General features: G+C 39.9%; 176 protein-coding genes and 1 tRNA gene (2 of these 177 cut by a window edge). 99 read left to right on the top strand and 78 right to left on the bottom strand.

From position 1 onward, the window contains the following. The 14 genes from miaB to rodA form a co-directional block, all read left to right on the top strand. Positions 1-797, top strand: partial view of a tRNA (N6-isopentenyl adenosine(37)-C2)-methylthiotransferase MiaB gene (miaB, locus tag CJ263_RS10880; protein WP_094997296.1) — the 3' portion only. The gene continues 649 nt to the left of window position 1, outside the view; the window shows 797 of its 1,446 coding nt (coding positions 650-1,446); its start codon lies beyond the left edge, outside the window; its stop codon occupies positions 795-797. A 19-nt stretch (positions 798-816) separates the two neighbouring features. Then, the gene (locus tag CJ263_RS10875) at positions 817-2,088 is read left to right on the top strand and encodes a sigma-54 interaction domain-containing protein (protein WP_094997295.1); all 1,272 of its coding nucleotides are present in this window, start codon (positions 817-819) and stop codon (positions 2,086-2,088) included. A 55-nt stretch (positions 2,089-2,143) separates the two neighbouring features. After that, entirely contained in the window at positions 2,144-2,635 is a 492-nt protein-coding gene (locus CJ263_RS10870) for an LptE family protein (RefSeq protein ID WP_094997294.1), read from the top strand. Between the two features lie 3 nt (positions 2,636-2,638). Beyond that, positions 2,639-3,523 (top strand): hypothetical protein, encoded by an 885-nt coding sequence (locus CJ263_RS10865; protein WP_094997293.1) that lies wholly within the window; start codon positions 2,639-2,641, stop codon positions 3,521-3,523. A 5-nt stretch (positions 3,524-3,528) separates the two neighbouring features. Then, positions 3,529-3,888, top strand: a complete 360-nt coding sequence (gene secG, locus CJ263_RS10860) for a preprotein translocase subunit SecG (protein ID WP_094997292.1) — start codon at positions 3,529-3,531, stop codon at positions 3,886-3,888. A gap of 142 nt (positions 3,889-4,030) precedes the next feature. Next, positions 4,031-4,309, top strand: a complete 279-nt coding sequence (locus CJ263_RS10855; protein WP_094997291.1) for a co-chaperone GroES — start codon at positions 4,031-4,033, stop codon at positions 4,307-4,309. A gap of 115 nt (positions 4,310-4,424) precedes the next feature. Next, positions 4,425-6,056 (top strand): chaperonin GroEL, encoded by a 1,632-nt coding sequence (groL, locus tag CJ263_RS10850; RefSeq protein ID WP_094997290.1) that lies wholly within the window; start codon positions 4,425-4,427, stop codon positions 6,054-6,056. Positions 6,057-6,550: 494 nt separating this feature from the next. Further along, complete coding sequence (locus CJ263_RS10845) at positions 6,551-7,000, top strand: GAF domain-containing protein (RefSeq protein ID WP_094997289.1); 450 nt, start codon at positions 6,551-6,553, stop codon at positions 6,998-7,000. 92 nt (positions 7,001-7,092) lie between these two features. Next, on the top strand, positions 7,093-8,625 hold the full coding sequence (gene purH / locus CJ263_RS10840) for a bifunctional phosphoribosylaminoimidazolecarboxamide formyltransferase/IMP cyclohydrolase (protein ID WP_094997288.1): 1,533 nt from the start codon (positions 7,093-7,095) through the stop codon (positions 8,623-8,625). Between the two features lie 56 nt (positions 8,626-8,681). Next, positions 8,682-9,710, top strand: a complete 1,029-nt coding sequence (locus tag CJ263_RS10835; protein WP_094997287.1) for a rod shape-determining protein — start codon at positions 8,682-8,684, stop codon at positions 9,708-9,710. A gap of 39 nt (positions 9,711-9,749) precedes the next feature. Then, positions 9,750-10,568 carry a rod shape-determining protein MreC gene (gene mreC, locus CJ263_RS10830; protein ID WP_094997286.1) on the top strand — a complete coding sequence of 273 codons (819 nt, stop codon included), beginning with the start codon at positions 9,750-9,752 and terminating at the stop codon, positions 10,566-10,568. Then, on the top strand, positions 10,561-11,070 hold the full coding sequence (mreD, locus tag CJ263_RS10825) for a rod shape-determining protein MreD (RefSeq protein WP_094997285.1): 510 nt from the start codon (positions 10,561-10,563) through the stop codon (positions 11,068-11,070). The genes mreC and mreD overlap by 8 nt, the downstream gene beginning before the upstream one ends. Continuing rightward, on the top strand, positions 11,067-12,935 hold the full coding sequence (gene mrdA, locus CJ263_RS10820; protein ID WP_094997284.1) for a penicillin-binding protein 2: 1,869 nt from the start codon (positions 11,067-11,069) through the stop codon (positions 12,933-12,935). The genes mreD and mrdA overlap by 4 nt, the downstream gene beginning before the upstream one ends. Next, complete coding sequence (rodA, locus tag CJ263_RS10815; protein ID WP_094997283.1) at positions 12,925-14,205, top strand: rod shape-determining protein RodA; 1,281 nt, start codon at positions 12,925-12,927, stop codon at positions 14,203-14,205. Before mrdA ends, rodA begins: the two co-directional genes overlap by 11 nt. Here rodA and CJ263_RS10810 read toward each other — a convergent pair. Continuing rightward, positions 14,202-15,014: a DNA/RNA non-specific endonuclease gene (locus CJ263_RS10810; RefSeq protein WP_094997282.1), complete on the bottom strand. Its 813-nt coding sequence runs from the start codon at positions 15,012-15,014 to the stop codon at positions 14,202-14,204. The two genes, rodA and CJ263_RS10810, sit on opposite strands and share 4 nt — an antisense overlap. A gap of 90 nt (positions 15,015-15,104) precedes the next feature. Here CJ263_RS10810 and msrB point away from each other — a divergent pair, with 90 nt between their 5' ends. Both msrB and msrA read left to right on the top strand, forming a co-directional pair. Next, on the top strand, positions 15,105-15,566 hold the full coding sequence (gene msrB, locus CJ263_RS10805) for a peptide-methionine (R)-S-oxide reductase MsrB (protein ID WP_094997281.1): 462 nt from the start codon (positions 15,105-15,107) through the stop codon (positions 15,564-15,566). Next, entirely contained in the window at positions 15,559-16,098 is a 540-nt protein-coding gene (msrA, locus tag CJ263_RS10800; RefSeq protein WP_094997280.1) for a peptide-methionine (S)-S-oxide reductase MsrA, read from the top strand. The genes msrB and msrA overlap by 8 nt, the downstream gene beginning before the upstream one ends. Positions 16,099-16,147: 49 nt before the next feature. Here the strand turns inward: msrA and CJ263_RS10795 are convergent, their stop codons facing one another. After that, complete coding sequence (locus CJ263_RS10795) at positions 16,148-18,292, bottom strand: carboxy terminal-processing peptidase (RefSeq protein WP_094997279.1); 2,145 nt, start codon at positions 18,290-18,292, stop codon at positions 16,148-16,150. 189 nt (positions 18,293-18,481) lie between these two features. On the opposite strand from CJ263_RS10795, the gene surE reads away from it, so the two are divergent. The 5 genes from surE (at position 18,482) to CJ263_RS10770 (ending at position 23,318) form a co-directional block, all read left to right on the top strand. After that, positions 18,482-19,258 carry a 5'/3'-nucleotidase SurE gene (gene surE / locus CJ263_RS10790; protein WP_094997278.1) on the top strand — a complete coding sequence of 259 codons (777 nt, stop codon included), beginning with the start codon at positions 18,482-18,484 and terminating at the stop codon, positions 19,256-19,258. Then, positions 19,255-19,539, top strand: a complete 285-nt coding sequence (locus CJ263_RS10785) for a hypothetical protein (protein WP_094997277.1) — start codon at positions 19,255-19,257, stop codon at positions 19,537-19,539. The genes surE and CJ263_RS10785 overlap by 4 nt, the downstream gene beginning before the upstream one ends. Before the next feature lies 1 nt (position 19,540). Continuing rightward, a complete protein-coding gene (lpxB, locus tag CJ263_RS10780) occupies positions 19,541-20,659 on the top strand; it encodes a lipid-A-disaccharide synthase (protein ID WP_094997276.1) in 1,119 nt (372 codons plus the stop codon). A gap of 69 nt (positions 20,660-20,728) precedes the next feature. Further along, positions 20,729-21,304 carry a C40 family peptidase gene (locus CJ263_RS10775; protein ID WP_094997275.1) on the top strand — a complete coding sequence of 192 codons (576 nt, stop codon included), beginning with the start codon at positions 20,729-20,731 and terminating at the stop codon, positions 21,302-21,304. A gap of 1 nt (position 21,305) precedes the next feature. After that, entirely contained in the window at positions 21,306-23,318 is a 2,013-nt protein-coding gene (locus CJ263_RS10770) for a ComEC/Rec2 family competence protein (RefSeq protein ID WP_094997274.1), read from the top strand. 6 nt (positions 23,319-23,324) lie between these two features. Here the strand turns inward: CJ263_RS10770 and CJ263_RS10765 are convergent, their stop codons facing one another. Beyond that, on the bottom strand, positions 23,325-24,713 hold the full coding sequence (locus CJ263_RS10765; protein ID WP_094997273.1) for a peptide MFS transporter: 1,389 nt from the start codon (positions 24,711-24,713) through the stop codon (positions 23,325-23,327). 27 nt (positions 24,714-24,740) lie between these two features. Next, on the bottom strand, positions 24,741-26,906 hold the full coding sequence (locus CJ263_RS10760) for a S9 family peptidase (RefSeq protein ID WP_094997272.1): 2,166 nt from the start codon (positions 26,904-26,906) through the stop codon (positions 24,741-24,743). Between the two features lie 207 nt (positions 26,907-27,113). Here CJ263_RS10760 and CJ263_RS10755 point away from each other — a divergent pair, with 207 nt between their 5' ends. Both CJ263_RS10755 and CJ263_RS10750 read left to right on the top strand, forming a co-directional pair. Continuing rightward, positions 27,114-28,430, top strand: coding sequence for a hydroxymethylglutaryl-CoA reductase, degradative (locus CJ263_RS10755; protein ID WP_094997271.1), 1,317 nt, complete (start codon positions 27,114-27,116; stop codon positions 28,428-28,430). Then, complete coding sequence (locus tag CJ263_RS10750; protein ID WP_094997270.1) at positions 28,431-29,336, top strand: GYDIA family GHMP kinase; 906 nt, start codon at positions 28,431-28,433, stop codon at positions 29,334-29,336. It begins immediately after the preceding gene. Between the two features lie 49 nt (positions 29,337-29,385). On the opposite strand, the gene CJ263_RS10745 is transcribed toward CJ263_RS10750, so the two are convergent. The 15 genes from CJ263_RS10745 to CJ263_RS10675 all read right to left on the bottom strand — a co-directional run bounded on the left by CJ263_RS10745 (position 29,386) and on the right by CJ263_RS10675 (position 48,098). Beyond that, positions 29,386-31,506: a peptidylprolyl isomerase gene (locus tag CJ263_RS10745; protein WP_094997269.1), complete on the bottom strand. Its 2,121-nt coding sequence runs from the start codon at positions 31,504-31,506 to the stop codon at positions 29,386-29,388. A gap of 177 nt (positions 31,507-31,683) precedes the next feature. Continuing rightward, on the bottom strand, positions 31,684-32,970 hold the full coding sequence (locus tag CJ263_RS10740) for a hemolysin family protein (protein ID WP_094997268.1): 1,287 nt from the start codon (positions 32,968-32,970) through the stop codon (positions 31,684-31,686). A 2-nt stretch (positions 32,971-32,972) separates the two neighbouring features. After that, complete coding sequence (locus CJ263_RS10735; RefSeq protein ID WP_094997267.1) at positions 32,973-33,176, bottom strand: hypothetical protein; 204 nt, start codon at positions 33,174-33,176, stop codon at positions 32,973-32,975. Then, positions 33,169-33,774 (bottom strand): LPS export ABC transporter periplasmic protein LptC, encoded by a 606-nt coding sequence (gene lptC / locus CJ263_RS10730; protein WP_094997266.1) that lies wholly within the window; start codon positions 33,772-33,774, stop codon positions 33,169-33,171. Before lptC ends, CJ263_RS10735 begins: the two co-directional genes overlap by 8 nt. Before the next feature lies 1 nt (position 33,775). Next, positions 33,776-35,146 (bottom strand): hypothetical protein, encoded by a 1,371-nt coding sequence (locus CJ263_RS10725; RefSeq protein ID WP_188669448.1) that lies wholly within the window; start codon positions 35,144-35,146, stop codon positions 33,776-33,778. A 39-nt stretch (positions 35,147-35,185) separates the two neighbouring features. Beyond that, positions 35,186-36,472, bottom strand: coding sequence for a hypothetical protein (locus CJ263_RS10720; RefSeq protein ID WP_094997265.1), 1,287 nt, complete (start codon positions 36,470-36,472; stop codon positions 35,186-35,188). Further along, on the bottom strand, positions 36,473-37,201 hold the full coding sequence (locus CJ263_RS10715; protein ID WP_094997264.1) for a type III pantothenate kinase: 729 nt from the start codon (positions 37,199-37,201) through the stop codon (positions 36,473-36,475). Between the two features lie 53 nt (positions 37,202-37,254). Beyond that, positions 37,255-39,000, bottom strand: coding sequence for a hypothetical protein (locus tag CJ263_RS10710; protein WP_188669447.1), 1,746 nt, complete (start codon positions 38,998-39,000; stop codon positions 37,255-37,257). Next, complete coding sequence (locus CJ263_RS10705; protein ID WP_094997262.1) at positions 38,978-41,176, bottom strand: tryptophan-rich sensory protein; 2,199 nt, start codon at positions 41,174-41,176, stop codon at positions 38,978-38,980. The genes CJ263_RS10710 and CJ263_RS10705 overlap by 23 nt, the downstream gene beginning before the upstream one ends. Continuing rightward, positions 41,173-42,459, bottom strand: coding sequence for a BatA domain-containing protein (locus tag CJ263_RS10700; protein WP_094997261.1), 1,287 nt, complete (start codon positions 42,457-42,459; stop codon positions 41,173-41,175). Before CJ263_RS10700 ends, CJ263_RS10705 begins: the two co-directional genes overlap by 4 nt. Beyond that, positions 42,460-43,356: a DUF58 domain-containing protein gene (locus CJ263_RS10695; RefSeq protein WP_094997260.1), complete on the bottom strand. Its 897-nt coding sequence runs from the start codon at positions 43,354-43,356 to the stop codon at positions 42,460-42,462. Positions 43,357-43,362: 6 nt separating this feature from the next. Continuing rightward, the gene (locus CJ263_RS10690; protein ID WP_094997259.1) at positions 43,363-44,367 is read right to left on the bottom strand and encodes an AAA family ATPase; all 1,005 of its coding nucleotides are present in this window, start codon (positions 44,365-44,367) and stop codon (positions 43,363-43,365) included. Between the two features lie 6 nt (positions 44,368-44,373). Further along, on the bottom strand, positions 44,374-44,994 hold the full coding sequence (locus CJ263_RS10685; protein ID WP_094997258.1) for a DUF4159 domain-containing protein: 621 nt from the start codon (positions 44,992-44,994) through the stop codon (positions 44,374-44,376). Positions 44,995-45,113: 119 nt separating this feature from the next. Then, complete coding sequence (locus tag CJ263_RS10680; protein WP_094997257.1) at positions 45,114-46,430, bottom strand: TldD/PmbA family protein; 1,317 nt, start codon at positions 46,428-46,430, stop codon at positions 45,114-45,116. Between the two features lie 27 nt (positions 46,431-46,457). After that, the gene (locus CJ263_RS10675; protein ID WP_094997256.1) at positions 46,458-48,098 is read right to left on the bottom strand and encodes a TldD/PmbA family protein; all 1,641 of its coding nucleotides are present in this window, start codon (positions 48,096-48,098) and stop codon (positions 46,458-46,460) included. Positions 48,099-48,458: 360 nt separating this feature from the next. Between CJ263_RS10675 and CJ263_RS10670 the strand changes: the two genes are divergently transcribed. The 3 genes from CJ263_RS10670 to CJ263_RS10660 all read left to right on the top strand — a co-directional run bounded on the left by CJ263_RS10670 (position 48,459) and on the right by CJ263_RS10660 (position 50,012). Further along, positions 48,459-48,531: transfer RNA gene (locus CJ263_RS10670), tRNA-Phe, on the top strand. Positions 48,532-48,798: 267 nt separating this feature from the next. After that, positions 48,799-49,689, top strand: coding sequence for a hypothetical protein (locus CJ263_RS10665; RefSeq protein WP_158657129.1), 891 nt, complete (start codon positions 48,799-48,801; stop codon positions 49,687-49,689). Between the two features lie 35 nt (positions 49,690-49,724). After that, a complete protein-coding gene (locus tag CJ263_RS10660) occupies positions 49,725-50,012 on the top strand; it encodes an STAS-like domain-containing protein (RefSeq protein ID WP_094997254.1) in 288 nt (95 codons plus the stop codon). Positions 50,013-50,185: 173 nt separating this feature from the next. Here the strand turns inward: CJ263_RS10660 and CJ263_RS10655 are convergent, their stop codons facing one another. Then, on the bottom strand, positions 50,186-51,748 hold the full coding sequence (locus tag CJ263_RS10655; RefSeq protein WP_229702412.1) for a glycoside hydrolase family 32 protein: 1,563 nt from the start codon (positions 51,746-51,748) through the stop codon (positions 50,186-50,188). Between the two features lie 26 nt (positions 51,749-51,774). On the opposite strand from CJ263_RS10655, the gene CJ263_RS10650 reads away from it, so the two are divergent. Genes CJ263_RS10650 through CJ263_RS10635 form a run of 4 tightly spaced genes read left to right on the top strand, consistent with a single transcriptional unit; the run spans position 51,775 to position 54,587 of the window. After that, positions 51,775-52,320 (top strand): rhodanese-like domain-containing protein, encoded by a 546-nt coding sequence (locus tag CJ263_RS10650; RefSeq protein ID WP_308423227.1) that lies wholly within the window; start codon positions 51,775-51,777, stop codon positions 52,318-52,320. Positions 52,321-52,365: 45 nt separating this feature from the next. Further along, the gene (locus tag CJ263_RS10645) at positions 52,366-53,031 is read left to right on the top strand and encodes a TIGR04282 family arsenosugar biosynthesis glycosyltransferase (RefSeq protein ID WP_229702419.1); all 666 of its coding nucleotides are present in this window, start codon (positions 52,366-52,368) and stop codon (positions 53,029-53,031) included. A 1-nt stretch (position 53,032) separates the two neighbouring features. Continuing rightward, on the top strand, positions 53,033-53,848 hold the full coding sequence (locus tag CJ263_RS10640; protein ID WP_094997250.1) for a purine-nucleoside phosphorylase: 816 nt from the start codon (positions 53,033-53,035) through the stop codon (positions 53,846-53,848). A 34-nt stretch (positions 53,849-53,882) separates the two neighbouring features. Further along, positions 53,883-54,587 carry a TIGR04283 family arsenosugar biosynthesis glycosyltransferase gene (locus CJ263_RS10635; protein ID WP_094997249.1) on the top strand — a complete coding sequence of 235 codons (705 nt, stop codon included), beginning with the start codon at positions 53,883-53,885 and terminating at the stop codon, positions 54,585-54,587. Here CJ263_RS10635 and CJ263_RS10630 read toward each other — a convergent pair whose 3' ends face one another. From CJ263_RS10630 to CJ263_RS10620, 3 genes are all read right to left on the bottom strand, one after another. Beyond that, positions 54,588-55,625 (bottom strand): N-acetylmuramoyl-L-alanine amidase family protein, encoded by a 1,038-nt coding sequence (locus CJ263_RS10630; protein ID WP_188669446.1) that lies wholly within the window; start codon positions 55,623-55,625, stop codon positions 54,588-54,590. Positions 55,626-55,674: 49 nt separating this feature from the next. After that, positions 55,675-56,634 carry a hypothetical protein gene (locus tag CJ263_RS10625; protein ID WP_094997247.1) on the bottom strand — a complete coding sequence of 320 codons (960 nt, stop codon included), beginning with the start codon at positions 56,632-56,634 and terminating at the stop codon, positions 55,675-55,677. Positions 56,635-56,747: 113 nt separating this feature from the next. Next, positions 56,748-57,755 (bottom strand): glycoside hydrolase family 113, encoded by a 1,008-nt coding sequence (locus CJ263_RS10620; protein ID WP_094997246.1) that lies wholly within the window; start codon positions 57,753-57,755, stop codon positions 56,748-56,750. 249 nt (positions 57,756-58,004) lie between these two features. Between CJ263_RS10620 and CJ263_RS10615 the strand changes: the two genes are divergently transcribed. The 28 genes from CJ263_RS10615 to argH all read left to right on the top strand — a co-directional run bounded on the left by CJ263_RS10615 (position 58,005) and on the right by argH (position 88,476). Further along, positions 58,005-59,351: an NAD(P)/FAD-dependent oxidoreductase gene (locus CJ263_RS10615; RefSeq protein ID WP_094997245.1), complete on the top strand. Its 1,347-nt coding sequence runs from the start codon at positions 58,005-58,007 to the stop codon at positions 59,349-59,351. A 29-nt stretch (positions 59,352-59,380) separates the two neighbouring features. After that, a complete protein-coding gene (locus CJ263_RS10610) occupies positions 59,381-60,964 on the top strand; it encodes a 4Fe-4S binding protein (protein ID WP_094997244.1) in 1,584 nt (527 codons plus the stop codon). A gap of 247 nt (positions 60,965-61,211) precedes the next feature. After that, on the top strand, positions 61,212-61,517 hold the full coding sequence (locus tag CJ263_RS10605) for a GIY-YIG nuclease family protein (protein WP_094997243.1): 306 nt from the start codon (positions 61,212-61,214) through the stop codon (positions 61,515-61,517). A gap of 247 nt (positions 61,518-61,764) precedes the next feature. Beyond that, complete coding sequence (locus CJ263_RS10600; protein WP_094997242.1) at positions 61,765-62,454, top strand: glycosyltransferase family 2 protein; 690 nt, start codon at positions 61,765-61,767, stop codon at positions 62,452-62,454. Between the two features lies 1 nt (position 62,455). Beyond that, positions 62,456-63,940: a cellulose synthase family protein gene (locus CJ263_RS10595; protein ID WP_094997241.1), complete on the top strand. Its 1,485-nt coding sequence runs from the start codon at positions 62,456-62,458 to the stop codon at positions 63,938-63,940. 145 nt (positions 63,941-64,085) lie between these two features. Next, on the top strand, positions 64,086-64,697 hold the full coding sequence (locus CJ263_RS10590) for a hypothetical protein (protein ID WP_094997240.1): 612 nt from the start codon (positions 64,086-64,088) through the stop codon (positions 64,695-64,697). Positions 64,698-64,852: 155 nt separating this feature from the next. Then, positions 64,853-65,923: a hypothetical protein gene (locus CJ263_RS10585; protein WP_094997239.1), complete on the top strand. Its 1,071-nt coding sequence runs from the start codon at positions 64,853-64,855 to the stop codon at positions 65,921-65,923. Between the two features lie 129 nt (positions 65,924-66,052). Continuing rightward, on the top strand, positions 66,053-66,523 hold the full coding sequence (locus CJ263_RS10580; protein ID WP_158657128.1) for a hypothetical protein: 471 nt from the start codon (positions 66,053-66,055) through the stop codon (positions 66,521-66,523). 186 nt (positions 66,524-66,709) lie between these two features. Then, positions 66,710-67,075, top strand: coding sequence for an iron chaperone (locus CJ263_RS10575; protein ID WP_094997237.1), 366 nt, complete (start codon positions 66,710-66,712; stop codon positions 67,073-67,075). 172 nt (positions 67,076-67,247) lie between these two features. Continuing rightward, positions 67,248-68,816, top strand: coding sequence for a carboxylesterase/lipase family protein (locus tag CJ263_RS10570; RefSeq protein ID WP_094997236.1), 1,569 nt, complete (start codon positions 67,248-67,250; stop codon positions 68,814-68,816). A 473-nt stretch (positions 68,817-69,289) separates the two neighbouring features. Beyond that, positions 69,290-70,783, top strand: a complete 1,494-nt coding sequence (locus CJ263_RS10565) for an alpha-L-fucosidase (protein ID WP_094997235.1) — start codon at positions 69,290-69,292, stop codon at positions 70,781-70,783. A 160-nt stretch (positions 70,784-70,943) separates the two neighbouring features. Next, positions 70,944-72,614 (top strand): SulP family inorganic anion transporter, encoded by a 1,671-nt coding sequence (locus tag CJ263_RS10560; protein ID WP_094997234.1) that lies wholly within the window; start codon positions 70,944-70,946, stop codon positions 72,612-72,614. Positions 72,615-72,787: 173 nt separating this feature from the next. Next, the gene (locus tag CJ263_RS10555; RefSeq protein WP_188669445.1) at positions 72,788-73,456 is read left to right on the top strand and encodes a peroxiredoxin; all 669 of its coding nucleotides are present in this window, start codon (positions 72,788-72,790) and stop codon (positions 73,454-73,456) included. A 57-nt stretch (positions 73,457-73,513) separates the two neighbouring features. Then, positions 73,514-74,842, top strand: a complete 1,329-nt coding sequence (locus tag CJ263_RS10550; RefSeq protein WP_094997233.1) for an MBL fold metallo-hydrolase — start codon at positions 73,514-73,516, stop codon at positions 74,840-74,842. 91 nt (positions 74,843-74,933) lie between these two features. Next, positions 74,934-76,277: a glycosyltransferase 87 family protein gene (locus tag CJ263_RS10545; protein WP_094997232.1), complete on the top strand. Its 1,344-nt coding sequence runs from the start codon at positions 74,934-74,936 to the stop codon at positions 76,275-76,277. Positions 76,278-76,511: 234 nt separating this feature from the next. Then, positions 76,512-77,132 (top strand): GNAT family N-acetyltransferase, encoded by a 621-nt coding sequence (locus CJ263_RS10540; protein ID WP_094997231.1) that lies wholly within the window; start codon positions 76,512-76,514, stop codon positions 77,130-77,132. Between the two features lie 42 nt (positions 77,133-77,174). Further along, positions 77,175-78,362 (top strand): argininosuccinate synthase, encoded by a 1,188-nt coding sequence (argG, locus tag CJ263_RS10535; RefSeq protein ID WP_094997230.1) that lies wholly within the window; start codon positions 77,175-77,177, stop codon positions 78,360-78,362. Next, positions 78,355-79,329, top strand: a complete 975-nt coding sequence (gene argC, locus CJ263_RS10530) for an N-acetyl-gamma-glutamyl-phosphate reductase (protein WP_094997229.1) — start codon at positions 78,355-78,357, stop codon at positions 79,327-79,329. The genes argG and argC overlap by 8 nt, the downstream gene beginning before the upstream one ends. A gap of 23 nt (positions 79,330-79,352) precedes the next feature. After that, positions 79,353-80,147, top strand: coding sequence for a pyrroline-5-carboxylate reductase (proC, locus tag CJ263_RS10525; protein ID WP_094997228.1), 795 nt, complete (start codon positions 79,353-79,355; stop codon positions 80,145-80,147). 4 nt (positions 80,148-80,151) lie between these two features. Next, the gene (locus tag CJ263_RS10520; RefSeq protein ID WP_094997227.1) at positions 80,152-81,279 is read left to right on the top strand and encodes an aspartate aminotransferase family protein; all 1,128 of its coding nucleotides are present in this window, start codon (positions 80,152-80,154) and stop codon (positions 81,277-81,279) included. A gap of 44 nt (positions 81,280-81,323) precedes the next feature. After that, positions 81,324-82,472, top strand: coding sequence for a glutamate-5-semialdehyde dehydrogenase (locus tag CJ263_RS10515; protein ID WP_229702418.1), 1,149 nt, complete (start codon positions 81,324-81,326; stop codon positions 82,470-82,472). A gap of 14 nt (positions 82,473-82,486) precedes the next feature. Beyond that, positions 82,487-83,251 carry a glutamate 5-kinase gene (gene proB / locus CJ263_RS10510; protein ID WP_094997225.1) on the top strand — a complete coding sequence of 255 codons (765 nt, stop codon included), beginning with the start codon at positions 82,487-82,489 and terminating at the stop codon, positions 83,249-83,251. Further along, the gene (locus CJ263_RS10505; RefSeq protein WP_094997224.1) at positions 83,248-84,186 is read left to right on the top strand and encodes a Rossmann-fold NAD(P)-binding domain-containing protein; all 939 of its coding nucleotides are present in this window, start codon (positions 83,248-83,250) and stop codon (positions 84,184-84,186) included. Before proB ends, CJ263_RS10505 begins: the two co-directional genes overlap by 4 nt. A gap of 6 nt (positions 84,187-84,192) precedes the next feature. Beyond that, positions 84,193-84,942 (top strand): SDR family NAD(P)-dependent oxidoreductase, encoded by a 750-nt coding sequence (locus tag CJ263_RS10500; RefSeq protein ID WP_094997223.1) that lies wholly within the window; start codon positions 84,193-84,195, stop codon positions 84,940-84,942. 1 nt (position 84,943) lies between these two features. Further along, positions 84,944-85,723: an acetylglutamate kinase gene (gene argB, locus CJ263_RS10495; RefSeq protein ID WP_094997222.1), complete on the top strand. Its 780-nt coding sequence runs from the start codon at positions 84,944-84,946 to the stop codon at positions 85,721-85,723. Between the two features lies 1 nt (position 85,724). Further along, entirely contained in the window at positions 85,725-86,789 is a 1,065-nt protein-coding gene (locus tag CJ263_RS10490) for a M20 family metallo-hydrolase (protein ID WP_094997221.1), read from the top strand. A 60-nt stretch (positions 86,790-86,849) separates the two neighbouring features. Next, on the top strand, positions 86,850-87,167 hold the full coding sequence (locus CJ263_RS10485) for a four helix bundle protein (RefSeq protein WP_229702411.1): 318 nt from the start codon (positions 86,850-86,852) through the stop codon (positions 87,165-87,167). A gap of 28 nt (positions 87,168-87,195) precedes the next feature. Continuing rightward, positions 87,196-88,476, top strand: coding sequence for an argininosuccinate lyase (argH, locus tag CJ263_RS10480; RefSeq protein WP_094997220.1), 1,281 nt, complete (start codon positions 87,196-87,198; stop codon positions 88,474-88,476). Here the strand turns inward: argH and CJ263_RS10475 are convergent. Next, the gene (locus CJ263_RS10475; RefSeq protein ID WP_229702410.1) at positions 88,473-89,327 is read right to left on the bottom strand and encodes a YihY/virulence factor BrkB family protein; all 855 of its coding nucleotides are present in this window, start codon (positions 89,325-89,327) and stop codon (positions 88,473-88,475) included. The genes argH and CJ263_RS10475 overlap by 4 nt on opposite strands. Before the next feature lie 235 nt (positions 89,328-89,562). Between CJ263_RS10475 and CJ263_RS10470 the strand changes: the two genes are divergently transcribed. Beyond that, on the top strand, positions 89,563-91,155 hold the full coding sequence (locus CJ263_RS10470; RefSeq protein WP_094997218.1) for a M1 family metallopeptidase: 1,593 nt from the start codon (positions 89,563-89,565) through the stop codon (positions 91,153-91,155). 64 nt (positions 91,156-91,219) lie between these two features. Beyond that, entirely contained in the window at positions 91,220-92,491 is a 1,272-nt protein-coding gene (locus CJ263_RS10465; protein ID WP_229702409.1) for a hypothetical protein, read from the top strand. Between the two features lie 220 nt (positions 92,492-92,711). Here CJ263_RS10465 and CJ263_RS10460 read toward each other — a convergent pair whose 3' ends face one another. The 5 genes from CJ263_RS10460 to CJ263_RS10440 form a co-directional block, all read right to left on the bottom strand. Next, on the bottom strand, positions 92,712-93,773 hold the full coding sequence (locus tag CJ263_RS10460; protein WP_094997217.1) for a zinc-binding metallopeptidase family protein: 1,062 nt from the start codon (positions 93,771-93,773) through the stop codon (positions 92,712-92,714). Positions 93,774-93,799: 26 nt separating this feature from the next. Next, positions 93,800-94,642, bottom strand: a complete 843-nt coding sequence (locus CJ263_RS10455) for a pseudouridine synthase (protein ID WP_094997216.1) — start codon at positions 94,640-94,642, stop codon at positions 93,800-93,802. 130 nt (positions 94,643-94,772) lie between these two features. Further along, the gene (locus tag CJ263_RS10450; protein ID WP_094997215.1) at positions 94,773-95,678 is read right to left on the bottom strand and encodes a geranylgeranylglycerol-phosphate geranylgeranyltransferase; all 906 of its coding nucleotides are present in this window, start codon (positions 95,676-95,678) and stop codon (positions 94,773-94,775) included. A gap of 13 nt (positions 95,679-95,691) precedes the next feature. Further along, positions 95,692-96,627, bottom strand: a complete 936-nt coding sequence (locus tag CJ263_RS10445; protein ID WP_094997214.1) for a mevalonate kinase family protein — start codon at positions 96,625-96,627, stop codon at positions 95,692-95,694. Between the two features lie 142 nt (positions 96,628-96,769). Then, complete coding sequence (locus CJ263_RS10440) at positions 96,770-97,858, bottom strand: diphosphomevalonate/mevalonate 3,5-bisphosphate decarboxylase family protein (protein ID WP_094997213.1); 1,089 nt, start codon at positions 97,856-97,858, stop codon at positions 96,770-96,772. A 66-nt stretch (positions 97,859-97,924) separates the two neighbouring features. On the opposite strand from CJ263_RS10440, the gene CJ263_RS10435 reads away from it, so the two are divergent. Beyond that, positions 97,925-98,413 (top strand): TspO/MBR family protein, encoded by a 489-nt coding sequence (locus CJ263_RS10435; protein WP_094997212.1) that lies wholly within the window; start codon positions 97,925-97,927, stop codon positions 98,411-98,413. Here CJ263_RS10435 and CJ263_RS10430 read toward each other — a convergent pair. The 7 genes from CJ263_RS10430 to CJ263_RS10400 all read right to left on the bottom strand — a co-directional run bounded on the left by CJ263_RS10430 (position 98,406) and on the right by CJ263_RS10400 (position 106,901). After that, positions 98,406-98,945, bottom strand: a complete 540-nt coding sequence (locus CJ263_RS10430) for a DUF1697 domain-containing protein (protein ID WP_094997211.1) — start codon at positions 98,943-98,945, stop codon at positions 98,406-98,408. The genes CJ263_RS10435 and CJ263_RS10430 overlap by 8 nt on opposite strands. A gap of 6 nt (positions 98,946-98,951) precedes the next feature. Beyond that, positions 98,952-100,223, bottom strand: a complete 1,272-nt coding sequence (locus tag CJ263_RS10425) for a BaiN/RdsA family NAD(P)/FAD-dependent oxidoreductase (RefSeq protein WP_094997210.1) — start codon at positions 100,221-100,223, stop codon at positions 98,952-98,954. Then, positions 100,223-100,966 (bottom strand): glycerophosphodiester phosphodiesterase, encoded by a 744-nt coding sequence (locus CJ263_RS10420; protein WP_094997209.1) that lies wholly within the window; start codon positions 100,964-100,966, stop codon positions 100,223-100,225. The genes CJ263_RS10425 and CJ263_RS10420 overlap by 1 nt, the downstream gene beginning before the upstream one ends. 77 nt (positions 100,967-101,043) lie before the next feature. Further along, positions 101,044-102,816: an alpha-amylase family glycosyl hydrolase gene (locus tag CJ263_RS10415; RefSeq protein ID WP_094997208.1), complete on the bottom strand. Its 1,773-nt coding sequence runs from the start codon at positions 102,814-102,816 to the stop codon at positions 101,044-101,046. Positions 102,817-102,865: 49 nt separating this feature from the next. Continuing rightward, positions 102,866-105,169 carry a glycoside hydrolase family 65 protein gene (locus tag CJ263_RS10410; RefSeq protein ID WP_094997207.1) on the bottom strand — a complete coding sequence of 768 codons (2,304 nt, stop codon included), beginning with the start codon at positions 105,167-105,169 and terminating at the stop codon, positions 102,866-102,868. A gap of 50 nt (positions 105,170-105,219) precedes the next feature. After that, positions 105,220-105,870, bottom strand: a complete 651-nt coding sequence (gene pgmB, locus CJ263_RS10405; RefSeq protein WP_094997206.1) for a beta-phosphoglucomutase — start codon at positions 105,868-105,870, stop codon at positions 105,220-105,222. A gap of 14 nt (positions 105,871-105,884) precedes the next feature. Continuing rightward, on the bottom strand, positions 105,885-106,901 hold the full coding sequence (locus CJ263_RS10400) for a LacI family DNA-binding transcriptional regulator (protein ID WP_094997205.1): 1,017 nt from the start codon (positions 106,899-106,901) through the stop codon (positions 105,885-105,887). Positions 106,902-107,256: 355 nt separating this feature from the next. Between CJ263_RS10400 and CJ263_RS10395 the strand changes: the two genes are divergently transcribed. The 8 genes from CJ263_RS10395 (at position 107,257) to CJ263_RS10360 (ending at position 125,522) form a co-directional block, all read left to right on the top strand. Further along, the gene (locus CJ263_RS10395; RefSeq protein ID WP_094997204.1) at positions 107,257-110,391 is read left to right on the top strand and encodes a SusC/RagA family TonB-linked outer membrane protein; all 3,135 of its coding nucleotides are present in this window, start codon (positions 107,257-107,259) and stop codon (positions 110,389-110,391) included. Between the two features lie 20 nt (positions 110,392-110,411). Then, entirely contained in the window at positions 110,412-112,043 is a 1,632-nt protein-coding gene (locus CJ263_RS10390; protein WP_094997203.1) for a RagB/SusD family nutrient uptake outer membrane protein, read from the top strand. Between the two features lie 163 nt (positions 112,044-112,206). After that, the gene (locus CJ263_RS10385; RefSeq protein ID WP_094997202.1) at positions 112,207-115,509 is read left to right on the top strand and encodes a VCBS repeat-containing protein; all 3,303 of its coding nucleotides are present in this window, start codon (positions 112,207-112,209) and stop codon (positions 115,507-115,509) included. Further along, the gene (locus CJ263_RS10380; RefSeq protein WP_094997201.1) at positions 115,502-118,855 is read left to right on the top strand and encodes a VCBS repeat-containing protein; all 3,354 of its coding nucleotides are present in this window, start codon (positions 115,502-115,504) and stop codon (positions 118,853-118,855) included. Before CJ263_RS10385 ends, CJ263_RS10380 begins: the two co-directional genes overlap by 8 nt. Beyond that, complete coding sequence (locus tag CJ263_RS10375; protein ID WP_094999211.1) at positions 118,845-122,102, top strand: VCBS repeat-containing protein; 3,258 nt, start codon at positions 118,845-118,847, stop codon at positions 122,100-122,102. Before CJ263_RS10380 ends, CJ263_RS10375 begins: the two co-directional genes overlap by 11 nt. A 58-nt stretch (positions 122,103-122,160) precedes the next feature. Continuing rightward, positions 122,161-123,078: a GyrI-like domain-containing protein gene (locus tag CJ263_RS10370; RefSeq protein WP_094997200.1), complete on the top strand. Its 918-nt coding sequence runs from the start codon at positions 122,161-122,163 to the stop codon at positions 123,076-123,078. Positions 123,079-123,240: 162 nt separating this feature from the next. Further along, on the top strand, positions 123,241-124,605 hold the full coding sequence (locus tag CJ263_RS10365) for a vanadium-dependent haloperoxidase (RefSeq protein WP_094997199.1): 1,365 nt from the start codon (positions 123,241-123,243) through the stop codon (positions 124,603-124,605). A gap of 50 nt (positions 124,606-124,655) precedes the next feature. Further along, the gene (locus CJ263_RS10360) at positions 124,656-125,522 is read left to right on the top strand and encodes a hypothetical protein (RefSeq protein WP_094997198.1); all 867 of its coding nucleotides are present in this window, start codon (positions 124,656-124,658) and stop codon (positions 125,520-125,522) included. Here the strand turns inward: CJ263_RS10360 and CJ263_RS10355 are convergent. Next, positions 125,519-129,229, bottom strand: coding sequence for a metallophosphoesterase (locus CJ263_RS10355; RefSeq protein WP_094997197.1), 3,711 nt, complete (start codon positions 129,227-129,229; stop codon positions 125,519-125,521). The two genes, CJ263_RS10360 and CJ263_RS10355, sit on opposite strands and share 4 nt — an antisense overlap. Before the next feature lie 55 nt (positions 129,230-129,284). Between CJ263_RS10355 and CJ263_RS10350 the strand changes: the two genes are divergently transcribed. After that, positions 129,285-130,505, top strand: a complete 1,221-nt coding sequence (locus tag CJ263_RS10350; RefSeq protein ID WP_094997196.1) for a Pycsar system effector family protein — start codon at positions 129,285-129,287, stop codon at positions 130,503-130,505. Here CJ263_RS10350 and CJ263_RS10345 read toward each other — a convergent pair. After that, complete coding sequence (locus CJ263_RS10345) at positions 130,494-132,863, bottom strand: GAF domain-containing protein (RefSeq protein WP_094997195.1); 2,370 nt, start codon at positions 132,861-132,863, stop codon at positions 130,494-130,496. The two genes, CJ263_RS10350 and CJ263_RS10345, sit on opposite strands and share 12 nt — an antisense overlap. Positions 132,864-132,976: 113 nt before the next feature. Between CJ263_RS10345 and CJ263_RS10340 the strand changes: the two genes are divergently transcribed. From CJ263_RS10340 to CJ263_RS10330, 3 genes are all read left to right on the top strand, one after another. Beyond that, on the top strand, positions 132,977-133,876 hold the full coding sequence (locus CJ263_RS10340) for a metallophosphoesterase family protein (protein ID WP_094997194.1): 900 nt from the start codon (positions 132,977-132,979) through the stop codon (positions 133,874-133,876). A 2-nt stretch (positions 133,877-133,878) separates the two neighbouring features. After that, positions 133,879-135,051 (top strand): helix-turn-helix domain-containing protein, encoded by a 1,173-nt coding sequence (locus tag CJ263_RS10335; protein WP_158657127.1) that lies wholly within the window; start codon positions 133,879-133,881, stop codon positions 135,049-135,051. 73 nt (positions 135,052-135,124) lie between these two features. After that, entirely contained in the window at positions 135,125-136,255 is a 1,131-nt protein-coding gene (locus tag CJ263_RS10330; RefSeq protein ID WP_188669444.1) for an acyltransferase family protein, read from the top strand. A gap of 1 nt (position 136,256) precedes the next feature. Here CJ263_RS10330 and CJ263_RS10325 read toward each other — a convergent pair whose 3' ends face one another. Further along, a complete protein-coding gene (locus CJ263_RS10325; RefSeq protein ID WP_094997192.1) occupies positions 136,257-137,513 on the bottom strand; it encodes an aminotransferase class V-fold PLP-dependent enzyme in 1,257 nt (418 codons plus the stop codon). 240 nt (positions 137,514-137,753) lie between these two features. On the opposite strand from CJ263_RS10325, the gene CJ263_RS10320 reads away from it, so the two are divergent. The 7 genes from CJ263_RS10320 to CJ263_RS10290 all read left to right on the top strand — a co-directional run bounded on the left by CJ263_RS10320 (position 137,754) and on the right by CJ263_RS10290 (position 144,502). Next, positions 137,754-139,070, top strand: coding sequence for a gluconate:H+ symporter (locus CJ263_RS10320; protein ID WP_094997191.1), 1,317 nt, complete (start codon positions 137,754-137,756; stop codon positions 139,068-139,070). 17 nt (positions 139,071-139,087) lie between these two features. Beyond that, on the top strand, positions 139,088-139,549 hold the full coding sequence (locus tag CJ263_RS10315) for a RidA family protein (RefSeq protein ID WP_094997190.1): 462 nt from the start codon (positions 139,088-139,090) through the stop codon (positions 139,547-139,549). Between the two features lie 5 nt (positions 139,550-139,554). Further along, the gene (locus tag CJ263_RS10310) at positions 139,555-140,667 is read left to right on the top strand and encodes a D-TA family PLP-dependent enzyme (protein ID WP_094997189.1); all 1,113 of its coding nucleotides are present in this window, start codon (positions 139,555-139,557) and stop codon (positions 140,665-140,667) included. A 1-nt stretch (position 140,668) separates the two neighbouring features. Next, positions 140,669-141,736, top strand: a complete 1,068-nt coding sequence (locus CJ263_RS10305; RefSeq protein ID WP_094997188.1) for a dipeptidase — start codon at positions 140,669-140,671, stop codon at positions 141,734-141,736. Positions 141,737-141,826: 90 nt separating this feature from the next. Then, positions 141,827-142,477, top strand: a complete 651-nt coding sequence (locus CJ263_RS10300) for a hypothetical protein (protein ID WP_308423226.1) — start codon at positions 141,827-141,829, stop codon at positions 142,475-142,477. 100 nt (positions 142,478-142,577) lie between these two features. Next, the gene (locus CJ263_RS10295; RefSeq protein WP_094997186.1) at positions 142,578-143,462 is read left to right on the top strand and encodes a carbon-nitrogen hydrolase; all 885 of its coding nucleotides are present in this window, start codon (positions 142,578-142,580) and stop codon (positions 143,460-143,462) included. Between the two features lie 5 nt (positions 143,463-143,467). Continuing rightward, entirely contained in the window at positions 143,468-144,502 is a 1,035-nt protein-coding gene (locus CJ263_RS10290; protein WP_094997185.1) for an agmatine deiminase family protein, read from the top strand. A gap of 22 nt (positions 144,503-144,524) precedes the next feature. On the opposite strand, the gene CJ263_RS10285 is transcribed toward CJ263_RS10290, so the two are convergent. Next, the gene (locus tag CJ263_RS10285) at positions 144,525-146,711 is read right to left on the bottom strand and encodes an acylase (protein WP_094997184.1); all 2,187 of its coding nucleotides are present in this window, start codon (positions 146,709-146,711) and stop codon (positions 144,525-144,527) included. 211 nt (positions 146,712-146,922) lie between these two features. Between CJ263_RS10285 and CJ263_RS10280 the strand changes: the two genes are divergently transcribed. From CJ263_RS10280 to CJ263_RS10265, 4 genes are all read left to right on the top strand, one after another. Further along, a complete protein-coding gene (locus tag CJ263_RS10280) occupies positions 146,923-148,005 on the top strand; it encodes an efflux RND transporter periplasmic adaptor subunit (protein ID WP_229702408.1) in 1,083 nt (360 codons plus the stop codon). Next, the gene (locus CJ263_RS10275; RefSeq protein WP_094997183.1) at positions 148,002-149,264 is read left to right on the top strand and encodes an ABC transporter permease; all 1,263 of its coding nucleotides are present in this window, start codon (positions 148,002-148,004) and stop codon (positions 149,262-149,264) included. Before CJ263_RS10280 ends, CJ263_RS10275 begins: the two co-directional genes overlap by 4 nt. A 17-nt stretch (positions 149,265-149,281) precedes the next feature. After that, positions 149,282-149,956: an ABC transporter ATP-binding protein gene (locus tag CJ263_RS10270; protein WP_094997182.1), complete on the top strand. Its 675-nt coding sequence runs from the start codon at positions 149,282-149,284 to the stop codon at positions 149,954-149,956. A gap of 116 nt (positions 149,957-150,072) precedes the next feature. Next, positions 150,073-151,812: an ABC transporter ATP-binding protein gene (locus CJ263_RS10265; protein WP_094997181.1), complete on the top strand. Its 1,740-nt coding sequence runs from the start codon at positions 150,073-150,075 to the stop codon at positions 151,810-151,812. Positions 151,813-151,921: 109 nt separating this feature from the next. Here CJ263_RS10265 and CJ263_RS10260 read toward each other — a convergent pair whose 3' ends face one another. The 4 genes from CJ263_RS10260 to CJ263_RS10245 form a co-directional block, all read right to left on the bottom strand. Continuing rightward, positions 151,922-152,254: a 2Fe-2S iron-sulfur cluster-binding family protein gene (locus tag CJ263_RS10260; protein ID WP_094997180.1), complete on the bottom strand. Its 333-nt coding sequence runs from the start codon at positions 152,252-152,254 to the stop codon at positions 151,922-151,924. Position 152,255: 1 nt separating this feature from the next. After that, the gene (locus tag CJ263_RS10255) at positions 152,256-153,314 is read right to left on the bottom strand and encodes an NAD(P)/FAD-dependent oxidoreductase (protein ID WP_094997179.1); all 1,059 of its coding nucleotides are present in this window, start codon (positions 153,312-153,314) and stop codon (positions 152,256-152,258) included. Positions 153,315-153,378: 64 nt separating this feature from the next. Next, a complete protein-coding gene (locus CJ263_RS10250; protein WP_094999208.1) occupies positions 153,379-153,621 on the bottom strand; it encodes a NifU family protein in 243 nt (80 codons plus the stop codon). Between the two features lie 11 nt (positions 153,622-153,632). Further along, positions 153,633-154,775 (bottom strand): Mrp/NBP35 family ATP-binding protein, encoded by a 1,143-nt coding sequence (locus CJ263_RS10245; RefSeq protein WP_094997178.1) that lies wholly within the window; start codon positions 154,773-154,775, stop codon positions 153,633-153,635. 202 nt (positions 154,776-154,977) lie between these two features. On the opposite strand from CJ263_RS10245, the gene CJ263_RS10240 reads away from it, so the two are divergent. The 3 genes from CJ263_RS10240 (at position 154,978) to CJ263_RS10230 (ending at position 157,855) form a co-directional block, all read left to right on the top strand. After that, positions 154,978-156,648, top strand: a complete 1,671-nt coding sequence (locus tag CJ263_RS10240) for an amidase (protein WP_094997177.1) — start codon at positions 154,978-154,980, stop codon at positions 156,646-156,648. A gap of 149 nt (positions 156,649-156,797) precedes the next feature. Further along, positions 156,798-157,463: a DUF433 domain-containing protein gene (locus tag CJ263_RS10235; protein WP_094997176.1), complete on the top strand. Its 666-nt coding sequence runs from the start codon at positions 156,798-156,800 to the stop codon at positions 157,461-157,463. Further along, entirely contained in the window at positions 157,463-157,855 is a 393-nt protein-coding gene (locus tag CJ263_RS10230) for a PIN-like domain-containing protein (protein WP_094997175.1), read from the top strand. The genes CJ263_RS10235 and CJ263_RS10230 overlap by 1 nt, the downstream gene beginning before the upstream one ends. Positions 157,856-157,864: 9 nt before the next feature. Here CJ263_RS10230 and CJ263_RS10225 read toward each other — a convergent pair whose 3' ends face one another. From CJ263_RS10225 to CJ263_RS10130, 20 genes are all read right to left on the bottom strand, one after another. Continuing rightward, a complete protein-coding gene (locus CJ263_RS10225) occupies positions 157,865-158,530 on the bottom strand; it encodes an ABC transporter ATP-binding protein (RefSeq protein ID WP_094997174.1) in 666 nt (221 codons plus the stop codon). Positions 158,531-158,574: 44 nt separating this feature from the next. Next, complete coding sequence (locus CJ263_RS10220) at positions 158,575-160,983, bottom strand: ABC transporter permease (protein ID WP_094997173.1); 2,409 nt, start codon at positions 160,981-160,983, stop codon at positions 158,575-158,577. A 41-nt stretch (positions 160,984-161,024) separates the two neighbouring features. Beyond that, positions 161,025-163,475 carry an FtsX-like permease family protein gene (locus CJ263_RS10215; protein ID WP_094997172.1) on the bottom strand — a complete coding sequence of 817 codons (2,451 nt, stop codon included), beginning with the start codon at positions 163,473-163,475 and terminating at the stop codon, positions 161,025-161,027. 32 nt (positions 163,476-163,507) lie between these two features. Further along, the gene (locus tag CJ263_RS10210) at positions 163,508-165,880 is read right to left on the bottom strand and encodes an ABC transporter permease (RefSeq protein WP_094997171.1); all 2,373 of its coding nucleotides are present in this window, start codon (positions 165,878-165,880) and stop codon (positions 163,508-163,510) included. A gap of 32 nt (positions 165,881-165,912) precedes the next feature. After that, a complete protein-coding gene (locus CJ263_RS10205) occupies positions 165,913-168,327 on the bottom strand; it encodes an ABC transporter permease (protein WP_094997170.1) in 2,415 nt (804 codons plus the stop codon). 240 nt (positions 168,328-168,567) lie between these two features. After that, the gene (locus CJ263_RS10200) at positions 168,568-170,943 is read right to left on the bottom strand and encodes an ABC transporter permease (RefSeq protein WP_094997169.1); all 2,376 of its coding nucleotides are present in this window, start codon (positions 170,941-170,943) and stop codon (positions 168,568-168,570) included. Between the two features lie 64 nt (positions 170,944-171,007). Further along, a complete protein-coding gene (locus CJ263_RS10195) occupies positions 171,008-173,407 on the bottom strand; it encodes an ABC transporter permease (protein WP_094997168.1) in 2,400 nt (799 codons plus the stop codon). 82 nt (positions 173,408-173,489) lie between these two features. Continuing rightward, the gene (locus tag CJ263_RS10190; protein WP_094997167.1) at positions 173,490-175,850 is read right to left on the bottom strand and encodes an ABC transporter permease; all 2,361 of its coding nucleotides are present in this window, start codon (positions 175,848-175,850) and stop codon (positions 173,490-173,492) included. A 23-nt stretch (positions 175,851-175,873) separates the two neighbouring features. Next, positions 175,874-178,294: an ABC transporter permease gene (locus tag CJ263_RS10185; protein ID WP_094997166.1), complete on the bottom strand. Its 2,421-nt coding sequence runs from the start codon at positions 178,292-178,294 to the stop codon at positions 175,874-175,876. Positions 178,295-178,366: 72 nt separating this feature from the next. Further along, positions 178,367-180,748 carry an ABC transporter permease gene (locus CJ263_RS10180; protein WP_094997165.1) on the bottom strand — a complete coding sequence of 794 codons (2,382 nt, stop codon included), beginning with the start codon at positions 180,746-180,748 and terminating at the stop codon, positions 178,367-178,369. 17 nt (positions 180,749-180,765) lie between these two features. After that, positions 180,766-183,201, bottom strand: a complete 2,436-nt coding sequence (locus CJ263_RS10175) for an ABC transporter permease (RefSeq protein WP_094997164.1) — start codon at positions 183,199-183,201, stop codon at positions 180,766-180,768. Between the two features lie 253 nt (positions 183,202-183,454). After that, entirely contained in the window at positions 183,455-185,887 is a 2,433-nt protein-coding gene (locus CJ263_RS10170; RefSeq protein WP_094997163.1) for an ABC transporter permease, read from the bottom strand. A 50-nt stretch (positions 185,888-185,937) separates the two neighbouring features. After that, a complete protein-coding gene (locus CJ263_RS10165) occupies positions 185,938-188,325 on the bottom strand; it encodes an ABC transporter permease (RefSeq protein WP_094997162.1) in 2,388 nt (795 codons plus the stop codon). Positions 188,326-188,574: 249 nt separating this feature from the next. Then, positions 188,575-190,953 carry an ABC transporter permease gene (locus tag CJ263_RS10160; protein WP_094997161.1) on the bottom strand — a complete coding sequence of 793 codons (2,379 nt, stop codon included), beginning with the start codon at positions 190,951-190,953 and terminating at the stop codon, positions 188,575-188,577. Between the two features lie 203 nt (positions 190,954-191,156). Continuing rightward, positions 191,157-193,538 (bottom strand): ABC transporter permease, encoded by a 2,382-nt coding sequence (locus tag CJ263_RS10155; RefSeq protein ID WP_094997160.1) that lies wholly within the window; start codon positions 193,536-193,538, stop codon positions 191,157-191,159. 23 nt (positions 193,539-193,561) lie between these two features. Next, a complete protein-coding gene (locus CJ263_RS10150; protein WP_094997159.1) occupies positions 193,562-195,943 on the bottom strand; it encodes an ABC transporter permease in 2,382 nt (793 codons plus the stop codon). A gap of 3 nt (positions 195,944-195,946) precedes the next feature. Then, positions 195,947-196,714 (bottom strand): head GIN domain-containing protein, encoded by a 768-nt coding sequence (locus CJ263_RS10145; protein WP_094999207.1) that lies wholly within the window; start codon positions 196,712-196,714, stop codon positions 195,947-195,949. A 72-nt stretch (positions 196,715-196,786) separates the two neighbouring features. Continuing rightward, positions 196,787-197,482, bottom strand: a complete 696-nt coding sequence (locus CJ263_RS10140; protein WP_094997158.1) for an ABC transporter ATP-binding protein — start codon at positions 197,480-197,482, stop codon at positions 196,787-196,789. Positions 197,483-197,547: 65 nt separating this feature from the next. Then, positions 197,548-198,798: an efflux RND transporter periplasmic adaptor subunit gene (locus CJ263_RS10135; RefSeq protein ID WP_094997157.1), complete on the bottom strand. Its 1,251-nt coding sequence runs from the start codon at positions 198,796-198,798 to the stop codon at positions 197,548-197,550. Positions 198,799-198,817: 19 nt separating this feature from the next. Continuing rightward, positions 198,818-200,164 (bottom strand): TolC family protein, encoded by a 1,347-nt coding sequence (locus tag CJ263_RS10130; RefSeq protein ID WP_094999206.1) that lies wholly within the window; start codon positions 200,162-200,164, stop codon positions 198,818-198,820. 210 nt (positions 200,165-200,374) lie between these two features. On the opposite strand from CJ263_RS10130, the gene CJ263_RS10125 reads away from it, so the two are divergent. Both CJ263_RS10125 and CJ263_RS10120 read left to right on the top strand, forming a co-directional pair. Then, a complete protein-coding gene (locus CJ263_RS10125) occupies positions 200,375-201,739 on the top strand; it encodes a sigma-54-dependent transcriptional regulator (RefSeq protein WP_094997156.1) in 1,365 nt (454 codons plus the stop codon). A 2-nt stretch (positions 201,740-201,741) separates the two neighbouring features. Further along, positions 201,742-203,088, top strand: a complete 1,347-nt coding sequence (locus tag CJ263_RS10120) for a sensor histidine kinase (protein ID WP_094997155.1) — start codon at positions 201,742-201,744, stop codon at positions 203,086-203,088. A gap of 5 nt (positions 203,089-203,093) precedes the next feature. On the opposite strand, the gene CJ263_RS10115 is transcribed toward CJ263_RS10120, so the two are convergent. From CJ263_RS10115 to CJ263_RS10095, 5 genes are read right to left on the bottom strand one after another with little or no spacing between them, the layout of a single operon-like run. Continuing rightward, positions 203,094-203,426: an MGMT family protein gene (locus CJ263_RS10115; protein WP_094997154.1), complete on the bottom strand. Its 333-nt coding sequence runs from the start codon at positions 203,424-203,426 to the stop codon at positions 203,094-203,096. A gap of 1 nt (position 203,427) precedes the next feature. Beyond that, a complete protein-coding gene (locus tag CJ263_RS10110; protein WP_094997153.1) occupies positions 203,428-204,057 on the bottom strand; it encodes a LysE family transporter in 630 nt (209 codons plus the stop codon). Between the two features lie 4 nt (positions 204,058-204,061). Next, positions 204,062-204,730, bottom strand: coding sequence for a tRNA (guanosine(46)-N7)-methyltransferase TrmB (trmB, locus tag CJ263_RS10105; protein ID WP_094997152.1), 669 nt, complete (start codon positions 204,728-204,730; stop codon positions 204,062-204,064). A gap of 46 nt (positions 204,731-204,776) precedes the next feature. Next, complete coding sequence (locus CJ263_RS10100) at positions 204,777-205,844, bottom strand: sensor histidine kinase (protein WP_094997151.1); 1,068 nt, start codon at positions 205,842-205,844, stop codon at positions 204,777-204,779. Continuing rightward, positions 205,844-206,530, bottom strand: coding sequence for a response regulator transcription factor (locus CJ263_RS10095; RefSeq protein ID WP_094999205.1), 687 nt, complete (start codon positions 206,528-206,530; stop codon positions 205,844-205,846). The genes CJ263_RS10100 and CJ263_RS10095 overlap by 1 nt, the downstream gene beginning before the upstream one ends. Before the next feature lie 260 nt (positions 206,531-206,790). Between CJ263_RS10095 and CJ263_RS10090 the strand changes: the two genes are divergently transcribed. The 5 genes from CJ263_RS10090 (at position 206,791) to CJ263_RS10070 (ending at position 214,783) form a co-directional block, all read left to right on the top strand. Continuing rightward, the gene (locus tag CJ263_RS10090) at positions 206,791-209,718 is read left to right on the top strand and encodes a TonB-dependent receptor (protein ID WP_094997150.1); all 2,928 of its coding nucleotides are present in this window, start codon (positions 206,791-206,793) and stop codon (positions 209,716-209,718) included. Between the two features lie 37 nt (positions 209,719-209,755). After that, a complete protein-coding gene (locus CJ263_RS21100) occupies positions 209,756-212,779 on the top strand; it encodes a beta strand repeat-containing protein (protein ID WP_199768166.1) in 3,024 nt (1,007 codons plus the stop codon). A 149-nt stretch (positions 212,780-212,928) separates the two neighbouring features. Then, positions 212,929-213,237 (top strand): T9SS type A sorting domain-containing protein, encoded by a 309-nt coding sequence (locus CJ263_RS10080; protein ID WP_094997149.1) that lies wholly within the window; start codon positions 212,929-212,931, stop codon positions 213,235-213,237. A 166-nt stretch (positions 213,238-213,403) separates the two neighbouring features. Then, positions 213,404-213,727 (top strand): T9SS type A sorting domain-containing protein, encoded by a 324-nt coding sequence (locus CJ263_RS10075; RefSeq protein WP_094997148.1) that lies wholly within the window; start codon positions 213,404-213,406, stop codon positions 213,725-213,727. Positions 213,728-213,805: 78 nt separating this feature from the next. Beyond that, positions 213,806-214,783 (top strand): LuxE/PaaK family acyltransferase, encoded by a 978-nt coding sequence (locus CJ263_RS10070; protein WP_094997147.1) that lies wholly within the window; start codon positions 213,806-213,808, stop codon positions 214,781-214,783. A gap of 2 nt (positions 214,784-214,785) precedes the next feature. Here CJ263_RS10070 and CJ263_RS10065 read toward each other — a convergent pair whose 3' ends face one another. Next, positions 214,786-215,232 carry a hypothetical protein gene (locus tag CJ263_RS10065; RefSeq protein ID WP_094997146.1) on the bottom strand — a complete coding sequence of 149 codons (447 nt, stop codon included), beginning with the start codon at positions 215,230-215,232 and terminating at the stop codon, positions 214,786-214,788. 207 nt (positions 215,233-215,439) lie between these two features. Between CJ263_RS10065 and CJ263_RS10060 the strand changes: the two genes are divergently transcribed. Then, entirely contained in the window at positions 215,440-217,956 is a 2,517-nt protein-coding gene (locus CJ263_RS10060) for a DUF3857 domain-containing protein (protein WP_094997145.1), read from the top strand. Positions 217,957-217,966: 10 nt separating this feature from the next. Here the strand turns inward: CJ263_RS10060 and CJ263_RS10055 are convergent, their stop codons facing one another. Then, a complete protein-coding gene (locus CJ263_RS10055; RefSeq protein ID WP_094997144.1) occupies positions 217,967-218,356 on the bottom strand; it encodes a hypothetical protein in 390 nt (129 codons plus the stop codon). Between the two features lie 45 nt (positions 218,357-218,401). Then, positions 218,402-219,700 (bottom strand): tyrosine--tRNA ligase, encoded by a 1,299-nt coding sequence (tyrS, locus tag CJ263_RS10050; protein ID WP_094997143.1) that lies wholly within the window; start codon positions 219,698-219,700, stop codon positions 218,402-218,404. Between the two features lie 105 nt (positions 219,701-219,805). Between tyrS and CJ263_RS10045 the strand changes: the two genes are divergently transcribed. Next, complete coding sequence (locus CJ263_RS10045; RefSeq protein WP_094997142.1) at positions 219,806-220,822, top strand: NAD-dependent epimerase/dehydratase family protein; 1,017 nt, start codon at positions 219,806-219,808, stop codon at positions 220,820-220,822. Here CJ263_RS10045 and CJ263_RS10040 read toward each other — a convergent pair. From CJ263_RS10040 to CJ263_RS10030, 3 genes are read right to left on the bottom strand one after another with little or no spacing between them, the layout of a single operon-like run. Continuing rightward, positions 220,797-221,234, bottom strand: coding sequence for a DUF4296 domain-containing protein (locus CJ263_RS10040; RefSeq protein ID WP_094997141.1), 438 nt, complete (start codon positions 221,232-221,234; stop codon positions 220,797-220,799). The genes CJ263_RS10045 and CJ263_RS10040 overlap by 26 nt on opposite strands. After that, entirely contained in the window at positions 221,231-222,565 is a 1,335-nt protein-coding gene (locus CJ263_RS10035) for a dihydroorotase (RefSeq protein WP_094997140.1), read from the bottom strand. The genes CJ263_RS10040 and CJ263_RS10035 overlap by 4 nt, the downstream gene beginning before the upstream one ends. 2 nt (positions 222,566-222,567) lie before the next feature. Beyond that, positions 222,568-223,296, bottom strand: a complete 729-nt coding sequence (locus tag CJ263_RS10030; protein ID WP_094997139.1) for a polyprenol monophosphomannose synthase — start codon at positions 223,294-223,296, stop codon at positions 222,568-222,570. Between the two features lie 129 nt (positions 223,297-223,425). Here CJ263_RS10030 and CJ263_RS10025 point away from each other — a divergent pair, with 129 nt between their 5' ends. From CJ263_RS10025 to CJ263_RS10015, 3 genes are read left to right on the top strand one after another with little or no spacing between them, the layout of a single operon-like run. After that, the gene (locus tag CJ263_RS10025; protein WP_094997138.1) at positions 223,426-225,096 is read left to right on the top strand and encodes an ArnT family glycosyltransferase; all 1,671 of its coding nucleotides are present in this window, start codon (positions 223,426-223,428) and stop codon (positions 225,094-225,096) included. Then, complete coding sequence (locus CJ263_RS10020) at positions 225,096-225,749, top strand: DUF4271 domain-containing protein (protein ID WP_094997137.1); 654 nt, start codon at positions 225,096-225,098, stop codon at positions 225,747-225,749. Before CJ263_RS10025 ends, CJ263_RS10020 begins: the two co-directional genes overlap by 1 nt. An 8-nt stretch (positions 225,750-225,757) precedes the next feature. Then, positions 225,758-226,501 carry a uroporphyrinogen-III synthase gene (locus CJ263_RS10015; RefSeq protein ID WP_094997136.1) on the top strand — a complete coding sequence of 248 codons (744 nt, stop codon included), beginning with the start codon at positions 225,758-225,760 and terminating at the stop codon, positions 226,499-226,501. 76 nt (positions 226,502-226,577) lie between these two features. Here CJ263_RS10015 and pckA read toward each other — a convergent pair whose 3' ends face one another. The 3 genes from pckA to CJ263_RS10000 form a co-directional block, all read right to left on the bottom strand. Further along, complete coding sequence (gene pckA / locus CJ263_RS10010; RefSeq protein ID WP_094997135.1) at positions 226,578-228,194, bottom strand: phosphoenolpyruvate carboxykinase (ATP); 1,617 nt, start codon at positions 228,192-228,194, stop codon at positions 226,578-226,580. 261 nt (positions 228,195-228,455) lie between these two features. After that, on the bottom strand, positions 228,456-229,586 hold the full coding sequence (locus CJ263_RS10005; protein ID WP_094997134.1) for a glycerate kinase: 1,131 nt from the start codon (positions 229,584-229,586) through the stop codon (positions 228,456-228,458). Next, on the bottom strand, positions 229,583-230,686 hold the 3' portion of the coding sequence (locus CJ263_RS10000; protein WP_094997133.1) for an SLC13 family permease. It continues 366 nt past the right edge of the window; 1,104 of the gene's 1,470 nt are visible here — the last part of the coding sequence; its start codon lies beyond the right edge, outside the window; it ends in the stop codon at positions 229,583-229,585. Before CJ263_RS10000 ends, CJ263_RS10005 begins: the two co-directional genes overlap by 4 nt.

Genomic DNA, 230,686 nt, shown 5'->3' with positions numbered 1-230,686 from the left:
TTACCCTTTTGGGCCAAAATGTGGACAGCTATCTTTGGTATGGTGGTGGATTAAAAAAAGATTTTGGCAAGGCCTCTGAAATGGAAAAGGCCATGGCCGTCAGCTTCGCTCAATTATTGGAGAAAGTGGCATTGGCCCAACCTAAGATGAGAATTAGGTTTTCCACATCAAATCCTCAGGATATGACCTTGGATGTAATCCACACCATGGCGAAGTATGAAAATATATGCAACTACATTCATTTACCCGTGCAAAGTGGAAGCAATAGAATATTAAAGGCGATGAATCGCCTGCATACCCGCGAAGAGTACTTTGAACTTATTGACAACATAAGGAACATTATACCGGATTGCGCCATTTCCCAAGACATGATTACGGGATTCCCCACAGAAGAGGAAGAGGACCATAAGGATACATTGTCATTGATGGAATATGTAAAATATGACTACGGGTTCATGTTCGCTTACTCCGAAAGACCCGGAACACTTGCTGAACGTAAATTGGAAGATGATGTTCCAAACGAAATAAAAAAGCGTCGGCTTTCAGAAATTATAGCACTTCAACGCCAACATTCCTATGAACGCATAAAAGCCAATCTTGGTAAGACTCAGGAGGTATTGATAGAGGGAAGCTCCAAAAAGTCAGATGCACATTGGATGGGACGCACCTCCCAGAATACCGTAGCGGTTTTCCCTAAAGAAAATTATAAGGTGGGCGACTTTGTGATGGTAGAAATGCAGGATTGTACATCGGCTACATTATTAGGAAAAGCCATTGGGTATTCCTCTAACAACTAAGCAAGATACTGTACTATAAATGGAAAGTATACAGAGTATAAAACAACGTTTTGAAATTATAGGCCAAGACCCTAAACTTAATAGGGCGATTGAAAAGGCCATACAGGTAGCACCTACCGATATATCCGTTTTGGTAACCGGGGAAAGTGGTGTTGGTAAGGAGTCCATACCCAAAATCATTCATTCTCTTTCCCATAGAAAGCATGCCAAATACATTGCGGTAAACTGTGGTGCTATTCCGGAAGGGACTATAGACAGTGAACTATTTGGACACGAAAAGGGTGCCTTTACAGGGGCTACCCAAACCCGTAGCGGTTATTTTGAGGTAGCGGACGGAGGTACCATTTTCTTGGATGAAGTTGGGGAACTTCCATTAACCACCCAAGTTAGACTACTTAGGGTCCTGGAAAATGGCGAATTTCTTAAGGTTGGTTCCTCGCAGGTTCAGAAGACCAATGTGAGAATCGTGGCAGCGACAAATGTAAATATGTTCGAGGCCATAAAGAAGGAAAAATTCAGGGAAGACCTCTATTACAGGTTAAGTACGGTTGAAATCAATATACCGCCTTTGCGGGAAAGACAGGAAGATATCCATTTGTTGTTCAGAAAGTTTGCTTCGGATTTTGGGCAGAAATATAAGATGCCCACGATACGTCTGGAAGATAGTGCCGTAGACCTTCTTTTAAAATACCGATGGCCAGGTAATATTAGGCAACTGCGAAACATAGCAGAGCAGGTTTCCGTATTGGAAGAAAATCGTTCCATTAGCGCGTCCACGCTAAATGCTTATCTACCTCATAATGTAGGCTCTAACCTTCCCGCAGTGGTAAACAATAAGAAATCGGAAGGTGATTTCAGTAATGAACGGGAAATCCTGTATAAAGTACTTTTCGATATGAAAGGGGACCTCAACGATCTTAAAAAGTTGACCATGGAACTCCTTAAAAACAATGATAGCCAAAAAGTTCAGGAAGAAAATGAAAACCTTATTCGAAAAATTTATGGAGACAAACAGGAAGAGGAAATAGAAGATCAGGATATTTCGCCCCTAGAGGTCCTTCATTTACCTGAACCTAAGGTAGAACGGCCTTACACACCTGCACCTCAGGAAGACAAATATCACTTTGCCGAGGAAATCGAGGAAGAGGAAACCTTATCTTTACAGGAAAAGGAAGTTGAACTGATCAAAAAATCCTTGGAAAGAAATAGGGGCAAAAGAAAGGCCGCAGCTTCGGAGTTGGGTATCTCGGAAAGAACGTTATATAGAAAAATCAAACAATACGACCTATAGGTCTAAAAATTTTAAAGAGTTGAAGGTAGGAAAGTCCATTTGTAAGATCTTTTTGATGGTTCTGATAGTAGCCTTGAATGGTTGTGGAATCTATAATTTTACAGGTGCCGGACCCATTGATGCCGATACATTTCAGGTAAATTACTTTCAAAATTATGCCACCCAAAGCCCAGGTTCCACCTTTGAGCCGGGTATGGACCGGGATTTTACCCAAGCCCTTCAAAACAGGATATTGAACCAGACTAGTTTGGATTTGGTAAATAACGGAAATGCAGATCTCCTATACGAAGGTGAAATAACGGAATATAGGATTTCGCCCATGTCCGCAACTGCACAACAAACTGCGGCCCAAAACCGACTTTCCATCAGGGTAAAGGCCCGGTTTTACAACAGAAACAATCCCGATGCGGATTTTGACCAAAGCTTTTCCTTTTTTTACGATTACCCGGCAAACGTGCAGTTGTCGGCAGTAAAGGACGAAGCCCATGAGGTCATCTTTGAACGAATCACACAGGACATCTTTAATGCATCCCTAGCGGATTGGTAACCCATGACAATAACGGATTTTACATACTTCCTTGAAAACCCCAACAAAGTCGTTGACCCGTTACAAACGAAGCAACTGGAGGATATAATAGAAGAATACCCTTATTTCCAAGCTGCAAGGGCATTACACTTGAAAGGGCTAAAAAACCTCAATAGCTATAAATACAACAAAGCATTAAAAACCACGGCTGCCTACACGACGGACAGGGACGTTTTATTCGACTTTATTACCTCTAAGGATTTTTTGCGGTATGACCTGACCGGATCCACCGGCAATGTCGATTATTTGGATACCGCGGAACCGGTTGACAAAACGGAAAAGGAAAAACATTTGATAGAAGAGTCTGAGGACAAGCCTCTGCCCCAGGATATCCAGGATGCGGAAAATATTCTGGACCCTGAAATTTTTTCTAGCAAAGAAACATCAAAAGAGGCCAAGTCCTTGGAAATAGGTGAACCCCTAGACTTTGATAAAAAAGAAAAATACTCCTTTGCGGAATGGCTGCAGTTAACCTCCAAGAAAAAAATAGATAGGGAAAGTACAACACCCAAAACAGAAAAGAGCAAACCCAAAACCAAAAGGGATAACCCATCCGATAATGCCTCACTTAAAAAACAAAAGTTCGATATCATCGATAAGTTTATTGCAGAGAATCCCAAAATAGTTCCAAAAGAAAACATTAAGCCATCCTTCAATCCAAAGGACTCTGTAAGGATTGATAAAAACGAGTTGATGACAGAAACTTTGGCACGGGTTTATCTGGAGCAGAAAAAGTATAAAAAAGCCATTCAGGCATACAAAATTTTAAGTTTGAAATATCCGGAAAAAAGTAGTTTCTTTGCAGACCGAATAAAATCGGTACAAAAAATTCAACAAGAAAACAAGTAGGTAAAATGAGTACATTTTCAATATTCCTGATACTGATCATAATTGTTTGCTTTTTATTGGTATTGGTAATTATGGTACAGAACCCTAAAGGAGGAGGGTTATCATCTTCTTTCGGTGGAGGAGGAAATCAAGTTGTAGGAGGTGTTAAGAAGACGGGCGACTTTTTGGATAAGAGTACTTGGACCTTGGCCGGACTTTTGGTCGTTTTGATCTTGACATCCAATATAGCCTTAAAAGGAAACTTTGGCGATGCAGATTCCAGATTATTACAGGGAGATGATATAGAGACTACCGTTCCGGAAACATTGCCAGAAGAAGTTACCCCACCTGCCACAAATGAAACTACACCCAATGATAGTTTATAGATAGGTGATTAAAAACTTATATAAAATGCCAGCTTAATGACAAGCTGGCATTTTTGTTTTACAATGTGTCAGTTTTTAAGCAATGGCATAATTTCTGCCTATTAAGGATGAAACTTAAAAATCAATTTAAAATTTAAATATTATGGCTAAAGTTAATATCAAACCATTGGCGGACAGAGTTCTTATTGAGCCAATGGCGGCTGAAACAAAAACTGCGTCAGGAATTTATATTCCAGATACGGCAAAGGAGAAACCTCAAAGGGGAAAAGTTGTTGCCGTAGGGCCGGGTACCAAAGACGAAAAAGTTACTGTGAAGGTTGGTGATACTGTTCTTTACGGAAAATATGCCGGTACAGAATTAAAGTTAGATGGTTCTGATTACCTTATGATGCGTGAAAGCGACATTTTAGCTATTATCTAAATAGCAAACGGCTACTGGACACAGGAAAGTAGTCTATCCTAAAAATTAAAAAAACAGAAAAACAATTAACGGCCACAGGCAATAAACCAAAGGCCAAAAGTTAAAATAACATAACATGGCAAAAGACATAAAATTTGACATTGATGCAAGAGACGGACTCAAAAGAGGAGTCGACGCATTGGCAAATGCAGTAAAAGTAACCTTGGGACCAAAAGGTAGAAACGTAATCATTAGTAAATCCTTTGGCGCTCCACAAGTGACCAAGGACGGTGTTACCGTAGCAAAAGAAATAGAGTTGGAAAATGCACTTGAGAACATGGGCGCCCAAATGGTTAAGGAAGTTGCTTCCAAAACCAATGATTTGGCCGGTGACGGTACTACTACTGCAACTGTGCTTGCCCAAGCTATCGTCAAGGAAGGACTTAAAAACGTAGCCGCAGGTGCAAATCCAATGGACCTAAAAAGAGGTATCGACAAGGCTGTTGAGGCCATCGTGGAGAATTTGGCAAAACAAGCTAAAAAAGTGGGTGATTCCTCTGAAAAAATTAAGCAAGTTGCTTCTATATCCGCAAATAATGACGAAACTATAGGGGACTTAATTGCCCAAGCTTTCGGAAAAGTGGGTAAAGAGGGAGTAATTACGGTAGAAGAAGCTAAAGGTACTGATACCTATGTTGACGTTGTGGAAGGTATGCAATTCGATAGAGGCTACCTTTCTCCATATTTCGTAACCGATTCAGAAAAAATGGTTACAGAATTAGAAAACCCTTACATCTTATTGTTTGATAAGAAAATTTCTTCAATGAAGGATTTACTTCCTGTTTTGGAACCTGTAGCACAATCCGGAAAACCTTTATTGATAATCGCCGAGGATGTTGATGGTGAGGCTTTGGCCACTTTGGTAGTAAATAAACTAAGAGGTTCCTTGAAAATCGCCGCGGTTAAAGCACCAGGTTTTGGGGATCGCAGAAAAGCGATGCTAGAAGATATCGCAATCCTAACCAAGGGTACTGTAATCTCAGAAGAAAGAGGATTTTCTTTGGACAACACCACAATCGATATGCTAGGTACTTGTGAGAAAGTACAAATAGACAAGGATAACACCACAATTGTAAATGGTGGGGGTGTTGCTAAGGATATCAAAACAAGGGTAAACCAAATCAAATCTCAAATTGAGACCACTACGTCTGATTACGACAAGGAAAAGCTACAAGAGCGTTTGGCCAAGTTGGCAGGTGGTGTAGCGGTACTTTATGTAGGTGCTGCATCTGAAGTTGAGATGAAAGAAAAGAAAGACCGTGTGGACGATGCATTACACGCTACAAGAGCCGCTGTTGAGGAAGGTATTGTAGCTGGTGGTGGAGTTGCCCTTGTCAGAGCTAAATCCGTTCTTTCCAAGGTAGCTACCGAAAATGAGGATGAAGCCACTGGACTACAGATTGTTGCAAGAGCGATAGAATCTCCATTGAGAACTATTGTTGAAAACGCAGGTGGAGAAGGTTCCGTAGTAGTTGCTAAAATTCTTGAGGGAAAAGGCGATTATGGTTATGATGCCAAGTCTGATAAATTTGTTGAGATGATGAAAGCAGGTATTATCGATCCCAAAAAAGTTACGAGAGTAGCTTTGGAAAATGCCGCATCGGTTTCCGGAATGATCTTGACCACAGAATGTGCATTGACAGAAATTAAGGAAGACGCACCTGCAGGCCCTCCAATGGGCGGCGGTGGAATGCCAGGCATGATGTAGTGGCGAGCCGCCACTGCCAAGTAGCCATTGGCAAATGAGTATTTAAAAAACTGTCCAATAAATATTGGGCAGTTTTTTTATTTCAGGTCATAAAAAAACCACCTTCTTTCTTTACAAAAGGTGGTTTATTTTTCCAAAAGTAAGGACTTATCCCATAAGCCCGAACATGACTACTTCTTTCTAGGAGCAGCTTTTGGAGCAGCCTTTTTTCCAGCTTTAGCTGGTGAAGGCTTTGCAGCTGGTTTTCCAGCCGATTTTGCTTGTGCCATTGGTATCTAATTAATAGAAATTTGCGCTAATGTATTTCAGATTGTGATTCGTGATATTTTTGTTAAGAAAATATTAACTAAAATATATAAGCAACAAAGATTAATCTTTTTATCTATTTGTTAATCATATAGTTACACCATAAAGGGTATAAATTAAAATTTATTGGAAAACCATTGTTTTTCTAAAGGTTTAACCCCAATTTTATCGCTTAAAAATTTGCTATAATGTTCACTTCCTTAAAACCTCTAATCGTTACCATTTTAGAATCGGATAACTCAACGGAAATAAAACTTCAGGAAATTTGCGAACTCTTAAAGGAGAGTATAGACCATTATGACTGGGTAGGATTTTATTTCAGGAACGGAGACAAGGAAGAACTAAAATTAGGACCCTACGCAGGTGCGCCAACAGACCATACCATCATTCCATTTGGAAAGGGGATTTGCGGACAGGTTGCGGTTAGCAACCAAAACTTTGTTGTGCCCGATGTTAAGGGTCAGGATAACTACATTGCCTGTAGTATCACCGTTAAGTCAGAAATTGTGGTACCGCTATTCGTCAACGGGGAAAATATTGGACAAATAGATATAGATTCCAACACGTTGGACCCATTTACTGAAGAGGATGAGCGATTCTTGGAGTTCATCAATAGCGAGGTCTCTAAAATTCTTTAAAACTTTAGTGTTTTTGTTGATAAACTCAACTCTTTTTTAGCATCAAAAAAGGTACTTTTGTTGCCTTAATCGTTAACCTTAAGCACCCACAAATGAGCAGCTCAAAAAAAGCATCCTCGGCCCTTATTTCAGTATTCCATAAAGATGGCCTAGAGCCCATCGTTAAGAAATTTCAAGAACTAGGCATAACCATTTATTCCACTGGAGGTACAGAGAAGTTCATTAAAGATCTGGGTATTGATGTAATCCCGGTAGAGGACGTTACTAGCTACCCTTCCATTTTAGGGGGAAGAGTTAAAACATTGCATCCCAAAGTCTTTGGAGGTATTCTAAACAGGCAGGACAACGAAAACGATGTTGCCCAACTGGAAGAGTTTGACATCCCTCAATTGGACATCGTAATCGTAGATCTCTACCCTTTCGAAAAAACGGTTGCAAGTGGGGCTTCGGAACAAGATATTATTGAAAAAATTGATATTGGTGGTATATCATTGATCAGGGCAGCAGCCAAAAACTACAAGGATGTGATTTGCGTTTCCTCCATGGAGGACTATGCTGAATTTTTGGAGGTAATGTCCAAAAACGAAGGGGAAACTACATTGGAAGAACGAAGGAGGTTTGCGACAAAATCATTCAATGTATCATCCCATTACGATTCCGCTATTTTCAACTATTTTAACAAAAATCATGACATTGCGGCCCTAAAGGTTAGCGAAACACAGGGAAAAGTATTGCGTTATGGAGAAAACCCGCATCAAAAGGGATTTTTCTTTGGGGATTTTGACGCCATGTTCTCCAAATTGCACGGTAAGGAACTCTCTTACAATAATTTGTTAGATGTAGATGCCGCTGTAAACTTGATGCTAGAATTTAAGAACGAAGCACCTACGTTTGCCATTCTAAAACACAATAATGCTTGTGGATTGGCGCAAAGGGACACATTGCATCAGGCTTATGTAGATGCATTGGCCGGCGACCCAGTATCGGCCTTTGGAGGAGTACTGATCAGCAACAAGGAAATAGACAAGGATACGGCGGAGGAAATTCATAAACTTTTTTGTGAAGTAGTCATTGCACCAAGTTATGCGGCAGATGCCTTGGAAATTTTAAAAGGGAAAAAGAACAGGATTATTTTAGTACTGAACGAAGTAGATATGCCTGAAATGCAAGTAAGAACATGCCTGAACGGAATATTACTCCAAGAAAAAGACCATAAGACCGATGCTCTGGCAGATGTAAGTCATGCTACCAAAACCCAACCAACCGATCAAGAGTTGGAGGATCTTTTGTTTGCATCCAAAATTTGCAAGCATACAAAATCCAACACTATAGTGCTGACCAAGAACAAACAGCTATGTGCCAGCGGAACCGGTCAGACCTCCAGAGTGGATGCCTTGAACCAGGCCATACATAAGGCAAACTCGTTTAATTTCGATTTAAAGGGAGCGGTTATGGCCAGTGATGCATTCTTCCCGTTTCCAGATTGTGTAGAGATTGCAGGCAAGGCAGGAATTACAAGCGTGATACAGCCCGGGGGATCAATTAAAGATCAGTTGAGCATAGATTATTGCAATGAAAATGATATTTCTATGGTGATGACTGGCACACGTCATTTTAAGCATTAAATTTACTACTTTTGTCGATGTATTGCACCCCCTAATCCATAACCAAATACTATCATATGGGATTTTTTGACTTCTTGACCGAGGAAATAGCTATAGACTTAGGTACGGCTAACACCCTAATCATTCACATGGACAAAGTCGTGGTAGACAGTCCGTCCATTGTAGCCAGGGATAGAGTAAGTGGAAAAATAATTGCAGTTGGTAAAGAAGCCAACATGATGCAAGGAAAAACCCATGAAAACATAAAAACGATTAGGCCTCTAAAAGACGGTGTAATAGCAGATTTTGATGCATCTGAAAAGATGATCAATATGTTCATCAAAAACATTCCTGCTTTAAAGAAAAAATGGTTTCCGCCTGCTTTGAGAATGGTTATTTGCATACCATCGGGTATTACAGAAGTGGAAATGCGAGCTGTAAAAGAATCTGCAGAAAGGGTTAACGGAAAAGAGGTTTACTTGATACATGAACCTATGGCTGCCGCAATAGGTATCGGTTTGGACATCATGCAGCCTAAGGGAAACATGATTGTTGATATAGGTGGTGGTACTACGGAAATTGCAGTAATTGCTTTAGGTGGTATTGTTTGTGATAAATCGGTAAAGATAGCCGGTGATGTATTTACAAACGACATTATTTATTATATGCGTACCCAACATAATTTATATGTTGGCGAGAGTACTGCCGAAGCCATTAAAATTGAAATTGGTTCGGCTACCGAAGATTTACAGTCGCCCCCTGAAGAAAAATCTGTTCAAGGTCGCGACCTTTTAACAGGTAAGCCAAAACAGGTACAAATATCCTATCGCGAGATTGCCAAGGCCCTGGACAAGTCCATTCTTAGGGTCGAAGATGCAGTAATGGAAACCTTATCACAAACTCCTCCTGAATTGGCCGCCGATATTTATAACACCGGAATCTACTTGGCCGGTGGGGGTTCCATGTTACGAGGCTTGGATAGAAGGCTTTCCCAAAAGACGGATTTACCTGTCTACATAGCTGAAGACCCTTTAAGAGCGGTTGTTCGGGGAACCGGAATAGCATTGAAAAATTTGGAAAGATATAAGAGTATTCTGATCAAGTAATACGCAACATCGATTCCAAAAAATGAAAATTTAGAGTGAATGCAACAGATTATAAATTTTCTGATTAGATATAAAATCTTTTTGCTTTACCTTTTACTCTTGCTCATTTCCTTAATTTTCACTTTTCAATCCCATTCATACCATCAATCTAGATTCTTAAACTCCGCCAATTATTTTTCGGGTTCCATATATTCCTTTTTTGACAATACAACATCGTATTTTGGATTGCGTGAGGAAAACGAAAAACTATTACAGGAGAACCAAAGATTGAGGTATCAGCTTTACAATAAAAATTCAGATAGTATTCAACCCCTATCTTCATTGGAAAACGACTACTTGGTAGTTAGGGGTCGCGTTATCAAGAATAGCTACTCAGATCAACGTAATTACATCACCATAGACAAAGGTGAAAAGGATAGTGTGGAACAAGATATGGGTGTAATTACCTCAAAAGGAATACTTGGTATTGTAGAGAATACCTCCAATGGCTATTCCACAGTGCAAAGCATCTTGAACGAAAAATCGAACATCAACGCCAAAATCAAGAACTCCAATCATTTTGGTTCTTTAATCTGGGATTCCAAGGATTACAACACCGTACAACTTGTGGACATACCCAGATTGGTACAGCTCACTATTGGCGATACCATAGTAACCGGTGCCATGAGCAGTATATTCCCGGAGAACATCCCCATTGGGGTCATAAAAAAGTTCGACTTGGACAAATCCAAGAGTTTTTATCAAATAGATGTCTCCCTTTTCAATGATATGACCAACATCAGCAATGTCTATATCATAAAAAACCTGAATAGGGAAGAAATCATAGAACTACAGGAGCAAACGGAAACGAATGATTAATAGCACCTTTTTTATAAATGTAGTAAGGTTCGTCCTTTTGATTTTGGTACAAGTTCTTGTATTCAATAGGTTGAATTTTTTCGGTTTTATAAATCCAATGGTCTATATTTTGTTTCTTTACTGGTACCCAATAAAGAAGAACAGAACAACCTTTATTTTAATCTGCTTTTTTCTTGGCCTTTTGGTCGATGTTTTCTCGGATACCTTAGCTATAAATGCTGCGGCCACAGTCACAATAGCCTATTTAAGACCTTCTATTATGAGGTTTGTTTTTGGAGTAAATTATGAGTTTCAAAGCTTTAAGTTAAATAGCTCAACGAAGGCACAACAATTCACATTTTTAGCGTTATTAGTTGTAATACATCACGTGATATATTTTACGTTAGAGATTTTTAGTATTGCTAATTTGCTACTGATCCTTAAAAAAAGTATTACCATAGGAGCGGCCTCCATAATAGTTTGTTTATTGTTTAGTTCGTTATTCAGTACTAGGAAAGAATGAGAAGAGTTTTACTATCATCAATAATCATTATTATAGGCATCACTTTTTTAAGTAGGCTGTCCTATTTACAGATATTCAGTTTTTCTCCAGACCAACTATTGGAAGATCCAAGTATAAAAAGAATATATACTTACCCTGAAAGAGGTTATATCTATGATCGTAATGGAAACCTTCTGGTGGGAAACGACCCTGCCTATGATGTAATGGTCATACCAAGGGAAGTTAAACCATTGGATACTCTGGAATTTTGTGAAATGCTGGGTATCGACAAGGAAAAATTTATTGAAAAGTTAACGAAAGCCAGGGTATATTCTCCTAGATTACCCTCTGTCTTGATTCCTCAACTTTCTAAGGAAGACTATGCCAAGTTGCAGGAAAAAATGAGAAAGTACAAAGGGTTCTACATTCAAAAACGATCTTTGAGATATTACGATACTTCTAGTGCTGCCAATGTTTTGGGGTATATAAGCGAAGTAAATGAGGGAGATCTGGCTAAAAATAAATATTATATACAAGGAGAGCTAAGGGGGAGAACAGGTGTTGAAAGATATTATGAGGATCTATTAAGAGGCAGAAAAGGTGTACAGTATATTCAAAAGGACCGATTCAATCGAGATATAGGCCCCTATAAAAATGGTTCTTTGGATACATTACCTGAACAAGGGAAGCAGATTACCATAACCTTGGACAAAACACTTCAGGAGTATGGCGAGCGATTAATGGTAGGAAAAAGAGGGGGAATCGTGGCCTTGGAACCCGAAACTGGAGAAATTTTGAGCATGATCTCAGGGCCAACATATGACCCATCCCTTCTAGTTGGCAGACAACGTTCCATAAACTATACAGAACTTTACAACGATACTATCGCAAACCCTACTTGGGACCGTTCCATCCACGCACAACAGCCACCCGGCTCACCATTTAAAACAGTAAATGCTCTTATTGCCCTGCAGGAAGGGGTCATTAACGAGAATACAACTATACAATGTTATCACGGATTTTACGTGGGAAGAAAAAAGCGGGGTTGCCATTGTGGAGGAGGATTGCGCAATCTAAATAGTGGCATCTACAAGTCCTGTAATGCCTATTTTGCTGGGGTTTTTAGAAAGATTTATGAAAAGTTCGATACTACGGACGAAGCTATGGATGTGTGGGAAAAACATATGAAGAGTTTTGGTCTGGGCGATTACCTTGGTTATGATCTGCCCTTTGGCCAAAAAGGAAGGATCCCAAGCAAGGAATACTACGACAAGTGGTACGGGGATAACAGATGGAGCTCTTCCTATATTATATCCAATGCCATAGGACAAGGGGAGGTTTTGGCCACTCCGGTTCAGTTGGCCAATATGACGGCAGCCATTGCAAATAGAGGATTTTATTTTACACCCCATATTCTAAAAAAGGTAGAAGGAAAAGACATTACAGACCCAAGGTTTACTGAAGCCAAACACACCACAATTGATAAACAATATTTTGAACCTGTTATTCAGGGTATGGCCGATGTATATAGGAAAGGTACAGCCAGTCCTTTAAAAATTCCGGGAATCGAAATAGCCGGAAAGACGGGTACCGCTGAAAACTTTACTAAAATTGATGGGGTACGCACCCAGTTAACGGATCATTCGGTATTTGTTGCCTTTGCTCCTGTCGATGACCCAAAAATTGCCATTGCCGTATATATAGAAAACGGTTATTTCGGTTCCCGCTATGCGGGCCATATAGCGTCTCTAATGATTGAAAAATACCTTAAGGGTGAAATCACACGAAAGGATTTGGAGAAGAAAATGCTAGAAAAAACATTGGAACATGAGTACGCAAAGCCCTATAGCGGCGAGGAATTTAAAATAAACGAGCGTGTTTGGTAAAGTTCTAAGGAGAATAGATTGGCTTACGATACTTATTTACATAGCACTGGTCTCCATAGGTTGGATCAATATATATTCCAGTACTTTTAGTGAGGAACAAACCTCTCTTCTTGATTTAGGTACACGATCTGGGAAGCAGCTGTTTTTCATTAGTGTGAGCCTGGTAACCATTGTATTAGTTCTTGCCCTGGAAGCCAATTTTTATGAGCGTTTTGCAAGTGTTTTTTATCTGTTTTCCATGCTGTCCCTTTTGGGGCTATTCATATTTGGAAAAACCATAGCTGGCGCAACCTCTTGGTATGACCTTGGTTTTTTTAACCTGCAACCTTCAGAATTGGCAAAGGTGGCCACGGCATTGGCCCTCGCAAAATACTTGAGCGATATACAAACCGACCTTAGGCGCAGAAAAGACCAATTATATGCCATTTTAATTATTCTTATTCCTGCACTGCTTATTATACCTCAACCCGATCCAGGAAGTGCCCTCGTATTCTTTTCCCTGATATTTGTAATTTTTAGGGAAGGTTTACCACTTTACTATTTGAGCATAGGTTTTGCCTTGATTTTGATTTTTATTGTCACCTTGATGTTCGGAACAATTTGGTTAATCATTGGTCTATTCTTACTACTTGTTTTGTTCTTTTTTGTGAAGCGAAAATCCTTCAAAGTTCCCATCTTTCCATTAGTAATAGGTTCCATTGCCATTATTCTTTTTTCCCTATCCGTAAATTTTGTTTTCAACAATATTTTTGAACAACGACATAGGGACAGGTTTAGCCTATGGTTACGCTTGGAAAAGGATCCTGAAAAATTGGAGCAAATACGAAAAACAATTGGTTATAATACGTATCAGTCGGAAAAAGCCATAGAGTCCGGAGGTTTTTTCGGAAAAGGCTTTTTGGAAGGTACCAGAACCAAAGGTGATTTTGTTCCCGAACAGGATACGGACTATATTTTCACAACGATTGGCGAAGAATGGGGATTCATTGGGACCGCCACTGTAATTATTCTATTTTCCATTCTTTTTTTGAGGCTGATTTATCTCGCGGAACGTCAAAAAAACGACTTTTCCAGAATGTATGGGTATGGGGTAATATCAATATTGCTAATCCATTACTTTATCAATATAGGTATGGTCATTGGCATTTTACCCACTATTGGTATTCCTTTACCATTTTTTAGTTACGGGGGTTCAGGACTTTTATTCTTTACCCTTTTGCTATTTATATTTTTAAAACTGGATACAAATCGGCTTAAGGAAAATTTTTAAAATTTCCATTCCTTCGTATCAACGGATCTTTCTAATTTCTTTTGGAGTCCAGAGTCAATACCCTTGAAAAAATCAATCCCTGTCAAGGCTTCAATACTGTCAATAGGTACACAGAGTTTTTCCAACGGTATTTGTTGCTCCACTCCCCGCATTAAAAAGCCAATTACTTTTAGTTTTCCTTTGTCCTGTCTTGCTACAATCTTATAAAAAGTTTTGGGCACGTCCACATCCTCATCACCTATTTCCTCAAGGCCCGGCTCCAATACCCCTCCTGTAATCACATTTACACTACCATAGCGCTTGGCCCATTGTCTAACGTGCCTTTCCAAACGATTCCAAACACCTGCATTAAAATATTTGTCCTGCGGACTGATGTTGCTCGTATAAAATGTTTCATTATAGGCTTGTTCCGAAAATCTACGGTCACCTGCCGGGCACAAATGTCCCCGGTCGTATCCGGAACCTTTGTAGTTTCTCCAATCTGCCGACTTCGATTTTACCCACGGATCCTCTACAAAAAATGGTCTTTCCCTATCCTCATAAGTTAAATGTTTCCAATCCAAAGTATAGGCCACCCATTCCGCTTGTTCATATGGTTCGTTATACGATAGTGAAAAATAGGAATGATGAACAATGTCTCCAGTGGTGGAGCTGGGCAAGAACTCGAAAGGAAATGAACTTTCACGATTCTCCTCGCTATTTTCAGAGTATGGGCTTGGGGTGTAAAAATTCTCAAATACCCAAAAACCTACAATACACATTCCTATCAAAATAGAGTAAATAGTGCTATTTTTAGGGTATCTCGCCATCTTCCAAATTTACTGACAATTTAGTAAGTTTTGGACCGATGTTACGACTATTGCCCTACACTGTAAACCGATTAAAGAAAAAGAAAATTTATGGTACTAACTTGGAAAGATGTAATTCATTTTTCAGTAAATGGAAACCCCGTTCCCAATGAAAGAGTAGAGAAATCTGAGGAGGAATGGAAGGAAATCCTAACTCCGGAACAATATAGGATTACCCGAAAAAAAGGAACGGAGGCACCTCATTCCGGTGCTTTGTGTAGCGTACATGATGCAGGAAAATATGAATGTATCTGCTGTGGAACACCTCTTTTTGATTCCAGTATTAAATTTGAATCTGGTACGGGTTGGCCAAGCTTTACCCAACCCATAGAGGATAATGCGATTAAATATATCAAGGACACTTCTTTTGGTATGGTTCGGGTAGAGGTCCTTTGCAATACTTGTGATGCGCACTTAGGTCATGTTTTCCCAGATGGACCACCGCCAAGTGGTTTACGATATTGCATCAATTCAGAATCCATGAAAATGACAAAGGACCAAGTAGATGAATGATATGAAATTAGAAACCATAACCATTGGTGGCGGTTGCTTTTGGTGTACGGAAGCGGTATTCCAAGAGGTAAAGGGAGTGCACTCAGTAGTCTCAGGATATACTGGAGGAACGGCACCCGGCAAACCCACTTATAGGGAAATATGCTCTGGCTTAACCGGACATGCAGAGGTTGTTCAAGTCACTTTTGATTCACAGGTCATCTCCCTATATGATATATTGGAAATTTTTATGACCACACATGACCCAACCACTTTGAACAGACAAGGTGCGGACGTAGGAACCCAATATCGATCTGTAATTTACTATGCCAACGAAAATCAAAAGAGCATAGCCGAAAATGTACTTAATGATATTACTCGCCTTTATGAAAATCCCATTGTCACGGAACTATCCCCTTTAGGCGTATTCTATGAGGCCGAGGATTATCATCAAGATTATTATAAAAACAATAGTTCGCAGGGCTATTGCCAAGTAGTCATCAATCCAAAATTGGCAAAATTGCGGAAGCTTCACGCTGAAAAAACCAAATAAAAAAAAAGCCCCTTTGATCAAAGGGGCTTTTTAAACGTTTATATTACCATTAGTTCTTTACACTACTAGCCAATTTTATGTTTTTAAGATTGTTCATTTTCAAATCTTGTAGCACATTTACAGCTTCCTCAACATATACATCCTTAGCAAGGTTTTTGTGCCATCTATCTCTTTTTTCCCTTAAAACGGAATCTTGAGTAAATAATTCCTGTTCATATTTCAATGATTCAAAGGTCAATTTAGAGTCATAGTTTGAAAGGTTCTTAAAATAATCCGACTGTTCTTTGTCTTTCTCTTTTTCCTCTTTGTAAGTCATGTAATTCAAAGGAATCTCAGTTTCTTCCTGTTCTGATTTTAACCATTTGGCATTTTCCTCGATTAATTTTATTTGAGGATTGTTTGCCATTCTCTTTTTACTCTTGGCAACCGTTTCCTCGTAATCCAAGTAGCCATCCCAGGTTTTATATTCAGCCGGAGTAATTTTGTCCCACTTTAAAGGGTTTGCCTGATCCCGCTCCCCTAAGTCTATATAGCTGTATTTATCCGGTACGACTACGTCACTTTTAACACCTTCCAATTGTGTGGAACCTCCATTGATTCTATAGAACTTTTGAGTGGTCAATTTTATGGCCCCCAAGTCTCCGTGATCGTTACTTCTAACAATATTGGATAACGGAATAACATTTTGTACGGTTCCCTTACCAAAAGTCTGCTTGCTGCCAATTATGATAGCTCTTTTATAATCCTGCATAGCTGCCGCCAATATTTCTGAAGCGGAAGCGGAAAGTTCGTTGACCAAGATTACCAAGGGACCGTCCCACTGAATTCTCTCATCTTTATCATCATAGATTTCTTTCTCCTTATTTCCGGATCTAACTTGAACAATAGGTCCATCCTTAATAAATAGACCTGCCATTTCAACAACGGTCTTTAAAGATCCTCCACCATTATCCCTGAGGTCAAGAATTAGACCTTCTACACCTTCTTCTTTTAATCGCTCTACTTCCTTGGCAACATCCGTTGCGGCATTTCTTTCATTGTAATCCTCGAAATCCACATAGAATTTAGGAAGATTGATGATACCGAATTTTTCATCACCTCGAATGATATTGGCAGATTTTGCATAGGATTCCTCAAGTTCTACAACATCCCGAGTCAAGGAAATTTCTTCGAGGGAACCATCTACCTTTCTTACGGTTAAGTCTACAACAGTTCCCTGCGGACCTTTGATTAACTTAATGGCGTCATCCAAACGCATCCCAACAATATTAATTGGTTCCTCTCCATTCTGACCTACTTTGATGATCTCATCACCAACTTCCAATCTTTGGTCCCTCCATACAGGACCGCCAGAAATAATTTCTACAATTTTAGCTCCTTCCGGTTTTTTCTGAAGCCTGGCACCTATACCTTCAAATTTTCCGGACATATTCATGTCAAATTTCTCCTTGTCATCTGGAGCAAAATAATACGTATGGGGGTCAAATTCATCGACTATGGTATTGATGTATTGTACAAACCAATCCTTACGCTCTAGGTCGTCAACAAAATCAAAAAACTCGTCCAATGTGGCCTCTGTAGATTCTCTTGATTCTATTTCTGCTTCTTCCGGGGTATGGGCACTATGGTCATGATCATCGGACATACCTTCATCTACCGATTTTTCAGCATGGGTAATCTTTGAGTCATATGTTCCCAAGGTGGCATACTTCAATTGTTTCCTCCATCTTTCCATTAACTCCTTTCTACTGGAAGCAAAGGACTCTTCTTCGTACTTAATGTTTATACTTTCATTTTCAGAATAATCGAAGGGCTGTTGTAGTACTTCCTTGTAAATAGCCTTGGCATCATCCATTCGTTTAATTAAACGCTCATAGACCAAATTAAAAAAGGAAATATCCGTATTTTTTATTTGGTCATCTATCTGAAATTTATACTGTTCAAAATCAGCAATATCCGAAGCTAAAAAATATCTTTTCGTTGGATCAAGAACATCTATGAAGTCCTCAAAGACACTAACGGAAAAATCATCATCGATATCCTTTGGTTCATAATGTCCCTTTTCCAGAACATACGTAATTAGATCCAATAATAATTTATCCTTGTCATCATTTTCAAACGACTTATTGGTAAAACTGCAGGAAGCTACTGCCACCAGCATTACCGTTAAAACATAGGCTAAATTTCTTTTCATAAATATATTTTTAAATCTACTTTTCAAAACCTTTGAATTTGAGGATTACACGGACAACTTTTGTGTCGAAATCCTCTAAGATAAAGAAAAAACCATGCCAATTTGGAGACAGGGAATTAATTTTTTGTTAAACGACCAGATCACCAAATCCTATTTAAAAACGTATTTTTACCCTAGAAAGTATATGCTATGGAAAAACCTTTGATATTGGTCACCAACGATGACGGAATTACGGCTCCAGGGCTTAGGGCGTTGGTCTCCTATATGAGGGAAATAGGTGATGTGATAGTAGTTGCACCGGATAGTCCACAATCTGGCATGGGGCATGCAATTACCTTGGATAGCACCTTGTACTCCAAAAAGATGCAAGTGGACCTTAGCCATACGGGCACAGAGGAGTACAGTTGTAGCGGTACCCCGGCAGATTGTGTAAAACTAGGACTTCAAGAGTTATTGGACCGTAAGCCCGATATCTGTGTAAGCGGCATCAACCATGGATCCAATTCTTCTATCAACGTCATTTATTCCGGTACCATGAGTGCCGCCATTGAAGCGGGAATAGAGGGAGTGCCTGCAATAGGCTTTTCATTATGCGACTATAACTGGGAGGCTGATTTTTCCCCTGCGGAAAAGTATATTAAAAATATTGTGAAGGAAGCTTTAATCAATGGTATTCCGAACGGAGTGGTCCTAAATGTAAATATCCCCAAACTGCCCAAAAAAGATTTGAAAGGCATCAAGGTCTGCAGGCAAGCAAAAGCCAATTGGAAAGAAAAGTTTGACAAAAGAACGAATCCCATGGGCAAGGACTACTATTGGTTGACCGGAGAGTTCGAGCTTTTGGACAAGGGAGAGGACACAGATGAATGGGCCTTGGCAAACGGATTTATTTCGGTTGTACCTACCCAGTTTGATCTTACGGCCCACCACGCAATACAGGATATTAATAATTGGAACCTGAAATGAATGTAAAAAAGGAACTATTGATCGGATTTTTGGTAGGGGTCATAGCCAATACCGTTGGTACTTTAGCTTATATTGTTTTATTCTCGGACTTGAGCATTGTTGAAACCTATAATGCTGCCGTGGCGCAAGGGCATATAGGAAGTTTATTGGCGTTGGGCGCTATTCTCAATCTTTTGGCTTTCTTTGGTTTTCTAAGAATCAAAAGGGACAATCGTGCCAAGGGCGTTCTTATTGCGACCATTTTAACGGCCTTTGTAATTCTATTTTACAAAGTTTTTTAGGATGAAGTATTACATTATTGCGGGTGAAGCTTCAGGGGACCTTCACGGTTCCAATTTGATCAAGTCTCTAATGGCAGAAGATTCCAATGCCCAAATCCGCTGTTGGGGTGGGGATTTAATGGAACAGGCAGGAGGCACTCTAGTAAAACATTATAAGGAAATGGCCTTTATGGGTTTTTTGGAAGTCCTGATGAACCTTAATGCCATTTTCAAAAATATCGCGTTTTGTAAAAAGGACATCCACAGTTTTAATCCGGATATAATCGTTTTTATAGATTATTCCGGCTTCAACCTAAGAATTGCAAAATGGGCCAAGGAAAACGGTTACAGAACAAATTATTATATCTCACCGCAAATTTGGGCTTCCAGGGAAGGAAGAATTGAAAAGATAAAAAGGGATATTGATGCGATGCAAGTAATTCTGCCCTTTGAAAAGGATTTTTACGAAAGTAAGCATAACTACCCGGTCAATTTTGTGGGGCACCCCTTAATCGACGCCATATCCAACAGACCTGAACTTAACGAGACGCAATTTAGGACTGCTTTTGAAATCGATTTACAAAAACCAATTATTGCCTTGTTGCCGGGAAGCCGAAAACAGGAAGTACAAAAAATGCTCTCGGTTATGCTTTCCACGACCAAGGAATTTCCCGAATATGAATATGTAATTGCCGGGGCTCCTAGCTTGGAAACTGAATTTTACGGTCCGTTTTTGGAGGGCAGCAACGTAAAAATGGTAAAAAATAGGACCTACGACCTATTATCCATTGCAACCGCAGCTTTGGTTACCAGCGGTACAGCCACACTGGAAACGGCTCTTTTTGGAGTTCCACAAGTGGTCTGCTATAAGGCCAACTGGATATCCTATCAAATTGCAAAAAGAATAATTTCTTTGGAGTATATCTCTTTGGTAAATCTCATCATGAAAAAAGAGGTTGTTACAGAACTTATCCAAAACAACTTGAATCCCAGTAGATTGAAAAAAGAATTGAAAGCCATCCTATCTGGAAAAAAAAGGGAAGAGATTCTCAAGGATTACAAAATACTCCAAAGGACATTGGGAGGATCGGGCGCCAGTAAAAAAGCGGCATCCTTAATTGTGGCAAATGCCAAATCTTAGTCCAAATCAGGCATTTACAAAATAATTACATAATTTTGATGTTCAAGTAAGAGATACTACTTGAAATCCATGCGCTATTATTCATTTATTCTACTACTTCTTTTATTTGCCAGTTGTGGAAGTTCCAAAAAAAAGGCCAGCCCAAATGATAGAACTATCTCGGTTGCGGCTGCTGATGAAGCACGACGGAATAACACGAATAACCTGACGGAAGATTCAAAAAATCTGAACGTTTCAGAACGAATCTCTGAAAGGCACGCCACAAAAGCGGATGATATCATCAATACCGCCCTTACATTTTCGGGTGTCCGTTACAAGTATGGGGGAACAACCCGAAAAGGAATGGATTGTTCCGGACTACTTTATGTTTCATTTAGTGAACACGATGTGAAACTTCCAAGGACTTCTATACGCATGGCGGAAGAGGGCAAAAAGATAAGGGTAAAGGATATTGAAAAAGGAGATCTCTTATTTTTCAAAACCAGTAGAACCTCAAGAAGAATCAATCATGTGGGTATGGTAGTAACGGTTGAGGATGATGAAATCAAATTCATTCATGCATCCACCTCTAGAGGTGTAACCGTTTCCTCTTTACGCGAAGGTTTCTGGAACCAGGCCTTCGTAAAGGCCACCAGAATACTATAGCATGAAATTGCTAGCTTATGCCCCTATTAAGCTTTCGCTATTACTAATTCTAGGCATTTTATTAGGTTATCTTTTTCCGGTACCCCTAGGGTATTCCTTCTGCTTCTTACTTATAAGCATGTTCGTTCTTGGGTATATCTTTGTTCAGAAAAAGAATTTGGGTTTAGGGTTTGAATTAGCTGCCGCCATAACGGTCATTTTTCTAGGGATATTCTCATTCACAGAATCACAACCCATTAACCACGATAGCCATTTTAGTAAAATTACAGAAACCTCTCCCCCTTTACTGCAGGTAAAAATATATGATGTTCTTAAACCCAATACATTTTCACAATCGTATTTGGCCACTGTTTTAAGGGTTGACGGTAAAAAAACCACGGGAAATATTCTCGTAAATCAACCTATAGATAGCACTTCCAACTCTTTTCAAGTTGACGATGAACTGTTCATACGATCAAAAATATTGGATATAAAATCACCTTTAAACCCACATCAATTTGACTTTAGGAAATATATGGGTCATTTTGGGGTGTACCATTCCGTTAGGCTAACCGATGAAAATTCGTTCAGCTCCCCAGACCCCTCCAGGACTTTAATTGGTCATGCACAACAACTACGCTCCAATATCATTAAAAAGTTGTCCCAAGAGCAATTTGGAAGGGAACAGTTATCCATCATTCAGGCTTTACTTTTGGGAGAACGGGATACCATTTCCCAAGAAACTTATACCAACTATGTAGATGCAGGAGCGGTACATATCTTGGCCGTTTCTGGACTCCATATAGGAATTTTGCTGCTTTTGATACAGTTTCTGCTAAGACCTTTAAACCTTCTTCCCCATGGCCGAATCTTGGTATTGACAATAAGTGTGGTCCTTCTTTGGGGTTTTGCATTTTTGGCAGGCCTCTCACCTTCAATAATCCGGGCTTGCACTATGTTTAGTTTTGTAGCCTACGCGATGTACCTGAACAGGCCTTCAAATAGCTTTAATATCCTGGCATTGTCCATGTTCTTTATATTATTGGCCATCAACCCAAATCTATTGTTTCAGGTAGGCTTTCAAATGAGCTATGCAGCCGTTTTTGCCATTGTTTGGATATATCCCCTTTTACAGCAATGGTGGTTTCCTAAAAACAAAATAGTTCGGTATTTATGGCAATTGTTATCTGTAAGTGTTGCGGCTCAATTGGGTGTTTTACCCATTAGTCTCTTTTATTTCCATCAATTTCCGGGATTATTCTTTATCTCCAATTTGCTCATTGTCCCTTTTTTAGGACTGATATTGGGAATGGGCATATTGATCATTCTTTTATCACTTTTAGAGATAGCACCCCGCCCATTGATTTGGTTTTATAATGAGGTTATTGGGCTCATGAATAAAATGGTAGGCTGGATTGCGGAACAGGAGGCTTTTGTCCTAAAATCCATTTCCTTTGATAACGTACAATTATTTCTTGGATACTTGATTATTGGCACCCTTATTTATAGCCTAACCAATGTTGCTTATAAACGTGTTATGTACTTTTTGGGTTTCGTTCTAATATTTCAACTATATGTGATATTTCAAAATTATACATCGGGAGATAAGGAGGAAGCCATTATTCTACATCAAGTAAAAAACTCGGTGTTGTTCCATAGAAATGGACATACTTTAAACGTAATGACATCAGATTCCGCAACTGCCATACGTCTTTTTGAAAATTATAGGGTGCAAGAAAGAATCGATCAAGTTAATTACGCTCCTCTTAAAAATAGTTATACGATTGAGGGAAGGTCCTTACTGATAATTGATAGCACAGGAGTTTATACCCAAGCGGAGCCCAATTCAATGTATGTAATAACACAATCCCCAAAAATAAACCTGGAAAGGTTTATTCAACAATCCCTACCCAAGGAAATCATTGCTGACGGAAGTAATTACCCAAGCTATGTCGAACGGTGGAAGCAGACTTGTCTAAAACATAAAATCCCATTTCACTATACAGGTGAAATGGGATTTTATGTTTTTAAATAAGTTTATTTAATGGTCGGCCAGTTCAAAATCCTCAGCCTCTTCGTCAGAGATTTTAGATTCACCATCCTCCGCTCCGTGAGCCAATCTTTTTAGAGGTTTCAACATAACAATAACAAGAACGCCTATTAAGCTCCAGATTACGGCTATGCCTGTAAATATTTCAAATTCTCCGAGCTCCTGCGATGCCTGACCTATTAAACCGGCAACTTTATTACCCAATCCTGTGGCCGCCCAATACAATCCCATAATGATGGATGCATATTTTAGAGGAGCTAACTTAGTAATATAGGATAAAGATACAGGTGAGGCGCAGAGTTCTCCAATGGTATGTAAAAGATAAGCTAAAATTAACCAGTACATGGCAGAGGACCCATTGGCTTCATATTCTAACGAAGCGGCACTCATAAAGCCAAATCCCAAAGCCATAATTATTAACCCTACGGCAATTTTAAACATAGAGGAGGATTCCCTTCCCTTTTTTCTCCACTTCAACCAAAATGCTCCTACAGCTGTAGCAAGAGTAATTATAAAAAATGAATTTACGGATTGAAAAACAGAAGCCGGGATTTCAAAAAGACCAAAAAAGTTCCTATCAGTTTTTTGGGAGGCATAGAGATTCATAAGTCCACCTGCCTGTTCAAAAGCCGCCCAAAAAAGGATAATCAACAAAAATGAAATCAACAATACCTTTATACGGTCCTTCTCTATTTTTGTCAATGGTCTATCCAAAATTTCACGGTCCTTTTCATTTTTCCTACTTATGAGATTTCCAACATTCTTCAAATACTTTTGTCCCCATATGTAGACTGCCTGGCCCAAAAACATCCCAATGGCAGCTAAACCAAACCCATAATGCCAATTAATGTTCTCTCCAACATATCCACATAAAATTGGAGCCAAAAAGCCTCCAATGTTGATTCCCATATAAAAGATGTAAAATCCAAGATCTCTACGTTCATCTTTAGCCTTATAAAGACCCCCCACCATAGAAGATATATTAGGCTTTAAACAGCCTACTCCCAAAATTATGAATAGACAACCTATGTAAAATGTTGTTTCAGAATTTAATGCAAGCACCGCGTGCCCTATACACAACAGAACTCCCCCTAACATTACTGTTTTTTTTTGCCCTAATAACCTGTCGGCAATCCATCCACCAGGAATGGAAGAGACATAAACCAACATTGTATACCATCCATATAATGCCAAAGCCTGATCATTTGACCAACCAAAACCAGCATTGCTGGAAGTGGTCTCAGCCACTAAAAACAATGTGAACAAAGCCCTCATTCCATAATATGAAAAACGTTCCCACATTTCGGTGAAAAAAAGGATATAAAGTCCAACCGGATGCCCGAATAATTCTTTCTTGTGTGCAGGTTTAGCGTATGCCATAGTTTCTTGGTTTGGTTTATGGTTTAGTTATAAGTTTTCCTTTACGAAATTGGTCATTTTGTTGAATAGATGAATTCTGGTATTTCCGCCGTAAATACCGTGGTTCTTGTCCGGATAAATACCCCATTCAAACTGTTTGTTGGCCTGAACAAGCGCCTCCACCATTCTCATCGTGTTTTGTACATGTACGTTATCATCCCCTGAGCCATGGATCAACAAAAATTCCCCTTTTAACAATTCAGGGTAATTAAAGGGTGAGTTATCGTCATAACCGCTTGGATTCTCTTCCGGTGTGCGCATAAAACGCTCTGTGTAGATTGTATCATAAAATCTCCATGAGGTAACAGGTGCCACCGCAATGGCCATTTCAAAGGTGTCATTTCCTTTAAGCAAGCAATTTGTGGCCATATGACCTCCAAAACTCCATCCCCAAATTCCTGTTCTGTTTTCATCAATGTAGGGCCTCTCGCTTAACTTTTTGGCCGCTGCAATCTGGTCCTCCGTTTCATACTTTACCAAATTTAGATAGGTTACCTTTTTAAAGTCGCTTCCCTTGAATCCTGTTCCCCTACCGTCCACGCAGGCCACAATGTAACCGTCCGCCACTAAAACTTGGTGCCAATAGTCCCTGGCATTCATCCAAGTATTGCTAACACTTTGGGAACCTGGACCACTGTACTGGTACATGAGCAAAGGATACTTTTTGGAAGCGTCAAAATCCTTGGGCTTTATCATATACATATTTAAATCATTCCCGTTGATATTGATGGTAGAAAATTCCTTTGGACTGATTTCATACCCCTTCAACTTTTCCAACAAAGCGGTGTTATCTTTTATTTTCTTGATTTCCTTTCCTGATAGGGCTTTGTGAAGCGTATACACCGGTGGCGTGACAGCATTAGAAAATGTATTGATGAAGTAGCTAAAATCTGCACTGAAAGAAGCACTATTGGTCCCATTGGCCACGGCCAAATCCTTTTTGTTTTTGCCGTTACTCTCCACACTATATATTCCCCGATTTATTGAGCCGTTTTCCGTGGATTGATAATAAATCTTATCCTCGTTTTGATCATAACCATAGTATGCGGTTACTTCCCAATCTCCTTTAGTAATTTGGTTCATCAATTCCCCATCGGAATTATAAAGATAAATATGGTTCCAACCATCATTTTCACTGGTCCAGATGAAACTATCATCAGCCAAAAAAGTAAGGTTGTCCGTAATATCCACGTAGGCATCATCGGTTTCTTCCAAAAGTAATTTTACCGCGTTGGTATTTGCGTTTACCTCTTGAAGTCTTAAATCGTTTTGATGCCTATTTATGGTTTGCACACTCAGATAATTTGGGTTGTTCATCCATTTTATCCTAGGGATATAATATGCATCTCCCAAATCTACCTTGGAAATAGCCCAACTTTTCACATCCAATAGATGAAGACTTACTATCGCATTGTCCTCTCCGGCCTTTGGGTATTTAAACACGTTTTGGGAAGGATATTTTTCTGTACCGTACATGTCCATAGAAAATTCTGGTACATTGGTTTCATCAAACCTCAAAAACGCAATTTTTGTCCCATCACTGTTCCATTCAAAAGCCCTAACAAAAGCAAATTCTTCCTCGTATACCCAATCGGTTACTCCATTAATGATTTTATTTTTCTCCCCATCCCGTGTAACTTGAACAGTCTCACCATTTCCCAAGTCCATAATGTATAGGTTGTTGTTTTTTACAAAGGCAACTTGTTTACCATTTGGGGATAAAGTCGGTTCCTGGATTTTATCATCGCTAATCTTGGTTAACTTCTTGGAAGCAATATCAAACACATAAAAAACACCAAGGGTAGACCTCCTAAAAATGGATTCTACTTCGGTGGCCAACAATACCTTGGACTCATCCTTACTAAACTCATAGGAGGAAAAATAGGGAACACCTTCTAAGTCCGCCGAAGAAACTATGGTCTCCAACTTTTCCAGTGTTTTATAATCATACTTGTCTATGGTGGATATTCCAGTATTTCGGTCAAAGTTTAAAACGGTGTATTGTTTCCCATTGTTCATGGAACGAAGCACATCAAGACCCTGAGTACTGAATGTTCCCGAATAAATTTCCTCTACGGTAACCTTTTTTTGTTGGGCGAGAATCGCGGACTGAAAACTAATCAAGCAGAGCGCTAGAATGTATAATTTTCGCATGAAATGATGAAATTTGTTAAATTCATCAAGTTTACCACTAATTCTCTAAAAAACCTCGGATTACCCATAAAAAGACCCATTTTTTAACGATGCTTTCACGTTGGTTTAGATTATGTCCAATATCATTATCTTTACCCTCAAAACAGCCATTTCAAGGTCGTTTTTAGTCCATAAAAGATACCGACTATACCCAAGAAACTCTAGAAAATGAAGAAGCCTATTGCTGGTTTTTCCAAGCTTTCCAAATCAGAAAAAATCGAATGGATCGCTACCAACTACACACAAAACCCCGCACAATCCAAAAAAATTCTTGAAACGTATTGGAATGCCGATTCCCAGTTGCAGCAGCTTCATGATGAGTTTATAGAAAATACAATCAGTAATTTTTATATGCCGATGGGAATCGCCCCGAATTTCCTGATTAATGACAAACTATATGCCATTCCCATGGCCATTGAAGAGAGTTCAGTGGTTGCCGCGGCCAGTAAAGCAGCCAAGTTTTGGGGCAGTAGGGGCGGATTTAAAACCAAAGTCATAGGTACCGAAAAAGTTGGGCAGGTCCACTTTATTTTCAAAGGGAATTATTCCAAAATGGAATCCTTTTTTATAAAAATAAGGTCAAGATTGATATCCGATGCAAAGCATCTAACGGATAGTATGGAAAAGCGTGGTGGTGGAATCTCACAAATAGAGTTACGGGATAAAACCAATGATTTGGAAGGTTACTACCAGTTACATTGTACGTTTGAAACCCAAGATGCCATGGGAGCCAACTTCATCAATAGTTGTTTGGAGCAATTTGCGGCAACCCTTAAAACCGAAGCCTTGACCTACTCCGGTTTTTCCGAGCAGGAGAAACAGATTGAAGTTGTTATGAGCATTCTTTCCAACTATGTGCCCAATTGCCTAGTAAAAGCAGAAGTCAGTTGCCCTATTGACCAACTGAACATCTCAAAAGAAATATCACCGAAGGATTTTGCGGAAAAAATGGTTAGGGCGGTAGAAATTGCCAAAGTGGAGCCATACCGGGCTGTAACCCACAACAAAGGCATCATGAACGGAATCGATGCGGTTGTTTTGGCCACGGGTAATGATTTTAGGGCCATTGAGGCAGGGGCACATGCCTATGCCGCAAAAAGTGGAACTTACGGCAGTCTTACCCATGCCAAAATTGAAGGTGGTATATTCCATTTCTGGATTGAGATTCCACTTGCACTTGGAACCGTGGGCGGACTAACAAAGCTCCATCCATTGGTAAAGCTGAACCTGGAAATATTACAAAATCCCTCTGCAAAAGAATTAATGCAAATTATGGCCGTGGCCGGTCTGGCGCAAAATTTTGCGGCCGTTAGTTCTTTGGTAACTACAGGTATTCAAAAGGGGCACATGAAAATGCACCTAATGAATATCCTGAACCAACACGCCGCTACAGAACAGGAGAAAGAGGCTCTTGTAGAACACTTTAAGACCCATATGGTTACCCATAGGGGTGTTTTGAACGCCCTAGAAAACCTTCGGAAATAGATGATGGAATTCTACAGTAACGGAAAATTGCTGCTCACCGGGGAATATGCCATTCTTGATGGGGCAAGAGGTCTTGCCCTACCCACCAAATTCGGTCAGTTTTTGACGATTAAAAAATCAAAAACAGGGCAAATCAATTGGCAAAGTTTAACCGACAAAAACACACCATGGTTTACTGCCGATATTGACCTAAAGGATTTCAAAATCCTTAATACCTCCGATATCATTTCCGCGCAGCGATTAGTTGAAATTTTCAAGGAAACAAAAGTGCTAAACCCCTCCTTTTTGAAAGATTATCAAGGAGTTTATATTGATACCAAACTGAGCTTCCCAAAAGACTGGGGTCTAGGGTCCTCCTCTACCCTTATCAATAATATAGCGCAGTGGGCCCAAGTTGACCCTTATGAACTATTGAAAGCCACTTTTGGAGGTAGCGGTTATGATATTGCCTGTGCCCAAAATGACACTCCTATCGTGTTTCATAAAATTGAAGACAAACCCGAAGTAAGTAAAGTGGATTTCAATCCCATTTTTAAAGACCAACTTTTCTTTATTTATTTAAACAAGAAACAAAATAGTCGAGAGGCCATAGCAATATATCGCCAGTTAGCTATAGATAAGGGAAAGCTCATTACCAAAGTAAACGACCTTACCGCTCAATTGATCGAGTCCAAGAACCTTGATACATTTGAGGCCATAGTAAATCAGCATGAAATTTTACTTTCAGAGGTATTAAACACTCCAACCATCAAGAAACAATTATTCCCAGACTACCCTCACAGTGTCAAAAGTCTAGGAGCGTGGGGCGGTGACTTTATATTGGCTACGGGAAGGCAAGAAGATATGGATTACTTCAGCAGAAAGGGATATGCTACTGTTATTCCCTATTCCAAAATAATTCTATAAAAAAGGCTCTCCATTGGGAGAGCCTCGTGTTATTTTTTAAGAAAAAGGACTAGTAAAAATTAGCTCTTTTATCCTCAATTTCTGAAGATTCCTTAAGTGCATTGTACACTTCTGAATTTACCCTGTTACCAGCGTTGGTTCTCAAGGTATTTGCATAGGTAGCATAATTATCCAATTTTGGAGCTTCCGTTCTTTTGGTTACTTCAATTTTGAAAACACCGGTATTTCCTTCCAATAGGCCTGAAGTCTCACCTTCTTTCATTCCATATGCTGTGCCCACCACAATAGGTTCGCTACCTGCACCGGGAATTGTTGGGGATTTTACCGTTAATGCACTTGCGGTAGAAACCGTCGTATTATTATCCGAAGCAATCGCATCCATAGCTTTTCCTTGGTTTGCAGCAATAATCTGTGCAGCTTTTCTTTCCTTTCTAATGATCGGTAATACCGTTGCGGATGCATCCTCTGCACTCATAAGACCTTCTTTATAGATTCCGGTTAATTGTACAACCGCATACCCATCGTTTATATTAAAACGCTTAATATCCCCGACCTCTGTATCTTCGTTGAAGGCCCATTGAACTATTCCTCTTTGTGCTCCTAGGCCCGGAAGGTTTTCGTCCAATTGTTTTATTTTATTGACCGGTCTCACTAGATATTCGCTCTTTTTTGCTATTTCAGAAAAAGAACCTTCATCTGCTATGGTCTCCATTTCAAATTTTGTTGCATCAGTAAACAACATATTCGTAGTTTCCTCAGATGGTTCAACTTCCCTGGACAGCGTAGCAATTTGCACCAAATCTTCCTTGTCATCCACCTTGATGACATGAAAACCAAAATCAGTTTCAACCAATCCTATAGTACCTACCGGATTTCCAAAAGCAAAATCATTAAACTTGGGAACCATGGTACCTTCTTGGAAATATCCTAAATCCCCTCCATTTGGAGCAGATGGTCCGTCAGAGTTGTCCCTGGCCAATTCTGCAAATACTACTCCGGATTTTTTAGCTTCTGCCAATAATCTATTCGCTTCTTTTTCTGCCTCCTCCTTCGTTCTTGTAACCTCAGGATTCGCTCTGGTAGCTCCCTCATAGGCAATCAAAATATGACTTGCCTTAACGGAACCGTTAGGTCTTCTGCCCATCATTTTTGAAATCTTGTACGCACCTGCATCTTTGTAAGGACCATAAATCTCGCCTACGTTCAATGTCATTAAGGTATCCGCTACGCTTGGAGGAAGATTTTTCTTTGCCTTGTATATAGTATCGAACTTAACATCGGAATGCCTATCCAAGAAAGCCTCCATATCATCGGTATTTCTAAATCCGGATATGGTATCGTTCCTATCGGTCTGCGCATTATATTCCACCGTGTCGTCCAACAATTTTGTAATTTCTTCCTTCACGGCGGCATCATCAGCGTCGGAAGGTTTTTCATTGAAATAGACAAATTGTATATCCCTTGCAGGGTCTTGTTTATAGTCTTCCTTATGGTCGTTTACATAATCGGAAATCTCACTTTTTGTAACAGTTATCGTACTGTCCGGAATGGACGAATAGGGTACCCTAACGTACCTGATATCCATTTTTTCGTTGGCCAGCTTATAATCGAATTCCCCTTCCTTTAAAGTAGCGCCTACCCCTGCCTTGATAAGGTCAAAATAGGTTTGCTCCTTAGCCATTTGGATTATCTCATTTTCGGTCTGAAGCCAAAATTCGTACTGGGCAGGATTGTTATTTTTCCAGTCCAAAACCGTAGATCTAAATCTATTGGGATCAAAAACTCCGTTCTCATTCTGAAATTCGGGGTTTTGGGCGTATCCCGTAGTTCTAAGAAAATCTACGATTTGATCTTGTTCTATACCGATACCCAAATCCTCAAACTGTTCTTCCAAGATACTTCTTCGAACCTCTTGGTCCCAAACCTGGTTCATCGTCTGCATGGAAGAAACCGTAGGTCCCATTCGCTGTGTGGCGGTTTCCACCCTTTGTCTAAATTCATCAATGGAAATTTCATTGCCGTTAATTTCCCCAACGGAAGAACCCATTTTTCCACCTGCACCAAAATTGCTGCTTGTAAATACACCCGAAATCACAAAGGCGAAAAGGGCCAGACCAATAATCAGTATCAAAACTGTGGTTCGCTTTCTAATATTTTCTAAAACTGCCATCCTATCGAATCAAAAAATTAAAATCAGTTGGCGAAATTACCATTTTTAATTGAAATAATAAAAACTAAAAAACACCTGTAAAATCCCATAGAGCGGTCACCTGTAGGTTGTGTTTGAAATACGGTTTAAAAGATTTGGCACTACGTAGTTGATACGATCAGATTTTACCCGAACGTACTATTCTTCTTCTAAAAGTTCTAAGGAAACCAAGTCTATCTTGGTATTGGAAACCTCCAAAATAGTAAACCTAAAATGGTCTATCACTATTTCTGAATCCTTCTCCGGAATTTCACCCACACGATGGACCAAAAGACCTCCAAGAGTCTCGAATTCATCACCAATGGGAAGGTCCAATTTGTAATTTTCGTTAATATAATCCACTTCTAGCCGTGCGGAAAAGAGAAAATGACGTTCGTCAATCTGTTCCTCCCGCAAGTCCGTGGTATCATGTTCATCCTCGATTTCCCCAAAAAGTTCCTCTACAATATCCTCTACGGTCATAAGTCCAGAAGTTCCACCATATTCGTCCAGCACCACGGCAATACTTTTCCTTTTTTTTATGAGGACATTTAGAATATCCTGAATAAGCATGGTTTCTGGAACAAACTCCACGGGCAGAAGTATGCTCTTAATGGTTTTTGGTTTTTTAAAAAGTTCATAGGAGTGCACATACCCTATCACATTATCAATGGTATCCTTAAAAACCAATATTTTGGAATAGCCAGTCTCCGAAAACAATTTGGCCAAGTTTTTAGGTGTTTCATGCAGTTCCACAGCCATTATTTCGGTTCGAGGAACCATGACCTCTCTGGCCTTCACCTCTGCAAACTCCAGGGCATTCTGAAAAATCTGGATTTCGGAATCCACTTCATCCTCTTCCTCAACCGTTTCCATTTGCTCTGTAATATAATCCCCCAATTCCAACTTGGTAAAGGCTAGCTGCACTTCATCTCCCGAGGTGCGAAAGATATATTTTAAAATGAAGTCCGAAACATAGATAACAAAATCAGAAATAAGGCTGAATACCAAATAAAATAGATAGGCAGGAATGGCCAATAATTTTAAAAGACTATTGGCATAAATCTGAAACAACACCTTGGGTAAAAACTCAGCGGTAATAAGGATGACCAGCGTTGAAATAATGGTCTGTGACAATAGACTGAAATCCGTCAACAACACCCTTAAAATCTCATTTTTAGGATTCATGCCCAAAAACCAATTCATGAGTATCTCTCCCATAAAAAGACCATATACCACAAGGGCTATGTTGTTACCAATGAGCATGGTCGCAATAAACTTGGAGGGTCTTTTGGTCAGTCTTGTAAGTACCTTGGCTAAAAAACCGGCCTGCTTTTTCTCTATTTCAATATGGATTTTGTTGGCGGAAACAAATGCAATTTCCATTCCGGAAAAAAAAGCGGAAAAAACTAGGGAAAGAACAATAATAACAAGACTACTATCCACCGCTATTTTTGATTATCCTTTTGGCGTTGTTCAAACTTTTTGCGATAATTTCTTCGGAATAAAAACATACCAATGGATACTACCGCAAAAAAAATAAAAAAATAGGCCATACTTCTATCCGTATTCCAATCCGTGAAAATTCTATAGATTGAAAATGCCGCTACAATTACGTACAAATATTCCGTATATCTTAATATTCTAATCATCTCTATCTTCTTTGATCAACATTAAACCATAGGTTTTATGGGCGTTCAAAAAGCTAAGGTCTTTCTTTATGTCCATTCCTTCACCATCCATTACGGTTCCGTCCTCAGGGTTTGTAAACTTAAACTTTTCTTGGGTAAAAGCCCACTCATTTTCTTGATCATAATACAGCTGTGGAGCCTCTAACTTTTTACCGTCATGACCTTTAATGATGACATTTCCCTGCATATCGATAATGGAGGTAGCCTTATAATATATACCATGGTCCGCCTCTATAGTTGTTTTTTCATTCTTTTCATTAAAAATTTCAACTAGCACGCCTTCGGGAAAGGTCTGGTGGGGAAATTCCAAATTTTCAAAATCATTTCTCAAGGGCCCGGATATAACCGCCAAAATCTTGGAGGAACCGGTATCCTCTGAGCCCAAGTTTTCCGGTATTTCCGTATAGGTAAGCACAAAATTTTTGGCGACACCCTGAGGAAAAATCTCCTTTTTGGCTTCTTCCCCTACCCGTTTGTAATTATCCTTACATGAAAAAAAAAGCATTGCCATGGAAACCATGGCAATGCCTTTATATATATCTACAAAATGTTTTGTCATTTTATAATGCAGGTACAGTTACGCTACCACCTACCCAACATGAGAAAGATACCGTTTTTCCAGCCATTCCTGAACTAAAGATCATTTCCTTAGTTGGTGCCTTTGCATTGTAACTTGTAGCAGCCTGACTCGCCCTGCCGCTTAGTGCGGGGTCAACCCTACCTGCCTGTCTGGCCATATCCGCAGCCTTCCAGTAAATGGCTCTTTTCTCAAAAGGAGAATTACCACATTCATTGGCACTACCGGCATACAAACTGGCAATCAACAAATAGGCTCTACCGTTTGCAGGGTTCGCATCGATAGCCTTTTGTGCATAACTTCTAGCCGTTGACCTGCTTGTTTTTGTGTAGCTTGTCGCAATCTTATAGGCTATATTGGATTTCTTTTTGGAATCTGTTTCCAATTCCAATGCCTTGTTATAATCTGCCACAGCACCTTGTGTATCGCCGCTAGATTTTTTAAGGGAGCCCAAGTATACATAAGTATCCGCAGAAGGAGCAAGTTGCGCTTGAACCTCGACCAATTTCTTGAATAAAGGATCCTCTGTACATTCTTTACTATACATTCTTCCTACTGCACTTTTTACCCATTTTACATCACCTTTCTTTTCCTCAAAGCTTTTCTCGTAAAGTGGAATTAAGTTAGTACAATCCGCCAACGCACCTAATTTTGAATCTATGCTTCCCTCAATCTTACCATAAGCTTCAGAATAGGAAGTATATGACTTTAATCTTCGTTTTTCCTTGGAGGTCAAGGTACCCGCATCCTCCTTGGGCAACAACTTGGCAATCTGATCGGTAAGCTTATCGTTTTCTTCCTCGATTTTTTCAGTTACATCATCATATACATCAAAAACTTCTTGCAACTCCTTTTTTCCAGCTCCATGTAAGTCTACCAAGCTTGAAAAATAAAGATATAAGGCCTTAGGATTGTTAAAATTATCCCTATCCTTTGTAAACGCCTCCGATAACATGCTATACATTTCGGAATCATCGGCCATTTTATTATCATATTTAACCATGGCCTTATCTACCATAGTCTCACCTGGACTCGTTTTGGAAGAAAAATGCTTTAGCTTGTTGTCATATAAGCCCATCAATTCCGTAACAAAAGCCTCTTTTTCTGCACCTGAGGATTTATCTATTTTATCCTTTAAGATACGTTCCCCATACACATAGATGGCATTGTTCAACTGTGGACATGTTTCGTATGTCTTTTTCCAAGGCTCATATGCCGCATCATAATTTTTGACTTTTGCATGCTCCGAAAATATGGACAGATTCGTCATACATTCAGGGTTTTGCGCCTGTGCATTACTTACCCCCATCATTCCTAGGAACATAATTGCCGCGAAGTAAAGTTTCGTTTTCATCATTCTAATTTTAAAAGTGGTTAATGTACTAAAATTTTATTAATTTATCTTTCGTTTCTGGAACCATCGATCATTTAATGAGAGGCCTAGATTGACCTTAAAGTAACTCTCTTCTATTAAATTTGCCCTGGTGGTTCCCCTTCTACCCAGTTCAAAACCAACATTAAGATTGGAGAAACTTCTTCCCAATGGTAACCCTAGACCAAAAGTTATGCCAAAATTATTTATGTCCACATCATTGACTACCATTCCGGTCTTGTCCAAACGTAAACCCGCTCGATAGGTTACCCGTTTTAAATAACTATTGAAGGAATTTGCATCTGGTGTAAAGAATCCTCCTAATGCCAATGAACTCGCATCCTTATAAATTACATTATCCGTTCCTAAAAAAGGGTTTTCAAAGGAGCTTAATCCTTGAAAACTATATTCCGCACCCAAAAACCATTTAAAATCCTTACCATATCCCAAACCTAAAGTTGTCCTTGTTGGAATCTTAAATTCCGTATTACGAAGATTCGCGGCATCCAAGTCAACGTCTATATTTTCTATATTGCCCCCTGTCGCCACGGAAAATGAGCCTAAATTTCTTTGATTTTTCGAAACAAGGTTTCCTTGGGTATTGACCCTTACCGAAGTATGCAGGGTATAATCCTCTTTAATGGCAGGGGTATATAAAAGGGCATAGTTAAAATCGAAGCCGTTGATTTGGGAACTCCTTCTATCAAAGGTTCCAAATTGTACATCTTCAATCTGTTGCAATCTTTCGTTGGATAAAGTCCCATAATTATAATTAATGGTCATTCCCAAACTCAAATCCTTAATAATTTGATATCCTATGGAATAATATACCTTGGATAAATCCCCTTCACCACTAAAAATATTGGTTAAGGCCTGACCGCCGCTAGATCTTTCATCCACAAAATTATAGCCAACGGATGAGTATGGCATTATCCCGAATCCCATTCCCAGTCCCTTTCCTAGACTAAAACCTAAAGAAAGGTAGTCTAAAGTAGTGACGGAACTACGCTGCTCTTCTTCAAAGCTTTTCAACCTGAATTGCTTGTTTGAAAGGCCGGCCGTGTACGCCACAAGACCCACTTTGTCCATTACATCAAGTCCCAATTCGCCATAAGCCGCTGGGTTTTGAAGATTTAAATGAATACTGTCCGCGTATACACCAATATGACCCATCATCTGGTTTTCCACCGTAGCAGAAGTCCTCAAGTCACCAATACCGAAAAACGAATAGGGAGAAACCGTACCATTTTGAGCATACATACCTCCGGCGGCCATGCACACTATTGCAATTACAATTTTCTTGATCATCTAGTGCTTGTTGTATTCCAGCAAATAATTAAGTCCCTTTAGCAGGAATTTGGAATCCGCAAAGATGGTATTTTTTAGTCTTTTAGACAAAAAAAGGGCATCACCCCCTGTTAAAATAACTGTTAAATCTTTAAATCGGGTTGTATATTCATCAATAATTCCGTCCATTTCACGGCAAACCCCATTGACAACCCCGCTATGCATACTGGACTCAGTCGTATTGCCGATCAAATCCAATGGAATCTCTTTTTTAAGTAAAGGAAGGGCAGAAGTCTGTTCGTGCATTGCCCTATATCGCATTTCTACCCCGGGTGAAATGGCACCGCCCAGATACTCATCAAAGTCGTTGACCATATCATAGGTGATACATGTACCAGCATCAATAACCAAGGTGTTTTTGTGAGGTGCATGATAAAATGCGGCGGTTGCCAAAGCTATTCTGTCAATGCCCAATGTTTGGGGCGTAGCATAGCTATTTTTGAAAGGAACTTTGGATTTATGGGACAACACATGTACTTTACAAAATAAAGTAATTACGGTTAGGTACTTTTTGTCAGTGGCACCGACCGAGGAATAGATGGCCATTGCAATACTTGGATACACCTTAAAGAGCTCTTTGACCTTAGTAGTAAAACCTTCTATTTTAAACCGGTCATAAAAAACAATCACATTTTTGTCAAATACCGCGAACTTTACATATGTATTACCTATATCAACGACTAAATTCATAGTGTAAAGTTATAAAATGGATTGGCTTCCACCTTACAAAACATCTCATTGAACTATCTTAATTTAGGTTCCAGCCACAAATACCCCATGACCAGGATAAAAATGGTCAAAAACCAAATAGGACTTATCCTTTGCGGAAGAAATTTTTCCTGAATCTTGGAGGGATTTTTACTAAAAAAGCGTTTATTCCTTTTTAAGGTATTGTAATCTGTAAGCGATTTCCAAAGTCCTTCTTCCATCACATAGTAATTTAAGGAACTACTACTATCCGATTCCGATTGCAATTGATGCCATCCTGCCCTTTTGGGGTACACCGTACCCATCCATTCATCGGATACAACAGAATTTTTTATTAACGGTACCTGATATTGTTTTTCAACCCTGATTTTGGGGTCGAGTTCAGAAGAAAAAAAGGAAAAATGAAAAGGTTCATTGACACTCGCCCAATATGAATCTGAATGAAATTGAGCGGATTTCTCAGATCGTTTGCGAATTCCATTGATTAGACTGGACCATAGTTCCCTATAATCCGAATCTTTGCCGTCCAAAAGGAGTTGGTACGTATTCTTTAAAAACGTGCTCCCAATGTGCCCCTGACCTATTTGAAGGGAATATCCGTAATTACCTATGATCATTCCCATTAATCCCATGCTATCAAATTGGACGTGATACTTTTCCAGAACGGGGTTAGACCCCATATCCAATTTTACTTGGGTTTGCTCATCGGGGAGTGTATTCAATTGCCCTAAACTATTTTTAGATTGAAAATTATTCCCAGTTTGCTGTACAAAAACTCCAAGTCCACGGGCAGAAACCTGTTCCATTAGTATATTACGCTCAGACTTGGAAAGATTTTTCAAGGACTGGTCATCAAAAACCATCAAGTCGAACATCCCTATATTCTCCCTATTCAAGGAATAAATCGCTACTTGATCCGTATTGAAATATTCAAACTTGTACTGCTGTTTGGTAAGTTTTGTCTTTACGGTTACCTCATGGCCTTCCTCCGATAAAAAGTTTTTTAAATATTTGGTCTCAAAGGAAGGAAACTCGTTTACAATCAAGATTTTCAAAGGCTTGTTTGCTGTCACAATAACAGGCAAGGCTTCGGTATTTATGATGTTCTCGGCACTATCCTGCTCCGTTATATGATATAGGAACTTGCCGTCGACTTTAAGATTTGTTTTCAGCTTGAAATGATGGTCCCCCTTATTCAAAAAAGAAATAGAATCCAGTGTATTTTCTCCGGGACCTTTCAAAGTTAATTTCATCCGGGCATTTTGGTTTCTGTAAATACCCTGCACCATCAAATCACTACCTGCACTTTCGTTCTGGTTGTATTTTAATTTAATGATTCCTTCGGATATCTGAGAAGGAAGGAAGGTAACATTGTCCGATTTCAATTGCCATAAATCGGACTCACGTACCCCATGTCCCATAATGAACAAATGTTCAATGGAATCCAATTTTGAGGAAAGGTCCATGCCAGGTCTATACTCTATTTCAGAAATCCTTCGGTTGTTTTTTTTTAAACTATCCAAGATTTCTTTTTGGTAGCCTTCTGTCAATAATACCGCCTCGCCCCTCACTTTTTGCAAGTACGTAGGCCTCAAAACCAGGAAGGATAGGCAAAGAATAGCTACAAACCCTAAAAAGGAATTGATGTAAAACCGCCTATCTGGTTTGCCCTTCCATTCTTTCCATATAAATACGGCCAATAGCAATAGACCCACCAAAATCACGACTATCCACCATTCCTTATTTTCTAAACTTAAACTATTCCACATCCAACGCCTCAATAAATAAATGGTTCAATTGATTTGTATACCGCTGTTCGGCTCGCGGTGAAGTCTGTTTTTGGGGCAGAGCTCCATACAAGCCTTTCAGGACCTTTTGCAACTGCTGTCTACTCACTCTTTCTGATTGTGACAATAATTTAACCGATTGCAATGTTTCCAAATATTTCCCCGGTTCTTCAATGGCCAATCGAGCCAATTCGTTTCCGGCTCTGTCAAACAATTGTCTGTCTTGCCTTGAAATAGTTCCTGTGGATTCCAAAAGCATTTCTAAGCGGGTAACTGCCTTTTGCATATTGGCAAACAGTTCTTCCTTTTCAAGCGCTTCGTTCTTGGAATAGTTTCCTATTTCCTTGAGTTCACCGGTCAAACGCTTGTCCTCTTTTATAGGAGGCGGATCAAATCCTATCCTATGCACATATATCCTGGCACTGTTTTTTATTTCCTGAATCAATTTTAAGGCCTTATACTGGTAGGGCAGGGATTTTTCCGGCTGAAAAAGACGCAAGTAGAGTTCCGCATCCCACATTTCGGCCATGGCCTGCTTCAATTTACTTCTTAGGGATTGGGCAAAAAGTGTTGAAGCTTCGGGATCTTCATGATTATGAACGTAGGCTTCCAATGGGTCCTCTTCGCCTTCTTCGTCGCTATGGTCTTCATGCTCCTCCGCTACAAGATTATGCTCGTTTGCACCATCATGATCATGGGTATATTCCGCAAGGGGGTTTTCGTCATGGGACTCCTGCTGTACTTCGCTTGCCACAGGTCCTTCGGTCTCATCACCCATAAATTCTCCATATTTAATGCGTAGTGCCTTTTGATCAAAACCGAGTTCATTGCTTCTGGAATTGAATTCCCTCTTTTCAATTGAAGGTTGATCTGCTATCAACTTTTCCGTGTCGATAATCAATTGTCTTTGACTTCTAAAATAATCGGGCATCAGATCGGCGCCCAAGGTACCCTCTACCGCAAACTGATTTATTACGGTATCCTTGATGACTGCGAAAAAAGTTTCGGTTCGGGCCATATTGGCCTTGGGTCGTTTATTGTCGATTGCCTCAACATAAAAGTAGAGTTCGTCCCCCGGCTCCATTCTAAGATCTTTTAAATTCAGGCTTTTTGAAAGATCCTGTTGCTTTGTTCCCGAAGTAAATTTGGAATCAAATCCCAAACGCTCCTCCCTAAATTTTACAGACTCTCCACTTCCCTTGCTCACCGTTGCTACAATGGCTACATCGCTTATCCCAAAATCGTCCGAAATTCCCGCCGAAAATTTTAATTGCTGTGGACCTTTAAAATCGAAGGAACTAAACTGTGGCAAGCCTTGGATTTCAATTTTTGGGGATTCATCCGGGTAAGTTTCCAAGGCAAATAAATCGGACAGATAACCGTGACCCAAAGTATCCACAAACTTTATGGAATAAAAATTGGAACGATCGGCAATCATCCTTTTGGAATATCTACCCGTATCCATATTCATGGCAAGAGAGTCTTCCCCCATTTGCAACAAGGCATATTGTAAGGGTTGGTCAAATTCCAAGTTCCAGGTAATTTGCGCACCTTCCAGCACCTTTAGATTCATGTTAGAGGTATATTTTACCGATTCTTGGGTATAATCAGGATAACGAATACGAATGTCCTGTGTTACCATGTTAGGAGGGACAATTTTTTCCGAAACCGAATCCAGTACCTGAAAATGAACAACATCGTCTTTAGGAATTCCCGATTTTTGGTCTTTTGAAAGTAAAATGCCCGTACCCATTAACCACCACGCACTTATAAAACATATGACGGCAAGGCCCAAAAAGGGCCATAGATAATTTTTAAAATGTATTTCCCTCTTATGTTTTTGAAGTATTCTGCTAACTTTTGATTGCTGAATTTGGGCCAATACACTTAATTGATTTTCACTTTCCAGTAGTAGTGCCGTACTATGTTCCATGGGCGGTATAGTTCTATCGACGTGAGAACATATATTTTCAAGTGAAAACCTCCATAGTCCAACATACCATGCACCCACCAAAAGCACCCCTAAAAAGAAGGCAATAGCTACCCACATTTTGAAAAACAATAAGTAGGCAATTGCAGCAAAGGACAGACTCATAAGGAGTATTTCCAAGGCTCTGATCAACCGCCACCTGATCAATATATTTGTTAAAATAGCTCTGGCCTCCTTCATTGCTTCCTTAGTTTTGAAAGGATTCTTTCTGTTACGAGCACCAAGGCCAAAACCAACCATAACCAAGGTGAAATATCCATGTATCTGATATCTTTCCGGTCCACCTTTTCTGTTGAAAAATTAGTGGCCAGTTCAGCTTCGGGTATCACTCTATGGTCGTATTCCTTCACTTTTTGATTTAGACTATCACTGGATAGCAGCAACTTTGCCAATGTATTGGTCAAGCTTTCAGCTACCGTATTTTGAATGGTCAATCGCTCAGTTAGATGAAAATTGTTTTTTGTGGTTGTTTCCTCTATTAGTTCATTGGCCAATGAATCTTGAGCCACAGCAATGGTGGCACTGCCAATGTTGGGTACTGGGGCCTCCTTCAACCAAATCAATAAATCCCTAGGTTTCCCTTGTTCAAATTCGGCATTATCCTCCACTTTTTCCACCTGTATCTCCTGCATCCCATATTGTCCAATGGCCTTTAAGGAAGCCGACAAGTATTGCATTTCCCGTTCATATTTCTTATCAAAAGCAATGGTCACATTCAGCGTATCTTCCTTTAAAAAAGGTATTTTAAAATTTTCGTCAGCCTCTTCCAGCTCAAGGCTGTCCTGTTTCGTGGTAACAATGCGTCGGTCGTTTTGGGAAAGGGTAGTAGTTTGTAAATCGGTTAGTTGGGAATTACCTTTTACCTTAAATAATCGGACGGAATCCCCAAATTTTTTGGCTGCAATGTATGTGTCTACTTTTTGTTCATTGTCTATAACCACCCAATCAACATTTTGGGGTATTTTGGGCCTAGGACCTTTTACTCCCTCAACCATACCCTTGGCGAATACCACGATACTATCCGAGGAAACTTCTCCCAGTTGTTGTGCTAACTGCCAATAGTTGGGAGTTCCTGGTTCATCAATTTCCGCTTCATATTCCGGAAAACCCTTAGAAAACCATCTTGGGTTTTCCATGGTCAATCCATCCATAAACGACAGGAAGGATTCCTCTTGGGCCAAGATCGGATCAATTAAATACGTAATCCGTGTTTTTTCAGTATCCTTTTTCCATCGAGGTTCTGCCAAGTATATAACGAGCAGGCCCAAAATCAACATTCTTAAAAAAAGCAGCAGCAGTTCGTTCAATCTGATTTTCCTAGACTGCTTGGTATCAAACTCCTTAAGATATTTGACGCTACCTACTTTTACAGTCCTTACATCCCCTTTGTTGAGCAAATGGATTACCAAAGGAACGGCCAGAGATAATAGGGCCCAGAGATATGTAGGTTGTAGCAGCGTCATTTAATTCAATGCAATCCTTTTCTTTAAAAATAGTTGAAGGGCCTCTGCTATCGGGTTTTTAAGACTGAGCAGCTCATAGCTAATATTTCTTGTGAGAAAATCATTTTTCATTTCCAATAAACTGGCCTCCAAAGATTTTAAATATGAGTTCCTGGCGTTTTCTGCATTAACCTTCACCTTTTTTCCTGTCTCCAGGTCTTCAAAAACCAATGCCCCGGTGTACTTAAATTCCAATTCGTTTTCCCCTAGTATATGCAACACTACCACCTCGTTTCTGGAGGTCTTTACATTTTGAATCCAATGGGTCAATTCCTCATGAATTTCATGCATATCCGTAATTACAAAAAGAAGTTCCTTTTGGGTCCTTTGGTGGATTTTTTCCAAATCATCTAGCGTGGAAGGCCATTCCCCGCCTACCTTCATCTCAATTAATTCATACAAGATTCGGTTGAAATGCCTTTTGTGGGATTCTGGATATACACTCCTTAACCCGGAAGAGTTCAAAGCATAGAGACCTACTTTGTCTCCTTGGTTATGGGACAAATGGGCGAGGGAAGCAACGAGCACCCGAACAAAATCGATTTTCTTCATTCCATTCTCCTCGTGCAACATGGAGGCACTTGTATCCACAATAAACTTTACATTGACCTGGGTATCTATGTCCGATTCCTTAATGTAATAACGACCCGAACGGGCAAGCATTTTCCAATCCAATAAACGCATATCGTCACCGGGCTGATAGCCTCTATATTGACTGAATTCCTGACCGGGACCAACCCGACGACTTTGATGTGAACCCGACAAAAATTCATCAACAATGACCCTGGCAATCAATGCCAAACCGGACACACTATTGATAATTTCCGGTTGAAACAGTTGTCTATAGTCCGTTTTCAAGAGCGTTTATTTGACGTTAAGCTTTATTCCTTCCAATAATTCCTCCGTTACCCTATCCGAATCCACTCCTTCCGCTTCCGCCCTAAAATTTACGATCATGCGATGTCGTAATACGGGATAGGCTACTTTTTTTAAATCTTCCAAGGTTACCGCAAAACGACCTTCCTGCAGCGCTCTTGCCTTAGCGGTCAAAATCATAGCCTGACCTGCCCTTGGGCCTGCACCCCAACTCACCCATTGCTTAACAAAATCATTCTGTGTGGATTCCGGGCGGGTAGCCCTAACGATATTGCTCACATAAGCAATAAGGTCATCGCTAATATGTACATCCCTCACCAATTGCTGTAACTTGATAATTTCAGGGCCGCTGATGATTTTTTCCACTTTGGGCCGATGGGAACCTGTAGTGTTCTTTAAAATGGTTTCTTCCTCTTTTGCAGATGGATATCCAATTTTGATATAAAATAGAAAACGGTCCTGCTGTGCCTCCGGAAGTGGAAATGTCCCTGATTGCTCGATGGGATTTTGGGTGGCCAAAATAAAAAATGGCCGATCCATTTCGTATGTCTTACCTGAATAGGTCACCTCAAATTCCTGCATGGCCTCCAATAGTGCGGCCTGGGTCTTTGGTGGGGTTCTATTAATCTCATCTGCTAGAACGATGTTGGCAAATATGGGTCCTTTATTAAACTTAAAAAACTTGCTCCCTGTGGTGTGATCCTCCTCCAGTATTTCCGTACCCACAATGTCCGAAGGCATTAAATCCGGTGTAAACTGAATTCGATTGAACTCCAAGTCTATTGCTTGGGAAATAGTTTTGATCAAAAGGGTTTTGGCCAATCCGGGAACCCCTTCCAGCAGGGCATGCCCCCCGGCCAAAAACGTAATGAGCATATGCTCAATAGTTTCCTCCTGGCCAACGATTACCTTACCGATTTCCTTTTTCAATAACGGAAGTTTATCCGTCAATTCCTTTATTTCCTGCTCCGCAGCCATTAAATTTTTATCCATATCCTTTTAAGAAGTTAATGCGTACATCACGATATTTACCGCAAATCGTGTATTGTCATTTTTGTACCACCGCTTGTTTCTAAAATCATAATCCCATTCGCAACCATAGTCCTTGTTACTGTAGAGCACCCCAATCCTACCGTTAACCTCAATGGCCTTTAAATATTCATGGACCAGGTCGTCGCCCCAACCATTTAGTTCCTGGGAAGTTGTTGGTGGGCCATCCTCAAAATCAAAAAAAACCGAATAGATTTCATGATCGTTGGGAAGTTTCACCAAAGCTTCCGCCCCAAAAATCTCTTCCATTTGCCGCTCAAAGGACTTGGCAAAAAGGCCGTCTATATCATGATTACAGTCATCCACAAAAACGAACCCGCCATTGTCCACATACTTTTTAAAGTTCTCGCGCTCCTTTTTGGAGAACTGCACCAATTTATGGCCGGATAAATAACAGAAAGGACATTTAAAAATGTCATCGCTGGCCAAGGGGACTATATTTTCTACCGTATCTATCCGCAAAGTGGTGTATTCCACCAAGGAATTGAGCAAGTTGGAGGGCATGCGTTGATCAACATCCCAATCGCCTGATTCGTATTGAAGTCGGGTAAAGAAAAATTCGTTGCTCAACGTGGATTCAAACTTTATTGATTACTATTTCGTGATTTATGAATTCCGATGTTACTACAAAAGAAAAAACTGGTTACAATCGATGGGATAATGCAACCAGTTTTTAAAAGATCTATATGTTAAACGGCATCGGACAAGCTCGTAAAGGTAAAGTCCCTGATTTTCATGTAGGGAATCAAATTACCATTGATACGCACCTGTTCGCCCAAAGCTTCAAGATTATTAAGCATGATGACCGGACTTTCATTAAAACGGAAGTTCTTCACAGGATGCTTGATTTTTCCATTTTCAATATAAAACGTTCCGTCCCTTGTAAGACCGGTATAGAGTAAGGTTTGTGGATCCACGGTACGGATGTACCACAGACGTGTCACCAAAATTCCTTTTTTGGTGCCCTTGATCAAATCTTCCAGAGACGCATCGCCACCGCCCATGATGATGTTATTGGGAAAGGGTACGGGTTCAACGCCTTGCTCCTTGGCCCAAAAACGATCGTATGCCAAATTTTTGACCACCCCATTTTCAATCCATGTGGTTTTGTTCAAAGCTTGTCCGCCTCCGTTCCATGTGCTTGTAGGTACCTCGGGATGCAAGGGGTCTGACCATAGGGTTACCCTTTCGTCCACAATTTTTTCACCCATTTTTGTTCCACCCCCTTCTTTGGACATAAAGCTCCTACCTTCGTCCGCCGTACGTGCATTTAAGGATCGTGCCATGTTGCTGATCAAGTTCTCAGCAGCGGCAGGTTCCAATATCACCGTGTATTTTCCAGGCTCTATGGCCTTGGCCTCTTTGGACATCACGGCCTTGTCAATGGCCACCTTGGATGCTTCGGCCGCATCGAATTTATCAATATCGTTGTAATCCCTGGATACCCATCCTGAACCGGTTCCATCGTTGGTACGCATGGTCACCGTAAAATCCACGTTGGATGATTTGTTATAGGCGAAAAGTCCCTTGGAATTCATCATGGCACTAAAACCATAGGAGTCATCCAGGAAACCTGCAGCGGTTACGTCCTGGGCTGCGGCCGGAACTATACTAGCATTGGCCACGGACGCCCTGTATTCCGGGGTTATTTTTGCAGTAGCTTCCACAAAATTAACAGCCTTGTCATAGGTCTGCTGTTCCAACGGTTCCATGAATTCAGGGTTTTCCGGGGAAAGTTTTGCCAACTCCTCTGCCCTTTCCACTACCTTTTTCAAGGAAGCATCATCAAATTCATCGATGGTAGCGGTCCCCGATTTTTTCCCAAAACTGGATTGGACTACCAAGGATTGATTAGATCGATGCCCCGATGTAGACACCGTATTCCGGGCATAACGAATGTTGCCGCTTTCGGTTCCGCTCAAATTGATCTCACATGCGTCAGCTGTGGAAAAGCTCAACGCCTTTTCCATTATTTTTTTAGCTTCTTCTTCTGTATATATTGCCATTTTCGAATATTTTATCTTGCGTATCCTTTAAATGGTACGACCCGTATTAATTACATTGATATCATTAAACCTAGAAGTAGCACTACCGTGGGATACTGCACTCACCTGTGAGGGTTGCCCTTTTCCATCAAAGAAAGATCCGAACATTCTATAATCCCCTTCGTCGCAAAGCTTGGCACAGGAATTCCAGAATTCCTGGGTATTGGATTGGTAGGCCACATCGTTCAACATACCCACAATCTCCCCATTCTTGATTTCGTAGAAGATAGTACCACCAAACTGGAAGTTGTATCGCTGTTGGTCTATGGAATAGGAACCTCGTCCGGCGATATAAATCCCTTTTTCTACATCCTTGATCATATCCTTAATGGAGTATTTTTCCTTACCCGGTTCCAAGGATACATTGGGCATACGCTGAAACTGAACATCGTTCCAACTTTGTGCATAACAACATCCATGGGATTCATTTTGGTCGATGATGTTCACTTGATCACGAATCGCCTGATAATTCACTAAGATACCGTTGCGGACCAAATCCCATTTCTTGGTCTTAACACCTTCGTCATCATATCCAACGGCACCTAAACTACCTACTTGGGTCTTATCGGCCACAAGGTTAACCAGGTCACTTCCGTATTTGAAGTCACCGGACTTCCATTTATCCAAGGTTGCGAAACTAGTACCCGCATAGTTGGCCTCATATCCAAGCACACGATCCAGTTCCAAGGGATGCCCTACGGATTCATGAATAGTAAGCCCCAAATGGTTCGGTTCCAAGACCAGGTCGTATTTTCCAGGGTCTACGGATTTGGCCGTAAGCATTTCCTTGGCCTGTTTGGCCGCCTGTACGGCATCCTCCACAATATCGTAACTCTTACTATATAAGGTGATACCTGCTGGGCCTTCCATTTTCTCGGAAGCAAGTCCGTCCATGTATTCATAGCCCATACCCATTGGGGCACTCATGGCCTGTCTTGTCTTAAACTTTCCTGCCGAACGGTCTACGGCGGTAACGCTGAAAGTAGGCCATATTCTATGTACATCCTGATCTATATAAGAACCATCCGTTGAAGCAAAATATTTTTGCTCATTGACCATGAACAAAGCCGAGTTTACAAAGTTGGCCCCGTTGTCCATGGCGGCCGCATTGGCACTCAACAACAGATCCACTTTCTCCGAAACCGGTACATCCTTGAAATCCTTGGTCAAAGGTGTTTTCCAGGAAACTTCCCCGTACGCCTCAACAGGTGCCAATTTAACCGGCTCCTTTTGAATCTTGGAATTCGCCTTGGCAATAGCGACCGCCTGTTGGGTGGCTTTTTTGATTCCGTCCTCGGTAACGCTGTTGGTCGAGGCAAAACCCCAAGTACCATTAGCAATTACCCGAATACCGATACCAAAAGATTCCGTATTTACCACATTTTGAACTTTATCCTCCCGTGTAAATACATATTGGTTAAGGTATCTACCAATACGGGCATCGGCATAGCTTGCCCCCAAGGATTTTGCGGTATTCAGGGCGACATCGGCCATTTTCTTTTTAATGGCGACATCCATTCCCGGTTCCAAAAGGGCTTCGGTTTCAATTACGTTGCCCATCATACTGGCGGGCACCAATAAGGAGGCCGCCCCCATTCCGGACAATTGTACAAAGTTTCTTCTTTTCATGAGTTAGTTTAATTTGATTTCTTGATCGGAAGGGCACCATCAGCATGTACTCTAAAAAAGGTGATGAACCCTACTTTCACGAATAGCTCCTAAAATAGGGAATTATGCTTATACGTGCAGTTCGTATTTAGATTTTATTAAGAAGATTTTATGATATTCCAATTTTATGTCGATGATAAATTAGAATATGAAAAAAAGTTGGTTTTTTCCATTTCCATGCTTTTGAAATCTAAAAAAGCCTCAAAACCAGAAAATTGAACAGGGCCTAAACACAAAAGACGGCTTTTTTTGTTTTTTAGTTGGTATATGTCAAATTTGAAATTATATTTGCAGCCGCTATCCCGATAGCTATCGGGAATTGGTACCTTAGCTCAGTTGGTAGAGCAACGGACTGAAAATCCGTGTGTCCCTGGTTCGATTCCTGGAGGTACCACAATATACACAAACCCATCCACTTTAGTGAGATGGGTTTTTTTATGACAAAAACCGAAAGCGTTTACGCTTAATAGGTTTTGGGGATAAAAAAACAACAGCCGATTAGGCTGTTGGGTTTGTGTATTGACTTTTGGGAACAAAGGAAAAACGAGCAAAGCGAAGTTATCTCCTGGAGGTACCACATAAAAACCCCTTTAAAAAGGGGTTTTCTTGTTTTAGGGGGATAACGTTTGGAAACGTATTAATTTAATTTTGAATTATTGATTTGCCATTATATGAGTTAAAGATACCGAGTGATAAACACCATCTTGAATGGATGCGGTTTGGTAATTATGTTACCTCAATTGAATTAGAACCAAATACACTTTTAAAAGTAGATTTTAGAGATGCGAAATTTCTAGACCCTGCAGAGATTGTTGTATTGGCCTGCTCTATTGAATACTTATATACTAGGTTTAATTGCAAGGTAGAATTCTGTGGAGGTTTTCCATCTTTAAATAATCATTTAGACAAGATTAAATTCAAACATTATTGGAATCCTAGTTTTAAACGAGATAATTACACAGCAAGCAAAAATAATAGTACTTTATGTCCATGGCATATTTCAAAAAATATGATAGACCAATATGGTCAACAAGCTCAGAAATATTTCAAAAACACTTTTTTTCACAATAAAGATTTACAACCACTATCACAAAGTCTAGTTGAAGTATTTAATAATATTTTTGACCATTCCGAATCCTCGATTCAAGGTTATGTAATTACCCAATTCTATCCAAGCACGGAAGAATTAACATTTGCAGTTTGTGATTTCGGTAAAGCCATTCCAACCACTATAAATAATTATCTTCATGGCAAAGACAATTTTGAATTGAAACATAACGTAGCTATTGAAAAAGCATTGGAAAGAGGTATGACAATTAGGTCAATTCCTCATAACGCTGGATTTGGTCTAACTAATGTTTTAGAATTTGCAGAAGATTCTAATGGAAAACTAACTATATTCAGTAATGGAGGATATTTTATTAAGGAATCTAAAAAAGAAAAAAAATCCGGACTTTTATCTTATCCTTTTAATGGAACTCTTATCATTGTAAAAATAGATACTACAACTTTAGATGATTTTGATTCTGATGATGAGATATACGAATTTTAGTAAAAATCAGTTAGTATTACATATATTTACCGAATATGACACGTAAAACAAACATTTTAAGTATTACTTCAAATACATCCACTAATTTGGATGGAGATTTATTTTTCGATTTTTTGAAAGATAATGCTGTAAATGACACCGTAATTGTAAGTATACCTGGTCATGTAAATTTATCTTCTTCTTTCCTAAATTCATCTTTTGGTAAGTATATCGATGTATTTGGAATGAGCAAATTCAAGCAAAATATTAAGGTTTCTTGCAACCAAAGTATTTTTAAACAAATTAAAAAATACGTAGATTTTTATAGTGACTTAGTTAGCTAATAGATAATTCTTGTTTTAAGGATATAAGAATTATGTTTTTAGTTCATTTAGAACTGTCCTATTTAATTATCTCCTAAAAATAATTCCTTATAAATTATAACCCAGATTCCCTCGGTTTTTCAGAAAAATTGATTATGCAGTAAACTATATCAGGTTACTAATTTATAATAGAATTAATCCCAAACCCGCATCATCTTACTTTCAGAGATACTATCGATTTTTATTTCGGTATCGGATAAATTTTCCATGGTCAATACGGTATAATCGGCATTGGGAAATATCTGGTTCGTCATTACATACTGCCCTTTGTTCAAAAACAGTTCCAAGGAGGATTGGTCCAATAGCATACGGACTTCAAAATCGCCATCCGGTAGATTGGGAATTGGCATTCGCTGCTTACCGTTCACAAACTCCTCTTTAAAATCCACCTTTCCAGATTTGGAACGGTCCAACCACAGCATTTTATTCATATTATCCAACTGAATCTCCAAACTGTCCCCTTCCATATTACTAAAAATCCATTGGGTATTTGGGCTATTTAACCTAAAGACGATTTCCGACTGGTTCCCGTACTTCAAGGGGATTTTTCTTCGTTGCAAGGCCTTTAATTCCAAAGCGGGTTCTTCATAAGAATGTTCAATGATCCTGTTCAATTGCGAAACGGGGTAACTATACAGCTCCAATTCGCCATTGTTGGATTTAAGCGACAGGTTTCTTGGTACCGTCATGGCACTTCGCCACACTTCGGTAGGTGTATCACGGGCATAGGCCCAATTGCTCATCCATCCAATAAAAATACGTTCGTTATTTGGGGCATTGTTATAGGTAACCCCGGCATAATCGTCCCTGCCCATATCCACCCACTTTGAGACTTCCTGGTCCGTGGTGAAGGTAGTACCGTCAAAGTCGCCCACAAAATATTGGGTTCCGCTGCCGCCATTGGGCGCACCGGGATTTATACTGATCAACAACACCCATTTTTCTTCATCGGTACCGTCTGCGGGCAATTTGAACATATCCGGACATTCCCAGACCCCGCCATGGGCTCCTTTGTCCTTCCCAAATTCACTGACTTTTTCCCACTCCTTTAAATCGGCAGAGTGCCAAATCTGCAAATGATCACCTGCGACCAACAGTAGGGTCCAGTTCTTTTTGAGTTCGTTCCAAAACACCTTCGGATCCCTAAAATCCCGCATCCCTTCGTTCATTATGACGGGATTCCCCTCATACTTCGTCCAGCTATCGCCATTGTCCAAACTGTAGGCGATACCTTGGGTCTGATAATTATCCCTGCCCGACTTTTCCCCTTCCATATCGTGATAAGTAAAAATGGCAACCAAGGGAGGGTTGCCTTCCATTCCAAAACCAGAGGTGTTGTTCTTGTCCACCACTGCGGAACCCGAGAAAATATACCCATGTTCATCGGGAAACAAGGCAATAGGTTTATGCTTCCAATGGATCAAATCGGCACTGGTGGCATGGCCCCAATGCATGGGCCCCCAAACCGTGCTATCCGGATAATATTGATAGAACAAATGGTAGGTGCTGTCCTTATAGACCAACCCGTTGGGATCGTTCATCCATTTTTTTTCAGGGGTAAAATGAAACTGTGGCCTATAGGGCTCCGTATAATAAGAAACATCCTCCACTTCCATAACGGCTTGTGGCTTTTCCAAATCCTTACAGGAATTAAGAACAATCAGAAAAATGAAACTTTTGACAATAAATTTTAGCATTTCAATAACGATTAAAGCGATACGACATGACATCCTTCATTTCTAAAAATACTACCTTTGTATTGATGTCACAACATGTTTTAAAGATAATATATCTGTCCATTTTCGTTCTATTTCAACAGTATTCCGTGTTTGCCCAACGTACCCTAGACCATACGCTCAAAATCATGAACAAGGAGTCCGTTCCCTATATTCAAATCGAGGATATAAAAATAGATCAGGATCAAATTTTGCTGGACGCCAGGGAGCTGGAGGAGTTTGAGGTAAGCCATCTAAAGGATGCCATTTGGGTGGGCGATAAGGCGTTTGATCCGGAAAAAATTAAGGCAACCATCACCGATCTGGACGCACCCATTGTGGTCTATTGCTCCATTGGGGTACGGTCTGAAGACGTAGGCGAAAAACTTATGGACATGGGCTACACCAATGTCAAGAATTTGTACGGGGGCATTTTTGAGTGGAAAAACAAAGACGGCACTTTATACAACCCCCAAGGAATGGAAACGGACAGCGTACATGCCTATAGCCGATTGTGGGGACGGTTGCTCAAAAAAGGGGTCAAGGTCTATTAAACGAGACTTTCGTTAGCTAAAAATAAAATCAGTAACACTTTGGGAATCTTACAATCCAACAACGAAGAAAGGGACGAGAAAACCATCGATTTCACACTGGCCAGTTCCAAAAACCTACTTCTCATATTTACAAGAAATCCCGAACTTGGAAAGGGAAAAAGGCGATTGGCGGCCAAGGTAGGAGATCAAGTTGCCTTGGATATTTATAATTTTTTACTGGACCATACGGTCAAGATAACTTCCAAGTTGTATGCGGAAAAAATAGTGTATTATTCCGATGAAATATGGGAACAGGACATTTGGGACAATACCGTATATGACAAAAAATTACAACAGGGCGAAGACCTGGGCATTCGAATGCTCAATGCCTTCCAGGACGGATTTAGCCGTGGATATGAGAAAATCATTATCATAGGCAGTGATATGTACGACCTTGACCAAGCGGACCTGGAAGATGCCTTTAGGGCGCTTTCCCAAAACGATTTTGTAGTTGGACCTGCTGAGGATGGGGGATACTATTTACTGGGAATGAAAAAATTAAAACCAGAACTTTTTACGAACAAGGACTGGGGTACCAGCACGGTTTTGACCGATACGCTTACCGACCTAAAAGATGAAAAAAAAGTACTTTTAGAAACACGAAACGATGTAGATTATTATGAGGACATAAAGGATATTGACGCCTTTGGCCCATTTTTAAAAAATATATAGCATGCTAAAAAAACAATTGGAGGAATCCTTAGCACATTTAAAGTCCAAAGGATTTGACACACCAGAAATAGGAATCGTTTTGGGTACAGGCCTGGGAAGATTGGTGGACGAAATCAAAAACCCTATTGAGGCGCACTACAACCATATTCCCTTTTTCCCGTTGGCCACGGTAGAGTTTCATACCGGAAAACTGGTATACGGAACCATTGAGGATAAAAAAGTAGTGGTGATGCAAGGACGGTTTCACCTATATGAAGGTTATGATTTCATGGACATTACCTATCCTATACGTGTTATGCACATGTTGGGAATTTCCAAATTGTTTATATCCAATGCCGCAGGAGCCATTAACCTGGATTATAAAAAAGGTGATATGATGTTGATCGAAGATCATATCAACCTGCAGGGAGGTTCCCCATTGGCCTTTAAAAATGTGTCCGCCTTTGGGCAACGTTTTGTGGATATGTCCGAACCCTATGATAAGGAAATGTGTAAAAAGCTCATGACGATCGCCAAGGACCATGGTATTTCCTTAAAGTCGGGCGTATATGCTTCCGTGGTGGGACCCCAATTAGAGACCAAGGCAGAGTATCGAATGTTAAAAATTATAGGGGCAGATGCGGTTGGAATGAGTACCGTACCGGAAGTCATTGTGGCAAACCACTTGGAACTACCCATTGTGGCCGTTTCCGTATTGACGGATGAATGTGACCCCGACCATCTGGAACCTGTAAACATTTCAGAAATTATCGCCATTGCCGAGGAAACGGAGCCTAAAATGGTAAAGCTGTTCAGGGAACTGATTAAGCAGTTGTAATGATGCTTCTAACCCGTAATTAGCTATTCTACCCATGCCCAAGGAACTTCCGGATATTAGCATTATCATCCCCGTCCTGAACGAGGAGGACTATATCCTAAAAGTCCTAGAAAGCATTGCCCTAAATGCCACCTCCAATCAAATCAAGGAAATTCTGGTCGTTGATGGCGGCAGTAGGGACCAAACCGTAAAAGTAGCTAGGGGCAAGGGTGTCCAGGTAATTACAGGGCCCAAGGGAAGGGCCAAACAAATGAATTTAGGTGCCAAAATCGCTACTGGTCAATTATTATATTTCCTGCACGTGGACAGTCTTCCCCCGTATGCCTTTGATGCTAAAATCATCGATTCCCATATTAAGGGGTTTAAAGCGGGAAGCTTTCAGCTTCGGTTTGATACTTCCAGTCTCTTCCTCAGATTCTTTGCTTGGTGTACCAAAATAAACCAACCCATTTGCCGCGGCGGGGACCAATCGCTTTTTGTGGCCAAAACGTTGTTTGAAGAACTTGGCGGATTTAATGAGAACTATGTGATCTATGAGGACAACGAATTCATAGGCCGATTGTATAAAAAAACCTCATTCAAGGTCATCAACGATTATGTACAAACCTCAGCAAGGAGATATTTAAAAATAGGTATGGTAAGGCTGCAGTATCACTTTGCCATCATCCACCTCAAACATTATTTGGGAAAGGGCCCGGAAAACCTCTACAGTTATTACCAAAAGAATATCGCCCTTTAACTATCGTTCCTCAAAATCGAGGATAACCCCTTCGGAAATCCATTTGGCCAAGGCTTGCCGATTATCCGGATCTAAAATACGTCGCTGGTCCTTTTCATTTCGGATGTTACCAATTTCGATAAAGGTCATGGCCGGATGTGTCTTTTTTACCAAGAACAAAGAGGTTCTATCCTCAAAAGTACCGGAATAGTTCCTGTTGGGCTGATATAGTTTGTATTTGGATTCAAAAGTCTTGTGGATGCTTTCTGCCAATCGTTTCCCATTGGTACTTTTTTCATGATGATAAAAGAACACATCGATATTCTGGCCCTTGCTCCTACTATCTACATGGGTTACGATCAAACGCTGGTACGCTCCTTTGTTCTTTTTATAGAGATCGTTGACAATATCTACACGCTGTTGCAGCCTATCCAATTGGTTCAGGGGAATTTCCTTGTCCGGATAAGCGACCTCATCCCTATCTATTTCCAATATCCGTTCTTCCCGGATCCCATCATTCTCATCCCTGATGATAATATAGACCGTTGCACCATGGGACAATAGTTCCTTCGCCAAACGCAAGGTGATATCATAGGCATATTCATCCTCGGCTATGGATTTGCCCGCGTAAACCGCCATGGCACCGGGATCAGGACCGCCGTGCCCGGATACCAGATAATAGATGGCACCTTTTAACCGCTCACTTTTGGACAGCACCGTTTTATGGTCTTCCCCAAAAATGTCAAAGGTTTTAGAGTCTACCTCCTTTACCTTTGAGGCCTGTTTTTGTATGGTATCTACCACTGGAACCGTATCCAGCTGCACCTTAGGGATAACATAGGTCTTACCTTCCAAAAGGTGGATACTATCCCTCAGATTATCCAAGTTAATGTCTATAAACTCGTGATAGTACTCATACGGATTTACCCCATGTTTTCTCAGTAGGGAATAAATACCGTCCCCCTTTTCTGCGGTTACAGTGGTCAAAGTATCCTGCGAAAACATCACGGAAGTGGAGACCAAAGAAAGAAAAATGAATGGAAAAGCTTTCCGCACCATACATTTTTGAAAAACAAAGTTCATGCCGAATAAAGTCATAGGTCCCACATTAGTTTTCCAGGTTCAGCTGTGAATAATCCTCGAGGATACCGTCGTTCAATAAACCGACCAATGACTTTTTTTCGGATTTTAAATTAAATCCAGGAACAGTGGCATGGGAAGCGTCTGTAAAATTTAAAATAATGACGGGTGGAATCAAGTTATTGGCCAAATACATACTCTCCTTGTCCTTAAATGGATTGGTCTCGCTTTTAACTTTACTTGGTACGACAGCATTTTTTCTAAGTACTTGGCTTAAAACCGATGCAAATTGAAGTCCTTCCTTGCTCTGCCCATTATGACTGATACTCAAAACCATATTTTGATGCTTCCCGATGGTGTCCTCCAACAGGATTACACGCTGATAGCTACCATTATGCCTAAGGTATTTTTTATTGATAATGCTGGAATATTCACCATACATTTCCATTTTTACGCCCCTGGGAAGCGAATCCAACGCGGTTTTTTCCATTTTTGAATTCTCCAAAATATATACCCTTGCCCCTTTCAGCACTAAATCCTTGGCCAACCGATTCGCCACATCATCAAATCGTTTCTTGGAGTCCACCACACCGGAATGCACAAAATAGTACACCGTGTTTCGCAAAGTGCTATCCTTTAAGTTCATTTGGGATAGTTGCTCTTCATTAAAGATGGGTCCCTCCTCTCCTTCACTTGCATCAATTCGGATTCCGGTGACTTTAAAGGAATCGGGGGCATTGGGAAGCCTATATTCCTTACCTACGATCAATTCACTACCGTTCTTTATATGCTCGCTATTCAGTCTTAAGAATTCTTCATAATACTTAATGGGATGTATTCCGGATTTCCTTAACACCGAAAAGATACCGTCACCCGTTTTCGCCACAACGCTAGGATAGGCATCCTGACCCGATGACGAAGAAAAAGTAAACAATAAAAACAAAATAAATAATGCTCTTTGAGCAGGGAAAAAGGTATGGCTGCGCATGCTAATCGTGTTCTACTACAAATATTATCAAAAAATATAGCCACGACAAAACAGTTGGACCATCTTATTTTATAAATCCCTGTAATAATCCAGAAGCCTAAAATTAATTGCGATTAATCCTTGTGTTGCTTGTAGTAGTTGGCAATGATACCTTGTGACGGTTTGTTCTGGGGTGTAAACCGGTTGTCCTTGTCCCCGCCGGAGCGGTCATGTTGAATGAACCATTTCCAAACGAAACCACCGGCAAACCAATCCTCGTTCCAAAATTCCTCAAAAATAGCCTTTTTGGCATTGGACTGCCCTTCCATGTTTACACCTTCCTCGGTACGGTCTACCAACCAAGGTTTCTTGGCCGTAAAATCCATACTTCTGTATCCAAATTCCGTGAAAAGTACCGGCTTTTTGGTATTCAACGATAGTTCCGCTATTTTCTGTTTCCAAGGCTGCCAACCCAATTTCAATTCTTCTACCGAAGGTGTTTTCGATTCGGACAAAGGAAAATAGGCATCGATACCAATAAAATCAAGTTTATCCCAAAACGGTGTTCTGGCATATTCGTCCCAATTGGCCGCATAGGTAATTTTTCCCGAATATATTTTTCTAACCTTCCCAATTAATTCCCGCCAGTACTCCGGTCTGTTCGTAACAAAAGTTTCCAACTCGGTCCCGATACAAAAAACAGCCGCCTTGGTTTCCTCGGCCAATTCTGCATAATTAAGGATGAACTTATTATATGAATCTTCCAAAGTCTTCCAATCCTCCAGGGATTGCATTTTTATGGTTCCGGTAAACTGTCCGCCCCCGATCCATATCTGCGGTTTTACCATCACCCTTAATCCATTTTTCTGCAAGAGCTCTATATATTGCTTGGCGCCCTTTCTAGTCTCCCCGAACCATTGTCTGTCGGTATCAAAAAAGATAGTTGGCGAACTCAAGTCCCTAATAAATCCAAAAGGCATGACAGAAGCGCTATTGGCATAAATTTTCATCAATTCATCCACATGGGGTTGTGCCACCTCTTCCCTGGAAGCGACAAAACTTACACCATTGAATTTTTTCTGGGACCTCCCAGAACAACAAAACTGGAAAAAGCATAACAAGATTAACCCTAAATTCCTCATACCTAAGCATTGTAGGTTCTAAAATAATGCTTTTAATGATTCTTTGTTTGGGCAAAACCTAAATCCTATGTTAAACTTTATGGGACCCCCTATTGTGAAAAATAGACTTCTAATGGACTTTATTCAAGTTACAATTATAGTGGTATATACTTTCCTTCAAAATCATATCCTATTTATATTCTTTATAAATTCATGGCAACTGTTAAGTAATTACTTTTATAAACGACTCAGCATAACAAATACCCACCCATGGAACATATAGTCATTATTGGAAACGGAATTTCGGGAGTGACCCTGGCCCGTCATATTCGAAAACTTTCCAATAAAAAAATTACCCTGGTTTCTTCCGAAGCAAAATATTTCTTCTCCCGTACCGCACTCATGTATGTATATATGGGCCATATGAAATTTGAACACATACAGCCCTATGAAAATAGGTTTTGGGAAAAAAACCGCATAAACCTCATAAACGGACATGTGGATAAGGTACTGACCAAGGAAAAAACCGTTTCACTTTCCAACGGTAATACTATCGCCTATGATAAATTGGTCATTGCCACAGGCTCCAAACCGAACAAATTTGGTTGGCCAGGTCAGGATTTGGAGGGTGTTCAAGGGCTTTATTCCAAGCAGGATTTGGAAAATTTGGAGGAAAATGCCCCAAATAAAAATCAGTGTAAAAGAGCAGTTATCGTTGGCGGCGGACTCATAGGAATAGAAATGGCCGAAATGTTGCGGAGCAGGGAAATTCCCGTAACCTTTTTGGTGCGGGAAACCAGTTTTTGGAACGGAGTATTGCCCAATGGGGAATCTGAAATGATCAATGAACATATTAGGGAACATCATATTGATTTACGATTGGATACCAATCTAAAAGAGATCCTATCGGATGAAAATGGCCGGGCCAAAGCCGTAGTGACGGATAAGGGAGAAACTATTGCCTGCGATGTTGTAGGATTGACCGCTGGCGTAACCCCCAACACCGATTTCCTGAAGGATTCCGGCATTGAATTGGGAAAAGGAGTTAAAGTGAATCGATTATTGGAAACCAATATAAAGGACATCTACGCTATTGGGGACTGTGCAGAACAGCATGAAGCCATAGGACTACGAAGGCCCGTGGAGGCCGTTTGGTATACCGGACGCATGATGGGCGAAACCCTGGCGCAGACCCTTTGTGGAAACCCCATGGAATATAATCCCGGACATTGGTTCAACTCCGCCAAGTTTTTGGATATAGAATACCAAACCTATGGTTGGGTCTTTAGCGAAAGAAATAAAAAGGATTACGAAAAGCATTTTCACTGGAGACATCCGGAAAAGAAAATTTGCATCACCATGGCCTTTCATAAAGAAACGGGGGAGTTTCTTGGTATTAACAACTTTGGTATTCGTTTGCGCCATGAACTATTTGATAGGTGGTTGAACGAAAAAAGAAGTATTCAATATGTATTGGAGCACCTTAAGGATGCCAATTTTGACCCGGAGCTATATGCTACCTACGAAGATGCCATTATCTCTCGATTCAATACAGATTTCGGCCAGAACATCCAACCTAAAAACAAGAGTTGGAAAAGAATACTAAACCTTCACTAGACACAGACCGACATTCAAAAACAACGACCATGAGTACTCTAGATAAAAGCATGTCCCTATCCGGGGAACCACCAAAGGCCTTGAACACCAACCAGAAAATATCCGTGTTGATCGGTATGACCGGTCTTGGCATTCTTGTCCTGCAACTCTTCAACCTGCAATTGGGCAACAGTGCCCTTTGGTTGAGCATCTCCCTATTGTTGATTTTCTTGGGCGTGTTCCTATTTTCCCAAGCAGCCTATGCCCATAAACACGAGGGTATAAAAAACGACGGGGTGTGGTTCAAATCCATTTCAAGTAGAGGACTTTTGGGCTGGCTGACCGGGATAGCACTGACAGGGTTCTATATAGTGCTCTATTTCTATCCACAATATTTGGGTCTGGTGCAGGATGGGGACAACACCGGAGTAATCGCCCTCTTTGACCCGCTGAGCAAGGCCTTGAGCGGCAATCCTGCGAGCCAGTGGTTTGTGTATGGCACTTTGTACACTGTGGGTATTTTAGCCTTCGGTATAAAATTCATGTGGAAATACCGCCATAGCGGCTATCAACGCCTACGGACACTCAGCGTCATGTTCTTTCAGACGGCATTTGCCTTTATTATTCCAGAAATTATGGCTCGGTTAAACGGGGACCTGCCCTATTACGACCTTAAGAATATGTGGCCCTTGAACTACTACAATTTTGAACGGTATAGGGTGAACGGTTTTATCGATGCCGGCGATATTGGCCTAGCCATGTTACTTTTTGGTATTCTCTCCATTTTTGTCATTTCTCCTATTCTTACATATAAATATGGAAAAAGATGGTACTGTTCCTGGGTATGCGGATGTGGTGCCCTGGCGGAAACCGTTGGGGACCCTTTTAGACAATTGAGCGATAAATCAAAGTTTGCTTGGAAAGTGGAACGTTGGGTGGTTCATAGTGTGGTGGTTTTCGTGACCCTCATGACTACGGCCGTTATCTATTCCTATTTGGGGAACGATACGAGTAAATATTGGTTGACCAAAACATCCTTTCTGATTGGGGTTGCAGTGATACTGACCGCTGTTTTTGCCTGGGCCATGATTTACAAAAGGGACCAGCTGCAAAAGGATGCACGGTATGGGGCCATTAGCTACTTCGTAATCATTATGGTGCTTTTGGGCATGCACTTTTTTAGTGGAGAAGGGAACATTTTCCTATTCAAGTCGAGTACCTTAAGAACAACCTACAGCTTTTTAATTGGGAGCATCTTCTCTGGTGTTATTGGAACGGGCTTCTATCCCATTTTTGGGAGTAGGGTCTGGTGTCGCTTCGGATGTCCCATGGCGGCCATCTTGGGCTTTCAGCAACGCTTATTTTCTAGATTTAGGATTACCACGAATGGGGGACAGTGCATTTCCTGTGGCAATTGTTCCACCTACTGCGAAATGGGTATAGACGTACGTGCCTATGCACAAAAGGGAGAGAACATCGTACGTTCCAGTTGCGTAGGGTGTGGAATTTGCTCCGCCGTATGCCCACGTGGTGTATTAAAACTGGAAAACGGACCGCAAGAGGGTCGCATAAACCCTACGGAAGTTCTTTTGGGCAATGATGTGGATTTGATGGAATTGGTGAATAGAAAGTAGGTCTCAATAAGTATGTATATGGGTCCTCGACAGGCCTGTCCTGAGCGGAGTCGAAGGGCTAGGACTGACAATCGAAATACGAAATGTCACACTGAGCTTGTCGAAGCGCAGGTCAATAAAAAAGTTGGCTACAATTTTATGTTTTAGGTCCTCGACAGGCCTGTCCTGAGCGGAGTCGAAGGGCGAGGACTGACAATCGTATGATAAATGTCACGCTGAGCCTGTCGAAGCGCATTAATTCAATTGAATGAAATTCTACTACGTATACATTTTAAAATGTTCGGACAGCACATTGTACACTGGCGTGACCAATGACTTGGACAAAAGAGTAATTCAGCATCAAAATGGCTTCAGAAAAGATAGTTATACCTATTTAAGAAGACCTGTAAAATTGGTTTGGCAGATTCAATGTGAAAATCCATCCGAAGCGATAAAAATCGAAAAACAGATAAAGGGTTGGTCGCACAGAAAAAAACAGGCTTTGATAAATGAAAACTGGAGCGACCTTATTAAGTTTTCTAAAAATTACACGCAGTTTGGAAAAGGAGAATAATTCCTTTCCAATTGTCACGCTGAGCCCATTCAACCGCGAAAAAGGTGTCCAAAAGATATATGCAATCGGTTCTCGACGAGGTCGGACTGACAAATGAAAACCGAAATGTCACGCTGAGCCGGTCGCAGCTTATACAACCAAAACTTCAACCTCATTAATAAGAAGTATTCCAAAAGATTGTAAGTTATTGGTACTTTTGCGACTGATTTCACTTTGATATGGTAAACCGCCTACTTCTTATAAGATAATGACAGATATCAAAGTTATCATTCCGGCTTTTAACGAAGCAGATTCCATCACCCATGTCATTAATGACCTTCCCAAATCGGTTTCCGAAATAATAGTTGTTAACAACGATTCTTCTGATGCAACCGTTGAAAACGCCCGTGCTGCAGGCGCTACGGTCCTAACAGAGACCAAAAAAGGCTATGGATATGCCTGCCTATGCGGTATGGATTACATTGCCAAACAATCCAAACAACCGGATATTATCGTATTTATTGACGGAGACTATTCCGATTATCCGGAAGAACTGGATAAGATAGTAGCTCCCATTATTGAAAACGATCTTGATTTTGTTGTAGGGGCCAGAAAAAAAAGTTTGCGGGAAGAGGGTTCCATGACCCCGCAACAGGTTTTTGGCAACCAATTGGCCACATTTCTAATGCGATTATTTTTTGGGTCGAAATTTACGGATTTAGGACCTTTTAGGGCGATAAAATACGAAAGTCTCAAAGAATTAAAAATGGAGGACAAAACGTACGGATGGACTGTGGAAATGCAATTGAAAATTTTGCGAAAAAAAATGGCATATACCGAAGTACCAGTACGTTACAAACAAAGAATTGGCGTTTCAAAAGTGTCCGGTACGGTAAAAGGTACTATCTTTGCCGGAGTAAAAATATTGGGTTGGATCTTTAAATACAGTTTAAAATAATATGGCACTTACCATCTCTTACATTATCATCGCGATCTATAGTATTGCACTGCTGTTGATCTTCTTTTACAGTTTGGCTCAATTGAATCTTTTGGTCAATTACCTTTCCCAAAAAAGAAAGAACCAGACCGCTCCAAAATTCAATTTATTGGATCCCAGGGAAATTCCATTTGTGACCATTCAGCTACCAGTGTATAACGAGGAATATGTCATGGAACGCCTTTTGGAGAATATCGCCAAAATAGAATATCCAAAGAGCAAATTGGAAATCCAGGTGTTGGATGATTCTACCGATGACTCGGTTGCCGTTACCGCACAGCGAATTTCCGAACTACAGGAAACCGGGTTGGACATACAACATATTCGTAGGACCGATAGAACAGGCTTCAAGGCCGGTGCCCTTAAGGAAGGACTAAAGATTGCCAAGGGCGAGTTCATTGCCATCTTTGATGCCGACTTTATGCCATCCTCCGATTGGTTAAAGAAAACCGTTATCTATTTTAAAGACCCTGAAATTGGCGTTGTACAGACCCGTTGGGGACACTTGAACCGCGACTATTCCACCTTAACCAAAATACAGGCTTTTGCATTGGATGCCCACTTTACCTTGGAACAAGTAGGTAGAAATGCCAAAGGACACTTTATCAATTTTAACGGTACAGCAGGTATTTGGAGAAAAGAGACCATCTTGGATGCCGGTAACTGGGAGGGCGACACCTTGACCGAGGATTTGGACCTTAGCTACCGTGCCCAATTAAAGAACTGGAAATTTAAATATTTGGAGGATGTGGAGACTCCTGCCGAGCTTCCCGTAGTAATCAGTGCAGCGCGTTCCCAACAGTTCCGTTGGAACAAGGGCGGTGCCGAAAACTTTAGAAAAACCGTTTGGAGTGTAATCACTGCCAAGAACATACCTTTTAAGACCAAGTTCCATGGGGTGATGCACCTATTGAACAGTAGTATGTTCCTCTGTGTATTTTTGGTAGCTCTTTTAAGCATACCTGCGCTGTATATCAAAAACACTTTTGGCCACTTGGATTGGGTTTTCTCATTGTTGAACCTCTTTGTGGTAAGTACCATTATTCTTTTTATCTGTTATTGGTTTACCTATAAGAGCGTACAGGGAAGTAGTTTTGATGGATTCATAGACTATATCAAATTGTTTTTTACCTTTTTCTCGGTGGCCTTGGGCTTTTCCCTGCACAATTCACTAGCTGTATTGGAAGGCCATATGGGCAAGCGCAGTGAATTTGTACGTACGCCAAAATTCAACATCAATAATTTGACCGAGAGTTGGAAGGGCAATAAATATTTGGCCAAGAAATTGTCCCCTAATATGATTTTGGAATTCGCCTTAATGTTGTATTTCCTTTTTGGCATGTACAGTGCGGTTCCCTTAAACGATTTTGGACTCTTCCCGTTCCACTTTATGTTGTTCCTAGGCTTTAGCTTTGTATTCTTTAAAAGCTTAACGGCCAGGGCATAAAAGACAAAAATTTCAAAATATAAAGGACGGCGATTGCCGTCCTTTTTTATGCCCGTATGTTATTATTGGCTATATTCCGTATATAAAAGAAATATGTGTAATTGTACACATATACAATTGTTAGCTGCAACCTGAAAAAGACAACATGAATAGACCTGTCAAAATTCTACTGATAATACTCGGAATTCTAGTCTTGATTTTCGGTGGATTTTATCTCTTCATACATATTGCATTTGACGGGATATTTACAGGACCGTCTTACACTAAACAGGACTTAATTGATAATTATGAACAGAGAAAAAGTGAAGTCATTGAAGTCAAAACCTTTTTAGATTCAAAAATTTCTTCTGACACATATATTGACGTGGAGTTTGATAATAGAGACCTAGGAATATTTCATGTAAAGAAAAATGGAACTTATGACAGCAATTGGGATTTAGATATTGACTCAAAGAAAACTGATTCACTTCTAAATGTAATCGGTTTGACGAAAAACGACCTAATAACTTTAGAAACGAAACTTGGCAAGGCAAACTGTATTTCAGTAGCAAGTGGTAATCCGACAAGAATTGGGTGGCAAAGAAGTGGTATGGGAAAGTTCTTCTACGACATTTTTGACCAGAACTTGAATGACAGTTTAATAAGTCAATATAATGGTGGTTGCACCTACATTTATTACAAGGACAATGTCGTTTTAGAATATGGTGGTGGTGCAATTGGACCCCAATGTTTTCCAGGATATGAAAGAAAAAAATAAAAGGCAGCAGCTAACAAAACCTATACACAATGCGGGGTTTTGTGCTAAATTGAAAGTAAAAGAGTATTAACATACATATCGGCAAGCTGACAGTGAAGAGCTTTCTATTTCCGCACTGCGCATAGCCAGACCGTTGGCAATAATTAATTGAAACTTTGAACGACATACTATTTATTTACCCTAATGATGACGTCTATCTCCCGGAGGGGTTTCATTTTTCACATAACGTCTGTACTAGATTATATGATGACCTTGTTTGGATATTAAAAGATGCTACAATCCAGAGAAAATTTAAAGTTAGAATAGATTTTGACTTAAGTAATGAACGACCTGATTCAGAAAATGTAGACATAATTGAATGGCTACTTGAAAAGGGTTATAAAAAAGAAGTAGACGAAATAATTAGTAAAAATTTAATGTCTGGTCTTATTTCGGACAGTTGTCATTTCATATATCAAGCTCTAAATAGTGCAAAAAAAATTAAACTCACCGTTGCAATAAGTTTATTGAGAAAGCCATTTTTAGAGAACCTTTTAATCATTGAGCAATTATTAGTGGATGAAAGTGATTTCTTAAGAAGATTTGAATCAGAAGCAAATAAATTCGATCCTGGAAAAGTTAAAACCGAAAGGAAAAAAGAACTAATTGAAAACTGCATAGATTCAATTAGGCCAAATTCTTTTCTATCATCCGACTTTATTAATGAATTGCGCTGGGATAAGAACAATCCAAATAGCCTTTATGCATATTCGAATATAGCCACTCATTTAGTAACCACTAGAAATCCATCATACAAAACCGAAAAAAATAATCTCAATCTAATTTTTTCTGGAGAACATGAATGGCTTTCTCAGCTGGATTATTTCTACTACTTTTTACCCTTCATTCTATACTATTCAACCGAAGTAGTTGACACCTATCTTTTAAAAAATAAAATGATAACGAAAAAGAAAGGCATTGAAAGAAAGTTTCTTAGAATAATTGGCCAAATGTTATTGCACGAACAACATGACGAAAGGTCCGAGAAAGGAAAAACGGGTCTTACAAGCCTCTCAAGAAAACTTAAGGTAAAATGTAAAAAATGCAATAAAACAAATCAATTGTATAAGTCTGATTTGTTCAATTTGGTTAACGATGACTATGTTCTATGCAAATTCTGTCTATATGACCTACTAAGAGAAACAGAGTCTTTAAATCAAATGATGAAAAAATTTGTTGAATTTTAATTATTGTCAACACCGGCTATAATTCATTGCTACATAATCTTTAAATTTAAGACTAACAAGCATTAACAAGGCCTTATTTCGTTGCGGTTCGTTGTGCTTAACGTTGAAGAATCAAATCACATTCAAAATTTGAATAGAAAAGAAATATATTGGTTAATTGGAACCATAGGACTTTTTATATTTCTAATATTCGCCATTCTTGGATTGGATGGATTTAAAACGGACTCTACTCTGGAAATAAATATCCACGACACTTATTTTATAATTGCAAATTTTCATTTTGTTGCTTTAATTTTTGTTTTCACATTCTTTGTAGTCTATCTATTGCGAACAATTAGACGGAAATTTAAAAACATCACGGCTAATCTAATTCTAATGATGGTTACTGTAGCTTTCATTCTAGTTCTTGGAAAAACTATTGGAATATTGGACTTTTTCAGTGTGCCGTCTGATAATAAAACATTTGTGCAGGAAAAGAATCCAGTAGGACAAGTAATGCGCATTTTTTCAATAATTTTTCTTGGTTTACAAATCGCACTTCTCATTTTGTTGGCATATTGCGGATTTGAAACTGGACGAAATCACAACCCAGGAAAATAAAACACTAAGCACAACAAATTGTATAATTAATTGCGGTCCGATTCCCAAAATGGAATCCATAACAATCAAAAATTAAAGAAATTTTTTCCAATTTTGGTATTCTGCAAAGTTCGTTGAACATGTACTTGCGAGGATTTTACACCAATTTCTATACGACATTAAAACAACCTTTTAAACGTTCTAATCATGAAACCGAAAACTGTGGAGGAATATATTGAAGATGCACCTGAAGCCGCACAGGAAAAATTAAAGGAACTGCGTTCTCTTTTACGCGATGTCTCCCCCAGTGCAACCGAAACATTAAAATGGGGGAAACCGGTATTTGAATCTAAAACGATACTCTATGCCTATTCCGCACACAAATCCCATGTAAGTTTCATTCCCACCGGACCTGCGTTAAAGCCCTTTGAAAAAGAACTATCCGGTTATACCGTAAAAAAAGACTCTATTCAATTTACCTATGCCAAACCATTACCTAAAGAGCTCATACGTAAGATTGCCAAATACAGAGTGCAGGACGTTGAGGAAAATGATGCAAAGTGGAAGTATTAACACCACCTTCAAAATAAACAATCTGATGCAAAAAGAAGTTTTGAAGGTCTATCCCATTACCTTTCAAAAGAAGAAACAATAACTAAAAAATACAGGCAATAGAACAATATTTGTGGTAGAATAAATTTTTAGTGTAAATTTAACACTAATAAAATTTAAACACTGAACCCATATGAAACCAAAAATAAGGGCTTTTATCGTACTACTTTTTGTTGCAGGGATAAGTTTTACCGCTTGTAAAACCGACCCGGAACCAAATAAAGAGGTAGACCTAGAAATTGAAACCACTAATGGTAAAATAACAGGCACCTTAAATGATAGCGTTTATGCCTACAAAGGAATTCCCTATGCCAAGGCCGAACGATTTATGCCTCCCAAGGATCCCGAAGCTTGGGATGATGTTCGCGAATGTACCGATTTTGGGCCTGTAGCCAGACAAGTGGTGCCCTGGTATCCTGATGAGATGCAGAGCGAGACCGACCTGTTTAGCTTGAATGTCTGGACCCGCGGAATAAACGACGGTAAAAAACGTCCGGTTTTGGTTTGGTTACACGGAGGTGGCTTCTTTGTGGGTGCCAGTAACGACCCTATGACCTATGGAGAAGCGTTGGCCAAAAAAGGAGATATTGTCATGGTTTCGGTCAATCATAGATTAAACATTCTAGGATTTCTTGATCTTTCCAAGTATGGAGAGGAATATGCAGAATCAGCAAACGTAGGGATGCTGGACATCGTGAAAGCTTTGGAATGGACTAAAAACAATATTGCAAACTTCGGGGGTGACCCTGCAAATGTGACTATAGTAGGTGAATCTGGGGGCGGTGGAAAAGTAGGTACCTTAATGTGTATGCCTGCGGCGAAAGGATTGTTCAACAAGGCCATTATACAAAGTGGTACGTTGATAAACGCTATGACCAAAGAGAAGTCACAGAAATTGGCCGCAACCGTATTAGAGAAATTGAACGTTGACCCGGAAGACATTAAAAAACTGGATACCATTGCCTATCCCGATCTTGTAAAAGCAGGAAATGAAGCTGTAGCCGAAATTTCTGGCCCCAGAACTCCGGGTTCATCAGGAATGTTTGGTTTTGCGCCCTCTGCTGACGGCGAGATATTGCTCCAGCAGCCTTTTAGTCCAGGTTTTGCCGATATTTCAAAAGATATTCCCGTAATGATCGGTTCAACATTGAATGAGCTTATGCCTGTCGCTTACGGAAATAAGACCTTGACCTTAGAACAGGCCAAAGACAGTCTAGCCAAGGAATACGGAGCTAAAACCGATGAATATGTGGCGCTATACGAAAAAGCGTATCCGGATTATACCCCTCAGGACCTTTTGTCTATTGATAAAATGTTTAGACCTTATACCATTCGTACCGCGGATGCAAGAGCTGAAGAATCGGATGCTCCAGTCTACGCCTACTTACTCGCCTGGAAAAGCCCCGTTGAGGAAGCTTCCAAAGGTTCGTTTCATGGTTTGGATATCCCTTTGGCGTTCAATACCGTTGATCTTAGGGCAGACTGGACGGGCAATGGAGAAGATGCTTGGGAGCTCGCTGACAAGATGAGTTCTGCATGGATCAATTTTGTAAAAAAGGCAGATCCCAATGTGGAAGGCGTACTTCCCAAATGGGAGCCATACACCGAAGAAAATGGAGCTACAATGTATTTTGACACGGAATGCCGTATTGTTCACAACCATGATCGGGAATTGATGAATTTTATCCGACCTTTGGATTAGTGAGACTAGTCATTTTCCCATTTTAGGAGAACTTTTAAGAATAAACAATACAGTGAAGGGGCCATCAAAAATGGTCCCATTTCGTTTCGTATTCACTGGTAAAGTTGATGTTCCATCTTAAAAGTGGTTCATTCTCAGTATACGTGACCTCTACTTTAAATCGGTAAGAATAAATTCTTCTTTTAAAGAACAAAAACTAGGTATAGTTATCAGCATAGAAGTAATCGCCTTTAACTTCCGAAATTCACCAACGACCGAGTGATAAGGTCTTTAAGTAAAAATCCGGCAATGAAAAGAAGAGCCGCACAAAAACCTATTTCGTAGGTTTTTATCTTGATTTTACCTCTATCATAGCGTGAAAGAATACTCACCGTACAATTAGACCTTCATTCCGTTAAAAACTCAAATTCAGATTTGTTATATTTCAGCTTATTTAACCGATAATCCAATTTTTGGTCTTAACGCAATTACCCATGAATACAACCCTGAAAAAATTAGTCCTCTACTCATTTCTTTTATGTTCCATGCATTCCTTCTCCCAAGCCATTTTGGAAGATGAACGCTATGTGCCCGAAACGGACCCTTTGGTCCTGGAAAAACTGGATCAATGGCAGGATATTAAGTTCGGATTGCTCATGCATTGGGGGGCTTACAGCCAATGGGGCATTGTAGAATCATGGTCCATTTGTCCGGAGGATTATGGTTGGTGCGAACGGACCAAGGGAAGTCACCCAGAAAATTATTTCTTGTATAAAAAAGAATATGAAGACCTGAAAAAGACCTTTAATCCCGTAAAATTTGATCCGGACAAATGGGCGGATGCTGCAAAAGCAGCTGGGATGCGATATGTCGTTTTCACCACAAAACACCATGATGGTTTTTCCATGTTCGATTCCAAATACACCGATTATAAAGTCACCGACCCAGAATGTGCCTTTAGTGATAACCCTAAGGCCAACATTACTAAGGAAATTTTCGATTCCTTTAGGGCCAAGGATATGTGGGTTGGGGCCTATTTCTCCAAACCGGACTGGCACCATGAAAATTACTGGGACCCCTATTTTCCGCCACAGGATAGAAACGTAAATTATGACCCAGCGCTGTATCCCGAAAAGTGGGAAAAATATGTACAGTTTACCCATAATCAATTATTGGAGCTTTTAACGGATTATGGCGATGTCGATATCATTTGGCTCGATGGGGGTTGGGTAAAAAAGCGCGACCAACAGAACCTGGAGGAAAACTATGCAGAGAAATTTGCCGAAAACACCTCTGGGAACGGATTTATAAAACATAGAATGGTTTCCCAAGATATCCGCATGGACGAACTGGTTACCAAAGCCCGGGAAAAGCAACCTGGACTTATTGTCGTGGATCGCGCCGTTTACGGTAAAAACCAGAACTACCTTACTCCGGAGAATAGAGTACCGGAAAAGGAACTACCCTACCCTTGGGAATCCTGTATCATTTCCGGGGACGGATGGTCCTATACGCCCGATTCAAAATATATCTCCGGTAAAGAGGGGGTACAGATGTTGGTAGATATCGTTGCCAAAGGCGGAAATCTTCTATTGAATATAGCCCCATCTCCGGAAGGGGAATGGGACCCGGGAGCCTATCAGCTGCTACAGGAATATGGAAAATGGATGGATGTCAACAGTGAGGCTATTTATAACAGTCATACGCTAGCACCCTACAAAGAGAATAACATTTGTATTACCCAACAAGATAATGGAAACACGTATTTCCTGTATTTAGTTGAAGAAGATGAAACCCAAATGCCATCAACGATTACCATAAACTCACACCAACCGGCGAAAGGGAGTACCGTATCGCTTTTAGGGTATAATACACCTTTGAAATGGACCGCTAAAGAGGATGGCTTTGTGGTAAATATTCCTAACTCCGTCAGAAAGAATCCACCAAGCGACTATGTCTGGACGGTTAAAGTATCCAAATTGGAATAATCACCCAAAGAGAATTTTTTGAAACAGGTGATATTTCATATCCTAGCCCTAAATCGATTTTTATCAAAAAAACCGACAGATTCGGTATCTTACTAGTGTAAATATTTTGGAGACTACCTTTTCATAGGATACCGTTTGATAAAACATAAAAAGAAACACTATGCGCAATAAATTCTTCAATTTTAAACACATAAAAGGAGATTTTACCGGTGGCTTGGTTGCTGGAGTTGTAGCTCTCCCATTGGCCCTCGCTTTCGGTGTACAATCTGGTTTGGGCGCAACGGCAGGTTTATATGGAGCAATCGCAGTTGGCATTTTTGCGGCCATGTTCGGAGGAACGGAAACCCAAGCCAGTGGTCCAACCGGTCCAATGACTGTGGTATCGGCGGCCTTAGTTGCTACCGCTATGCAAATGAATTCCGGTTCGGAGGGCGCTATGAACATAATAGTATTAACCTTTCTATTGGGCGGAGCATTTCAGGTGGTATTTGGTTTTTTGAATATTGCAGGCTATGTTAAATATTTTCCCTATCCCGTTATCTCAGGTTTTATGAGCGGTGTGGGCCTTATAATCATCATCTTGCAAATTTTTCCTTTTTTGGGCATGGACTCCGCAAAGTCTACGGTTGCTGTGTTGAAGGACGTACCAAGGATAGCTTCGGAAATCAATCTACAAGCCCTACTACTGGGGGCCGTAACCATTGCGGTCTATTTCATTTTTCCCAAAATCACCAAGGCCGTTCCCAGTGCTCTGGTAGCCTTGATCGTAGCAACTTTGATTGCTTATTTTACCAAAATGGACGTTCCCTTGATTGGTGAGATTCCGTCCGGATTGCCCGCTTTACAACTCGGTGGAATTCTAAGCGTAGATCCTAGTGTCTATCCCAAAATCATCGAATATGCTTTGGTATTGGCCGTATTGGGAAGTATCGATTCCCTATTGACATCCGTCATTGCGGACAATATGACCAAGACCAAGCACAATAGCAATAGGGAACTTATCGGGCAAGGCATAGGGAATATGTTGGCAGCAGCTATTGGAGGTATTCCCGGTGCAGGTGCCACAAAGGGAACGGTGGTCAATATCAATGCCGGAGGCAGAACGCGTTTATCGGGCATATTCCATGGTCTTTTCCTTTTGGCCGTTTTATTGGGTCTTGGACAACTGGCCGCTCATATTCCGCTGTGTGTTTTGGCCGGATTGTTGATTCCCATTGGCTTTAAAATAATCGATTTCAAGGGGCTTAAACATCTACGAAAAGTACCTAAGGCAGATGCCGTTGTACTTTTATTGGTGTTATTGGTAACCACATTTGGAAGTTTGATCCATGCTGTGGGGATTGGGATTGCCCTGGCATGTTTGCTATTCATGAAAAAATCCGGCGACATCGGAGAAAAAGGATTGGAAGTGGGAAATATTTCTGAAATCGATGGAGAGAAACCTTGGCAGGACGAGATTCAATTCTACGATAAGTATAAGGACAAGGTTATCGTAAAACATTTATATGGCCCCTTGTTCTTTGGTTTTACTTCCTATTTTAAAGACCAAATCAAAACACTTTCAAAAGATGTAAAAGCTGTTATTATCCGTATGGATAGGGTGCCTTACATGGACCAAACGGGCCTGTATGCCTTGGAGGATGTAATCTTTGACCTTGAAAAAGAGAATATAGAGGTGATTCTGGTAGGCTTGAAAGAGCAGCCTAAAGATATGCTGGAAGCCGTGGATATTATTCCGAATTTAATACCTCCTGAAGACATTTTCGACCATATTGGCGACAGCTATGCCTATCTCAGAAACAAATTGAAGGCAGGGGAACTGCCCAGCTGATTTCAGATTAAAAATGTTTTAGACATATATTTCCCTCTATAATCCCTTAACACTTCGGGAATAGGGTTAAACAATAGTTAATTTGGGTTTTATGTAACTAGGGTTACACCCTAGCTCTTTTTCATAGTTTATTTTTATTGAAAATTAATAATTCAATAAATAAAATCAATATTATGGAAAATGTAGCTGAGCTAAAAGAAAAGCCAACGATGATGCCAAGAATTGGGGACATTGCCCCGGATTTTGTGGCCAACACGACCAAAGGAAAAATAAAATTCTCGGATTTTGCCAAAGATAAATGGGTGGTCATGTTTTCACACCCTGCGGATTTTACTCCGGTCTGTACCACAGAAATGAGCGGATTCGCTACTAGAAAAAGTGAATTTGATGCTTTAAACACCGAGTTATTAGGGTTGAGTATAGATAGTATTCATGCCCATTTGGGTTGGGTACAGAATGTTAGGGAAAACACCGGTGTGTATTTTGATTTTCCCATTATTGCGGACTTAGATATGAAGGTTTCCAAACTATATGGCATGCTTCAGCCCAACGAAAGTGAGACCGCTGCCGTCAGGGCCGTTTTTTTCATAGACCCGAAAAAGAAAATCAGGCTCATCATGTATTACCCTTTGAATGTAGGTAGAAACATGGATGAGATCTTAAGGGCATTGGAAGCATTACAAACTTCGGACAAACACGGTGTCGCCATGCCCTTAGACTGGAAAAAAGGGGATAAGGCAATTGTTCCACCACCAAAATCCTTGGATGAACTTAATGCAAGATTGGCAGACGATTCGGTGGAAAAGGTAACTTGGTATCTTGCCAAAAAAAGTTTAAATTAAAAATGTATTTTCTAAAGGCGTCTTTTCCAAAGGCGCCTTTTTTAAAAAACTAATTTTATGATTATAAAACAATTTGAGTACTCCCCTTTGGCCCATTATTCCTATGCCATAATTAGCGATGGTGAAATGGCCATTATAGACCCAGAAAGGGACCCCATGCAATATTACGAACTCGCCTATGAACATGAGGCAAAGATTGTAGCGGTTATTGAAACCCACCCACATGCAGACTTTATAAGTTCCCACCTTCAAATTCATGAAGAAACAGGGGCTACCATATACAATAGTGAAAAATTGGGTGCGGATTATCCGCACGTAGCCTTTGATGAAGGAGATACCATTTCGATAGGAAAGGTGACCTTGTCGGCTATTAATACTCCCGGGCATTCCCCGGACAGTATTACCATAGTGGCCAGAAGCGGGAAGCAAACCGCCTTATTTACCGGGGATACTTTGTTTATTGGAGACGTAGGAAGACCGGACCTCAGGGAAAAGGCCGGAAACATGAAGGCAAAACGCCAGGAATTGGCAGAAATGATGTATCATACCATTCAGAACAAGTTTAATGAGCTGCCGGATGACGCCTTGGTTTACCCTGCCCACGGAGCAGGCTCCCTATGTGGTAAAAATTTGAGTTCTGACAAGAGCAGTACCCTTGGTAATGAGAGAATGGGCAATTGGGCATTTAAAAAACAGACCAAAGAGGATTTTGTAAACTATTTATTGGATAGCCAGCCCTTTATTCCTTCCTATTTTGGGTTTAACGTGGACATCAACAAAGCAGGGGCAAAAAATGTGAGAAAAGCGAATGCCGATTTCATTTTTAGGTTAAATACAATAGAAAAAGGCTTGATTATCGATATTAGAAATGCCGCGGATTTTAAAAAGGGACACGTACCAGGGAGTATCAACATACAGGCCAACTCGCAAAAAGACAAATTTGAAACCTTGCTCGGATCTATAGTTGAGCCCAAAGAGTCTTTTCATATTGTAATTGACAACCCTTATGAAATGGATTCCATCTTGGACAGGGTTTCCAAAATAGGCTACGAAGGGCAATTGAAATCAGTACTTACTTTAGAGCCGCATCAGTTGGAAGAAGGCAGTATTTTGGATTTGCCAGATTTTAAAAAAAATCCATCAAACTATACCATTGTTGATATACGGAATCAAAGTGAGATCAATGACGGGAAGTTTTTTGAGCAAGCCTTGGCTCATCCTTTAAACGATCTAAGAAATACATACCAAGAAATACCACAAGACAAACCTATTGTAGTGCATTGTGCAGGGGGCTATAGAAGTGCTGCCGGAAGCAGTTTGCTCAGTAAACTTATGAAAAATGTAACCGTATTGGACCTAGGTGAGAATATAACGGAGTTTAAATAAGGTATCGATTCTTTTGTATTTGAGGGATACAAATTTTAGGAGTTGAAATAATCCGTTAAATTCGTGCGATTGTACAACCCAACACAACAACGTGCCAAAAAGGTTAACTACGTATCTTCAACTCCACAAACTGCCTCTACTTTTTGCGCTGTTCTCCTTGATATTTTACTATACCTTGGCGTATCAGTTGGAGCGCACGGACTACCTTAAACTCTTTACATTATTTGCGGCACTTTTCTTTTTTTGTTGGAAACTCATCCAATTTGAAAAGTGGAATTACAGATTCCTCCTGATAACAGGAATTCTCGCCAGATTGATATTTATTGCTTTGGAACCTCATCTATCCCAGGATTTCTATCGGTTTATTTGGGATGGAGAATTGGTGGTCAATTTCATAAACCCTTATTTGGAAACCCCAAACGCCTTAATGGAAAATCTGGGACTGCCCATTGCAAATGCTCAGGAATTGCATCAGGGAATGGGAACTTTAAGTGCGAAACATTATAGTAGTTATCCACCCCTCCACCAACTTGTTTTTGCTTTGGCCGCCCTCTTGGGGGGTAAAAGCATTATGGGTTCCATTATGGTCATGAGGGTCTCCGTCATATTGGCCGATTTAGGTATTTTTTATTTCGGCAGAAAACTTTTGAAAAAGCTAAACCGTTCCCCACACCTCATCTGCTGGTACTTTTTAAATCCTTTGGTAATCGTGGAACTAACGGGGAACCTCCATTTTGAAGGTATTATGTTGTTCTTTTTGGTTTGGTCGCTCTATTTACTTTCCCAAGATAAATGGCAACTGGCCGGAGTGGTAATGGCCTGTTCCATTTCGGTGAAATTAGTGCCACTTCTTTTTATGCCTTTGTTCCTAAATCATTTAGGTCTAAAAAAGAGTCTATTCTTCTATTTTATCATTGGAGCAACTTCTTTAGCATTGTTCGTTCCCTTTTATCACCCGGATTTTATTTCGAATTACTCCCAAACGATGGGACTTTGGTTTTCAAATTTTGAATTTAATGCCGGAATATATAACGTCGCCAAGAAAATTGCCATATCCATGGATGAGAAACCTTGGGAGTTTATCAAGGATTATGGAAAGGTTGTTCCATACATAACCTTGGTAACGGCCATACTTTTAACTTTCCTGAGAAACAATAAGGACCTCTTGAAGTTAATGACTTCCATGATGTGGATCATCACCCTATATTATATGATATCCACAACGGTTCATCCATGGTATATCATTTCCATCCTTTTGTTGGGCACCTTTAATTCCTTCAAATTTCCTGTAATTTGGACAGGGATGGTGGTATTGAGTTATTTTGCCTACTCCCAAATGGACAATAAGGAAAACTTATTTTTATTGGCTTTGGAATATTCGGTGGTTCTCGGTTTTATGGGTTATGAGATTTTTTTACATCCTAACAAAAAGTAAAGTTTTTGTAAAAAATATATCCACTTTTACATAGATAGGATTTAATTTGTATTTTTACTTCATAATGAACGAGAACCATTACATTTCGATTTCTACGAGTATAACTACTCCCATCAGTCCGTTCGTATCTCGCCGTCGTCGCCCGTAAGGGTTGTATATATTTCATGGAATTAGGTGAGTCCATTTCCGCACGAGCAAAATCTTATTTTTTATTTCTTTTAAACTATAATAGCAATGAAGCTAGTTGTTGCTAACGAATCACACTTTAAATACGCACAGATAATCTGTGATACCATAGCAGAATCCGCTAAGGTCCGGGGAACGGGTATTGCCAAACGCACTCCTGAATACATCCAAAAAAAACTGTCGAACGGTAATGCAATCATTGCCTTGGACGGCGAAAAATTTGCAGGCTTTTGTTACATCGAGGTTTGGGGACATGAAAAGTTCGTGGCCAACTCAGGATTAATCGTTCATCCCGATTATAGAGGCCAAGGACTTGCGAAGACCATTAAGGCCAGAATTTTCGAATTGAGCAGGGAAAAATTTCCCGGTGCCAAAATATTCGGGATTACTACGGGACTGGCGGTTATGAAAATCAATTACGAACTGGGGTATCAACCTGTCACCTTTTCCGAACTAACGGATGATCCCGATTTTTGGAAGGGATGCCAAACCTGCAAAAACTTTGATATTTTGACCCGTACCGAACGTAAAATGTGCCTCTGCACCGGAATGCTCTATGACCCGGAACAAAAGGAAAAGAATAAAAAGAAAAAAGAAATCAACAGCAAATCCTTTAAACGCTTAAAAAGTATCAAGGAAGCTTTGTTCTTCAAAAAAGAAAACAAATAATAACAGTCTAATTCCCTCTTCAGGGAACTAAATACAATAAGAATGAAATTAGTACTAGCATACAGCGGTGGTTTGGACACCTCCTATTGCGCCAAATATCTTTCAAAGGAAAAAGGATTTGAAGTACATGCGGTAAGTGTAAATACCGGTGGTTTTTCTCCTGAGGAGATTAAAACCATAGAAGAAAAGGCGTTGCAATTGGGAGCTAGTTCCTATACGTCCATCGATGCCGTACAGACCTTTTACGACAAGGTAGTAAAGTATCTCATTTTTGGGAACGTACTCAAGAACAACACCTACCCGCTTTCCGTAAGTGCGGAGCGGATCGTACAGGCCATCGAAATCGTTAACCATGCCAAGAAAATCGGGGCCAAATATATTGCCCATGGCAGTACAGGTGCCGGAAACGACCAAGTTCGTTTCGATATGATTTTTCAAATCATAGCCCCTGAAATTGAAATCATTACCCCAATAAGGGATAATAAATTAGCCCGTGAGGTAGAAATCAAATATTTACAGGAAAACGGGGTGGATTACCCTTGGGAAAAAGCAAAGTACAGCATCAACAGAGGTCTTTGGGGAACATCCGTAGGGGGCGAGGAAACCTTGACGTCTGAAAAAGCCCTACCGGATAGTGCCTTTCCAAGTCAATTGGAAGAAAAAACACCAACCGATGTAACACTGACCTTTAAACAAGGGGAACTCGTTGCCATTGACGGTGTTACCGACGAACCCGTAAACAATATCGAAAAATTGGAAGCCATGGCCTCCAAATACGCCATTGGAAGGGATATCCACGTGGGCGATACCATAATAGGCATTAAGGGAAGGGTCGGTTTTGAAGCCGCTGCTGCATTGATCATTCTTAAGGCACACCACTTATTGGAAAAGCATACCTTGACCAAATGGCAACAATTTCAAAAAGAACAACAGGGTAACTTCTATGGCATGCTCTTGCATGAAGGCCACTATCTGGATGCGGTAATGCGCAATATCGAAGCATTTCTTGCCGATACACAAAAAACGGTTTCTGGTGATGTCTTTGTAAGCCTATACCCTTTTCAATTTAGATTGAACGGCATCTCATCGCCACATGACCTAATGAATGCCTCATTTGGAAGTTATGGTGAAATGAACAAAGGTTGGTCTGCAGAGGAAGCCAAGGGCTTTATCAAAATCCAGTCCAACGCAGGAAAAATATACAACCACGTAAATCAAGGCAATGATTAAAGCGGGTATTATTGGAGGCTCGGGGTATACTGGCGGGGAACTGATACGAATATTGTTGAACCACCCCGCGGTGGAAATCGATTTTGTCTATTCCACAACCAGGGCTGGAAAAGGTTTGTCGACCGCACATCCCGACCTTTTAGGACTAACGGAGTTACAATTTACAGGTGAGGTAAACGTAGAGGTTGATGTTGTATTCCTTTGTTTGGGACATGGAAATTCCTCCAAGTTTTTATTGGACCATGCCTTTTCCGATAAAACCATTATCATTGATTTAAGCAACGATTTTAGGCTACAGGCGGATGCTAATTTCAATGGAAAGCAATTTGTCTATGGTCTACCCGAACTGAATGGTTCCGAAATAGAGTATGCTCAATATATTGCCAATCCAGGTTGTTTTGCAACTGCCATTCAACTGGCATTGTTGCCACTTGCCAAGGCAGGTCAATTATCCGGAACCATTCATGTAAATGCCGTAACCGGAAGCACAGGTGCAGGAGTAAGTCCGTCGGATACTTCACATTTCAGCTGGAGAAACAATAATGTTAGTTGGTATAAACCCTTTACCCACCAACACTTGGGAGAAATTAATGAGAGTTTGCATTCCCTTCAGGAAAATACGGGAGAACTATTTTTCCTACCGAATAGGGGCAATTTTACTAGAGGGATTTTGGCCACCGCCTACACGGATTATTCAGGGTCATTGGAAGAGGCCAAGGAACTTTATAAAAACTTCTATGCCGATGCGGCTTTTACCCATGTTTCGGAAGAACCACTTCACTTAAAACAAGTGGTGAATACGAACAACTGTCACATTCACCTGCATAAGCATAAGGATACCTTGTTGATTACATCGGCAATCGATAATTTATTAAAAGGCGCATCAGGACAAGCGGTGCAGAACATGAACTTGATTCTTGGGCTGGAGGAAAATCTAGGATTGAATCTGAAGGCAAGTGTTTTTTAGATGTCATTAAAAAAAATAACCACATGAAAATAGCCATCATAGGAACCGGTAATTTAGGACTTTCCATAGCTAAAGGAATACTTAATAGCAATGGTGCAACAAGTATGTACCTCACCAAGAGAAATACCCAATCCATTTCCGAATACGAAAAATATGGAAATGTCTCAGTTACCTCGGATAATAGGGAAGCCGTTTCCAAGTCTGACATTTTGATTTTTGCGGTTCAACCAGGTCATTTCAAGGACATTCTAGAAAGTATCAAGGACCTGTTGAATGACAACCATGTAATCATTTCCACCATTACCGGTTTTGAAATCAATAAGATAGAAGCCGTTATTGGTGCCGATAAATATATCATTAGAAGTATGCCTAACACCGCTATCTCGGTAGGGGAATCGATGACCTGTATCTGCAGCAATGAAAAAGGTAAAAAACGGATAGATCTGGCCAAGGCCATTTTCAATAGAATGGGACACTCCATGCAAATACCCGAAGCACAAATGCAAGCGGCTACGGTTATCTGCGCCAGTGGCATCGCCTTTTGGATGCGTTTGATCAGAGCTACCACACAAGGAGCAATTCAGCTAGGGTTCGATGCCAAAGAAGCCCAGGAACTGGCCATGCATACCTGTAACGGAGCAGCAAAATTATTGATAGAATCCGGCAATCATCCAGAGGAGGAAATAGACAGGGTCACTACCCCTATGGGTTGTACCATACAAGGATTGAACGAAATGGAACACCAGGGACTAAGCTCATCACTAATACAAGGTATTGTAGCTTCCTATGATAAGATAACAGAGTTCAAAAAAAGATGAACACATGAAACTATTTGACGTATATCCATTGTACAACGTTACCCCGGTTTCCGCCAAGGGAATCGTAGTAACCGATGATAAAGGCCAGGAGTATTTGGATTTTTATGGAGGCCATGCCGTGATATCCATAGGTCACTCCCATCCACATTACATAAAACGACTCAAGGATCAATTAGATAAAATTGGGTTTTATAGTAACGCTGTTCAAAATCCACTGCAGGAGGAATTGGCGGAAAAACTTGGCACCCTTTCGGGTTGCCAAGATTACAACCTCTTTTTGTGCAATTCAGGGGCCGAAGCCAATGAGAATGCCTTAAAAATGGCATCTTTTGAAACCGGAAAGTCTAGGATTGTTGCCTTTAAAAATAGCTTTCACGGAAGAACCTCGGCTGCAGTCGCTGCAACCGACAATGCTGCGATAAATGCACCCATTAATAAGCAACAACAGGTTACTTTTTTAAGTTTGGGTGATGCAGAAGGTCTGAAAAGAGAGCTAAGTAAAGGGGATGTTTGCGCCGTAATTCTAGAAGCCATACAAGGAGTTGGTGGTTTGGACGAACCGTCGACCCAATTTTATCAAGATATTGAGGCCTTATGTAAGGAAAATAGTTTGATTCTCATTGCGGACGAGGTACAATCGGGATACGGGAGAACCGGAAAATTCTTTGGGTTTCAACATCACGGAATTCAACCTGACATCATAAGTATTGCGAAAGGTATGGGGAATGGCTTCCCTGTTGGAGGGATATTGATTCATGAAGATATTAAGGCGAGTCATGGTCTTTTGGGTACCACTTTTGGTGGAAACCATTTGGCATGTGCCGCTTCCATAGCCGTTTTGGAAGTTATCGAAGAAGAAAAATTAGTGGAAAATGCAGCCAAAATAGGGGCGTACTTCAATGAAAAGGCAAAGGAAATACCCCGAGTAAAAAGAGTTAAAGGACGGGGATTGATGTTGGGGTTGGAATTTGATTTTGAGGTAGGTCCACTTAGAAAAAAAATGATCTATGAGCACCATTTGTTCACCGGTGGAGCTAAGGATAAATATGTCTTGCGGATACTACCAGCGCTGAACATTACCGAACAAGATATTGATGTATTTTTCAAGGCCCTTAAATCAGCATTAGATTGAAAAAGCAATTGGACATAAAAGTGCGCAATGCCGTGTTGACTACTATGGCAAGGTTGATTGCCATGGAAAAATCGGCATTATTGGAGGCAAATAAAAAAGACATGGATGGTTATGACGGAGCAGATTTGGCCATGGGAGACCGACTTAAAGTGGACAAATCAAAAATCGAGGGAATGATTTCGGCTTTGGAAAAACTGGCCAACGAACCGGACCCCCTGGGTATTGAACGTTTCTCCTTCACCCATGAAAATGGCATCAGAGTCAGTAATAAAACGGCACCTTTTGGGACCATTTTGATTATCTACGAATCCAGACCGGATGTGACTATTGAGGCAGCGGGAATCGCTTTTAAATCGGGCAACAAAATCTTATTAAAGGGCGGAAAGGAGTCATTAAACAGTAATCTTTTTTTGGTAGCCCTTTGGCACAAGGCACTGGAGGAAAATAACTGCTCCCAAGATTGGGTAACGTACCTGCAGTTTGACCGTACACAGACCCAAGCCTTTCTAGAGAATCCGTCGCAAAAACTGGATTTGATCGTTCCCCGTGGCGGAGAAAGGTTAATTGCTTTTGTGAAGGAACACGCTACCTGTCCGGTAATCGTTAGCGGAAGGGGAAACAATTTCCTTTATGTGGATACGGACGCCGATTTGCAAATGGCGCTAGACATTATCATCAATGGGAAAGCATCCAAAATATCGGCATGCAATGCCCTGGACAAAGTTCTTATTTCAAGGGACCTACCAAGAAAACAAGAATTTTTACAGCATCTCATCCAATCCTTGAAAAAGCATAAAGTTGAAATTTTGACGGATGCCAAATTGGAAGGCCTAGAAGGCACATCGTTAATGAACGATGAAAAGGTCTGGTATGAGGAATTTTTGGACTATAAAATACTAATAGGCCAGGTTCCCGACTTGAATGAAGCAGTGAACACCATAAATACGTATGGAGGAGGCCACTCCGCCGTCATCATCACCAATAATGAAGACAAAGCAGAGGAATTTATGACGTCCGTGGATTCTGCGGCGGTATATCACAATGCCTCCTCTAGATTTACGGATGGCGGGCAGTTTGGACTCGGTGGTGAATTGGCCATAAGCACGGATAAATTGCACCAAAGAGGGCCTATTGGCCTTCAACACTTGGTGACCAATAAGTGGTATGTAAAAGGAAACGGTCAGATCAGATAAAGGCAAGTAACGTGATGTCCAAAAAAAGAATTTTATTAAAAATAGGCTCTAATACCCTTACCAAGGAAACCGACCAGATTTCCAGAGGTAAGATTGAGGATATCGGCAGGCAAATTGCAAAGCTCAAGGACGATTATGAGTTTATTCTGGTAAGCTCAGGGGCAATTGCCGCTGCCAAGCAATTCGTAAAACTGGAGCATAACGGGCAGGAAATTACGGTAAAGCAAGCCTTGGCTGCCATTGGACAACCCCACCTCATGCGCATTTTTCAAGAAAATTTTAGGGAATTAGGACTATTTACCTCCCAATGTTTACTGTCCTATTCGGATTTCGAGAAACCGGAATCCAAGGAGAACATAAAGAACACCATTAACGTGCTGGTAGAAAATAATTTTATCCCTATTATCAACGAGAATGATACGGTAGCGACCGATGAAATAAAATTCGGTGATAACGATAAACTGGCCGCCCTGACCGCAGGTCTACTTAATGTTGATTTATTGATCATCGCAACAAACACCGATGGTATTTACATAAAAGAGACCATAAAAGATATCTATCCAAAAACTATTTTGGAAGTAAGGGATATCCATGAATTGGAAAAGGAAATCAGCATGGAAAAATCGTCACATGGAACTGGTGGCATGGAGTCGAAAATGGAGGCCACGAAAATTGCCAGAAAAGCCCAGATTGAGACATGGATTGTGAACGGTCTCAAGGATAATTTTATTTTGGATGCGATTGAAGGAGCATCAAACTTTACAAAAATCATATTATGAAGCACTATTTATCCATTAACGACATAGATAACCTATCCGAATGGGTGAAAGAAGCTCGCATTCTTAAATCCCAACCAAAAGCCAACAAAAACCTTGGAGCGAACAAAACGATTTGTCTGTTGTTTTTCAACAATAGTCTAAGAACCCGTTTAAGCACCCAGAAAGCGGCCATGAACTTGGGCATGGAGGTCATGGTGATGAATTTTGGAAACGAGGGATGGGCATTGGAATACGGAGACGGAACGATTATGAATCAAAATACATCGGAACATATAAAAGAAGCGGCACAGGTGGTATCGCAGTTCTGTGATATCGCCGCAATCCGTGCCTTTGCCTCTTTGACCGATAAGGAACAGGACGAAGCAGAAGTAGTCCTGAACGGTTTTAAAAAATACACCAGTATCCCAATCGTAAACATGGAAAGTTCGGTGGGCCATCCATTACAAGCACTGGCGGATGCAATTACCCTTGATGAAAAAAGTACGAAGGCCAAACCCAAAGTGGTTTTGTCGTGGGCACCACACCCCAAGGCTTTACCACATGCCGTGGCCAATTCTTTTGTGGAAATGATGCAATTACAGAAAGCCGATTTCATCATTACCCACCCGGAAGGATATGAATTGAACGAGGCGATCACCAAGAATGTGACCATTGAACATGATCAACAGAAAGCATTGGAAAATGCGGATTTTGTCTATGTGAAAAATTGGAGTAGTTATACCGATTATGGAAAGGTATTAAATCAGGATTCGAATTGGATGATGACCAAAGAAAAGTTGGGTTCGGCGAAATTTATGCACTGTTTGCCCGTACGTAGAAACGTTGTGGTGGAAGATGCTGTTTTGGACGGCGAACAAAGTTTGGTCATTGAACAGGCCAACAACAGAACCTATTCCGCACAAATCGTTCTAAAGAAAATATTGGAAAACTTATAAAAATACATGAGCCTAAAGCTGAAAGATAAAGTATGCATTATTACCGGTGCCACTAGTGGCATGGGCAGGGCGATTGCGAAAAAGTTTTCAGCGGCAGGGGCTAAGTTGATTTTATCCGGAAGGGATAAGGTAAGAGGCTCAAAATTGGAATCAGAACTAAAAAATACCATTTTTTTGGAAGGCGATGTTCGAGATTTAGTCTATAATGAAAGATTGGTAGAAACGGCAATATCCAATTTTGGATCTCTGGATATTGTATCCTTGAATGCTGGAATTCTTGGTTTGGGAAACGTGGTCGATTTACCTGTTAAAGTTTGGCAAGATACCCTAGGTACTAACTTGAGCGCTATTTTTTATTTAAGCAAATATGCTATACCCCATTTGAAAAAATCAGGAGGAAATATTTTAATCAATGCATCGATTGCGGCTTTCAAAAGTTTTCCAAATCATCCAGCCTATTGTGCCTCAAAAGCGGCTTCGGTTGCACTTATGAAACAAATGGCCGTAGAGTACGGACCAGAAATACGTATCAATGCCATTTGTCCCGGACCGGTAGATACCCCTTTGTTATGGAATTCGGCGGAGGCTTTTGAACATCCGGAATCAGCGGTAGAAAATGCAGCAAAATCAACACTCTTACAGCGCTTGGGCACTCCTGGAGATATCTCCAAATTAGCCCTTTTTCTGGTTTCAGAAGATGCTTCCTGGATTACGGGTAGCGCAATGACCATTGATGGCGGAATTTTAAATGCATAATATGAAGGAGAAATTATCCATAGTTAAAATTGGAGGAAATGTTATTGAGAACACAAGAGAACTGGAAAAGTTTTTGACCCTTTTTTCAGAATTGGAGGGCATGAAAATTTTAGTCCATGGAGGTGGAAAATTGGCAACTCAGCTCGCTTCAAAATTAGGAATTGAATCTAAAATGGTAGGTGGACGCAGGATTACCGATGCCGAAACTTTAGATATCATAACCATGGTATATGCGGGTCTCACCAATAAAAATATTGTGGCCCAATTACAGTCTCGAGGATGCAACGCCATTGGTTTGAGCGGAGCGGACGGCAATAGTATTCGAGCCCACAAAAGACCAGTAAAGGATATCGATTTTGGTTTTGTTGGCGATATTGATGGGGTAAACACCAAAATCATTTCCAAACTATTGACATCAGGACTAATACCGGTATTTTGTGCCATGAGCCATGATGGACAAGGGCAGCTTTTAAATACAAATGCCGACACCATTGCATCTGAACTTGCCATCGGTTTAGGAGATACCTTTGCCACGACACTTTATTACTGTTTCGAAAAACCAGGAGTATTGTTAAATGTATTCGACGATACTTCGGTAGTTAAAGAAATCGACACCAAAAAATACAAACAGCTTTTGACCGAAGGTGTAATTGCGGATGGTATGCTTCCAAAATTAGAAAACTGCTTTCACGCATTGAATAATAAAGTGGAAACGGTTTGTTTAGGAAATATGTACATGCTAGAAAGTAATAACCCCTTCTTTACGACATTAACCTTATAAAATGAATCAAGACCTACTGACCCAAAAAGCAATTGAATTATTGAAAGAACTCATCAGTATTCAGTCCTTCTCACAAGAAGAGGAAGGTACTGCAGCTGCAATAGAAAATTGGTTCAAAGCTTTTGATATCTCCTTTAAAAGGGAGCATAACAATGTTTTTGCCAAGAACAAGTATTGGGATGATTCCAAGCCAACCTTGCTATTAAACTCGCACCATGATACGGTTAAACCCAACCAAGCCTACACAAAAAACCCTTTTCAACCTCATATAGAAGATGGCAAACTTTATGGTCTAGGCAGTAATGACGCAGGCGGGTGTTTAGTATCCCTGATTGCTACGTTTACGCATTTCTACTCCTCCAAGAATTTGAGCCACAATTTATTGATGGTGGCTTCGGCAGAAGAGGAAAATGCAGGTGAGCATAGCTTACGTGGGCTTTTGCCCAGTTTACCAAAAATAGATGTTGCCATTGTCGGGGAGCCTACCCTAATGCAATTGGCCATAGCGGAAAAAGGGTTGGTCGTATTTGATGCCATAGTACGGGGAACACCTTCCCATGCGGCACATCCTAATGACAATAACGCGATTTATAATACAATAGAAGTGTTGGAATGGTTCAAGAATTATTCCTTTGATAAAACCTCAGAAGCTCTGGGTGATGTTAAAATGACCGTAACCCAAATTAATGCAGGTAGTCAGCACAACGTCGTTCCCTCTCAAGTGAATTTGGTGATAGACGTTCGGGTAAACGACCGATATTCCAATAAGGAAATAGCCGATCTGTTAAAATCCGAAGCCCCCTGTGAACTGAAAGAAAGAGGTTTAAAATTAAATTCGTCTCGAATAGATAAGGACCATCCATTGGTGAAATCCGGTATCGCTCTGGGAAGGGAGACCTACGGTTCACCTACACTATCCGACCAGGCGGCATTAACGTGCCAATCCTTAAAATTAGGTCCCGGTGACAGCACGCGATCCCATTCTGCGGACGAGTTTATTTATATTAAGGAAATTGAAGAAGGAATTGATTTGTATATTAAAATTTTGGAAGGATTTTTAATTTAGAACTTAGTTAATAGTTTTTAGATATAAAATTACAAAGACCTAATTGTTTGGCAAAAATCTATGGATTTGGTTGAGGTAATATATACATTGACCTCATCTTTTCCTGTAGAAGAAAAATTTGGACTGACGAGTCAGATTCGAAGATGTGCGGTTTCAATTCCAAGCAATATAGCCGAAGGAAGTGGAAGAAAATCTAAAAAGGCATTTCGAAGTTTTTTGGAAATCTCAAATGGGTCTATTAACGAACTAAAAACTCAGATTGAAATTTCCAAAAGAATTGGAATTTTAAAAGATGATGATTTGCAGAACATCTTTAAACAATGTGATGAAATTCAAAAAATGGCCTTCTCCTTGATTAAAAAATATAATGACTTTTAACTATCAACTTATAACTAAAAACTAGTAAATGAAACTCTGGGACAAAGGATTTAGTACGGACAAAAAAATTGATCATTTTACCGTTGGAAATGATAGGGAGCTAGACTTGCAATTGGCAAAATATGATGTGATAGCCTCCAAGGCCCACGCCAAAATGCTCGGGAAAATTGGTTTGCTTACTGACAAGGAAACGGATGACCTAGTCAAAGAACTTGACATTATCGCGGCCAGGATAGATAAAGGAACTTTTAGTATTGAATCCTCCTTTGAGGATATGCATTCCAAAATTGAGTACATGCTCACCCTAAGTTTAGGCGATACCGGAAAGAAAATCCACACAGCTAGATCTAGGAACGACCAAGTTTTAGTTGCCATGCATCTTTACTTGAAGGATGAGCTTACCGAAATAAAATCCTTGACCAAATCATTGTTCGATCTTTTGTTGGACAAGGCAGAGGAGTATAAGGAAGTCATGCTGCCAGGATATACGCATCTTCAAATTGCTATGCCATCCTCTTTCGGTCTTTGGTTCTCAGCTTATGCCGAAAGTTTAATCGATGATCTTTACTTTATTGATGCAGCATATAAAGTAGCCGATCAAAATCCCTTGGGAAGTGCTGCCGGATACGGAAGTTCCTTTCCCATAGACCGAAGCTTTACCACCAAGGAAATGGGGTTTGATTCCCTAAAATATAATGTGGTCGCAGCACAAATGGGACGTGGAAAAGTGGAAAAGGCCACCGCCTTTGGTATGGCCAGCATTGCGGCAACCCTTTCCAAAATAGCCATGGACATTTGTTTATATATGAGTCAAAACTTCAATTTTATCTCATTTCCGGATGAATTGACCACGGGAAGCAGCATTATGCCACACAAGAAAAATCCCGATGTATTTGAACTGGTCAGGGGAAAATGTAACAAACTTCAATCCATACCCAACCAATTGACCTTGGTTATCAATAATCTACCCAGTGGTTACCATAGGGACCTACAATTGGTAAAGGAAATCATTGTTCCCGCCGTTCAGGATATGAAAGCTTGTTTGGAAATCCTGACCTTTAGTCTGGAAGAGATTCAAGTAAACAAAAACATTTTGGAGGACGACAAATACGATTATTTATTTAGTGTGGACACCTTGAACGAATTAGTGCAAAATGGGATGCCGTTTAGGGATGCTTATAAAAAAATGGGAAAAGAAATTCAGGAAGGCACATTTAAACCTAAAAGAGATATAAGCCATAGTCACGAAGGTAGTTTAGGCAACCTATGCCTTGAAGAAATCCGGTCAAAAATGGAAAAACTGGACTAACTCGATTTTACATATTTATCCGAGTACACCTTGGTAAATTGAGCCCCAAAGGTCACTATTAAACTGGAATAAGATACCCATAGCATGACCAAAATTATTGAGCCGGCAGCCCCATAGGTAGAGCCCGGCTCCGCTTTTCCAAAATAAAAAGCCAAGGCATATTTACCCAACAAAAATAAAAGGGCGGTAAGTCCTGCTCCAATTTTTACGGCATTCCATTTAACTTTCACACTTGGAAGATACCTGAACATAGCACCAAACAAGAAGTAGATAAAAATGAGGGATAGTAATATATCCATGACAAACGTCCACTCCACAATACTTGTGGAAAGTAACCTTGACAGTTGTTTGGAAAAAGCAGATAAAAATGAAGTAATTACAAAGCTTATGAGCAATAGGAATCCAAATATCAAAATAAAGCCAAAACTCTTCAATCTTCCAAAAAGAGTAGCTAGAATTTCATTGGAATAGTTTGGTGATACTCCCCAAATATCGTTTAAAGCATTCTGCAATTGATAAAAAACTCCGGTTGCCCCGTAAATTAGTACACAAATCCCTAAAAAAGTGGCTAAAGTAGAGGTGTTCTCACTACCGGGGTCAGCCAGCATTTCTTGAATCGATTGAGCGGTTTCCGGTCCCATGGCAGAGGATATTTCTGAAAATAACTCTCCCCTAACGATTTCTTTACCCCAAATGGCACCAACTACTTCCAAAATAATAATCAATAATCCAGGTAGGGAAAGAATAGCATAATAAGCGATTACCGCACTAATCTTAAAAGGCTCCTTTTCCAACCAAGCATTAAAGGTGGTGACCAGGAGTTTTGGAAATTGATTCAATCTAAACTTCATTTCTTCCTTGTTTATTGGCATACTCAATATAGTCAACTAGCACCACATTTCTTAGTTCATTTCAAAGTTTAATGCCTTCAATTGCTTAATATTTCGGCACATAAAAGTTATCTACTCTTTTGAAAAATTCGATATTGCGGATATTACTATTTTTAGAAATATCCAGTATAAATATGATGGATAAAATAGATATATTTTATCTTGCTCAATCATATCTAAATGTAGACCACATCCCATGAAAAGTCAATTTGCAAATCGCTTGTATCCGTTCGGTTTATTTATTTTTCTTATTACTTCTATACAGGCCCAGGATACCTATGTCAGAAATGAATCTGCTGATGTTAGAAGTTACATCTTTAACCTTGAGTTGAATGACGACAACAATGAAATAAAAGGCGAAGCAGAAATTTGGGTCGACTTTGCAGAGGAGGCACAATCTTTTAGTCTGGATTTGATAGGTAAATCAGGTGAATACGGGATGGAAATAACCCAAGTTTTGGAAGGCGATAAGAAAGTAAATTATTCGTTTGAAGCCAATAAAATTAAAATTTCACCTAGCCCAAAAAACCATGACTTTCAAATTTTCAAGATTTCATATCACGGTATACCGGAAAGAGGCTTGGTCATAGACACCACCAAGTTTGGACAACGGTCCTTTTTTGGTGATAATTGGCCCAACTTGGCGAGACACTGGTTACCATCAGTGGACCATCCTTATGATAAAGCTTCCGTAGAATTCAGGATTACGGCTCCTGACCACTATGATGTGGTGGCCACTGGGGAAAAAATAGAGGAAAGTTATTTGCAAAGTGGAAACAAACTTACCATTTACAAAGAACCAGCACCGGTTGCCATGAAGGTCGTAACCATAGGCGTCACTAAATTTGCCAGCAGGTTATTGGACGAAGTTTATGAAATTCCTGTATCGGCATGGGTATATCCAGAGAACAGATTGGAAGGTTTTTCAGATTATGGAGTTGCTACAAAGGTGCTTAAATATTTTATAGACCAAATAGGCCCCTATTCCTATGCCAAACTGGCCAATATGCAAGCGAAGACCCAATGGGGAGGATTGGAAAATGCAGGTACCATTGCATATTTTGAGAATTCGGTGAACGGAAAAAATGAAGTAGAGGGTCTCATTGCCCATGAAATTGCACATCAATGGTTCGGAAATTCCGCAACGGAAAAGGACTGGAACCATGTTTGGCTCAGTGAAGGTTTTGCCACGTATTTCGCCATTTTATACCTTGAGAGCGTCTATGGCGATGAAAAACGAAGGGAAGAACTATTATTAGATCGTAAACAGATAATCGAATACTATCAAAAGAACCCTTCGCCCATTGTAGACCCTACCATAAAAGATCCCATGCGTGTACTTAGTGTGAATACCTATCAAAAAGGGGGTTGGGTATTAAATATGCTCAGACATCAACTAGGGGATGAACTGTTTTGGGAAGGAATAGTGGAATACTACAAAAAATATAAAAATTCCAACGCCTTAACATCTGATTTCAAAGCCACTATGGAACAGGTTTCTGGAGAAAATTTAGACGATTTTTTTCAGCAATGGATATTTACCAAGGGATATCCAGAAATCAAGTGGGCCTGGCATTATGAAAAAAATAAGCTTTTTGTAAATGTGGAACAGGTACAAGACCATCATGTATTTTCATTTCCAATGGAAATAGGTATTGATGGAGAAGATGCAAAAACCTTTACCCTTGATGTCAGCACAAAGAAGGTAATCTTTGAAATACCTTTAAAGGAAAAGCCAAATAACGTGCATCTGGATCCCAATGCATGGCTGTTATTTCAGGAAAAATAGCTAAAAGGCTCTTAAAAAATCTTTCTGAATCAGAAATGGTGACATGAAAGTTTTAAATTGAGTTATGAAAAAAATAGGGATTGCAGTTGGGGTCATTGTTCTCATATTTATTCTTTTGACCTATTTTTCAATTGCCTCCACCCATAAAAATACTACGACCTTAGTCATAAATGAAACTTCAGATTTAACGACCATTGATTTTACCGAACATGATTCTGTAACCATTACACCTAGTTATCTATATAAGGCAAATGCATTAAAAACGTTGATGCAAGGGGAGCAGTATCGTGAAGCATGGTCCACTCCCATTAATTTCCCAATCGTTTTTTTGGATACGCTTTATGGTGGAATGGAGATTCTGGAAGAAGGTGGCGGAAAGCAGACCCATAGTTTAAAGTTGAGATCAAAAAAGGGCTTTGTCTATTCCTTGCGGAGCATCAATAAAGACCCTCAACCTTTGGTTCCGGAATGGGCGGAAACATTGGGCCTGGAAAATATTATTGTAGACGGTATCTCCGCACAACATCCTTTTGCGGCCATAGCGGTAGCCAGTTTGGCGGATAAGGCAGAATTAATTCATACAAAACCTAAAGCCGTATTTGTCCCGAAACAAGAAACTTTAGGGGAATACAACGAGGATTATGGAAACAAAATCTACCTTTTGGAACATGAAACGGAAGGAGGCAAAAACTGGACTCCCCATAATGAAGTCGAAGAAATTATAGATACCGATGACCTTCAAGAATTAAAAGTTGAACTAGGACCGGATTTAAAAATTGACAGAAAAACACTGATTAGGGCAAGATTGTTCGATATTTTAATCGGTGACTGGGACAGACATTCCAAACAATGGGGTTGGGCCATCCTAAAGTTGGATAATAGCTATAAAGCCATACCCATTGCAGGAGACCGGGATAACGCATTCTTTAATATTGGTGGTTTAATTCCCACAATAATTTCAAATAGGCATTTGCTTCCTGGATTGCAACCCTTTGAAAAGGACATAGATTATCTCCCGGGATTGGTTATGCCATTCGATGTGTATTTCTTAAAAGGTTCCACCAAGAAGGAATTTTTGAGCGAGGCGGAAAAATTACAGTATATGCTTAAGGATACTACTATTGAGAATAGTTTTAAGGTATGGCCCAAACAACTTTACAAATTAGATGCGGAAGAGATTATTGCCGCAATTAAGTCCAGAAAAAACGATCTTCCCAAAATAGCCGAGGATTTTTATGAAAATATAAGCAAAAAAGAATATTTACATACACCTTTAAAAGGTTCTGAAGACTTGAATCTACCGAGCCCTTTAGTTCGTTGTTTCGATTGTCTTTGATTTGGATTTGGGGTACTTTTGTTTTCTGTTCTTTAAATATTTATAGCCAACATAACCAAGTTGGGCCCCAATAAGTAATAATTTAGTTTTTCTGCTCTTTACCAATAGTTTGGCAAATCCTAAGACTGGTGCTATATTCATTATATTATTTTTGAATAAGTAACCTAAAATACGTGAGACTTTGTACCCCTATTGAAGCAAAGTTTGGTTCAAAAACCTATTAATCCCTTTTTAGGAGGTTATGAATGAATTCCAGCTTGGTTTTTACGGGATCGGAGATAATAAACGGATAGGGATCCTCCTCTCCCATGGATCGGTTCATGCTGTTCATTGCATACAATAATGGAATTCCACTATCTAGAATTTTGTTGAAATCGTTCTCAAGATATGGGTCAAAGTTCGCATCCAAAGTAAGTTTGTGAGATCCATTAAGCCTTGGATTCAAGCTTAGGCCAAAACTGTTTGCCGTTTCCAAGGCATCCATAAGATGCAGATAATGGGACCATGTTTCTGCCCAATCCTCCCAAGGATGGGAGGACGCATACTTACTTATATAGGAACCCTGCCAATTTTGTTTTGGTCCTTCATTATAATACGTCTGTAGTGATTCTGTATATGAGATTGTCTCATCACCAAAAATATTCCTGAACCCTTGAAGGTTATTTTGATCTGGCCAAACCAATCTATCCCAAAAATAATGACCAACCTCATGTCTAAAGTGGCCAAGTAGCGTCCGGTAACGCTCTTCCATTTCTTGTTTTACCTGTTCCCTAACTACGGCATCCGCCTCGGAAATCAAGATAGTGATTACGCCGTTGGCATGTCCCGTCTTTATCCCATTGGAAGCTTTATCCATATCTTCCCTCGATAAAAAATCAAAACAAAGGCCGTTTTCAGGATCTACCGTTTTACTCACAATAGGCAACCTCAACCTTAAAAGTTGATAGACCAATCTGTGTTTGGCAAATTCAATACTTTTCCATTTTTGAACATTTTCGGGTTTGCCCAAATCCGGTATTGTCCTATTTAACGAACAAGCAAGGCAAAATCCAGAGGGTTCATTAGAAGGAATAAGCCAATTACAGGTACCCAACGAATTGTTGGAGCAATAGATATATTCCTCTTCTCCCAAGGAAGGCACTTTCCATCTTGAATGGGTAGGAGGTAACGGAACCATCTGGTTATAATACGAGGAATAGCCCAAAAAATGTTCACAGGAAACACAGATATTGTTCTCAAACGCAAGGGTATTATTGCAGTTGGAACATTGAAATAATTTCATTTAACAATATTTAAGGACGCATGGATTTATTTAATCATTTTAAGATTGATGACCTCTTGGTCCGTTAAATATCTCCAATGTCCCCTAGGAAGGTCTTTCTTGGTAAGTCCGCCGTAAATTACACGGTCCAGTTTGATTACTGTATAATCCAATTGCTCGAACAGGCGTTGAACGATTTTACCCCTGGAACTATAAATTTCTATGCCCACTTCTCTTTTGGGAGCTCCATCAATAAAACTGATGTCCTGTACTTTAACCAATTTTTCATCGACCACTACACCTTCTTGGATTTTGGCCAAATCCACGCTTCTCAAATCCTTGTCCAATACCAAATGATAGATTTTCCTTAATCCGTTGATAGGGCTTTTGAGCCGTTTGGATAAATCGCCATCGTTGGTAAAAAGCAGTAGACCCGTATCTTCTTTATCCAATTTATCGACGGGCAATAGTTTGGATTTTGAGGCGTTGGAAATCAATCCGGAAACATGTCGCTTGCCTTTTTCATCCCTAATGGTCGTGGAGAAATCCTTAGGCTTGTTCAAAAGTACATATTCCTTTTTCACCGGGTTCAATAATCGGCCATCAAACTTTACCTCATCGGTAAGCTTAACCTTATACCCCATTTCCGTTATAGGGGTTCCGTTTACGGTAACATTACCCGCTGCAATATAAATATCCGCATCGCGTCTGGAACAAACACCAGAGTTGGAAACATACTTATTCAATCTAATGGAATCTGGATCACTGTTCTGTTTTGGCAAGGCATTTTTCTTTACCGGCGCATTGCCCCTAGCATAACTTTTCTTTCTAAAAGTACCGCCCTGTCTACCGGATGCTTTCTTATCGTTATTTGAATCTCCCCTACTCATATTTCCGAAATTTTATACAAAGGTAGCAAAGGGAAATTTAGAAAATGAGGTATTTTCATTTTGATTTAGAGGATATTATGTTACACCTGCCCAAGCATTCCTACACACTCAAAACCATTTCACGGCTGTTCTATAAAATTCTATTCAATACCAGATCTACATCAATAAGTAGAATACTGAATACCCCTACCACAATAACCAATTTTAAGATATTATGCAGCCATACATAATGCTTCCTGGTTTTTGATTTTACCAGAATTACCAAGAAAATCGTAAGCAAAGCGATACAGCCCTCAAAATAAAAATTCATGTAACCTACATCGAATTTAAAAATGAGGAGCAAAGAAGGAATTAGGGTCAATAACAACAAAATACCTATCAGAAGCTTGGAAAACCCCACCCCGTAGATAATAGGAATCGTTCTATAGTTTTGTGCGACATCTCCAGAAATATTCTCTAAATCCTTGATTAGCTCTCTGGCCAAAATCAAAAGAAAAAGGAACATCGCATGGACAAAGATGACGGTCTCAAAGTTCTTATAGTATACAAAAACAGCGAAAAAAGGTGTGATTGCCAAAGTTGCGGAAACAAAATTTCCGACAAATGGAATTTTTTTGAGTTTATGGGAGTAGAACCAAATTCCAAAAATATATGCCGAAAAGAAAAGGACCGCCCTGAAAGAAACATAACTGGCCGCAAAAACCGCCAAAAAATTTAGTACAAAATAGGTGGATAACTTAAACCGTTGACTCACTAATCTATCCAGCATGCTCTTTCTAGGTTTATTGATCAAATCCTTCTCCGCATCGTAGAAATTGTTAATTATATAGCCAGCAGCAATGACCAACATTGAAGCAATTACAATAACGAAAAGGTTCACGTCAAAAATAACCTTTCGTAAAGGTAGATCAGGAGCAAGAATATATATGGAAGCCAAGTACTGTGCAAGGACAATCATTAGGAGGTTATATCCACGCACAACCGAAAACAAACTTAAGACCTTTAATAACAGGAGTTTGTTTTTTCTACTGAGCATTTATATGGATATCCTAGAAGTTATAGACCACTTCCAATTTGTAGTCTTTTAAAGCGCTTTTTGCTTTTTCAAAGTCCTCCGTGAATCCTAAGAAGTAACCTCCACCCCCGGACCCACAAAGTTTTAAATAGTAGTCATTGGATTCGATACCTTGCCGCCAAAGATCATGGAATTTGGCAGGAATCATGGGTTTGAAGTTGTCCAATACCACATGAGATAGTTTTTTTAGATTTCCAAAGAGGGATTTAACGTTCCCATTGACAAAGTCTTCAACGCAAGCATCCGTATGTTTTATAAACTGGTTCTTTAGCATTTTACGGAACCCCTCATTTTTCATTTGCTCCATAAATATCTGTACCATTGGTGCTGTTTCCCCAATAGAACCACTATCCAATAAAAATACGGCCCCCTTACCTTCCATATTTTGGGAAGGAATGCTCGTTGATTCAATATTATCCTTGGAATTGATGAGAATAGGAAGGCTTAAATAGCTGTTTAAAGGATCCAAACCGGAAGATTTTCCATGAAAGAACGACTCCATTTTACCAAAAACAGACTTTAGCTTTAACAGCTTGTCACGGGTAAGGTTTTCCAACACCGTTATCTTGTCCGTGGCATATTTATCGTATATGGCAGCAACGAGAGCACCACTGCTACCAACACCATATCCTTGAGGAATGGAACTATCAAAGTACATTCCCGCTGCAATGTCCCTGTCCATAGATTCAAAATCAAAGGAGACCAATTTTGGTTCTTTTAAGATTAATTCCTTTAAATAACCTGAAAAATTTTCTAATGCCTTATTGGATGTTTTTGCCACCTCAGATTGATCATTGGCCTTTAAAGCACCCTTGAAAAAGTTATAAGGAATGGAAAGTCCCTTGGAATCTTTAATGATTCCGTACTCTCCAAAAAGTAGAATCTTAGAATAAAATAGTGGTCCTTTCATTGGTAAATATAAGTCCGTAGGACGTAATAATTATTTAAATATAGCCAACTAGTATGCAAATTTTACGCTTTCTGCTTTAAAAAATGGCTTTTTTCAGGTGAAAATCGTTCTTAAAACGATATAACAGGGTTGAAAGTATACCTTAAACCTTCATTTTTACCGCTCCACCGCCAATCTGATCGCAAATATACTGCCGGTTTTCACAGTATGCAACTAACTCATTTACAATAAATTGATTCACTTTCTCTTTTTCGTTCTGGGGATAAAGCACATGAACATTGGCACCGGCATCCAAGGTAAAGCAAACATGGGATCCGGATTTTTCCCTAAACTTCCAAATTTTATTTATAATTTCCAACGTGTTGGGTTTCATCAAAATAAAGTAAGGGTCACCTGTCATCATAATAGCATGTAAGGTTAGTGCTTCGCTCTCCACAACTTTTATAAACTCTTTTACATTTCCCTCCTTTAATATAGTCTTTAGCCGAGTGAGATTACTATGAGCCTGTTGAAAACGTTGTTCAGAAAATGGATGACCATTTACCAAATCATGACCAACCGTACTACTGACTTGTTTTTGTCCTTTGTCAACCAACAATATGGTATCGTGGTAGTTATTGAAAATAGGATGCATATCAAACGGATACTTAATCCCGTATAAATTGGTGCTTTCTAAAATGTCTTCATGATTCCCCCATGCTACTAATGGCCCCTCCACACTTCTACATGCACTCCCGGAACCCAATCTAGCCAAAAAGGACGCCTTTGACAAAAAAAGGTCCTCTTCCATTGCTGGGAGATGCATCCGTTCAATTTCCATAAGACATAAGGCCATTGCGGCCATACCACTGGCCGATGAGGCTATACCACTGCTATGGGGAAAAGAATTGCTGGTCTCAATGTTAAAATGATAGTGCTTCAAAAACGGCAGGAACGGGTCTATCCTCTTAAAAAAGGTTTCTATTTTCGGGTGGAAACTTGGTTTTGGCTTTCCTTCGAACAATAGGTCAAATGAATATTGACCAGTGGGTTTAGAAAGTTTTTTGAACGTAATCGATGTAGTCGTCGCACAAGCACTTAGGGTAAAGCTTATAGAAGGATTGGCCGGAATCTGACCTTCTTTCTTACCCCAATATTTGACTAAGGCTATATTACTAGGGGCTTTGTAGCCAACCTTTCCTTCATCCTTTAATTCCAAATGTCCGGAAAGGACAAAATCTTTCTCTGTCATTAAAACATCGTTTTCACAAAGATAGTTTTTAGGCCGACCAATAAAAATAAATGATTATTTTAGGGTATGAACACAACCCTATTAAAAAAGAGACTGGTCTATGTTTTTATTAGCATCTCCGTATGCCTAATTATAGGGTTCTTATCAAGTGTAGCTACCCAAAGTTCCGTAAACGACTGGTATTTAACCCTTAACAAACCCAGCTTTAATCCTCCCAATTGGTTGTTCGCTCCTGTATGGTCAACGCTTTATGTACTGATGGGTGTTTCCGCAGGTTGGGTCTGGGCCAAGGGATTTCACCATAAATGGGTTAAAACCGCATTATATCATTTTGGATTTCAATTACTGTTAAATGCCTTATGGAGTATTGTTTTCTTCGGTTTGCAATCCCCTTTTTGGGCTTTGTTGGTCATCATATCCCTTTTGGTCATGATTATACTCACTATCAAATGGTTTAGGTTGGTCAGCAAGGTAGCCGCCGTTCTCTTAATTCCCTATCTGGCCTGGGTATGTTTCGCTTTGGTTCTTAACTTTAAAATTTGGGAGCTCAACTAGCAAGTTCACATAATTTTTTCATGGTCCGGTAGTTGCGCGTTGTAGCTATGAGCCCTAATTTACGCTCTATTAAATTATTGTTCAATTTTGCATTACCATAGCCCTTAATACACTTTAAATAAAGACAGTCCCCGATTAATTCCCATGCTTCATTGGGATAGTGCTCTTCTTTAAAGGAAGAAACCTTTTCCTGATCGGGCGATTGAAATAGGAGTACAAAATATATTTTGTTGGATTCAAGACTCTCAATATCGTCATAGGGATTATTTCTAAGTATATGGTCCAAATCCATTGTTGATTTGATCAAGACCGGAACTTCAAAACCAAAATGTTCCTCAATCAAGGTGCCAATAGATACTTCCATTTCCTTTTTTGAAAATTCTCCCCCTTCAAAAACAACATTACCACTTTGAATATACGTTTTTACATCCGTTAAACCTCCATTGGACAAAACCGTTCGCAGTTCTGCCATGGGTACTTTTTTTTGTCCGCTAACATTGATTCCCCTTAAAAAAGCGATATATTTTCCCATATTAGTTCATTCTTCCATACTGTTTAGAATCCCTTGCGCAGCCAAAAAACCACCTGTCCAGGCATTTTGAAAATTAAATCCTCCCGTAATGGCATCAATATTCAGAATTTCCCCGGCAAAATACATGTCCGGTAATACCTTGCTTTCAAAAGTCTTAAAATTGACTTCCTTAAGGTCCACACCTCCCGCGGTTACAAACTCCTCCTTAAAGGTACTTTTTCCATTTACATAAAATAAGCTACGGGTCAATTGTTCTGTAAGTTGTTGCAATTGGGATTTGCTAGCCTGCGGCCATGTAAGGCTGTCATCTATACCGGATGCCCTGACCAAATTAACCCATAACCTCTTGGGTATATCGAGAACCTTGGTTCTAAGGATGGTCTTCTTTTCCACTTGTTTCACCTTGGCAAACAATTCCATAAGTCCATCCGGATGATTCTCGGGGACCCAGTTAACACTTATCTTGAACTGATACCCATAAGTTTCCAATATCCTGGCGCCCCATGCCGATAGCTTCAGGACAGCAGGGCCGCTCAACCCCCAATGGGTAATAAGCAAGGGACCATCAGAAAACAACACACTTTTTTGGACCGCAGTATTTTGATAGCTCCTTAATGTCTTTTTTTTATCCAAAACAGCGACTTCAGCATACGTACTCAGGCCAGGTATATTCGCAATTCTTTCATCCTTAATATTAAAGGTAAAAAGCGAAGGTACTGGAGGGATTATGCTATGTCCCAACATCTGCAGCATATTCCAGATTTTGGGATTACTTCCCGTTGCAAGCAAAACCTTCTTGGTTTTGAAGGTTTGTTTTGATGTTGTTATTTTCCAAAAATCATTACCTTCCTCTGATGTATGTTCCATTGCCGTGACCGGGGAGAGTAGCTCTATTTTTACCCCAAGTCTTTTTGCTTCCGAAGTAAAACAGTCAATAATGGTCTGGGAAGAATTGGAGGTGGGGAACATTCTCCCATCCTCTTCAATTTTTAATGCGATGCCTCTTTTTTCAAAAAAACCAATGGTATCTCCAGAAGCAAAGCTATGAAAAGGCCCTAGTAATTCCTTCTCCCCTCTAGGGTAATTCGATACCAACTCTTTAGGGTTAAACTCCGCATGAGTAACGTTACATCTTCCTCCTCCTGATACCTTTACCTTGGTAAGTACCTCTTTGCCCCGTTCCAAAATGGTTATTTTTAGGTCTGGTATTGCCTCGGCAACATGTATGGCTGCAAAAAAACCTGCTGCACCACCGCCAACAATGACCACATCCAACATTAACGTATCCTTTCCGGGTAATTGGTTATGATTCCATCAACGCCTATTCGTTTCATAGCGTCAATATCATAATCCTCATTAACGGTCCAAACATAAGTCTTTAGCCCCGCCTCCCTGATTTTATTGGCCGTTTCCAAATCCAAGTTTTTATAATAGGGGTTTATGGCCACCGCATTCAATTCCTTTGCCACAGGAATGGCTTCCACCGGGTTTTCCTCCGTTAGGACCGCAATCTGAACGTTTGGATTAAGCTTTCTCATATCCCTTAACTCGTCCCATTTGAAACTGGAAATAACAAAGTTTTCCGGTGACCATCCATTATTTTCAATATAAGAGTTCATTATATGATTCACCCTATCCGCGGTATTTTCTCCTTTTAATTCAATATTTAAGGCAACCTTATTGTTCATCAATTTAAGTACATCCTGTAACATTGGAATTTTGTGTCCGCCATCCAATTTCAATCTTCCCAACTCCACAATACTATATCCTTCAATCTTTCCAGCACCGTTGGTCAACCTATCTACAGTTTCGTCGTGGAAGACTACAATCTCTCCACTTTTAATTTTAAACACATCGATTTCTATCATATCCACACCCAAATCCATGGCTTTCTGAATGGATGCCAAGGTATTCTCGGTTTCGTGTCCCATGGCACCTCTATGGCCAATTATAATAGGCTTTTTCATAGTGCAAGAAGCTAAGGTTAAAGCAATCAGGAAAATCAAAAATACTTTTTTCATGTGCTACGTATTGTGTTTTTAACGTTCAAATATAAAGAACCATTTAAGTAAAAATCTATGACAAATGCTTACATCGACTACAAAATTTCAAAAACGAATGATTCCAATGGTTCAAGATGTACGTCTATACTACCCTCTTTGTTTATTATGTTCAGTATATTCTTTTTACCATAAAGGGCATCCTTCAATTCATAGGTATCATTCAACAATCCCCATTGATCTATTAGCTCACTAGGTAATTTCAATTCGAAGGAAAATGAATCAATGGCGTCAAAATTAACAACTATGATGAGTTTTTGATTTGTGGACCATCGCACATAAGAAAGAACCCGGTGATTGTAATTTTGTGTATTGCCCTTGTTGAAAAAGTGTATTTCCCTATACTCCCCCATTAGAGCCTCGCTCTGAAGGGAAAAATTTAAAAGCCTTTTATAAAAGTCCCTTAAATCTTTCTCCTGTTCGCTCAATTGGCCGCCATCAAACTGCTTTTCATTTACCCAACGTTGGTGATTGGGCACCCCAACATAATCGAATATCGATGTTCTTGAGGAACTTCCAAATCCGGGATTCTCTGCTGCAGGTTCACCTACTTCCTGACCAAAATAAATCATAAGAGGAGACGTACTTATAGTCGCAGAAACTACCATAGCTGGCTTCCCTATTTCGGCACGCCCCACAAATTCGGGACTCGCGATTCGCTGTTCATCATGGTTCTCCAAAAAATGGAGCATATGGTGCTCTATATCCATAAGACCCTTTTGAACTACTGGAATATGATCAGACCAGCCATACCCTTTCATGATATGCTTGAGTCCATCATAAAAATCCACCTTGTCGTACAAATAGTCCATTTTTCCCTTATGGATAAAGGTCCGGTACAAATTGGGGTTATAGACCTCGGCCATTATAAAAGCATCTTCATTCCGCATTTTGATGTATGAGTTCATAAAACTCCAGAATTCAACAGGAACCATTTCGGCCATATCGTAACGAAATCCGTCCACACCAAAATCAAGCCAGTAAAGGGCTATGTCCTTAAATTTGAGCCAAGAGTCCGGTACTTCCCTATGCTGCCAAAACCTGAAGTGTTCCTTATAATCCTTTTCGCCAAAATCATGTGGCAATAAGTCAAAATCCAAACCCCCATCAGGTTTTACACCATAATTTATACGAACAGTCTCATACCAATCGTTCATGTCCGGCTTTGGATTTCTGGAACCGTTCCCCGTCCATTTAGCGGGTTTTTCATTAAATGTTCCAATAGATTTATTCTTTTCTCCACCCAATGGCCTGTAGCCATTCTTCCATTCCGGTACCTGAAATGCAGAGCCTGGGATATAGTAGAAATTATTGTTTTTTTGATATTCTTGCCGAGTATCATCCTGGGCTCCGAAACTGGAAACCCCATCTGGATTACTAATACCCTGATATGCCCTGGCTACATGATTGGGAACAATATCCATGATTACCTTCATACCATGTTTATGAGTCCTATCTATAAGTTCCTTAAATTCCTGTAACCTATTGGCCGGGTCTAGGGCCAAATCTGGATTCACATTATAATAATCCTTTACGGCATACGGAGAACCGGCACGACCTTTCACCACATTGGGATCATCATTAGAGATTCCATAGGCCGTATAATCCCGAATAACTGCATGGTGCGGAACTCCAGTGTACCATATATGGGAAATTCCCAAGTCCTTAATTTCGGACAAGGCTTTATCGTTAAAATCTACAAATTTTCCTACCCCGTTTTCCTCGATGGTGCCCCAAGATTTATTTGTAGTATTGGTATTACCAAAAAGCCTAGTAAAAACCTGATAGATAACTACTTTTCCTTTCATCATAAAATCTTCATTTTGGCCATCAGCACAAGTTCACTATAGAAAATTTAACCTAAATAATGGTAGTGGTATTCAATGCCAATTTGTATTCTTTACCATTTATTAGGATCACTAGTTCTTCATCTCCCTTCAGTTCAATATGTATTTCGTCCTGTGAAACCTTCACCTTGAGTATCCTATTTCTGAAATTTACTTTAAAGGAATATGACGCCCATTGCTTTGGTATTCTGGGTTCAAAGGACAACATATCGTTAATGACACGCATTCCACCAAAACCTTCCACGATACTCATCCAAGTACCTGCCATGGAAGTAATATGCAGCCCTTCTTCCACCTCTTTATTGTAGTCATCCAAATCCAATCTTGAAGTTCTAAGATAAAAAGTGTACGCCTGCTCCATTCTACCCAACTTGGCCGCCTGGATACTATGTACGCATGGGGACAGCGATGATTCATGGACCGTAAAAGGTTCATAAAAATCAAAGTGGTTTTCTAGCTCCTTCAAGGTGAAATTTTCCTCAAAAAAATAAAAACCTTGAAGTACGTCGGCCTGTTTTATATATGGCGACCGCAAAATTCTATCCCAGCTCCACTTTTGGTTGATGGGCCTTTCCGTTTTATCCAAATCAGCAACCTTGACCAAATCCTTATCCAAAAAGCCATCTTGCTGTAAATAAACTCCATGCTCTTCGGAAAACGGAAAGTAAATATTGTCCGCCACTTTTTTCCAGGATTCACATTCAGAGGGAGTGAGGTTAGTTTTCCCGATAATCCTGTTATAATCCTTCTGGTAGCCCTCTTTTACTTTGGAAAGTTGTTCCAGGGTAAAATGGATACACCACTGGGCCAAATAATTCGTGTACCAATTGTTGTTCACATTGTTCTCGTATTCATTTGGCCCCGTAACTCCTAAAATGACGAACTTATTCCTGTAGCCCGAAAAATTAGCCCTTTGATGCCAAAATCGGGCAATGCCGATAAGAACTTCCAATCCCATTTCCGGGATATAACTATAATCTCCCGTGTATCGATAATAATTATAAATGGCAAAGGCAATCGCTCCGTTCCTATGTATTTCCTCAAAGGTAATTTCCCATTCATTGTGACATTCCTCACCGTTCATTGTAACCATAGGATATAAGGCGGCTCCATTGACAAAGCCAAGTTTCTTTGCATTTTCTATGGCCTTTTCCAAATGGTTGTATCTATATTTCAACAGCTTTCTAGCCACCATTTCATCCTTGGTAGCCATGTAAAAAGGAATACAATATGCCTCTGTATCCCAATATGTACTACCTCCGTATTTCTCTCCCGTAAAACCTTTTGGTCCGATATTCAATCTTGAATCCGTTCCCAGATAGGTCTGATTTAACTGAAAAATATTGAATCTAATTCCCTGTTGGGCCTTTATATCACCTTGGATAACAATATCGCTCATGTCCCAAATTTTGGCCCACGACTCTTTTTGTTTTTCCATCAGCTTAGTAAAGCCAAAATTGGAGGCCTTATCCAATACCTCATTGGCAGCATGAACCAACTCGTTTTCCGGGTGATTTCGTGAAACGGTATACCCTCCAAATTTGGTTAGGGACAACTGTTCTCCTTTCTTCGCCTTTTTCGAAAATTTTAAGGAAACGAAATTATCATGCTGTTCCTCTAGACTACCCGAAATCGATTCTCCGTTATAGTCCAAATTGGCCTGCATAAACGTGCAGGTCCTAAAATTGGTTTTCATGGTATGGGCTTCTATAAAAGCCCTATTGCGGGATGAAGATACCTTAGTAGTGTTCCAGAATTTATCGTCCCAGTTACTATCCTCATTTGTTATGCCGCTATCCAGAAATGGGAAAAAGGATACTTCGGCATCCATATTCTCCACCGTAACTTTAAAGGCAATCGCCCCTACTTCATCCAAATCCAAACTCAAAAATCTTGTGACATCAACATGAACCATGGCATTGTTGGACAATACAGCATCAAAGCTCCTTCTGTAACATCCCTCCTTCATATTCAACTCTCGCTTAAAGGCAGAAACTTTTTTACAAGTGGCCAGATCCAATTCCACTCCATTTATCAAAACCTTTATACCGATCCAATTGGGTGCGTTCAACACTTTGGCAAAGTATTCCGGATAGCCATTTTTCCACCATCCTACACGTGTTTTGTCTGGATAATATACTCCGGCAATATAACTACCTTGAAAAGTATCGCCAGAATAGGTTTCCTCAAAATTTGCCCTTTGCCCCATGGCACCATTCCCAATACTGAAAAGGCTTTCTGAAGACTTTACACGCTTCAAATCAAAACCTTCTTCGATAATGGACCATTCGTCCGCTTTTATATAATCTTGATTCATATTTGTTAAAAAAAACAGCGTTGATTAATTATAGTGGTATGGTAACCTAATTATATAAGTGTATTCAAAAACTCTATAGATATTTCCCTAAAATCCCTAAAATTATAGTTTGCCTCATGTAAGGTTTTGGAATCACCTATTCCAACACTTACCATACCGGCCGTGTTAGCGGCCTGTATACCAGCTACGGCATCCTCAAAGACCACACAATTTATTGGTTCAACACCAAGATTTGAAGAGGCTATTAAAAAAACCTCAGGATCCGGTTTGGCTTTAGTCACATTATTCCCATCCACTATGACATCAAAATAGGATAATAGCCCTACTTTTTCCAAAATAGGTTTGGCATTTTTACTAGCTGAACCAAGGGCTATGGGAAGCTTCCTGTTCTTAAGGAATTCAAGCACTTTTGGAACATCTGGCAAAATTTCCGATGCATTCATTTTTTCTATATAATGCAGATAGTCCTCATTTTTTTCGACCATCCATTGGTCAAATTGTTCTTGTGAGGCATTGATATTTCCTATTTCCAAAAGTATTTCAAGGCAGCGTTTTCTACTCACTCCCTTGAAAAGTTCATTTTGCTTCAAAGTAAATTCAAAACCGAGTTCATTGGCCAATTTTTTCCAGGCCAGGTAATGATACTTGGCCGTATCCACAATAACACCGTCCAAATCAAAAATAAATCCTTTTCTTTCCATTGTGGCAAAAATAACTAATTGATGGTTGAATCCCTTTGAATTAGAGTACCGGAAATTACTTCGGTCCTAAAATTATCATCTACATCGTTTTCAATTCGATCAATCAACAACTTTGCGGCGGTTTCCCCCATCCTTTCACCATGTTGAGCCACTGTAGAAAGTCTTGGAGTTGAATATTTGGACAAAATACCATTGGTAAAACCAATAAAGGAAATATCTTCAGGCACTCTTTTTCCCTGTCTTTGCACGACGTCCATACATTTAATGGCAAAAATTTCATTAACACATAAGACTGCATCAATTGTATTGCTTTCAAAAAAATCCCTAATTAGCTCATCACCCTCACTTTGATATGGTAGCGTTAATATAAGATTTTCGTCAAAAGCTAAGTTTGCATCCCTTATGGCTTTTTCAAAACCCTGGGCCCTATTGGAACTAACATTAAAGTAATTTTCAGTAGTTACCAAAGCAATTTTAGTTTTTCCGGAACCTATCATGACCTTAACGGCCTCATAGGCAATTTCTTGGTCGTTAAGAATAACTTTATCACACAATACATCTTTGGAAACCCTATCGAACAAAACCACAGGGATACCTTGGCCCAAAACCTCCTTAATATGATTATAATCGTTTCTTTCCTGGGTTTCCGCAGATAATGATAGTATAAAGCCATCTACACTCCCATTGGCCAACAACTCCATGTTCAATACTTCCTTTTCAAAGGATTCATCAGAAACACAAATCATCACATTATATCCTTTTTTACCGGCATATTGCTCAATACCCCTAAAAACAGTCGTAAAAAAATGATGAACAATGTCCGGAATGATAACCCCAATATTTTTGGTATTCTTGTTCTTTAGACTTAGGGCAATATTATTGGGTCTGTAATTATAAAGTTTGGCGAATGCCTGTATTTTGTCTTTGGTATCCCTACTTATTTCCTCACTATTCTTCAACGCTTTGGAAACCGTAGAGACAGAAACTTCCAATTCCCTTGCGATTTGTTTTAAAGTGACTCTTTTTTTCAATTGGAAAATAATATAAGGTGGAATAATTGAGGGGAAATTACATAAATTTTAGATTAATAATTATAACCCATTCAATAGAATGTTTTTGGATTCCATTAAATATTTGACAAGAAAAGGTTAAGGAAAAATTAAATCTATATATTTGTATAAAATTGCATTTTCACATTTTAGGTCTATTATTTTTACGAAATGAATATTTTGATACCTTCAAGATTTACAAACCTTTAATTTTTTAAAAGTTATTAACACGAAAACGGTTTCGTAACTATATATTTTCCTCTACACGTGTGTTTTTGACATTTTTACATATTTTTAACTCTTGAAATTAATTAAACTCAACTTAAATTAACAATTTATGAAGATTACGCTACTAAAAAGCCTAGTTGTTCTCGGGACATTTTTGTCTTTCGGGATTGCACAGGCACAAGAGGTTTCCGGTACCGTTTCCGATGCTTCTGGCCCCTTGCCCGGCGCAAGTGTTTTGGAAAAGGGAACAACAAACGGTACACAAACTGATTTTGATGGAAACTACACCCTTTCGGTAGGTGATGACGCCGTTATAGTGGTAAGCTATATAGGTTACAAAACTCAGGAAGTATCTGTAAACGGCAGATCAACTATAAACTTTACTTTGGAAGAAGACGCTGAAGCTTTGGAAGAAGTTGTAATTATTGGTTATGGTACTACCACTGTGAAGGATGCAACAGGATCTGTTTCCGCTGTAACTTCCGAGGATTTTAATGGTGGTAACATTTCGTCACCAGAACAATTAATACAAGGTAAAACTGCCGGTGTTAATATTCAGCAAACCACGGGTGAACCCGGAGCAGGAATTCAAATTAACATTAGGGGGGCCAACTCGGTAAGGGCAAACAACAACCCTCTTTTTGTGGTTGACGGTGTTCCGTTATTTGGAGAAAATACCGAAGCGGTAGGTTCCAACGCAGGTGGAACGGGAAGTGGACAAGTGGGTAACCCATTGAACTTCTTAAACCCAAATGACATTGAAAGCATGAGCATACTTAAAGATGCCTCGGCAACGGCGATTTACGGTTCACGTGGTGCCAATGGTGTTGTCATCATTACAACCAAGAGTGGTAAGGGAGCTTCTAAAGGTTCATGGGAGTTTTCTACCAATCTAAGTGTTGCACAACCGGTAAGGTTGTTCGATTTGTTGGATAGAGATGAGTTTATGGCCGCATTGCCGTTATATCAGGATGGTGATGTTTCAACTAACGATTTTGGATCAAGCACAGATTGGCAAGAGGTAATTTTTAGATCTGCAGCCTCTACCAATAATAACATTTCTTATTCCAATAACTACGGTTCTGGAAATGTGAGAGCTACCTTTGGTTATTCCAAACAATTTGGTACTATTGAGAAATCAGAATTCGAAAGAATCACAGGTAGACTAAACTTAAATCAACGATTTTTAGATGACAAATTGTTGTTTACGCTACAATCTTCGATTTCCAGGGTTAACAAATCCCAACCTCCTTTGAATTCTGGTGCGGGGGTTGAGGGTGATATTTTAGGTGCTGCTTATTCTGCCAACCCAACTTGGCCACTTAGCGCAACCTTTCAACCTCCAGGAAGTGTTTCCAGAAACCCAATTAACCTATTATTGGAGTCTCAGAACATAACCAATACAAATAGATTTTTATTGAACGGTTCGGTAGAATACAAGTTTACTCCTGAAATTTCAGCTAAAGTAAATGCAGGTTATGATAAATCCGAAAGTGAAAATGTATCCGTACAATCCGCAAATATGATTAATTACCCTGGGATTACCGATAATGGTTTTGGTACCTTTTACACTTTGGACAGGGATAATAAAACCTTGGAAACAACCGTAAACTATACTAAGGAGTTTGAAAATTCCAATTTAGATGTCGTTGTAGGTTATGCCTACCAAGATTTTAGGACCCAAGGCCGCAACACAACAGGCAGAGGATTCAGTACTACAGACCTTAATCAAATGGGAGACGACTTGGTAAGTTCAGTTGAAGGTGCCGAAAGTACCATTGATGGTTCATTCCAGCAATTTTACTATGCGACCAACACTACGGATTTAGTCGTAAACCGTTTATTTCCTACTTCAGGAACTGACAATATTCCTTATGCCTTTGATAGGTTAGTGAATGCAGTTACAGCGGATACTTTTGACAATACAGATGAGCTACAATCCTTTTTTGGAAGAATTAACTACAGTTTAAACAGTAAATATCTTTTTACCGCCACAATGCGGGCGGATGGTTCCTCAAGGTTTGGACCAGAAAACCAGTACGGTTATTTCCCATCTGGAGCTTTTGCTTGGCAAATAGGAGAAGAAGATTTTATTGGTGAGAATGTTTCCACTTTAAAATTAAGGCTTAGTGCAGGTCTAACGGGTAACCAAGCCGGATTGGGATATGGTAACTTTGTAGCAAGACAACGTTATGGAGACCTTAGCAGTAATAATGATGCTGTGGTTCAGCAAAATGGATTGGCGATTGTAGCTACGGACAATCCGGAACTTAAATGGGAAAGTACCTTGGATTTTAACGTAGGTTTGGACTTTGGATTTAATAGTGACAGGCTAAATGGTAGCATAGATGTTTATCGTAGAGACACGAAAGATTTGTTGCTAAGGACTCCTCCCGCATTTCCAGCAATAACGCCTTTCCAGTTTGGTAATGTGGATGCTAGTATTATAAATCAAGGTATAGAGTTTGCTATAGGGTATGATTTCATACAACAAGAAGACCTAAATTTCTCGGCCAATTTCAATATTGCCTACAACCAAAATGAAATCCAGGATTTCGCAGGTGCCATCAATACTGGGCCAATTAACGGGCCTGGTTTAACCGGTGCTTTCGCTCAACGTTTTGAAGCTGGCCAGTCCTTATTCTCCTACTACATGGCTATTTTTGAAGGTTTTGACAGTACTGGAAACCCCGTATATACTGATATTGATGGAAACGGTGTTGGCGATCCTGATGTGGATAAAACATTTGTTGGAGAGGATGCATTACCGGATATCACAAGTGGACTTTCCTTAAATCTTAGATATAAAAATTGGGATTTAGCAGCTTATTTTTCAGGACAATTCGGTTTTTCCGTATACAACAACACGGCAAACTCATTCTTTAATGCAGGTCAATTGGGTACAGCAAGGAATGTGACACAAAATGTTCTTGCCTTAGGAGAAGATCCAGGAGCATCCACTGCAGTTTCTACCAGGTTCCTGGAAAAAGGTGATTTCGTGAGATTCCAAAACGCATCCATTGGGTATAAGGTTCCATTATCCGGTGAAGGCGCATTAAAAAGTTTAAGGTTTTCACTAACTGGACAAAACTTGTTCTTAATAACAGATTATAGTGGAATTGACCCAGAAGTGACTGTAAATACCGGTAATTTAAATGCTTCAGAAATTCCAAGTAGGGGTATCGACTTTATGACGTTCCCTAACCCGCGTACATTTACATTCGGAATTAACGCCTCATTTTAATTAAAAAAATTGTTTACATTATGAAAAAAGTTCAATTTAAAATTTATTTAACCAGTTTCCTCTTAGGTCTGGGCTTGGTGTCCTGTACCGATTTGGAAATAGAGGAAACCGATTCCTTCATTTCGGAAGGTTTCCAAGGATTAGAAAACCCAGCTTCTGCACTTGAAGCCTTATATGGAGATATTAGAGGTCAATTAGCCGATCAAGCAAATACATATGCCCTTAACGAGGTTACTACAGATGCCCAGATTATCCCCACTAGAGGTGCGGATTGGGGCGACAACGGACGTTGGAGAAAACTACATCAGCAAGAGTGGGGACTGGAAGATTCAGATGTAATTACACCCTTTGAACAATGGAACAAAAACCAGCTGTCCGCTTCACAAATTTTGGACGAGAGAAGTAATTCTCCAGAGGACGTAAAACTGCAAGCTAGGTTCCTAAGAGCCTATGCCATGTGGCGGATATTAGATCTTTACGGTCAAATTCCATTTAGGGATACCAGTTTACCCTCTACTGCACTTCCAGAAGTTATATCCGGACAAGCAGCTGTCGATTTTATTTTAGCCGACTTAGACGCCTGTATTTCAGGATTACCGGCACTTACAGGAAATTCTGGTGACGAATTAAAAAGACCAGGTAAAGCGGCCGCAAGATTCTTAAAGGCCAAAATCTTATTAAATAAGCATATTTATATAAACCAACTTACGGGAGGAGGAGGGTCTCCTGACGCGGGTGACATGGCGGAAGTTATCTCTTTGGTAGATGCCATCACAGCAGATGGCTATGAATTGGACGAAAATTATTTTGAAATTTTCAAAGCCAGTCCAGACAAAGAAACTATTTGGTTTACGGAATCTAACGTTCAAAATGTGATTTATGCTCCAATGCACTTGAACCAATACGGTTTAGCCGGCGGTGGTGGATGGAACGGATTCAGTACTTTGGCTGAATACTATGATTTGTTTGAAGGAGATCCGGAAAGTAATAGAGTTGAAACAGATCTTACTCCATTAGATGAACAAGAAATTAGACGTGGAGGAGTTCCATCAGAAGGACTTCCTTTTACTGGTAGAGAGTTTACAGAAGATGTGGAAGGTTATGAGTTTGGGTCTAATGTAGGTTTTGGGTTTTTGATAAACCAGCAATATGATTTAGATGGTACCAAATTACAGGACAGACAAGGGGTTGATTTGGCATTTACTAGAGATTTTGTTGATGGTACAGGAGCCACTAACTTGATAAACAACAGTGAAAGAACCGGTATACGTATTATTAAGTATAACCCTCGTTTTGGCGAAACCAGGTTACATAAAGTTCAATTTAGATATGCAGATGCTTATTTAATGAAAGCCGAAGCTATGTTTAGAACAGGTGGTGACCCAACGGAGATGATTAACACCCTACGTGTGTTAAGAGATGCCAATCCCTTAGGTTCGGTGAGCGAAAGTGATATCTTGGATGAAAGAGCAAGGGAATTGTATACGGAGGGGTGGAGAAGAAACGATCTTATCCGTTTTGGTCAATATCTTAGAGCCTGGGAATTTAAAAATGAAGCGGAAATTGGAAACGAGAAAAGATTGTTATTCCCTATTCCACTACCTCAGCTTTTGGCCAATCCAAATTTGGTACAGAATCCAGGTTACGAATAGTAGTTCATTTTTTTAAATATAGAAGAATCCCTTACCTGTTAAGGGATTCTTTTTTTAATAAAAAAACTTAATGAAAGTTTAAAACAGTTAGCACAAGGTTAAAAATTCCTTTCAAAAGCTAATAAATTTATTTCTTTACACTCATTTTCGATTGTTTGCCCTAATGCAAAAACATCTGATATATCTCGGTTTACTTCTACTTTCTATAAGTTGCGGTAAAACTGATGAGGACAAACTTTTTAAAGGGTTGCCGTCCCATACCACTGGTGTCGAATTTTCCAATAAACTTAACACGAGTCCAGAACTGAACATCCTTAATTATCTATATTATTATAATGGAGCAGGCGTAATTACAGCTGACTTTAACAATGATGGGCTTGCAGACCTATATCTGTCCGGAAACCAAGTATCTCCAGTACTATATATAAATCAGGGAAAGATGAAGTTCAATAAACTTTCTTTGGACTTAGATGAAAATATGGGTAATTGGAACACAGGCGTCACTCAGGTAGACATAAATAACGACGGTTTTCTGGATGTTTATATATGCCAAGCCTCAGGATATAGAGCATTGAAAGGAAAGAACAGGCTTTTGGTGAACCAAGGCTTGGACAGGTCCGGAAACCCCTCATTTAAAGACCTGGCATCTGAATACGGTTTGGATTTTGAAGGACTTTCAACCAAAGCGGTATTTTTCGATTATGACCTTGATGGGGATTTGGATATGTACTTATTAAACCATTCGGTCCACCCGAACCTAAATTATGGGAAAGGAAAAAATAGGTCAAAAATTGACCCCATTTCTGGAGACCGACTCTATGAGAATATCGATGGCCATTTTACCGATGTAAGTCAAAAAGCCGGAATATTTCAAGGTAAAAGCGGATATGGCCTGGGGGTTTCCATTTCGGACATTAATCTTGACGGGTATCCCGATGTTTATATCGGCAATGATTTCTTTGAAAACGATTATCTCTACATCAATCAACAAGACGGCACTTTTAAGGAAGTAATATCCCTTGATGGCACAAAGTTGGGTCATACCTCCCACTACTCCATGGGAAATGCCATTGCGGACATCAATAATGATGGATTTCCTGATATTCTTTCTTTGGATATGCTTCCCGAAGATCTGCAGACCTATAAAACCTCAGGGCTGGAATATGGCTATCCCATTTATCAACAATATTTAAAAAATGGTTTTGCCCCACAATTCATGCAAAACACCCTACACCTAAATAATTCAGGTTCCAGCTTTTCGGAAATTGGTTTTTTAAGTGGCATTTCGGCAACAGAGTGGTCTTGGGGACCATTATTGGCGGACTTTGACAATGATGGCCATAAAGACCTTTTTATTACCAACGGAATAAAAGGGGCTACCAATGACATGGATTATATGAACTTCATTGCCAATGAGGACATCCAGCGCAGGATAGATGCCGGCATGAAAAATACAGATATGCCCTTAATCAACGAAATACCAGAGAAAAAGGCATCAAACTATTTTTTTAAAAACAATGGAGACCTAACATTCACGAACAGCACCTCTCATTGGTTTGAAAATGAGCCATCCTTCAGCAACGGTTGCGCTTACGCGGATTTAGATAACGATGGAGATTTAGATATTGTTGTAAACAATTTGGATGATGAGGTAAGTATCCTTGAAAACAATCTTAAAACCAACAACTTTATAAAAATAAAGCTAAAGGGTACTGCAAAAAATAGCTACGGTATAGGATCCAAAGTATATGTCTATTCCAGCGGCAAGGAGCAATATCAAGAGCTATTTCCCTCCAATAACTACCTCTCCTCCGGTTCAAATGACCTAATATTCGGTATTGGCAAGGATTCTATAATAGATTCCTTGGTTATAGTTTGGCCCGATCAGACCGTTAAAAAATTAAACTATTTAAAAGCAAACCAAGAAAAACTGATTGCCTACGAAAAAGGTTTGGACAGTTTAAAATCAGGAAAACGTGTTCCTGTTCATTTTTATCTTAATAATGAAGAACTATCCATAGATTTTCAACATGAGGAGAAACAGACCTTGGATTTTAACAGGGAACCTCTGGTTCCATTTGCCAGTTCTAACGAGGGACCTACAATTTCCGTTGCCGATATAAACGAAGATGGATTGGAGGATTTTTTCATAGGAGGAGCTAAAATGCAGTCTTCCAAACTGTATCTTCAAAATAAAAATGGAACCTTTACAGAAAGTCAAAAGGAATTATTTAAGTCAAAAGCAGTCAACGAAGACGTAGCCAGTGCTTTTTTTGATGCCAATGGTGATGGTTATCAAGATCTTTTGGTTGCCAGTGGCGGAAACGAATTTCTTAACGGTTCACCATTAAAACCAAGGTTATATCTAAATATAAAAGGAAATTTCATCGAAGACGAAACTGCTTTTGCAAATATTGATCTAAATGCTTCAAAAGTAGCTCCATTTGACTATGATAATGACGGAGATTTGGATGTAGTTTTAACTTCTGACCAAGTACCGTCCCAGTATGGCGAAACTCCTCAACAATATTTCCTTTTAAACGACGGAAATGGAAAATTCACCAATGCCATTGAAACTGTTGTACCTGAGCTAAAGAATTTGGGCAATATAAAAGATGTAAAATGGGCGGATATTGACGGAGACGGTTTAGCAGATCTCTTGGTTGCCGGACATTGGATGCCCATTACCATTTTTATACATGATGGTAAAAAATTAAAACGTTTGGAATCACCTGAATTAAATACCACAAATGGCTGGTGGAACACTATAATTCCCATGGATGTGGACAATGATGGAGACCAAGATTTTATAGCGGGGAATTGGGGCACTAATACCAAGTTTAAAGCTTCAAAAGAAAAACCAATAACCCTTTATAATTATGACTTTGATTCCAACGGTCAAAAGGATCCCTTAATAACTTATTATCATGGGAATATAGAAACCCCTTTTTCCTCCAAGGATGAACTTGTTAAGCAAATACCTTCATTAAACAAGACTTTTCTTTCCTATGATTCCTTTGCCAAAGCTAGTATTGAAGATATGTTCGGTAATAGTTTACTTAAAAATGCGGATAAAAAATTTGTGTTTGAGTTAAGAAGCTGTTTGTTCCTAAACGAGGGCAGCGGTAAATTTACCAAACAACCTTTACCGCTTATCGCACAAGCTTCATCTATACAGGATATTGCTTTTAACGACTTTAATAATGATGGGTACAAGGATTTGTTTGTTGTGGGCAACACCTTTGAAATTAGCACCCAATTAGGTCGTTTAGACGCCTTACATGGGTTAATTTTGTACCATTCAAAAAAAATCGAAAATCCTTATATGGGGGCATATGAAATGTTGGAAATTGATGGAGCGGCGAGAGAAATAAAAAAAATTAAACTCAGAACTAAAAAGGCGTTCATTGTAGCGCGCAATAATGACTCGCCCACATTTTTTATTTACAATAATTCGGATGAATAAGTACAACCTTCTCATATTATTATTTTTACTGTTGCTAGGCTTCTCCTGCAAGAAAAAGTCCAGCGAGAAAAATGAATCTGATCAAACGGAAGATACTCTCTTCACTTTAATGTCACCTGATAGTACGGGAGTTAACTTTTATAACAAAATTGAAAACCAAAAGAATTTTAACATCTTTAAATACCGCAATTTTTATAATGGTGGTGGTGTAGCCCTGGGAGACATAAACAACGACGGACTTACCGATATTTATCTAACAGGAAATATGGTATCCAATCGCCTGTATCTGAATAAAGGAAATTTTCAGTTTGAGGATATTTCGGAATCTGCAGGTGTCATGGGCAATAAACCTTGGTCCACCGGTGTTACCATGGCCGATATCAACAATGATGGATTTTTGGATATCTACGTAAGCAATGCCGGAAATATGGAAGGTAACAACCATGACAATGACCTTTTCATAAACAATGGGGACTTGACCTTTACGGAAAGTGCGGCAGAATACAACTTGGCGAAAACAGGTTTTTCAACGCATGCTTCCTTTTTCGACTATGATAAGGACGGTGACCTTGACGCCTATATCCTCAATAATAGCAACATTCCCGTGAGCAGTCTTGGCTATGCGGAACAAAGGGATGTACGTGCCCAGGATTGGGAGGGTGTACCTAAGATCTTTAGGGGTGCAGGTGACATGTTATTGAGAAATGACAATGGTGTGTTTACTGATGTTAGTGAACGAGCAGGAATATACGGAAGCTTAATCGGTTTTGGCTTAGGAGTAATGATTACAGACATAAACCAAGATCTTTACCCTGATATTTATATTTCTAATGATTTCTATGAGAGGGACTACCTCTATATCAACAATCAAGACGGCACCTTCACGGAAGAAATTAAAAATTGGACCAACCACCTAAGTCTTTCCGCAATGGGCATAGACATTGCAGATATCAATAATGATGGGTTGGCCGATATTTTTATTACCGAAATGCTTCCTGAGCCCGACCAAAGGATTAAATCCGTCGTAGAGTTCGAAAACTATGATATTTTCAAACTGAAGCAAAAAAAAGATTTCCATCAACAGTATATCCAGAATACGTTACAGCTAAACAATGGCAACGGTTCCTTTTCAGAGATTGCCTATTATAGTGGAATTGCCGCTACGGACTGGAGCTGGTCCGGTCTTCTGTTCGATATGGACAACGACGGTCTTAAGGATATTTTTATCACAAACGGTATAAACCATGATTTGACCGATTTGGATTTTGTAGACTTTTTTGCCAATGAAATCATCCAAAAAATGGCACTAACGGGGCAAAAGGAATCTATTGATTCCATCATCAATAAAATGCCGGTAACCCCGCTTCCCAATTATGCCTATAAAAACAATGGCGACATAACATTTAAAAAGGCCAATAAGGAATGGGGATTTGAGCTGCCCTCAAAATCAAATGGAGCTGCTTACGGGGATCTGGACAATGATGGGGATTTGGACCTGGTAGTGAACAATGTAAATATGGAAAGTTTTATTTACCGAAATAACTCCGAAAAGGAAAGTGAAAATAATTATATAAAACTAAAGTTCATAGGATTGGATAAAAACAAATTCGCTATAGGTACGGTCGCCAAACTTTATTTTAAGGACCACATCATAGAGCAAACGTTAATACCTTCCCGCGGATTTCAATCCTCGGTAGAATACCCAATGACCATTGGACTGGGAAAAACTTCAGTTATAGATTCTATCCGTATCATTTGGCCGGATGACTACACCCAGAAATTGGAAAATGTACAGGCCAACAAAACCCTTACATTAAACCGAAAAGAAGCCGATTCAAAATACATGTTACCAAAAAAGGCAGATATCGTGCCCTTAATGCAAGAGGTGAACAATCCTTATTTTGTATCCCATGAGGAAAATGAATATAACGACTTCAATAATGAAGGGCTTATCTATAAATCCTTGGCCCAAGAAGGTCCAGCCATGGCCACTGGTGACGTGGATGGTGACGGTAATGAAGACCTTTTCATTGGAGGTGCTCGGGGACAGTCTGCTGCCCTTTACCTTCATCAAGGAAATGGTAAAATAGGACGGCCCATTACATCTTATTTTACAGAAGAAGCAGATCTCGAGGACATTTCCGCGTCTTTTTTTGATGCGGATAACGATGGAGACCTTGACCTAATTGTTGGAAGCGGTGGAAATGAAATAGGGATGCAAAATTCCAACTATGCCCGAATATATCTAAATGATGGTAAGGCCAATTTTTCCCTACTGGACACAAAATTACCCAGTACCAATAAGAATATATCCGTTATTGCCACGAATGATTTCAACGGTGACGGTTACCCTGATATTTTTATTGGCTCCAGAAGTGTGGTAAGTACCTATGGCGTAGACCCAAATCATTTGTTGCTCCAAAACAATGGGGACAATACCTTTACCGACGTTACCGAAAAATCTGCCTATGACTTAAAAAATGCTGGAATGGTCACAGATGCGATTTGGGTAGATATAGATTCTGACGATAAAAAAGACCTGATTACAGTTTCTGATTGGGGAACACCTAAAATATTTAAAAATTCCGGACGTAGACTTAGTCAATGGGATACCAGCCTAGATAGCCTCAGCGGTTGGTGGGGCGCTATTGATGCAAAGGACTTGGACAATGATGGTGATGTAGATTTGATATTGGGAAACGCAGGAAGCAATCTACATTATAAACCAACCCCAGGAAATCCCATGAAGATGTGGGTAAACGATTTTGACAATGATGGCACCATTGAACAAATTGTAACCCAAAGATATGACGAGGGCGATTACCCGCTACATCAAAAAAAGGAGTTAACGACACAGATATTAGCCCTTAAAAAAGAAAACATTAAAGCTTCGGATTATGCAAAAAGAACCATAGACCGATTATTTTCAAAAGGCGTTATGGATAATTCCATCGTCAAAACGGCCTCGACCTCAGAGTCCGTTATTGCCATCAACGACGGGAATGGTGAATTCTCTATAAAAATCTTACCTCCACAAGTCCAATTTTCCTGTATTTGTGGTATAGCATGTGCAGATGTAAATAGGGACGGCAACCTTGATCTTATCATGGCAGGAAACAATTTTGAATTTAAGCCTCAATTTTCAAGATTGGATGCCAATTACGGCAATGTTCTTTTAGGGGATGGAAAACTTGGTTTTGAATGGCAAAACTATGATAAAAGTGGATTGTTCATTAGGAATGAAGTAAAACATCTCAAAATACTTAAGGATAAATCCGGAAATCAATTTATTGTTGCGGCTATAAATAATGCTGCCCCGAAAATCTATAGCCTTCATGAGAATTAAATCCATAGTTTTCTTTACGTTACTGATTGCTATAAGTTGTACCGATAAAAATTCAGGAGAGGTCTTTAAAAAAGCTTCTTCGGAACAGACCGGTATCAAATTTGCCAACACCCTAAAGGAAACGGATGACCTTAATATTCTGGACTATCTCTATTTCTACAACGGTGGAGGTATTGCTATAGGAGACATTAATAATGATGGGTTGCCGGACATTTATTTATCCGCCAATCAACTTGAAAATAAATTGTACCTCAACAAAGGCAATCTAAAATTCGAGGATATTACAGAGAAAGCCGGAGTAGCCGGTAAAAGCTCTTGGAACACGGGCTCAGTAATGGGCGATGTAAACGGTGACGGACTACTGGACATTTATATTTGTGCTGTTGTTGGCCTCAATGGTTTTAACGGACATAATGAGCTTTTCATAAATCAGGGCGACGGTACATTTATTGAAAAATCTGCTGCCTATGGTTTGGATTTTGAATCGTACAGCTCTAACGCCGCTTTTTTGGATTTTGACTTGGATGGCGATTTGGACATGTATCTATTGAATCACGCCGTTCACACCCAGGATACCTTTGGCAATGTAAAACTTAGATATCAACGAAATTACGAAACCGGGGATAAGTTACTCAGGAACGATAACGGGAAGTTTGTGGATGTAAGTGAGGAAGCGGGAATATTTGGAGGCATCAATGGCTACGGACTAGGGGTAGCCGTTTCGGATTTCAATATGGACGGATATCCAGACCTCTACATTGGGAATGACTTTCATGAGGATGACTATTATTACCTAAACAATGGAGATGGGACCTTTACAGAAAGTCTAAGAACAAATTTTGGCCATACTTCTAGATTTTCCATGGGTAGTGATGTCGCGGACATTAACCATGACGGTCGTCCCGATCTGATTTCCTTGGATATGTTACCTGAGGACGAAAAAGTGCTAAAATCTTCCGAAGGGGATGATAATATCCAAGTTCAAAAACTTCGTATCAACGACTATGGTTATCACTACCAATTTACCCGTAACATGCTCTACCTCAACCAACCGGACGGCACATTTATGGAAAGTGCCCTTGCAAGTGGAGTCGCAGCTTCAGATTGGAGTTGGAGCGCCCTATTTGGGGACTATGACCAAGATGGGGAACAAGATCTTTTCATAAGTAACGGAATCCCAAAACGCCCAAATGATTTGGACTACATTAATTTCCTGTCCAATGACAATGTAGAAAAGAAAATAAATAATACGAATCTCATTGATAAAAAAGCATTGGAATTAATGCCATCCGGTAATATTGCCAATAAAGTCTTTCAAGGGACCTCTGGAGCCACTTTCCTAGACCAGTCCACGAAATGGATTCCTCAGGACACCCTTGTTTCCGGAGCAACTGCCTTTGGGGATTTGGATAACGACGGTGACTTGGACATAGTAACCAATAACCTGAACAGTGAAATTACCTTTTACGAAAACCAAACCAACAATAGTTCCAATTACCTAAAGCTAAAACTAACCTATAAGGAAGGTAATCCTTTTGGCATTGGAACAAAAGTAACATCTTACGCAAACGGCAGTATGCAGTTTAGGGAGCTCTACACCGTTCGGGGATTTCAATCTTCTTCTCAACCTATTATTCATTTTGGATTTGACCAATTGACAACAATAGACTCATTAGAAATCATCTGGCCTGACCTATCCTACCAAATACTTAAAAATGTTTCCGTAAATCAAACCTTGGAAGTATCGCCACAAAACACCCAGCCCTATAACAAGACAAATACATCTGCTACCAAAACATTATTCACCGTTGTAGAAGATAATCTAGGTATTGATTTTGCACATATTGAAGATTCTTATACCGATTTCAATCGGCAAAAGCTCATCCCCTACCAAACCTCAGACCGTGGACCAGCAACTAGCATTGGGGATTTGAACAATGATGGTAAGGACGATATTTATTTTGGAAGTTCCAAATTCATTCCTTCCCAGATATTCATCCAACAGGACTCCAGTTTTGTGAAAATGCCCTATCCCAATATTCAACAGGACTCGGTCAAAGAAGACGTGGTTTCTCTAATCTTGAAGCAGGGTAAGGATAGTTCGCCCAATTTATTAATTGGAACAGGAGGTGCCGATTTTTACGGGCAGGCAAAGCCATTGACCAACAGCTACTATACCATTGGACCCAACGAAGGTTCAGCCGCGAGTTCTCAATTTCCTCAACTGTATGGCAACACTTCGGTTATAGTTCCCATTGATATTGATGGAGACGGCGATCTGGACCTATTCATCGGAAGCCAATCCGTTTCCGGAGATTTTGGAAGACCAGCGGATTCATATATACTGGTAAATGATAATGGTGAGTATTTCTTAAAAAACCAAAAAATCTTTGAGTCATTGGGTATGGTTACAGATGCCATTGCAGAGGATTATAACCAAGACGGACAAACCGATTTGATTGTTATAGGTGAATGGATGGCACCAAAATTCCTTAAGAATAACAACGGCAACTTTATTTGGGATGATAATTTGGTATCCAACGATTTGAACGGTCTATGGCAAAGTATACAAAGTTTTGATATGGATGGAGACGGTGATCTTGATTATCTATTGGGCAATTGGGGCACGAATTCCAAATTTTCTGCTTCTAAAAAGCATCCATTGAAAATGTATTATCATGATTTTGATGGGAATGGAAATACGGAGACTATTGTATGTAACTACAATCAAGATGCGTATTATCCAATCGACGGACTTAATGAACTATCCGGTCAACTCGTATTCCTAAGAAAAAAATTCACGTCCTATGCCGCGTTTGCCGGCAAATCCATCGAAGATGTACTTGGTAAAGACACCCTTGATGAATCCACGGTCCTAACCGTAACCAACTTAAAATCAGGTTATCTAAAAAATGAGAATGGGAAATTTGAGTTTGTAGCTTTCCCTTTTGAAATGCAGTTGGCCCCTATTTTGGCGTTTTTAAAATATGACTTTGATGGCGATGGAGATCAAGAAGTATTGGCCGGAGGCAACTATTTTGGTATTAAGCCTTACCATGGCCGGTTTGATTCCTTCCCAGGTGCATTGATCAATTCCTCTGATGATATCATTTTGGGTAACGAGTTAGGGCTGAAATTCATGTTTAAATCCTTAAGACACCTTAATATTCTTCGTTTTCATGACCATCCTTATTTGTTGGCCACATTCAATAATGAAAAGGCCCAACTATATAAGATACTTCCCTAAAGACAAGGCGCAGTTCCCAATAAAATCAATTATAACTAGGTAAACTTTAAAATCGATTATGAAAAAAAGTATAAAAATCATCCTCTTCATTTTTTTACTTTTCTCTCTATGGTACCTGTTTGTTAAACCATCTGATTACATTATCAATTTTGAGTCCAAATCCTTACCAGGAACCATAAATCAATCCATAAAGCTTTGGGGCAAGGGTTTAAAGAGTACAACTGTCTTGAAGCAGGAGGACCCGAATAATATTTTACAAACTTTTGCTTTTTCAGACTCGGTCCATGATTATCACTGGTCCATAATACCAATTCATGACTCACTTTCAAAAGTATCCGTAAGGGTAAAGGATAATAATCTCAAAAACAGTATCATAAATAGGCTGAAAGTGCCTTTTGTAAAAACTGATTTCGTGAAGCGATCTGAGAAAACGGTATATAATTTTATGACCGTACTAAAAGACCATGTTGATAATTTCAAGGTAAACATTGTAGGGTATGAGGAGACACCTAACAAAATGTTAGCTTATGTAAACTTGAGCAGCGAACAATATCTTAAAGGTCAGGGCATGATGGATAATAATAATTTTATTGCCGATATGCTTTTTAAAAATAAAATTGAATTGGACGGTCCGCCCATGCTGGAGGTATTGCATTGGAACCAAGAAAAGGATAGTATTACCTATAATTTTGGATTTCCGATTAAACAAATGGATACACTGCCCAATTTAGGAGAAATCAAATATAAAAAACTAGCCAAACAAAAAGCGCTAAAAGCCATTTTCAATGGTAATTATATTTCTTCGGACCGTGCTTGGTATGCCTTGATGAACTATGCCAAAAAGAACAACATTATACTGAAGGAAAACCCTTTGGAGGTCTTCCAAAACAATCCACATATGGGAGGGGATTCCAGTAAATGGGTAGCGGAAATCTATATGCCTATAGACACTTCATCCACCACAGGTCCCTTTTAGGGAACATTGGGACTAAAGAAATTTTTAAAAAAGATTAATGAAAGCTTAATATTGTCCATTAACACCCATTTTTAATCCTAAAGAATTGAATAGCAGTCAAAATAATGTAATTTTGCCTACTGTTTGGGAATGATTTCACAGAAAAACAAAAACTAACTCGTTATGTTCAAGAAAGTTTCGGCCATCTTGCTTATTCTTTTTTTCCTTTCCTGTTCACAGGAAAAGCCTCAAAGCAATGAACCAATAAATGTTACGGCAGAAGATTTACATAATTCTATCGATAAGATCGTCGAGATTATGATACATGATATATTTTCCCCGCCTGTGGCCAGTAGAATATTCGCGTATCCCAATATTGCGGCCTATGAAATAGTGGCACAGGTAAACCCAGAATATAATTCATTGGCCGGACAGGTAAATGAGCTTACCCCAATACCTAAAATAGACTCACTCCCCAATGTAAATCCTAATTTGGCTGCGTTGATTGCACACATGAACATTAGTAAGCAGTTGATTTTCTCCGAGGATAAATTTGAAGTATTGCAAGATAGCCTTTTTAATAAATGGCAAACCACTAACAAGGTCGAATTTGAAGCATCCAAGGCCTACGGGGAAAAAGTAGCAGAACATATAAAAAAATGGATGGGGAAGGACAATTATAGTCAAACCCGCACTATGCCAAAATTCACAGTAAATACAGAGGACCCTGCCAGATGGCAACCCACCCCACCAGCCTACATGGATGGCATCGAACCTCATTGGAACAAGATTCGTCCTTTCTTTTTGGACTCGGCGGCTCAGTTTAAGCCAGTACCTCCACCAGCCTTTTCCATGGACAAAAATTCCCAATTCTATAAAGAACTCCTGGAGGTATATGAAACCAGTAACAGAATTACCGCTGTTGGTGACAAATCCGAAGAGGTAGCCATAGCTAAGTTTTGGGATTGTAACCCATATGTGTCCGTTACCCGAGGACATTTGATGTTCGCTACCAAAAAGATTACCCCAGGTGCCCATTGGATTGGTATTACAAAAATAGCATGCAGGAATACCGAAAGTGATTTTCAGAAATCGGTGTACGCATATACCAAAACCTCCATGGCCATCGCCGATGCATTTATTAGTTGTTGGGATGAAAAGTATCGAAGTAACCTGATTCGTCCAGAAACATTGATCAATCAACACATTGATGAGAACTGGGTTCCAATCTTACAAACACCTCCATTCCCTGAATATACGAGCGGACATAGCGTAGTTTCCGGTGCCGCCGCCACAGCTTTGACCGATATCTTTGGTAACGATTTCAGCTTTGATGACGACACGGAGCTGCCGTTCGGACTTCCCATAAGAAGTTTTACCTCTTTCAATCAAGCAGCTGATGAAGCCGCAATAAGTAGAATGTACGGGGGCATTCACTACAGAGCCGCTGTAGAAGTTGGTGTGGGGCAAGGCCGAGAACTAGGCGCATTGCTTATCGATAAAATAAAAATGAAAAGCGTCAATTCCGTCGCGGCAAATCAGGAGTAGTTTAAATTTAGATTCGTAAATTCATACGTTCTTATCAATATATTTTCAATATGGTCAGAACGTGTCTATTATTTCTATCCCTTACCATTTTTTCCTGCACAAATTATGGACAGTTAAAGGTAATTACGGATTTACCTGGAAGCCTTAAGGAAAACTCCGGTATGGTAAGCCTACAGGATTCAACCGTTTGGATTATTGAAGACCGTGGTAACAAAGATGTACTTTATAAAGTCGATTTTAAGGGGAACATCTTGAAGTCCCTTACGATGAAGAATGGTGACAATGATGACTGGGAAGATCTTGCCAAGGACCATTTGGGGAATGTTTACATAGCCGATATAGGCAATAACAATAACAGCCGTAAAAATTTAAAAATATACAAGATTCCCAATCCGGAAATAGAACCTGGGGACAAAATCGATGCCGAAAAAATAGAGCTACGCTATCCGAATCAACAGGAATTCCCACCGAAGAAGTCCAAACGTTTTTTTGATGCCGAAGCCATCTTTCATCATGGCAACAAAGTATTTATCGTTACTAAAAATAGGTCCAACCCCTTTACCGGAAAGGCTTATATTTATAGTGTACCAGATGTAAAAGGAGAATATGATGCTACTTTGGTCGCTGAAATAAACTTGTGTTCAGATTGGAAGACCTGCCAAATAACAGGTATTGACATTTCCCCAAGCGGAAAAAAAATCATTGCCCTCACCTACGGAAAACTTTTCATTTTTACGGATTTTACTTGGGACAACTTTACCAATGGTAAAGTTGAGCAAATAGATTTGGGAATCAGAACCCAACTGGAGTCCATCTGTTTTATGGATGAAGATACCATATTACTATCCGATGAACGGTCCAGCGGAACAGGAAATAATCTTTATTCTCTGGATTTGAGCAAAGTAATGCCTAATTAAAAACCAAATCCCAGCCCAAAGGTAAAACGAGGACCTTCGTCACCATAGAACAGGGCCATATTCAATGTAAGAATATCTGCGCCGTTAAGAAAGAAGCCACCACCATATGATGTATGCCATTGATTGGAAGCAATACCTGGTGACCATACCCTACCATAATCAAATCCTCCAAAAACACCCAAAGCAGTAGGTAATATTCTGGTTTTCATTTTTCTTAGACTATATCTAATATCCGTATTCTGATAGTAAGAGGCCTTGCCCGTAAATCTCTGGTTTCTATAGCCCCTTAGACCATCTGTACCTCCAATACTGGCTGCCTGATAGAATTCATAGCCATTGCCCATATTCAAATGGCCTTTCCATTTGGTTGCCATTACCAAACGTCCGCTAGGAATCAATTTATAATCAAAGGAAATGCTGGGTATGAAATATCCAAAATTTCTTCCCTCCTCTTTAACATTATCCTTGAAACCTACCTCTATCGAGGTCTCCATACCCATTGTTGGAAAGCTTTTGTTGTCATGATTTTGGTAGGAGTATTTTCCATGAATTCCTGCAAAACTATTGTTAGTTTCCTGCCCGTTCTGCTGATAAAAAGTATTAATGAACCTATTGGCCGTCTCCTCGACTTCTATAGCTTCATAGGAAAGTCCTAGTTGAAATTTTGCACCTAAAGAACTCCTCCAGACCATGGACGGCGCAAATTCAAAGTTTTGAAGTCGAACCCTATTGTAGTCCAATCCAAGATTATCGTCAAGGTTTTCGGAATTATTTCCAAATCCAAAAAAATTAATAGCAAAATTAGGAGTGGTAAACCTGGTTTGCAGTTCCAAATTCCAATGCTCGAATATATTTGCGAATTCCCCATTATATTGAAGCTCAAAACCACTGGTAGCAAAATAATAGGCTGCCCTGAAAGTATGTTGCTGTGTAAAAGGATTTTGGCGAAATCCATTATAGGTATAAGTATCCAAAAAACCTATCTTGACACCGTCATCAGGATTAAAACCAATAGTAGGCAATACTTGATTGTTACTACTTCTAATATTTAAGGGATTATAGGTATTTACGGGATAATCGTCCGTCAACCTTACCTTTGCGTTGGTGATTTCCTCAAAAGTATTTTTCTTGCTTTTATAATCATATATGGCAACTCCCCGGCCATTCTTAATCCTATATATGTCATTATTCTGACCTCCTATTATCCTTACCTTGATTCCTTTATACTTATTAGGGTTTTCTACTTCAAAAATATCATCATCATCTAGGCCATAAATCCAAATTTCACTGGTACTGGAAGTGTTGAACACTTTATCGAAGAATTGCTTTTTCTTCTCGCCGTCGATTATTCTAAAGCCCTTCACTTGGGTCCTACTGTTATCCAACCTGGTTATCACAAACCAATCATCCTTGTCCGTACCTACAACCGTGGCAAATTTGTTCAATACATTAAAATATTGTGCGGCCGTGCTTTCCACATTTTGCAATCTAGATAGTAAAATTCTTTTAATTTCTTTCACCCCTGCATCCTGAACTTCCTTGGGGAAAAAAGAAAATGCTTCCTCAATGGTCCTTTCATCTAAATTTTGTTTTAGAAATTTGGCCTGCTTTTTCCAATCCTCCATGGTACTTTCAGACAATAGGGCCAAATCCAAAACATAGGTCTTTGGGGATGAATTAAATCCCTTAACATTCCTAATTTCTGCATTAAACCCTTCCATTAACCTTAGACCTGGAATGATACGTGTGGCGAGCCCCATTAAAATACCATCGCCCATTTGGGAGTAAGCTTGATCGCGATCCCGCGGAACAGGCCTATATATGACCTTGCCACTTTCCTTAAATTCTGCCCACCTCCACTGGTCTACGTGTCTGTCCCAATCACCAATGACCATGTCGAATAATCTGGCCCTAATGTAAGCATCTGTATCTACCCCATACTTCTCATCATCGCGAAGGTCTTCCAGCATGGAGTCCGTACTTTTTAATTCATTGGAATACCCAAAACTTTCCAAATCGCCATGTCCGTCGCCGGCGTGTTCCTCGATCATATAGAGCTCATCACCAAAGACATCATTGTATTGCCCTAATGCTTCTTGTTTGGGAATGTAATAAAGTACGGGGTTGGTATGTAGTATTCCCACGGCATCGGAAAGTCTACCGATAGTGAAGGGCGCATAGGGATGGGACCCTGTATAAAAATCGGCCAATAATTCTTTGGTATAGGTATCCTTTAAATCTTCCATGACATATTGTTTTTGAAAGGCCATGGACTGTAAATAAAGCTCCGGTAGTTTTCTTAAGGCACGCATTACGTATTCCTTACCGGAGGAGTGTCTTAACCGTAATGACTTAGATTGATGCCCCCCTCCTTTTTTGACCGGTTTAAGTCCTCCAAAAAGTGTATCGATATAGACTACGGGGGCGGTTACTTCCCGTCCATAATAGTTGCGGTAACGTTCTCCCCAAATCGCTTTAAAAAAACCGGATTTATCAATCTCTTCCTTGGTATAGACCGATGCTTTCACTTCCTTGTCCGTCACTTTTGGATATAGGGTATCTATTTTTTGTGCGTCCGGAGGTAACACCGCCGAAGTAAAAAGAAACTCCTCTTCCCCACTAACGCCAACGCCATAATAACGTACTCTGGAGGAACCGTCAGAATAAACTTCCAAGGTGGCATAGCCCATTCTTCCCGTTGAAAACCGAGAACCGTTCAACAATCTAGTATCACCTTCCTTTGCTCCTGACCCGCTTACAATCTGGGGGATATTATTTTCTACGATATATTGCAAGGTATGTTCATGACCCGATGCAAAAATCACCTTGTCCGAATATTGTGCCAAGGTCGTTACCCGTTTCACTAGGTCCAAATATCTTTTATTTCCCATATCCTCCGTAGAAGCGCCAGAAGTTCGTCTTAGTACATTAATGAAAGTGCCAAGACCTGGAAGCGGTACGGGCAAATCCTTAGGGTAAAAATGCTTTTTAAAGGAATACTGACCTCCATGGGGACCATAGCTGGACATGGGATGATGCATGGCAATAACGGTGGTCTTGTCCCTATGGTCCTTTATGGCGTCCTCCAGCTCCAAAAGAAACTTCTCCCTACTTTTTATTTCACATTTGTCATTAATATCCGGTCTCTTGTTCCAATTGGTGAGGTACCATTCCGTATCCAAGACGATAAGGGCTAATTCCTCGTTCATTTCAACAACCTCAATTGGGCAACCGTTTTTGGGCAGAAAGGCGTCCTTATTGTCCAATTGTTCCTTAATATATTCTTCCTCCCTATTAAGTCCAATAAGACCTTCCGTGTACCAATCATGGTTTCCAGGAATGAAGAGTTTTCTTCCCTTAAAATTCGTTAGTGTTTTCAATTGGGCGTCCAAATGGTTCTTTGCGGTCAAGTAGGCAATGGTAGAATCCTTTGGATCTGGCAGACCGGCAGGATAAATGTTGTCTCCCAAGAAAATCGCCGTACTGTTCTCTGGAGCCTTGTCCAGTCGTTTTTTGAAGATTTTTAAGGCAGGGTTCATATCTCCCAAAGGCGATAGACCGGCATCACCAATGAGATAGAACGTATGCCGAACTTCCTTGTTCAGGGCTATATCCTCTGCATCCTTTATATCTGCGTACTTAGTCCTGTACGTGGCACACCCCGTAATCAATAAAACCAATAAAAAGGAGGTATAATATTTTTTCATGTAAATGTCACTGAATTCAATTTTTTGTAATTTGGATTTTCTAATAATCTACCTTATGTCTGATATTCTTCAGAAATCCCAAAACCATGTCATTGAACTTTTGTCCAAAGAGCTAAGCCCTAACTACTTATATCATAACCTAAGACATACCCAACGAGTCGTTAAAAGTACTAAAGAAATCTCTAAGGAATGTGCCCTTTCAGAAAAGGAAATAGAGGTTTTACTCCTTGCCGCATGGTTTCATGATACAGGTTACACAGTTGCCAGCAAAGATCATGAACAAAATAGCTGCATCATTGCCACTAAGTTTTTGGAAGGTCAAGGTTATGACCCAAAACTAATCTCAAAGGTTAACAAGTACATAATGGCAACTGAAAAGGACGCTGTGCCAGATGTTCTGGAGGAAAAAATTATAAGGGACGCAGATGCATCACATTTTGCGCAAACGAGCTATTTGGAAACATCTGAATTTTTACGGGAAGAACTTAAACTATTGAATATTGCCGATTATAGTTATAAAGACTGGGTCGATATCAATATTAAAATGTTTGGCAACCGACATCGATTTTATACGGATTACGCCAAAGAGCATTGGCAGGGAAAAAAGGACAAAAACCTTAGAAAACTTGTTAAAGAAAAAAAATCAATAAAAAATATTGCAAAGAAAGAATCGCTAAAAGCAAAATATAAAGGTGAAAGTCCGGATCGAGGGATACAGACCCTTTTTCGCGTTACGCTAAAAAACCACATTACGTTAAGCGATATAGCGGATACCAAGGCCAACATTCTTCTTTCCGTCAATGCCATAATCATATCCTTGGCTTTGTCCAACCTTATACCTAAACTGGACAATCCATCCAACGACTATCTTATTTATCCTACGGTCATCTTTGTGCTTTTTAGTGTCATTTCCATGATTTTGGCCGTATTGGCCACAAGGCCAAATGTTACCAGCGGAGAATTCACAAAAGATGATGTTGCCAAAAGAAAGGGCAACCTTCTATTCTTTGGGAATTTTCATAAAATGAGCCTGACCGATTATGAATGGGCCATCAACGAACTGGTAAAAGACAAGGAGTACATCTATTCCTCCTTGACAAAAGATCTTTATTTCCTTGGCGTGGTCCTTAACAAAAAGTACCTTTTACTTCGTTGGACCTATACTATTTTTATGATAGGTATGATTTTATCCGTAATTGCCTTTGCGATATCGTTCAAATTTTTTGGGCCGGAGCGACAAATACAGGAGCTCATATCCCAAGTACTATTCTTTTAAGGTGGCCATTAAATCCTCGTAGGTATAAGATTCTTGAGATTCCTGGTCAGTTTTGTAGAGGATTTCCGCTCTAATAGCCTTTAGTCCGGAAACACCCTGTAGACCTTCAAGCTCCACAATTTCCACCCTATCGGTAAAATATTTTTTTGCCCTTAGAAATTTGATATACCTAAGGTATTCTAGCTCGTCCTTTTTCTGGGAGTATACAATGGCAATTTTTCCAGTTTGGGTAAGTCGCTCGTTGGTACCCTTTATATAGGCCTTATCAATACGCTTTTTAATGACTTCGTATCGGGCATTATAGGTTCCGTCCACATCGAATTTCTTTTCATCCATCCTAAAACGAATGGACAAAGAGGAACTATACACCAAAATCAAGGAGGTAGCATCCAAAGGAACCGGCAACTCCGGTTTAAGCTTATAATGTACGTTTTCCATTTCGCACATTACCTGTAGCTGCCATAATCTAAGATTATTGAGGTATAATGCATTAAAGCTGCCATTTTCAGAAATACTCTCCCCAATGTACATATTATGTTCAACCCCATCGGTTTTGTAGCGTTCAAAATAGTGGGGAAACATTGACTGCGCATTTTCCTGTCTTTTATCCAGGATTGTAACCAATTTCTTGTTAATCATGGTCACACTTTCATCATAGTTTTTTCTATGGTCATAATAGGAACCCGTACCCATGTCTATCTTTGCCTCATAAGCTTCAATATGTTTGGCTATTTCGTCATCAGTCTTCTTTAAATGGGTAAAAACAGGGTCTATTTCTTCCTGAACAAAATCGAAAATCGCCTGCTCGCTATTGGAATAAAGCATTTCCTTAATACTGTCCAAATGGTTGTTTACCCTAAAAATAAGCTCTTCATAAATGGGTAGTTTATTTTTTGCAAAAGCCTCTTCCAAAACTTGGTTTATCTGCGACAACTGAATCATCAAATCCCTTTGGATAGCCTTATTTCGGGCTTTGGAGCTGTCTTTAATATCAATCTGACCATAAAGTGGATAGACATCCTTGAAAACAATTTCCTTGAAAGATGAAGATCTATTTTCCAATTGGTCTTTGATAAAGTATTTCGCTTCTTCCTGAAACCTCCAGTATACAGAGGAATGTACAGATGTACACTCGTTTTGTATGATGGCATCGATCAGGTTTTCTTCCTCTACCTTAGATCTTACGACCGCCGAAACGATATAAGGCATCACATCGTCCAACTTTCGTGCATTGACACCGTTCAGTTCGTTTTTATGACCGGAAACCACCTCCAACACTCCCAAAAGCTCTCCTTCAAAAGCAATTGGGGCAAGAATGGCGCTTTTAATTTTTTGATTTTCAAGTACATGATATGGGTCATGTCCATTGGATTTCCGGTTGTATTTTTCAACATCGGAAATGGCAAAATATGAATTTTCCTCAATGAGCTTTTTGTACGAATATTGACAAAGGGCATCCTTACAAGATTTGGAGTCCGTTCCATTTAAAATAAAGCTGGTCATATCCTTACCATAAACGGGTTCAAATTGATCCTTCTTTGCATTATAAACAACCAAACCTACTTTAATATCCGGCAATCTAAAAAAGGACCTGAAGGTCTCCTGAAGATTACCCATAAACTTTTCGCTAGATCTTTTATCACTGGCTATGAGACTGGACTTTATTTCAGAAATGGAATGTTCTGAGGTAACATCGAACATATTGGCTATGATAAATCCTTTGGCTACAAAACTTTCTGGAGGGATCTTGTCCTTCCAAAGGCTTAAATTATCCGGGCTCTCCATTAGTTCGTCTATATCCTCCTGTGAAAGTTCCCTTGAATGTTCCGTAGGAAGTATTTCCATGAAATCCGCATTGTACATAATACGGTAATGATGCATAACACCTTTGTCATCTGGAATATCATAGAAGTACGGACGACTAAAATCCAGTTCCACCCCATAATGAAACTTAAGAATTATAACGCATCCCATAATATAATCCACTTCAATCTCCTGATTTCTGATTTTGGGCTTATACATAGGGCCTGCCTCTTTAACAATACCCTGAAACCGTTTGGAGGGATTGAAGAAAAAATCAAAATAAGGAATGGAAGCCACCTTGATCTCGTTCTCTCCTAGTATGGGCGAAAAACTATCTTGGAGAATCAGCGAAATAATATCCTTATGTTTTTCAAGGAGTTCGGAATCTACAAAACCGTCCCTAAGTTCTGGATACGGTTTTTGGGCATCCAGGATTTTTTTTGCCTTTGCTGCAATAATCTCATCATTCGAAGTGCTCAATCTTTCATATTCGCGTAAGAGCACATCAAAACTTATCAGGTATTTAAGAGGTCTTATTTTGTTCTCACATTCCATAGGTTATATTGGTCTACTAAAGACTCTTAAAATTACAAAACTCTTCGTGGTTTTTTGTTAAAGTTTCTGCAGCGCATTTTAAGGATTTTCGGATATTTATAAAAACTTTGTAGATGTCCTCCGCAAAAAGACTATCAAGAGCCTATTCCAACGCAAAATATATTCCTTTTGACAATACTTCAAAGTTTATTCTTTTTAGCGATTGCCACCGTGGGGACAATAGTTTTGCCGATGATTTTGCCAATAACAGGAATATATATTTTCATGCCCTGAACCACTACTACAACGAAGGTTTTGACTATTGCGAACTTGGCGATGGCGATGAGCTATGGGAAAATCTTCACTTTGACTCCATCTTTGAGGCCCACAAAAATGTCTATCAACTCCTAAGAAAATTCCATTTGGAAAAAAGGCTCCACATGATTTGGGGAAACCACGATATGGTCTATAAAGACAAGGATTATGTGGATAAACATCTTTCCAGTTACTTTGAGCCCATAGACAACACGGACAAAGAGTTATTCGAAGGCATTACCTATAACGAAGCCATCGTCTTAAAACATACGGAAACCGACCAGGAGCTATTTCTTACCCATGGCCACCAGGCGGATTGGTGGAACTATACTTTTTGGAGGTGGGGCAGATTTTTGGTGAGGGTTTTATGGAAACCCTTGCAAGTCTGGGGAATTGCGGATCCTACAAGTCCTGCAAAGAACTATAAGGAACTTATTAAGCTAGAGCGAAGGATCAAGCGCTGGATACTTAAAAACAATCTTCTTATAACCATCGTTGGACACACCCATAGGCCCAGATTTCCGGAACCTGGTGATATTCCATTTTTTAACGATGGTAGTTGCGTTCATCCGAGGAGTATTACCGGCATTGAAATTGAAAACGGACAAATTTCGCTCATAAAATGGCATATTGATACCACCTTGGACGGAACCTTAAAAGTAGTACGGTTATTGCTTGAAGGACCTCAAAAGTTAGTGGACTACACTGAAAAACAGTAATTGTGGAACTGGACACGCTCATTGAAAACATTCCCATAAGGCATAATTTAATTTCCACTTTTATGTTTCTAGGAGTGGTCCAAAGTTTCTTCCTGGCGTTTGTACTCCTACTGAGGTCCAGTAACAATATCGGCTTGAGATGGTTCGGGGCTTCCATTTTGGCCACAGCGCTTATTTTTCTGGATGTTTACGTCTGTTATACAGGTCTGATTAAATATGTGCTATTCCTAAACGATTCCACAGAAGCCTTGGTTTTAATTATAGGGCCTACCCTTTACCTAGCTATATATTGCTTTCTAAAACGTGAGGATGTTACTTTCAAAAAACATTGGTGGCACTTTGTTCTACCAATTGGATATTTTTTATCGCAGATTCCATTTTATTTAGCTCCAATATCGGTGAAATACAATGCTTATATCGGTGCTTATTATTCGAAGTTTCCCAGTGCCAAAATACCGGAATCCTTTAACCACGGCTATCATTATATAAAAGATATTTTTGATTGGCTGGTACTTGTCACATTTCTTTTTTACACCATCTTGTCCTTAAAAATGGTATGGGAAGAAAAATCCAGATTAACAGAAATTGGAGTGAAGAATAGATCCAGTAAATATATTTTTACAAGAAATACCGTAGCAGTTCTTTTTTTGCTACTGGTAATAATATTTATGGTTTACTATTCTTTTGACGATGACGGTGGAGATCATTACCTAGGTATTTTCCACAGTTGTCTTGCATTTTTGACCACCTACGTATTGTTGTCGGAATCCCGGTTTTTTGAAAAATCTTGGGTTGCGGACAAGTATGAAACCATTGGCCAGTCAAAGTCGGACCTAAATCTTGCAAGTATTGAATCCTACGTAGATGAAAACAAGTACTTTCTTCGCCAAGATGCTTCACTAAACGATTTGGCCTCTACGCTAAAAGTGCACCCAAACCATATATCAAGGATCATAAATCAGGGGAAACATTCCAATTTCAACGATTTTATAAATCAAAAAAGAATATGTTTTTCCCAAGGGAAATTAGTCGACCCTAACTTTTCCAATTTAACCATAGAAGCTATAGGAGCATTGGCGGGTTTTAAGTCGAAATCTGCGTTTTATACTGCTTTTAAAAGGCATACGGAAACTTCACCATCCGCATATATAAAGTCTTTTTCTCCAAAATTGTAATTCAGGACAGTAAGAGTACCCTAAAAATTTGTGCAATAAAGGGTCAGGTCGATATTTGCCGAAAAAGTAAATTATGGAGACCACAATTAGGAGATACGACTTGGACTGGTTACGGGTTATCGTATTTGCATTGCTTATTTTTTATCATGTAGGAATGTTTTTTGTTCCTTGGGGATGGCATATCAAAAACAACGTAATTTACGATTGGCTAAAGTGGCCCATGCTATTTTTAAACCAATGGCGACTGCCTATATTATTTGTTATATCCGGCATGGGTACCTACTATGCCTTTTCAAAAAGAAATCTTGGCCAGTTCAGTTGGGAACGAATTAGAAGATTAGGGATCCCTCTTATATTCGGGATGATCTTCATTGTACCTCCTCAAGTTTATATAGAACGATTGGCCAAACACCAATTTTCAGGATCTTATCTTGATTATTTTACCTCGGTTGCCTTTAAGGGTGTATATCCGGAAGGCAACATAAGTTGGCACCACTTATGGTTCCTTCCTTATTTGCTAGTTTTCTCCCTCTTGTTGGCGCCATTGTTCCTTTACCTAAGAAATAACCACAACCGTTTTAGCGATTGGATCAAAAGAATCATTGGCAAACCTTTTGGTATCTATTGGTTTGTTGTGCCACTATATTTATTGGAAGCGTTGGTAGAACCTTTTTTTGACATAACCCATGCATTGATAGACGACTGGTTCAACTTTAGCTTTAGTTTGGTTTTGTTTTTTTACGGCTTTCTTTTGATTTCTACCGGAGGTATATTTTGGAAAGTTGTGAAGGAATTAAAATTCAAGGCACTTTTAATAGGTGTTTTCACCTTTATGAGTCAAGTTTTCATTTGGGTATTTCTGGAAGATGGATATGTGGTCCATTTTACAGAAGCATTGCTTAAAGTAGTGAATATATGGTCATGGATCTTGGTGCTATTTGGGTATGCGGCAAAATATTTAAACCATAAAAGCAATGCTCTTTCCTATGCCAATAGGGCCGTGTATCCCTTTTACATACTACATCAAACAGTCACCGTTGTTTTGGCTTACTTCTTAATGGACCTTTCTTGGGGACTATTTCCAAAGGCATCACTTCTTGTTTTGGGAACTTTTGGATTTAGCTGGTTGATATATCATTTCTTAATTCTAAAAATCCCGTTATTACAGCCTTTCTTTGGTTTGAAGAAGAAACGGCCTAAATAAGCTAAACTCTGTTTGCTAAAGTCTTCAGTGCAATAACGAATGCATCTAATTCCTTGGTGGTCGTATAAATATTTGGGGTAATCCTACATCCCTGAACATTGGCATAATCAATCGCCACGGTAAATATGTTGAATTCGTCCAATAAGCTTTTGGCCAAGTCCGCTGGTTTCATGTTCGCTATGCCCACGTTGGCAATACCACAGCTTCGGTGGGGTTCTACAGGGGTGTTTACCACAATATGTTCCATGTTTCGGACCGCATCGCTCCAATACCGCTGCAAGTAACGGAGCCTTTCTTCCTTTCTTTTTAGGCCGATGTTTTCCAAATAATCAATGGCATCGTCTATGGACAAATCGGTATGCACAGGTATGGTCCCTGTATGGTTAAGCCTTCTGATTTCAGGTACGTCATCACTATAATCGGCAAAAAGTGGCCAAATTTTGGCAATATGTGGTTTTGCTACAAACAACATGCCACTGCCCAAGGGTACACTCAACCACTTATGGAGACTACTGCCATAATAATCACAACCAAGTTCCGCTATATTCACATCGATATGACCAACACAATGGGCCCCATCCACCATAACCTCTACCCCATGTTTATGGGCCATGTCACATATTTTTTTAACAGGAAGGATTTGCCCCGTAATGTTTACCATATGGCATACCATTAGTAGTCTGGTCTTAGGTGTAATCTGGGATTCATAAAGTGAGACAATCTCCTCATCGGACTCCGGATGATTGGGCAAGGAAACAATTTTATTGACGATGCCATATTTTTTTGCCATCAAGTTGAACTGATCCTTCATTGCCCCATAATCCTCCTCCGCAAAGATGGCCTCGTCGTTTCTTTGCCACGGATACCCCCCAATGATCATGTCCAAGGATTCCGTAGTGTTCCGGGTAATTATTAGTTCTTCCGGGGAGGCTCCCACCATGCCTGCCAAACGGTCTCTTACCTTGTCCTTGTTTTCCCATTGTACGGTTCGCATATAATAGGATGCTTCGTAATTTACCATTTCAATATGCCGAATATACTTCTCCATAGTAGGCTTGGGTATAAAATTATAATATCCGTTTTCCAGATTGATGTAATCCGGTTTTAAGTTATAATCCTCCCGAATACGCTCCCAAAAGGCATCTTCTTCCAAGGGATAGGGTTTGTTGGGTATTGACAAAGAGTCTTGGGACATTCCCAAAAAAGGTGAAAATAGGGCGGCACCTCCCAAATGCTTAATAAAATCTCTCTTTTTCATGTGGATAATTGGTGTGAGTCTTTAATTAAATATACTAAAAAGATCAATAGCTCTTTGAACCCATGGTTGAAGCTGTACTCGCTGGTTTACTCTGCAAAGTATTTCAGCCGTTGTTAACCAATTAAAGAGAATTTATATTTTTAACAATGTGTGCCAATAGCCTATCCAGATGCTAGGTTGGGATACGCTTATTTTTTATAGTATCTTTAGTGCACCATAACGACTTAACTACCACAGCCAATGCCTTTACTAATCGTAGTCCTAGGAATTCTTCTATTGTTTCTCTTAGTCGCAAAATTTAAGCTCAACGGGTTTATATCCTTTGTTTTAGTATCCCTATTTGTTGGAATTGCAGAAGGAATGGCGCCCATTGCCGTTGTTAGTTCCATCCAAAAAGGAATCGGGAATATTCTTGGTTTTCTTGTGTTGATTTTAGGGCTTGGCGCCATGTTGGGAAAGTTGGTCGCAGAGAGTGGGGCCGCACAACGGATTACCACAAAATTGGTGGAGAAATTTGGGAAAAAGAATATTCAATGGGCCGTAGTTTTAACCGGTTTCATTGTGGGAATACCTATGTTCTATTCCGTGGGTTTTGTGATTTTGGTTCCTCTTGTGTTTACTATTGCCGCGGCAACGGGTTTACCCCTATTGTATGTAGGTTTGCCTATGCTGGCCTCACTTTCGGTAACACATGGATATTTACCTCCGCATCCTGCCCCAACGGCAATTGCGGCAACCTTCAATGCGGATATTAGCAAAACCTTGTTATATGGTATTATTGTAGCCATACCAGCCATAGTAGTAGCGGGGCCCTTTCTTTCAAGAACAATGAAGAATATCAAGGCTTCGCCCTTAAAGGAGTTGATGAACCCTACCATACTTAGTGATGATGAAATGCCCGGGACAGGCATCAGTATTGTTACGGCCTTACTCCCAGTAATATTAATGGCCATTGCGGCCATTGCCGCTCTTTTTCTCCCTGCCGATTCCGTCCTTAGGTCCATTTTGGTTTTTTGCGGAGACCCTGTTATGGCCATGTTGATTTCGGTTTTAGTTGCCATTTATACCTTGGGTTTGGCCCGTGGCAAAAAAATGAAGGAAGTTATGGATACCGTTGGTGACGCCGTTAAGGGCATTACTATGGTTTTGTTGATCATTGCTGGAGCTGGGGCCCTAAAACAGGTATTAATCGATAGTGGTGTGAGCGAATATATTGGTGAGGCTCTTAGCGGTTCTTCAATTTCACCTCTAATTTTGGCTTGGCTTATAGCTACGATTATCAGGGTTTGTGTGGGGTCTGCCACCGTCGCCGGATTGACAGCGGCAGGTATTGTTTTACCACTGATTGAAGGAACCGGGGCCAGTGCAGAACTCATGGTCTTGGCCATTGGATCAGGAAGCCTTATGCTTTCCCATGTCAATGATAGCGGATTTTGGTTGTTCAAAGAATATTTCAACCTCTCCATAAAGGACACTCTTAAATCCTGGACAGTAATGGAAACTACGGTTGGCGTCATGGGGTTGATTGGGGTATTGATTTTAAATCAGTTTATTTAAAAATTATAGAACTACGTATGGATATTTCAGAAAGATTAAAGGAATTGGGATTGGAGTTACCCCCTGCACCTCCGCCGGCCGGTCTCTACCGTCCTATTTTAGTTGTTGATAATTATCTCTACGTATCCGGTCAAGGACCGGTTTTAAAAGACGGATCTCTTTACAAAGGAAGGGTCGGGCAAGATCTGGATCTTGCTGGGGGAAAATTAGGTGCCAGACATGTAGGCCTAACGATGTTGTCCACCATTATGACTCATTTTGGTGAGGTAGACCGAATAAAAAGACTGGTCAAAACCTTGGGTATGGTCAACTGTACCCCAGATTTTCATGACCACCCTTTGGTAATCAATGGTTTTAGTGAACTCATGTCCGAAGTCCTTGGTGCAGAAAACGGGGTAGGTGTTCGAAGCGCTGTTGGTATGATGCTCCCTGGAGGCATTGCGGTTGAGATCGAGGCCATGTTCGAACTCCATAAATAAGGTCCATGAAAGGAGAAAATTGGTATCGGCTAAAGAATACTTCTAAGGTGAATTCACCATCCTTATTGGTTTTTAAGGATAGGGTAATCCATAACATTAAGGAAATGGTACGGATGATTGGCGATGTAAATATGCTGTGCCCTCATATAAAGACCCATAAGACTGCGGAAATTGTTCAACTACAAATGGATTATGGCATTAACAAATTTAAATGCGCCACCATTGCAGAAGCCGAGTTGTTGGGAAAATGCAAGGCTCCAGAAGTGCTTTTGGCCATGCAACCCGTAGGGCACAATATAAATAGGCTGATAAGCCTAATCAAAGCCTTTCCAAAAACCAAGTTTTCGGCCATAACGGACTCCGATTCAATTGCGGACCAATTGGCTGAAATGGGGAAAAAGAACGATTTAAAAATCAATCTTTACATCGATTTGAATGTTGGCATGAACCGCACCGGTATTATACCAAATGACGAGGCTTTTAATTTGTACAAACAGATTTCCAATAGTGGCTATTTAAATATCCTTGGGCTACACGTTTATGATGGTCATTTGAGAAATCCCGATTTTGAAGCGAGAAAACAGGAATGTGACCAGGCTTTTGATACTGTGCTGGAATTAAAGGAAAGGATTGTCAAGGCAAATCTGCCCGAACCCATTATCATTGCCGGAGGTTCCCCAACATTTCCCATTCACTGCAAGAGAGAAAATGTAATCGCTAGTCCCGGAACTACCCTATTATGGGATGCTGGATATGGCGGTCTTTTCCCCGAAATGAAGTTTCTGCCGGCGGCGGTTCTGTTTACAAGGATTATCAGCAAACCCAAGGCCGGCATACTATGTTTTGATTTAGGACATAAATCCATTGCACCTGAAATGCCCTTTCCCCGTGTGGAATTTTTAAGTTTAAATCATGCCCGACAAATTAGCCAATCTGAAGAGCATTTGGTAGTTGAGTACGATGATTTAAAAGTTATGGAAGTGGGCGGGGAACACTATGCCATACCCATACATATTTGTCCCACCGTTGCAAAATATGAGACCCTTCAAATAGTGGAAAACGAAGAAATCACTGAAGAATGGAAGGTAGCGGCACGTAACCATAAAATCTCCATTTGACATGTTTATCCTTGACGCACATTTAGATCTTTCCATGAATGCCATGGAATGGAATAGAGATCTCACTTGGTCGGTGGAATCCATCAGGGCAAGCGAAAAGGGCATGACCGATAAGCCCGACCGTGGAAAAAACACTGTCTCTTTTGATGCCCTAAGAAAAGGAAATATTGGTATTTGCGTAGCCACACAGATTGCCCGATATGTAAAACTAGGTAATAATTTACCCGGATGGAAATCCGCACATCAGGCATGGGCTCAGACCCAAGGACAACTAGCTTGGTATAGGGCCATGGAGGATGCCGGTGAGTTATCCCAAATCACTACTAAGAATCAATTCAATGACCATCTAAACAGGTGGAACGAAGATAAGGTGCATACTCCAATTGGCTATATTCTCAGTTTAGAGGGTGCGGATTCCATTATCAATATGGATTACCTGCACAAATCCTATGAAGATGGTCTACGGGCTATAGGACCCGCACATTACGGTCCTGGCACCTACGCTTTTGGAACCGATTCCATAGGAGGAATAGGTAGAAAAGGCAAGGAACTACTTAAGGAAATTCAAAAGCTGAAACTCATATTGGACGCTACCCATCTATGCGACCAAAGCTTCTGGGAAACCATGGAAGTCTATCAAGGGCCCATTTGGGCCAGCCATAATAACTGCAGAAAATTCGTAAATCATAACCGACAATTTTCAGATGAACAAATAAAGGAACTTATAGACAGGAAAGCGGTTATTGGTATGGCCTTGGATGCTTGGATGATGGTACCCAATTGGATCCGTGGAAAGTCTACCCCGGAGAGCACTGGAGTTTCCTTGGAGCACACCATACAGAACATTGACCATATCTGCCAATTATCCGGTAACGCCCTGCACGTGGGAATTGGTACCGATTTGGATGGAGGCTTCGGGTTGGAGCAATCCCCAAAGGACATAGACACTATTGCCGATCTCCAAAAAATTCCTTCAATGCTTGAAAAAAGAGGATATACCAATGAAGATATAATCAACATTATGCACGGTAATTTTGTACGGTTCCTTCAGCTTCATCTACCGGATTGAAATAACAAATAGTACATTAGTCGAATTTAACACCCCGTTAAGTCCCTGTGGCAGGGTATTTGTTATCTTTATTCCAATTATTGTTTCATCATGATGAACAAACGGTTTTCATTTAGTATAGCCCTTTGCCTATTGGTGTTTGGATGGGTTCAGGCCCAAACAGACCTACCTAAGCAAAAACCATTGAAAATCGATGCGGTCAATCCAATCGATAATTCGGGCAAGACCAATTCGGGTTCGGTTTTGAATATCCCATCGGTCATCAAGGAACAACCCAAATTGGATATGACCACAAGAAACCCCGTAAAAATGCTTCCGGACGAAGAGCTTGTACAAGCTGGCACAGGACTTAAAATTGACCCGCGTATCGGACCAGGCGAACGTCTTAATGGCTCTGGACAATTTTTTCCCGATCAATATTTGGGTGACATAAAAAGTAACGGAAAATTTGTGGGAATTGTTTGTAGGGACCATGAATATGTGGATGGAGACCGGGTAAAAATTTACGTAAACGATATGGTAGTTGAGCCCAATATGTTATTGACAGGGGCCTTTAAAGGTGTAAATGTCGATTTACAGCCTGGCTTCAACAAAATAGATTTTGAGGCACTTAACCATGGTTCCTCCGCTCCCAATACGGCACAAGTTGATGTGTATGACGAAAACGGTCAGTTGCTCTACTCCAATAAGTGGTTATTATCTTCCGGTTCCAAGGCAACGCTGATTGTCACCAAGGATTAGGTTTTAATTTTCCCTCCCCTTAATTTTATCTTTATGAAGTATTTGGTAGAGCGTTCATCTTCTATTTAATATCTTTAAATATCCAAAATAATCTTCTTTAATGTCCAAAAATTATAAAGTAGCTGTAGTTCAGCTCAATTTGAATAATACTGCCGAGGAAAATCGGAAAAAATGTGTGGAATGGATCAAGAAAGCGGCCCATCAAGGTGCCGAAGTTATCTGCCTTCCGGAACTCTATAGCAGCCATTACTTTTGTCAAAGTGAGGATGTGGAAAACTTCTCGATAGCCGAACCTCTTGGCGATATTTCCTTTACTGCTTTTAGCAACTTGGCCAAGGAATTGGGAGTCGTTATCATTGTTCCCTTCTTTGAAAAGCGGATGTCCGGTATCTATCACAATAGCGCCTATATCATCGATACCGATGGAAGCCAAGCAGGCTTGTATCGTAAAATGCACATCCCGGATGATCCTCACTTTTATGAAAAATTTTACTTTACACCTGGAGACCTTGGTTTTCAATCCATAAGTACGCAAAAGGGAAATATTGGTACGTTGATCTGTTGGGACCAATGGTATCCAGAAGCGGCCCGTTTAACCGCATTAAAGGGCGCCGAGGTTCTGTTCTACCCCACCGCGATTGGATGGCATCCTTCTGAAAAGGCCCAATATGGGGAAAACCAGTACGGGGCATGGATGAACGTGATGAAAGGGCATGCCGTTGCCAATGGTATTTTTGTGGCGGCCGCAAACAGGATCGGGTTGGAACAATATATACCGGATACGGATGGAATCGAGTTTTGGGGAAAATCCTTTATCTGTGGTCCCCAAGGGGAGATTCTGGCCTTGGCCTCCCATGACAAGGAAGAAATCCTTATGGCCGAAGTGGATTTGTCCCTTCAGGAAAATGTACGACAAAACTGGCCTTTTTTTAGGGACAGACGTATTGATGCATTTGGAGATCTCACCAAAAGGGCTTTGGACTAGGTCTTATGGGTAAAAGAAGATTTCCAGCGGAATGGGAGCGACAGAAAGGTGTTTTATTGTGCTTTCCGCACAATGGCAAAGATTGGCCTGGGAAGTATGAAGCCATTCAGTGGGCTTTTGTAGAGTTCATTAAAAAAGTTTCCCTTTTTGAAACCGTATTCTTAGTTGTTGCCCATGAATCCTTAAAGGAAAAAGTATCCGACCTACTGCTCATGGCTTCGGTTGACCTTGATAGAGTTTCATTTATCATCCATAAAACCAACCGAAGTTGGATGCGCGACTCCGGACCTATTATCGTTAAGAATAATGGAAAATTGGAAGCGATAAATTTTAATTTCAACGGATGGGCCAAGTACAACAATTGGCAATTGGATAAACATGTGCCTGCCGTAGTTTCAGATTTTTTGAAAGTCCCGCTGACTCAAGCGACTTACAAGGGAAATAAAGTTATTTTGGAAGGTGGTGCCTTGGAAGTCAATGGAAAAGGTACGTTGATAACTACCGAAGAATGTCTTTTACATCCTTCAATTCAGGTTCGGAATGCAAGTTATACAAAAGCCGATTATGAAGCTGTATTCCAAGAATATTTGGGAATAACCAATACGATTTGGTTGGGAGAAGGGGTCATCGGGGATGACACACATGGCCATGTAGATGATTTGTGCCGATTTGTAAATGCCGATACTGTAGTGACCGTGGTTGAAACAAATAAGGCGCACAAAAACTATAAAACACTTCAAGATAATGTAGAACGACTCTGTTCTTCTAGGTTGGAAAATGGGAAACCTTTAACAATTGTAGAATTACCGATGCCAAAACCCATCATTTTCGAAGCATTGGAATTGCCAGCGAGTTATGCTAATTTCTTAATTATTAACGGTGCTGTTTTGGTCCCCACCTTCAATGATTCCAATGACCGAATCGCACTGAACATTTTAGCGGAGTGCTTCCCTGACCGAGAAGTCATCGGTATCAACTGTATCGATTTAATTTGGGGCTTTGGGACATTGCACTGCTTAAGCCAACAAATACCGGAATAAATAGAATTCAACGAAAGACCAATTATTTGGTTTCCCCAGGATGATATGTTTTTTGTGCCCTTTTAAGCACATCGTCCCTGTAATAGGCGGCGTCCTTCCAATTAACATTGATATATCGCTCCGTTTGATCATCAAAATGAGGTGATTTGGGGTCACCACTTTGACCGCCTGCCAAAATGGTTTTTGCGGTTACCTTATCCCCAAACTCTACTACGGCCGCAAAACTATTACCTCGGGTGCCATAGATTTTTTTGGCTCCTGGGGTAGTATATCTAGCTCCATAAGCGGCCAAAGCTCCCCATGTCCCTGATGCAAAACCCACCCCAACACTGGGTAAACTATCGCTGAAAGTCTGTACGATATCGCCGTTTAAACGCTGGTAGCGGTTGACTTCCCCCCAAGGCATTTGCCAAGTACCAAAGTCCTTTTCTAAAACCTCAATAGCTTCTAACAACAATTGGAACTTTCCAACATAGTCGCCATTTTCAATCCAATGTTCTAATAATTCCATTGAAGATAATCCCTCTGGTCTATTCATACGCTGGTAAACCAAAGTGCCATAATAATGGGCCAATGTCATAGGTATCGATTCTTTAGATGTCTTAAAATCCCAGTTTCGCAATACTTCTATAGGTTTACTTATTTTATCCTCTTTATTGATATTGTCATCATAAGTTTGGATCAAATCTGGTATTAAAACTTTAAAAGCAGGTAAATACGGATCATGGGCCAATTGAATGAGGCTATCAATGGTATACCCTTTCCGATCAGTCAATAATTCAATAGCATGTATCCCCCTAAAGTTTTCCTGGTCTTTGGACATATAGTAGGGATACTCCTCTTTTTTAGGACTGAATTCCGCCGCTGAGGTATAGGGTGTGGAGTTACAATTCTGTATCCATCCATTTTCCGGGTTCAGTACCAGAATATTTTCATCAACGGTATGAAGTCCTTGCCAATCGGTTTGAGGATTACTTCCATCCACTGGCTGCGAGTAATCAAAGCTGACATCCCTTTTGGGCACGAAGTTCCCATGGAAATAGGCAATATTTCCTTCGGCATCAGCATAGACCGTATTGTTGGATGAATTGGTTCGAATGTCCATCATTTCCCTGAATGCTTCATAACCGTCCTTTTTAGTTCTAACGAAAGACTGTTCCAAGGCCTTTACAGGTTCCCACATCATGGCAGAGGCGGTCCATTGTCCTTCCACCGCATGTGTAATGGGTCCATGGTGTGTACGGTACATGGGGAATGTGCGTTCTTGCATTCCTGTGTCCGTTTTATATTTTAGGGTAACCGTAGTGGAATCTATTGGCCGGAGCTCCTCACCATATTGATAAAACAGGTTTCCATCATTCTTAACGATGGTTTCCTTGAACTCATCCATCACATCCGTATACGTGGAGGTATGCATCCAACCTGTTTTTTCATTAAACCCTTGATATACAAAAAATTGCCCCCAAGTAACCGCACCATAAGCATTTAGGCCTTCCTCGCTTACCACATGAACCTCGCCCCTAAAATAAAAGGAAGTATGCGGATTGATCAGCAACATGGCGTTCCCTGATTGTGTTAATTTACCCGATATGGCTATGCCGTTGGAGCCCTGAGGCTCGGCCATTTCTTCCTGCTTCTTTATCTTCATCAATTCCATTTCAGGAAGTTCCATCCCACTCTCATAAAAAGACTCAATTTTTCGTGTAGAAATACGTTCGATATCCCCACCGATACTGCCTTCACTAAAATACATGGGCATCCAAGGTTCAAATCGGGTCAATAATTTTGGCTTTACTTCCGGGTGCGTGTACAAATAGTAATTAATACCATCGGCAAAAGCATCACAGAGCTTTTTTAACCATTCGGGACTTTTGTCATAGTTGGTTTTGGCCTCTGCTTCGGTCATAAAAAGTTTCGCCCTTAAGTCACTATAAATGGCTTCCTCTCCTTCCACTTCCGCCAGCCTGCCCGTGGCCCAAATATAATTTTGCTCTACTCGATTGAAATCATCCTCACACTGGGCATATAACAGTCCAAAGACGGCATCCGCATCGGTCTTACCATAAATGTGGGGCACCCCAAAATCATCCCGAATAATTTCTATTTCCGCCGCTTGGGCCTTCCATTTTTCAACTTCGGGATTCATTATTTCCTTGGACCCGCAGGCCATCAATAGACAAAATACGGCAAAGTAAAATACACCTTTCATACACTATTCTTTACGCTTTTGAAGGTACATAAATGTATTCTCTTTTACCAATTTAAGTATATGCTCCCGCATTTTTAAAAAACCAGGGCCGTATGGTATGACGATTGTCAGTTTTTGTATGCTTAAAATCGTGTAGCTTTGAATAAACACGGTAATTTAGTAATCTAATTCATTGGTATTTAACCATACCGGTACGTAAAGAAACGGTCCATTGAGAAAAGTTGCTTTATTGTTCATCACATTATGGTTCATTTCCTGTGGGAATCAAGAGGAAAAGGTCTATCCTAAGAAAATGTTCATGACAGAATCTGTCTATGCTTCAGCAAAGGTTCAACCGGATAGTCTTTATCAGGCATTTGCCGCCGTATCCGGAATTTTGAAAACTAATTTGGTGGAAGAGGGCGATTTGGTCAAAAATGGAGATCCTTTGATTCAGATTATAAATTCCGCACCAGAACTCAATGCGGACAACGCCCGGTTAAACCTGAATTTGGCAGAGGAAAATTACAAGGGCAGTGCTGCCGTTCTAACCGCATTGGAGGATGAAATTCAAGCAGCCCAACTTTCCTTAAGGAACGACTCTATCAATTATTTTCGACAAAAAAGACTTTGGGAGCAACAGATCGGTTCCCAAGTACAGTTTGAGAATAAAAAATTGGCCTATGAACTCTCCCAAAACAAATTTCGATTGGCTAAAAATCGCTACGATCGCACAAAAAAAGAACTTTCCACGCAATGGCAGCAAGCCCGTAACAGTTACAAAACCGCAAAAACCAATGTAGAGGATTTTACCGTCACTAGTAAAATAAACGGAAAAGTCTATGCACTTTTTAAGCAACCCGGAGAAATTGTAACCACTATGGAACCTTTGGCGGCGGTAGGCAGTAAGGATGTATTTATAATCGAGTTGCTTGTGGACGAAGTGGATATTGTAAAAATCTCCCCGGGATTACAAGTACTGGTTACCTTGGATGCCTATAAAAACACCGTTTTTGAAGCATCCATCCATAAAATTTATCCAAGAAAAGATGAGCGCTCACAGACATTCAAGGTAGAGGGCGTTTTTAAAGACCCTCCAAAAACCTTATATCCGGGATTGGCAGGAGAGGGTAATATCATTATTGCGGAAAAGGAAAATGTATTGACCCTGCCCAAGTCCTATTTAATCAATGGGAATCAAGTACGTACAAAGAACGGGATTGTACAGTTGAAAATTGGACTGCAGAGCCTAGATCAGGTGGAAGTTCTGGAAGGAATAGATGAAAACACCGCCATTCTAAAGCCCGAAGAATGACCAACTGGAGTGTCATCTTAAAAATTGCACGAACACATCTAACGACCAAGATGAAAAGTACGGTGACCGCTGCCCTAGGTGTAACTTTTGGTATAGGGGCTTATATTACCATGGCCGGCTTCATGACCGGGTTGAACAACCTACTCGACGGACTTACCCTTAATCGCACACCCCATGTTCGATTATACAACGAAATTGCGCCATCCAAAAAGCAACCTATTTCCTTATATACCGATTTTGAGGGGGGCTTCAATGTAGTTACATCCATAAAACCCAAGGAAACCCAAATAAAAATTCACAATGCACTGCCCATATTAAAGTATCTTAAAACCAATGACGACGTTAAGGGCGCTACCCCGCAGTTGCAGGCCCAGATTTTCTATCTTTCAGGTTCAATAGAATTAGGAGGTATGCTAATCGGGGCCGATATCATGGAAGAAGCCCGACTTTCCAATATCAACGACTATATTGTATCGGGAAGTCCAGAAGCCTTAAAGAACAACGCCAATGGTATTTTACTTGGTGCGGGGCTCGCGGATAAAATGTCGCTCTCGGTAGGTGACCGTATTCAGGTTGCCACGGTTTCGGGCTCTATTTTTCCCCTAAAAATTGTAGGTATCTATCAAAGCGGATTGGCAGAGATAGATAATTCCCAGAGCTATGTAAACCTGAAAACGGCCCAGCGAATTTTAGGACAACCTGAAAACTATATCACGGACATTCATATAAAATTGTTTGATATAGAAGCGGCGCCCGCGATGGCAATAAGATGGGAGAGACAATTTGACATACAGGCCATAGATATCAAAGAAGCCAATGCACAGTTCGAAACGGGCTCGAGCATACGAAACCTGATTACCTATGCTGTTTCCCTAACCTTATTGATTGTTGCCGGATTCGGTATTTATAACATTCTCAATATGCTGATTTATGAGAAAATGAAGGATATTGCCATCTTAAAAGCTACGGGTTTTTCGGGCAGGGACGTGTCCCTTATCTTCATCAGTCAGGCAGTCATTATTGGACTATTGGGCGGTATTCTGGGCCTTATGGTTGGGTTTGGCCTTTCGGTGTTGATTGACAACACACCCTTTGAGACAGAGGCACTTCCCACAATAAAAACCTATCCCATCAATTATAATCCGCTCTATTATGCCATAGGTATCGGCTTTGCCTTACTATCCACCTTTATCGCCGGATATCTACCTGCCAATAAAGCGAAAAATATGGACCCTATTAAAATAATCAGGGGAACCTAAAGCCCCAAACCTACGTCATGAAATTAGTACTCGAAACAAGGAACATTAATAAACACTTCTACAAACCCAAGGATTTCCATGTACTTAAGGATATTTCTTTTGGGATTCAACCCGGGGAATTTACCTCAATAGTGGGAAAGTCCGGTTGTGGAAAATCTACGTTGCTTTATATTCTGTCCACCATGGATACGGAATATACAGGTGAACTTTATCTAAATGATCAACTGATAACCGGTAAATCCAATGAGGAACTTTCAAGGATAAGAAACAGGCACATAGGGTTTGTATTTCAGTTTCATTATCTGCTCGCGGAATTCAGCGTACTTGAGAACGTAATGCTGCCAGCAAAAAAACTTGCCGAAAAATCCTTGAAAGAAATTGAACATGACGCCCATGAAAAATTAAAAATGCTCCATATTGGGCATTTGGCCCAACAAAGGGCTTCCCGCATTTCTGGTGGTGAAAAACAACGTGTGGCCATAGCCCGCGCATTGATCAACAACCCTACCATTCTTATGGGCGATGAACCCACTGGAAATCTAGATAGCCATAATTCTGAAAATGTCTTTAATATCTTTAAGAATCTTGCCCAAGAAAAGGGGCTTTCGCTTTTGGTAGTAACCCACGATAATGATTTTGCAAAACGCACAGATCGCATCATTGAAATGGAGGATGGTAGCATATTGAAATAATCATCCCAAAAATCATTCGGTAATTCAATGAATGGAACTTTTGTTCTCGGACCCATTTTTTGTTGGCTTCTTAAAGTTATTCCATACACTTCTAAACAAAAAGGTATTTTTGCATCATGGCAGAAAAAAAGGTTAGTACCCTACAGGCATTTAAAACTATTATTTGGCCCAGAAGAAAACTGGTTTTTATCGGACTATTGTTAATCGTTATCAGTAAGGCGGCAAGTTTTGTGGCCCCGGTATCCCTTCGGTACTTTTTGGATGATATTGTTCCTAATAAGAACTATGACTTTTTAAAAATTCTGGTAATCGTTGTAATTCTTTCGTTTCTGGTACAGGCCATTATGTCCTTTCTATTGACAAAAGTACTGAGTATACAGGCGCAGTTTATGATATCGGAACTTCGCGCGCAGGTCCAAAAAAAAGTACTTGCACTTCCCATTCGCTTTTTTGACAATACAAAGTCGGGCGCACTGGTATCCAGAATCATGAGCGATGTGGAGGGTGTACGTAACCTTATTGGAACCGGTCTTGTACAATTGGTTGGAGGAACCATTACGGCGGTTGTTTCCCTTATTCTCTTATTACGAATTAGCCCCACTATGACCTTACTGACCTTTATCCCCTTGATACTGTTTGCAGTAATTGCCTTAAAAGCCTTCAAGATCATTAGGCCGGTTTTTAGGGAAAGAGGCAAAATAAATGCAGAGGTGAAAGGCCGACTAACGGAAACTCTTGGAGGAATACGGGTCATTAAAGGCTTTAATGCCGAAGAACAGGAAGGAAAAGTATTTGAAGAAGGCGTGGAACGTTTATATCAAAACGTAAAGAAAAGCTTAACGGCAACAGCGGTAATGACCAGTTCATCTACCTTTCTTTTAGGATTGGCCACTACAGGCATTATGATGGGTTTTGGAGGATACAAAATGATGCAGGGCGAATTAAGTACAGGCGAGTATTTTGAATTTACCTTTCTATTGGCCCTTATGGTCGCCCCCATTGTTCAAATGAGCAATATAGGAAGTCAGCTTACTGAAGCCTTGGCCGGATTGGACCGAACCGAAGAACTCATGAATCAAGTGACCGAGGCAGATGATAAGGACAGGACCATTGAACTAAAACAAATAAAAGGCGACATGCGCTTTGAGGATGTTTCCTTTGCCTATGAGGAGGACAAGGAGGTATTGCACAATATCAGTTTTGAGGCCAAGGCAGGAGATGTCATAGCGCTTGTTGGAAGCTCCGGTTCGGGTAAATCGACTATAGCAGGTTTGGCAGCCAGTTTTCTGAATCCGGATTCCGGAACCATAACCATTGATGGTATTGACCTTTCAAAGGTTGACCTAACCAGTTTCCGCCAGTTTTTGGGAGTGGTCCTACAGGACGACTTTCTATTTGAAGGCACCATCCGTGAAAATATTCTTTTCCCCAGGCCGGATGCTACCGAGCAAGAACTACGGGATGCCGTTAAAGCTGCTTATGTTGATGAATTCACTGATAGATTCGATGATGGTCTGGACACCGTCATTGGGGAGCGGGGGGTAAAACTTTCGGGTGGCCAACGACAACGTATTGCTATTGCACGTGCCGTACTGGCAAATCCACAAATTTTGATACTGGACGAAGCCACTTCCAATCTGGATACCGAGAGCGAATCCCTAATTCAAAAAAGTTTGGCTGAACTTACCAAAGGTCGAACAACCTTTGTCATTGCCCACCGTTTGAGTACCATTAGAAAGGCCGATCAAATCTTGGTCATTGAAAATGGAAGGATTGCAGAACAAGGCACCCATGAGGAATTGATAGCCACCGAGGGTAGATACTATAATCTGTTTACGTATCAGGCGAGGATATAGTTAGCTAAAAAAACGCAAGTTCAAGATCAAATACAAATTCAGTAGAGACTCATCTAAAATTTGAATTATTTCTTTATGGGTTTGAACTTGACTCTTGAATTTGAATTTGTTAAAGTTCCTCAGGTGCAAGCTCAACTTCCAGTCCGTCCATATCCTCACTAATATGTAACTGGCACCCAAGACGGCTGTTCTCACGAACATTAAAAGCCTCCGCCAACATGGCCTCTTCATCATCACTTTTCTCCGGTAAGTCATGGTCAGATTTCACATAGCATTGGCAAGACGCACACATGGCCATTCCTCCGCAAATCCCAATAGTTCCTTCAGGAGCCAATTCATAGGAACGCACCACTTCCATCAGGTTCATGTTCATATCGGTTGGGGCATCTACTTCATGCAATACACCGTCACGGTCGGTTATTTTGATTTTTATATCGGTCATTTTAATCAATCGCTTTTATTACTGCTTTGGGAGCTTCTTTTTTTGAACCATCAAATCCGTTAATACCTCCAACGGTCGTGTACTTTAGAACGTATTTTTTATCTGGAAATATTCTTTGATAGGCACTTTGACACATCAATGTGGCTTCATGGAAACCACACAAAATCAATTTGAGTTTGCCGGGATAGGTATTAACATCCCCAATGGCATAGATTCCGGGAATATTGGTTTGATAGTCGAACGTGTCTACTTTGATGGCATTTTTTTCAATTTCCAAACCCCAATCCGCAATTGGCCCTAATTTGGGTGAAAGTCCAAACAAGGGTATAAAATTATCTACCTCCAAAGTAATATCTTCGGCGGCGTTGGTAGTTTTCCGTATCGTAACCGATTCTAATTGCCCTTCCCCTTGTAAGCCTACTATTTCTCCAGGGGTTATTAGGTTAATCCTTCCTTGATTTTTGAGGTTTTGTACCTTTTCAACCGAATCCAGGGCACCTCTAAATTCGTTTCTTCGGTGTACCAAGGTCACTTCGGATGCAACATCGGCCAAAAATATGCTCCAGTCCAATGCAGAATCACCACCACCTGCAATAACGACCTTTTTATCACGATAAACCTCAGGATCTTTTATCATATAAGATACCCCGTTATCCTCATATTCCGAAAGATTTTCCAACAAGGGCTTTCTTGGCTCAAAACTTCCAAGCCCTCCGGCAATGGCCACTACCGGAGCGTTATGTTGGGTCCCCTTATTTGTGGTGACCACAAAGGTACCATCATCTAATTTTTCAATGGTTTCGGCCCTTTCCCCTAAAGTAAAACTGGGTTGGAAAGGTTTAATTTGTTCCATGAGGTTATCCACCAAATCACCGGCAAGAACTTCCGGAAAACCTGGAATATCATAGATGGGTTTTTTGGGGTATATCTCAGAACATTGTCCACCAGCTTGCGGTAACGCATCGATAAGGTGGCATTTTAATTGTAACAATCCTGCTTCAAAAACGGCAAAAAGGCCTGTTGGACCGGCCCCTATTATAAGTATATCTGTTTTAATCATGTATAGCGCTATTAGCTGGCTAAACTACTCGTGGGAAAGTTTAAAATTTATGATTATTATCAGGTTATTCTACTACGTTGATAACCTCTTCTATTTGGGGGGCATATTTTTTAATGGTCATTTCAACACCACTTTTTAGTGTCATTTGATTTACACTGCATCCCACACAGGCACCGTGTAACTTCACCTTTACGGAATTTCCATTATCGATGGAAATCAAGGAGATATCCCCACCATCACTTTGCAGAAAGGGACGAATTTCATCCAAGGCCTTTTCTACTTTTTCTTTTAAGTCATCCGAAGTCATTGTTGTCATAACTACTTCTTTTTAACGGCAGAACAGCCTGCCATTGTTGTTATCTTGATCGCCTCAGTTGGCGGAATATTTTCGTTTCTGTTCACTACCTCTTGAACCACATTTTTGGTCAGTTCCTCAAAGGCAGATTCAATAGGTGTTGCGGTTTGCAAGGCTGCCGGCCTACCTACGTCACCGGCCTCTCGTATACTCTGTACCAAGGGTATTTCACCCAAAAAAGGAACATCCAAGTCTTCCGCTAAGTGTTTAGCACCCTCCTTCCCAAAAATATAGTACTTATTATCAGGCAACTCCGCTGGAGTAAAATAGGCCATATTTTCTACAATTCCTAAAACGGGGACATTAATGGATTCTTGTTGGAACATGGCCACTCCTTTTCGAGCATCGGCCAAGGCGACTTCTTGCGGAGTACTTACCACTACCGCACCTGTCACGGGCATGGATTGCATAATGCTCAAGTGGATATCCCCAGTTCCAGGGGGTAGATCCAACAACATAAAATCTATTTCTCCCCAATGGGCATCAAAAATCATTTGGTTCAATGCCTTTGAGGCCATTGGCCCCCTCCAAATAACGGCTTGGTTCGGTTGGGTAAAAAATCCAATCGAAAGTAATTTTACCCCATAATTTTCAACAGGCTTCATTTTGGACTTTCCGTTGACATTTACCGCCAAGGGTTTTTCATGGGCCACATCGAACATAATGGGCATGGAAGGTCCATAAATATCGGCATCCAATAGTCCTACCTTGAAACCCATCTTCGCCAAAGTAACCGCCAAGTTTGCCGTTACCGTAGATTTGCCTACACCACCTTTACCCGAGGCTACAGCTATAATATTTTGAATGCCGGGAATTGGCTTTCCTTTAATTTCATTGACCTTAGGGGGAGTGGAAGGAGCATCTACCTTGATGTTCACCTTTATCTTTGCCTTTTCGTACACTTTCTTATGGATGGCCTTAAGGATTTCAACCTCCGTTTTTTTACGGGCCTGAAGACTTGGATTTTTTATGGTGATGTCTACCTCTACCTCATCCCCAAAAATCTGAATATTTTTCACGGATCCACTTTCCACCATATTCTGCCCTTCACCAGGAACCGTAATGGTTTCCAAAGCCTTTAAAACCTCCTTTTTATCTATCTTCATTATATATATTCATTCTAAACAACAAAGATAGGCCTTAGGTATGAGATTAAGAAGTTAGAGCATTGAAATTGAAGATAAAACAATAAGAACTTTTTATTTTAACATAAATACAAAAACGAATTTATACCGATTTTTATTCTAGAAATTAAAGTTTAAAAAGCTGTAATTGTAGTATTTTAGAAGCCAACCAATTCCTTATTGAATGCAAAAGTCCTTTTGTGGTAAACACATATTTTTAGTTGTATTGATATTGACTTTTTTTCTAAGTGCCTGCGGGGGATCAAAAAAGTTCTCAAAAAAAGATGTAAAACGAAGTCAAGATTTAGTGGGACTTTCCTTTACCAAAAAACAGATTGACACCCTGTATCCTTATTTGAAAAGAAACAAGAAAGGATATGACTCCTTGCGAAAATACCCTTTGGATTATACGGTGTTTCCCGCCATAAAATTTGATCCTTTACCCTTTCACTTTTCACAAAAAACCCAAGCGGGAATTCCATCTTGGGATATTCCCGATAGCGTGGAAGTGCCCACCTTAAAATCGGAATTGGCTTTTTATACCATTCCGCAATTGGCTTCCTTGATTAAAAACGAAAAGATTACTTCGGTTGAATTGACCCAATTCTTCATTGACAGGATAAAAAAGTATGATAATGTTCTTCAATCTACCATTACGATAACGGAGGAACTGGCCATGGAACAGGCCAAAAAATTGGATGCGGAATTGCAAGCCGGTAAATACCGAGGCATCTTACATGGTATTCCCTATGGAGTAAAAGACCTTATGTCCGTCAAAGGTTATAAAACCACTTGGGGAGCGGAACCTTACAAAAATCAGGAATTTGATATGACGGCTACTGTGGTGGAAAAACTTCAAGATGCCGGGGGAGTATTGATTGCCAAATTGGTCTCCGGTTCCTTGGCGCGTGGGGATGTTTGGTTTGGTGGTAAAACAAAAAACCCTTGGGATATAAAACAAGGGGCAAGCGGTTCATCTGCAGGTTCCGGGTCAGCTACTTCGGCAGGACTGGTTCCCTTTGCGTTGGGTACCGAAACCTTGGGCAGTATTACTTCCCCCAGTACCCGTAATGGCATTACCGGCCTACGCCCTACTTATGGTCGTGTAAGCAGGTATGGTGTTATGAGCTTAAGTTGGTCCATGGACAAAATTGGTCCTATGGCCCGTAATGCTCAAGATTGCGCAATTGTTTACAGCATCATATCTGGAAAAGACCCTAAAGACCCTACTACCACGGACTATCCTTTTGGTTTTGACAAAAACAAAGATGTTGCCACCCTTAAGGTAGGATACCTAAAAAAAGATATCGACAAGGATACCTCAAAATCAAAGGACAATCTGACCAAAGCCTTGGAGATTTTTAAAAAAATGGGCATAAAAATGGATTCGTTAGAATTACCGGATGATGTGCCTTTCAATAGTTTTGATATTATTTTGAGGGCCGAGGCAGGTGCATTTTTTGATGACTTGGTCCTTTCGGCAGATGTGGACAAAATGGTGGAACAGGACCAACGCTCTAGGGCCAATTCCCTTCGTCAGGCCCGATTTATTCCGGCAGTAGAATACCTACAGGCCAATAGACATCGGGAAGTATTGATTGAGAAAATGAACGAACTGATCAAAGATTACGACGTCATCATCTCACCATCCTTTGGAAATAGACAGTTGGTCATTACGAATTTAACGGGACACCCCGTTATTGCCATTCCAACCGGGTTGGACAAGGACAAACACCCCACCAGCATCACTTTGGTAGGGAATCTCTATGACGAGGCCAGTATTCTTCTATTGGCAAAAGCCTTTCAAGAAAACACGGAATTTGATGAAATGCATCCAGAAGGGTACATGGATTAATATCTTAAATTTGCATTCTTTAACAAAAAATAACTAAACTATACATTATATTAGAAGTAAATCAATTAAAGCAATTAATTGATACAAAATTAGTTATTGATAATGGCAACAATCTATAACAAGTCACTATTTATAATATTGAGATAACGATGGTACGCGAAAAACTTGAACTAGGAGCTGGTATATATACAATTACAAGCATTTCCGATATTCTTAAAATTAAGAAGAATAAGATTTCGCATATTTTCAATTATTATTATAACTATAAACTCGAAGATTCATCAAATCATAAGTATTTATTGGATATTGAAGGTCATAAAGCTGTAAATTTTTTAAGCCTTGTTGAAATAAAAATTTTTTACACTCTACGTGAACACGGTATTAAATATCCAACAACTTTCAAAGCGCATGAATTTCTTTCCAAAGAATTAAAAACGCCCTATCCGTTTGCTCATCATGAAATATTGATTTCTGGATCTGATATTCTTTTTGAATTAGATAGCAAGGATTTAATAAAAGCAGATGAATCCAAGCAAACTGCAATCAAAGGCATAGTCCTTCCTTTTTGTAAGAAAATCGAGTATAACTCGAAAAATATTGCAAAATCCTATTATCCATTAGGAAAAGAAAAATCTATTATAATAGATCCTGAACATCAGTTTGGCGAGCCAACAATAAAAAACACAAATATTCTCGTCCAAAGTGTTGCTGAAATGTACAACGCAGGAGATAGCAAGGAGTTAATTTCAAACATTTACAATCTCAATTATGAGACTATAAATGATGCGATTTCCTATTACAATCAATCTGCTTAATGGAGTTTTTCTTTGACGAGAATTTCGACAATAATATTCCTGACGCATTGAATCTAATCGAAAAATTAGAAGGTAAGCACAGTGTAAGTCCGACAAGAAGAATATTCAAACCAGGCATTAAAGATCCTAATCTAATTCCAAAGATTTCAAAAAAGAAAGGAGTTTTGGTAACGTTTGATAGAAAGGCCCTTAAAGCACATATTAAATTGCTGAAACGTCATAAAGTATCGGTTTTTGCTTTAAGCTTTGGCAGCGAAAAATATTCAGAAAAAGTTCATTTGATTTTAAAGAGTTGGAAGCTCATTAAGGAAAAGGTCGAACTACATGAGAATTTGAAACAAAGACCATATTTCTATAAAGTTTCCAATAATGGATTAAAGGAATGGAAATAATAATACAAATTAAACCTTTCTCCCGTCCAGCAAATTGATAATCCGTGAGCCATAGGCCGCATTTTTTTCGGAATGCGTGACTTGAATAATGGTGACCCCATCTTCCTGGTTTAATTTTTTGAACAGCTCCATTATTTCTTCACTTTGTTGGGAGTTAAGATTACCCGTTGGCTCATCGGCTAAAATCAACTTGGGATTGGCGATCAATGCCCTGGCCACCCCAACAAGCTGTTGTTGCCCTCCACTTAACTGTGCAGGGAACAAATCCTTTTTTCCCACGATATTAAATCGATCTAACATATCGGCAACCATGGCCTTACGCTCAGAGCCTTTGAATTTTTTATACAGAAGGGGCATTTCCAAGTTTTCCTGTACCGTTAAATCATCCAGGAGATGATAGGATTGAAAAACAAAACCGATATATTCCTTGTACAGGTTGGAACGGTGTTTCTCCTTTAGGGTGTGCACAGATTCATCCAAGAAATTATATTCGCCCTCGTCAAAGGTGTCCAACATTCCTATAACATTCAATAAGGTGGATTTACCAGAACCCGAAGGGCCCATTACGGAAATAAACTCTCCCTCTTCTACTTCCAAATTAATGTCCTTCAATAAAAAGACACGCTGTCCGCCAGAGTTGACCCATTTGAATATATTCTTTAACTGTAACAACATAGTTTTCTGTTTAATGTAAGGTTTTTTTATTTCTTAGTTATTTTTTATTCGTCTCTTAGTGATTTAACCGGGTTGGCCCGTGCCGCTTGAATGGTCCTGGTTCCAATAGTCAATAATGCTATTGTAACGGCAATGGCTCCAGCTCCAACAAAGAACCCAACACCTAAGTTTATTCTATAGGCGTAGTTTTGCAACCATTGTCGCATTATATACCATGCAATGGGAGAAGCAATGAGGAAAGCCAACATTACCAATTTCAAGAAATCCTTGGTGAGGATATACGTAATGGACGTTACACTGGCGCCTACCACCTTTCTAATCCCTATCTCCTTAGTGCGCTGTGCAACAATTAACAGGGACATCGCAAAAAGACCCATACAGCTTAATATGATTGCAATGAGTGAACCGCTTGTAATCATTTTGGCCGTTGTTTTTTCACTTCTAAAGGTTCTGTCAACATTCTCGTCTAAAAAAGAACCCAAAAATGTAGCATTCGGTTCCAATTTTTTCCAAGTACGCTCCAAGGCATCATAAGAGCTAGCCATATTCTGGGGTGCCACTTTTGCATAGGCGTAGGTAAGCCCCCATTCTCTACTCATGTAAAAAGTAATGGGTTCAATAGCCCTGTCCAAATCATTGAAATTATAATCCTTGACGACTCCAAGGACCGGATAATAAACGCCATCATCAAGTTCCAATTGTGCTGTAAGTGGGTCTTCTTCCTCCAATTCCTTGGCCATTGACTCGTTAATGACCACGCCTAAACTATCGGCGGCGCTTTCAAAATCCCTACCTGCCACTAGCTCTAATCCCAAGGTTTTAATATAATCATGGTCTACGACCAAAAAATTAGTCTTTACGGCTCGGCCTTTATATTCAAAACCAATTTTACTGGATGATCGGCTGCCATCCTTTCCAAGTCCAAGGTTATTATCAGCCCCACTAACAGATAGGATATCCGGATTACCCTTTAATTCATCCTTCAGTAAATCTACCACGTCATTACTATTACGCTTTCCATTCAACGGAAAGGAAACCACCTGTTCCTTATCATAGCCCAAATCTTTGTTACGCATGTATTCAATTTGTCCCCATAACACCAAAGTGCCTATAATCAATAATATGGCAATCCCAAATTGAAATACCATAAGCACATCCCTAACCTTGTTGCTCCCTGTAGATTCCAGTTTTCCTTTTAAAGATTGAATGGTCCCCAAACGACTCATCAGCATTGCCGGGTATCCACCCACAAACATGGATATGGCTAACACCATGCCAAGTAGGCCTATAATTGCCGTAGGGTTCCACAACATTTCTGCCGAAATATGAGTGTTGAACATGGTTTTAAACTCATCTAAAAATACCAAGCTCAACAATACGCCGACACCTATGGATACCCCAAATACAAAAAGACTTTCACTCCAAAATTGAAAAAAGAGCTGCTTTTTTTGGGCCCCCAAGGTTTTACGCATCCCAATTTCCTTGAGACGTTTTGCCGTTTTGGCAATACTCATATTGATATAGTTGACACAGGCAATGAATAGGATTAAAAAAGCAACTCCTAAAATGAGATAGGGCATGCCTCTACTAATCTGTATAGTTCCGTTTTTTAAACTGGTGAAATGAACATCGGTCATGGGTACTAATCTCAAGTCTATAAATCGGCCGTTGGAATCCGGGGAAGCCCCATCCCTTTTTAACATTTCTATCCCTTCATTATAGTGTAGGTCTACAAAAGAGGCACTAATATTTTCAAAACCAGAAGCGGTCACGCCCTCATCCAATTCAACATATACATCATGATATTGGGAATCCCACTGCTCCTTATTATCAAAATAATCCTTATGACTTTCAAAACGTGCGGCAATTTCAAATTCCAACGTGCTTTGAGGTACAATATCATCCGTAATGGCACTTACCGTAAATGGTTTTTGAATGCCATTTACCAATAGATTCACTGTTTTACCAATAATATCCGTAGAACCGAATAGTTTATCCGCCGCTTTTTTTGTTAATACTACACCATTCAGGTCATTCAAAGGTTCCGTTTCATTTCCGTTGGAAATTGGGAAACTGAACATGGAAAAGAAATCTTGGTCTACCCAAACAACATCCATATCTACTTCCTTATCGTTGTAAAAAGCAAGGGTACCGTCCTGCAAATACCTAGTAATCCGTTTCACTCCTGGGACCTCAGCCTCTAAGGCAGGTGCCAAGGGTGCAGGTTGTACCGTACCTGCTTCAGGACCTTTTGGGGTTTGTTGGGTTCTGACAATTTTATAGATGGATGCACCGTTTTCGTGGAAATTATCAAAGGAAAGCTGATACAAAGCGGCCATTCCCAATAAAATGGCAACCGCAAATGCTATTGATAACCCAATTATATTCAAGGATGTATTTGTCTTATCCTTAATTAAATTTCTCCAAGCGACTTTTAGATAGTTTTTGATCATGATATTATTTTTTGATTGATTCTGACTTTATTTTAGTCCCTTTATTCCGTTCGTAAACTTTCCACGGGATTGATATTCGCCGTTCTAAAAATTCGGAGTCCTATGATGATAAGTGCTACAATGACCATTCCCAACCCACTGGCAGCGAAAACCCACCAACTAAGCGTTGTCTTATAAGCATAATCCTGCAGCCAATTGTTAACGCCCCACCAGCCCAACGGAGCGGCAATGGCAAAACCGATAAATACCAACACCATAAATTCCTTGCTGAGCAATAGGTTCAATTGGAGCAGATTGGCCCCTAAAACCTTTCTTACACCAATCTCCTTGGTGCGTCTTTCCGTGGTGTAAATGACAAGTCCGAAAAGACCTAAGCAACTGATTAGAATGGCCAGCCCAGCAGCCCATTTCAGTAATTGCGCCGTATGGCGTTCCTTGTTATAAAATCCCTTAACGGTGTCATCCATGAAATTGACGGTTATCTCTTCATCGGGATAGACCGTTGCCCAGGCATTTTCTACTTCTTTAATAGCATCCTGCCACGATTTGGAATCCGGTCCTAGGTCAAAGTGCAGTGTAGTATACCTGCTCCATGAGTTCTTGTTCCACTGACCGTATATGGCCAAGGGTTTAATGGAGGACCGTAACGAGCGTTGGTTAAAATCCCGTATCAGACCTACAACGGGTATGTTGGTGGTATCCAGCTTTACAATGCTTCCCACTACTTGGGAAGGGTCTTGAAAACCTAGACCTTTAGCAAAGGCCTCATTTACAACAAACTCCTTTATACTGTCATTTAAACGTTCCCTACCGCTCAGCAAAGGTATACCATATGTATCTAAGTAGGTAAGGTCACCTTTGAGCATTTCCGTCCCTTGATGGGTTTCCTTGCCATCCTTATAATAAGTAAGTATGGTAGATTGCACATTATTGGACGCCGGTGGGTTTCCGCCCAGACTCACATTGGATAACCCATTGATGTTTTTTACCCTATCAAAAAAAGATTGGGTCTTTGTATCGGTATTTCCGTTCCATGGCAAATGGACAAAAGCCAAGGCATGGGTTTTAATGCCCATATCTTTGTTCATTGCATAATATAATTGTTTGCCAACCAAAACTGTGGCAATAATGAAAACCTGCGCCACCGCAAATTGGAATACCGTTAAGGTCTTACGAAGACGGGTTCCCTTGTTGCCTTTTACCATTTGTCCTTTTAATACCAAAACCGGCCTAAATTTGGACAATACAAATGCTGGATAAAACCCGGATAACAGGCTTACCGTAGCGACTAACAGTAAGATTGAAGCCAGCCCCCAAGGAGAGTACAGCACGTCTAAATCTATGCCCGAAGGCAGAAAATCCGTAAACTGTTTCAACAGTAATGGGGCTAGCAAAGCAGAAAGTAGGGCCGCCACTATGGTCAATAAAAACGTCTCGCACAAAAATTGAACGATCAATTGTCTCTTGGAACTGCCCAAGGTTTTTTGGATTCCAATTTCCTTGGCCCTTGTCAGCGCTTGCGCAGAGCTAAGGTTAATAAAGTTGGCACACCCTAACAAAAGCAAGAAGAGAGCCACAAATCCTAGGGCCTTTAACACTTTTAGGTCGCCCGAATGCTCCGAATTGTTAAAGGGATAGTTGTTGTATTTTCCACCAAAGTGAAGATCTTCCAAAGGTTGAAGCGCAAATAATCGTTTTTCATCGGCCGCCCAAGGTTCCGTACTTTTGTGCTCCTCGGCCAAAGCATCCAGTCTGGCCTGAACGTTATCCATAGCCCCTTCCCCGTTTACCTTAAAAAAGAGTTGGTTGCCCGAACTGGTACTATTCCACTCTTCATCGGTGGCCATATCACTTTCACCGAACAGCTTTGCGGAAGGGAGCGACATAAACTCATAAAAATTGAAATCGGTATTGTTCGTAAAACCGGCCACAACCCCAGTGACTTTTACAGGTATGGAGTCGTTGTACATTAAGGTGCGGCCCACTATTTCGGCAAGTTTTGTATGGGGAAAATATTTTTTAGCCCTTTTTTGTTCCAATACCACTTGGGCAGGTTGTGACAGTGCCGTTTTCTTATCGCCGACCAACCACTCGTAATGGAACACGTTAAAGTAATTATCACCAGCAAAAAGGGCGTCTTCGGCGTTTTTGAACTTAAGGTCGTCCTCTTGGTTTTCAACTTTATGGAATGATGTATTGAAAAATGGAGCCGCAACTTCTACTCCGGATACACCTTCTTTAAAAGTGCGCATCAAGGGTATGGGCACCCCCCTATTGGAGAAGGTACCCTCTTTTGTTTCAAAAACGCTTACCACCCGATAGATACGCTCTTTGTCAAGATGAAATGTATCAAAGGAAAAATCATAATACACAATAGCCCCAATGACCATGGCCGCACAAATACCTATGGACAGCCCTATTACATTAATGAAAGAAAACACCTTGTTTTTAAAAATATTTCTCCAGGCAATTTTGAAATGGTTTCTAAGCATATTCTACTTTCTTATACAATGAATAGATAAATTTATTCCGACCTTAAACTTTTTACAGGATTGGCCCTTGCTGCTTTTATGACCTGAAAACTTAATGTCATGAGTGCAATTACCAAGGTCCCAATAATAGTAATCCCAAACATCCACCAGGTTATGGAGATGCGATATGCAAAGTCCTCTAACCAATTTTTTGACCACCAATAAGCTAACGGAGACGCTAAAAGAGAGGATATCAATACTAGTCTTAATAAATCCCTTGACAATAACGATACTACATTTCTCTCAGAGGCACCTAGCACCTTTCGAATCCCAATTTCCTTTCTTCTTTGAACTGCGATAAATGTTATAAGCCCAAATAATCCCATGGCCGCAATTAAAATTGCAAAAGCTGTAAAAACACTGAATATTTTTACCAGCCGATCTTCAGCCTTGTATTGTGCGTCAAAAACATCATCCAAAAAATAGTATTCAAATGGATTTTGCTCATCATATTTTATGTGAACATTTTTGAGCTGGTCTAAAAAAGTAGGAAAATTAACATTGGGTGCTATTTTTATAAACATTGTGCCACCATTTTCTAGCCAAGGAGAGGTCTTTCCATTTGAATTGACCAATAAACAAAGTGCCCCTATTTTGTGATGTAACGATGTATAAACAAAATCCTTCAAAACACCTTTTATCTCATATTGATTATTAATTTTTTGACCTACAGGATTTTTGTTGAGGTTTAACTTTTCAATAGTGGCCTCGTTTATCAATGCAAATTCGCTACCCTCGTTTAAAGTATTAAGACCAGCTAATGGTATTTCCCATTTTAGATTCAACAGCGATATAAAATTTGAATCAACATTCATAAAAGGTAAAAAAGCCATTTCCTCACTTTCGTTTCGTTGTACACCCATCATGTTATGCCCTTTATAAAGGGGAGTGCTGGAGGCACTTGTCTGAGCGACTTGGGGCAATGCCAAAACTGATTCCTTAAATGCTGTAAAGTGTTCACCTACCTTTGCAGAAAATGAAAGCATAACTGTATTTTCTCGGTCAACCCCTGTTTCTGCATATCTAAAAAAATCCATCTGCCGATCAATAACTATACCACAAATTATCAATATAACTGAAATGGAGAATTGAAAAACGGTAAAGAATTTTCTAACGCTTATAGCTCCTTCTTGCTTCCTTATTTTTCCATAAAGAGCCATAACTGGACGATAGGCAGAAAGTAAAATAGCTGGATAGGTTGCCGCTAACAGGACGGTCATTACAAAAAGTATTGTATATGAAATAAGCATATTCCGGCTATACAAAAAGGCGTTGTCAATGGGTATTTGTAAAAAGTCAAAAAAATAGGGCTGAAACAGCATGCACAGAACGTAACCAGCAGCAAAAGCAATTGTTGTGTACAATACGGACTCAAAAAAGAACTGAACCGCAATGGACTTTCTATTCGCCCCCAAAACCTTTCTTACTCCAATCTCCTTTGAACGGGTTGCTGCATGAGCGGTTGAGAGGCTTGCATAATTGACCAATGCCAACAGTAAAATGAGAAGTGCCACATAAGGAAATATTTCAATATACTTAATATTGGATGAGTTTCCCGTTAAATGAAGCTCTTGAAATGGTTTTAATATAAATTTTCTGTTAGATAAAGAATGGTCATCACCCGTAAAATTGCTGATATTAGACAAGGCCATTTCCACCATTGTCGGCTTAATGTCCTTTTTTAATTTAAAATACGTGTTAAATTCCGGGGAGTTATCCTCAATATGAAATTTCAGGTTTTCCATATTAGTCAAACTGGAAACTGTTGCCACAAAATCGAATTGAATACTGGAGTTGGAAGGTGAATTCTGGGCGACACCAGTTACGATAAAATCATGCTCACCGTCATAGCGAAGGGTCTTACCTATGGGGTCTTGGTTTCCAAAATATTTTTTCGCCGTGCTTTCTGTCAATACGATGGAAAAAGGATTCTGCAACAGTTGGTCTGCATCTCCTTCTAGAAGTTCAAAAGAAAAGAAGTTGAAAAAATTATCATCCGCAAATAACAGCTTATCCTCTAAAAATTTTAATGCAGGATTTTCAGGGTTTTCAACTGTTACCCTTGAACTGGTCAAATAACGCTGAAAATCTTCGATTGAAGGTATTACTTGAGCACTTTCTGAACCATCCGTATATCCCATATATGGCAGAAATATTGGATCATTGCCAAATTTAATTTCGGTTTCTACCCTGTAGATATCATCTATATTTTTATGGAATTTGTCATAGCTATATTCATGACCAGTATAAAGTACAATTTGCATGCAAACCGCCAGTCCTATCGCCAATCCACAGATATTAATAATCGAATAAATCTTGTTTCGTAAAAGGTTTCTCCAAGCGACTTTTAGATAGTTTCTAAGCATATTCCACTTTCCTATACAATGAATAGATAAATTTATTCCGACCTTAAATTGTTCAAAGGTTTTAGCAATGCGGCACTTATGGACTGATAGCTAATGGTAAGCAATGCCACCAATAAAGCGATAAAGCCGGCCATCAAAAATATATCCCACCCTATATTTATTCTATATGCAAAATCTTCCAACCATCTGTTCATCATATACCACCCTACCGGAACGGCAATTAAGATGGAGAGGAAGATCAACTTCATAAAATCCAAGGTCAGCAATTGATAGATACTTTTAAAAGGTGCCCCAAGTACCAACCGTATACTTATTTCTTTTTTTCGCTGTTCCACTAAAAAGGCTGATAACGCAAACAATCCAAGGCACGCCACAAGAATGGCGAACATCGCAAAACTGTTGAATATTTTTCCCATCCGTTTTACGTCGTCGTGCATTTGGGCATATTCCTGGTCAAGAAATGTAAATTCAAATGTTTGATTGGGCACAAAATCGTTCCATATGCCTTTAATGTTCTCAATGGCGCCATCACTTACCCCGTTGTCAAGTTTCACGGAAACCATACTGGGTGCATTCCCCAATACCAAGGTTAAGGGTTCAATATCCTCCTTTAAATTTTTAAAATGAAAATCCTCCAAAACACCAATGATGGTCCAATCCTGCCCATTATTTATCTGTTTTCCAATTGGATCATCCAATCCCAACTTTTTGGCCATACTGGTATTGATTACAATTGCCGAGGAATCATTGGTAAATTCCTTGGAAAATCCTCGCCCACTTTTTATTTGGAGGCCTAATGTATGTATATAGTCATAATCCACTCTCCAAATCTGTGCTGGAACGGACCTTTCCTCCGTTCCCGATGCTGATTTCCTAAAACTATTTCCATTACGCTTGGTTCCCTCAACCGGAAGATAATCACTGATGGATACTTCCTTTACCTCTGAAAGTCCCAATAACCTTTCCTTAAATGCTTGGGCCCGATTGTTCAATAGGTTTGCCCCTTGTACCACCAATACCTGTTCTTTGTCATAGCCCAATTTTTTATCAAGGATAAAGTTCATTTGTTTGTAGATAATTAGGGTTCCTATGATCAGAACTACCGAGGTCGTAAACTGAAAAACGACGAGACCACTTCGTAAACCACCACTTTTACTTCCCATACTAAGGTTGCCCTTAAGGACATTAACCGGCTTAAAGGCGGATAAATAGAATGCTGGATAAAGACCTGCAAAAAGGCCAATTACCAAAGCCGAAACAACGATAATAGGTAAAAACCACCATGAAGCCCAAGGCATCATTATGCTTTTATCAGCAATGGAATTGAAGGTTGGCAATAAAAGCCAGGCCAACAAAACCCCTATAAAAAATGAGATAAAACTATAGATAATGGATTCGGTCAAAAACTGGCTGATCAAATTACCCTTAAATGCCCCGACCGTTTTTCTGAGTCCAACCTCCTTTGCCCTATTGGCCGATTTTGCCGTGGAAAGATTAATGAAATTTATGACCGCCAACAAGAGAACAAAACCAGCAATAGCAGCAAATAACCAAACAAAACGTATATCGCCATGTTTGAGTCCGTCCCCCATTTTTATATCCGATTTCAAATGGATATCTCCAATGGGTTGTAATTTGTACTCCAGGGTTTTCAATACTTCCATAAAATCCTCGCCCATCCCCCTTTCCATTTGGGCGGGAATAAAATAATTCTCCAATATGGCGCCCATTTTTTCTTCCAAGGCAGGGATATTGGTGTTTTCATCCACAAGCACATAGGTAAAATAATTGGTTGTGGTCCAACTGGTATTTTTGTCTTCTATGACGAGTAAAAAATCAAAATCAAAATGGGATTTGATAGCGGGATTATTTTTTACAATCCCAGTTATGGTGTAGGGCTTGTCCGTGTTATCATCCAAAAACAAGGTCTTTCCTAATACATCGCCATTTGGAAAATACCTTTGAGCCTTATCTTCGGTGAGTATTATACTGCTAGGGTTTTTAAAAACCTCATCCCTATCGCCCTCTAAAAGGTCCAATTCCAATATCTCTACTGCCCGCTGATCGGCAAAAACAAAACCGTCATCCAAAATGTTTTGTGAAGACCCTTGAATTCTCAGTGTCCTTTTTCCCGCACCAAACAATTCGCTTGTATTTATTTTACCGGCTTTCTCAATTTCTGGGTAGGTCGATTCCAAAGTTTCTGCAAAAAGTCTTTGAAAATGAACACTTTTCAAAACCTCACCATCCATACTTCCTTGCATTACCACCCTAAATATTCTATCCTTTTTTTGGTAGTGATTATCATAGCTCAATTCATTATTTATGAAAAGGGCTATTAACAAACAGGCTGCTATCCCAATGGAAAAACCTCCTATTTTGATAATGGTAAAGAGCTTGTCCTTTTTTATATTTCGCCAAGCGATTTTTAGATGGTTTTTAAACATAATATTCGTTTCTTGATGAGATGATGAACCTAGTCATAATTTGTAAAACTAATTTCATGCCACTTCAATAAACGTCTGATTTTAAAACACTTAAATTTCATCAAGACCAAGAGACTGTAAAATATTTGGACAAAACATGTACAATATATTTACAACGACTTTCAAAGTACAATGGGTTACCAAAATTACTTTGACCCATTTTATAAGGTATCCTTTAAAATTCTTGGTGTTGAGCCATGCTTACTCCGCCCTTAAAGACTCAACGGGATTCTGGTTTGCGGCTTTAACATAATTGATCGTTGCAATCAACCCAATGAGCAATAGCACAAAAAAACTACTGGCCAAAAAGATTCCCCAATGTAATTCTGTCTTGAAAGCAAAGTTTTCCATCCATTTATTTGCAGTGAACCATGCCCCTGCCAATCCCAATAGAACGGCAGGTATCGCCATAAATTCAAGATCGGCGAGAAAGGATTTTAAAATATCACCTAAAGTGGCACCATTGATACGCCTAATAGCCAGTTCCTTCTTTCGTCTTACGGATTCATTGGCCGTATAACCAAAGAGACCTATAATGGTAATTAACAAAATAATGGCACTACCCGCCAAAATTGCATTTCTAAAACCTTTCTCACTTTGGTAGGCGTACACCAATTCTGCATCCAAGTTTTTTACCACTGCATCACGATAGGGTAAATATTCGTTGAAAACGTCCGTAATTTTTTGAAGCATATCCGCTCCAACGCCTTCTTTTGTCTTTATAAGCAAATGGAAGGCAAATGAGGCATCTTCTTCCTTATCTGCCACAAACTTTGCTTGCGGGGCATAATGGAAAATTGCCGGACGGTCATCGGGTTGTGTTAGTGTGTTGATTACGAAATCATCAAAGATTCCCCGAACCGTAGCTGGTCCGTGTTGGGTAATGTCCACCGGTTGCCCTACGATTTCCTTCCATCCGTTCAGCACGAGTTTATCGGCCCCTTTTTTGCTGATGAGCATATCGTTCACAGCAGAATTCTCTGCTGAAAAATTCTCCCCTTCAGTTATAGGTATACCCAAAATGGACATATAATTCTCATCTATTGTATAAAAATCTGCTACGTTGAACAATTCTTTTCCATCGGCGGACTTGACGTTGTTACCTGGAGCACCACCCAAAGGAATTTTTTCTCCAATACCCACCATATCAACACCGGGAATTCCCTCAAGTTCATGTATAAGGGTATTTACTTTACTCCCTTCCATACCCGAAGTGGAACCGAAATAAATGCCCTTGGTGCCATACCCATGATCCGCTCCTATTACACTATTGTACTGCATGACCACAATGGTCAACATGGTCAATATAAAAGTAGCTCCCACGAATTGAAAGGCCAATAGGGCCAATTTCCATTTGCCTTTTTTTTGTTGATAGTTACGGAAAGCGGTAGCCACTGGAATACGCGAATAAAACCTTCCCGGAAAGTAACTTGCGGCTCCTATCAACAGGGCCATAAAAAATAATAAGGGCCATACCACTTGAGGATTCAGAACTGAGGAGAGTTTGTGTCCCAACTGCACCTCGGCAAAGGGTTTTATTAACCATAGTGTCAAAAAGGCTCCTAAAATGGACATCAAGAACAACAGGGCAGTCTCGGAAAAAATTAGCCTTTGCAGATTCAAGGATCCCGCTCCACAGGTTTTATGTATAGCCGAGCTTTTAGCCCTGTTCACCAAAACACTCATGGTGAGCAAAAGATAATTGAACAATGACACTATCAATACGGTTAGGGCTATGGTCGTAAGAATCAATATCATATTCTTTACATCGTCCACATATAAACTTTGGATGGGCTTTAAACTATATTTAAAGATGATACCGGGCTGTTCCTCTTCCAATTTGGCAATATCCTGATTTTTTTCCTGCATCTTACGTATTGCGGGCGCCAAATCTGTCGGCGAAACACCTTCCTCCAGTTTTACCACGGCATAATAACGGTCGTTGCCCATCCAATTTTGGGTACCGTCCCACATAAATTCCTTGGTGGAAACCATGGAGACAAGTACATCATAATTATAATTGGTATTTTCAGGAATGGCTTTGAAAACACCATTGATCGTAAGCTTTTTCCCGGGATATTTCTTAAGTTCAATAACCTTGCCCATAACGTTTCCTCCCATTTGGGAAGCCAACTTATCGGAAACCATGCAGCTCATCGGACTGCTCAGAACTTCCTTGGCATTACCACTTATCATGGTTCTTGGTAAGACGTCAAAGGCATATTCGTCCGCCAATGAAAAATCCGCTTCGTAGTTTTTTTTGTCCTCTGTGTAAAAAACGGATTTTCCCATGGGATTGAAACGTGTAGCCATCTCTACACCGGGCACTTCCTCACGAAGCGCCGGAGCAATGGCCCCACTTACCCTGGAAGAGGTATCGAGCTCCTCAGAGGAGGTATCCATATTAAAGTTTTCATGCACTACATACAGGCGTTCCGCATCTGGATAAAAACCATCATAACTGTAATAGTATAGTACCTCGGACAATAATAACATTCCAAAGGCTAGCCCAGCAATTAAGGATATGATACGTGTAGTGGTCTGCTCCCCTTTACGGAACAGACGTCTAAATGCCATTTTTACAAAATTCACAGCTGTGTCGTTTTTATAGTGTTTTAGCTCCCGTTATTTAACTAAATAATTACTCCGTTCGTAAACTTTTTACCGGGTTTGCCTTGGCGGCTTTAATCGCCTGAAAACTTACGGTAAGTAAGGTTACACCGAGTGCTCCCAACATAGCCAATGCAAAAATCCACCACTTTAAGACAACTCGATAAGGATATTCCTGAAGCCATCCGTTCATAATGAAATAGGCAATGGGGACAGCGATAAAACAAGAAATGATGACCAGTTTTAAAAAGTCTTTTGAAAGCATGTTCCATACGTTGAATATAGATGCGCCCAACACCTTACGAACACCAATTTCCTTCTTGCGCTGCTCCGCAACGAAGGATGTCAGCCCAAAAAGTCCCAAACAGCTGATCAGAATGGCCAAGGCGGTAAATATGCCCGAAAGTGTACCTATTCGCTCCTCGGAGGCAAATTTTTCGCCATACTCCGCGTCTATAAACTCATACTCAAATGGTATTGCAGGAAAATGTTCTTTAAAGACCCTCTCAATGACCGCGATATTCTGATTGGCACTTTGCTGCGGATTTAACCTTAGGTTGTAATAGCTGGAATTGTTATACCGGTCATACACGTAAACACCTTGTTTTACCGGCTCGTATGGCGATTGGGTAATCATATCCTGCACCACGCCAATAATTTTTAAAGGTGGATTTGGATCTTCCTCATCGTCGTCCTTTAAAAATTTACCTACTGGATCGGGCATTCCTAAATATTTTTTGGCCGTTTCATTGATAAGCACACCCAAAGAATCTGTGGCGTACTCCCTTGAAAAATCCCTGCCCTCTACTATTTTTAGGTTGAGTGACTTTGCATATTCCGGTGAGACCTCGGTCCAAGCTAGGTCTTCTTGAAACCCCTCCGGCTTTCCTTCCCATGTAAAACCTCCCCTGTTGGACCAGATCCGAGTGGTAGGACTGCTAGAAGAAGACATTTCCACCACTGCTCCGGATTCTAGAAATTCGGTTCGCATCAAATCATACTTACCGTTAAAATCCTGACTGAACGTTGGAACCTGTATCAATCCTTCCTTGTCATAACCAATCGGCCTATTTTTGGCATGATTGATCTGTTGCATCACAATGACCGTTCCTATAATAAATGCCACCGAAACCGTAAACTGCAATACCACCAATATTTTTCTGGGCAATCCGGCATATTTCCCCACTTTAAAAGTTCCTTTCAGCACATCCACAGGTCTAAAGGACGAAAGATATAAGGCAGGATAGCTACCTGCCAGTAACGCCGTGAACAAAATAAAAATTAAGGATACCAACCAAAAAAGCCCGTTACCCCAAGGAAAGGAAATCTCCTTTCTTGCCAGTTCGTTAAAACCGTTAAGGGATAGGAGTACGATCAATAGTGCCAAGAAAAAGGCGAATAGTACGACCAAAAAGGATTCGCTCAAAAATTGATAGATCAATTGTCCCCTTTGGGAACCGATAGATTTCCGGATTCCCACCTCCTTGGCCCGTTTTTCAGAGCGAGCCGTACTTAAGTTCATAAAGTTGATACAGGCCAACAGTAACACAAATGCACCGATAATACCAAAAAGCCATACATATTTTATGCGACCGCCTACTTGCTTTCCGTTTTCGAAACTGCTTCTTAGGTACCAATCTTTCATTGGAAAGAGGAAAATCTGGGGATTGAATTCCGCCGTATCCTCATTCAAATTTTTCTTTACATCCTTTATGGTTCTTGTAACTGCATCAATGGAGGTGTTATCTGCTATTTGAACAAACATTTGAAAGGAATTATTGCCCCACTGGTCCTCCGCATTTCGTATCCATTCATTATTGGCCAAATACTTTTCCCACGAAATAATCCAATCTGTATCATTAAAGGAATTATTAAACGGGATATCCTTGTAGACGGCACTTACGTTCATATCGTGCTCATTGCTTACCCTTACGATTTTACCGATTGGGTCTTCACTTCCGAAGAGTGCATTGGCCGTGGACTCCGATAGCATTATGGAATTGATTTCCCTTAATCCGTCCTTTTCTCCTTTTATAATTTCCAGATTAAAAAGTTCCGGACCTACACGCTGCATATAATTGCCCGATCTGGAAATACTTTTCTCCCCATATTTAAGGTAATGGTCATTGGTCCAGGAACACATGATCAAATGCTCAAAATTGTCGCTGTAACCGTCTCTCAATGCTTTTTCAAGGGGTCTTGGTATGGCCGGCCCTGAACCTGTTTTTCCATTAAATGTTTGGGATTGATAAATCTGGGCGATTTTTTCCTTGTTCTTAAAATAACCGTTGTATGAAAGTTCGTCCTGTATCCAAAGGCCAATAATCAAGGTGACGGCCATGCCCAATGCCAGCCCACCAACATTGATTAAAGTATAACCTTTGTTTTTTAGAAGGTTTCTCCAAGCGATTTTTAGATAGTTTTTAAACATGATTGATGATTTCTTTGATGCTTCGACTATGCTCAGCACAGGTTGATGTTTTTTATAAAGACTATCTTTTTTTTAAAATGTGTCACTCTGCACGCAAACTTTTAACCGGGTTTGATCTTGCAGCTTTGATTGCCTGGTAGCTGACCGTAATAAACGCGATGCCAAGCGCTGCTAGACCGGCCAAACCAAAAATCCACCATGAAAGTTCTATTCGATATGCAAAATCTTGCAACCAACGGTTCATCACATACCATGAAACGGGTATGGCAATAAATAGTGAAATGCAGACCAATTTCAAAAAATCTTTTGACAACAAGGCCGTAATACCGTTTACGGAAGCACCTAACACTTTGCGAACCCCTATTTCCTTAATTCTATTTTGGGCCATATAACTAGCCAAGCCAAAGAGTCCCAAACAAGAAATTGAGATGGTCAAAAGGGTAAATAAGCTGGCCAATTTTTCTATACGTTGCTCACTTATGAATTTTTGAGCATAGTCGGCATCAACAAATTCATAGTTAAAGGGATAGTTTGGATTGTATTTTTTAAAGATTTCTTCTGTAGATGCCAAATTAGATGCAATGGGCTTGTCCTTATTAAACTTTATATGAACCATTTCGAACCATCCTTTAGCACCCTCGATTACCATAGGCTCTATTTTTTGAAAAGGGGAGTTGTACACAAAATCCTCCACCACGCCAACAATATGCCACTCAATACCGTTGTCCCTGACTACTTGTCCCAAAGGATCATCAAACCCCATAAGTGCAACGGCAGACTCGTTCAAAATCATGGCCGTGGAATCGGTAGGATATTGTTTTAAATCCAAATCCCTCCCTTCCAAAAGCTGTAATCCCATCGTTTTAATGATATTATTATCAGCTACAAGCCTATGCACCAAAGTTTTGTTGTCCTCGCTTTTTCCTTTCCAATCTAAACCCCAAGAATTACTCCAGCTTTCCGTTATGGGAGAATTCGTCTTTGAGATCGATGAGGCAATACCACCGTCCAAAAGTTCGCTAGAAATATTGGTGTAATTTTTTTCAATATCACCCTCCATTTGCACATAAATAAGCTGGTCCTTGTTATACCCCAACTTGCGGTTTTGAACGGAGCTGATCTGTTGTTTTATCACAAGGGTGGCGGTAATCAATACAATGGCGACCGCAAACTGTAGCACCACCAAGACCTTGCGAGGTGTAATCAACGTATTGATTTTGCTGAACGTACCCTTGAGTACCGCTGTAGGTTTAAATGAAGATAAATAAAGGGCAGGATAACTTCCTGCAAGCACGCCGGTTAAAAGAATTATGGATAAGGTCATAGCCCAAAACATGGGGTTTAACCAATCAATGCTTAACTCCCGATCAATGAGTTGGGAGAATGCCGGGAGAACCAGTACCAAAACAATCAAAGCCACTATGGCCGCCAATGTAGAGATTAACAAAGACTCCCCTATAAACTGGAATATCAATGCTTTTTTCCGGGCACCAACCACCTTTCGCACGCCAACCTCTTTTGCTCTTTTTTCACTACGGGCGGTACTCAGGTTCATGAAGTTGATACAAGCGATAACCAGAACGATAATGGCTATAATAGTGAAAAGACGAATCACATCGATCAACCCGCCAACCTCCACCCCATTCTCAAATTCAGAATAAAGGTGTGAACGTTTATATGGATAGAGATAAGTGACCATGTTTGGGGCATCCTTATCGTAAGTTTTTCGTAGCGTCTTAATCTTTTCTGAAAATGAGGTGTAATTTGTACCTTCTTTTAATAGGACGTATGTGGCGATGGAGTTGTTTCTCCAATTCTGATCATCCCATCCCTTTTGTTTCAGGTAGGCCCAAGGCAGTAAGTATTCGAAATTGAATTCGGTATTTGATGGAAGATCTTTTAAAACTCCTGTTACCTTGAAATTATTAGCGTTGTCCATTTTCACGATTTGGCCTACTGCCGGTTCATTTCCAAACATCTTTTTTGCAAAGGTTTCGGTAACGACCAAGGCGTTTACATCATCAAGAACGGTTTCTATGTTTCCCTCCACCAATGGAAAACTGAATATTTTTAAGAAACTAGGGTCCACAATGGTTCCCGTAGATTTTAAGTTCTTATCGCCTTTACTGAATAAAAACGTATTCTCGTAGAAATAGCGTGAAACCTCCTCCACTTCAGGATAATCTGTTTTAATGGCCGTAGCCATAACCTTGGGGGTGGAGTTCCATGTCCAAATTTCGCCATCAACCTCATACTTATTATAGACCTGGTAAATACGGTCTTTGTTCTCATGAAACTGATTGAAACCCATTTCGTAATTGACCCATAACAGAATCAGTGCGGTTACGGTGAGGCCAATGGACAAACCTAAAATATTCAACAATGAAAAGCTCTTGTTACGAACCAAATTTCTCCATGCGATTTTCAAATAGTTTTTAAACATGTTTTTTGTTTTTGATTAATGTTTTATTCGGTGCGTAAACTTTTTACGGGGTTGGCCAAAGAGGCTTTTAATGTCTGAAAGCTTACCGTTACCAAAGCAATGACCAAAATGGCAATAAAGGGCAACAGAAAAAAGCTCCAGTTTATAGCTATTCGGAAGGCATACCCCTCCAACCATTTACTTATACTGAACCATGCTAGGGGTATGGAAATCAAAAACGCGATAATGAGTAATACTGCAAACTCCTTGTATAATAGCCTTAAAATGCCCGGTACAGATGCTCCCAAAACTTTACGGATTCCTATCTCTTTTTTTCGTTGTAAGGCCGTAAACGAAGCAAGTCCGAACAGGCCCAGACATGCGACAAATATGGCTAGTAAGGTAAAAAGGCCGAATACTTGGCCAAACCTTTGATCCACCTTGTACTGTTCATTAAACCTCTCGTCGAGGAAAAAGTATTCAAATGTATTGCCCGGAAAAAAATCGTTCCATTCGGTCTGTGCCCGGGCAATGGTCTGGGCAATCTGTGAAGTTTCAATTTTTATGGAAAAATATCCATACACATCAGGATTCAAAATCAGTATCAGCGGTTCATAGGCATCGCGAAGCGATTCCTGATGAAAATTTTCCACTACTCCGACAATTTCACATTGGTCGCCCCAAAATTCGATTTGTTCGCCTATTGCCTGTTCTGGATTATCAAAACCCAGTTGTTCTATTCCTTTTCGATTAAAGATGACATTGGTCCGTTCGGTGCCAAAGTCCTTTGAAAACTTACGCCCAGCTATAATATTTATTTCAAAAACGTCTGCAAAATCATAATCTACTCGTATAAAACGATATTGCTTTTGTTCGGTATCATCCTGGCTGAGCAATCGGATTCCTCCAGCATTATCGCCAGGGCCCATCCCAGGGACAAATGAAGATACGGCCACATCTTCAATAAGTGAATACTGTAAAAGTGTTTCTTTGAATGCTTCTTTCTTTTGGACAAAAGTGGAATCTGATACTATCGGAGGAGGTAGCACCAACGTTTGGGAAATATTGATACCGAGAGACTGGTCTCGCATAAATTGGATTTGCTGATATACAACAAAGGAGCCTATCAATAGAAATAAAGAGGCCGTAAATTGCAGAATAACAAGTCCTTTTCTTAAAAAAGCTCCCTCTGTAGTACTGACCATCTTGCCCTTTAACACTTCAACAGGCCTGAACCGCGATAAAACAATTGCCGGGTATAATCCAGATAAAACCACACCTACGACAAATAGGGCAATGAGACCTAGCCAAAATCTGCCTTGTTCGAACAAAGTGTATGATACCGGTTGACCTGAAATTTCATTGAAAAAGGGAAGGGCAACAATCATTAGCATGAGTGCCAATACCAATGCCAGACCATTGAATACGACCGACTCAAAAAAGAACTGGACGACCAATTGCCCTCGTTGAGACCCCACAGACTTACGAATACCTACCTCCTTGGCACGTCCAATTGCCCTTGCTGTGGACAAATTAATATAGTTTACCCATGCTATTAAGATGATAAAGAACGCTATGCCTAATAATAGGTATATGGTTTTTCCATCTCCGTTGGGAACCGGTTCATCCATGTAATTAGAATCCAAATGAATATTGGTAAGGGGTTGTAAACTATATTTGACAGAAGCGTTGAAACTTCTCAACAACTCCCCAACGCCCTCTTCGACTATTGGTGCAAATTTTGCCTCTACCTGGGCCGGATTTACCCCTTTTTGCAACAGTAAATAAGTCAGACAACCATCCCATGTCCAAGCTTCCTCCGGAGTGGAACCATCATTATTGGTGTTCATGGAGACAAAGGTTTTGTAGGAAGCCAAAAAATTAGGACGGAGTTGTGTATTGACGGGCATATCTTGATAGACGCCAGTAATTTTGTAGGTTCGGTCACCACTGATTCTTAGGTTTTTTCCGACAATGTCCTTGGTTCCAAAGATCTTCAATGCGGTCGTTTCGGATAGGGCGGCGGTATTCGGCGCGCTCAATACAGAGGTAACGTCCCCATAAATCAACGGATAGGAAAAAACATCAAAGAAAGAGTTGGTGGCAAAGAACACTTTTTCGATTTTCAAGGGCCGGTTGTCGACCTCTACGAGAATATCACTCGTTTCCACAACTTTGACATATTCTTCAATTTCGGGAATCGCCTCTTTAAAGGAGTTTCCAACGGCATACGCCCCTGCCGCCCATTGTGTTGCCAGTTTGCCATTGTCATAGCGGTCTTGCCGTACGCGATAGATGCGCTCTTTCTTGGCATGAAAATCTTCATAGCTCAATTCGAATACAACGTATTGCAGAATCAGCAAACAGGCAACGATGCCGATGGCCAGTCCGCCGATGTTAATCCAAGAGTAAATTTTGTTATTGGTAAGATTCCGCCAAGCGATTTTCAAATAGTTTTTAAACATGATACTCGTTTTTTGATTGTACTAGTATTTTACTTTGACTACGCTCAGTGACCTCAATTGATACCGTTTAATTTACTCCGCACGTAAACTTTTAACCGGGTTGGCCCTGGCCGCTTTAAAACTTTGCCAACTTACGGTTGCAAGGGCCACTAACAGCGTTGCGAGCCCGGCCAAGCCAAAGACCCACCAACTAACCTGGGTTTTATAGGCAAAACCTTCCAACCATTTCTGTGCGCCATAATAGGCAAATGGTACTGCAATGATAAAGGCGACGACTACCCATTTTAAAAAGTCCTTGTTCAGTAAGTTCAAAATTTGCGAAACCTTTGCCCCATTTACTTTTCGAATCCCAATTTCCTTGGTTCTTTTGGCCATTGCGAACGAGGCTATGGCAAAAAGTCCGATACACGAGAGTAGTATTGCCAAAAATGAAAACCACATAATCAACGTATTCACCCGTTCGTATTCTTTGTAATAGGCATCCAGTTTTGCATCGGCGAAAAAATGGGTCAAAGTAGCATTGGGCAGTAAGGTCTGCCATTGGTCCTCCAATAATTCAATTACTTGAAGGGAAGCTCCTTCCTGGGCCCTAATGGCTAAATATTCCCAATCGGTGTAATTCTCCTGTTGTGTATAAAAATGCGCCAGTGGTTGCATTTCATTCTGTACGCCTTGATAGGTAAAATTTTCAATGGCACCAATGACCCTGTAGGGTTGACCATCCGGACTTCCCTCCCTTAAAACCTGTTCTTGAGCCGTAGTGAATCCCAATTGGTCCATTGCCGCTTTATTAAGCACCACGGTATTTTCCAATAAAAGTCCATCTCTTTCAAACCCTTGACCACTTTTAATGGGAATTCCAAGCGTCTTAAAATAGTCTTCCCCTACATAGGATTTTCTAAGGAAAATATCCGCCTTATCAGAATGACCCTCCATATAAAATCCATTATAATTTTCATCATAATCCCCAGGCACGCTACCCGTAAAGCTTACGGAAGAAACCAAGGGGCTAGCGTCCAATTCATCCGCCAAAATTTTTAGTTTTTGGGATGCCGCTTCCGTATCGGGATATTGCCAGTAATCCGTTTGTAGTACTATTGTATTTTCTGCATCGAATTTTGGGTCTTTCTTGACCATATAATCAATCTGTTTTCGAACGATGAGGGTACCTGAAATCAGCATAATGGCAATGACAAACTGTACGACAATAGATGCATATTTCGAGAAACCTGGCTTTTGTTTCGCCGTAACTTTGCCGTGTAGATTTTCCACCAATTTACTTTTGGACCATAAAAATGAAGGAACCAAACCAGAGAACAAGCCCACAACAGCCCAAATACCCAACACCAATGCACCTAAAAATAAGGGGTCGAACGAGCTAATGGATAGATTTGTTTCAAACAATCGGTTGAACGATGGCAGCAAGAACCCGGTCATAAGCAATATGCCACAGGCCAAAGCGATGAGACCTAGAGCCAAAGATTCTACCATTATTTGCTGAATTACATGCTTTTTTGTGGCTCCGTGCACTTTTTTAATTCCTATTTCCTTGGTACGGGCCAAAGAATTGGTCACGGTCAAATTGATGAAATTGACAATGGCAATACCGATTATTCCTAAAGCGATTAAGGCCAAAATAAGGATCAACGTTTGGTTGGATTCCACTTTGGCATGATACTCCGCAAAAGGTAATAGGCTCAATTGAATGGTACTTTCCCCAACCGGGAGGAAATTTTCCTTAACGATACGTTCAAGTTTATCCGCTATCGCCTCTGGACCGACACCATCCTGTAAAACGAGATAGGATTTTGAAAAGGTATTGTACCAATCATGCACACCAACTATCCAAGGTGATAAAGTTTCGCCGGTTTCATAAGAAGCTATCACATCAAATTTTACCGAAGAATTTTCAGGGATATCCACCACCCCTTTTACAATCAAATAGTTTTCAGTAAACCCTACCTGCAATTCCTTACCAATTGCAGAGGTCTTACCAAAGTACTTTTCGGCTATTGGCTTACTGATAACGACACTAAACTTATCGTCTAACACTTTCTTTGCATCACCTTCCACAAAAGGAAAGGTAAAGACCGAGAAGAAACCTTTGTCCGCATAAAATACCTGCTCCGGAAAAGCCACCTTCCCAAATGCCAATCGATGTTCGTCCCAATCAAAAACCCTAGTCCCGTTTACAACCTCCGGTATGTCCTCCATTATTTTAGGAAGTACCAATCCTCTAGTGACCGTGCCCTCCCCGTCCTCGTAAATCTCCTGTATCCTATAGATATTGGATAGGTTTTTATTGAAATGGTTATAGGTGACGTCATTATATACATAAAGTGCCAACACCAAAAAAGAGGCTATACCAACACCCAGTCCCATGGTGTTGATTAGAAAAGTGCCCTTGTTGCTACGAACGTTCCTGAGAAAAAGCTTTAGATGTTGTTTTAGCATAATCTGTGGTTTGATGATTACTCCGTTCTTAAACTTTTTACAGGATTTACAATAGATGCCTTAATACTTTGGTAACTCACCGTAATGACCGCAACGGCTATGGCCAAGAAGGCGGCTAATGCGAAAACCCACCAAGGGATATCAATTTTATAGGAGAAATCCTCTAACCACTTGTCCATAGCATACCATCCTAGTGGTAAAGAAATTAAAATGGCCACGCCCACTAACTTTAAAAAATCCATGGTGAGCTTTACCGAAATTTGTGTCACACTCGCTCCAAGTACTTTACGTACACCTATTTCCTTGACCCGTTTTTCGGCATTGAAGGCAGCTAATCCAAATAATCCCAAACAAGCAATGATAATGGATAGTATGGTGAATATGACAAAAATATTTCCCAATCTACGTTCACTCTGGTAGGAGTCGTTGAAGGAATCGTCCATGAAGTAGTAGTTAAAGGGTTCTCCTGATACAATACTGTTCCATACATTCTCGATTTTTGAAACGGCATTCTCAAAATTGCCCGCCTCTATCTTAATGGCCATGGCATAGGCATTATTGGCCAATCTTAGACTTAATGCATCTATTTCCTCCTTCATGGATTCAAAATGGAAATCCTTTACCACTCCTATGATGGTAAAAAACTCGGGGTTTTCAGCATTGAAGTTAGGTGAATATCTTTCCCCCAAAGCAGTCTCGGGGGTAAGTTTCATTACTTTTACCGCAGTTTCATTGACTATGATAGCCGTTGAATCATTGCCGAAATTTTCATCAAAATTACGTCCGGCAACCAACTCAAAACCCATAGTGAGTACATAGTCATAATCCACACCCCAAGTTTGCATACTTACCGCATTTTCCTGATCTGTTAGCCCTTCTTCAGGAAAGAAAGTACTATCACTCCGACTGGAAGGCGTTGGAAAAAAGCTACTCAAGGTGGCGTTTTTAACAAAGCCTAATTGCTTTACCTGTTCCTTGAACGAGTTGGCCTTGCTGCCCGCTGTATAAACATCGTTCACTACTAACACCTGATCTTTAGAAAATCCAAGATCTTTGCTCTGTATATATTTCAATTGCTGATACACCACCAAAGTGCTGATAATCAAAAACACGGATATGGCAAACTGAAAGACCACTAGGGAGTTCCTTATTTTTCCACCCCCTACACTGCTTTGTCCGCCTCCCTTTAACACGTTCACAGGAATGAACCTTGACATAAAAAATGCCGGGTAACTTCCCGAAAATAATCCAAGCAGAACAACCCCTCCGAGAAGAATCAACCAAAAGAAAGGATTTAGAAACGGAAGTGAAATGTCCTTATCTGCCAAGTCATTGAAGAAGGGCAGGGCCGATACCGCCAAAAACAGTCCCAAAAGCAACGATATAAAAGAAATTAGACCAGACTCTACCAGAAACTGCCTTACCAAATCCTTTTTATTGGAGCCTAAGGTTTTACGGACGCCCACCTCTTTGGCCCGTTTCAAGGATTGTGCCGTAGAAAGATTCATGAAATTAACACAGGCCAAAACCACTAGAAAGATTGCGATAAAGGAGAGTATATAAATACTCTGCATATCATTGTTGGAACTCATTTCGGCAACCAAATTGGAACTTAAATGAATATCGGTCAAAGGGATTGTACTGTAAATCAAGTGGTTTCCCGCAGCTTTGAACTGTTCCTCGGTTATTCCTGGCATAAACTGCTGTACCCCAGGAATTACATATTTACTCAAGAAGCCTTCCAACGGTTCTTTAATATCCGCTATATCCGCGGATGGAATCAACTTGAAAAATGTCTGATAGTTGTTACTGCCCCAATTTACTATTTCGGAATCCTCATTACCGGCCATAGCCTCGAACAAACTGTAGTCCCTCAGAAAAGAGTTATTGGGTAAGTCTTCAATCACTCCCGTAACCGTAAATGGCTCCTCGTTGTTCAATATTAAATCCTGACCTAAGGCATTGGAAACCCCAAAATGTTTTTCCGCTGCCGACCTTGTCATTACTATAGTATTCGGATTCTTAAGTACTGTATTGGGATCACCTGCCAACAGCTCAATCCCGAACATCTCAAAAAAAGTGGCATCTACAAAAGTCGTTTGCTCCTCCTTGACGTTGGCTTCAGCATCTACTTTCCTGACCAAAGCACTACCCCGAGTCCTAAACCTGGTAACCACTTCAATTTCAGAAAAATCACTTTGCAAGGCATCTGCCATAGGTGCAGGACTTACGGCATACTTTCGGGCATCGCCACCAAATTTAATATCCGCATTAATCCTATAGATTCGGTCTGCATCCGCAAACATGGTATCATAGGTCAATTCATCATAGATGTATAATGAAATCAGTAGGGCTCCCGCCATACCAATGGCAAGTCCAAAAGTGTTAAGGAAGGTAAAAAAGGGTTGTTTTTTTAAACTCCTCCAGGCGATTTTGATGTGATTTTTAAACATGATCGACTATTTTTTGATTGATGCTTCGACTACGCTCAGCACAGATTGATGTATTGGCTCATAAAACGTAATGTCCAATTCCGTGCCAATTAGACAATTACCTGTTTTACAAATAATTGTCTAATTTTTTCTTTTTAAAGGTGTAAAATATTTTGACAAATCATGTACAATTTATTTACAACAAGAACCGCCAAAAAGAATTTACAACACCTTTATAATCAACATGTCTTAATCAGAAAATCATACTTAAACGCTACTCTGTTCTTAGACTTTTTACAGGGTTGGCCATAGCCGCTTTTAAACTTTGCCAACTAACCGTTATTAGTGCTATGGCCACTGCCATAAATGCAGCTAAAAACAAGACCCACCAAGGCAGGTCAATTCGATAAGCAAAATCTTGCAACCATCTGTTCATGACAAACCAACCCAAGGGTAAGGCAACGAGAATGGATACGAAAACCAACTTTAAAAAATCCATGGACAAACGGTAGGTAATCTGGCCTACAATAGCACCCAACACCTTGCGTACCCCAATTTCCTTAACCCTTTTTTGTGCATTGAAGGCTGCCAAGCCAAAAAGTCCCAAACAGGCAATCAAAATAGAAAGCATGGTAAAAATCATAAAAATGGTTCCCAATCGTTGTTCGGCCTCATAGCTTTGGTTAAATGAGTCATCCATAAAATGATAGGAAAAGGGCTTGCCTACGGCCATTTGGTTCCAAACCCCTTCAATTTGAGCTAGGGTACGGTTTAAATCACCCTCTCCTAATTTAATGGCCAATCTACCCGCATTATTGCTGGGAAAAATACCCAAGGCATCAATTTCATTGTGAAGGGTTTCAAAATTGAAATTCTTTACCACACCTATAATCGTATAAATAGACTCTCCACGACCTTGGTTAAGCTCAACCAATTGTCTGCCCAAAACTTCCGTTGGTGTGCTGTTCATTTTTTTAACTGTGGTTTCGTTGACTAAAATCGCCGTAGAGTCTGTTCCAAAACGAGGGTCAAAATCCCTACCGGCCACCAATTCCAAGCCAATGGTTTTCACATAGTCATAATCCGCTTGCCATTCCTGCATTTGCACCGCTTTTTCTTGGCTACGGTCCTCATTCAACAAAAACGAGCTGTCGCTACGGTTAGAAGGGGTTGGTAAAAAACTGCTCAATGTAGCATGCTCTATTTGTGTCAAGCCCTCTATTTCTTTCTTGAACACTTGCCTTTTATTCCCCAATAGATAAACGTCATCTACCACCAAAACCTGGTCTTTGGCATACCCAAGGTCTTTGCCTTTAATAAAGTTGAGCTGTTGGTACACCACCAAGGTGGCTATAATAAGCAAGACCGAAACAGCAAACTGAAAAATGACCAATATGTTACGAGTTCTACTTCCGCCCAGACTTTGGTCACCAGTTCCCTTCAAAACCTTGACCGGAACAAAACGCGACATAAAAAGTGCAGGGTAACTGCCTGAAAGAAAACCTAAAATTAGTGTTGCAATTACGAGAAGAAGCAAAAACAAAGGATTGGTAAAAGGAATTTCAAGATTTTTACCCGAAAGTTGATTGAATACCGGCAAAAGAGCAGTAGAAAGGATTACTGCGACCAGCAATGAACCAAATGATATTAGGCCAGATTCCGTTAAAAATTGTCTTATAAGCCCAGACCTACCTGAACCCAAGGTTTTACGAACACCCACCTCTTTGGCGCGTTTGAGGGACTGGGCGGTGCTCAAGTTCATAAAATTGATACTGGCCAGTATAATCAAGAAAATACCTATTGCCCCTAAAATGTACAAGTTCTGAATATTGCCGTTGGGACTGAATTCCGGACTACGGTTCGAGTGTAGATGAATATCGGTCAAGGGGATGGTACTATACTTTATATAGTTTCCGCTTTCCTCAAACTGTTTCAAAGTAATACCGGGAAAGAAGCTTTGAACAAAAGGGATTACGTATTTACCGACCATGGCATTGAGTCCTGGATATATTTCATTGGGCTGTATGCCTTTCTTAAGTTTTATAAGGGTATAATAATTATGGCTGCCCCAGGCACCTTCTCGCGCATCCGGATAACCTGCCATGGACAGGAAAAGGTTCCTTTCCTGTAAAAAAGAATTTTTTGGAAGATCTGGTATTACTCCAGAAACCGTATAGGTGCCGTAAACGTCAATATCTATGGATTTTCCAATGGCGTTTTCTGTCGAAAAAAGTTTTTGGGCAAGAGTTTGGGAGATAACCGCCGTATTGGGCTCGTCCAGGGCCGTACTTGCATCACCATGCAGCAACTCTAGCCCAAGTAAACTGAACATACTGGTTTCGGCATAGGTAGTTCTTGGCTCCTTAAAACTGTTTACCTCACCACTTTTTTTGATGAGCGTAGCACCGGTACTTCGAAATCGGGTAGCGGCCTCAACTTGTGAAATGTCGTTCAAGATGGCTTCGGCCATAGGTGCGGACACCTCTGGTTGGTACTCTACTTGACCCCCAAATTTGATATCTGCGTTTAAACGATGTATTCGTTCAACATCGGCAAACATTTTATCATACCCTAATTCATCATAGATATACAATGAAATAAGTAAGGCTCCCGTCATACCAATGGCAAGGCCAAAGGTGTTTAGGAATGTAAAAAAGGGTTGTTTCTTTAAACTCCTCCAGGCGATTTTGATATGATTTTTAAACATGTTCGATGATTTATTTTGATTGATGCTTCGACTACGCTCAGCACAGGTTTTTATTCCGTTCTTAGACTTTTTACAGGATTGGCAAGCGCCGATTTCAGGGATTGAAATCCCACTGTTACAAAAGTAATGACCAAGGCAAAGCCCCCTGCCAAGGCAAATACCCACCAATGTATTTCAATACTATAGGTATAGCCTTCTAGCCATCGATTCATAAAATAGTAAGCAATGGGAGATGCAATCAAAAATGCAATCCCCACAAGTTTTAAAAAATCCTTGGTTAATAACTGTACCACTGAATTAATGCTTGCCCCCAATACCTTTCTAATGCCTATTTCCTTTGTTTTCTGTACTACGAAGAACAATATGAGCCCATAGATTCCCAAGCAACCGATAAAAATGGCCATACCAGAAAAGATTCCAATGAGAGATAGAAAACGCTGTTCTGTCTCATAAAGTTCCGCCACCCGATCATCCAAAAAAGAATACTCAAATACATAATCCGGAAAGGACGAGCTCCACTCGTTTTCAAGATGTGTCAATGCGCTCTTCGTATTTTCTAGATTAATTTTTACGGCTATTTCGGTGTATAGTCTTGGGTGAGGCGTAATGAATATAGGATTAATATGGGCATGAAAATCTTGATCATGAAAATCCGCAACTACCCCTACTATTTTTCCTTGGATAAAGTCATTGCTAATATTGACCGATTTATTCAGAACATCCTCCATTTTGGATAGACCCACTTTTCTGACAAAATCTTCATTTACTAAAATCTCGTCTACCGAGTCTTTTTCATAAAAAATCCGTCCGGCGACCAGTTCCAAATTGAACGTATTCAAGTAGTTTTTGTCGCCCGCTTTGGCCTGAATATTAAAATCCTCCGCCTCTGGCCTATTATTGAACCGGACACTAGTTCCCCAATTGTTATCACCAGCCCCTGGCGACGCAAAGCAGGCCGTAACGCTTTCTACACCGGCATTTTGCGCTATGCGTTCTTTTAAACCTTGTAATTGTATAGGTTCAATATCATCCGGAATTTCCACCATAACAATTCCTTCCTTTTCAAAACCCAAATCGGAATTGATGGCATACTTTAATTGTTTACTTATCACAATGGCCCCGATTATAAGCACAATACTTATTACAAATTGTGTGACCACTAACGTCTTTCTGGTCAAATAACCGCCTGTATCCTTTTGTGATAATTTCCTTTTTAGAGCCAAAATCGGGGCTATCCTAGACAGAAGTAATCCTGGATAACTTCCCGCCAAAAGAGTAACCAATACCAATATAACCGAAATAAATCCTAGGAATTTAATGTTCAACAGCCCTTTAACGGAAAGCTCTATATCGAACATCGAGTTAAAGGAAGGCAAAACCAAAGAGCATAGCAAAGCTCCAAAAAGAAGTGCAAGCAGGCTCACAATAAATGTTTCGGCCATAAATTGCCAAAACAATTGTCCCTTGAAACTTCCCAAAACCTTACGAACCCCAACTTCCTTTGAGCGATTAGTGGATTGTGCCGTGGAAATATTTATAAAATTGATACTTGCTATTATGAGAATAAAGAAACCTATTAAAGAAAATATCCATAGCGTTTTGGGGTCGATTCCTCCACTATATCTTTCATCAAAATGAACATCCGCCAGTGGCTGCACTTTATAATGGTGCACATTCTTGCTATTTGGACGAAATTTTTCAACGTAGCCTTTAAGTTGCTCCTCTATTAAAGCAATGTCCTGATCCGGCCGCATTAGCGCATAGCAATGTAAACTGGAATTAATACCGCCCCAACCCTCAGATGCGAGAAATTCATCATAGTTCTTAATTGTTTCGAAGGAGACAAAGAGTTGCGATTTGTTCAAGGTCGTTTTTGGCAGATTCTTGAGCACACCAGTAATCCTTATCGTTTCTAAATTTTCAAGAACGAAATCTTTATTAATTGGATCTGTATCCCCGAACAATTTTTTTGCCAATTGCTCGGTAATCAAAGCGGTATTGGGCTCTGTAATAGGAGCTTGATTAGTACCATCAATCAATGGGTAGTTGAATATTTTAAAAAAATCTGCTTCCGCAAAGGATATATTTGCTTTTAGCTGTTTTTTTTCGGAACCATTTTCAATGGAAATGAGCCAATTTTCACGATCGGCACTTTTTGCCACTATTTCGGCGTAATCATAATCCTGTTTAAAGGCATTTGCAAATCCCGGAGGTACAGACGCCTCGTAATCCACAATATCCCGATGCTCCTCTGTATTGAACCGATAGATTCGGTCCGAATTTTTGTGGAAATTATCAAATTGTAGATGATGTTGAACAAATAGAAAAATTAAAATACTGCAGCCAAAACCAAGTGCCAAGCCCAAAATGTTGATTGTGGCGAAACCCTTCCTTTTTTTTAAGCTTCTCCAAGCGATTTTAAAATAATTCTTGATCATGGTTCTCGTTTTTTGATGCTTCGACTACGCTCAGCACTGGTTGATGCATTAGTTCATATTAGTATAAGCCCAATTTCGTGCCAACTATTCAACCCTCTGTTTTACAGTGTTTTGACTAATTCTTCACTTTTAAAGGTGTAAATTTTTTTGACAGAAAGTGTACAGTTTATTTACAGATAGATTCTTAAAAAAGCGCTGTAATCTATTTATAATCAATACATTTAAATCAGAAAACGATATTGTATTGCGCTACTCCGTCCGTAAACTTTTAACCGGGTTGGCTCGTGCCGATTTTATCGCATGATAGCTAACCGTTAATAGCGCTATTGTGATGGCAACAACGCCAGCAATGACAAATACCAACCAATTGATTTCAATGCGATAAGCAAAACTTTCCAACCAGTTTTGCATCGCATACCATGCCAATGGAATAGCGATCAAAATGGAGATAAATACCAACCTCATAAAATCTTTTGAAAGTAGGTTGACAATACCCGAAACACTGGCTCCCAATACTTTTCTTACACCAATTTCCTTTCTACGTTGCTCTGCTGTATAGGCAGCAAGTCCAAGCAATCCCAGACAAGAAATAATAATGGCCAAAAGAGAAAATATTTTGGAAAGCTCACCAACCAATTCCTCATTTCTGAACCTGGAATTAAACAAGTCATTTTCAAAACGATATTCAAAAGGAAACGCAGGATTGTATTCCTTGAGTATTTTTTCAATCGCCATCAATGCCTCTTTTCTTGATGATTCAGGTCTTATACCTATGTACATGGCATTGCCAAAATCATAATTATTAAAGAACATGACCGGGCCTGTCTTTCCATTACCGTACATATCTCCATAGAGATAATCCTTGACCACTCCAATTACATTATAATTGGTATCATTACGCGTGATGGTCTTACCTAGGGCGCTATTATCCCCCATAAGAGCGGCAAAAGATTGCGTTATAATTACATTGGTACTATCCACCGCCCTGTCATCATTAAAACCATGACCTTCAAGCATTTCTAGGCCAACAGTATTAAAAAAACTAGGGCTCACATATCTGAACCTCACAAGAACATCTTCAGTATTTACCCCTCCTTGCCAGCTCAAACCCGATCCGTTGTTGCCACTGGATAACATATAAGAATTAGTAAGGGCAACATTCTCAACGGTCCCGGAAGCAATCATTTCTTCCCTTATAGGGTAGAATTTATTTACCATATCACCGCTAACGGATACATTGACTAAATTCTCTTTTTCATACCCTACATCACGGGCCCTTACATGTTCTATTTGCTGATAGATTATAATACTGCAAATAATGAAAACTATAGATACCGCAAATTGGGTGACCACAAGCCCCTTTCGAATCAATGTTGCGCTACCTTGACTTTTACCACTTCCCTTAAGTACTTGGGCCGGTCTAAAAGACGAAAGATATAGCGCAGGGTACCACCCCGCCAAAAGACCGGAAACCAAGGTAATCGTCAAAAGAGAAACTAGGTGTAATGGTTCAAGCAACCTTAATTCAATTTGCTTTTCAACCAAAGTGTTAAAGGATGGTAATAACACCAGCACCAAAACAACACTAAGCAAAGCGGAAATACCTGCCATAATCAAGGCTTCCATCATAAATTGGGAGATCAATAGTTTCTTGCCGGAACCCAAGACTTTTCTAACTCCTACTTCATTGGCCCTTTTTTCACTTCTTGCCGTAGATAAATTCATAAAATTTATACACGCTATGAGTAGGATAATCAATGCGATGAATGCTACTAAGCGAACAAAGGTAATTTGCCCTCCAATACTCTTACCTCCTCTAAAATCTGAACGTAAATGCCAATCTTTGATGGAATGTAAAAAAGCCTCATTAGGTGAGTCATCCTTGCTATCCATTTTCGAGGCGATCATTGACCTTACTTTAGTATCAACTTCTTTAAAATCTGAATTTGGGGCAAGTTCTACAAAAGTGTCGGCAAAATTATTACCATACTCTTCCGTCCAAGACATATCCTCATCCCCAAGTTGGAATCGTTCAAAAGGCAGTAGCCAGTTGAACCCGAACGTAACATTATTAGGCAAGTTTTCAACAACTCCGGTAACCGTAAAACTATATTCATCGTTAACCTTTATAACACGGTTAAGCACTTTTTTGTCTGAACCGAAAAGCGCTGCGGCGGTTTCTTGGGTCAAGATGATTCCATCCGGACTTGATAACGCGCCTTTTAATTCTCCCTCTAAAAACTTAAGACTGAAAATATCCAAAAAATCAGGGTCTACATACCTGCCATATCGATTGATTCCATTTTCGCCATCAGAAAGTAAAATTTCTCCACCCCAAGTCTTAGAAGATTTGGTGATTTCCGGTATTTCATCCTTTAAATCCTTTGCTAAAGGCCCTGGCGTCGAATAAAATGTGTAGACTTCACCTTCAAAAGTTTGATTGGTCGGTACGTAGTATACCAAATCTTGTTTTGGGAAAACACTATCATAATTCACTTCGTCTTCTACCCAAAGTAATATTAGACTTGCACAGGTTATACCAATGGCCAAGCCAAAAATATTGAGAGCACTGTAGCCTTTATTCTTCCAAAGATTTCGCCACGCGATTTTGATATAGTTTTTAAACATAATTCTCGTTTTTTGGCCTCCCCCACCCCCTCCAATACTTCGACTGCGCTCAGCACAGGCGGAGGGGAGCAAGCGACATGGTTGTTTTATTTTTCTTTTGTCTACTGTCTTATAACTAACTTCTTGACCCTCAAATCCACATCAAACTTGTCAATTCCTTTTTCTCTCCCTTCCTAGGAGATGTCATAAGGATAGAGGGGCTTTTATTCCGTCCGTAAGCTTTTTACGGGGTTGGTCAGTGCAGCCCTAATGGATTGAAAACTGACCGTTAACAGGGCTATACCCAAGGCTACAATTGCAGATATGATAAATACCCACCAATGAATTTGTATGCGATAAGCAAAACCTTCTAACCAATTTTCCATAAGAAAATAGGCCAAGGGAAAACCGCACAGTAATGCAATGAGCACCAATTTTGCAAAATCCTTGGATAACATTTGCGCTACACTGGCAACCGAAGCGCCCAAAACCTTGCGTATTCCTATTTCTTTTCTTCGCTGTTCTGCAGTAAATGCGGCCAAACCGAACAAGCCCAAGGCGGCCACGAAAATGGCCAGCATACAGAATACTATACTTATTTGCCCGGCCCTTTTTTCACGGGCATAAAGGTTTTCTAGATTCTGGTCTAGGAAGGTATAGTCAAAATCTAGATTAGGGGCTACTTTGTTAAAAGCTGTTTTTAAACCCGACAACGTGTTGGAAATATTTCCCGTTTTAAACCGCACCAACATAAAGGATTTGCCTTCACTATTGCCATTATGAAATGCATAGGCACCGATAGGTTGGCGCAACGATTCATAATTAAAATTGTCCACTACGCCTACAATGGTATTGGGAACTCCGATATACACCTCTTTACCAATGGCTTCCTCAGGAGAAAATCCTAAATAATCAATAGCTTTTTTGTTAAGTACAACTTCCACTAGTGTATCGCCTTCACTTTTATGTGCTGGAAGTTTTTGTCCGGCCAAAAGTTTCAAATTTAAGACATCAATTATTTCAGCATCTGCCACATTGGTCTGGATATTCAACCCATGTTCTTCCGATTGATTTTTTCTTAAGGTACGTCCGCTTACGTCAACACTGGGATATCCTTGGGCCATGGCCACCGAAGTAACATCGGTTAAACTCTTTAGTTCTTGCGCCATGGCATTTTGATTCTCTATTCCTCGTAATCCCCTTACAGATATGGCCATTACGTTTTCCGGAGCAAAGCCTAAATTCTTGTTTTGAATAAATTGGGATTGTTGATAGATAACCAAAACGCCCACAATCAAAGATGCTGAAGCAGCAAACTGCAATACCACCAATCCCTTTCTTACCACCAAGTTTCCTTTACCCTGTTTTAAGGAAGGGGATAAGATTTGTTTTGGTAAGAATCGGGACAAATAAAGCGCTGGGTATATTCCCGATAAAAAAGTAGTTATGGCCCAAATGATAACGAGAACAGCTAAAAATTTACCGTTAAGCAAAAGGTCGATTTTTAGTTGTTGGTCGGTCAAGACATTAAAGGCAGGTAACACCATAATTGCCAAAAACAAACCCAACATCATTGAAATGGCTGTAATTAATCCGGTTTCCATATAGAACCTACCTATCAAAGACTGAGAGGTTGCTCCGAGGGTTTTACTGATACCCACTTCTTTTGAGCGCTTTTGAGATCGTGCTGTGGTAAGGTTCATATAGTTCATGCAGGCAATCAATAGTATAAGTACAGCCAAATAACCTAGATTTCTCACTTCATTGATGTCCCCAACGCGGGATGTATAGGTATTGCCGAAAGAAGCGGAATACAAATGTACTTTGCTCAAAGGCTGCAAGGAAAGGGAGTACCATTGGTTCTCTTTGGGTACGTTGGCATCCAACATTTTGTCCACTTGAATCAAAGTAGCTTCAAGAGAAACATTTTTCTTTAGAAGGCAATAGGTTTCAAAACTAGAATTGCTCCAAGACGTATTCTCATAAAACCAATAACCATTACTGGAGGCCATTACATTGGCATCCAAAGTACTGTTTTCAGGAAAATCCTGATACACCCCTGTTACCTCTAGCTTTCTGCTACCATCAACGAGTAGTACCTGGCCAACAGGATCGTCGTTTCCAAAATACATGCGTGCGGTCTTTTCCGAGATGATTACCGTATTTGGCCGATCCAAGGCACCTACCTTATTTCCTTTTAATATGGAAATATCAAATATGGACAACAACTCTTTATCTACCCAATAGAACCGGTCCTCCGTAAAATTCTGATCGTTAACACGTAACGATGCCGTACGACCAAAATTATGCTTCAACATTCTGGCCGCTTTTTCCACATTGGTCACTTCTTTTTGCAAGCTACTTGCTACAACAGGGGGTGCCTTGGCCCAAGTTTCATAACCAAAATCACCATCTGTTTCTACCAAAACCCTATGAATCCTGTCCTTTTTAGGGAACATAGTATCAAAACTCTGTTCATGCGAAATGAACAAAAACAACAAAATAACAATGGCCAACCCTATGGAAAGACCAATAATATTAATCAATGAAAACAATCTGTTGCCCTTAATATTTCTCCAAGCGATTTTGATATAGTTTTTAATCATGATTCCGGTTTTTATTTGAAAAACTATTCCGTCCTTAAGCTTTTTACGGGGTTTGCTAAAGATGCTTTTATACTTTGAAAACTGATGGTAACTATGGCGATTATTAATGCCATAAAACCTACCAGTAGGAACACCCACCAATCTATTTCAATTCGGTAAGCGAAACCTTGAAGCCAATCGTTCATAAAATAATAGGCCATTGGACACGCAGTAAGCAATGCGATGACCACTAACCTTAAATAATCTTTAGAGATGAGTGACACGATGGCAACAGTGGAAGAACCCAAAACTTTTCGTATACCTATTTCCTTGGTACGTTGCAAAATACTATGGGATACCAAACCGAACATACCCATGCTCGCAATAATAAGTGCCAATACGGTAAAAATATTGAATGTGCTGCCCAATCTGATTTCACTATCGTAAAGTTGGGCATACGTATCATCCAAAAATTTAACATCAAAAGGCACTAAAGGAACTGCGGCATTCAAAACTGAGGTGATATATTTTTTGGTTTCTTCAAAATTCTCCACATCAATGGTCATGATTACCTCACCAAAATTTTTGGCCCACTGCGGTCTTAATCGCATATATAAAGGTTCAATAGCTAGATTAAATTTTTGAATATGAAAATCCTTGACAACACCTATTACATGACCCTCATCGAATTCCTTACCTACCGATGTTTTCCAACCTAAAGCCTTCGCAGCTGCTTCATTAATAATATATCCCTCATTTTCATCTGTTGCAAAATCCTTGGAAAATGCCCTGCCTTCTACGATTTCCATACCTAAAACATCTACAAAGTCATAGTCTACAAAGGTTCGGTATACTCCAAGCAACTCCTTGGTTGTGTTACCCTCCCAATTAGAAATAGGACCTTGATTATCAAAATTCAGCGGAATTTGAGTGCTCATTGAAACCTTTTTTATCCTGGGGTTCTTAAGCAGTTCATTTCGGATTACATTTTCATTACTGGCAATCTCATTGGTGGAATATGGCACGTGAACAATATGTTCTTTAGTATAACCCAAGTTTTTGTCTTGCGTAAATTGTAGTTGTTGGTAGATAATCAAACTGCCTATAGCCAGAACAATTGCCGCGGTAAATTGCCCTACTACCAAACCTTTTCTAATCCACGCATTTCTTCCGTTATTTTTTAAAAAATTACCCTTAAAGGCTTTTACGGGGGAAACACGGGAAAGGAAAACTGCGGGATAAAGACCGGAAAGTCCCCCCGTTAAAATGGCCATACCGAACATGCCAAAAAGGAGCCAAGTATTACCAGCATATTGAAAAGGAATGTTCTTGCCCAACAATTGACCGAATAAGGGCAAAAGTACCGAGGCCAAACCTAAAGCAAGTACAAAACTAAAAATGGTAAAAAGAAATGATTCGCCCAAGAATTGAGCTTTAAGTTGATGTTTTTTGGCTCCCAAAACCTTGGTTATTCCAATTTCCTTCGCTCTTTGTGCCGCCCTTACGGTAGTCAAATTCATATAATTAATGGACGCCAATGATAAAATTACCAAGGCGATCAAGCTATAGAGGTAAACATAGTTCATATCTCCATTAGGTTCCAGTTCAAAATTTACTTTGGAGTGGAGATGAATATCCTTTAAAGGTTGCAGCCTAAAAATAGCGGGTTCAAGACCATACTTCGCATATTCTTCCTCATAATTCTTTTGGTACACCAAAAGCTTATTTTCCAATTCTTCGGGCTCTGTTCCGCTCTCCAATCTGACATAAGTGACGGCCGTATTATTTCCCCATGCGCTTTTATTGGTCGAATAGTATGGGGCGTCACTGACGGAAGCAATATAGGAGTAGCTGAAATGTTGATTTTTAGGCGGGTCGGCAATAACGCCTTTAACCGTAAATTGGGTATTCCGATCAAAAGTAATGTTCTGGTTTAATGGAGATTGATTTCCAAAATACTTTTTGGCTAAACTTTCGGTGACAAGAATATTGGATGGTTCCTCCAAAGCTGATTTCCCCTTTCCTGAAATTAACTCAACGGTAAATACATCAAAAAAACCCTTATCGGCAAAAATACCTTTTTCATTAAACGCCTCTTCATCCGTACTCAACAGATTCTTTCGTAAATCAAAGGCTGTTTTAGCTTTTACCTCCGGAAAATCTTCAACCATAGCGGTTCCCAAAGGAAAAGGAGTGCCAGAAAACAAATCGGTTCCTTTATATATATTGCCCGGTTGTTCGCTAATCACTCGGTAAATATCATCTACATGTTCATGTTGCTTATCATAACTGATTTCATACTGAACAAAAAGCGCTATCAGAATAAAAGAGGTCATTCCAATAGTCAAACCTGATAAATTGATAAAAGAATATAATTTTCCTTTTATAAAATTTCTCCAGGCAATCTTTATGTAGTTCTTAAACATGGCCTAATTCATTTTCTGGATGGTGGCCTCGCCAATAACTAATCCCTTTTTTACTTCGGGCGAACCTTCATAGGCAATGGTAGCTTCGCCAAAGGCGGTGACTTTTAATCGGTCCTTTACCGAAAGTCGATAACTACCTTCACCGTAGGCCGTTATTTTTGCTTTGTTGCAATTAACATTCAAGGTGTTTACCTTGGTTTCTCCATAAGCGGTAATTTTTTGGCTATCAATACTACCTTCCTTAAGTTCAAGAAAACTTTCTCCATAAATGGTCGTGGACAAGTCACCTAATTTGACTTCGTTAAAATACACTTGAGATTCGCCAAAAATTTTAAGGGTAAATTCATTTTGGTCGATTGTACTTTTACAAATGAATTTTTCTTCTCCCCGCAAAGACAATTCTTCCAGGTTTTTATACGTAACGGTTGCCTTGACCACTGTGCCGTTATAGATGGGAACTTTGTAATCATAATTATCACCCTCTACGTCTTTACTTTCCGTATAGGTTTTGGCACCATCCAGGTATATCCGAAGGGTTTTACCAACTACTTCAATATTCAGTTTTGAAAGTGGTTGGGTGTTGGAATGTACTTCTACCATTTCCTTAGCACCTTCTACAAAGGTTACTTCGATATGTGGGCTTATGATTACCTTTTCAAAAGGATCCACGTCTATTTCCGACTGAGCAGAAACCGATGTAATTGCGAACAACAAAGTGAATGCAACTGAGATTGTCTTAAGAGATGGGATCTTACTTTTGAAAATTTTCATGACCATTCATTTTTGATTGTTTTTTTTGATTGACCCTTAGACTGTGTTCAGGGCTATTGAATAAACTCCCTGTTACATCATGGCTCCAATGGCTCGGTTTTGGCTCTCTGTAACAATTTGTCCATCAAACAGGTTAACTACCCTGTGGGCGTAATGGGAATCCCTATCGGAGTGGGTCACCATGACGATGGTAGTTCCTTCTTGGTTCAGTTCCGTCAGAAGGTTCATAACCTCGATACCGTTTTTAGAATCCAAATTACCCGTAGGCTCATCCGCAAGAATGAGTTTTGGGTTGGTGACCACCGCTCTGGAAATGGCCACACGCTGTTGTTGTCCACCGGATAATTGCTGTGGAAAGTGCTTTTCCCGATGCGCAATCTTCATACGTTCCAGCACTTTCATTACCTTTTCCTTTCGCTCGCTCTTTCCCATTTTTAAATAGATGAGCGGTAGTTCCACATTTTCATAGACCGTTAGCTCATCGATGAGGTTAAAGCTCTGGAATACAAAACCAAGATTTCCCTTTCGCAATTGGGTACGTTGACTTTCCTTGAGTCCGCTAACTTCATGTCCGGCAAAGTTATAGCTGCCCTCCGTAGGATTGTCCAACATGCCTATGATGTTCAACAAGGTGGATTTTCCACAACCCGAAGGCCCCATGATGGCCACAAACTCGCCATCTTCTACCTTAAGGTTTACGTTGTTCAAAGCCAAGGTCTCTACTTCCTCAGTGCGAAAACTCTTTTTTAGGTTCTTAATAGTTATCATCATCCTTTTTTGATTTAATTGATTGTTATAATGACATCCAGTATATCCGAATGTGACAGTTTTTTTTATTTTAATACTATTCTTTCAGCTTCCCCAAAGCTGTCATAATTACTGGTTATTACCTTTTCACCGGCATCCAAACCTTCCAAAACTTCGTAATAGCGAGAATTTTGTTTTCCGATTCTAATAGGTCTTTTTAAGGCTTCTTCTCCATCTGGACCCACAACAAATATCCACTGACCGCCCGTACTTTGGAAGAAACTACCTTTGGGAACCAATAAGGCATCACTGGATTCCCCTAACTGTAATCTGATATTGTAGCTTTGCCCGGCACGAATAGTTTCCGGCTTATTTTCTGTAAAAATCAAATCGACCCTAAACCTTCCATTTCTAACCTCGGGATAAACCTTTCTAACCTTTAGGGGAAATTCGTTCCCGTTCCGTTCCAAAACAGCGCTCAAATCTCTCTTCACACGGTCAATGTAGTGCTCATCTATATCGGCTTCAATCTTATAATCCGTAAGCACGTTAATCTGTCCTATTCGTTGACCTTGGGAAATATTCTGACCTATTTCCGCATCCAAAAAGCCTAACTGTCCATCGGCCGGGGCACGCACATTTAAATGATCTAATCGTTGGTATACCATGCCCAAGGTCTTCTGCATACGATTTAAATCGGCCTCCAAAACTGGTAGTGATTTTTCCCTCAACTCATTATCGTTCTCCGTCTGTACCTTAACAATCTCATATTGCTTCTTGGAAAGTTCGTAGTTTTCCTTTGACAGCTGATATTCCTCTTGAGAAATCAGCTCATCCTCGTACAAGGCCTTGTTCTGCTCATAGTTTCTTTTTAACCGCTGCAAATCTGTACTGGCAGTTGCCAAGGAACGTCTTCCCTCCACTTGACGGGAATCAAATGTCAATTTTGTTGAGCGGAGATCATTTTGTTTTAAAGCCAAATTACTTTCACTGGCCAATATTTGCTCATAAAGGTTCATATTCTCCAACTTTAGGATAATATCTCCCTTTTTAACCATGGCACCTTCCTCAATCAACTTTTCCGTAACCCTACCTCCTTCATAGGCATCCATGTAAATGGTAGTGATAGGAGCCACATTACCATTGATAGTAATGTAATCATCAAACTTACCTTGGGAAACTTCGGCGATTGAAAGCTTGTCTTTTTCTGTCCTAAACGTTGAAACCGAAGTCGCAAAAAGCAATTGATACCCCACAAATAATAACAATAAGCCCAAGGCGATGTAACCATAATGTTTGGGGCGTAATCCTTTTTTCTTTTCTAATTGTATATCCATGCTATTCTTTAATCTAATTCTAGTTAATGTTAAATACGGGAAGTCCCCTGTAAAAATCCAAAGTGCTTTTATTGATTTCCGATCTTAGCCTTACCTGCAAATTCTCATTTTGCGCATTGGCAAACAGATTTTTTGCGGTAAATAACTCCAATGCATTGATCAACCCTTTTTCATATCGTTTTTGGGCAATGGTAAATGCCAAGTTTTGAGCTTCTACTTTCTGGTTGCTCTGCTCCAATTCCACCAAGAGCGAATTGTGGTCCTGAACCAATTGCTGAATGGTCTGGAAGAGCACCTGTTCCTGTGTCTTCAAATTATTTTCCGCCCTTAACCTTTCAATCTTGGATTGTTTAATCCTTGATCTGGCGGACCATCCATTGCTAATGGGTACATTAAGGCTTACCCCAATATATTGGCTGGTATTGTCCCTGAATTGTTCCCTAAAAGGCAACGTATTTCCCAGAGTGTCCCTTGTGGTTTCAAAATACCCCGTGCCAATGCCCGCAAAAAGCGTTAGAGAGGGATATAGTCTTCCCCGGGCCACACCTATTTGTTTCTTGGCAGCCTTGGCACGAAATTCCTGGGCTTTAATTAAGGGTAAAAAGTCCCTAGCGGTAGAGTAAATGGAATCCGACCTTATTTCGTCCGTAATAAAATTTTTCCCTACCTCAGCCAATTCTTCTTGAATAGTAATTTCTGATGTGTCTTCAAGATTCATTTCTTGAATAAGTTTAAGTTCAGCTGCTGCCAATTGATTCTCACTCTGGGTAAGGTTCAATTCATCCGTAAGCAATAAGGACTCCGCTTCGTATAAATCAGCACCTGCCTTTAGCCCCAAATCTATTTGTCTTTTTACCAAATCATAGTTCGATTTCGAAACTTGTAGTTGCTCCTTGGATATGGCTACCAAGCCTTGAAAAAATTGAATGTCATAAAAGGCTTGCATGACCCTGAAGGCCAAGAGAAATTTCTGTTGTAATACTTCCTCCTTGGTGGCCTTAAATAAAAATTTGGAAGCCTTGATAGCATTAATCTTTTGGAAACCCTGAAATAAATCTATGGATGATTCCAAAGAATAATTATTACTGAAAAATTCTGTAGTTACAATATCATTGGTGAAGGGGTCCGTACTACGCCCAAAATTAATAACGTAACTTGAACTTGCATTAACAGAGGGAAGCAAGTTTCTTATGGACTGAGCATAGGTTTCCTTGTTAGATTGATTGGTATATTCAAAATCATTTAACTGTAAGTTATTTTCAAGTGCGTAGGCAATACATTCATCCAACGTCCATTTTTCTTGGGCGCTTATGTTCACCCCTATCAAAAGAAGTGTAAATAGTGCTATTTTAAGTTTATGCGTCATATTTTTAAAATGGTATGCCATTCTCAATACTATTTATATGCCACAATCTTAAAAAACTGTATTTCAGTGTTTTATAATAAATTCAAAAACAAATATTTGAATGTACTGTAAAATACTTGTACAGATATTGTAAAATATTTTGACACTTGTAGACAAGTATACCTGTCAATTTGTAGATTTATCTCAATCAACTGGTAATGCTATAGTTTTATGGTGGATGCAAAAATATTAGTCATAGATGACAATAAAAGTGTCTTAAGTGCCCTTGAAATCTTACTTCAGTTCGAATATAAGAGCGTGCAAACAATCTCCAATCCGAACCAAATTTCATCTTTTCCCAATTTTAGCGCTTTGGACATTATTTTACTGGACATGAACTTTTCTGCCGGTGTAAATACTGGGAACGAAGGATTATATTGGCTACGGGAAATAAAGAAGAAGGCACCTCATATTTCGGTAATCATGATGACCGCTTATGGTGCAATAAACTTGGCCGTGGAGGCATTAAAGGAGGGTGCATCCGACTTTATTCTTAAACCATGGAACAACGAACGGTTATTGACCACCGTAAAATCTGCCTATGAGCTTAGAAAAACGCAAAAAGAAGTAGTACAGCTTAAAGAGAAGGAGACAAACCTTAAGCAGGTAATCAACCAAAACTCAAATTACATCATAGGGAACTCCAAGGCCTTGAACCGCGTACTATCCTTGGTCCAAAAAGTAGCCAAAACCGATGTAAATGTCCTGGTAACCGGTGAAAACGGAACTGGAAAAGAGCTCATCGCAAGGGAGTTACATAAACTATCCGCAAGGCAAAATGAGGTTTTTATTTCTGTGGATATGGGTTCCATTTCAGAAAATCTCTTTGAAAGCGAATTATTTGGCCATGTTAAAGGTTCCTTTACCGATGCAAAGGAGGATAGGGCCGGAAAATTCGAAGCGGCCAATGGGGGAACCTTATTCTTGGATGAGATTGGCAATCTTTCATTACAAATGCAAGCCAAATTATTATCCGCCATACAGAACCGGGTTATTGTTAGGGTGGGTTCCAACAAACCCATTCCCATTGATATTAGGCTTATCTGTGCCACCAATTGCAATTTGGATAAAATGGTTTCCGATGGCTTGTTTCGGGAAGACCTCCTATATCGAATCAACACCATTCGCGTAGAAGTACCACCCCTTAGGGAACGTGAGAACGACATTCTCGTATTAGCCGATTTCTATTTGAACAAATTCATAAGCAAGTATGGAAAACAGGGACTACGGATAAACCAACAGGCCCAGGATAAAATAATGGCCTATGCTTGGCCGGGAAATGTAAGGGAATTGCTCCATACCATGGAAAGGGCGGTTATCTTGAGTGAAGGTAATGTTTTGAAGCCTGATGATTTTTTACTAGAATCCAAAGGTTCCATATCCATGGAAAACGGACCAAGTACTCTTGAGGAGATGGAATTGATCATGATTTCCAACGCCTTGAACAAACATGATGGTAATTATAGTGCAGCTGCCGAAGAGCTTGGAATTTCCAGGCAAACGCTCTACAACAAGCTTAAAAAAACCTCTAAATAATTATGGTAAGCCGCAATATATACCTCCAGTTGGTTTTTAGGATTGGTCTTATAGTCCTTACGGTTGTGCTTTCCACATATCTTTTTTTCAAGGAGAGTTATGTTGGTTGCGGTATAGGTGTTTTAATAATAATTGCCCAAACCACTGCTCTGATCAATTACGTAAATCAGACCAATCGTAAAATTGCCTATTTTTTTGATGCCATTAAAAATGAGGATTTTACCTTGAGATTTCCGGAAAAACTGAGTGTAAAATCCTTGGAAGAGCTCAATCATAGCCTAAACATGCTCAACAGCATGATACAGGATATTCATTTAAAGAAGCAGGCCCAGGAACAATATTATCAGGAAATTTTAAGACAGGCGGATATTGGTATTTTCACCATTAATTCGAAAGGACATATTCTGTTTGCCAACCCTACCGTACAGGAATTACTGAATTATCGTCCGTTGAATCACATAAAACAGTTGAACCAGGTAGATCAAGACCTATATCAGCTCTTTCAAAAATTGGAGCCCTTTGAAAATAGAATCTACCAACTTGGTAATGAAAGGGGAAAACGGGATTTAAGTATTAAATGTACCCCGTTGACCATTGAAGGACAAGATCTATTATTGGTTGTGGTTCACGATATTCATCGGGAGTTGGATGAAAAGGAAACGGATTCCTGGGTAAAATTGATTCGGGTTCTGACCCATGAAATCATGAACACGATTACTCCTATTACCTCTATTTCGGAATCCATCCTTAAGTATTTCAAAAAGGGAAGTTCCAATACCCATCCTACCGAATTTAGTAAGGACCAAATAAAAAATACGGCAAAAGGATTGGAAGTCATTAAGGACCAAGGGAACGATCTTATGAGTTTTGTCCAATCTTACCGTAAATTCCTAAGTGTTCCAGAACCTGAGAAAGAACTTGTTTCCGCCGGTAGGCTTTTGGAGCGGGTAAAACTGTTGTTAGAAGAACAGAATCAAGAAAATCCAGTGAGCATAGAAATCGAAGTAAAGCCTAAGGAACTGGAGCTGTATATTGATTCACAACAAATATCGCAGGTACTATTAAATTTGGGCAAGAATGCCAAACAATCGTTGGAAGGTCAGGAAAATGGAATGATAAAATTCATTTGTGGCATCAATGAAATGAACAAAAAATACATACAAGTTTGGGATAATGGAGCAGGAATCCCCCCTGACCTGTTAAATGAAATTTTTGTTCCGTTCTTCACTACAAAAAATTCCGGAACAGGTATCGGGTTAAGCCTCTCCAAACAGATAATGCGACTTCATGGGGGAAGTATCAATGTAATTTCCGATGATAAAACGGTATTTACAATGATTTTCGATTAAAACGATTATCCCAGTTCCTTCCAAGGGTCCCAGAAGTATTTTTCCAAATGCTGAATCTGATTATCCACGACCTTAACACCTTCGCTCTCCAATAATTGCTGCATAAGGTTAGTGCCTTCAAAATGATGCTTCCCAGTTAAAAGTCCAGCTTTATTGACCACCCGATGCGCGGGAACATCCTCCATTTTTCCAGCACCGTTCATAGCCCATCCTACCATTCTTGCACTTCTGGCCGCTCCCAAATATTTAGCGATAGCTCCATAGGATGTTACCCTACCGTAAGGTATTTGTCTGGCCACCTCATATACCTTTTCAAAAAAGTTCCGGTTATCCTCCATATTAGCGATTTATGACTCGAGCAACGGTTATAATAAGAAGAATTACCATGAGAAAGGAAAGAATATAATTCGCGTTCCTTTCAAATTTATTCGTTTTATGCTCCAATTTATCAAAGTAAAAAACATACAGGTAAAGTACAGAAAAAGTGCCCAAACCTGCAGCAAGTACAAAAATGGCAATGTCCAAGAACATAAACTTGATCCATCCAGAAGCATTCCACATAATATTCAAACCGCTGTAGTAAGGGATGGTCAAAAAATTCAGTGTAGCTAGGAACATTCCCTTAAAATAACTATTTCTTTTACTGATTTTTAGCGCTTTTATTTTTTTCTTTTTATTTCGTTTAGCGGCAATAAAAAAATAAATGGCCAACCCTGCAAAAACGACTATGGCCAGCTCAAGTAAAGTTGAAACAACCTCCTGGTTTCTATCCAGAAACTTTGAGATAAAAACAGCTATGGTTGCCTGGAGCATGATGACGGTGGACACACCCAAACTAAAGATAATTCCATTGAGCTTATTTTTCTCCACACTGGTCTTTGCTGCATTCAAGTTCAGTAATCCAGGAGGTACAGTGGCCATAAACGCCGCTGAAAATGTTGCGAAGAAAAGAATGAGCAAATGTTGCATGCGCTTAGTGTATCCTAAACTGTATATAGGTTATTGGTTTCCCTTTCTCAAGATACTGATTTTCATAGAATGTTTGTATTTCCAAAACATCCTTAGGACTACCTTCATTTTTGTAAACATCATGATTGGCGTAGACGACTTCTAATCCCAGGCCATGTAACAGCCCAAGTGTATAACCATGCATGAATTCACTATCGGTCTTAAGATGCATTAGTCCATTCGGTACCAGAATTTGCCTATATTTTTCCAAAAAAGCGGTATTGGTCATTCGGTGCTTGGTGCGTTTATATTTTATTTGAGGATCCGGAAAGGTAATCCAGATTTCTGAGACCTCATTTTTACCAAATAACAAATCCACCAATTCAATCTGAGTTCTTAAAAAAGCCACATTGGGCAAACCATCCTCCAAAGCCGTTTTAGCACCACGCCAAAATCTTGCCCCCTTAATATCAATTCCTATAAAATTTTTATCAGGATATTTTTTTGCCAACCCAACGGTGTATTCTCCTTTTCCACAGCCAAGTTCCAAAACAATTGGGTTGTCATTTTTAAAATGGTCACTCCAGTTTCCTTGAAGTGAAAAACCATCCACTACCTCTTCCCGAGTCGGCTGAATTACATTGGGAAAGGTCTCATTTTCCTTAAATCTTTTTAGCTTGTTCTTGCTGCCCACAATATTTCCTATAAGAACGCAAAGCTAAGAAAATTGATACGGGTCTTTATTTTTTGGCTTTCCTATTTTCCGATTTGGTTTTCTCTAGGGTGAAAGAAAACTCGGAACCTACATCCTCTGAACTCTCAACGTAGATTTTTTCCCCATGTGCCTCGATGACGTGTTTAACAATAGCCAATCCCAAACCACTGCCTCCTTCGCGCCTACTACCACTTTGATCGACCCTGTAGAAACGCTCAAACAATCTTGGAATATGGTTGGCAGGAATTCCTTCACCATTGTCCGTTACCCTTACGATTACCTTATTCTTCACAAGGTTTTCAACACTCACCTCAGTAGTCCCGTTTTCATTGCCATATTTAATGGAGTTTACCAAAAGGTTGGTGAGCACTTGTTGTATCTTTTCCTTATCGGCATATACCATAATCGGGTTTGGGTACGCCATGTCGAAGGTGAGGACAATTTTCTTCTTATTGGCCTTCATTTCCAGCAGGTCAAATACATTCTGAATAAGCTCGACAATGTTGAAATCTTCCTTTTCCAGTCTTAGGTCCCCCACTTCCAGTTTGGTGATCAAATCCAGGTCCCTAACAATATAAATGAGCCTTTCCACCGCCTTGTTCGCCCTTGACAGATATTTTTTTCTGATATTTTTGTCGTCAATGGCCCCATCCAATAATGTTTCCAAATAACCTTGTGCCGTGAACAATGGGGTTTTTAGCTCATGGGAAACGTTTCCCAAGAAATCCTTTCGGTACGCCTCCCTAATTTTTAGGGTATCGATTTCAATTTTCTTATCCTTGGCAAATTTTTCAATTTCGGCGGTCAAGGTCCGCATATCCGTAGTTACTGGATTAGTGGCTAGAGGTGTGGACTCTAAGAGCTCCACATCATCATAGATCTTCTTGATTCGACGGTAAATAAAACGCTCGATCCTAAATTGAAGGGCCAAGAATGAAAAGCCAAAAACAAGAAGGGTCGCAGTGACCAAAAGCAACCAATTTAATATATTGAAAAACCAAAGAAGGCCTCCAAAAACAAAAAAGGAAATAACACCTATATAAAATGCAGAACGTAAGGCAAACCTATAGGATTTTTTGGCTTGAATAGGCATTACAATACAAACTTATAGCCCACTCCCTTAACGGTCTTAAAATGATCTTCCCCTATTTTCTCCCTTAATTTTCGGATATGGACGTCGATGGTCCTTCCGCCCACAACGACTTCATTGCCCCATACCTTATCCAAAATGACCTCGCGTTTGAACACTTTATTGGGTTTTGAGGTCAAAAGGGCCAAGAGTTCAAATTCCTTTCGAGGAAGTACTAGTTCTTCACCTTGGTTTATAATTTTATATTCTTCCCTATTGATAATGATATCCCCAACCTTGGTAATATCTTCTTGGGTTCCCTCTTCCTTGGACAATCTCCTGAGCAAGGCGTTTACCTTACTCACCAAAACCTTGGGCTTTATGGGCTTGGTAATGTAATCGTCCGCTCCAGCATCAAATCCCGCCACTTGGGAGTAATCTTCCCCTCTTGCGGTCAAAAAGGTAATGATCGTATTTTCCAGACCAGGGGTTTTTCTCATAATCTCACAGGCCTCGATACCGTCCATTTCTGGCATCATAACATCTAGGATAATTAGATCTGGCTGCTTCTTTTTTGCTTTGGAAACACCCTCAGCACCGTTCTTGGCCGTGATAATTTCGTAGCCTTCGGAAGAAAGGTTGTAACTTAAAATTTCCAGAATATCCGGTTCATCATCCACCAAAAGTATGGTAATATCCTTTTTTTTCATCCGTGTGTCTTTGTTTGGTTTTATACGGTCCGTTGCAACTAACCCAGTATTCAACCATATATTTCTAGCAATGCTGATTGAAATTTTTGGACTAGTTAATTTGTCAAAAGTACAGATAATACCCTTATGTCAAAATCGCTTAACATTGATTTAATGTAGTAACGTTTAGGTAACCTTTTTGCAATCCATATTTAACATGGGGGTAACCCGACATTTACAACCCCTAGCGTTCTTTGCGGCTGATAATGAAGAACACTTTAATGAGAAAATTGATTGTATTTTTTACAGTTTTTGGATTTTATATTTCTTATTCCCAAGAAACTGGAAGTATTGCTGGAATACTAACTGACAAGGAGGCAAATGATGAACCGTTAGCTTTTGCTAATGTTTTAATTAAAGGAACCACCAAGGGTACAACCTCTGATTTTGACGGCCTTTATGAAATTTCAGGTTTAGAACCAGGAAACTACACGGTGGTATTCAGTTATTTGGGATATGAGACCTTGGAGTTGCCCAACATTACGGTTGAGGCCGGTAAAGTGACCACAGTCAACGTACCCATGAGTGCTTCTGAAGGAGTTTCTTTGGATGAGGTAACTGTAGTTACGGTAGCTAGAAAAGATTCTGAGGTAGCTCTACTACTAGATCAGAAAAACGCAGTTACCGTAGTAGAAAGTATTGGCGCTAAAGAGTTGGGTGATTTAGGTATATCTGACGCAAAAACAGCTACAACCAAAATTTCTGGTGTTTCTGAAAGCGAGGCTTCTGGAGATATTTTTGTTCGTGGGCTTGGTGATCGATATTTATCCACAACCTTAAATGGCCTGCCCATTCCGTCTGACAATGTTGACAAAAAGAATATTAATTTAGGTTTATTTCCCACAAGAGTTATCCAGAACGTAAGCATTAGCAAAACATATTCAGCTAGAACATCTGCTGATCAGGCTTCGGGTAACATAAACATTACGTCAAGAGAATTAATTGGAAGTTCTGAACTTAGCATTGGGATTTCTGGAGGTGTAAACTCCTCTATTAATGAGGACGGTGCTAAAGATAACTTTAAAATAAGCCCAAACCTTGCAGATGAAACCACGTTTGGGTTTTACGACGCTAACAGCAATCTCGTTCAGCAACTTACTGAACAATCCTGGGATCCTTCTATCAAAAGCAATCCATACAATTATGGTGTAAACCTTACCCTTGGAAAAAAGTTTTTTGATGGAAAACTTTCTTTTGTACTTACAGGAGCTCATGATGAAAGTTACCGTTACAATGAGGGTATTTATCAAATTTTGGAATACGGTTTTGTTCAAGTTGGCGCATCTGATTATACTACTTTTCAATCAGAAATAAACAATACGGCACTTTTGGACCTAACATGGTTTATTAACGATAAAAACAAATTAAAATCCACTACCACGTATTTGAGTACACTAAATGACGATGTAGTTGAATTCGGAAGAAATGGTGAAGCACAGGTAAGTGATGATACCGGTGCCTTTAGCAGTTTTGGTATTCCCTTGGAGTTCGTAAGAGACCAAAATACAAAACAAACCAACCTTTTAGTAAGTCAGTTATTAGGCGAACACAAATTATCTGAAAAGAACCAGTTAAATTGGGCTTTTGGTTATAATTTATTAAATGCTGACGAACCCAACCGTATTCGTAATCAAGTGTTTTTTGACACCACTCCTGAAAGCTCCGTAGCTCTCAACTCACAAGGTGGTTTTAACCAAAGAAAAGCAGCTCAACTTATTGAAGATAATGAATACAACGGCTATATTAATGATGTCCTGCACATCATAAAGGAAGAAGATACCAACAAGGCTTTTGATATAGAGTTAGGAGTTTTCTACCGAAATAAGGAAAGAGATTTTAGTTCGGAATTTGTTGGCGTAGTTGAGTCCTCTGATGTTGATAGGTTTAGTACACGCTCTTCAAGTTTGGACGATTTAAATTCTATTATTTCAACTCAAAATTTTGGAAATGGTTCAATTGAAGTTCGTAGATTAAGTCTTAACGAAAATGGAGTTCCTCAGGACATTTACACAGGCGAATTTACTTCTCAAGCGGCTTATGTTGATTTTAATGTAGCACTTAACAAGCTAAATGTAAATGCCGGACTAAGAGCTCAAAAAGATGACATCAATGTTATCTATGATGTTGGTGGTAGTGGTACGCGTTTAGTGGGTGAAACTAATCAAAAATATCAGAATTTCTATCCAAGTTTAAACCTAAAGTACACACTTAATGACAAGCATGCTTTACGTTTTGCCGCGAGTAGAACAATAACGCTTCCAGAATTTAAAGAAATTGCCCCTTTTAGATATGTTGCACCTTCTGGACAAGAAGTTACGGGTAATGCTGATAATTTAACAGCATCTTTTACCAACAACTTTGATATTAAATGGGAATTCTTTCCCTCTAATGACCAGTTAATCTCTTTGGCTGTTTTTTACAAAGACATTAAAGATCCTATTAACAGAACTGTTCAGAGAGGTGGTGAGAGTATTTGGACATTCGAAAACACTGGAGAAAAAGCTGAAGTTCTTGGATTGGAATTGGAAAGTAAGTTAAACCTATTAAAACCTTATTACGACGAGCCAAATGATGTGTATTCTGGAATTGATTTAAGCTTGGTATTAAACGCTACCGTTATGCATCATGAACAAGATTTAAAATTTGTTCCTACGGAAGATGGTTTGAGTGCAACAGATTTTTTCAAATTCGGCACCAACAATTCAACCGGTTTAGAGGGTGCTTCTGATTTTATTTTAAATACCAACCTAAATTTAAAAACCTCATCTGAAAACCCGTTTACTGCCTCTTTAAATGCTAATTACGCTTCGGACAAGATTTATGTATTGGGTAGTCCTGAAGGATTTGATATCTACGACTACTCTTATAACGATAATATTGTTGAGAAAGGTTTTGTGGTTTTGAATGGTAGAATCAGTAAGGAATTTGCTGAGAAATGGCAAGTTTCATTAAATGGGCAAAACCTATTGAACCCAGAAATTAAAAGAACACAAGGAGTTCTTGAAAACAGAAATGAAATTAGGGCCTTTTCCGATGATATTAATGAAAGGTTAGGCCCAAATGCGCCAGAAAGAATTGTTAGAACAGAAACTGTTAGATCATACAAATTAGGTAGAACAATTGGAATTGGCCTTACCTATTCTTTTTAAGATAAGAACATTTTATTTAAACATTTAAATCCAAATTATGAAAACGAGAATCTTTAAACTTTTATTTCTCTTTTTATCAACTGCCGTACTAACGGTTAGTTGTAATAAAGACGATGACAATCCAGGGCCTACCTGTAATGATGGTATACAAAATGGTACGGAAACAGGTATTGACTGTGGTGGTACCTGTGGCGCTTGTGAAGAAGAACCTACATGTTCAGATGGAATTCAGAATGGAGACGAAACGGGTGTCGATTGCGGTGGATCCTGCGACGCCTGTACCGAGTCTATCAATTTAACTTCCATCAGCCCGATTACAGAAGACCTAGAACTTGAGGTGCAAAACACGTATACGCTAGATGGTGTAGTTAGTATCGAGAACGGCGCGACATTGACTATTCCTGCTGGAACAACAATTACGGCAAGTGCTGCTGCTGGTGACGAAACCAGTACATATATCGTTGTTCAAAAAGGTGCAAAAATCGATGTTCAGGGTACCTCATCAGAGCCAGTTGTCATGACTTCCGATAGTAAATCTCCTGGTGACTGGGGCGGATTGGTTATTGCTGGTGATGCCACAACTACAAAAGGTACAGATGCCACTGCAGAAGTTGGTAATATTATTTATGGTGGAACCAATGACGCCGATGACTCAGGTAGCATCGAGTATTTGATCATCAACTACGCCGGTGCACAGATCAACCCCGAGTCACAGTACAACGGTCTTACACTTTATGCGGTTGGTTCGGCTACCACTATCAGCAACGTGGCCATCTTAAATGGTACGGACGATGGTGTCGAGTTCTTCGGCGGTACTGTTTCCGCTTCCAACTTCTATTTGGAAAACAACCAAGATGATGCCGTTGACTGGACGGAAGGTTGGAACGGTACTTTGACCGATGCCTATGTGCTGCATACCGAAGCAGGTTTCTCAACTGCCGTTGAGGCCGATGGCGACAATGGCAATCCTTCCTTAGTGAACTTTACCGCGGTTTCTACCGTTGGTGGTACTGCACTTCAGTTCAAAAAAGAGTCCGGCGCCACTATAACCGGTCTTTCATTGACAGGCTACGATATTTCCGTTGACTTTAGGGATGGTGGAGCTGTTTCCAATGTCCAAATTGAAGGTGCTGACTCCAATCCTTCTTTATCTTATGTAGGCCCTGCTACGGTTGACGTAAACATGTTCAGTTGGGTTGGCACAAACAATACTGTAGAAAGTAATGTATTAAGTGGGTCCATTGGATCTAACTTAACTCTTGACCCTGCGATAGACTATTTCTTAGAAGGAACATTAAGTGTGGAAAGTGGAGCCAAATTAACCATTCCAGCAGGTACGAAAATAGTTGCGGATGTTCAAGCTGGAGAAGAGACAAGCACCTATATCGTAGTTCAAAAAGGTGGTCAGATTGATGTTCAAGGTACGGAAGCTATGCCCGTTATAATGACCTCAACAAATGAAAACCCTGGTGACTGGGGCGGATTGGTTATTGCTGGTGATGCCACAACTACAAAAGGTACAGATGCCACTGCAGAAGTTGGTAATATTATTTATGGTGGGACCAATGACGCCGATGACTCCGGTAGCATCGAGTATTTGATCATCAACTACGCCGGTGCACAGATCAACCCCGAGTCACAGTACAACGGCCTTACACTTTATGCGGTTGGTTCGGCTACCACTATCAGCAACGTGGCCATCTTAAATGGTACGGACGATGGTGTCGAGTTCTTCGGCGGTACTGTTTCCGCTTCCAACTTCTACTTGGAAAACAACCAGGACGATGCAGTTGACTGGACGGAAGGTTGGAACGGTACTTTGACCGATGCCTATGTGCTTCATACCGAAGCAGGTTTCTCAACTGCCGTTGAGGCCGATGGCGACAATGGCAATCCTTCCTTAGTGAACTTTACCGCGGTTTCTACCGTTGGTGGTACTGCACTTCAGTTCAAAAAAGAGTCCGGCGCTACGATAACCGGTCTTTCATTGACAGGCTACGATACCTCAGTTGACTTTAGGGATGGTGGAGCTGTTTCAAACGTTCAAATTGCAGGCGCTGACTCTGATCCTGCTTTAACCTATGAAGGTCCAGCTACTGTAAGTGCTTCTATGTTCTATTGGGCAACTGGAAATTCCGAATCTCAATCCAATGTATTAACAGGAACTGTAACTAGTAATGTTACTCTTAATGCTTCAACAACCTACTTTTTGAATGGTTCCTTAAGTGTGGAAAGTGGCGCAAAATTAACCATTCCAGCAGGTACAAAAATAGTTGCGGATGTTCAAGCTGGAGAAGAGACAAGCACCTATATCGTAGTTCAAAAGGGTGGTCAGATTGATATTCAAGGTTCTGCAGCCAACCCTGTTGTTATGACTTCTGCCAATGAAACTCCTGGTGATTGGGGCGGATTGGTTATTGCTGGTGATGCCACAACTACAAAAGGTACAGATGCCACTGCAGAAGTTGGTAATATTATTTATGGTGGAACCAATGACGCCGATGACTCAGGTAGCATCGAGTATTTGATCATCAACTACGCCGGTGCACAGATCAACCCCGAGTCACAGTACAACGGTCTTACACTTTATGCGGTTGGTTCGGCTACCACTATCAGCAACGTGGCCATCTTAAATGGTACGGACGATGGTGTCGAGTTCTTCGGCGGTACTGTTTCCGCTTCCAACTTCTATTTGGAAAACAACCAGGACGATGCAGTTGACTGGACGGAAGGTTGGAACGGTACTTTGACCGATGCCTATGTGCTTCATACCGAAGCAGGTTTCTCAACTGCCGTTGAGGCCGATGGCGACAATGGCAATCCTTCCTTAGTGAACTTTACCGCGGTTTCTACCGTTGGTGGTACGGCTCTTCAATTTAAAAAAGAGTCCGGTGCTACGATAACCGGTCTTTCATTGACAGGTTATGACACATCTATTGATTATAGGGACGGTGGTGCCGTTACTAACGTAACCATCGAAGGTGCTACTTCTGACCCCGCATTAACCTATGAAGGGCCAGCAACTGTAGATGTTGCAATCTTTGGTTGGGCGACCAACTAAGTATTAGCAATTTAAATATTATAATAAGGCCTCGCATCTGCGAGGCCTTTTGCATTTCATCGAAAAATTCAAAGAAAGGGTTCTATCGTATTGACATTCAGCTTCTAAAATTCCTATATTTGTGGCATAGCATTTGTAACCAGCTATATATGAAGCACCTTTACCTCGTTGTTTTATTCCTTTTTTGTGCTGTTGGTTTTGGACAGAGTTCCCAAAATCAGGGGGATATAGAAGGTTTTAGCATGTATCCCAATCCGGTTACAAATGGTAAGGTCTACATTACTACGGCCATCAACGGTCCAAAGGAAATCTTTGTATATGATGTCTTTGGAACCCTTATCCTAAAGACCACTATTTTAGGTAAGGAACTATCCTTAAACGATATGGATGCCGGCGTCTATGTATTACGTGTCTTTGAAAAGGACAAAATGGCCACTAGAAAGCTTATTGTCAAATAAATTTTCCTTCTTCATCCAAAAATTAACAATCGATTATCGGCATAAAAAACCGATGAATCGCACGGGCTATTTTGTTGACATACAAAATATTACAGTTCACAACAATTTTATTTCTATCGGCCCGCTTTGAAGTAACTTTATGGTGTTGATCCCAAATCAATGCCCTATGAAAAAAATCTACTTTATCCTGTTACTGGGATTTTCATTCATGGCATATGCCCAGGACACTATTGATTTCCGTAACCTAAAAAATGAGGAAATCACGGGGTTCAAACTATATCCCAACCCTGCAACGGCAGATATGGTTTATGTCACGACCGAAAAAAACGATACCAAGGAAATACGAATTTATGATGTATTCGGAGAATTGGTGTTGACGGATAGAATTTCCAATAAAACCTTGGACATTTCCAGACTTTCGCCGGGAGTCTATGTAATCCAGGTAACGGAAAATAAAAAATCCATCAACAGAAAATTAGTTGTCAAGTAGTTTTTTGAGTTACTTGATGTATTCCATTTCCCTATACTTTCTATAGTGTTCCTTACCTTTGTGGGAATTTAAAATTCTATGGACATAGAAGGTATCTTTTCCATTACCACAGAGAAAGAATTCTTATCCAAATCCCTGGATACCTTTCATTTTCAATACGAACATAACCCTGTTTACCAAAGATTCTGCAATTATCTAAAGGTTGACCCAGAGAAGGTATTGAGTATTGAAGAAATCCCCTTTCTTCCTATACAGTTCTTTAAGGAATATGAAGTCTTAAGCTCCAAGAAACCTATTCAAACGGTATTTACCAGTAGCGGTACTACAGGCGCACTGACAAGCAAACACTTAGTCACCGATTTAAATCTTTATGAACAAAGCTTCATGGAAGGTTTCAAAAGGTTCTTTGGTGAAATCGAAGAATATTGCATTCTAGCACTTTTACCATCATACCTCGAGCGCAAAGGCTCTTCACTCATTTATATGGTGGACCGGCTAATCGAAAGAAGCAATCATCCAAAAAGCGGCTTTTTCCTCCATGATTTTGAGAGGTTACAAAGCGAACTGCAAAGTCTGGAGGCACAAAACCAAAAAGTACTGTTGATTGGAGTCTCTTTTGCCCTATTGGATTTTTCTGAAAAGTTTCAACTCAATTTAGAAAATACTATAATCATGGAAACGGGAGGCATGAAGGGACGAAGAAAAGAAATGATCCGAATGGAATTACACGAACATTTGAAAAAGGGATTCGGGGTAGATACTATTCATTCAGAGTATGGGATGACAGAATTGTTATCACAGGCGTACTCCAAAGGACATAGTCTTTTTGAGTGCCCTCCTTGGATGAAAATTTTGATCAGGGATACCGAAGACCCCTTAACATTTCTTCCCTATGGCAAAGCAGGGGGCATTAACGTGATTGACCTCGCCAATATGAATTCCTGCTCCTTTATTGCTACACAGGACTTGGGAAAAGTTTACGAGACAGGTAATTTTGAAGTATTGGGGCGTTTTGACCATTCGGATATCCGAGGATGTAATTTGATGGCACTTTAATACTAATCTTGTTCCATAATATAATACAGACCTGGTCCATCGCAGGCCATCCACGTATTGTAAATTTCGATATTCGATAGGTATCTTAATGTTTCTGTGTCCTCTCCAGAACAATTTCCAGCTAAGTTTGCACCAGTAATGTAAGTGAGTTCCAAATAATCTGCATCGTCATTGTCAAACTCCACCATTTCAAATGTTCCCTTGGCCTCTGTTATAACACTATCCCGTTCCCTAGTTTTAAGAAAGGTCCCATCAGGATTGAAGACATAAGATTCCTGCCATTCCATATCATCTCCCTCTGTTGAAGAGTTCACCATACTACCAGTCATTTGAACAAGAACCCATTTCTGACTCGAAAACTGCAAGTCGGTGTCCTTAAGGACCAAGTCATCGCTGGTGCACCCATATACGAGTAGTAATCCCAAAAATATCGACAAGAACCTTTTCACTATAATAGAAGTTTAACGGACTACAAATGAAGATACTACAAATATTGATTGGTTGCGTTAAGGAAATGTGAAGTCTGATAAATTAAAATATCTAAGGTACAGTACATTTATCCCATAACAACGTTGATTATCGAATATTGATACTATCACTAAGATTACCACGTTATATTGCGGATATTTCTTACAATTCAAATAACATTTAGATTGATGCGCCTTTTCTGTTACTCTTTACTCTTTCTCAGCTTATCATTTTATTCAATAGCCCAAAAAACAACAAAAACCAACAATCCAGATTGGATTACTGTAAATACCGTTGATTTTAACAAAAGTGTTACAGAAGAAGGTGGTATTGCCTATTACCTTATTGACTATCAGGATAATTTAATCAACAAGGAACAATATGTCCATTTAATCTTAAAAGTTCTGAATTCTGAAGGAATCCAGGAAGCCTCGGATATAACGGCAACCTTTGACCCATCATTTCAATCCATTGAATTTCACAAGGCTTTAATAATTAGAGATGGGAGAACAATTGAAAAATTAAGTGAATCCAATATAAAAACATTTCAACGTGAAACCAATTTAGAACGTTCACTATATGATGGGTCCAATACAGCTGTTATCAACCTAAGTGATATACGAACTGGGGATATCATCGAATTTTCGTATTCCATTAAAGGTTTTAATCCTATAAATAAAGGCAATTATTCCAGTATGTTGTACCAAGAATATACTTTGCCAGTGGGAAAAATTTATCACAAATTAGTTACAGATGAGAAACAGCCTATTAATTATCAGCTCCTTAACAATGCAATTGCCCCGAAAATAGAAAATACTAGGTTCGGTAAAGAATACTCTTGGAAGATTGATGAGCCAGAGTACGTTCGATATGATTCAAATACACCATATTGGATGAATACTCAAAAAAAAGTATCTGTCTCAACTTTTAATAACTGGCTAGAAGTTACAGATTTGCTACTACCTCATTATAAAATATTACCAGAAAATTTGAAATCTCCAATATCCCGTGATAAGGATATCGACTCTAAAGAGGATATTATCATAAAAACAATAAGGTTTGTACAAGATGAAATTAGATATTTGGGTTTTGAGGAAGGAATAGGCGCATACAAGCCAAATGGGCCAAAGGCTGTGTTGGACCATCGATATGGTGACTGTAAAGATAAATCACTGCTTCTCTCTACACTATTACAAGGTGAAGGCATAACTTCATTTCCTATGTTGGTCAATACAGAATCCAACAGAAATTTGGAAACATTGGCACCGAGTCATAATTTATTCAATCATTGCATTGTTTATTTTGAACACGAGGGTAAAGAGTACTTTGTAGACCCCACAATTTCCAACCAAGGGGGCGATTTAAACCATTTATATACACCTGACTACCATAACGGACTAATTTTGAGGAAGAATTCTAAGAACCTTAAAAAAATACCGGAATCTCAAAAATCAAGATTAAACATTATTGAAGACATTGTTATAGACTCTATAGGAGGAAAAGCTAATTTTACGGTTAAAACCGAATATTCTGGAAATAAGTCAGATTACATGCGTTCTTACTTCAAGAGTAATACAGTTGAAAACATCGGTCAGGAATATCTAACCTTCTATAGCAATTTATATCCCAGCATTTCCTCTTTAGAACCTGTTAACTTTAAGGATGATTCAAGACCCTGGGAAAATATATTAACTACTTATGAATCATATTCCATCGATACCCCATGGGAAACAGACGAAAACGATGGCAATCTTTATTTCAATACTTATTCACTGGTTCTGGAAAGTCTTATTAATTATCAAGCCTCTCCGCAAAGAACCATGTCCTATTATGCAGGACTTCCATATTCATTTTCCCAAACTACAAGGGTTACGCTTCCAGAGGTGTGGTCAATAAATATTGACGACATTATAATAGATAACGATTTGTTCTCCTTTAGCAAAAAAACCAAACAGATAGGAAGAATTATAACTGTAAACTACAATTATGAACTTAAAAGCGAAGTTATTCCCGCAGAATTACTTAAAAATTTCCTGGCAGAACACGAAAAAATAAATAATGCTTTGGGTCTTCAACTTACATATACCCCTTTTGAAGGTAGTTCAAAGTATAGTTGGTTATCAATAATTATTGCATTACTAAGCCTAATTCTAAGCGGACTCCTTGGTTATAAATTATTTAAGGACTATGATCCTGAACCCGAATCCAATGACTTGGCTAACCCAAGAAGTTTTGGAGGTTGGCTAATTCTTCCAGCTATTGGATTGGTTCTTACCCCATTTATTGTTATTAACCAACTTTTTACTGCCGAATATTTTAATAAAGGTATTTGGGAGGGTTTTGAATTAGGTGGCTACGAAAATCATCAATTCTTAAATATATATCTTGGCTTTGAAATTTTCTATAATATTTCCTTTTTGGTATTTACCATTTTTGCCATTCTCTTGTTCTTTAAAAAAAGAACCAGTGCTCCCAAACTCATGATGGTCTTTTATTTTATGACCATGACCTTAACAATCATAGAATCCTTTGTTATGAACCAAGTAGGTATTCCAGACCCAACCGGTTCTAATGATATTTTTCGATCCATAATTTCGGCTGCCATCTGGATACCATACTTTTATAAATCAAAAAGGGTAAAAGAAACTTTTGTCAATACTTATGGGAATAAAGCCAAAAGGGTGGCTGAATTAACCCCTAACTAGTTTCTTAAAACTAAGGCCTAACAAAGAAATAAGCTACTTCGTCATCGGCAATATTGGGGTTGTCCAAATACACCAAGGACATTTGTTTTCCTTTGATCTCAAATTGATAACTAGTATCATCGGTAAAGGTCAGAATATTGTTTTGTCCCCCGTAATAATAATCCCCAGATTGCTTGAAAAATTGATTATCCCCGTCGTTGAAAACGGTGAGCTTATCGTTTTCTGTATCAAAAAACAACCGGGTTTCAGAGAAATCAATCTCCGGGTCAAAACCGCAAAAGCAGCTGATGTCCTGAAGGATCCACTCACCGTTGAGAGAAGTATCCTGAATTACCGGCCCATCGTCTTGATTACATGATATAAAAAGAATGGAAATCATCACCCAAAAAAATCGCTTCATAACAGAACTTTTTGGAAAGATGAAGAAACCAATAAAAGGTTGCCCCTATTCCGTTAGTTTAAGTACAAAATAATTCTTCTTGCCTCGCTGGAGCAAAACAAATTTCCCATTAATAAGGTCCTCCCTGCCAATGACATAGTTTTCCTTGACCTTTTCCTTGTTCACTGAAATAGAATTCTGTTTTAATTCCCTCCGAGCTTCTCCATTGGAGCCCAAAAAACCGGTTTGCGCAGACAATGCCCCAATCATATCCAAACCATTATCCAAAGAGGACATAGGAATTTCAGCCTGGGGTACACCTTCAAAAACATCCAAAAACGTTTTTTCATTTAACCCTTTGAGATCTTGCGAAGTAGACTTTCCAAAAAGTATATCACTGGCCTTTACCGCATTATCCAAATCTTCCTGTGAATGGACCATCACGGTAATTTCCTCCGCCAATTTCTTTTGGAGCAACCTAAGGTGTGGGGCTTCAGAATGCTGGGCTACAAGATCCTCAATCGCTTCTTTTGTAAGGAAAGTGAAAATCTTGATATATTTCTCGGCATCCGTATCCGAAGTATTCAGCCAATATTGATAAAATTTATAGGGGGAGGTCCTTTCGGCATCCAGCCAAACATTCCCGCTTTCCGTTTTTCCAAATTTGGTGCCATCCGCTTTCGTGATTAACGGGCAGGTAAGTGCATATCCTTTTCCACCACCTATTCTTCGAATCAACTCCGTACCGGTTGTAATATTGCCCCATTGATCACTGCCACCCATTTGTAGGGTACAGTTATAGGTTCTATATAGATGCAGGAAATCATACCCTTGCACCAGTTGATAGGTAAATTCCGTAAATGACATGCCTTCCTTTGCTTCGGCAGAAAGTCTCTTTTTTACGGAATCCTTCGCCATCATATAATTCACGGTAATGTGCTTGCCCACGTCTCGAATAAAATCCAGAAAGGAAAAGTCTTTCATCCAGTCATAATTGTTGACCAAAACCGCTGCGTTTTTCGCATCGCTCTCAAAATCCAAAAATCTGGCCAGCTGAGCTTTTAAGGCTTCCTGGTTGTGACGAAGGGTAGCTTCATCCAAAAGATTACGCTCCGAGGATTTTCCGGATGGGTCCCCTATCATTCCAGTGGCACCGCCAACCAATGCAAAAGGTTTATGCCCGGCCAACTGGAAGTGTCTTAACATCATTACCCCCACTAAATGACCTATGTGCAAAGAATCTGCCGTTGGGTCTATGCCCACATAGGCAGATTGCATTCCTTCCATAAGGTATTCTTCCGTTCCAGGCATTGCATCGTGCAACATTCCCCTCCATTCCAACTCCTTTACAAAGTTTGAAGCCATTTGATTTATTTCTTTTTGATTCCCTGCAAATATAAAAGGAAAAATGCCGCTGATCAACTTGAATTGGAGAGGAATTTATCCATGTGTATTCCCTAAATTTGAATTATGGTTTTAGTTACCGGAGGTACGGGCTTGGTGGGTTCTCACTTGATATTAAGATTGGTTCTATCTAAAATCAAGGTCAGGGCCATTTATAGATCTCAGGAAAAACTTCAGCAGGTAAAAAAAGTCTTCTCTTATTATCAGGATGATGTTCAGTCAATTTTTGACCAAATCGATTGGATCCAAGGCGATATTCTCGACCTTCCTTCCTTGGAATATGCCTTTTTGGATGTAAAACAGGTATACCATGCCGCCGCCCTAATTTCATTTGATCCCAAAGATTTTAAAAAACTAAGGAAAGTGAATGTAGAGGGAACGGCCAATATTGTAAATCTATGTATTCACCATAACATTGAAAAACTCTGTTACGTAAGTACTATTGGCACTATTGGAAGAAGTCTTCGTGGAAAAGAAGCCACGGAAGAAAATGACTGGAACGAATTGTATACCAATGTATACGCCCTCACAAAAAAATCTGCCGAAATGGAAGTATGGAGGGGTACCCAAGAAAATCTAGATGCCGTAATTGTAAATCCAGGGGTTATCATTGGACCAGGGTTCTGGGCAAATGGAAGTGGAAAACTATTTACTACGGTCAACAGAGGATATTCCTTTTATCCACCGGGGGGTACAGGATTTGTAAGCGTAAATGACGTAGTTCAAATTATGATGAAGTTAATGGAATCCTCCATTAAGAACGAAAGATTTATTTTGGTAGCCGAAAATCTTTCCTTCAAGGAAGCCATAAGCCTAACAGCGAAACATATAGAAAAAAAGATACCAAGTAAAAGACTTAAGAAATGGCAACTGAAAATAGGCAGGTATTTCGATTTTTTCAAGACCCTAATTACCGGAAAACCCAGAACCATTACCAAGAACTCCGTGTACTCACTTTTACATCCTGAAACGTATAGCAGCACAAAAATTAGGACGGCCTTAGGTTTTGAATTTGAGTCTGTAGAGCACAGTATTGCTTTTAGCGCCAAAAAATATATTACGGAACATCATTCTTCAAATTAGTGGAAGTCCCCAAGCTGTCTATTGCGGGTTTATTCTGTTTGCTTTCTAGATACTTCAGGCTATCAGCAACTTTTTTTTCTTGCTCCAATTGTATTCTTTTTTGCTCCAATATCGTTTCTACTTCGGTATAAATGGCTTCATATTCTAATGGTAAGGAGGCATAATAACGGTCGCTCTCCACAAATTGAGCACTATCAATTTTATACTTTTCAAAAACATAATTGGTAGGCTCTATCGCATTATCCTTTAATATTCCCAGGTTAGCACCTTTGGCCGCATTAATTAACGCCATGTCCCTTAATACCAAAATCATCTTATCCTTTGGAATAAGGTTCTCCGGTTCTTCTATTAATTTTTCACCACAAGAATAGGTGAAAAACACTATGAGCATGACAATTTTAATTCTTCTCATCTATTGAATGTGAGTCTTTTTGCGTTTCTTTTTTCTGATAATTTTCCGTTGTCATAGGCTAAATGTCCATTGACAAACGTATGGGTCACTCGGGCCCTAAAAGAATTTCCATCAAAAGGAGACCACCCGCATTTGTATAGTATATTTTCTCTGGAAACCTTCCAAGGAGCATTAAGGGATACCACGGCCAGATCGGCAAAATTTCCTTCCCTAATGAATCCCCTCTTTTCAATTTGGAATAATTTGGCGGGATTATGGCACATTTTTTCAACCATCCGTTCCAAAGAAATAACTCCATCCAAATGCTTTTCCAACATAGCAGGTAGTGCATGTTGAACCAAGGGTCCTCCACTTGGGGCACTGGTGTAGGGGTTATCCTTTTCTGCGAGTACATGAGGGGCATGATCTGTGGCCACTACATCTATCCTATCATCCAACAAGGCTTTCCAAAGTGTTTTGCGGTCCTGTGCCGTCTTCACGGCCGGATTCCATTTAATCAACGTTCCCTTGTCCAAATAATCTTTGTCTGAAAACCATAAATGGTGAATGCATACCTCAGAAGTAATCTTCTTTTCCTCCAATGGAATATCATTCCTGAACAAAGCTGTTTCCTTTCCCGTGGATAAGTGAAACACATGTAACCTGGCCCCTGTTTTTTTTGCTAAAGCTATAGCTCTTGAGGAAGATATATAGCACGCTTCCTCACTTCTAATAAGAGGATGGTATTGTATTGGGATATCCTCTCCATACTTCTCCCGGTATGCTTCTAAGTTTTTACGAATAGTGGTTTCATCCTCACAATGTGCGGAAATTACCATTTCTGTACTATTGAATATATTTTCTATAACCGCTTCATCGTCTACCAACATATTTCCTGTTGAGGAACCCAAGAATAATTTTATCCCTGAACAGGCATTTTTATCCAAGCGTTTTAATTCTTCCAAATTATCGTTGGTACCACCGAACAAAAAGGAATAATTGGCAAAGGAGGTTTCCTTGGCCATTGAGAATTTTTCCTCCAGTTTGGCAATCGTCGTAGTTTGCGGAACTGTATTGGGTTGTTCCATATAGGTAGTAATACCACCAGCAACTGCGGCCCTGCTTTCTGTGGCTATATTTCCTTTATGTGTAAGGCCAGGCTCCCTAAAATGTACTTGATCATCAATTATACCCGGTAAAACATATTTTCCTTCTAGGTCGATGACCGTTGCATCCTTGTCCGAAATATCGTTGGAAATGCGCAAAATATAATCCCCTTCCAGAAGAAGATCCAATTCCTTAATTGTCCCTTCGTTTACAACCTTGCCATTTTTTAATAGCGTTTTGTTCATGGTTAAAATTTATTTTTTTGAAAAAGACTACGAAGTTTCATCACAAAGACCCCCCAGATTGCTTCGCTGATAATAGAAGAACTCATCTTGGATTTTCCTTTTACCCTATCCTTAAAGATAATGGAAACCTCCTCTATTTTATAATTTTTGAGATATGCCCTAAACTTCATCTCAATCTGAAATGCATACCCAACAAAACGAACGGAATCCAGCTCGATACTCTCAAGGACATGTCTCCTGTAACAGACAAAACCTGCCGTTGGATCATGGACTCTCATCCCGGTTATCATTTTAACATAAAAGGACGCCCCATAGGACAACAAAACCCTGTACAGGGGCCAGTTGACTACGTTCACTCCCTTTTTGTATCTAGAACCGACCGATACATCTGCCCCTTTCTCACAGGCTTTTAGCAACCTTAATAAATCAGTTGGATTATGGGAAAAATCTGCATCCATCTCAAAAATATAATCATACTTTCTGGCAATGGCCCATTTAAACCCATGGATGTAAGCCGTGCCCAAACCCGATTTTTCTTCCCTGACCTCTAAAAAAAGACTACCCCCAAACTGTTTCTGTAATTCCCTTACGCGATTCGCGGTGCCATCTGGAGAGTTATCGTCTACAACAAGTACATGGAATTTTTTTGGCAACTGAAAAACAGCATTGATTATCGCATCAATATTTTCAATTTCGTTGAAAGTAGGAATGATTACAACACTATTGGACATCTATTTGGCTATATAATCACAAAAGTAATATTTTAATAATGGTGAAAAAACGGCGTGGTACCTTTAATCTCGATTTAAAAAAAGGAAAACAACCAGAAGTTTGTAATTTTACACCTTTAACGACTGCGAATGTTCGAAAAAACCCCAAAGCAATTTTATTATTTCCTTGCTGCTTTTTTTGTTCTGAATTTAGTGCAATCCTCTTTCACGGAGTTAATATTCGATGAAGCTTACTATTGGTACTATAGTCAAAATATGGCCTGGGGGTACTTTGACCATCCTCCCATGGTTGCCCTGCTCATAAAAATAAGCGGTCTTATTTTTAATGGTGAACTTGGGGTTCGCTTTATGAGTTGCGTAATTTCTACGGTCAACCTTGTTTTACTCTGGTTACTTATAGATAAACCAGAAAAGAATGGATACATACCGCATTTTTTTCTCTTGGTATTTTCAATGACCCTATTAAATGCGTACGGATTCTTTACACTTCCAGACACCCCCTTGCTGTTCTTTACCTCCTGCTTTCTATTGTCTTATAAACACTTTTTAAAGGCCGAAAAAATTACTACGGCAATTGTATTGGGAATTTGTATGGCTGCACTGATGTACAGTAAATACCATGCCGTACTTGTTATTTTGTTTGTGTTGCTTTCCAACTTAAAATTGGTTAAGAATAGGTATGCATGGTTGTCAGTCTTAGTGGCGTTAATCTGTTATGTACCTCATTTTTATTGGCTTTACGAGAACGATTTTGTGAGTATTAAATATCATTTATATGAACGCCCCAATGATGCCTATTCATTTGAAAAGTATACGTTGGGCTTTTTTGTGAATCTGATCGCCATATTTGGGCTTACCTTTCCTTTTATCTACTATGCCCTCTATAAAACCAAGAGCAAGGATTTATTTAATAAGGCTCTTTTATATCTGGTATATGGAGTTATTCTTTTCTTCTTTATTTCAAGTTTCAACAGGAGGGTGCAAACACAGTGGATTATAGTCATTTGCATACCTCTGGTCGTCATCGTCTATAACTATATGTTGGGGCATAAATCTGTGCTCAAATGGATTATCAGATTGGGAATCGTGAATGCCGTTCTAATTCTTTATCTAAGATTGGGACTTGTTCATCAACCCCTGCTTTTCAACTTTTATTATGAAAGTCACGGCAATAAAGTTTGGGTCAATGAAATCCACGAAGAGGTTGGCGACATACCCGTGGTTTTTGAAAACTCCTACCGAAATGCCCCTATGTATGAATTTTATTCTGGAGGGATACCTACATTTTCCCTAAATAATGTCATGTATAGGAAGAACCAATATTCCATAGATAACTCAGAAGAACGCGTTAGGGGTAAAAAAGTAGCTTACCTTTCCAAGTATATAAATGATAATACATTTTCCTATACCAAACCAGATGGATGGGTGTACAAGGGCAAATACATTCCGGAATTTAATTCCTATAGAAAGCTGGAATGTATACTTGAAGAGGAAAGTGTATCATTGGGCAGTTCAGGGTATCATCTTAAAATAGTAAACCCGTATGATGTTGATATTGAACTATCAAAACTTAAATTTTCAATAGCCTATTTGAGTCCCTATAAAAATACCTTAAGTTTGAAACCGGTGACACCAACGCCCTTGGAAAAGGGCATGGAAATTTTATCCAAAAAAGATACGACCGATTTTTCCTTGGAGATTCCTGATTATAATCAGGAAAAAGTAGGCTACATTAGGGTGGTAATTTCGGAAAATGGGCTTTATCCCGGTCTTAATGGAAAACCAATACCAGTTCATTAATGGAGCCGATTACTAGGATTACTCAAAATATAGATTGGATTACATTAGTGCTATTGGTAAGCCTGATATTGATGGTCATTGCCAAAAAGATTTTCTATACCCGCTTTTTAAATTTTATCATTTTACCTTTCAACAACAAGTACATTATTATGTACAATAAAAAGGAGAAGCTTTTCAATTGGTTTCATATACTGCTTACAGTTTTTCAAATAATAAACATTTCCCTCTTTTTATATTTGACATGGCGTGCTTATTCAAGTCCGGAAATAAAGGTTCCAAATGTGACTTTTTTTGTAATTCTCGGATTCATTTTTCTTTTTGTTTTGACCAAAATGTTCCTACAACTAGGAAATGGTTTTATATTTGGATCCTACGGTACCATTAACGAATTACTGTTTAAAAAAGCCTCGTATTTAAATTATAGCAGTATCGTTCTTTTTCTAGCCAATATACTTTTGAGTTTTGTATACATTAACTCAATGACAGTAGTTTTATCAGCGATTGTCCTTTTTATTATCATTAATATTATTGGCTGGGTTACAGTGGTTAGGATTCATCAAAAATTCATTAGTTCCTACTTTTTCTATTTTATTTTGTACCTTTGCGCACTCGAAATTGCACCCCTTATAATAATGGGAAGCTTTCTAAAATAGTGTGTCTTATGAAAGTAAAAACAATTTTGGTCTCTCAGCCTGAGCCTAAAATGGAAAACTCTCCCTATTCCAGGCTCATCGACAAAGAAAAGGTAAAGGTTGACTTTAGACCCTTTATCCATGTTGAAGGAGTAGATGCCAAAAGCGTACGTCAACAAAAAATTGATTTAAAGGATTTTACGGCAATTATACTTACAAGCCGAAACGCAGTAGACCATTTCTTTAGAATAGCGGAGGAGATGCGTTTCAAGGTGCCGGACACCATGAAATATTTTTGTCAATCAGAGGCTGTAGCATACTATCTTCAAAAGTATGTGGTGTATAGAAAAAGAAAAATCTATGTAGGAAAACGTTTGTTTTCCGATTTAGTTCCACTGATAAAAAAATATAAGGACGAAAAGTTTTTGCTACCTTCTTCCGACGTTTTAAAACCCGATGTTCCTGAAACCTTGAATGAGTTGGACATCAATTGGAAACGAGGAATTTTTTACAAGACGGTCATCAGTGATTTATCAGATTTAAGGGATGTTTACTATGACATTTTGGTCTTTTTTAGTCCATCAGGTATTGAGTCCCTACTACACAACTTCCCTGATTTTAAGCAAAATGATACTAGAATTGCGGTTTTTGGCAATTCTACCGTTGAGGCAGCTACCGGTGCCGGACTTAGAATTGACATTAAGGCTCCCACTCCGGAGACTCCGTCCATGACCATGGCGTTACAAAAATATATCACGAACGCGAACAAATAAATTGCGTTACATCAAATACCAAAAGGCCCTGCAGATTGCAGGGCCTTTTTAGTTTTATTTTCTTGTAACTTATAGATTAAAACGCATATCTCTGCGGACCTCCCCGTCTTATCTCCTCATTGGCATACTTTTCAAACTTTTTAAAATTTTCCCTAAAGGCGTTAGAAAGCTTAAAAGCGGTCGTATAATACTTCTCATCATCGTTCCAAGTTGCCCTTGGGCTCAGGACACTGGTAGGAACGCCTGGGCACTCTCTAGGTTGGGCCACTCCAAATACGGAGTGGATATGATAGGTATTGTATGAATAAAGACCCAAGTCTCCATTAAGCGCCGCCCTGATCATGGCACGAGTGTATTTAAGTTTCATTCGGGTACCAATCCCATAAGGACCGCCGGTCCAACCCGTATTGACCAACCATACATCTACACCGGCCTCTTTCATTTTTTTGCTTAACATCTCGGCATATTTCGTGGGATGCAATGGCATGAACGGCGCACCAAAACAGGCGGAAAAAGAAGGTTGAGGCTCCACCACGCCAGCCTCGGTTCCAGCAACCTTTGCCGTATACCCTGAAATGAAATGATAAGCGGCCTGACTGGGCGTTAGCTTGGAAATGGGAGGCAGCACCCCAAAAGCATCGGCTGTTAAAAAGAAAATATTCTTTACATTTTTCCCTATAGAGGGCTGTTGGATATTATCAATATGGTAAATGGGGTAGCTCACCCTTGTATTCTGTGTTATGGAGGTATCGGTAAAATCTACATTGCCATTTTCATCCAAGATTACATTTTCCAAAATGGCTCCCGGTTTAATGGCATTGTAAATCTCGGGTTCCTGTTCCTCGGAAAGATTGATGACCTTGGCATAGCATCCTCCCTCAAAATTAAAGACAGTGTTCCTACTGGTCCATCCATGTTCATCATCCCCTATCAATTTTCTCTCAGGATCCGTTGACAAGGTTGTTTTACCGGTTCCGGAAAGCCCAAAGAAAATGGCCGTATCCCCTTCTTCACCAACATTTGAAGAGCAATGCATGGGCAAAGTTTCCTTAAATACCGGTAAAATAAAATTCAGCGCTGAAAAGATTCCTTTTTTTATTTCACCTGTATATCCCGTACCTCCAATAAGAGCTACTTTCTCCGTAAAGTTTAAAATGGCAAAATTATGCTGTCTTGTGCCATCTTCCTCCGCAATTGCCCTAAATCCAGGTGCATTGATCACCGTCCATTCCGGAGTAAAATTTTCCAACTCTTCATCCGTGGGACGTAAAAACATATTATAGGCAAACATGTTGGACCAAGGATATTCATTTATGACCCTAATATTTAATTTATACTCAGGGTCTGCGCACGCATAGCTGTCCCTAACAAACAACTCTTTTTTATTCAAATAGGCAATAACCTTATTGTATAGCGCATTAAATTTTTCCTGTTCGAACGGAATATTTACGGGTCCCCACCAAACTCTATCCTTGGTAATATCATCCTTAACGATAAAACGATCCATAGGAGACCTACCCGTAAATTCGCCCGTATTGACTGCAAGTGTACCATTATTGGTTTCCACCCCCATTCCTAGGTCCAGGGTTGCCTTTTGTAGTTCCTCTGGTGTTTCCTGATAATGAAAATTATCATGAAGGATTCCGTAATTCTTTAGTGAGATTGTTCTTTGTTTGGAAGACGAACTTTGCATAATAGGTACTGTTTTAGTATTCAAAGCTATTAAATTTAGCGCTGAAGCCCTTGAAAATCAACAGGTATTCGTACTGTTTTCGGTAAGAAATATGAAATTCACGATAAACCAATAAAAATTCGATAAATAAACTATGGAATTTCCATTCTTTTGTACATTAAATGCACTAAATCAATTTAATAATTATCTATTTAGAAAATAATTAATGAATAACTGATAATTTCATAAATATAAAACGTAGGGATTTGCTGAAAAAAATTATTAAACCAATTCCTCAAAGTACCGTGAAATTTTCTCCTCCAATAAGATAGAGGCGTTTTCCATGTTGTATTCCAAGCTCTTTCCTGTATCGCGGATTTCAATAACATCAATAACTCCTTTAGAAGTAAGTTCATTTAATGGAACATCCAACATTCCACAGACGGCCAAAACTGGAATCTGGTATTTTTTTGCAAGTTCGACTACGCCCTCGATCAATTTTCCGCTCAGAGTTTGTGCATCTATCTTGCCTTCGCCCGTAATTAGGTAATCAAACTTCTCCTCGACCAAAACTTGTTTCACCCCGGATACTTCCAATATAAAATCTACGCCACTTAAAAATTCAGCATTCAAAAAAGCCTTTAGTCCAAATGCCGTACCCCCTGCAGCTCCAGATCCGGGAAGGTCTGAAAAATCCTTCCCCATACTACCAATCACAATTTCAGAAAGGTTTCTCAACCCCTGATCAAGTTCTTCAATCATACTTTTGTCCGCTCCCTTTTGCGCTGCATAAACATAAGCGGCCCCATTCTCACCAAATAAAGGATTCTTTACATCGTTCACGGCATAGAAACGAACCTCCGAAGTATCTACACCATGTACCGGTTTTACAATATCATGGATTTCACTTAAATGTTTACCAATAGGTTTTAGGGAAGCTCCATCCCTATCCAGAAAATCATATCCTAGCGCTTTGGCAATTCCAATTCCCCCATCATTGGTAGCACTTCCACCAAGCCCCACGTAAATAGATTTTGCCCCTCTTTTTAGAGCATCTTCAATATGTTGCCCTGTTCCATAGGTAGTGGTCAAACCGGCATTTCGTTCCTTGGGTTGAAGCAGTTCCATACCTGAGCTATTGGCCATTTCTATGTAGGCCGACTGGGTCTGCCCATCATACAGATACATAGAAGAAATTTTTCGTCCCAAAGGGTCTAATGTCTGCATCTTTACCTCGGAGCAATTTCTATATGTTTTGATGGCTTCCAAGAATCCATCCCCTCCATCCGAAGCTTTCACAAAATGAAAATGGGAATTCTCCGTGACCTTTTCAACACCCTTTTTTATGGCCTTATAAACTTCTTCGCTCGTTAAGGAGCCCTTAAACTTATCAGGTATGATTAGTAATCTCATTTTTTAAGATTTTGGGGGAATACATTAATGACAATATCCCACAATTCAGGCAGGACAAAATAGACGAAAAGGCTCAAAACTATGATGGACGTAATGTTCATAAAGAATCCCTTTTTCACCATATCTGGAATCCTTAAATATCCGGAACCAAATACAACAGCATTGGGCGGGGTGGCAACGGGCAACATAAATGCGCACGAGGCCGCAACTGCAGCACCCACCATTAAAACAAAGGGATGTACATCAATGGACAACGCCATGGGTGCCAAAACGGGCAACAACATAGCCGTTGTGGCCAAGTTTGAGGTAATTTCCGTTAAAAAATTTACTGCTGCTATCAGCACCAAAACCAGTAAGAATATGGGCAAACCGGATAGTGAAGCCATTTGTCCCCCTATCCAAACGGCCAGGCCACTTTCCTCAAAACCTTTGGCCAAGGCCATACCACCTCCAAACAATAATATAATTCCCCAAGGCATTTTTACTGCTTCCTCCCAATTGATAAGTTGTTCCCCTTTTTTCTTCGCTGGAATCAAAAAAAGCAGTACGGCGAAAAAAATAGCGATTATAGTATCATCAAGACCAGGTAAAAGCTTTTGCAACAAAAAGGAACGTGTAATCCAACAAAAAGCCGTTGCAGCGAAAACAATGGAAACCAACTTTTCCTCGTAGGAGATTTTTCCTAGGCTCCTTTTAAGTCTTTGTATTTCTGCCCTACCTCCAGGAAATTCTACCTGTTTAAAGGAAAATGCGTACCGAGTCAAATATTTCCAACAAATAAAAATCAGTACAATGGAAATGGGGAGTCCAAAAATAAACCATTGCATAAAGGTGATTTCATAACCGTAAGTATCCAAAACCACTCCTGCCAAAACCAAATTTGGGGGTGTGCCTATCAAGGTGGCCATACCCCCTATGGAGGCACTATAGGCAATGGCCAGCATAAGCGATTTTCCAAACAACAGGTTTTCGTCCTCTACAGTAGCCGGATTATCTTTTAATTGTTTAATTATGGCCAATCCGATAGGAAGCATCATCACGGAGGTCGCGGTATTGGAAATCCACATGGACAAAAAAGCTGTGGCTACCATAAAACCCAA

The organism is Maribacter cobaltidurans (assembly GCF_002269385.1).
GTDB lineage: Bacteria > Bacteroidota > Bacteroidia > Flavobacteriales > Flavobacteriaceae > Maribacter > Maribacter cobaltidurans.
Note: the sequence above shows the minus strand (reverse complement) of the source record. Positions and strands in the feature narration are given on the sequence as shown.

What these genes read in the sequence shown, in the direction of transcription:
- CJ263_RS10875 (WP_094997295.1), top strand. Translation starts at nt 817, where the DNA reads ATGGAAAGTATACAGAGTATAAAACAACGTTTTGAAATTATAGGCCAA.
- CJ263_RS10870 (WP_094997294.1), top strand. Translation starts at nt 2,144, where the DNA reads ATGGTTCTGATAGTAGCCTTGAATGGTTGTGGAATCTATAATTTTACA.
- CJ263_RS10865 (WP_094997293.1), top strand. Translation starts at nt 2,639, where the DNA reads ATGACAATAACGGATTTTACATACTTCCTTGAAAACCCCAACAAAGTC.
- secG (WP_094997292.1), top strand. Translation starts at nt 3,529, where the DNA reads ATGAGTACATTTTCAATATTCCTGATACTGATCATAATTGTTTGCTTT.
- CJ263_RS10855 (WP_094997291.1), top strand. Translation starts at nt 4,031, where the DNA reads ATGGCTAAAGTTAATATCAAACCATTGGCGGACAGAGTTCTTATTGAG.
- groL (WP_094997290.1), top strand. Translation starts at nt 4,425, where the DNA reads ATGGCAAAAGACATAAAATTTGACATTGATGCAAGAGACGGACTCAAA.
- CJ263_RS10845 (WP_094997289.1), top strand. Translation starts at nt 6,551, where the DNA reads ATGTTCACTTCCTTAAAACCTCTAATCGTTACCATTTTAGAATCGGAT.
- purH (WP_094997288.1), top strand. Translation starts at nt 7,093, where the DNA reads ATGAGCAGCTCAAAAAAAGCATCCTCGGCCCTTATTTCAGTATTCCAT.
- CJ263_RS10835 (WP_094997287.1), top strand. Translation starts at nt 8,682, where the DNA reads ATGGGATTTTTTGACTTCTTGACCGAGGAAATAGCTATAGACTTAGGT.
- mreC (WP_094997286.1), top strand. Translation starts at nt 9,750, where the DNA reads ATGCAACAGATTATAAATTTTCTGATTAGATATAAAATCTTTTTGCTT.
- mreD (WP_094997285.1), top strand. Translation starts at nt 10,561, where the DNA reads ATGATTAATAGCACCTTTTTTATAAATGTAGTAAGGTTCGTCCTTTTG.
- mrdA (WP_094997284.1), top strand. Translation starts at nt 11,067, where the DNA reads ATGAGAAGAGTTTTACTATCATCAATAATCATTATTATAGGCATCACT.
- CJ263_RS10810 (WP_094997282.1), bottom strand. Translation starts at nt 15,014, where the DNA reads ATGGCGAGATACCCTAAAAATAGCACTATTTACTCTATTTTGATAGGA.
- msrB (WP_094997281.1), top strand. Translation starts at nt 15,105, where the DNA reads ATGGTACTAACTTGGAAAGATGTAATTCATTTTTCAGTAAATGGAAAC.
- msrA (WP_094997280.1), top strand. Translation starts at nt 15,559, where the DNA reads ATGAATGATATGAAATTAGAAACCATAACCATTGGTGGCGGTTGCTTT.
- CJ263_RS10795 (WP_094997279.1), bottom strand. Translation starts at nt 18,292, where the DNA reads ATGAAAAGAAATTTAGCCTATGTTTTAACGGTAATGCTGGTGGCAGTA.
- surE (WP_094997278.1), top strand. Translation starts at nt 18,482, where the DNA reads ATGGAAAAACCTTTGATATTGGTCACCAACGATGACGGAATTACGGCT.
- CJ263_RS10785 (WP_094997277.1), top strand. Translation starts at nt 19,255, where the DNA reads ATGAATGTAAAAAAGGAACTATTGATCGGATTTTTGGTAGGGGTCATA.
- lpxB (WP_094997276.1), top strand. Translation starts at nt 19,541, where the DNA reads ATGAAGTATTACATTATTGCGGGTGAAGCTTCAGGGGACCTTCACGGT.
- CJ263_RS10775 (WP_094997275.1), top strand. Translation starts at nt 20,729, where the DNA reads ATGCGCTATTATTCATTTATTCTACTACTTCTTTTATTTGCCAGTTGT.
- CJ263_RS10770 (WP_094997274.1), top strand. Translation starts at nt 21,306, where the DNA reads ATGAAATTGCTAGCTTATGCCCCTATTAAGCTTTCGCTATTACTAATT.
- CJ263_RS10765 (WP_094997273.1), bottom strand. Translation starts at nt 24,713, where the DNA reads ATGGCATACGCTAAACCTGCACACAAGAAAGAATTATTCGGGCATCCG.
- CJ263_RS10760 (WP_094997272.1), bottom strand. Translation starts at nt 26,906, where the DNA reads ATGCGAAAATTATACATTCTAGCGCTCTGCTTGATTAGTTTTCAGTCC.
- CJ263_RS10755 (WP_094997271.1), top strand. Translation starts at nt 27,114, where the DNA reads ATGAAGAAGCCTATTGCTGGTTTTTCCAAGCTTTCCAAATCAGAAAAA.
- CJ263_RS10750 (WP_094997270.1), top strand. Translation starts at nt 28,431, where the DNA reads ATGATGGAATTCTACAGTAACGGAAAATTGCTGCTCACCGGGGAATAT.
- CJ263_RS10745 (WP_094997269.1), bottom strand. Translation starts at nt 31,506, where the DNA reads ATGGCAGTTTTAGAAAATATTAGAAAGCGAACCACAGTTTTGATACTG.
- CJ263_RS10735 (WP_094997267.1), bottom strand. Translation starts at nt 33,176, where the DNA reads ATGATTAGAATATTAAGATATACGGAATATTTGTACGTAATTGTAGCG.
- lptC (WP_094997266.1), bottom strand. Translation starts at nt 33,774, where the DNA reads ATGACAAAACATTTTGTAGATATATATAAAGGCATTGCCATGGTTTCC.
- CJ263_RS10725 (WP_188669448.1), bottom strand. Translation starts at nt 35,146, where the DNA reads ATGAAAACGAAACTTTACTTCGCGGCAATTATGTTCCTAGGAATGATG.
- CJ263_RS10720 (WP_094997265.1), bottom strand. Translation starts at nt 36,472, where the DNA reads ATGATCAAGAAAATTGTAATTGCAATAGTGTGCATGGCCGCCGGAGGT.
- CJ263_RS10715 (WP_094997264.1), bottom strand. Translation starts at nt 37,201, where the DNA reads ATGAATTTAGTCGTTGATATAGGTAATACATATGTAAAGTTCGCGGTA.
- CJ263_RS10705 (WP_094997262.1), bottom strand. Translation starts at nt 41,176, where the DNA reads ATGAAGGAGGCCAGAGCTATTTTAACAAATATATTGATCAGGTGGCGG.
- CJ263_RS10700 (WP_094997261.1), bottom strand. Translation starts at nt 42,459, where the DNA reads ATGACGCTGCTACAACCTACATATCTCTGGGCCCTATTATCTCTGGCC.
- CJ263_RS10690 (WP_094997259.1), bottom strand. Translation starts at nt 44,367, where the DNA reads ATGGATAAAAATTTAATGGCTGCGGAGCAGGAAATAAAGGAATTGACG.
- CJ263_RS10680 (WP_094997257.1), bottom strand. Translation starts at nt 46,430, where the DNA reads ATGGCAATATATACAGAAGAAGAAGCTAAAAAAATAATGGAAAAGGCG.
- CJ263_RS10675 (WP_094997256.1), bottom strand. Translation starts at nt 48,098, where the DNA reads ATGAAAAGAAGAAACTTTGTACAATTGTCCGGAATGGGGGCGGCCTCC.
- CJ263_RS10660 (WP_094997254.1), top strand. Translation starts at nt 49,725, where the DNA reads ATGACACGTAAAACAAACATTTTAAGTATTACTTCAAATACATCCACT.
- CJ263_RS10655 (WP_229702412.1), bottom strand. Translation starts at nt 51,748, where the DNA reads ATGCTAAAATTTATTGTCAAAAGTTTCATTTTTCTGATTGTTCTTAAT.
- CJ263_RS10650 (WP_308423227.1), top strand. Translation starts at nt 51,775, where the DNA reads ATGACATCCTTCATTTCTAAAAATACTACCTTTGTATTGATGTCACAA.
- CJ263_RS10640 (WP_094997250.1), top strand. Translation starts at nt 53,033, where the DNA reads ATGCTAAAAAAACAATTGGAGGAATCCTTAGCACATTTAAAGTCCAAA.
- CJ263_RS10635 (WP_094997249.1), top strand. Translation starts at nt 53,883, where the DNA reads ATGCCCAAGGAACTTCCGGATATTAGCATTATCATCCCCGTCCTGAAC.
- CJ263_RS10630 (WP_188669446.1), bottom strand. Translation starts at nt 55,625, where the DNA reads ATGGTGCGGAAAGCTTTTCCATTCATTTTTCTTTCTTTGGTCTCCACT.
- CJ263_RS10625 (WP_094997247.1), bottom strand. Translation starts at nt 56,634, where the DNA reads ATGCGCAGCCATACCTTTTTCCCTGCTCAAAGAGCATTATTTATTTTG.
- CJ263_RS10620 (WP_094997246.1), bottom strand. Translation starts at nt 57,755, where the DNA reads ATGAGGAATTTAGGGTTAATCTTGTTATGCTTTTTCCAGTTTTGTTGT.
- CJ263_RS10615 (WP_094997245.1), top strand. Translation starts at nt 58,005, where the DNA reads ATGGAACATATAGTCATTATTGGAAACGGAATTTCGGGAGTGACCCTG.
- CJ263_RS10610 (WP_094997244.1), top strand. Translation starts at nt 59,381, where the DNA reads ATGAGTACTCTAGATAAAAGCATGTCCCTATCCGGGGAACCACCAAAG.
- CJ263_RS10605 (WP_094997243.1), top strand. Translation starts at nt 61,212, where the DNA reads ATGAAATTCTACTACGTATACATTTTAAAATGTTCGGACAGCACATTG.
- CJ263_RS10600 (WP_094997242.1), top strand. Translation starts at nt 61,765, where the DNA reads ATGACAGATATCAAAGTTATCATTCCGGCTTTTAACGAAGCAGATTCC.
- CJ263_RS10595 (WP_094997241.1), top strand. Translation starts at nt 62,456, where the DNA reads ATGGCACTTACCATCTCTTACATTATCATCGCGATCTATAGTATTGCA.
- CJ263_RS10590 (WP_094997240.1), top strand. Translation starts at nt 64,086, where the DNA reads ATGAATAGACCTGTCAAAATTCTACTGATAATACTCGGAATTCTAGTC.
- CJ263_RS10575 (WP_094997237.1), top strand. Translation starts at nt 66,710, where the DNA reads ATGAAACCGAAAACTGTGGAGGAATATATTGAAGATGCACCTGAAGCC.
- CJ263_RS10570 (WP_094997236.1), top strand. Translation starts at nt 67,248, where the DNA reads ATGAAACCAAAAATAAGGGCTTTTATCGTACTACTTTTTGTTGCAGGG.
- CJ263_RS10565 (WP_094997235.1), top strand. Translation starts at nt 69,290, where the DNA reads ATGAATACAACCCTGAAAAAATTAGTCCTCTACTCATTTCTTTTATGT.
- CJ263_RS10560 (WP_094997234.1), top strand. Translation starts at nt 70,944, where the DNA reads ATGCGCAATAAATTCTTCAATTTTAAACACATAAAAGGAGATTTTACC.
- CJ263_RS10555 (WP_188669445.1), top strand. Translation starts at nt 72,788, where the DNA reads ATGGAAAATGTAGCTGAGCTAAAAGAAAAGCCAACGATGATGCCAAGA.
- CJ263_RS10550 (WP_094997233.1), top strand. Translation starts at nt 73,514, where the DNA reads ATGATTATAAAACAATTTGAGTACTCCCCTTTGGCCCATTATTCCTAT.
- CJ263_RS10540 (WP_094997231.1), top strand. Translation starts at nt 76,512, where the DNA reads ATGAAGCTAGTTGTTGCTAACGAATCACACTTTAAATACGCACAGATA.
- argG (WP_094997230.1), top strand. Translation starts at nt 77,175, where the DNA reads ATGAAATTAGTACTAGCATACAGCGGTGGTTTGGACACCTCCTATTGC.
- argC (WP_094997229.1), top strand. Translation starts at nt 78,355, where the DNA reads ATGATTAAAGCGGGTATTATTGGAGGCTCGGGGTATACTGGCGGGGAA.
- proC (WP_094997228.1), top strand. Translation starts at nt 79,353, where the DNA reads ATGAAAATAGCCATCATAGGAACCGGTAATTTAGGACTTTCCATAGCT.
- CJ263_RS10520 (WP_094997227.1), top strand. Translation starts at nt 80,152, where the DNA reads ATGAAACTATTTGACGTATATCCATTGTACAACGTTACCCCGGTTTCC.
- CJ263_RS10515 (WP_229702418.1), top strand. Translation starts at nt 81,324, where the DNA reads ATGGCAAGGTTGATTGCCATGGAAAAATCGGCATTATTGGAGGCAAAT.
- proB (WP_094997225.1), top strand. Translation starts at nt 82,487, where the DNA reads ATGTCCAAAAAAAGAATTTTATTAAAAATAGGCTCTAATACCCTTACC.
- CJ263_RS10505 (WP_094997224.1), top strand. Translation starts at nt 83,248, where the DNA reads ATGAAGCACTATTTATCCATTAACGACATAGATAACCTATCCGAATGG.
- CJ263_RS10500 (WP_094997223.1), top strand. Translation starts at nt 84,193, where the DNA reads ATGAGCCTAAAGCTGAAAGATAAAGTATGCATTATTACCGGTGCCACT.
- argB (WP_094997222.1), top strand. Translation starts at nt 84,944, where the DNA reads ATGAAGGAGAAATTATCCATAGTTAAAATTGGAGGAAATGTTATTGAG.
- CJ263_RS10490 (WP_094997221.1), top strand. Translation starts at nt 85,725, where the DNA reads ATGAATCAAGACCTACTGACCCAAAAAGCAATTGAATTATTGAAAGAA.
- CJ263_RS10485 (WP_229702411.1), top strand. Translation starts at nt 86,850, where the DNA reads ATGGATTTGGTTGAGGTAATATATACATTGACCTCATCTTTTCCTGTA.
- argH (WP_094997220.1), top strand. Translation starts at nt 87,196, where the DNA reads ATGAAACTCTGGGACAAAGGATTTAGTACGGACAAAAAAATTGATCAT.
- CJ263_RS10475 (WP_229702410.1), bottom strand. Translation starts at nt 89,327, where the DNA reads ATGAAGTTTAGATTGAATCAATTTCCAAAACTCCTGGTCACCACCTTT.
- CJ263_RS10470 (WP_094997218.1), top strand. Translation starts at nt 89,563, where the DNA reads ATGAAAAGTCAATTTGCAAATCGCTTGTATCCGTTCGGTTTATTTATT.
- CJ263_RS10465 (WP_229702409.1), top strand. Translation starts at nt 91,220, where the DNA reads ATGAAAAAAATAGGGATTGCAGTTGGGGTCATTGTTCTCATATTTATT.
- CJ263_RS10460 (WP_094997217.1), bottom strand. Translation starts at nt 93,773, where the DNA reads ATGAAATTATTTCAATGTTCCAACTGCAATAATACCCTTGCGTTTGAG.
- CJ263_RS10455 (WP_094997216.1), bottom strand. Translation starts at nt 94,642, where the DNA reads ATGAGTAGGGGAGATTCAAATAACGATAAGAAAGCATCCGGTAGACAG.
- CJ263_RS10450 (WP_094997215.1), bottom strand. Translation starts at nt 95,678, where the DNA reads ATGCTCAGTAGAAAAAACAAACTCCTGTTATTAAAGGTCTTAAGTTTG.
- CJ263_RS10445 (WP_094997214.1), bottom strand. Translation starts at nt 96,627, where the DNA reads ATGAAAGGACCACTATTTTATTCTAAGATTCTACTTTTTGGAGAGTAC.
- CJ263_RS10440 (WP_094997213.1), bottom strand. Translation starts at nt 97,858, where the DNA reads ATGACAGAGAAAGATTTTGTCCTTTCCGGACATTTGGAATTAAAGGAT.
- CJ263_RS10435 (WP_094997212.1), top strand. Translation starts at nt 97,925, where the DNA reads ATGAACACAACCCTATTAAAAAAGAGACTGGTCTATGTTTTTATTAGC.
- CJ263_RS10430 (WP_094997211.1), bottom strand. Translation starts at nt 98,945, where the DNA reads ATGGGAAAATATATCGCTTTTTTAAGGGGAATCAATGTTAGCGGACAA.
- CJ263_RS10425 (WP_094997210.1), bottom strand. Translation starts at nt 100,223, where the DNA reads ATGTTGGATGTGGTCATTGTTGGCGGTGGTGCAGCAGGTTTTTTTGCA.
- CJ263_RS10420 (WP_094997209.1), bottom strand. Translation starts at nt 100,966, where the DNA reads ATGAAAAAAGTATTTTTGATTTTCCTGATTGCTTTAACCTTAGCTTCT.
- CJ263_RS10415 (WP_094997208.1), bottom strand. Translation starts at nt 102,816, where the DNA reads ATGATGAAAGGAAAAGTAGTTATCTATCAGGTTTTTACTAGGCTTTTT.
- CJ263_RS10410 (WP_094997207.1), bottom strand. Translation starts at nt 105,169, where the DNA reads ATGAATCAAGATTATATAAAAGCGGACGAATGGTCCATTATCGAAGAA.
- pgmB (WP_094997206.1), bottom strand. Translation starts at nt 105,870, where the DNA reads ATGGAAAGAAAAGGATTTATTTTTGATTTGGACGGTGTTATTGTGGAT.
- CJ263_RS10395 (WP_094997204.1), top strand. Translation starts at nt 107,257, where the DNA reads ATGAAGATTACGCTACTAAAAAGCCTAGTTGTTCTCGGGACATTTTTG.
- CJ263_RS10390 (WP_094997203.1), top strand. Translation starts at nt 110,412, where the DNA reads ATGAAAAAAGTTCAATTTAAAATTTATTTAACCAGTTTCCTCTTAGGT.
- CJ263_RS10385 (WP_094997202.1), top strand. Translation starts at nt 112,207, where the DNA reads ATGCAAAAACATCTGATATATCTCGGTTTACTTCTACTTTCTATAAGT.
- CJ263_RS10380 (WP_094997201.1), top strand. Translation starts at nt 115,502, where the DNA reads ATGAATAAGTACAACCTTCTCATATTATTATTTTTACTGTTGCTAGGC.
- CJ263_RS10375 (WP_094999211.1), top strand. Translation starts at nt 118,845, where the DNA reads ATGAGAATTAAATCCATAGTTTTCTTTACGTTACTGATTGCTATAAGT.
- CJ263_RS10370 (WP_094997200.1), top strand. Translation starts at nt 122,161, where the DNA reads ATGAAAAAAAGTATAAAAATCATCCTCTTCATTTTTTTACTTTTCTCT.
- CJ263_RS10365 (WP_094997199.1), top strand. Translation starts at nt 123,241, where the DNA reads ATGTTCAAGAAAGTTTCGGCCATCTTGCTTATTCTTTTTTTCCTTTCC.
- CJ263_RS10360 (WP_094997198.1), top strand. Translation starts at nt 124,656, where the DNA reads ATGGTCAGAACGTGTCTATTATTTCTATCCCTTACCATTTTTTCCTGC.
- CJ263_RS10355 (WP_094997197.1), bottom strand. Translation starts at nt 129,229, where the DNA reads ATGAAAAAATATTATACCTCCTTTTTATTGGTTTTATTGATTACGGGG.
- CJ263_RS10350 (WP_094997196.1), top strand. Translation starts at nt 129,285, where the DNA reads ATGTCTGATATTCTTCAGAAATCCCAAAACCATGTCATTGAACTTTTG.
- CJ263_RS10345 (WP_094997195.1), bottom strand. Translation starts at nt 132,863, where the DNA reads ATGGAATGTGAGAACAAAATAAGACCTCTTAAATACCTGATAAGTTTT.
- CJ263_RS10340 (WP_094997194.1), top strand. Translation starts at nt 132,977, where the DNA reads ATGTCCTCCGCAAAAAGACTATCAAGAGCCTATTCCAACGCAAAATAT.
- CJ263_RS10330 (WP_188669444.1), top strand. Translation starts at nt 135,125, where the DNA reads ATGGAGACCACAATTAGGAGATACGACTTGGACTGGTTACGGGTTATC.
- CJ263_RS10325 (WP_094997192.1), bottom strand. Translation starts at nt 137,513, where the DNA reads ATGAAAAAGAGAGATTTTATTAAGCATTTGGGAGGTGCCGCCCTATTT.
- CJ263_RS10320 (WP_094997191.1), top strand. Translation starts at nt 137,754, where the DNA reads ATGCCTTTACTAATCGTAGTCCTAGGAATTCTTCTATTGTTTCTCTTA.
- CJ263_RS10315 (WP_094997190.1), top strand. Translation starts at nt 139,088, where the DNA reads ATGGATATTTCAGAAAGATTAAAGGAATTGGGATTGGAGTTACCCCCT.
- CJ263_RS10310 (WP_094997189.1), top strand. Translation starts at nt 139,555, where the DNA reads ATGAAAGGAGAAAATTGGTATCGGCTAAAGAATACTTCTAAGGTGAAT.
- CJ263_RS10305 (WP_094997188.1), top strand. Translation starts at nt 140,669, where the DNA reads ATGTTTATCCTTGACGCACATTTAGATCTTTCCATGAATGCCATGGAA.
- CJ263_RS10300 (WP_308423226.1), top strand. Translation starts at nt 141,827, where the DNA reads ATGATGAACAAACGGTTTTCATTTAGTATAGCCCTTTGCCTATTGGTG.
- CJ263_RS10295 (WP_094997186.1), top strand. Translation starts at nt 142,578, where the DNA reads ATGTCCAAAAATTATAAAGTAGCTGTAGTTCAGCTCAATTTGAATAAT.
- CJ263_RS10290 (WP_094997185.1), top strand. Translation starts at nt 143,468, where the DNA reads ATGGGTAAAAGAAGATTTCCAGCGGAATGGGAGCGACAGAAAGGTGTT.
- CJ263_RS10285 (WP_094997184.1), bottom strand. Translation starts at nt 146,711, where the DNA reads ATGAAAGGTGTATTTTACTTTGCCGTATTTTGTCTATTGATGGCCTGC.
- CJ263_RS10275 (WP_094997183.1), top strand. Translation starts at nt 148,002, where the DNA reads ATGACCAACTGGAGTGTCATCTTAAAAATTGCACGAACACATCTAACG.
- CJ263_RS10270 (WP_094997182.1), top strand. Translation starts at nt 149,282, where the DNA reads ATGAAATTAGTACTCGAAACAAGGAACATTAATAAACACTTCTACAAA.
- CJ263_RS10265 (WP_094997181.1), top strand. Translation starts at nt 150,073, where the DNA reads ATGGCAGAAAAAAAGGTTAGTACCCTACAGGCATTTAAAACTATTATT.
- CJ263_RS10260 (WP_094997180.1), bottom strand. Translation starts at nt 152,254, where the DNA reads ATGACCGATATAAAAATCAAAATAACCGACCGTGACGGTGTATTGCAT.
- CJ263_RS10255 (WP_094997179.1), bottom strand. Translation starts at nt 153,314, where the DNA reads ATGATTAAAACAGATATACTTATAATAGGGGCCGGTCCAACAGGCCTT.
- CJ263_RS10250 (WP_094999208.1), bottom strand. Translation starts at nt 153,621, where the DNA reads ATGACTTCGGATGACTTAAAAGAAAAAGTAGAAAAGGCCTTGGATGAA.
- CJ263_RS10245 (WP_094997178.1), bottom strand. Translation starts at nt 154,775, where the DNA reads ATGAAGATAGATAAAAAGGAGGTTTTAAAGGCTTTGGAAACCATTACG.
- CJ263_RS10240 (WP_094997177.1), top strand. Translation starts at nt 154,978, where the DNA reads ATGCAAAAGTCCTTTTGTGGTAAACACATATTTTTAGTTGTATTGATA.
- CJ263_RS10235 (WP_094997176.1), top strand. Translation starts at nt 156,798, where the DNA reads ATGGTACGCGAAAAACTTGAACTAGGAGCTGGTATATATACAATTACA.
- CJ263_RS10230 (WP_094997175.1), top strand. Translation starts at nt 157,463, where the DNA reads ATGGAGTTTTTCTTTGACGAGAATTTCGACAATAATATTCCTGACGCA.
- CJ263_RS10225 (WP_094997174.1), bottom strand. Translation starts at nt 158,530, where the DNA reads ATGTTGTTACAGTTAAAGAATATATTCAAATGGGTCAACTCTGGCGGA.
- CJ263_RS10220 (WP_094997173.1), bottom strand. Translation starts at nt 160,983, where the DNA reads ATGATCAAAAACTATCTAAAAGTCGCTTGGAGAAATTTAATTAAGGAT.
- CJ263_RS10215 (WP_094997172.1), bottom strand. Translation starts at nt 163,475, where the DNA reads ATGCTTAGAAACCATTTCAAAATTGCCTGGAGAAATATTTTTAAAAAC.
- CJ263_RS10210 (WP_094997171.1), bottom strand. Translation starts at nt 165,880, where the DNA reads ATGCTTAGAAACTATCTAAAAGTCGCTTGGAGAAACCTTTTACGAAAC.
- CJ263_RS10205 (WP_094997170.1), bottom strand. Translation starts at nt 168,327, where the DNA reads ATGTTTAAAAACCATCTAAAAATCGCTTGGCGAAATATAAAAAAGGAC.
- CJ263_RS10200 (WP_094997169.1), bottom strand. Translation starts at nt 170,943, where the DNA reads ATGGCATTTAGACGTCTGTTCCGTAAAGGGGAGCAGACCACTACACGT.
- CJ263_RS10195 (WP_094997168.1), bottom strand. Translation starts at nt 173,407, where the DNA reads ATGTTTAAAAACTATCTAAAAATCGCTTGGAGAAACCTTCTAAAAAAC.
- CJ263_RS10190 (WP_094997167.1), bottom strand. Translation starts at nt 175,850, where the DNA reads ATGTTTAAAAACTATTTGAAAATCGCATGGAGAAATTTGGTTCGTAAC.
- CJ263_RS10185 (WP_094997166.1), bottom strand. Translation starts at nt 178,294, where the DNA reads ATGTTTAAAAACTATTTGAAAATCGCTTGGCGGAATCTTACCAATAAC.
- CJ263_RS10180 (WP_094997165.1), bottom strand. Translation starts at nt 180,748, where the DNA reads ATGCTAAAACAACATCTAAAGCTTTTTCTCAGGAACGTTCGTAGCAAC.
- CJ263_RS10175 (WP_094997164.1), bottom strand. Translation starts at nt 183,201, where the DNA reads ATGTTTAAAAATCACATCAAAATCGCCTGGAGGAGTTTAAAAAAACAA.
- CJ263_RS10170 (WP_094997163.1), bottom strand. Translation starts at nt 185,887, where the DNA reads ATGTTTAAAAATCATATCAAAATCGCCTGGAGGAGTTTAAAGAAACAA.
- CJ263_RS10165 (WP_094997162.1), bottom strand. Translation starts at nt 188,325, where the DNA reads ATGATCAAGAATTATTTTAAAATCGCTTGGAGAAGCTTAAAAAAAAGG.
- CJ263_RS10160 (WP_094997161.1), bottom strand. Translation starts at nt 190,953, where the DNA reads ATGTTTAAAAACTATATCAAAATCGCGTGGCGAAATCTTTGGAAGAAT.
- CJ263_RS10155 (WP_094997160.1), bottom strand. Translation starts at nt 193,538, where the DNA reads ATGATTAAAAACTATATCAAAATCGCTTGGAGAAATATTAAGGGCAAC.
- CJ263_RS10150 (WP_094997159.1), bottom strand. Translation starts at nt 195,943, where the DNA reads ATGTTTAAGAACTACATAAAGATTGCCTGGAGAAATTTTATAAAAGGA.
- CJ263_RS10145 (WP_094999207.1), bottom strand. Translation starts at nt 196,714, where the DNA reads ATGAAAATTTTCAAAAGTAAGATCCCATCTCTTAAGACAATCTCAGTT.
- CJ263_RS10140 (WP_094997158.1), bottom strand. Translation starts at nt 197,482, where the DNA reads ATGATAACTATTAAGAACCTAAAAAAGAGTTTTCGCACTGAGGAAGTA.
- CJ263_RS10135 (WP_094997157.1), bottom strand. Translation starts at nt 198,798, where the DNA reads ATGGATATACAATTAGAAAAGAAAAAAGGATTACGCCCCAAACATTAT.
- CJ263_RS10130 (WP_094999206.1), bottom strand. Translation starts at nt 200,164, where the DNA reads ATGACGCATAAACTTAAAATAGCACTATTTACACTTCTTTTGATAGGG.
- CJ263_RS10125 (WP_094997156.1), top strand. Translation starts at nt 200,375, where the DNA reads ATGGTGGATGCAAAAATATTAGTCATAGATGACAATAAAAGTGTCTTA.
- CJ263_RS10120 (WP_094997155.1), top strand. Translation starts at nt 201,742, where the DNA reads ATGGTAAGCCGCAATATATACCTCCAGTTGGTTTTTAGGATTGGTCTT.
- CJ263_RS10115 (WP_094997154.1), bottom strand. Translation starts at nt 203,426, where the DNA reads ATGGAGGATAACCGGAACTTTTTTGAAAAGGTATATGAGGTGGCCAGA.
- CJ263_RS10110 (WP_094997153.1), bottom strand. Translation starts at nt 204,057, where the DNA reads ATGCAACATTTGCTCATTCTTTTCTTCGCAACATTTTCAGCGGCGTTT.
- CJ263_RS10100 (WP_094997151.1), bottom strand. Translation starts at nt 205,844, where the DNA reads ATGCCTATTCAAGCCAAAAAATCCTATAGGTTTGCCTTACGTTCTGCA.
- CJ263_RS10095 (WP_094999205.1), bottom strand. Translation starts at nt 206,530, where the DNA reads ATGAAAAAAAAGGATATTACCATACTTTTGGTGGATGATGAACCGGAT.
- CJ263_RS10090 (WP_094997150.1), top strand. Translation starts at nt 206,791, where the DNA reads ATGAGAAAATTGATTGTATTTTTTACAGTTTTTGGATTTTATATTTCT.
- CJ263_RS21100 (WP_199768166.1), top strand. Translation starts at nt 209,756, where the DNA reads ATGAAAACGAGAATCTTTAAACTTTTATTTCTCTTTTTATCAACTGCC.
- CJ263_RS10080 (WP_094997149.1), top strand. Translation starts at nt 212,929, where the DNA reads ATGAAGCACCTTTACCTCGTTGTTTTATTCCTTTTTTGTGCTGTTGGT.
- CJ263_RS10075 (WP_094997148.1), top strand. Translation starts at nt 213,404, where the DNA reads ATGAAAAAAATCTACTTTATCCTGTTACTGGGATTTTCATTCATGGCA.
- CJ263_RS10070 (WP_094997147.1), top strand. Translation starts at nt 213,806, where the DNA reads ATGGACATAGAAGGTATCTTTTCCATTACCACAGAGAAAGAATTCTTA.
- CJ263_RS10060 (WP_094997145.1), top strand. Translation starts at nt 215,440, where the DNA reads ATGCGCCTTTTCTGTTACTCTTTACTCTTTCTCAGCTTATCATTTTAT.
- CJ263_RS10055 (WP_094997144.1), bottom strand. Translation starts at nt 218,356, where the DNA reads ATGAAGCGATTTTTTTGGGTGATGATTTCCATTCTTTTTATATCATGT.
- tyrS (WP_094997143.1), bottom strand. Translation starts at nt 219,700, where the DNA reads ATGGCTTCAAACTTTGTAAAGGAGTTGGAATGGAGGGGAATGTTGCAC.
- CJ263_RS10045 (WP_094997142.1), top strand. Translation starts at nt 219,806, where the DNA reads ATGGTTTTAGTTACCGGAGGTACGGGCTTGGTGGGTTCTCACTTGATA.
- CJ263_RS10040 (WP_094997141.1), bottom strand. Translation starts at nt 221,234, where the DNA reads ATGAGAAGAATTAAAATTGTCATGCTCATAGTGTTTTTCACCTATTCT.
- CJ263_RS10035 (WP_094997140.1), bottom strand. Translation starts at nt 222,565, where the DNA reads ATGAACAAAACGCTATTAAAAAATGGCAAGGTTGTAAACGAAGGGACA.
- CJ263_RS10030 (WP_094997139.1), bottom strand. Translation starts at nt 223,296, where the DNA reads ATGTCCAATAGTGTTGTAATCATTCCTACTTTCAACGAAATTGAAAAT.
- CJ263_RS10025 (WP_094997138.1), top strand. Translation starts at nt 223,426, where the DNA reads ATGTTCGAAAAAACCCCAAAGCAATTTTATTATTTCCTTGCTGCTTTT.
- CJ263_RS10020 (WP_094997137.1), top strand. Translation starts at nt 225,096, where the DNA reads ATGGAGCCGATTACTAGGATTACTCAAAATATAGATTGGATTACATTA.
- CJ263_RS10015 (WP_094997136.1), top strand. Translation starts at nt 225,758, where the DNA reads ATGAAAGTAAAAACAATTTTGGTCTCTCAGCCTGAGCCTAAAATGGAA.
- pckA (WP_094997135.1), bottom strand. Translation starts at nt 228,194, where the DNA reads ATGCAAAGTTCGTCTTCCAAACAAAGAACAATCTCACTAAAGAATTAC.
- CJ263_RS10005 (WP_094997134.1), bottom strand. Translation starts at nt 229,586, where the DNA reads ATGAGATTACTAATCATACCTGATAAGTTTAAGGGCTCCTTAACGAGC.